This window comes from Paraburkholderia sp. MM5384-R2, assembly GCF_014201025.1.
GTDB lineage: Bacteria > Pseudomonadota > Gammaproteobacteria > Burkholderiales > Burkholderiaceae > Paraburkholderia > Paraburkholderia tuberum.
This window is the reverse complement of sequence record NZ_JACHDI010000005.1, coordinates 1-230,686: the sequence shown is the minus strand read 5'-3', so window position 1 is coordinate 230,686 and position 230,686 is coordinate 1. Positions and strand designations below refer to the sequence as shown.

The 230,686-nt window shown below is 64.0% G+C and carries 196 protein-coding genes, 1 rRNA gene and 4 pseudogenes; 84 read left to right on the top strand and 117 right to left on the bottom strand.

Features of this window, described 5'->3' with window-relative positions; translation table 11 throughout:
* Positions 1–11: 11 nt before the first annotated feature.
* The 6 genes and pseudogenes from katE (at position 12) to HDG37_RS11480 (ending at position 9,575) form a co-directional block, all read left to right on the top strand.
* Entirely contained in the window at positions 12–2,132 is a 2,121-nt protein-coding gene (gene katE, locus HDG37_RS11505) for a catalase HPII (protein WP_184047145.1), read from the top strand.
* 261 nt (positions 2,133–2,393) lie between these two features.
* The gene (locus tag HDG37_RS11500) at positions 2,394–5,978 is read left to right on the top strand and encodes a response regulator (RefSeq protein WP_184047417.1); all 3,585 of its coding nucleotides are present in this window, start codon (positions 2,394–2,396) and stop codon (positions 5,976–5,978) included.
* 34 nt (positions 5,979–6,012) lie between these two features.
* Entirely contained in the window at positions 6,013–6,858 is an 846-nt protein-coding gene (locus tag HDG37_RS11495; RefSeq protein WP_184047142.1) for a protein-glutamate O-methyltransferase CheR, read from the top strand.
* 10 nt (positions 6,859–6,868) lie between these two features.
* Positions 6,869–7,513, top strand: a complete 645-nt coding sequence (locus tag HDG37_RS11490) for a chemotaxis protein CheB (protein WP_184047139.1) — start codon at positions 6,869–6,871, stop codon at positions 7,511–7,513.
* 9 nt (positions 7,514–7,522) lie between these two features.
* Positions 7,523–8,650, top strand: a pseudogene (locus HDG37_RS11485) (response regulator).
* Positions 8,651–8,750: 100 nt separating this feature from the next.
* A complete protein-coding gene (locus HDG37_RS11480) occupies positions 8,751–9,575 on the top strand; it encodes a helix-turn-helix transcriptional regulator (protein ID WP_184047136.1) in 825 nt (274 codons plus the stop codon).
* A 46-nt stretch (positions 9,576–9,621) separates the two neighbouring features.
* Here the strand turns inward: HDG37_RS11480 and HDG37_RS11475 are convergent, their stop codons facing one another.
* Positions 9,622–10,563, bottom strand: coding sequence for a LysR family transcriptional regulator (locus HDG37_RS11475; protein ID WP_184047133.1), 942 nt, complete (start codon positions 10,561–10,563; stop codon positions 9,622–9,624).
* 192 nt (positions 10,564–10,755) lie between these two features.
* Here HDG37_RS11475 and HDG37_RS11470 point away from each other — a divergent pair, with 192 nt between their 5' ends.
* The 3 genes from HDG37_RS11470 (at position 10,756) to HDG37_RS11460 (ending at position 13,904) form a co-directional block, all read left to right on the top strand.
* Positions 10,756–11,955, top strand: coding sequence for an amino acid aminotransferase (locus tag HDG37_RS11470; RefSeq protein WP_184047130.1), 1,200 nt, complete (start codon positions 10,756–10,758; stop codon positions 11,953–11,955).
* 99 nt (positions 11,956–12,054) lie between these two features.
* Positions 12,055–12,849: a class II aldolase/adducin family protein gene (locus HDG37_RS11465; RefSeq protein WP_184047128.1), complete on the top strand. Its 795-nt coding sequence runs from the start codon at positions 12,055–12,057 to the stop codon at positions 12,847–12,849.
* Positions 12,850–12,920: 71 nt separating this feature from the next.
* Positions 12,921–13,904 carry a 2-dehydropantoate 2-reductase gene (locus HDG37_RS11460; RefSeq protein WP_184047124.1) on the top strand — a complete coding sequence of 328 codons (984 nt, stop codon included), beginning with the start codon at positions 12,921–12,923 and terminating at the stop codon, positions 13,902–13,904.
* Positions 13,905–14,012: 108 nt separating this feature from the next.
* On the opposite strand, the gene HDG37_RS11455 is transcribed toward HDG37_RS11460, so the two are convergent.
* From HDG37_RS11455 to HDG37_RS11445, 3 genes are all read right to left on the bottom strand, one after another.
* Entirely contained in the window at positions 14,013–14,207 is a 195-nt protein-coding gene (locus tag HDG37_RS11455) for a hypothetical protein (protein WP_090809820.1), read from the bottom strand.
* A 21-nt stretch (positions 14,208–14,228) separates the two neighbouring features.
* A complete protein-coding gene (locus HDG37_RS11450; RefSeq protein WP_184047121.1) occupies positions 14,229–15,965 on the bottom strand; it encodes an FAD-dependent oxidoreductase in 1,737 nt (578 codons plus the stop codon).
* Between the two features lie 128 nt (positions 15,966–16,093).
* Entirely contained in the window at positions 16,094–17,620 is a 1,527-nt protein-coding gene (locus HDG37_RS11445; RefSeq protein WP_184047414.1) for a PLP-dependent aminotransferase family protein, read from the bottom strand.
* A gap of 190 nt (positions 17,621–17,810) precedes the next feature.
* On the opposite strand from HDG37_RS11445, the gene HDG37_RS11440 reads away from it, so the two are divergent.
* The 3 genes and pseudogenes from HDG37_RS11440 to HDG37_RS39195 form a co-directional block, all read left to right on the top strand.
* Positions 17,811–18,563, top strand: a complete 753-nt coding sequence (locus tag HDG37_RS11440; protein WP_184047118.1) for an SDR family oxidoreductase — start codon at positions 17,811–17,813, stop codon at positions 18,561–18,563.
* 111 nt (positions 18,564–18,674) lie between these two features.
* Positions 18,675–18,803: pseudogene (locus HDG37_RS11435) on the top strand (SDR family NAD(P)-dependent oxidoreductase); the annotation flags it as partial.
* Positions 18,803–18,970 (top strand): annotated as a pseudogene (locus HDG37_RS39195) (LysR family transcriptional regulator); the annotation flags it as partial. The pseudogenes HDG37_RS11435 and HDG37_RS39195, both read left to right, overlap by 1 nt.
* 64 nt (positions 18,971–19,034) lie before the next feature.
* Here the strand turns inward: HDG37_RS39195 and HDG37_RS11430 are convergent.
* The 4 genes from HDG37_RS11430 to HDG37_RS11415 all read right to left on the bottom strand — a co-directional run bounded on the left by HDG37_RS11430 (position 19,035) and on the right by HDG37_RS11415 (position 26,568).
* Entirely contained in the window at positions 19,035–21,008 is a 1,974-nt protein-coding gene (locus tag HDG37_RS11430; protein WP_184047115.1) for an AI-2E family transporter, read from the bottom strand.
* A 389-nt stretch (positions 21,009–21,397) separates the two neighbouring features.
* A complete protein-coding gene (locus HDG37_RS11425) occupies positions 21,398–22,813 on the bottom strand; it encodes a UbiA family prenyltransferase (RefSeq protein ID WP_184047112.1) in 1,416 nt (471 codons plus the stop codon).
* A gap of 476 nt (positions 22,814–23,289) precedes the next feature.
* Entirely contained in the window at positions 23,290–24,963 is a 1,674-nt protein-coding gene (locus HDG37_RS11420) for a hypothetical protein (protein ID WP_184047109.1), read from the bottom strand.
* Positions 24,964–25,287: 324 nt separating this feature from the next.
* Positions 25,288–26,568 (bottom strand): DUF445 domain-containing protein, encoded by a 1,281-nt coding sequence (locus tag HDG37_RS11415; RefSeq protein WP_184047106.1) that lies wholly within the window; start codon positions 26,566–26,568, stop codon positions 25,288–25,290.
* A 207-nt stretch (positions 26,569–26,775) separates the two neighbouring features.
* Between HDG37_RS11415 and HDG37_RS11410 the strand changes: the two genes are divergently transcribed.
* Both HDG37_RS11410 and HDG37_RS11405 read left to right on the top strand, forming a co-directional pair.
* On the top strand, positions 26,776–27,981 hold the full coding sequence (locus HDG37_RS11410; protein WP_184047103.1) for a DNA repair exonuclease: 1,206 nt from the start codon (positions 26,776–26,778) through the stop codon (positions 27,979–27,981).
* Positions 27,978–30,599, top strand: a complete 2,622-nt coding sequence (locus tag HDG37_RS11405) for an AAA family ATPase (RefSeq protein ID WP_184047100.1) — start codon at positions 27,978–27,980, stop codon at positions 30,597–30,599. Before HDG37_RS11410 ends, HDG37_RS11405 begins: the two co-directional genes overlap by 4 nt.
* Positions 30,600–30,633: 34 nt before the next feature.
* On the opposite strand, the gene cobJ is transcribed toward HDG37_RS11405, so the two are convergent.
* Genes cobJ through cobG form a run of 4 tightly spaced genes read right to left on the bottom strand, consistent with a single transcriptional unit; the run spans position 30,634 to position 35,187 of the window.
* Positions 30,634–32,388, bottom strand: a complete 1,755-nt coding sequence (gene cobJ, locus HDG37_RS11400; protein WP_184047411.1) for a precorrin-3B C(17)-methyltransferase — start codon at positions 32,386–32,388, stop codon at positions 30,634–30,636.
* The gene (locus HDG37_RS11395) at positions 32,385–33,128 is read right to left on the bottom strand and encodes a precorrin-2 C(20)-methyltransferase (protein ID WP_184047097.1); all 744 of its coding nucleotides are present in this window, start codon (positions 33,126–33,128) and stop codon (positions 32,385–32,387) included. Before HDG37_RS11395 ends, cobJ begins: the two co-directional genes overlap by 4 nt.
* Entirely contained in the window at positions 33,129–33,755 is a 627-nt protein-coding gene (locus HDG37_RS11390) for a precorrin-8X methylmutase (protein WP_090809844.1), read from the bottom strand.
* Positions 33,748–35,187 carry a precorrin-3B synthase gene (cobG, locus tag HDG37_RS11385; protein WP_184047094.1) on the bottom strand — a complete coding sequence of 480 codons (1,440 nt, stop codon included), beginning with the start codon at positions 35,185–35,187 and terminating at the stop codon, positions 33,748–33,750. Before cobG ends, HDG37_RS11390 begins: the two co-directional genes overlap by 8 nt.
* Before the next feature lie 307 nt (positions 35,188–35,494).
* Here cobG and cbiE point away from each other — a divergent pair, with 307 nt between their 5' ends.
* From cbiE to HDG37_RS11355, 6 genes are all read left to right on the top strand, one after another.
* On the top strand, positions 35,495–36,718 hold the full coding sequence (gene cbiE / locus HDG37_RS11380) for a precorrin-6y C5,15-methyltransferase (decarboxylating) subunit CbiE (RefSeq protein WP_184047091.1): 1,224 nt from the start codon (positions 35,495–35,497) through the stop codon (positions 36,716–36,718).
* The gene (locus tag HDG37_RS11375; RefSeq protein WP_184047088.1) at positions 36,718–37,818 is read left to right on the top strand and encodes a cobalt-precorrin-5B (C(1))-methyltransferase; all 1,101 of its coding nucleotides are present in this window, start codon (positions 36,718–36,720) and stop codon (positions 37,816–37,818) included. Before cbiE ends, HDG37_RS11375 begins: the two co-directional genes overlap by 1 nt.
* Positions 37,815–38,555: a cobalt-precorrin-6A reductase gene (locus HDG37_RS11370; RefSeq protein WP_184047085.1), complete on the top strand. Its 741-nt coding sequence runs from the start codon at positions 37,815–37,817 to the stop codon at positions 38,553–38,555. Before HDG37_RS11375 ends, HDG37_RS11370 begins: the two co-directional genes overlap by 4 nt.
* 20 nt (positions 38,556–38,575) lie before the next feature.
* Complete coding sequence (cobM, locus tag HDG37_RS11365) at positions 38,576–39,304, top strand: precorrin-4 C(11)-methyltransferase (RefSeq protein ID WP_184047082.1); 729 nt, start codon at positions 38,576–38,578, stop codon at positions 39,302–39,304.
* A 171-nt stretch (positions 39,305–39,475) separates the two neighbouring features.
* Positions 39,476–40,501, top strand: coding sequence for a GyrI-like domain-containing protein (locus HDG37_RS11360; protein WP_184047079.1), 1,026 nt, complete (start codon positions 39,476–39,478; stop codon positions 40,499–40,501).
* Positions 40,502–40,503: 2 nt separating this feature from the next.
* On the top strand, positions 40,504–41,667 hold the full coding sequence (locus HDG37_RS11355; RefSeq protein ID WP_184047076.1) for a serine aminopeptidase domain-containing protein: 1,164 nt from the start codon (positions 40,504–40,506) through the stop codon (positions 41,665–41,667).
* Positions 41,668–41,704: 37 nt separating this feature from the next.
* On the opposite strand, the gene HDG37_RS11350 is transcribed toward HDG37_RS11355, so the two are convergent.
* Positions 41,705–43,405 carry an MDR family MFS transporter gene (locus tag HDG37_RS11350; protein ID WP_260334585.1) on the bottom strand — a complete coding sequence of 567 codons (1,701 nt, stop codon included), beginning with the start codon at positions 43,403–43,405 and terminating at the stop codon, positions 41,705–41,707.
* On the opposite strand from HDG37_RS11350, the gene HDG37_RS11345 reads away from it, so the two are divergent.
* The 4 genes from HDG37_RS11345 to HDG37_RS11330 all read left to right on the top strand — a co-directional run bounded on the left by HDG37_RS11345 (position 43,404) and on the right by HDG37_RS11330 (position 46,780).
* Entirely contained in the window at positions 43,404–43,679 is a 276-nt protein-coding gene (locus tag HDG37_RS11345) for a DUF1488 domain-containing protein (RefSeq protein WP_008923225.1), read from the top strand. The two genes, HDG37_RS11350 and HDG37_RS11345, sit on opposite strands and share 2 nt — an antisense overlap.
* A gap of 319 nt (positions 43,680–43,998) precedes the next feature.
* Positions 43,999–44,634: a carbonic anhydrase gene (locus tag HDG37_RS11340; protein ID WP_184047070.1), complete on the top strand. Its 636-nt coding sequence runs from the start codon at positions 43,999–44,001 to the stop codon at positions 44,632–44,634.
* Between the two features lie 202 nt (positions 44,635–44,836).
* Positions 44,837–45,736, top strand: coding sequence for a DMT family transporter (locus HDG37_RS11335; protein WP_184047067.1), 900 nt, complete (start codon positions 44,837–44,839; stop codon positions 45,734–45,736).
* Positions 45,737–45,982: 246 nt separating this feature from the next.
* The gene (locus tag HDG37_RS11330; RefSeq protein ID WP_184047064.1) at positions 45,983–46,780 is read left to right on the top strand and encodes a DUF4148 domain-containing protein; all 798 of its coding nucleotides are present in this window, start codon (positions 45,983–45,985) and stop codon (positions 46,778–46,780) included.
* 31 nt (positions 46,781–46,811) lie between these two features.
* Here HDG37_RS11330 and surE read toward each other — a convergent pair whose 3' ends face one another.
* The gene (surE, locus tag HDG37_RS11325) at positions 46,812–47,591 is read right to left on the bottom strand and encodes a 5'/3'-nucleotidase SurE (RefSeq protein ID WP_184047061.1); all 780 of its coding nucleotides are present in this window, start codon (positions 47,589–47,591) and stop codon (positions 46,812–46,814) included.
* Between the two features lie 118 nt (positions 47,592–47,709).
* On the opposite strand from surE, the gene HDG37_RS11320 reads away from it, so the two are divergent.
* From HDG37_RS11320 to HDG37_RS11305, 4 genes are all read left to right on the top strand, one after another.
* Positions 47,710–48,885 (top strand): epoxide hydrolase family protein, encoded by a 1,176-nt coding sequence (locus HDG37_RS11320; protein WP_184047058.1) that lies wholly within the window; start codon positions 47,710–47,712, stop codon positions 48,883–48,885.
* Between the two features lie 163 nt (positions 48,886–49,048).
* On the top strand, positions 49,049–50,008 hold the full coding sequence (locus tag HDG37_RS11315) for an aldo/keto reductase (protein ID WP_184047055.1): 960 nt from the start codon (positions 49,049–49,051) through the stop codon (positions 50,006–50,008).
* A gap of 172 nt (positions 50,009–50,180) precedes the next feature.
* The gene (locus HDG37_RS11310; RefSeq protein WP_184047052.1) at positions 50,181–51,125 is read left to right on the top strand and encodes a metallophosphoesterase; all 945 of its coding nucleotides are present in this window, start codon (positions 50,181–50,183) and stop codon (positions 51,123–51,125) included.
* A gap of 36 nt (positions 51,126–51,161) precedes the next feature.
* A complete protein-coding gene (locus HDG37_RS11305) occupies positions 51,162–51,542 on the top strand; it encodes a cupredoxin family copper-binding protein (protein WP_184047408.1) in 381 nt (126 codons plus the stop codon).
* A gap of 78 nt (positions 51,543–51,620) precedes the next feature.
* Here the strand turns inward: HDG37_RS11305 and HDG37_RS11300 are convergent, their stop codons facing one another.
* The 3 genes from HDG37_RS11300 to HDG37_RS11290 all read right to left on the bottom strand — a co-directional run bounded on the left by HDG37_RS11300 (position 51,621) and on the right by HDG37_RS11290 (position 53,996).
* Entirely contained in the window at positions 51,621–51,926 is a 306-nt protein-coding gene (locus HDG37_RS11300; protein WP_090809877.1) for a hypothetical protein, read from the bottom strand.
* A gap of 1 nt (position 51,927) precedes the next feature.
* Positions 51,928–52,674, bottom strand: a complete 747-nt coding sequence (locus HDG37_RS11295) for a hypothetical protein (protein WP_184047049.1) — start codon at positions 52,672–52,674, stop codon at positions 51,928–51,930.
* A gap of 254 nt (positions 52,675–52,928) precedes the next feature.
* A complete protein-coding gene (locus HDG37_RS11290) occupies positions 52,929–53,996 on the bottom strand; it encodes an FUSC family protein (protein ID WP_184047046.1) in 1,068 nt (355 codons plus the stop codon).
* A gap of 581 nt (positions 53,997–54,577) precedes the next feature.
* Here HDG37_RS11290 and HDG37_RS11285 point away from each other — a divergent pair.
* Positions 54,578–55,345, top strand: coding sequence for a hypothetical protein (locus HDG37_RS11285; RefSeq protein WP_184047043.1), 768 nt, complete (start codon positions 54,578–54,580; stop codon positions 55,343–55,345).
* Positions 55,302–56,498 (top strand): GGDEF domain-containing protein, encoded by a 1,197-nt coding sequence (locus HDG37_RS11280; protein WP_221311976.1) that lies wholly within the window; start codon positions 55,302–55,304, stop codon positions 56,496–56,498. The genes HDG37_RS11285 and HDG37_RS11280 overlap by 44 nt, the downstream gene beginning before the upstream one ends.
* A gap of 12 nt (positions 56,499–56,510) precedes the next feature.
* Here HDG37_RS11280 and HDG37_RS11275 read toward each other — a convergent pair whose 3' ends face one another.
* From HDG37_RS11275 to HDG37_RS11265, 3 genes are all read right to left on the bottom strand, one after another.
* Complete coding sequence (locus tag HDG37_RS11275; protein WP_184047039.1) at positions 56,511–57,161, bottom strand: glutathione S-transferase family protein; 651 nt, start codon at positions 57,159–57,161, stop codon at positions 56,511–56,513.
* 161 nt (positions 57,162–57,322) lie between these two features.
* The gene (locus HDG37_RS11270) at positions 57,323–58,798 is read right to left on the bottom strand and encodes a sodium:solute symporter (protein ID WP_184047036.1); all 1,476 of its coding nucleotides are present in this window, start codon (positions 58,796–58,798) and stop codon (positions 57,323–57,325) included.
* The gene (locus HDG37_RS11265) at positions 58,795–59,010 is read right to left on the bottom strand and encodes a DUF3311 domain-containing protein (RefSeq protein WP_184047032.1); all 216 of its coding nucleotides are present in this window, start codon (positions 59,008–59,010) and stop codon (positions 58,795–58,797) included. Before HDG37_RS11265 ends, HDG37_RS11270 begins: the two co-directional genes overlap by 4 nt.
* Positions 59,011–59,360: 350 nt before the next feature.
* Here HDG37_RS11265 and HDG37_RS11260 point away from each other — a divergent pair, with 350 nt between their 5' ends.
* Both HDG37_RS11260 and HDG37_RS11255 read left to right on the top strand, forming a co-directional pair.
* Entirely contained in the window at positions 59,361–60,038 is a 678-nt protein-coding gene (locus HDG37_RS11260; protein WP_018425193.1) for a MarC family protein, read from the top strand.
* A 456-nt stretch (positions 60,039–60,494) separates the two neighbouring features.
* The gene (locus HDG37_RS11255; protein WP_090809892.1) at positions 60,495–60,740 is read left to right on the top strand and encodes a DUF6723 family protein; all 246 of its coding nucleotides are present in this window, start codon (positions 60,495–60,497) and stop codon (positions 60,738–60,740) included.
* Between the two features lie 47 nt (positions 60,741–60,787).
* Here the strand turns inward: HDG37_RS11255 and HDG37_RS11250 are convergent, their stop codons facing one another.
* On the bottom strand, positions 60,788–61,024 hold the full coding sequence (locus HDG37_RS11250) for a hypothetical protein (protein WP_184047029.1): 237 nt from the start codon (positions 61,022–61,024) through the stop codon (positions 60,788–60,790).
* Between the two features lie 195 nt (positions 61,025–61,219).
* On the opposite strand from HDG37_RS11250, the gene HDG37_RS11245 reads away from it, so the two are divergent.
* From HDG37_RS11245 to HDG37_RS11225, 5 genes are all read left to right on the top strand, one after another.
* Entirely contained in the window at positions 61,220–61,546 is a 327-nt protein-coding gene (locus tag HDG37_RS11245) for a hypothetical protein (protein WP_184047027.1), read from the top strand.
* 61 nt (positions 61,547–61,607) lie between these two features.
* Complete coding sequence (locus HDG37_RS11240) at positions 61,608–61,784, top strand: hypothetical protein (RefSeq protein WP_184047024.1); 177 nt, start codon at positions 61,608–61,610, stop codon at positions 61,782–61,784.
* 53 nt (positions 61,785–61,837) lie between these two features.
* Positions 61,838–62,383, top strand: coding sequence for a cupin (locus HDG37_RS11235; RefSeq protein WP_184047021.1), 546 nt, complete (start codon positions 61,838–61,840; stop codon positions 62,381–62,383).
* A gap of 265 nt (positions 62,384–62,648) precedes the next feature.
* Complete coding sequence (gene tkt, locus HDG37_RS11230; protein ID WP_184047018.1) at positions 62,649–64,730, top strand: transketolase; 2,082 nt, start codon at positions 62,649–62,651, stop codon at positions 64,728–64,730.
* Positions 64,731–64,892: 162 nt separating this feature from the next.
* Entirely contained in the window at positions 64,893–65,351 is a 459-nt protein-coding gene (locus HDG37_RS11225) for a bacterioferritin (protein WP_018425186.1), read from the top strand.
* Positions 65,352–65,444: 93 nt separating this feature from the next.
* On the opposite strand, the gene HDG37_RS11220 is transcribed toward HDG37_RS11225, so the two are convergent.
* The gene (locus tag HDG37_RS11220; protein WP_184047015.1) at positions 65,445–66,104 is read right to left on the bottom strand and encodes an NrsF family protein; all 660 of its coding nucleotides are present in this window, start codon (positions 66,102–66,104) and stop codon (positions 65,445–65,447) included.
* Between the two features lie 8 nt (positions 66,105–66,112).
* Positions 66,113–66,736 (bottom strand): sigma-70 family RNA polymerase sigma factor, encoded by a 624-nt coding sequence (locus HDG37_RS11215; RefSeq protein ID WP_260334583.1) that lies wholly within the window; start codon positions 66,734–66,736, stop codon positions 66,113–66,115.
* 162 nt (positions 66,737–66,898) lie between these two features.
* Between HDG37_RS11215 and HDG37_RS11210 the strand changes: the two genes are divergently transcribed.
* The 5 genes from HDG37_RS11210 to HDG37_RS39190 are packed head-to-tail and all read left to right on the top strand — an operon-like array spanning position 66,899 to position 69,637.
* Positions 66,899–67,210, top strand: a complete 312-nt coding sequence (locus HDG37_RS11210) for a DUF2282 domain-containing protein (RefSeq protein ID WP_184047011.1) — start codon at positions 66,899–66,901, stop codon at positions 67,208–67,210.
* A gap of 14 nt (positions 67,211–67,224) precedes the next feature.
* Complete coding sequence (locus HDG37_RS11205; protein ID WP_184047008.1) at positions 67,225–68,115, top strand: DUF692 domain-containing protein; 891 nt, start codon at positions 67,225–67,227, stop codon at positions 68,113–68,115.
* Positions 68,087–68,899: a putative DNA-binding domain-containing protein gene (locus tag HDG37_RS11200; protein ID WP_184047006.1), complete on the top strand. Its 813-nt coding sequence runs from the start codon at positions 68,087–68,089 to the stop codon at positions 68,897–68,899. Before HDG37_RS11205 ends, HDG37_RS11200 begins: the two co-directional genes overlap by 29 nt.
* Positions 68,896–69,390, top strand: a complete 495-nt coding sequence (locus tag HDG37_RS11195) for a DoxX family protein (RefSeq protein WP_184047004.1) — start codon at positions 68,896–68,898, stop codon at positions 69,388–69,390. Before HDG37_RS11200 ends, HDG37_RS11195 begins: the two co-directional genes overlap by 4 nt.
* 22 nt (positions 69,391–69,412) lie before the next feature.
* On the top strand, positions 69,413–69,637 hold the full coding sequence (locus HDG37_RS39190; protein WP_311541211.1) for a GDCCVxC domain-containing (seleno)protein: 225 nt from the start codon (positions 69,413–69,415) through the stop codon (positions 69,635–69,637).
* Between the two features lie 248 nt (positions 69,638–69,885).
* Here the strand turns inward: HDG37_RS39190 and HDG37_RS11190 are convergent, their stop codons facing one another.
* Positions 69,886–70,719: an oxidoreductase gene (locus HDG37_RS11190; protein ID WP_184047001.1), complete on the bottom strand. Its 834-nt coding sequence runs from the start codon at positions 70,717–70,719 to the stop codon at positions 69,886–69,888.
* Between the two features lie 154 nt (positions 70,720–70,873).
* Here HDG37_RS11190 and HDG37_RS11185 point away from each other — a divergent pair, with 154 nt between their 5' ends.
* Complete coding sequence (locus HDG37_RS11185) at positions 70,874–71,785, top strand: AraC family transcriptional regulator (RefSeq protein WP_260334606.1); 912 nt, start codon at positions 70,874–70,876, stop codon at positions 71,783–71,785.
* Between the two features lie 265 nt (positions 71,786–72,050).
* On the opposite strand, the gene HDG37_RS11180 is transcribed toward HDG37_RS11185, so the two are convergent.
* The 5 genes from HDG37_RS11180 to HDG37_RS11160 all read right to left on the bottom strand — a co-directional run bounded on the left by HDG37_RS11180 (position 72,051) and on the right by HDG37_RS11160 (position 77,419).
* Entirely contained in the window at positions 72,051–72,338 is a 288-nt protein-coding gene (locus HDG37_RS11180) for a hypothetical protein (protein WP_184046995.1), read from the bottom strand.
* Between the two features lie 228 nt (positions 72,339–72,566).
* Positions 72,567–72,995, bottom strand: coding sequence for a VOC family protein (locus HDG37_RS11175; RefSeq protein ID WP_184046992.1), 429 nt, complete (start codon positions 72,993–72,995; stop codon positions 72,567–72,569).
* A gap of 250 nt (positions 72,996–73,245) precedes the next feature.
* Complete coding sequence (gene zapE, locus HDG37_RS11170; RefSeq protein ID WP_184046988.1) at positions 73,246–74,346, bottom strand: cell division protein ZapE; 1,101 nt, start codon at positions 74,344–74,346, stop codon at positions 73,246–73,248.
* 238 nt (positions 74,347–74,584) lie between these two features.
* Positions 74,585–76,420: a thiamine pyrophosphate-requiring protein gene (locus HDG37_RS11165; protein ID WP_090809915.1), complete on the bottom strand. Its 1,836-nt coding sequence runs from the start codon at positions 76,418–76,420 to the stop codon at positions 74,585–74,587.
* A gap of 96 nt (positions 76,421–76,516) precedes the next feature.
* Positions 76,517–77,419 (bottom strand): YihY/virulence factor BrkB family protein, encoded by a 903-nt coding sequence (locus HDG37_RS11160; RefSeq protein ID WP_184046984.1) that lies wholly within the window; start codon positions 77,417–77,419, stop codon positions 76,517–76,519.
* A 159-nt stretch (positions 77,420–77,578) separates the two neighbouring features.
* On the opposite strand from HDG37_RS11160, the gene HDG37_RS11155 reads away from it, so the two are divergent.
* The 8 genes from HDG37_RS11155 to HDG37_RS11120 all read left to right on the top strand — a co-directional run bounded on the left by HDG37_RS11155 (position 77,579) and on the right by HDG37_RS11120 (position 86,782).
* Positions 77,579–78,661 (top strand): ligase-associated DNA damage response exonuclease, encoded by a 1,083-nt coding sequence (locus HDG37_RS11155; protein WP_184046981.1) that lies wholly within the window; start codon positions 77,579–77,581, stop codon positions 78,659–78,661.
* A gap of 10 nt (positions 78,662–78,671) precedes the next feature.
* Positions 78,672–80,345, top strand: a complete 1,674-nt coding sequence (locus tag HDG37_RS11150; RefSeq protein ID WP_184046979.1) for an ATP-dependent DNA ligase — start codon at positions 78,672–78,674, stop codon at positions 80,343–80,345.
* Positions 80,346–80,788: 443 nt separating this feature from the next.
* Entirely contained in the window at positions 80,789–81,265 is a 477-nt protein-coding gene (locus HDG37_RS11145; RefSeq protein ID WP_018425151.1) for a response regulator, read from the top strand.
* A gap of 270 nt (positions 81,266–81,535) precedes the next feature.
* Positions 81,536–82,402 carry a glucose 1-dehydrogenase gene (locus HDG37_RS11140; protein ID WP_184046976.1) on the top strand — a complete coding sequence of 289 codons (867 nt, stop codon included), beginning with the start codon at positions 81,536–81,538 and terminating at the stop codon, positions 82,400–82,402.
* A gap of 87 nt (positions 82,403–82,489) precedes the next feature.
* A complete protein-coding gene (locus HDG37_RS11135) occupies positions 82,490–82,804 on the top strand; it encodes a hypothetical protein (protein ID WP_184046973.1) in 315 nt (104 codons plus the stop codon).
* A gap of 155 nt (positions 82,805–82,959) precedes the next feature.
* Positions 82,960–83,520 (top strand): (2Fe-2S)-binding protein, encoded by a 561-nt coding sequence (locus HDG37_RS11130; protein WP_184046970.1) that lies wholly within the window; start codon positions 82,960–82,962, stop codon positions 83,518–83,520.
* Positions 83,517–84,524, top strand: coding sequence for a xanthine dehydrogenase family protein subunit M (locus HDG37_RS11125; RefSeq protein WP_184046968.1), 1,008 nt, complete (start codon positions 83,517–83,519; stop codon positions 84,522–84,524). The genes HDG37_RS11130 and HDG37_RS11125 overlap by 4 nt, the downstream gene beginning before the upstream one ends.
* Positions 84,521–86,782, top strand: a complete 2,262-nt coding sequence (locus HDG37_RS11120; protein WP_184046966.1) for a xanthine dehydrogenase family protein molybdopterin-binding subunit — start codon at positions 84,521–84,523, stop codon at positions 86,780–86,782. The genes HDG37_RS11125 and HDG37_RS11120 overlap by 4 nt, the downstream gene beginning before the upstream one ends.
* A 71-nt stretch (positions 86,783–86,853) precedes the next feature.
* Here HDG37_RS11120 and HDG37_RS11115 read toward each other — a convergent pair whose 3' ends face one another.
* Positions 86,854–87,276, bottom strand: a complete 423-nt coding sequence (locus HDG37_RS11115) for a PRC-barrel domain-containing protein (RefSeq protein WP_184046964.1) — start codon at positions 87,274–87,276, stop codon at positions 86,854–86,856.
* A 292-nt stretch (positions 87,277–87,568) separates the two neighbouring features.
* Here HDG37_RS11115 and glgX point away from each other — a divergent pair, with 292 nt between their 5' ends.
* The 3 genes from glgX (at position 87,569) to HDG37_RS11100 (ending at position 92,272) form a co-directional block, all read left to right on the top strand.
* Positions 87,569–89,782, top strand: coding sequence for a glycogen debranching protein GlgX (gene glgX / locus HDG37_RS11110; protein ID WP_184046962.1), 2,214 nt, complete (start codon positions 87,569–87,571; stop codon positions 89,780–89,782).
* A 151-nt stretch (positions 89,783–89,933) separates the two neighbouring features.
* Positions 89,934–90,110 carry a DUF2934 domain-containing protein gene (locus HDG37_RS11105; RefSeq protein ID WP_184046959.1) on the top strand — a complete coding sequence of 59 codons (177 nt, stop codon included), beginning with the start codon at positions 89,934–89,936 and terminating at the stop codon, positions 90,108–90,110.
* A gap of 95 nt (positions 90,111–90,205) precedes the next feature.
* On the top strand, positions 90,206–92,272 hold the full coding sequence (locus HDG37_RS11100) for an AI-2E family transporter (protein ID WP_184046956.1): 2,067 nt from the start codon (positions 90,206–90,208) through the stop codon (positions 92,270–92,272).
* Positions 92,273–92,294: 22 nt separating this feature from the next.
* On the opposite strand, the gene HDG37_RS11095 is transcribed toward HDG37_RS11100, so the two are convergent.
* The 5 genes from HDG37_RS11095 to HDG37_RS11075 all read right to left on the bottom strand — a co-directional run bounded on the left by HDG37_RS11095 (position 92,295) and on the right by HDG37_RS11075 (position 98,744).
* Positions 92,295–93,887, bottom strand: a complete 1,593-nt coding sequence (locus HDG37_RS11095) for an efflux transporter outer membrane subunit (protein ID WP_260334604.1) — start codon at positions 93,885–93,887, stop codon at positions 92,295–92,297.
* Positions 93,888–93,957: 70 nt separating this feature from the next.
* A complete protein-coding gene (locus HDG37_RS11090; protein WP_184046953.1) occupies positions 93,958–95,556 on the bottom strand; it encodes a DHA2 family efflux MFS transporter permease subunit in 1,599 nt (532 codons plus the stop codon).
* On the bottom strand, positions 95,553–96,782 hold the full coding sequence (locus HDG37_RS11085; RefSeq protein ID WP_184046950.1) for an HlyD family secretion protein: 1,230 nt from the start codon (positions 96,780–96,782) through the stop codon (positions 95,553–95,555). The genes HDG37_RS11090 and HDG37_RS11085 overlap by 4 nt, the downstream gene beginning before the upstream one ends.
* A 138-nt stretch (positions 96,783–96,920) precedes the next feature.
* Positions 96,921–97,094, bottom strand: a complete 174-nt coding sequence (locus HDG37_RS11080; RefSeq protein ID WP_184046947.1) for a hypothetical protein — start codon at positions 97,092–97,094, stop codon at positions 96,921–96,923.
* Positions 97,095–97,133: 39 nt separating this feature from the next.
* Positions 97,134–98,744, bottom strand: coding sequence for an FAD-dependent oxidoreductase (locus tag HDG37_RS11075; protein ID WP_184046944.1), 1,611 nt, complete (start codon positions 98,742–98,744; stop codon positions 97,134–97,136).
* 266 nt (positions 98,745–99,010) lie between these two features.
* Here HDG37_RS11075 and HDG37_RS11070 point away from each other — a divergent pair, with 266 nt between their 5' ends.
* On the top strand, positions 99,011–101,155 hold the full coding sequence (locus tag HDG37_RS11070) for a response regulator (protein ID WP_311541210.1): 2,145 nt from the start codon (positions 99,011–99,013) through the stop codon (positions 101,153–101,155).
* A 151-nt stretch (positions 101,156–101,306) separates the two neighbouring features.
* Positions 101,307–101,594, top strand: coding sequence for a hypothetical protein (locus HDG37_RS11065; protein ID WP_184046938.1), 288 nt, complete (start codon positions 101,307–101,309; stop codon positions 101,592–101,594).
* A gap of 122 nt (positions 101,595–101,716) precedes the next feature.
* Here HDG37_RS11065 and HDG37_RS11060 read toward each other — a convergent pair whose 3' ends face one another.
* The 3 genes from HDG37_RS11060 to HDG37_RS11050 form a co-directional block, all read right to left on the bottom strand.
* Complete coding sequence (locus tag HDG37_RS11060; RefSeq protein WP_184046935.1) at positions 101,717–102,736, bottom strand: class I fructose-bisphosphate aldolase; 1,020 nt, start codon at positions 102,734–102,736, stop codon at positions 101,717–101,719.
* 97 nt (positions 102,737–102,833) lie between these two features.
* A complete protein-coding gene (locus tag HDG37_RS11055) occupies positions 102,834–103,253 on the bottom strand; it encodes a secondary thiamine-phosphate synthase enzyme YjbQ (protein WP_184046932.1) in 420 nt (139 codons plus the stop codon).
* A gap of 15 nt (positions 103,254–103,268) precedes the next feature.
* Positions 103,269–103,589, bottom strand: coding sequence for a thioredoxin family protein (locus HDG37_RS11050; protein WP_184046929.1), 321 nt, complete (start codon positions 103,587–103,589; stop codon positions 103,269–103,271).
* Between the two features lie 172 nt (positions 103,590–103,761).
* On the opposite strand from HDG37_RS11050, the gene HDG37_RS11045 reads away from it, so the two are divergent.
* The 7 genes from HDG37_RS11045 (at position 103,762) to HDG37_RS11015 (ending at position 110,060) form a co-directional block, all read left to right on the top strand.
* Positions 103,762–104,058 (top strand): DUF2628 domain-containing protein, encoded by a 297-nt coding sequence (locus HDG37_RS11045; protein ID WP_184046926.1) that lies wholly within the window; start codon positions 103,762–103,764, stop codon positions 104,056–104,058.
* A gap of 509 nt (positions 104,059–104,567) precedes the next feature.
* Positions 104,568–105,341, top strand: a complete 774-nt coding sequence (locus tag HDG37_RS11040) for a peptidoglycan recognition family protein (protein WP_184046923.1) — start codon at positions 104,568–104,570, stop codon at positions 105,339–105,341.
* Positions 105,338–105,658, top strand: coding sequence for a hypothetical protein (locus HDG37_RS11035; RefSeq protein WP_184046920.1), 321 nt, complete (start codon positions 105,338–105,340; stop codon positions 105,656–105,658). The genes HDG37_RS11040 and HDG37_RS11035 overlap by 4 nt, the downstream gene beginning before the upstream one ends.
* A gap of 92 nt (positions 105,659–105,750) precedes the next feature.
* Complete coding sequence (locus HDG37_RS11030) at positions 105,751–106,185, top strand: hypothetical protein (RefSeq protein ID WP_184046917.1); 435 nt, start codon at positions 105,751–105,753, stop codon at positions 106,183–106,185.
* Positions 106,186–106,702: 517 nt separating this feature from the next.
* Positions 106,703–108,046, top strand: coding sequence for a sugar efflux transporter (locus tag HDG37_RS11025; protein ID WP_184046914.1), 1,344 nt, complete (start codon positions 106,703–106,705; stop codon positions 108,044–108,046).
* A gap of 216 nt (positions 108,047–108,262) precedes the next feature.
* On the top strand, positions 108,263–109,300 hold the full coding sequence (gene gnd, locus HDG37_RS11020; RefSeq protein WP_184046912.1) for a phosphogluconate dehydrogenase (NAD(+)-dependent, decarboxylating): 1,038 nt from the start codon (positions 108,263–108,265) through the stop codon (positions 109,298–109,300).
* 61 nt (positions 109,301–109,361) lie between these two features.
* Positions 109,362–110,060 (top strand): HAD family hydrolase, encoded by a 699-nt coding sequence (locus HDG37_RS11015; RefSeq protein ID WP_184046910.1) that lies wholly within the window; start codon positions 109,362–109,364, stop codon positions 110,058–110,060.
* A 51-nt stretch (positions 110,061–110,111) separates the two neighbouring features.
* Here HDG37_RS11015 and HDG37_RS11010 read toward each other — a convergent pair whose 3' ends face one another.
* Both HDG37_RS11010 and HDG37_RS39185 read right to left on the bottom strand, forming a co-directional pair.
* Positions 110,112–110,642 (bottom strand): ankyrin repeat domain-containing protein, encoded by a 531-nt coding sequence (locus tag HDG37_RS11010; RefSeq protein WP_184046908.1) that lies wholly within the window; start codon positions 110,640–110,642, stop codon positions 110,112–110,114.
* Positions 110,643–110,756: 114 nt separating this feature from the next.
* The gene (locus HDG37_RS39185) at positions 110,757–110,885 is read right to left on the bottom strand and encodes a hypothetical protein (RefSeq protein WP_260321128.1); all 129 of its coding nucleotides are present in this window, start codon (positions 110,883–110,885) and stop codon (positions 110,757–110,759) included.
* A gap of 221 nt (positions 110,886–111,106) precedes the next feature.
* Here HDG37_RS39185 and HDG37_RS11005 point away from each other — a divergent pair, with 221 nt between their 5' ends.
* A complete protein-coding gene (locus tag HDG37_RS11005; protein ID WP_184046906.1) occupies positions 111,107–113,500 on the top strand; it encodes a phosphoketolase in 2,394 nt (797 codons plus the stop codon).
* Between the two features lie 167 nt (positions 113,501–113,667).
* Here the strand turns inward: HDG37_RS11005 and HDG37_RS11000 are convergent, their stop codons facing one another.
* Positions 113,668–113,922 (bottom strand): BON domain-containing protein, encoded by a 255-nt coding sequence (locus tag HDG37_RS11000; RefSeq protein WP_184046904.1) that lies wholly within the window; start codon positions 113,920–113,922, stop codon positions 113,668–113,670.
* Positions 113,923–114,117: 195 nt separating this feature from the next.
* Between HDG37_RS11000 and HDG37_RS10995 the strand changes: the two genes are divergently transcribed.
* Entirely contained in the window at positions 114,118–114,813 is a 696-nt protein-coding gene (locus HDG37_RS10995; protein WP_184046902.1) for a YceH family protein, read from the top strand.
* A gap of 49 nt (positions 114,814–114,862) precedes the next feature.
* Here the strand turns inward: HDG37_RS10995 and HDG37_RS10990 are convergent, their stop codons facing one another.
* The 6 genes from HDG37_RS10990 to HDG37_RS10965 all read right to left on the bottom strand — a co-directional run bounded on the left by HDG37_RS10990 (position 114,863) and on the right by HDG37_RS10965 (position 120,208).
* Positions 114,863–115,381: an SLATT domain-containing protein gene (locus tag HDG37_RS10990; RefSeq protein WP_018425120.1), complete on the bottom strand. Its 519-nt coding sequence runs from the start codon at positions 115,379–115,381 to the stop codon at positions 114,863–114,865.
* Between the two features lie 22 nt (positions 115,382–115,403).
* On the bottom strand, positions 115,404–116,447 hold the full coding sequence (locus tag HDG37_RS10985) for a rod shape-determining protein (protein ID WP_013091688.1): 1,044 nt from the start codon (positions 116,445–116,447) through the stop codon (positions 115,404–115,406).
* Between the two features lie 146 nt (positions 116,448–116,593).
* A complete protein-coding gene (locus tag HDG37_RS10980; RefSeq protein ID WP_184046900.1) occupies positions 116,594–117,451 on the bottom strand; it encodes an IclR family transcriptional regulator in 858 nt (285 codons plus the stop codon).
* 85 nt (positions 117,452–117,536) lie between these two features.
* Entirely contained in the window at positions 117,537–118,265 is a 729-nt protein-coding gene (locus tag HDG37_RS10975; protein WP_184046898.1) for an SDR family NAD(P)-dependent oxidoreductase, read from the bottom strand.
* 13 nt (positions 118,266–118,278) lie between these two features.
* Positions 118,279–119,580 carry an MFS transporter gene (locus tag HDG37_RS10970; RefSeq protein ID WP_090809979.1) on the bottom strand — a complete coding sequence of 434 codons (1,302 nt, stop codon included), beginning with the start codon at positions 119,578–119,580 and terminating at the stop codon, positions 118,279–118,281.
* Between the two features lie 106 nt (positions 119,581–119,686).
* Entirely contained in the window at positions 119,687–120,208 is a 522-nt protein-coding gene (locus HDG37_RS10965) for a 2,4'-dihydroxyacetophenone dioxygenase family protein (RefSeq protein WP_184046896.1), read from the bottom strand.
* Between the two features lie 327 nt (positions 120,209–120,535).
* On the opposite strand from HDG37_RS10965, the gene HDG37_RS10960 reads away from it, so the two are divergent.
* Positions 120,536–121,954 (top strand): trypsin-like peptidase domain-containing protein, encoded by a 1,419-nt coding sequence (locus HDG37_RS10960; RefSeq protein WP_184046894.1) that lies wholly within the window; start codon positions 120,536–120,538, stop codon positions 121,952–121,954.
* Positions 121,955–122,017: 63 nt separating this feature from the next.
* Here HDG37_RS10960 and HDG37_RS10955 read toward each other — a convergent pair whose 3' ends face one another.
* The 6 genes from HDG37_RS10955 to HDG37_RS10930 all read right to left on the bottom strand — a co-directional run bounded on the left by HDG37_RS10955 (position 122,018) and on the right by HDG37_RS10930 (position 132,001).
* Positions 122,018–123,499: an efflux transporter outer membrane subunit gene (locus HDG37_RS10955; protein ID WP_184046892.1), complete on the bottom strand. Its 1,482-nt coding sequence runs from the start codon at positions 123,497–123,499 to the stop codon at positions 122,018–122,020.
* The gene (locus HDG37_RS10950) at positions 123,492–126,689 is read right to left on the bottom strand and encodes a multidrug efflux RND transporter permease subunit (protein ID WP_184046890.1); all 3,198 of its coding nucleotides are present in this window, start codon (positions 126,687–126,689) and stop codon (positions 123,492–123,494) included. The genes HDG37_RS10955 and HDG37_RS10950 overlap by 8 nt, the downstream gene beginning before the upstream one ends.
* A gap of 11 nt (positions 126,690–126,700) precedes the next feature.
* Positions 126,701–127,909, bottom strand: a complete 1,209-nt coding sequence (locus HDG37_RS10945) for an efflux RND transporter periplasmic adaptor subunit (RefSeq protein WP_184046888.1) — start codon at positions 127,907–127,909, stop codon at positions 126,701–126,703.
* Between the two features lie 368 nt (positions 127,910–128,277).
* Complete coding sequence (locus HDG37_RS10940) at positions 128,278–129,744, bottom strand: amino acid permease (protein ID WP_184046886.1); 1,467 nt, start codon at positions 129,742–129,744, stop codon at positions 128,278–128,280.
* Between the two features lie 362 nt (positions 129,745–130,106).
* Entirely contained in the window at positions 130,107–130,835 is a 729-nt protein-coding gene (locus HDG37_RS10935; protein ID WP_184046884.1) for a hypothetical protein, read from the bottom strand.
* Positions 130,836–131,578: 743 nt separating this feature from the next.
* Entirely contained in the window at positions 131,579–132,001 is a 423-nt protein-coding gene (locus HDG37_RS10930) for a hypothetical protein (RefSeq protein WP_184038385.1), read from the bottom strand.
* Between the two features lie 688 nt (positions 132,002–132,689).
* On the opposite strand from HDG37_RS10930, the gene HDG37_RS10925 reads away from it, so the two are divergent.
* Positions 132,690–133,094 carry a helix-turn-helix domain-containing protein gene (locus tag HDG37_RS10925; RefSeq protein WP_090809994.1) on the top strand — a complete coding sequence of 135 codons (405 nt, stop codon included), beginning with the start codon at positions 132,690–132,692 and terminating at the stop codon, positions 133,092–133,094.
* Between the two features lie 43 nt (positions 133,095–133,137).
* On the opposite strand, the gene HDG37_RS10920 is transcribed toward HDG37_RS10925, so the two are convergent.
* Positions 133,138–134,121 (bottom strand): pyridoxamine 5'-phosphate oxidase family protein, encoded by a 984-nt coding sequence (locus HDG37_RS10920; RefSeq protein WP_184046882.1) that lies wholly within the window; start codon positions 134,119–134,121, stop codon positions 133,138–133,140.
* A gap of 43 nt (positions 134,122–134,164) precedes the next feature.
* Positions 134,165–134,806, bottom strand: a complete 642-nt coding sequence (locus tag HDG37_RS10915) for a glutathione S-transferase family protein (RefSeq protein WP_184046880.1) — start codon at positions 134,804–134,806, stop codon at positions 134,165–134,167.
* 109 nt (positions 134,807–134,915) lie between these two features.
* On the opposite strand from HDG37_RS10915, the gene HDG37_RS10910 reads away from it, so the two are divergent.
* Both HDG37_RS10910 and purU read left to right on the top strand, forming a co-directional pair.
* On the top strand, positions 134,916–135,830 hold the full coding sequence (locus HDG37_RS10910) for a LysR family transcriptional regulator (protein WP_184046878.1): 915 nt from the start codon (positions 134,916–134,918) through the stop codon (positions 135,828–135,830).
* Positions 135,831–135,966: 136 nt separating this feature from the next.
* Positions 135,967–136,842: a formyltetrahydrofolate deformylase gene (gene purU / locus HDG37_RS10905; RefSeq protein ID WP_184046876.1), complete on the top strand. Its 876-nt coding sequence runs from the start codon at positions 135,967–135,969 to the stop codon at positions 136,840–136,842.
* Positions 136,843–136,900: 58 nt separating this feature from the next.
* On the opposite strand, the gene HDG37_RS10900 is transcribed toward purU, so the two are convergent.
* The 10 genes from HDG37_RS10900 to HDG37_RS10855 all read right to left on the bottom strand — a co-directional run bounded on the left by HDG37_RS10900 (position 136,901) and on the right by HDG37_RS10855 (position 149,364).
* Complete coding sequence (locus tag HDG37_RS10900; RefSeq protein ID WP_184038367.1) at positions 136,901–137,758, bottom strand: glycine betaine ABC transporter substrate-binding protein; 858 nt, start codon at positions 137,756–137,758, stop codon at positions 136,901–136,903.
* 183 nt (positions 137,759–137,941) lie between these two features.
* A complete protein-coding gene (locus HDG37_RS10895; protein WP_184046874.1) occupies positions 137,942–139,132 on the bottom strand; it encodes a hybrid-cluster NAD(P)-dependent oxidoreductase in 1,191 nt (396 codons plus the stop codon).
* 34 nt (positions 139,133–139,166) lie between these two features.
* Entirely contained in the window at positions 139,167–140,453 is a 1,287-nt protein-coding gene (locus HDG37_RS10890) for an SRPBCC family protein (RefSeq protein ID WP_184046872.1), read from the bottom strand.
* Between the two features lie 73 nt (positions 140,454–140,526).
* Positions 140,527–141,306 (bottom strand): electron transfer flavoprotein subunit beta/FixA family protein, encoded by a 780-nt coding sequence (locus tag HDG37_RS10885; RefSeq protein ID WP_184046870.1) that lies wholly within the window; start codon positions 141,304–141,306, stop codon positions 140,527–140,529.
* Positions 141,303–142,490, bottom strand: coding sequence for an electron transfer flavoprotein subunit alpha/FixB family protein (locus HDG37_RS10880; protein ID WP_184047398.1), 1,188 nt, complete (start codon positions 142,488–142,490; stop codon positions 141,303–141,305). The genes HDG37_RS10885 and HDG37_RS10880 overlap by 4 nt, the downstream gene beginning before the upstream one ends.
* Before the next feature lie 7 nt (positions 142,491–142,497).
* A complete protein-coding gene (locus HDG37_RS10875) occupies positions 142,498–144,423 on the bottom strand; it encodes a (Fe-S)-binding protein (RefSeq protein WP_184046868.1) in 1,926 nt (641 codons plus the stop codon).
* A gap of 2 nt (positions 144,424–144,425) precedes the next feature.
* Complete coding sequence (locus HDG37_RS10870; RefSeq protein ID WP_184046866.1) at positions 144,426–146,489, bottom strand: NADH:flavin oxidoreductase; 2,064 nt, start codon at positions 146,487–146,489, stop codon at positions 144,426–144,428.
* Between the two features lie 25 nt (positions 146,490–146,514).
* Positions 146,515–147,054, bottom strand: a complete 540-nt coding sequence (locus HDG37_RS10865; RefSeq protein ID WP_018425095.1) for a DUF5943 domain-containing protein — start codon at positions 147,052–147,054, stop codon at positions 146,515–146,517.
* A 45-nt stretch (positions 147,055–147,099) separates the two neighbouring features.
* Positions 147,100–148,071, bottom strand: coding sequence for a dipeptidase (locus HDG37_RS10860; RefSeq protein ID WP_184046864.1), 972 nt, complete (start codon positions 148,069–148,071; stop codon positions 147,100–147,102).
* A gap of 18 nt (positions 148,072–148,089) precedes the next feature.
* Positions 148,090–149,364 carry a serine hydroxymethyltransferase gene (locus tag HDG37_RS10855; protein WP_184046862.1) on the bottom strand — a complete coding sequence of 425 codons (1,275 nt, stop codon included), beginning with the start codon at positions 149,362–149,364 and terminating at the stop codon, positions 148,090–148,092.
* Between the two features lie 418 nt (positions 149,365–149,782).
* On the opposite strand from HDG37_RS10855, the gene HDG37_RS10850 reads away from it, so the two are divergent.
* Positions 149,783–150,778 (top strand): GlxA family transcriptional regulator, encoded by a 996-nt coding sequence (locus tag HDG37_RS10850; protein WP_184046860.1) that lies wholly within the window; start codon positions 149,783–149,785, stop codon positions 150,776–150,778.
* Positions 150,779–150,839: 61 nt separating this feature from the next.
* Here the strand turns inward: HDG37_RS10850 and fdhA are convergent, their stop codons facing one another.
* Positions 150,840–152,039, bottom strand: a complete 1,200-nt coding sequence (gene fdhA, locus HDG37_RS10845; RefSeq protein ID WP_184046858.1) for a formaldehyde dehydrogenase, glutathione-independent — start codon at positions 152,037–152,039, stop codon at positions 150,840–150,842.
* Positions 152,040–152,319: 280 nt separating this feature from the next.
* Here fdhA and ampC point away from each other — a divergent pair, with 280 nt between their 5' ends.
* Positions 152,320–153,501, top strand: a complete 1,182-nt coding sequence (gene ampC / locus HDG37_RS10840; protein WP_184046856.1) for a class C beta-lactamase — start codon at positions 152,320–152,322, stop codon at positions 153,499–153,501.
* A gap of 12 nt (positions 153,502–153,513) precedes the next feature.
* Here ampC and HDG37_RS10835 read toward each other — a convergent pair whose 3' ends face one another.
* Genes HDG37_RS10835 through HDG37_RS10810 form a run of 6 tightly spaced genes read right to left on the bottom strand, consistent with a single transcriptional unit; the run spans position 153,514 to position 160,485 of the window.
* Complete coding sequence (locus HDG37_RS10835; RefSeq protein ID WP_018425089.1) at positions 153,514–153,777, bottom strand: hypothetical protein; 264 nt, start codon at positions 153,775–153,777, stop codon at positions 153,514–153,516.
* Positions 153,778–153,808: 31 nt separating this feature from the next.
* Entirely contained in the window at positions 153,809–154,465 is a 657-nt protein-coding gene (locus HDG37_RS10830) for a sarcosine oxidase subunit gamma (protein WP_184046854.1), read from the bottom strand.
* On the bottom strand, positions 154,455–157,457 hold the full coding sequence (locus HDG37_RS10825) for a sarcosine oxidase subunit alpha family protein (protein ID WP_184046852.1): 3,003 nt from the start codon (positions 157,455–157,457) through the stop codon (positions 154,455–154,457). Before HDG37_RS10825 ends, HDG37_RS10830 begins: the two co-directional genes overlap by 11 nt.
* On the bottom strand, positions 157,454–157,789 hold the full coding sequence (locus HDG37_RS10820) for a sarcosine oxidase subunit delta (protein ID WP_018425086.1): 336 nt from the start codon (positions 157,787–157,789) through the stop codon (positions 157,454–157,456). Before HDG37_RS10820 ends, HDG37_RS10825 begins: the two co-directional genes overlap by 4 nt.
* Positions 157,790–157,806: 17 nt before the next feature.
* Entirely contained in the window at positions 157,807–159,051 is a 1,245-nt protein-coding gene (locus HDG37_RS10815; RefSeq protein WP_184046850.1) for a sarcosine oxidase subunit beta family protein, read from the bottom strand.
* Positions 159,052–159,090: 39 nt separating this feature from the next.
* Positions 159,091–160,485, bottom strand: coding sequence for an L-serine ammonia-lyase (locus HDG37_RS10810; protein WP_184046848.1), 1,395 nt, complete (start codon positions 160,483–160,485; stop codon positions 159,091–159,093).
* A 325-nt stretch (positions 160,486–160,810) separates the two neighbouring features.
* On the opposite strand from HDG37_RS10810, the gene HDG37_RS10805 reads away from it, so the two are divergent.
* Positions 160,811–161,893 (top strand): GlxA family transcriptional regulator, encoded by a 1,083-nt coding sequence (locus tag HDG37_RS10805; protein ID WP_184046846.1) that lies wholly within the window; start codon positions 160,811–160,813, stop codon positions 161,891–161,893.
* Positions 161,894–161,924: 31 nt separating this feature from the next.
* Here the strand turns inward: HDG37_RS10805 and HDG37_RS10800 are convergent, their stop codons facing one another.
* The 5 genes from HDG37_RS10800 to HDG37_RS10780 all read right to left on the bottom strand — a co-directional run bounded on the left by HDG37_RS10800 (position 161,925) and on the right by HDG37_RS10780 (position 166,773).
* Positions 161,925–162,917 carry a GlxA family transcriptional regulator gene (locus tag HDG37_RS10800; RefSeq protein WP_184046845.1) on the bottom strand — a complete coding sequence of 331 codons (993 nt, stop codon included), beginning with the start codon at positions 162,915–162,917 and terminating at the stop codon, positions 161,925–161,927.
* A gap of 20 nt (positions 162,918–162,937) precedes the next feature.
* Entirely contained in the window at positions 162,938–163,840 is a 903-nt protein-coding gene (gene choW, locus HDG37_RS10795) for a choline ABC transporter permease subunit (protein WP_184046843.1), read from the bottom strand.
* Positions 163,833–165,008 (bottom strand): glycine betaine/L-proline ABC transporter ATP-binding protein, encoded by a 1,176-nt coding sequence (locus HDG37_RS10790; protein ID WP_184046841.1) that lies wholly within the window; start codon positions 165,006–165,008, stop codon positions 163,833–163,835. The genes choW and HDG37_RS10790 overlap by 8 nt, the downstream gene beginning before the upstream one ends.
* A 259-nt stretch (positions 165,009–165,267) precedes the next feature.
* Positions 165,268–166,395 (bottom strand): VIT1/CCC1 transporter family protein, encoded by a 1,128-nt coding sequence (locus HDG37_RS10785; RefSeq protein ID WP_184046839.1) that lies wholly within the window; start codon positions 166,393–166,395, stop codon positions 165,268–165,270.
* Between the two features lie 66 nt (positions 166,396–166,461).
* Positions 166,462–166,773, bottom strand: coding sequence for a hypothetical protein (locus tag HDG37_RS10780; RefSeq protein WP_184046837.1), 312 nt, complete (start codon positions 166,771–166,773; stop codon positions 166,462–166,464).
* A gap of 422 nt (positions 166,774–167,195) precedes the next feature.
* On the opposite strand from HDG37_RS10780, the gene HDG37_RS10775 reads away from it, so the two are divergent.
* On the top strand, positions 167,196–167,573 hold the full coding sequence (locus HDG37_RS10775) for a BON domain-containing protein (protein ID WP_184046835.1): 378 nt from the start codon (positions 167,196–167,198) through the stop codon (positions 167,571–167,573).
* Between the two features lie 18 nt (positions 167,574–167,591).
* On the opposite strand, the gene HDG37_RS10770 is transcribed toward HDG37_RS10775, so the two are convergent.
* From HDG37_RS10770 to HDG37_RS10760, 3 genes and pseudogenes are all read right to left on the bottom strand, one after another.
* The gene (locus HDG37_RS10770) at positions 167,592–168,161 is read right to left on the bottom strand and encodes an XRE family transcriptional regulator (RefSeq protein WP_184046833.1); all 570 of its coding nucleotides are present in this window, start codon (positions 168,159–168,161) and stop codon (positions 167,592–167,594) included.
* A 14-nt stretch (positions 168,162–168,175) separates the two neighbouring features.
* A pseudogene (locus HDG37_RS39175) lies at positions 168,176–168,292 on the bottom strand (recombinase family protein); the annotation flags it as partial.
* A gap of 242 nt (positions 168,293–168,534) precedes the next feature.
* Complete coding sequence (locus HDG37_RS10760; protein WP_184046831.1) at positions 168,535–168,825, bottom strand: nucleotidyltransferase family protein; 291 nt, start codon at positions 168,823–168,825, stop codon at positions 168,535–168,537.
* Between the two features lie 294 nt (positions 168,826–169,119).
* Between HDG37_RS10760 and HDG37_RS10755 the strand changes: the two genes are divergently transcribed.
* A complete protein-coding gene (locus HDG37_RS10755; RefSeq protein ID WP_184046829.1) occupies positions 169,120–170,514 on the top strand; it encodes an LLM class flavin-dependent oxidoreductase in 1,395 nt (464 codons plus the stop codon).
* 47 nt (positions 170,515–170,561) lie between these two features.
* Positions 170,562–171,125 (top strand): flavin reductase, encoded by a 564-nt coding sequence (locus HDG37_RS10750; RefSeq protein WP_184047395.1) that lies wholly within the window; start codon positions 170,562–170,564, stop codon positions 171,123–171,125.
* A gap of 208 nt (positions 171,126–171,333) precedes the next feature.
* Here HDG37_RS10750 and HDG37_RS10745 read toward each other — a convergent pair whose 3' ends face one another.
* The 6 genes from HDG37_RS10745 to HDG37_RS10720 all read right to left on the bottom strand — a co-directional run bounded on the left by HDG37_RS10745 (position 171,334) and on the right by HDG37_RS10720 (position 176,153).
* Positions 171,334–172,482, bottom strand: a complete 1,149-nt coding sequence (locus HDG37_RS10745) for a DUF1501 domain-containing protein (protein WP_184046827.1) — start codon at positions 172,480–172,482, stop codon at positions 171,334–171,336.
* A gap of 5 nt (positions 172,483–172,487) precedes the next feature.
* Positions 172,488–173,996 carry a DUF1800 family protein gene (locus HDG37_RS10740; RefSeq protein ID WP_184046825.1) on the bottom strand — a complete coding sequence of 503 codons (1,509 nt, stop codon included), beginning with the start codon at positions 173,994–173,996 and terminating at the stop codon, positions 172,488–172,490.
* Positions 173,997–174,078: 82 nt separating this feature from the next.
* The gene (locus tag HDG37_RS10735; protein ID WP_184046823.1) at positions 174,079–174,591 is read right to left on the bottom strand and encodes a periplasmic heavy metal sensor; all 513 of its coding nucleotides are present in this window, start codon (positions 174,589–174,591) and stop codon (positions 174,079–174,081) included.
* The gene (locus tag HDG37_RS10730; protein WP_184046821.1) at positions 174,588–175,004 is read right to left on the bottom strand and encodes a hypothetical protein; all 417 of its coding nucleotides are present in this window, start codon (positions 175,002–175,004) and stop codon (positions 174,588–174,590) included. The genes HDG37_RS10735 and HDG37_RS10730 overlap by 4 nt, the downstream gene beginning before the upstream one ends.
* Positions 175,001–175,627 (bottom strand): RNA polymerase sigma factor, encoded by a 627-nt coding sequence (locus tag HDG37_RS10725; protein WP_184047392.1) that lies wholly within the window; start codon positions 175,625–175,627, stop codon positions 175,001–175,003. The genes HDG37_RS10730 and HDG37_RS10725 overlap by 4 nt, the downstream gene beginning before the upstream one ends.
* Positions 175,628–175,835: 208 nt before the next feature.
* Positions 175,836–176,153: a YXWGXW repeat-containing protein gene (locus HDG37_RS10720; RefSeq protein ID WP_184046819.1), complete on the bottom strand. Its 318-nt coding sequence runs from the start codon at positions 176,151–176,153 to the stop codon at positions 175,836–175,838.
* 293 nt (positions 176,154–176,446) lie between these two features.
* On the opposite strand from HDG37_RS10720, the gene HDG37_RS10715 reads away from it, so the two are divergent.
* From HDG37_RS10715 to HDG37_RS10700, 4 genes are all read left to right on the top strand, one after another.
* Positions 176,447–178,174: a phospholipase C gene (locus tag HDG37_RS10715; protein ID WP_184046817.1), complete on the top strand. Its 1,728-nt coding sequence runs from the start codon at positions 176,447–176,449 to the stop codon at positions 178,172–178,174.
* Between the two features lie 163 nt (positions 178,175–178,337).
* A complete protein-coding gene (locus HDG37_RS10710; RefSeq protein ID WP_221311972.1) occupies positions 178,338–179,783 on the top strand; it encodes a cytochrome-c peroxidase in 1,446 nt (481 codons plus the stop codon).
* A gap of 98 nt (positions 179,784–179,881) precedes the next feature.
* Positions 179,882–180,568, top strand: a complete 687-nt coding sequence (locus HDG37_RS10705; RefSeq protein WP_184046807.1) for an HAD family phosphatase — start codon at positions 179,882–179,884, stop codon at positions 180,566–180,568.
* A 208-nt stretch (positions 180,569–180,776) separates the two neighbouring features.
* Positions 180,777–181,031, top strand: coding sequence for a hypothetical protein (locus HDG37_RS10700; protein WP_090805865.1), 255 nt, complete (start codon positions 180,777–180,779; stop codon positions 181,029–181,031).
* Positions 181,032–181,126: 95 nt separating this feature from the next.
* On the opposite strand, the gene HDG37_RS10695 is transcribed toward HDG37_RS10700, so the two are convergent.
* The 9 genes from HDG37_RS10695 to HDG37_RS10655 all read right to left on the bottom strand — a co-directional run bounded on the left by HDG37_RS10695 (position 181,127) and on the right by HDG37_RS10655 (position 190,166).
* Positions 181,127–181,519, bottom strand: a complete 393-nt coding sequence (locus HDG37_RS10695) for a carboxymuconolactone decarboxylase family protein (protein WP_184046805.1) — start codon at positions 181,517–181,519, stop codon at positions 181,127–181,129.
* 145 nt (positions 181,520–181,664) lie between these two features.
* On the bottom strand, positions 181,665–182,375 hold the full coding sequence (locus tag HDG37_RS10690; protein ID WP_184046803.1) for an N-acetyltransferase: 711 nt from the start codon (positions 182,373–182,375) through the stop codon (positions 181,665–181,667).
* A gap of 99 nt (positions 182,376–182,474) precedes the next feature.
* Positions 182,475–183,950, bottom strand: a complete 1,476-nt coding sequence (locus tag HDG37_RS10685) for a glycosyltransferase (protein ID WP_184046801.1) — start codon at positions 183,948–183,950, stop codon at positions 182,475–182,477.
* Positions 183,951–183,961: 11 nt separating this feature from the next.
* Positions 183,962–185,047 carry a glycosyltransferase gene (locus HDG37_RS10680; protein ID WP_184046799.1) on the bottom strand — a complete coding sequence of 362 codons (1,086 nt, stop codon included), beginning with the start codon at positions 185,045–185,047 and terminating at the stop codon, positions 183,962–183,964.
* 5 nt (positions 185,048–185,052) lie between these two features.
* Positions 185,053–186,366 (bottom strand): glycosyltransferase family 4 protein, encoded by a 1,314-nt coding sequence (locus HDG37_RS10675; protein WP_184046797.1) that lies wholly within the window; start codon positions 186,364–186,366, stop codon positions 185,053–185,055.
* Positions 186,363–187,334 carry a polysaccharide deacetylase gene (locus tag HDG37_RS10670; RefSeq protein ID WP_260334548.1) on the bottom strand — a complete coding sequence of 324 codons (972 nt, stop codon included), beginning with the start codon at positions 187,332–187,334 and terminating at the stop codon, positions 186,363–186,365. Before HDG37_RS10670 ends, HDG37_RS10675 begins: the two co-directional genes overlap by 4 nt.
* A gap of 5 nt (positions 187,335–187,339) precedes the next feature.
* Entirely contained in the window at positions 187,340–187,891 is a 552-nt protein-coding gene (locus tag HDG37_RS10665; RefSeq protein ID WP_184046795.1) for a hypothetical protein, read from the bottom strand.
* Entirely contained in the window at positions 187,888–189,000 is a 1,113-nt protein-coding gene (locus HDG37_RS10660; protein ID WP_184046793.1) for a glycosyltransferase, read from the bottom strand. The genes HDG37_RS10665 and HDG37_RS10660 overlap by 4 nt, the downstream gene beginning before the upstream one ends.
* A complete protein-coding gene (locus tag HDG37_RS10655) occupies positions 188,997–190,166 on the bottom strand; it encodes a nucleotide sugar dehydrogenase (RefSeq protein ID WP_184046791.1) in 1,170 nt (389 codons plus the stop codon). The genes HDG37_RS10660 and HDG37_RS10655 overlap by 4 nt, the downstream gene beginning before the upstream one ends.
* An 823-nt stretch (positions 190,167–190,989) precedes the next feature.
* On the opposite strand from HDG37_RS10655, the gene HDG37_RS10650 reads away from it, so the two are divergent.
* Positions 190,990–191,667, top strand: a complete 678-nt coding sequence (locus tag HDG37_RS10650; protein WP_184046789.1) for an acyltransferase — start codon at positions 190,990–190,992, stop codon at positions 191,665–191,667.
* A 113-nt stretch (positions 191,668–191,780) separates the two neighbouring features.
* Here the strand turns inward: HDG37_RS10650 and HDG37_RS10645 are convergent, their stop codons facing one another.
* From HDG37_RS10645 to HDG37_RS10605, 9 genes are all read right to left on the bottom strand, one after another.
* Positions 191,781–192,863 carry an alginate lyase family protein gene (locus HDG37_RS10645; RefSeq protein ID WP_184046786.1) on the bottom strand — a complete coding sequence of 361 codons (1,083 nt, stop codon included), beginning with the start codon at positions 192,861–192,863 and terminating at the stop codon, positions 191,781–191,783.
* A 248-nt stretch (positions 192,864–193,111) separates the two neighbouring features.
* The gene (gene glf, locus HDG37_RS10640) at positions 193,112–194,209 is read right to left on the bottom strand and encodes a UDP-galactopyranose mutase (RefSeq protein ID WP_184046784.1); all 1,098 of its coding nucleotides are present in this window, start codon (positions 194,207–194,209) and stop codon (positions 193,112–193,114) included.
* Positions 194,202–196,259 (bottom strand): glycosyltransferase family 2 protein, encoded by a 2,058-nt coding sequence (locus tag HDG37_RS10635; RefSeq protein ID WP_184046782.1) that lies wholly within the window; start codon positions 196,257–196,259, stop codon positions 194,202–194,204. Before HDG37_RS10635 ends, glf begins: the two co-directional genes overlap by 8 nt.
* Positions 196,260–196,359: 100 nt before the next feature.
* Positions 196,360–198,696 (bottom strand): FkbM family methyltransferase, encoded by a 2,337-nt coding sequence (locus tag HDG37_RS10630; RefSeq protein WP_184046780.1) that lies wholly within the window; start codon positions 198,694–198,696, stop codon positions 196,360–196,362.
* The gene (gene wecC, locus HDG37_RS10625; RefSeq protein WP_184047383.1) at positions 198,689–199,960 is read right to left on the bottom strand and encodes a UDP-N-acetyl-D-mannosamine dehydrogenase; all 1,272 of its coding nucleotides are present in this window, start codon (positions 199,958–199,960) and stop codon (positions 198,689–198,691) included. The genes HDG37_RS10630 and wecC overlap by 8 nt, the downstream gene beginning before the upstream one ends.
* Positions 199,961–200,121: 161 nt before the next feature.
* On the bottom strand, positions 200,122–201,294 hold the full coding sequence (locus HDG37_RS10620; protein ID WP_260334547.1) for a chain-length determining protein: 1,173 nt from the start codon (positions 201,292–201,294) through the stop codon (positions 200,122–200,124).
* Positions 201,291–201,953, bottom strand: coding sequence for an ABC transporter ATP-binding protein (locus HDG37_RS10615; protein ID WP_184046778.1), 663 nt, complete (start codon positions 201,951–201,953; stop codon positions 201,291–201,293). Before HDG37_RS10615 ends, HDG37_RS10620 begins: the two co-directional genes overlap by 4 nt.
* The gene (locus HDG37_RS10610; protein ID WP_184046776.1) at positions 201,950–202,768 is read right to left on the bottom strand and encodes an ABC transporter permease; all 819 of its coding nucleotides are present in this window, start codon (positions 202,766–202,768) and stop codon (positions 201,950–201,952) included. Before HDG37_RS10610 ends, HDG37_RS10615 begins: the two co-directional genes overlap by 4 nt.
* A gap of 6 nt (positions 202,769–202,774) precedes the next feature.
* Positions 202,775–203,944, bottom strand: coding sequence for a polysaccharide biosynthesis/export family protein (locus tag HDG37_RS10605; protein ID WP_184046774.1), 1,170 nt, complete (start codon positions 203,942–203,944; stop codon positions 202,775–202,777).
* Between HDG37_RS10605 and HDG37_RS10600 the strand changes: the two genes are divergently transcribed.
* Entirely contained in the window at positions 203,943–204,119 is a 177-nt protein-coding gene (locus HDG37_RS10600) for a hypothetical protein (RefSeq protein WP_184046773.1), read from the top strand. The genes HDG37_RS10605 and HDG37_RS10600 overlap by 2 nt on opposite strands.
* A 162-nt stretch (positions 204,120–204,281) precedes the next feature.
* Here the strand turns inward: HDG37_RS10600 and HDG37_RS10595 are convergent, their stop codons facing one another.
* The 12 genes from HDG37_RS10595 to HDG37_RS10540 form a co-directional block, all read right to left on the bottom strand.
* On the bottom strand, positions 204,282–205,613 hold the full coding sequence (locus tag HDG37_RS10595) for an aminotransferase class I/II-fold pyridoxal phosphate-dependent enzyme (RefSeq protein ID WP_184046771.1): 1,332 nt from the start codon (positions 205,611–205,613) through the stop codon (positions 204,282–204,284).
* A gap of 37 nt (positions 205,614–205,650) precedes the next feature.
* The gene (locus HDG37_RS10590; RefSeq protein ID WP_184047377.1) at positions 205,651–206,577 is read right to left on the bottom strand and encodes a UDP-3-O-acyl N-acetylglycosamine deacetylase; all 927 of its coding nucleotides are present in this window, start codon (positions 206,575–206,577) and stop codon (positions 205,651–205,653) included.
* Positions 206,574–214,253, bottom strand: a complete 7,680-nt coding sequence (locus HDG37_RS10585; RefSeq protein ID WP_184047373.1) for a type I polyketide synthase — start codon at positions 214,251–214,253, stop codon at positions 206,574–206,576. Before HDG37_RS10585 ends, HDG37_RS10590 begins: the two co-directional genes overlap by 4 nt.
* A 2-nt stretch (positions 214,254–214,255) precedes the next feature.
* Positions 214,256–215,788, bottom strand: coding sequence for an LTA synthase family protein (locus tag HDG37_RS10580; protein WP_184046769.1), 1,533 nt, complete (start codon positions 215,786–215,788; stop codon positions 214,256–214,258).
* 1 nt (position 215,789) lies between these two features.
* Entirely contained in the window at positions 215,790–216,575 is a 786-nt protein-coding gene (locus HDG37_RS10575) for an SDR family oxidoreductase (protein WP_184047370.1), read from the bottom strand.
* Positions 216,576–216,809: 234 nt separating this feature from the next.
* On the bottom strand, positions 216,810–217,106 hold the full coding sequence (locus HDG37_RS10570; protein ID WP_184046767.1) for a hypothetical protein: 297 nt from the start codon (positions 217,104–217,106) through the stop codon (positions 216,810–216,812).
* A gap of 875 nt (positions 217,107–217,981) precedes the next feature.
* Positions 217,982–218,386, bottom strand: a complete 405-nt coding sequence (locus tag HDG37_RS10565) for a hypothetical protein (RefSeq protein ID WP_184046765.1) — start codon at positions 218,384–218,386, stop codon at positions 217,982–217,984.
* Between the two features lie 721 nt (positions 218,387–219,107).
* The gene (gene cyoD / locus HDG37_RS10560; protein WP_184046763.1) at positions 219,108–219,449 is read right to left on the bottom strand and encodes a cytochrome o ubiquinol oxidase subunit IV; all 342 of its coding nucleotides are present in this window, start codon (positions 219,447–219,449) and stop codon (positions 219,108–219,110) included.
* Entirely contained in the window at positions 219,450–220,055 is a 606-nt protein-coding gene (gene cyoC, locus HDG37_RS10555) for a cytochrome o ubiquinol oxidase subunit III (RefSeq protein ID WP_018425052.1), read from the bottom strand.
* Complete coding sequence (cyoB, locus tag HDG37_RS10550; RefSeq protein ID WP_184046761.1) at positions 220,055–222,076, bottom strand: cytochrome o ubiquinol oxidase subunit I; 2,022 nt, start codon at positions 222,074–222,076, stop codon at positions 220,055–220,057. Before cyoB ends, cyoC begins: the two co-directional genes overlap by 1 nt.
* 3 nt (positions 222,077–222,079) lie before the next feature.
* A complete protein-coding gene (cyoA, locus tag HDG37_RS10545) occupies positions 222,080–222,973 on the bottom strand; it encodes a ubiquinol oxidase subunit II (RefSeq protein WP_184046759.1) in 894 nt (297 codons plus the stop codon).
* Positions 222,974–223,364: 391 nt separating this feature from the next.
* Positions 223,365–224,948 carry an NADH-quinone oxidoreductase subunit M gene (locus HDG37_RS10540; RefSeq protein WP_184046757.1) on the bottom strand — a complete coding sequence of 528 codons (1,584 nt, stop codon included), beginning with the start codon at positions 224,946–224,948 and terminating at the stop codon, positions 223,365–223,367.
* Positions 224,949–225,634: 686 nt separating this feature from the next.
* Here HDG37_RS10540 and HDG37_RS10535 point away from each other — a divergent pair.
* The 3 genes from HDG37_RS10535 to HDG37_RS10525 all read left to right on the top strand — a co-directional run bounded on the left by HDG37_RS10535 (position 225,635) and on the right by HDG37_RS10525 (position 230,194).
* A complete protein-coding gene (locus HDG37_RS10535) occupies positions 225,635–226,366 on the top strand; it encodes an ABC transporter ATP-binding protein (RefSeq protein ID WP_184046755.1) in 732 nt (243 codons plus the stop codon).
* The gene (locus tag HDG37_RS10530; RefSeq protein WP_184046753.1) at positions 226,356–228,935 is read left to right on the top strand and encodes an FtsX-like permease family protein; all 2,580 of its coding nucleotides are present in this window, start codon (positions 226,356–226,358) and stop codon (positions 228,933–228,935) included. The genes HDG37_RS10535 and HDG37_RS10530 overlap by 11 nt, the downstream gene beginning before the upstream one ends.
* 176 nt (positions 228,936–229,111) lie before the next feature.
* A complete protein-coding gene (locus tag HDG37_RS10525; protein ID WP_184046751.1) occupies positions 229,112–230,194 on the top strand; it encodes a lipocalin-like domain-containing protein in 1,083 nt (360 codons plus the stop codon).
* Positions 230,195–230,266: 72 nt separating this feature from the next.
* Here the strand turns inward: HDG37_RS10525 and rrf are convergent.
* A 5S ribosomal RNA gene (gene rrf / locus HDG37_RS10520) occupies positions 230,267–230,380 on the bottom strand.
* Between the last annotated feature and the right edge of the window lie 306 nt (positions 230,381–230,686).

Sequence of the window (230,686 nt, the reverse complement as noted above, 5' to 3'; positions counted from 1 at the left end):
AGTCGATCCCCATGGCAGGTAAAGCGAATACCCAGAAGGCCGCGGGCCAGGCAAACGGGGCCGCGCAGTCGAACGACGCGAAATCGAACGATCTCGAACGCAATCGCGTGAAGCCGCAAGGCGAGGCCCTGAGGACCAATCAGGGCGTCAAGATCGCCGACAACCAGAACACGTTGCGTGCGGGACCGCGCGGTCCATCGCTGCTGGAAGATTTCATCATGCGTGAAAAGATCACGCACTTCGACCACGAGCGCGTTCCCGAACGGATCGTGCACGCGCGTGGCTCGGCCGCGCATGGTGTCTTCAAGGTCTACGAATCGATGCGCGAGTACACCAAGGCCGCGTTTTTGCAGGACCCGGCCGCCGAAACGCCGGTCTATGTGCGTTTCTCCACCGTGCAAGGTCCGCGCGGCTCTGCCGACACCGTGCGCGACGTGCGCGGCTTCGCGACGAAGTTCTACACGCAGGAAGGCAATTTCGATCTGGTCGGCAACAACATGCCGGTGTTCTTCATCCAGGACGCGATCAAGTTTCCTGACTTCGTGCACGCGGTGAAACCGGAAGCACCGAACGAAATGCCGACCGGCGGGTCCGCGCACGACACGTTCTGGGACTTCGTCTCGCTCGTGCCCGAATCGGCGCACATGGTGCTGTGGACGATGTCGGACCGCGCGATTCCGCGCAGCTTTCGGACGATGGAAGGCTTCGGCGTTCACACGTTCCGCTTCGTCAATGCGCAGGGCAAAGCTCGTTTCGTCAAGTTCCACTGGCGTCCCGTGCTCGGCTCGTATTCGCTGCTGTGGGACGAAGCGCAGAAGCTCGCGGGCAAGGACCCGGACTTTCACCGCCGCGACCTATGGGAAGCGATCGAGCGCGGCGATTATCCGGAGTACGAACTGGGGGTGCAGATCGTCGAGGAAGCCGACGAGCACAAGTTCGATTTCGACCTGCTCGATCCGACCAAGCTGATTCCGGAAGAGCTGGTGCCGGTGAAAATCATCGGCAAGATGACGCTCAATCGCAATCCGGACAACTTCTTCGCCGAGACCGAACAGGCCGCGTTCCATCCGGGGCATATCGTGCCGGGCATCGATTTCACCAACGATCCGTTGCTGCAGGGGCGTTTGTTCTCGTACACGGACACTCAGATCAGCCGCCTCGGCGGCCCGAATTTTCACGAGATTCCGATCAACCGGCCGGTCTGTCCATCCGTCAACAATCAGCGCGATGCGATGCATCGGCAGGCGATCCATGTCGGCCAGGCGTCGTACGAGCCGAACTCGCTGAACGACGGCTGGCCGAAGGAAACCGATCCGGCCGCTGAAGATGGCGGCTTCGACAGCTATCAGGAACGCGTCGAGGGCACGAAGATTCGCGTGCGCAGCGACTCGTTCGCCGATCATTTCTCGCAGGCCGCGTTGTTCTACAACAGCATGTCGCAGCCGGAAAAAGACCATATCGCGGCGGCCTATCAGTTCGAGCTCGGCAAGGTGACGAAGCCCGAGATTCGCGCGCGCCAGGTCAACGAGATTCTCGCGAACTTCGACGCCGATCTCGCAGCGAAGGTCGCCGAAGGACTCGGCTTGCCGGCGCCGAAAAAGGGCACGGCGAAACTCGTCGGGCCGAAGACGTCGCCGGCGTTGAGTCTGCTCAATCGCGTGAAGCCCGGCATCAAGACCCGCAAGATCGCGCTGCTCGCCGCACCCGGCTCCGATGGCGCGGCGATCAAACAGTTGCAGCAGGCGCTCACGGGCGAAGGCGCGACGCCAATGCTGATCGCGCCGACGCTCGCCGAGATCGATGGCCTCGCGCCCGACGCGACGATCGCCGGGCTGCCATCGGTGATGTTCGACGCGGTGATCGTCGTCGGCGGCGAGAAGGGGGCGAAGGCACTGTCGCAATCGGGCGATGCGCGGCACTTCGTGCTCGAAGCGTTCAGGCATCTGAAGGCGATCGCGGCGCTCGGCGCGGGGCGCGACCTGCTCGCGGCCGCGCAGTTGCCCGCGCAGCCGGACGGCGTGGCGACCGGCGAGGACTCGCAGTCCGCCGACGTGTTGAAGGCGTTCATCAAGGCCGCCGGACAGCATCGCGTGTGGTCGCGCGCGGCGCAGGCGGAATCGGTGCCGGCCTGAGCGGGCCGAGCCGGTTGCGCTGACGCGCTGCCGCGTTAGCCGCTGAACGGTGCCGAGCGTAGCTGAAACGCGGCGCGTCGATGCGCGTCGATGCAGGAATCTGGCCGGTGTTAGCCGGCCAGGTTGTTTTTGCATTCCGCGTCGCGCGCGTGCGGGTCGTCCTTGTATGATGACAGCGGTCGCATCGCGGCACTCGACACCGTGCGCAGACCCGAAAGATATTCCGCATCGAGCCGATTCGCCATGCTACTTACAGAAAAAATGACCGCATCGCAGGCCGTCGATCAACTCCGTTTCCGCCGCATCCTTCGCCGCAATATCGCGCTGCCTTTGGGCGTCGGCCTCGTCACGATGGTGCTGTTCGTCGGCTTGATCGCGTATCTCGTATCGACGATGAACTGGGCCGAGCACTCCGGGCGCGTGATCGGCGACGCCAACGAATTGCTGCGGCTCGCGGTGGATCGCGAATCGTCGATGCGCGGCTTTCTGATCACCGGTAACGAGAGTTTCCTCGCGCGGTATGAAAACGGCGGCCCGAAATTCAAGGCACAGCTCGAAACGTTGAAAAAGCAGGTCGCCGACAACCCGCCGCAAATCGAGCGGCTCAAGCAGATCGAGGTCTTGCAGGAGCGTTGGAGCCGCTTCGCCGAACAGATCATCGACGCGCGCCGCCGCAACCAGGACTATGAGAGCGCGATCGCAGCGGGGCGCGGCAAGCTCGAATTCGACGAAACGCGCCGCGAATTCGGCGATTTTCTCGACGTCGAATTGCGCTTGCGCCAGCAGCGCGTCGAAGCGACGCGCAACGTGACGGCGACGCTGGTCGGCGTGTTCCTGCTGTTCAGCCTCGTCGTCAGCGGCCTGCTCGCATGGCGGGGTCGTCGCGAACTGCTGGACCTGTCCGAGACCTACGACGACGTGCTGCGCCGCCAGGGCGAACAGACCGCGCTGCTCGAGCAGCAGGTCTGGTTGCGCTCGGGCCAGCGGCTGCTCGCGGACAAGGTCGTCGGCCAGACGAGCGCGCCGCTCGTCGGCCGCGCGATGCTCGAGTTTCTCGCCCAATATCTCGATGTGCTCGTCGCCGCGCTGTACGTGCGCGACAGGCAGAGCGGCACGCTGCGCCGCATCGCCGCGTACGGCTATAGCCGTGACAGCGAGCAGACGGCCGCTCCGAGTTTCGAGGAGGGTGAAACGCTGGTCGGCCAGGCCGCGCGCTCGCGCCGCACGCTGGTGCTGCGCGACGTGCCGGCCGATTACGTGCGGGTCGTGTCGGCGACGGGCAGCGGTGCGCCGCGCAATCTGCTGATTCTGCCGATCGACAACGACGGCCAGGTCAACGGCGTCGTCGAAATGGGCTTCCTGCGCGAGGTGACGCCGCGCGACGAAGAGTTCATGGAGCTGATCCGCCACAGCATGGGCAATTTTCTCGAGGCGGCGCTGTATCGCGAACGCCTGCAGGATGCGCTCGCCGAGACGCAGCAACTGAACGAGGAGTTGCAGGTCCAGCAGGAGGAGTTGCGGGTCGCCAACGAAGGGCTCGAGGAACGCGGCCGCGCGCTGTTGGAATCGCAACGGCGCCTCGAAGCGCAGCAGGCCGAGCTCGAACAGACCAACGTGCGGCTCGAGGAATACGCGCTGCGGCTGGAGCGGCAAAAATCGGATCTGCTGCGCGTGCAGAACGATCTGGCGGCCAATGCGGAGCGCCTCGAACAGTCGAGCCGCTACAAGTCCGAGTTCCTCGCGAACATGTCGCACGAATTGCGCACGCCGCTGAACAGCTCGCTGATTCTCGCGAAGCTGCTGCAGCAGAATCGCAGCGGCAATCTGACCGACGAGCAGGTGCGCTACGCGGAGACGATCCACGCGTCGAACAGCGATCTGCTCGTGCTGATCAACGACATTCTCGACCTGTCGAAGGTCGAGGCGGGTCAATTGACGGTCGAGCCCGAAACGGTGTCGATCGAGGCGACGCTGCAATCGCTCGAAGAAATGGTTCGTCCGATCGCGGCGACCAGGCACTTGCGTCTCGCCTTCGACAAGTTGCCGGGCACGCCCGATACGTTCGTCACCGATGGCCAGCGGCTCACACAGATCCTGCGCAACCTGCTGTCGAACGCGGTGAAGTTCACCGAGCGCGGCGAGATCACGCTCGAGGTCGCCAGGGTCGAGGACAACGTGCTGCGCTTCGACGTGCGCGATTCGGGCATCGGTATTCCGGCCGACAAGCTCGACCTGATCTTCGAGGCGTTCCAGCAGGCCGATGGCTCGACGAGCCGTCAATATGGGGGCAGCGGCCTCGGGCTGTCGATTTCGCGCGAGTTCTCGCGGTTGCTGGGCGGGCGCATCACGGTGGCGAGCGAAGTCGGCAAGGGCAGCGTGTTTTCGCTGTGGCTGCCGCTCGATGCGCGCGAGGCGCGCGTGAGCGCGGACAGCGCGATGACGAGCGCCGCCACGCTGAACGCGCTGAACGCGGGCATGGGCGCGCAAGCGACGGCGCAAGCGCCGTTGCTGCGCCCGCCGCTCGACGCCGCGCCCGCCGCGGTGATCCCGCCGGCGAATGGTCTGGCAGGCCGGGCGCCGCCCACCGCGTCGCGCGAAGCCTTGCTGCCCGGCACCGCCGAGCCCGCCGCCGCGTCGATAGCCGACGATCGCGACAATCGCACCCGCGCGGGCCGTCTGATCGTCGCGGTCGAAGACGATCCGCCGTTCGCCGGGATTCTGCGCGATCTCGTGCACGAACTCGACTTCGACTTCGTTCACGCGAGCGATGCAGCGAGCGGCCTCGCGCTGGTGCGCGACATGCGGCCGGCCGCGGTGCTGCTCGACGTCGGTCTGCCGGACCGCTCGGGCCTCACGGTGCTCGAATGGCTGAAGAACGATCCGCTGACTCGCCACATTCCGATCCATATCGTGTCGGCCACCGATCACGCCGACAAGGCGCTGCATCTCGGCGCGATCGGCTACACGCTGAAGCCGACCGCGCGCTCGACGATGGAGGCCGCGATCCGCCGCCTCGAAGCGCGGCTGCAACAGCGCCTGAAGCGCGTGCTGGTGATCGAGGACGACGCGCCGATGCGCGAAAGTATCCGCGCGCTGCTGCAAAGCGAGAACACCGAAATCGTCGCGGTCGCGACGCTCGCCGAGGCATTCGAACAACTGTCGGCGCTGACGTTCGACTGCGTCGTCACCGATCTCGCGCTGCCGGACGGCACCGGCTACGATCTGCTTGAACGCCTCGCCGCGAACGGCGCGCATGCATCGCTGCCGGTGATCGTATACACGGGCCGCATGCTGTCCGACGAAGAGGAGCACCGGCTGCGCCGCTACTCGAAGTCGATCATCATCAAGGGTGCGAAATCGCCGGAGCGTCTGCTCGATGAAGTCACGCTGTTTCTGCATAGCGTCGAGTCGTCGCTCGCGCCGGAGCAGCAGCGCATGCTGCGCACCGTGCGGCAACGCGACAATGCGTTCGAGGGCCGCACGATCCTGCTCGCCGAAGACGACGTGCGCAACATCTTCGCGCTGTCGCACGTGCTGGAGCCGCTCGGCGCGAAACTGCTGATCGCGCGCAACGGCCGCGAGGCGCTCGACGAACTGGAGAACGGGCCGGAAGTGCATCTGGTGCTGATGGACATCATGATGCCCGAGATGGACGGCCTGACCGCGATGGGCGAGATTCGCCGCAATCCGCGCTTCGCGCATCTGCCGATCATCGCGCTGACCGCGAAGGCGATGGCGAACGATCGCACGCGCTGCCTCGAAGCGGGTGCCGACGACTACGTGTCGAAACCGATCGACGTGGACAAGCTCGTCGCGCTGTGCCACGTGTGGCTGCGGCAGCGCTGACGGCGCGAGGGTTGGCACGGAAGCGAGCAAGGCGATGAAACCGTCCGCATCTGAGGTACCGCACCGCATCAGCGATTTCGACATCGAGCTGCGGCTGCTGCTCGAGGCGATCTATCTGAAGTATCAGCACGACTTTCGCCACTACGCGATGTCGTCGCTGCGCCGCCGCCTCGCGCAGGCGCTCGATGAATTCAACGTCGAGACGCTGTCGCAATTGCAGGACCGCATCATGCGCGACGGCTACGAGTTTTCGCGGCTGTTCCGCTACCTGACCGTGCAGGTCAGCGACATGTTTCGCGATCCGTCGTATTTCCTCGCGCTGCGCGAGCACGTGCTGCCGCGTTTGCGCACCTACCCGTCGATCAAGGTGTGGGTCGCCGGATGCAGCACCGGCGAGGAGCTGTGGTCGCTGAAGATCCTGTTCGACGAGGAGGGTCTCACCGAGCGCACGCTGTTCTACGCGACCGACATCAACCCCGACGCGCTCGCGCGCGCGCAGGCGGGCATCTATGCGCTCGAACGCATCCAGGGCTTCACGCAGAACTATCTGGCGGCGGGCGGCACGCGTTCGCTGTCGGACTACTATCATGCAGCATATGGCGGCGCGCGCTTTGCCGGCTCGCTCAAAGAGCGCGTGGTGTTCGCCGATCACAGCCTGTCCACCGACGAAGTGTTCCTGGAAGCGCATCTGGTGTCATGCCGCAACGTGCTGATCTATTTCGATCGCGGCTTGCAGGATCGCGCGTTGGGGCTGTTCGAGAACGCACTGGTGCGGCGCGGCTTTCTCGGCCTGGGCAGCAAGGAAACCCTGCGGTTTTCACATCACTATTCGGCGTTCGACGAGTTTCGCGCGGCCGAACGCATTTATCAGAAGCGTTAGCGAGGTCGCGATGCCACGCTCGACCAGTGAACCCCCGCCCACCCAGGCCGCCGACGCCGGCACCGCCGCGCGGGCGCACGCGCGGCGCGGCTATCAACTGGTCGTGATCGGCGGGTCGGCGGGCGGCGTCGAGGTGCTCAAGGTGCTGCTCGCCGCGCTGCCCGCGCGCTTCGCGGCGGCCGTGATGATCGTCGCGCATCTGCCGCCCGATTCGCCGAGCTATCTGGTGCCGGCGATCGCGCATCGCTGCGCGCTGCCGGTGCTCGAACCCGATGCGGGGGAGCTGATCCTGCCGGGCCGCGTGTACGTCGCGCCGCCCGGTTATCACATGCTCGTCGAAGTGGACCGCACGGTCGCGCTGTCGACCGCCGCGGCGGTGCGCTTCTCGCGGCCGTCGATCGACGTGCTGTTCGAATCGGCCGCCGCGGTGTACGGTGAGCGGCTGCTCGCGATCCTGCTGTCCGGCCCCAACGACGACGGCGCGCACGGGCTCGAACGCGTGCGCGCGCTCGGCGGCACCGCGTGGGTGCAGGACCCCGGCAGCGCCGGTGCACCGGAGATGCCGCGCGCGGCGATCGAGCGCGGCGCGGCCGACGCGATCTACAATCCCGCAACCCTGGCGAAGCGCCTTGCCGCGCTGCCGACCTCCCTCTGATCCGGTGCCATGACGAACTCACCTGTGAACATCCTGATCGTCGACGACATCGTCCACAACATCACCGCGCTCGAAGCGTTGCTCGCGCGGCCCGACGTCGCGGTGCTGGTCGCCGACTGCGGCACCGCCGCGCTCGATCTGCTGCTCAAGCACGAAGTCGCGCTGGCGATTCTCGACGTCAATATGCCCGGCATGAACGGCTTCGAGCTGGCCGCGCTGATGCGCGGCAGCCCGCGCACGTCGCAGGTGCCGATCATCTTCCTGAGCGCGACCGCGCAGGACGCGTCGCGCACGTTCCGTGGCTATGAGGCGGGAGCGGTCGACTTCCTGTACAAGCCGTTCGATCCGCGCATCCTGCAGTCGAAGGTCGACGTGTTCGTGCAGTTGGAGCAGCAGAAGCGCGAGCTCGCCGCGCAACTGGTGACGACGCGCCAGATGCTCGAAGCGAACGAGATGCTGATGGCGGTGCTCAGCCATGATCTGCGCACGCCGCTCGGCGCGGTGCTGGCGTCGGCGGAATACCTGATGCGCACGGCCGCCGACGAGCAGGCCGCAACCGTGGCCGCGCGCGTGAAGAACAGCTCCCTGCGCATGGCGCGGATGGTCGATCAGCTGCTGAACCTCGCGCGCCTGCAAGGCGGACGTCTGCCGTTGCAGCCGCGCTCGATCGAGCTCGCGACGCTGTGCCGCTCGGTCATCGACGAATTCGCCTCGCAGGAGAGCGGCAAGCAGATCGTGTTCACCTGCACCGGCAATACGGCCGGCGCGTGAGATACCGATCTCGTGTGGCAGGCGGTGTCGAATCTCGTCAGCAACGCGCTGCATCATGGGGCGCCGGAGGGCGATATCGGCGTGGAGGTCGATGGCGACGCCGAGGATTGCGTGCGCCTGAAGGTGTCCAATCGCGGCACGATTGCGGCGGAGGTGTTTCCGCATCTGTTCAAGGCGTTCGTGTCGAACGGCAACGGCGCGCGCTCTCGCGAAGGGCTCGGGCTCGGTCTGCATATCGTGCAGGAGATCGCGCGCATGCATGGCGGCGACGTCAGCGTCGTATCCACGGACGAGTCCGGCACGACCTTTACGATCGAATTGCCGAGGACGGTGCCGTTGCAGCGGGGGTCGTTTACCCGGCGATAAAGCATCGCCAGGCCGGCGATCACGCCGGTGGGCCACCGCGTGCCCGCTGTGCTACGCTTGCCGCAACCCAATTCACGCAGCGCAAGCACGAATCCCCATCATGCGTTCCTGGCGCCTCGCATCACCGCAGCGCAGCGGTCAGATCAGCACCGCGCGCGCCACCGACCTCGTCATGGCGATCTCCCACCCGGATGCCGACGCGCTCGCCGCGAGCATTCTGCTGACAGTTGGCGAATCGTTGTCGCTGCCCGTCTCGCAGTGCACGATCTTCGCGTATGAGTTCGACGCGCGGCCCCGTACGGTGTCGGCGGCCGACCATCGCGGCGGGCATTTTCTGCGCGACGTCGCCGAACGCTACGCCGTGCATTTCTATGCGCTCGACGGCAATCGCGCGATCATCGGGCAATCGAACCACAGCCGGCGCACCGTTTCGCGCGATGCGCTGGTGCTGCATCAGCAGCGCGGCGACGAAATCGAAAACGAAGCGTATCGCGCGGCCTGCTACGCGCAGCCGAACGTATCGGACCGGCTGTCGTTGCTCGTGCAGCCGGCGGATAGCGTGTGGCTGTCGATCAACCTGTATCGCGACCGCGCGTACGGCGTGTTCGCGCCGGGCGAACTGGAGCGGATCGAAAGCGTCGCGCCGCTGTTCGCGCATGCGGCGAAGGGCCAATACGCGCTGAACGGGCAACATCAGCAGGGCACCGGTGCGGCGATGCTCGCGCGCGTGCGGCGCGCATGTCCGACGCTGACGCCGCGCGAGCTCGACGTGTTGCGTGGCACGCTCGATGGCGCGAGCGCGGCCGAGATCGCCGGGCAGATGGGCGTCAAGTCAGCGAGCGTCGTCACGTACCAGAAGCGCGCGTACGCGCGGCTCGGGATTTCAAATCAGCGGCAACTGTTCGCGCTGTGTATGCAGCCCTAGCTGCACATCTGTCGAAACTCGCGCCGCATCGCGCTTCGAGTCCGCTTCAACTCCGCTTACCCCGCGCCTCGTCCTGCGTCTCCCGATCCCAGCGTTTCAACCACGGCATCACGAAATCCGCGAAGCCGTCGGCCGATGGCGACAGCGCACGCTCGGTCGACCGATACACGCACACCTCGCGAATCGTTTCAGGATCGACGATGCGCCTCATCACGAGCCCGAAGGTCCGCGCGAGCGGTGCGACATAGGCTGGCGCAAGCGTGACCGCCAGCCCTCGCGCGGCGAGGCCGAACGCGGTGGTCACGTTGTCGACGACATTGACGGGAATGATGCGCGCCTCGACCGGCAGATTGGCGAGCATCTGGTCGACCGCGCGCTCGTGGTCGCGGCCGGTCGCGACGATCGGCACGTCGCGCAGATGCTGCCACTGCACGCGGCGGCGCGCGGCGAGCGGATGCGCGGCCGAGCACCACATGACCCACGGACTCGCGAACGCGGGCTCGGAGCGCACGCGCGGCCCGCTTTGCCGGTCCGGGCCGATCGCGAGATCGATGTCGCCGCTCTCGACGCGCTCCACCAGTTGCTCGACCACGGTATCGCAGACGCGCACGACCACCTTCGGCTTGTCGCGCGTGTATTCGGCGATCGCCGCGGGCAGCGCCGTCGACGCGATGACGAGCGGCGCGCCGACCCGCACGATGCCGGCCGCGCGGTTGCGGATATCGTCGGCGGATTGGGCGGCTGCGCGCACGTGGCGCAGCACCGATTCGGCCGACGCCAGAAAGTCCTGCCCCGCGCTGGACAGCGCGACGCGCCGCGTGGTGCGATCGAACAGCCGGAAGCCGAGCTCCGTTTCGAGTTCGGCAAGCAGCTGGCTGACCGCCGACGAGGTCAGCCCGAGCCGCTGCGCCGCCGCGCCGATGCTGTGCAGATCGACGATGGCGAGGAACGCTTCGAATTGACGGATCGTGACGCGGGTAAGAGGCATACGATCGATTCTAAAGAAAAACTTAAGAATCATGAAAAATCGATTGATTGTGCGCGGCACGCCGACGACCGACACTCGTGCGGGTCGACTTGGCCCGGCAAACCCGCTTAGACTCAAGGTTTGCCCTGTCGTCCCGCGGCGCGCGGACGACCGCTACAACAGGCCTGCAGAGGCCGTCTTCAAGGATCCGTCATGTTCGACCATATTCCCGCCTATCCAGGCGACCCGATTCTGAGCCTGAACGAAGACTTTCAGCTGGACCCCCGGCCGAACAAGGTCAACCTCAGCATCGGCATCTATTTCGACGACGCCGGCAAGCTGCCGGTGATCGACGCGGTGCGCCGCGCCGAAACCGCGCTGCTCGACGCGATCGGCCCGCGCTCGTATCTGCCGATGGCGGGTCTGCCGCTCTATCGCGACACCGCGCAGGCGCTCGTGTTCGGGGCCAACAGCGCGGCGCGCGCCGAAGGCCGGATCGCGACGCTGCAAACGCTCGGCGGCTCGGGCGCGCTGAAGGTCGGCGCCGATTTCCTGAAGCGCTATTTCCCCGGCTCGCAAATGTGGATCAGCGATCCGAGCTGGGAAAACCATCGCGTGGTGTTCGAAGGCGCGGGCCTCACGGTCAACACCTATCCGTACTACGACGCGCAAACGGGCGGCCTGCGCTTTGCCGAAATGCTCGCCGCGATCGACGCGCTGCCGGAAAAGAGCATCGTGCTGCTGCACGCGTGCTGCCATAACCCGACGGGTGTCGATCTGAGCCCGTCGCAATGGGCGGAACTGGTGCCGGTTTTGCAGCGCCGCAAGCTGATCGCGTTCGTCGACATGGCCTACCAGGGTTTCGGCGCGGGCCTCGAAGAAGACGCCGCGCCGGTGCGCCTGCTCGCCGACGCGAACGTGCCGCTGATCGTCGCGAACTCGTTCTCGAAGAATTTCTCGCTTTACGGCGAGCGCGTCGGCGCGTTGAGCGTGGTCTGCAAGAGCGCCGACGAAGCGGCGCGCGTGGCGGGCCAGCTGATGTCGGCGGTGCGCGCGAACTACAGCAATCCGCCGACGCACGGCGCGCGCCTCGTCGCCAACGTGCTCGCCGATGCGACGCTGCGCGCGTCGTGGGAAGCCGAGCTCGGCGCGATGCGCGAGCGCATTCTGGCGATGCGCAAGGTGATCCACGCGGGGCTCGACGGACGCGTCGATGAAGTGATGCGCGCGCGCTATGTCGCGCAGCGCGGCATGTTCACGTATACGGGCCTGTCCGAAAGCCAGGTCGAGCGTCTGCGCAACGAATACGCGGTGTACGTGCTGCGCTCGGGCCGCATGTGCGTCGCCGGGCTGAACGCGCGCAACGCGGACTATGTCGCGTCGTCGATCGCGGCGGTGGTGTCGGGCGCCTGAAGCGGTCCGGCGCTCGGGGCCGCTGTTGCGGCACGCGTGAATATGATGGGCGGCGCGCACGGGCGCGCCGTCACAACCACAATCATGGAGACACCGACGATGGCCACGACCCTCGAAGCGCAACCGGCGAGCCCGCCCGGATCGGCCGCGATGCATCCGGACGAATGGCAGGCGCGCGTGCAACTCGCCGCCTGCTACCGGATTTTCGATCTGCTCGGTTGGACCGAGATGATCTACAACCACATCACGCTGCGCGTGCCCGAAAGCGTCAGCGGCCCGGAGCGCCAGTTCCTGATCAATCCGTTCGGGCTGCACTACAGCGAAGTGACCGCGAGCAATCTGGTGAAGATCGACGCGCAGGGGCGCGTGCTCGACGGCTCGCCGTATCCGGTGAATCCGGCTGGCTTCGTGGTACATGCGGCGCTTCACGAGGGCTTGCCCGACGCGCACTGTGTGATGCATACGCATACGACGGCGGGCGTCGCGGTCGCCTGCCTCGAAGAGGGCCTGCAGCAGACCAACTTCTATAGCGCGCAGTTGCACGACCGGATCGCGTATCACGACTTTGAAGGCATCACGATTCATGCGGAAGAGGGGCCGCGGCTGCTCGCGCATATCGGCGACAGGCAGGCGGTGATCCTGCGCAACCACGGTCTGCTATCGTGGGGCCGGACGTTGCCGCAGACCTTCGCGATTCTGTGGACGCTGAATCGCGCGTGCGAAGTCCAGGTGGCGACGTTCTCGATGGGCCGCGCTCGGCCGGTGCCGGAGGAGGTCGCGATTCGCTGCTCGCGCGACGCGCTGCAGTTCGATCCGCGCCACGGCGCCGGACAGGACGTGTTCGATGCGCTGGTGCGGCGGGTCGACCGGATCGATGCGAGTTTCCGGCAATGATTGAAGCCACGCGTAAAAGAGCGCGGCAATCAACGCTGCAATAATCACAGCAACAGGCAAGGATTCAGGCGATGAAAGTAGCGATCTACGGCGCCGGCTCGATCGGCGGCTGGATGGGAGTGAAGCTCGCGCAGGCGGGCCATCGGGTCAGCGTGGTCGCGCGCGGCGCGACGCTCGACGCGGTGCGCCAGCATGGTCTGCGGCTGATCGAAGGCGGCGTGATCTACGCCGAGCAGGTGAAGGCGAGCGACAAGCCGGCCGATCTCGGCGTGCAGGAACTCGTCGTTATCGCGGTGAAGGGCCCGGCGATGGCGACCGTGGCCGCGCATATCAAACCGCTGCTCGACCCCGAGACGATCGTGCTGACGGCGATGAACGGCGTGCCGTGGTGGTTCTGCGACGGCCTGGGCGGCGAACTCGCCGGCCAGCGCCTGAAGACGGTCGATCCCGACGGCGCGATCAGCGCCGCGATCCCGGCCGCGCAGACGGTCGGCTGCGTCGTGCATGCCAGTTGCCTGATCGACGCGCCCGGCGTGATCCGGCATCACCAGGGCAACGGACTGATCGTCGGCGAGGCGTCGGGCAAGCCGAGCGAGCGTGTCGAGCTGCTCGCCGCGCTGTTGCAGGCGGCGGGCTTCCATGCAACGGCTTCGGCGCAGATCCAGCGCGACGTGTGGTTCAAGCTGTGGGGCAACATGACGATGAACCCGGTCAGCGCGATCACCGGCGCAACGACCGACCGGATCCTCGGCGACGAACTCGTGCGCGCTTTCGTCACGCACATCATGCTGGAGGCGAAGGAAATCGGCGCGCGCTTCGGCATCCCGATCGACCAGGCGCCCGATGACCGTCACGCGGTCACGCTGAAACTCGGCGCGATGAAGACGTCGATGTTGCAGGACGTGCAGGCCGGCAAGGCGGTCGAACTCGATGCGCTGGTCGGCGCGGTGCGCGAACTCGGGCAACTGACGCGCGTGCCGACGCCCTATACGGATGCGTTGCTCGGACTCGCGCGGCTGCATGCGAGTACGTTGGGCTTGTATCCGAGGCAGTGAGGTCGGTCTGCCAGCGCCCGTTTTGTTGTGATGGCTGTAATTCCTTCGCACTGCTGCGGCATTGCCATTACCGCTTCTAGCGAACCGCCTCCAGGGAGGCGGTTTCTTTTACCCGCGCCAGGCCGTGGCGGCAGCCGGCAGCTTCGCCGCTTCGATCAACGACAACGCGCGCCGCGAGTCATCGAGTTCGGTCAGGCACAAGAGCGCGAGGCGCGCGAGATACAGCGACGCCTGCGCCTCGCCTTCGTGGGTCAGCGTGTTGCACAGCGTCGTATAGACGAGGTCGAGATCGGAATCGGTCATGATGTCGAAGGTCCTTGCGCGTTAGTTCTGCTGTGTCAGCGTGGCATCGAGCGCGCGCAGAACGGCCGCCGCGCTGCCGTTGCGCCAGCGCGCGAGTACGTGGCCGTCGGGGCGGATCAGATAGACGGTGCCGGGCCGTGCGTCGAGCATGTCGTGCAGGCGGCCGGTTGGGTCGATCGCTCGCGGGCTGTTTGCCGATTGCGCTTCGGCCGTGACGATATCGATCACGTTGAACGGAATGCCCCGGCTGGCTAGCGTGCTTTGCAGTTGCTGCCACCCGTCACCATCGTTCGCGAGGTCTGCGTCGAAGCGCAGCGCCGTGAAGCACGGTCCGAGCAGATCGGTTAGATGAATGCCGAGCCGTGCACCATCTTGCGATTGTTTGAGCAGCCTGCCCTCGGGCAGCACGGTACCCGGCGCGGGGCCGCGATCGAACGCATCGGCTCCGTCGCCTGCGAAGTTCAGCGGCGATTGCCGATACGCGATTGCATGCGTCTGGCGCGGATTGATCAGCGGCCGCACCGCCGCATGCCGCTCGGCAAGCCCGAGCATGGCCGTGCGCAGCAAGTCGAACGCGAAGGTCGGCGGCGCCATGAACTCGGTACTTTTCATGCCGTAGCTCAGGTTCTCGCGCGCCGCGTACACACGTTCGTCGCTATAGCTATCGAGCAGCGCTGGCGACGCGCTGCCATTGATCACGCAGCCGAGCTTCCAGCCGAGATTGTCGGCGTCGTCGATGCCGGAGTTTGCGCCGCGCACGCCGAAGATCGGCACCAGATGCGCGGCGTCGCCCGCGAATAGCACGCTGCCATGCCGATAGCGTTCGAGCGTCAGCGCATTGGCCTTATAGATCGTGATCCAGATCGGCGACCAAGCGCCGGTTTCGCCCATCGAGTCGAGCAAGTTTTGCACGCGCGGTATCACGTTCCCGGGCCGCACGGCGGCGTCGGGGTCTTCGTCGTCGCGTAACTGATAGTCGATGCGCCACACGTTGTCAGGCTGCTTGTGCACGAGCACCGTCGAGCCCGGATTCGACGGCGGATCGAAGTACGCGAGCCGTTCGGTCGCGCGCGTGCTGTCGAGTTCGATATCGACGATCACGTAGCGGCCTTCGTAGGTCGTGCCTGTGAGCTTCAGCCCGAGCAGCTCGCGGATCGTGCTGCGTCCGCCGTCGCAAGCAACGACCCACGCAGCGTCCATCTGCCAGCTTTTGCCTTGCGGATCGGCAGGATCGGCGCTGCGCAAGGTCAAGGTCGTGCCGCCCTGCGGCCGTTGCTCGACGCCCGTCACACGCGTTTGCCAGCGCACGTCGATCAGATCGGCGTGCCGTTCGATCTCGTCGAGCAGCAACTGCTCGATCTGATACTGCGCGATATTGATCATCGGCGGCAGCGACTGCTCGTCGTCCTGATGCATCGCGAAGCGGAACACCTCGGTGTCGCGATAGAAACTGCGCCCGCCGGTCCACGCCAGCCCCTTTTGCAGAAAACCGTCGACGACGCCGAGCCGCTTGAAGATTTCGAGGCTGCGGCGCGAGATGCAGATCGCGCGGCTGCCGGTGCACACGCTGTCGTCGGCCTCGATCAGCACCGAGCGCACGCCCTGGCGCGCGAGCGCGAGCGCGAGCGTCATGCCGACCGGACCGCCGCCGACGATCGCGACGGCGCGCGCTTGTGGATCGCGTCCGTCGATGAGCGGCGGCACCACGGCCGGATAGCGGCGCGGGGCGAACGGATAGGGCTTGAACGGGCGGGTCATGCGTGTCTCCAGTTTGCTTGCGTTATCGGTGCAGTATGCGTCAGCGTTCGCGCGCGGCTGTCCTCATTTTGGGTACGGCGCCGCGCGCGAGCGTGAGGAGTGGTAGAGACCTGGACCTTCGCCGCTCGTTAGCCGTCCAGACAGGCGCGCAAGCTCCGCGCGAGGTGGCCCGCTTCACCGGCATTGGCGATGTTTGCGAAGCCCATCACAACGCCACGCGGCGTGCTACGCGCGCGACCATTCGCGTACCAGACCGAGAGCGGCAGAACGGCAAGCCCCGCTTCGCGGGCGCGCGCCGCAACCGCGACGTCGTCGACCGGGCCATCAGGGCCCTCGACGAACCGTGCCGCGAACTGGATTCCCCCTGGCGGCAGTTCGACGCTCAGCCGTTCGCCGAACGCCTGCTCCAACGCGCGCACGATCAGCACGCGCCGCTCGGCGTATAACGCACGCATGCGCTTCAGATGTCGCGCAAAATGCCCGCGCTCGATGAAGTCGGCCAAAGCGGCCTGCAACAGGGTTGGCGATCCGGCGTTCATGCTGCGCGCCACCCGCCCGACGCGCTCGACGGCCCGCTCCGGCACCACCGCATACGCGAGCCGTAAGCCGGGAAACATCACCTTGCTGAATGTGCCGCAGTAGATCACGTGATCGTGACGATCGAGGCTCTTCAATGCCGGCAATGGCCGGCCCAGATAGCGGAACTCGCTGTCGTAATCGTCTTCGACGATCCAGCTGGACGCTTGCTCTGCCCAGCCCAGCAACGCCATGCGTCGGGGGAGCGATAACGTGTGCCCGAGCGGGCTCTGGTGCGACGGCGTGACCAGCGCGAAGCGCGCCTGCGCATCCAGCCGTATGCCGAGTTCGACGTCGATCCCATCTTCGTCCACCGGCACTGCGACGAGCTGCACGCCGGTTTCGGCGAGAAAACCGCGCGCGAGCAGATAGCCCGGATCTTCGTACCACACGCTGTCGTTCGGGCGGGCGAGACTGCGCAACACGAGCTCGAGCGTCGCACGGTAGCCGCCCGTCACGAACACCTGGTCCGGCAGGCAGGCCACCCCGCGCGACAGCCCAAGATACGTGGCGATGTGTTCGCGAAGCGGCCGGTAGCCGGCAGGATCCGGGTACGCGAGCATCGCGCGCTCGCCGCTGCGCGCGCGATGCGAAACGAGACGATTCCAAACCTGGAGCGGAAACGCGTCAAGCGCGGGCAGCCCGGGTTGCAACGGCCGGGGCTCGCCGCTCATGGCGGCGGCAACGGCAAGCTGGCGCGGCGCCGGTCGAGCGCCGTGCGATTCGCCTGGCGTCTGAGCTGCGGTAGCCGCTTTAACGCTCTGCGTGCCGTTCGAACTCTTTGTGCTTTGCGTACGCGAGCGCGTCACCGAAGCGGGCAGCGAGGGCGACACGAACGTGCCAGCCGCACCGCGCATCTGGAGGTAGCCTTCGTCGACGAGGACCGTATATGCCAGTTCAACCGTGCCGCGCGCCGTGTTCAGTTGCGTAGCGAGGCTGCGCAGCGCGGGCACGCGATCGCCTGGACGCAGATGCCCTGCGGCGATCGCGGTTCTGAAGCGCGCGCAGATCTGCAGGTAGATCGGCAACTGGAGCTGCCGATCGATATCGACGGTGAATGCGGTAGGCGATACGGTCATCACGGTCTTGCCGGCAAGCAGACCGGAATCAGGATGTCCTAGTCCGATCGACAATTCTTGGCACTTTTCGATAGTTCATGATGTTCTCACAATAGCCTCACACGATGCGACGGCGGCGAGTTCTTTCCCGCGATGCAACCGCCGCCAGCCGCCTGCCCGTGTCAACTAACTCTCATCTGGAGAATGTGCCATGAAGATCGTCGTAATCGGTGGTTCCGGCCTGATCGGCTCGCGCCTCGTCACGCTGCTCGGCGAGGCGGGTCATGAGGCACTTGCTGCGTCGCCGCGTACCGGTGTGAACGCGGTGACGGGGGAAGGTCTGAGCAACGCGCTAGCGGGCGCGGACGTCGTAGTGGATGTGGCGAACGCCCCTTCCTGGGAGCCTCAGGCGGTGCTCGACTTTTTCCGCACCTCGACGCGCAACCTCGGCAAAGCCGAAGTGGCTGCAGGGGTACGCCATCACGTCGCGCTTTCCATCGTCGGCTGCGACCGCACGCCGGAAAATGCGTATTTCGTTGCCAAGGTCGCGCAGGAAGAGGCGATTGAAGCGGCGGGCGTGCCCTATACGATCGTGCGCGCGACCCAGTTCATGGAATTCATCGGCGCGATTGCTGATTCCGGCGCAGAAGGCGGGACGGTGCGCGTTGGGGACGGACTGTTCCAGCCGATAGCCGCGGACGACGTCGCAGCGATCCTCGCGCAGGTCGCTCTCGCCACGCCACTGAACGGCACAGTCGATATCGCGGGCCCGGACCGTGAACCGTTTGCCGCCATCATCAGACGTTATCTGAAGTCCGTCAGCGACCCGCGCCCTGTTGTGACGGATCAGGGTGCGCGCTATTACGGCGGCCGCGTCGAGGAACAGTCGCTGGTACCGCTCGGCGAGGCGCGGATCGGCCGCGTGAGTCTGGACCAGTGGCTGGCGCAAACTGAAAAGGGGTGATTTCAGGTCGATGCGAAAGCAGAATCAACATGTCTGCGTTTTGCTTGATATTGGCTATCGACTCGGTTGGCGTTGAAGCCGAGCGAAAAATTTCCTGGGCAAAGCATGAGCCGGATCGACACGCTGGTCAACGACGCCGGCATTTGCATTGGAAAGCCTTTCACTCAATACACCGCCGAAAACTACGCGGCGGTGATGAACGTGAACATGGCGGGTTTCTATCACGTCACGCAACTCGCCTGGCTGAGGCGCATGTCCGGGCCGGGCGCTTGAATTGGGTGCTGGAAGACTGGTGTCCCACGTTCGTCGGACATGACGTCTATTACCCTGGTCGCCGCAAATCGTCCCGGGCAGTCGAGCTTGTAGTGGACGCATTGAAGAGCGGTTATCAGACTCGAGCGCAGTGACCGGCAAATGGCGATCACGACGCAGATTTTTACCACTGCGGTCACGGCGTCAGCCTACCCAGCCTCAGCCGGCGCTGGCCGTCTGCGACGGCTGCCGCATGGGCTGCCCAGCCGTCGCCGCGTGACATGCCTCGATCATCGAGCGGAACGTCGGCGACGCATGCAGCTCGCCGCCCGCATCGAGTTCGACGCTGCCGTCCGGCGCGTCGCCGACGCCAACCACCAGCGTCGCGCGTGGCCGCCATTCGCGCGTGCGCAGCAGCATGTTGCGCAGGTACAGCGGCGACTCGGGCGCGTCGAGCGACACGATGCAGATGATCGACGTGTCCTTGAAGCTCGGCTCGTCGGCGCGTGCGCTGCGATAGCCCGAGTGCGTCGCCATCAGCGGCGCGAAGCCCTGGCGGTTCAGCAGTTGCACGGCGATCGCGGTCGTCACTTCGTCGAACGCGCCGCGGCCGGGCACGCACAACACCGCGGCCTTGCCCGCTCCGTCCGGCTGTTGCGAGCGCGTGAGCAGATCGCTGCGGTATCGCTGCGTGGCACCCGCGCCCGGCGACCCCAGATCCGGCGTCCCGGCAAGCAGCGCGTTACCCGCGTCCGCCGGTTCGGCAGGCGACAGCGAATCGCGCAGCCCTTCGGCGATATCGAGGTTCTCGACGATATCGACGAGCGCGTCGTTGATCCGCTGCAACTGGTCGGGCATCAGCACGCCGCGCTGCGCGTCGTTGCGCGCGAGCCGCAGGCCTTCGAGCGCGACCTTGTCGTAGTAGTCGATCAGCGACATCTCGCGCAGCAGCCGTTCGGCCTGCACGATCGCCTCGTGCGGATCGTCGGCGAGCAGGCGCTGATAGAAGTTCTGCGCGGGCGTCAGCGCGGGCTGATCGCCGAGCAGCACGGTCAGGAAGTTCAGCCGGTCCGCGTAGCGCCCGAGCGTGACGACGCACAGCGTGAGCGGCGTCGAGAGAACGAGGCCGATCGGCCCCCACAGCCAGCTCCAGAAAATCGCCGCGACCACCACCGCGAGGGGCGACAGGCCCGAGCGATGACCGTACAGCAGCGGCTCGGCGATCTGCCCGGCGACCACGTCGACGACGATGAACAGGATCAGCGTGAGGACCGCCATCGTCCATTGCGGCTGGATCGCGGCCGCGAGAAAGAATGCGAGGATCGCCGCGATCCAGATGCCGATGTACGGCACGAAGCGCAGCAGCGCGGCGATCACGCCGAACAGCAGCGCCCCCGGTACGCCGATGATCGCGAGCCCGATCGCGATGATGCCGCCCGCGCTCAGATTCACGCCGAGCTGCGCGACGAAATAGCGTGACAGGCGCCCGGCGGCGTCGTTGATCGCGGTAGTCGTGCGGTGCAGGTCGCGCGAACCGAACAGGCTGATCAGACGGTCGCGCAAATCCTCGCGCTGCAACAGGATGAAGATGGTCACGACGAGCACGATGAAGGTCGTCTCGATCGGCGCGATGGCCGGCGTCAGCGCGCGCTGCGCGAGTTGCACCGGCGTCGGCGCGGGCTGATGAACCTCGACCTGTTGAGGCACCTGCGGCGCGTTGCGCGCGGCCCGGCCGGTCGGGCGCGGCGGCGCGGGGCGCGATGGCGCCACGCGCTGCAGCGCGCCGGCAGCGCTGCTCATCAGGGCGTCGGCGCGGCCCACGGTCTTTTCCTGCACGGTTTCGATCTTCTGCTCGATCGCTTCCTGGTACTGCGGCAGCGCGTCCGCGAGCTGCACGAGCTGCGCGCCGATCAGCGCGCCGACCGCGAGCAGCGAGGCGAGAGCGAACAGCACCGCGATGAAGATCGACGGCAACTGGCCCATGTGCAGACGCCGCAGCATCTGCACGAGCGGCGCGAGCAGGAAGCTCAGCAGCACCGATAACGTGATCGGAATCAGTACCTCCCGCCCGAAGTACAGCCCGCACACGACCACCACGCCGGTGATCAGCGACACGAGGCCATGCAGCCCCGGCGTGCCCGGCGGGTAAACGCGGTTGGGCCGCCCTTGCGGCGGCGGTAGCGATATTTTCATGTAAGCAGAATTCCGGTTGAGACGCGTTGAGGACCGAGCGGAGCACTGGTCGTCAGCAAGACAGATGCCCGAATTGTAGGTGGTTTGGTGGGGTGGGGGTGCTTTGCCACGTCGCGGCGACCGGTAAGAGGCCGATTCAGATCGCCGGCCGCGCATCGTCTGGTTCCAGGAGGGCTGGTACTACGTACGCCGCCTGCACAGTAGGATTGGCTACCGTTTGCCGCTCGAACTCGAGAACGCCAACACCCAACGGCGAGACCGTGAGCGAAGGGCGACGCATGCCAGGGTCACCAAAGGCAACATGGCGTCAGCGGCTGTCGAACTTATCGACACATTCCGACATGCGACACGATGAACGCGTGCGCCGGTCACGCATCATGCGTCGCGGGCTAGATCGCAATGAGCACTGCAACTACGCACAGCACAATGGTCAGAAGGCTGGAGCGGTTTTTTATTGCGTAGGCGATCGGGTCGTCGTGCATCTCACCGCGAAATGCAACCATCCAGACGCGGCTGATCCAGTACAGGAGCAGGCAAAACAGTATCCACAGCCGATGGGGATGGCTGTACAGCACCGTCACGTCGGTGGATTTCATGTAAAGCGCAAGGACTAGCACTGCAACATAGCCCGAGGCCGATCCGAATGAGCGAAGAATGTTCATGTCAGCAGTCAGATAGCCCCGGCCCGCTGTGGAGCCCTTGCCCTCTCGCTGCATCTTGTCGAGCTCTGTATAACGCTTCACCATGGCGAGACTGAGGAAAATCATGACCGAAAACATGATCAACCAGTCGGAGAGTACGACATCAACGGCAGCTCCTCCAGCCACGATACGGGTGGTGTACAGTGCAGCCAGCACGAACACGTCTACCAGCATGATCCGCTTGAGGCGGAATGAATACGCGAGCGTCATCGCCACATAGCCGACCAGCACGAGTTGAAACGCTACCGGCAGCAGGACGGCAAGGGCTGCCCATGCCAGCATCAGAACGAACATCAGAAAGATGCCCGCGGCAAGCGGCAGTTCACCGGATGCGAAGGGGCGCTCGCGCTTTCGGCTATGACGCCGGTCTGCATCGAGGTCGAGCATGTCATTTAGCAGGTACACGGACGACGCACAGAAAGAGAAAGAAACAAAGGCTATTGCGTCGGCGCTCAGTGCCTCGACATTGGCAAACCGGTGCGAGGCGAGAAGCGGCACGAAGATAAGGAGATTCTTCACCCATTGATAGACGCGCATCTCTTTGATGACGAGCCAAAGGAGCGGTCTTTTGCTATCAAACACGACCGTTGCGTGATTGCCTTTGGAGGCCGCAGCCTGGATGCTTTTTCCTCCAACGACGATTGCCTTGCGGGCCTGCTTCCACACGGGCACGTCAGCGCGGGAATCGCCGCAATAGTCGAAACCCTGTACGCCGAACTCGGCCGTCAAGGCGCCGGCTTTGCTAGCGCCTGATAGATTTCGCAGCTCGTTGCTCGCCATCACGCCTTTGAAGAAGCCGAAATGCGAAGCGATCTGTTCTGCAAAGCGTTGATCGCCTGCCGTGCACAGGTAAAGGCCGCGACCGCTCGATCGCTCACGCTTCAGGAAATCAATCAGGCGCGTGTTATAGGGAAGTAAAGATACATCGATAGCCACGCGTGCAGCGATTTGTGCTTTCAGGTAACCCTTTCCGCGCAGAAGCCATCCAATGCAATGAAACAGATAGAGGGGGTTCTTTTTTACAAGCGCCAGGAACGACTCGATGAGAAGGTCGCTGTACGTCAGTGTGCCGTCCAGGTCAACACACAGAGGTATAGCAGCCATGTGGAACCTCGATCGATCATCCTTCATAACGCACTGCGCCGGTTGGTCCGAATACAGGCATGATTTAATAAAACGCCGGCGTGTTGGAAGTCTTTCGAGCCGCAGATTCGGTCAGGGTTGCACTAAGGATAGTGAGAGACGATCGAATCTCGAGGGATAGCGGCCCAAAATAGAGTGATATTGGCCTATATGGTAGAGAATCGCATGAGATCGCTATCAAGAGACAGATAGGTCCGGTGCGCTCACTTTATTGATAACCGAGCCTCTAGTTGTGTAGAGCGCGCATTGGCGGGAAGTTGCTGAACAGCATCCGAGCGGTCAGGAAACGGGTTCAGCAGACCTTCTGTACTATTCTGTCTCGGTTTGTTGCGATATGAGGCGAAGCTCAGAGAATGCATACCCGACGAACTGTGGTCCCTCGTCGAACCGTTGCTACCCGCGGCGGCGCTCGCAACAGCTTCCAAGCCGACAGAAGTTCACCGACTGAGTACCGTCACAGCGGGAAACCGCATCAGATACCAGGCGTCTCGACTGTCTCCCACATAGCGAATATCAAGCAACCTCCCCGGGCGAACAGGATCGGCCGCCACGCCGCGAGCAACCAGACGCTCCAGGACGTCATGACGCAGCCAGAAAAGCGTCCCATTGTAAATCGCGGGCAGATAGTCCGTCTGGAATTCGGCGACGGAGTATATCCCGCTGTTGCTGCTCCAAAGGCCATGTGTTTCGATGACTTCCGGACGTTCCTTGCTCAGATAGTCCGCAAACCCTGCATACCCGCGACGCGCCAGCGATGGGTTGGTCAACAGCGCCGAATCCAGAATGTCCAGATGTTCGCAGCACAGTGCGGCGCCACCAACGTCTGGCGTCATGAACTTGAGCGTCGGTTGCCCCAGATACTCGCGCAGATGATCAACCGAAGCGCCCGTCATCGCGTAGTTCGCTGGCGTAATTCCGCGCCAGTCACCGGGGAAATCGTGCCACGCTCTTTTTCGGGCCGCCTCTCCCGCCGCATTCAGCGCAGCGGGCAGCACGCCACGCATCGCCGCACCAAGGATTACCGTGTCGACGTTGTCGCGCAGCAACGCAATGTTGAACAGGAAAGTTCCAGAAAGGCACAGCAAAAGTCCACGAAATACATATGGGTGACGCATATTCGCAAAGCGTTCTGCGAGAGAAAGGACGAAAAGGGGAACCACGGCCATGAACATCCGCCCGGTATAGCCCCAATTTTTTCCCGATACGAGCGCGAATACGGCAAAAGAAAATATTAGAAGTACAGGCATCGGATCCAGACGGCGCTTTTTCTCTCCCTTCCGGCTCAGGTACATGCCAGCCAGAAACGCGGCATTCACGAAAAGGAAATCCTTGAGACCGCGCAGCTTTACCAATACGCCGTCCCAGCCTTTTTTACTGTAGGGCATTTGCAGCTTGGCCAGGATGGTATTCGGCAATAGCGTGCCGAAGACACGATACCTCCAGATTGTCATCAGCAGAAAGCAAAGCATGAGCCAGACGCACATTCGAATGGCATGCGGCCTATCCTGCGGGCAAAACACGACCATCCAGCCAAGCGCGAATCCCAGATAGAACACCGCCTCGAAGCGAGTCAGCATCAGAAGCGGCAACAGTGCATAGGCGAGTGTCGATCGCGCGCGCCAGGAGAGCACGAACGCAAACAACAGCAACGCAAAGACCGGCATTTCCATGCCATTGATGATCTCGACCTGGCAGGCTGGCAACAGCCCCAGCAAGCACACCACAATGAGGCGATGCGTTGGGCTCGGCAGGCACGGTTCAAGTGCGCGCCACACGAGCACCAGAGTAGCGCTCAGTGCGATGAAGGAGAGCAACTGCGCCGTCATGATCGCATCCAGAAAGCCTGGATGCATCATCCACTGCCCTATCGCCAACATTGCCGTCATGAGCAAAGTTGACGTACCTTCGGCCGGCGCCGAAGCTGATGTCAACGCGAATACCCCGTGTCGCCCGAGTGTATGCGCATAGGCAATAGTGATGGCGCCGTCGTCCCAGCCATAAGGGCCGACCAGCGCTATCGCTGTCAACGAAAGTGCCGCATACGCGACGACGAAGAGGAATCCGGTGGCTCCAACTCTCCCCTCGACACTGCGTGTCAGGTTCTCGGACATAGCCAGTCGACGTAAGTAGGATGGCTGATAATACATCGGGCAAGCGGCGAGGGAACGTGGCCCCGAATACATGGACGCAGGTTGCTTCGACTTGATACGGCACGTCGGAAGATGAATGAGTTCCGTTTCGTACAGACCATTGTCCGATTTGCGCGTGACGAAATGCGAAGTGATTTGCGAACGCGGCATGCACGAGTCAGAGAATTGCTCGATGCGCACTCCTTGATCAAAACTGCGATCGAAACCGCATCAGTCAAACAGTGCGACGTCCTTCGGCCGATCGACGGCATGGAAGACTACCGGTAGGGGCCGCCAATCCGCATGCTAGCCGACATGCACCCGCAGCATCTCCAGCAACAGCGAACTCACATACAGCAACAAGCCGATAAATCCGCCGACGATCGTCCCATTGATGCGGATGTACTGCAGATCCTTGCCGATATTCATCTCGACCTGGTGCGACATCTCGTGCGCGGGCCAGTTCTTCACCGTATCGCTGATATGGCGCGTGAGGAACCGCGCGAAGTCCGGCGCCATTGCGCGCGCCGCTTCCTCGAGGTGATCGTTCAGCGATTGCCGCAGCGCTGGATCGCGCGCGAGTTCGCGGCCGACCCACGCGCCCATCGCGGCGACACGCGCATGCAGTGCCGAATCGGCGCTTTGCAGATCGCGCTTGAGCCACGCGCGCAGCTCCCCCCACATGTCCTTCACGTAGCTGCCGAAAGCCTCGCCTTCGACCAGATAGCGCTTCAGTGCTTCTCCTTGCTGCAGGAACACGGGATCGGTCTTCAGCCGCACGATCAGCTTCTGCACCGCGTGGTCGAACTTGTCGCGCAGCTCGTGCGTGGGGTTCTGCGCGATCTGTTCGAGCATACGGTTCGCGGCGCTCGCGATCGCCTCCGCCCCCTTGTCGCCGAGCCATACCGACGGCAGAAACTTCTCCATCGTCGGATACTCGCTTTTCACCCAATCGACGATGCGCGCGGCAATGAATTCGCGCGCCGGCGCCTCGCGCAGCACCTCGATCACCTGATCGATCGCGGTGTCGAGCAGTTCCTGATGGCGGCCGTCGCGCGTCAGCGTGTCGAGGATCGCGCCGAGCGATTGCGACAGATCGACCTTCGCGAGCACGTCGCGCAACCCGTCCCTGATGAAGTTCTGAATGCGCGCGTCGTCGGCCACGTCGAGGATGCCGCCGGTGAGCCGCACCACGTAGTCGCCGAGGCGCGCGGAGTTGGCCGATTCGCTGAGCCACGCGGTGATGGTCTGCGCCGGATCATGCCGGCGGATCAGACCGACCAGCGACGGCACGTCGAGAAACTTGTCCTGCACGAAGTGCGCGAGGTTGTCGGCGATCTTGTGCTTGTTGCGCGGGATGATCGCGGTGTGCGCGGACACGAGCGGAATCGGCACGCGGCGAAACAGCGCCGCGACCGCGAACCAGTCGGCGAGCGCGCCGACCATCGCGGCCTCGGCGACGGCCTTGATGCCGTCGACCCACAGGCCGCGCGGCAGGAATGCGGCGACGACGAAAACGCAGGCGGCCGCGAGCAGCAGCAGTAAAGGCGTGCGCTTGGCCTTCTTCAGTTCGGTGGTCTTGTCCATCGGGCGCGGTTGATCGTCTCGGGCGGGGGCTGGAAAGTCGGCGGGCTCGGCCGGTTCGGTTGCAATGATGCGGTACGGCCCGCGCGCGCGTCCAGCCTGGATACGCGCGCGCAATACGCGCCGGCGCTTCGGCAAGGTAACATTCGCGATTGGGCTCCTCGGCGAAATCAACGCAAGAGGACGCAACGCAATCGCAATGGAGGCACAGTGATCAGGTTTCTGCACACCGCGGACTGGCAGATCGGCACGCAATTCGGTCAGTTCGAACCGGACGAGGCCGCGCATCTCGCTCAGGCGCGCTTCGACACGGTGCGCCGTATCGCCGAAGAAGCGGCTGCGCGCAACGTCGACGCGGTGCTCGTCGCGGGCGACGTGTTCGATCTGCAGACGGTGTCGGATACCGTGATCCGGCGTTTGTTCGCCGCGCTGCAAGCGTTTTCCGGAGCGTGGATCATGCTGCCGGGCAATCACGACGCGGCGCTCGTCGAAAGCGTGTGGACCCGCGCGCAGCGGCTCGATTGCGTGCCGCCGAACGTGCGCCTCGTGCTCGAAGCCGGCGTCGTGCTGCTCGACGCGTGCCGGTGCGCGCTGCTGTGCGCGCCGCTCACGCAGCGCATCACCTACGACGACACCACCGCGTTCTTCGATTCCACCGATACTCCGCCCGGCTATCACCGCGTGGGGCTCGCGCATGGCAGCGTCGGCGGCATTCTGCAAGACGGCATCGATTCTTCGAATCCGATCGCGCCGACGCGCGCCGCCAGTGCGCGGCTCGACTATCTGGCGCTCGGCGACTGGCACGGCCATCTGCGCGTCGACGAACGCACGTGGTACGCGGGCACGCACGAGCAGGACCGTTTCCGCGCGAACGAGCCGGGCTTCGTGCTCGACGTTACCGTCAGCGATCCCGGCGCGGTGCCGCAGGTCGACGCGGTGCGGGTCGGGCAATACCGGTGGCATCGCTGGGACGAGACGATTTCGGTGCCGACCGATGTCGATGCATTGAAAACCCGCCTCGCCGAACTCGGCGCGAATGACGTGCTGCGCATCGAAGTCGGCGGCACCGCGGCGCTCGCCGATGCCGAGGCGCTGCATGTCGCGGTCGAACAGGCGCGCGCGCGCGTGCGCGCGTTGCGTGCCGATCTCGGTAGCCTGCACGTGCTGCCGACCGCCGACGATCTCGCCGAACTCGGCGCGCAAAGCGGCTATCTCGCGAAGGTGGTGGCGCGGCTGCGCGGCCTGCAGGAAGACGCGCAGGCCGATCCGCAAGAGGCGCGGCGCGCGGCCGAGGCGTTGCTGCTGCTGGCGCGTTTTCAGCGCGACCAGCGGCAACGCGATTCGCAGGCCGCACCACCCGCGCAGACGCGCGAGCGGCAGCAACCTGAAGCGCCGCGTGAAGGAGCCCCCGCATGAAGCTGCAACGTATCGCGATTCAGGAATTCAGGCAGTTCGGCGGGCAGATCGTGATCGACGATCTGCAGCCCGGTCTCAATCTGTTCATCGGCCCCAACGAGGCCGGCAAAAGCACGATTGCCGAGGCGGTGCGCACGGTGTTCCTCGAACGCTACAAGGCGTCGCATCTGAAAGACCTGTTGCCGTGGGGGCTCGCGAGCGGGCAGCCGTCGGTCGAGGTCAGCTTCGAGCTCGATGGTGTGGCGTGCCGTCTGTCGAAGCAGTTCGTGTCGCGTCAGCGTTGCGAGCTGAGGATCGCCCAGGCCGTGTATAGCGAGGACGAAGCCGAAGACAAGCTCGCCGCGCTGCTCGGCTTCTCGCGCGCGGCGCGCGGTCCGATGAAAGCCGAGAACGCCGGCGTGCCGGGTCTGTTGTGGGTGCAGCAAGGCAGCACGCAGGAGATGCGCGATTCGACCGGGCACGCGGCACAGTATCTGCGCGACGCGCTCACGCAACTGTCGGGCGGCCGCGAAGCGGGCGGCGAGGACGCGCTGATCGCGGCCGTGCAGCGCGAACTGCGGCAACTGCTGACCGCGCGCACGCAGAAGTCGACCGGGCCGCTCGCCGAGGCGGAGCAGAAGCTCGCCTCGCTGATCGCGAGCCGCGACGAGCTGCAACAGCAGCGCCAGCAGTTCGACGACAACATCGCGCGCCTCGCCGCCCAACAGCAGGCATTCGACGACGCCGAGCGCAGGCGTCCGTGGGAGCTTCACGAGCAGAAGGCCGCGCTCGCGCAGCAACGTGCCGCGGCTGTCGAACAACTCGAACGCGGTCTTGAAGGGCTCGCGCAGTCGCTGAAGATCGGCGAGGCCGAACTCGCGTTGTCGGTGCAGCAGGAGCAGGGCGCGCTCGAACTGGAGGCGGCCATCGCGCGCGAACGCGAGCAGCTCGACGCGGTGCGCGTCGAGGTCGCGGCCGCGCAAACCGCGCATGCGCAGGCGCAAAGCCGTGCGGCGCAATTCGAGCAGGCATCGGTCGAGGCGAACCGCGCGCTCGAACTCGCGAACGCAGCCGTGACCGCCGCCGATCTGCGCAGCCAGGTCGATTTCTATCGGGCGGAGGGCCAGCGGCTCGAAGCGTCGATCGGCGAGGCGGACAAGGCGAACGCGGCGGTGTTGCAGGCCGCGCGAGACGCGGCGGCGCTCGAACTCGACGACGCGCAGTTCAAGCGCCTCGTCGCGCTCGACGGCGAATTGACCGTGTTGCGCGCGCGGACCGAAGCGGCGATGACGCGCATCGAGTACAGCTTGAATGGCGAGTTGAGCGTCGGCGATCAGACGATCAGCGGCACGGGCGTGCTGCATGTCGACGATGAAAAGCGCATCGGCCTCGGCAAGCTCGGCGAATTGCGCGTGATTCCGGGCGTGTCCGATCTGTCGGCGCGGTTGTCGGAGCTGGCGTCGCTCGAGGCGAAGCACGCGCAGTTGCTGCGCTCGCTCGGCGTCGCGTCGGTGGGCGATGCGCAGGCGCGTCACGAGCAATGGAAAACGCTGGTCGCGCAACAGAAGAGCCAGGCGAGGATTCTCGAGGTCCATGCGCCGCAAGGCATCGATGCGTTGCGTGCGGCGCTGGCATCGACGGCGGCGCGCTTGCAGGCGTCGAGCGAGCGCCTTGCCAGTCTGCCCGACGTGTCCGCGGCGCCACCGCTCGACGACGCGCGCCGCAACGCCGACATCGCGCGCGACGCGTTGGAGACCGCGCGCAAGGTGCTCGAGCAGGCGGCGGGCGCGCAATCCAGCGGCGTTGCGAAGGCCGATTCGCTCACGGCGCAGTTGCAGCGCAAAGAAGCGCAGCTGAACGACGAAGCGTTTCGGCGCAACCGCGCGCAGTGGCAGGCGCATATCGTCGAGCAACGCGTCAAGGTCGATGCGCTGAAGAACCAGCGCGGCGAGCGCGAGCGCGAACTCGATGCGGCGCGTCTGGACGACCCCGTGGCGGAGGCGAAGCGTTATCGCGCATCGGCGGACCTCGCGCGCAACGAGCAGCACGAGCGTCAACTGCGGATCGCGGAGCTGCGTAGCCAGCTCGAAACGATGGGCGCATCGGGCCTCGGCGAACGGCTTGCCGCGCTCGAAGCCCAGGTCGAGCAGGCCACGCGTCGCAACGACGAACTGCGCCTGCGCGCGAGCGCGCTGAGTCTGCTCGACGAAGTGCTGGTCGACGAACGCGACGCCGCGCTCGCCCAACTGCGTGCGCCGTTGACCGAGCGGGTCGGTCACTACCTGAAGCGGCTTTTTCCGCAGTCGAGCCTCGCGCTCGGCGACGATCTGATTCCGGCGATGCTCGATCGCGACGGCCGCGCGGAACTGCTCGATGCGCTCAGCTTCGGCACGCGCGAACAGCTCGGCATCCTGACGCGGCTCGCGTATGCGGATCTCTTGCAGGCCTCAGGCCGGCCGACTCTGCTGATGCTCGACGATGCCGCGGTACACACCGATGCCGCGCGCCGCGACGCGCTCAAACGCGCGTTGATCGACGCGGCGACGCGGCATCAGATTCTGGTGTTCACGTGCCATCCGGAGTTGTGGGACGACCTGGGCGTCAGGCAGCGGGCGGTGCAGGATCTGAAGGTGGCGTGAGCGGGGCGGGCCGGTACCACCCGGTACGGTCCGCTTACTCGTACCACCGCGGCGTGTACACCCACTGCGCGCCGTGATGACCGCAAGCGAATCTTCTCGTCAGCGACGACCCGACGATCACCATCGTGCGCATATCCACATCGGCCGAGCGAAGCTCGCCGAGCGTCAGCGTGCGCAGCGTGCCGCCGGGCCGGCCGATATCGCGACCGAGCACCACCTGGGTCGATGGCACGCGATACTCCCGCACGATGTCGAGTGCCTTGTCGAGTTGCCACGGACGCGCGCGCGATATCGGGTTGTAGAACGCCATCACGAGATCGGCTAGCGCCGCATGGCGTAGGCGGGTTTCGATGATCGTCCACGGCTTCAGGTTGTCCGACAGCGACAGCATGCAGAAGTCGTGGCCGAGCGGCGCGCCGGCCTGCGCGGCGGTCGCGAGCGCGGCCGACACGCCCGGCACGATCGATAGTTCGACGGCCGCCCATGCGTCGTTCCGGGAAGCTTCGAGCGCTTCGAGCACGGCGGCCGCCATCGCGAACACGCCGGGGTCGCCCGAGGACACCATCACGACCGAGCGGCCTTCGCTCGCGAGCTCGAACGCGTGCCGCGCGCGCTGCATTTCCTCGCGATTGTCGGAGCCGTGCACGCGCTGACCGGCACGCAGCGGGCCGGCCATTTTCACGTAGGTGTCGTAGCCGAGGATGTCGGTCGCTTCGTTCAACGCGCTGCGCGCGGCCGGGACCATCAGCTCGGCCCGGCCGGGACCGAGACCGATCACGGTCAGACGGCCGCGGGCACGGCCGAGCGTCGCGGGGTCGATGGCGAGGGGGAAGAGGGCGAGCGCGACGCCGCGGTGTGCGTCGTCGTGCAGCGTTTCGTGGGGGACGCGTAGCGCGGTATGCAGCAACCTTGCGGCACTCGATTCGCCCGGTTCGGCGCCGGCATCGGCGAAGCGCAGCGGCACCTCGAGAAGCCTTGCCGCTTGCGCGAGCGCCGGGTCGGCCATGCTCGTCGATGGCGCGAGCAAGGCCGCAAGCGAAAGCATCGCGAGACCCTGCGCGTTCAATGCCGCGCGCACGCGCGCGACGATCGCGTCGGCGACATCGGCATCGTCGCTGGCGACAGCCGCCACCACACTGCGCGGATGAATCACGAGTTCGTCTTCACGCCCATCCCACGCGCGCGGCGTCACGCGAATCGCGAGACGCGCCGACGCCGAGCGCGGCAGTTGCGCGTCGTCGAGCCACGGCGCGTCGCCTTCGATGCGCGTGGTTTCGCCCGCGAGCAGATCCGACACGAAGCGCTTGCCCTGACCCAGGTCGGCGAGCGCATAGCCATCGGGCGGATTGAGCACGCAGGTGCCGAAGCGCAGCTCGCCGCTCGTCGTGATCGCGGGCTGCACGGCCAACGCCGCGGCGATGTCGCGCGCCATCACGTTGACGCCCGCGAGGCCGCCGAGCAGCGGCACGACCGCGCTGCCGTCCTCGGCGACCGCGAGGACCGGCGGCTCGGCGCCTTTGTTCGACAGCAGCGGCGCGAGGCAGCGAATCACGATGCCGGCCGCGCACAGCGCGACGATCGGCGTGCCGCGCGCGTACAGCTCGCGCATATGCGCGCCGAGTTCGCTGTACGAGACGTCGGCGTCGACGCGCCCCTGCAGCGCATGGACCTGGCAGTCCGTGGCAACGCCGGCCGCGGCATGCGCGCCACGCTCGACATACGACGCCTGAATCCGCCGCGCGGTCGCAAGCGCGCCCGTGCCGAGAATCACGATGGCGGGCGCGTTCATCCTTGCCATTTTTGCCCCGGCACGACCAGCAGTGAGAAATACGGCGACGCCATCGGATCGACTTCCGCGAGCGGCACGATGCGCTGATTTCGCATCGTCGCGCGTTCGACGTACAGCGCGCGCTGCGCGAGTCCGAGTTCGTCGAGCACGCGCCGTACCTTGTCGAAATTGCGGCCGAGTTTCATGATGACCGCCGCGTCGGCGTCGGCCAGACGGCGGCGCAATTCATCTTCGGGCAGCACGCCCGACAGCACCGACAAGCTCTGGTTGCGATACACGAGCGGCGAGCCGAGCACCGCCGCGCCGCCGAGCATCGAGCACACGCCGGGCACCACCTCACTGTCGTAGCGCGCCGCGAGCCGGTCGTGCAGATACATGTACGAGCCATAGAAGAACGGATCGCCTTCGCAGATCACCGCGACGTCGCGGCCCGCGTCGAGATGGCCCGCGACGATTTCGGCGGCGGTGTCATAGAAGTCCGCGATGATCGCTTCGTACGACAGCGGCGGTTCGAGTGCTTCGGTGGTGACCGGATAGACGAGCGGCAGATGCTGCTGCGCGTCGTGCAGATGCGCCTCGATGATGCCGAACGCGTTGCCCTTCTTGCCCTTCGCGACGAAATACGCGACCACCGGCGCCGCTTTGAGCAGCCGCAGTGCCTTCAACGTCAGCAATTCCGGGTCACCGGGACCGACGCCGATGCCGTACAGCCGTCCGCGACTCGTTAGCTGGCTCGCCATTTATTCGACCTCCGTCGCAAGCGCGTTGACCGCGGCGGCGGCCATCGCGCTGCCGCCGCGCCGTCCGTGCACGACCACATAGGGGACGCCGCGGCTGTTTTGCGCGAGTGCCGCTTTCGATTCCGCCGCGCCGACGAAGCCGACCGGAAAGCCGAGAATCAGCGCCGGCTTCTGCGCGCCGGCATCGAGCATGTCGAGCAGATGAAACAGCGCGGTCGGCGCATTGCCGATCACGACGACGCTGCCCGCCAGATGCGGGCGCCACAATTCGAGCGCGGCGGCCGAGCGCGTGTTGCCGATTTCGCGCGCGAGCGCGGGCACGTCCGGGTGCGTGAGCGTGCAGATCACTTCGTTGTTCGCGGCCAGCCGCGCGCGCGTGATGCCTTGCGCGACCATGCCCGCATCGCACAGGATCGGCGCGCCTTGCGCGAGCGCGCGGCGGCCCGCGCTGCCGGCGCCGTCGGAGAACGCGAGGTCGTCGATCACGTCGACCATGCCGCACGCGTGGATCACGCGCACCGCGAGCTTTTCGAGGTCAGCGGGGATGCGCGCGAGGTCGGCCTCCGCGCGGATCGTCGCGAACGATTGGCGATAGATCTCCTGACCGTCGCGAATGTAATCAAGCATGTGGAGTACTCCGGGCGAGGCGCGCGAGCAGCGCGGCGGCCTCGTCGATCGTCAGTTGGGGCGCGACGCATTGGCCGAAGCCGGGGCGGCCGTCGCGTCGATAAAGGTCGTAGAGGCCGGGCGCGGCGGCGAGCAGCGTGTAGGGCGCGCGATGGGCGGCCGCGCAGGAGCGCGGACAGCCCGTCAGATGCACGTCGACGCCGGCGGGTAAGCGCTCGGCGAGCTGCAGCGCGTCGGTCTTGGTGTCGGCGAGGCCCTTCGCGCAGCCGGCCGAACCGGCGCAGGCGATCACGTGCGTGATGGCCTGCGCGGGATCGCACGCGAGACCGAGTGCGATCAGCTTCGCGAGCACGGCGGGCACCGCCGTCGTCGCGATGTCGGGCAGCAGCACGCTTTGCCATGGCGTCGCGTGCAACCTGCCGTTGCCGTGTTGTTGCGCGAGCGCAGCCAGGGCGCGCAGCGTGGCCGCATCGATCCGGCCGAGCGGTGGTTGGCCGCCGACATGCGACGTGCCGTCGCCGCGCTGCGCGTGCGCGCCGAGCCGCAGCGATGGGTCGGCGGCGATGTGCCGTTGCCAGTGGCTCAGCGATGCGTCGCGCGCGAGCGGGAAATCGACGTAGCGCTGTGCGTGCCGCAGCAGCGCGTCGGCGCAATGCGTGGCGAGCAGGTCGCGCATGCGGGTCGCGTCGGCTGCGGCGAGGTCGAGGAACGTGTGCAGCAACGCGCGCAGGAGCGCGGGCACGCGCGACGCCGGCACTGCCGCGAGCGCGCCCGTGCCGTTGGAATCGCGATGGCCGCGCGGGTTCGAGTTCTCGCCTGCCGGAGCCGGGCACCCCGCGAGGCCGAACACGAAGCGCACGCCTTCTCCGTCAGCCGACGCCGCGAGCCACACGTCATGCGGATGATCGACCCGCGCAAGCTGTTCGCCGCCGTCGAGCAGCAGCGCGAATTTCGGCGACAACGCTACGAAACGCGCATCGCCTTGCAGCAGCGTCAGCAGTTCTCCGCACAGCGGCGTCGTGTCGATCAGCGCGTGCGGATCGCGGCCGGCGGCGGGGCTGATCATCACGTTGCGGACGTCGTCGGCGGAACTGAGCGCGCCGGCCGGTCCAAGCCCCGCGCTGATCAGCGCCGTGCTCAACGCCGCTTCGTGTCCGTTACGCACGCCGCGCAGTTGCAGATTCGCGCGATTGGTCAGCTCGGCGACGCCGTTCGCGTGCCGCGTGCTCGCATCGGCGATCGCGCGTGCCTGCGCCGCGCTCAGCACGCCGCCGGGCAGTTTGATGCGGCAGATGCCGCCGTCGCGCGCGGGGACGATGCGCAGCAACCCCGGACATGCCGAGGGCCGCGGTGTCGTGACCGCGTGGGACGAAACGGTGGGAGGCGAAGCTCGATTCAAAGGGGCACCGGGTTTAGCGTCGCGCGACGGCATGGCTGCGGCCTCGCTGCATGCTGCCCGACGAGGGCCGGCGTGAACTGTGCGGCCGAAAAGCGCTTCGGGCTGACCGTGGGCAATGAAAGCGGCCATTATATCTTTACGCTGTGGCCGCAGCGCCTGTTTGCCGGCCATCGCGCGATGCCGGTGATCCCGGTAGCATGGCGCTCCGTCGCGAAGCCGCGGGCCGGATGGCGGCGGTATCATGCGGACTTTCGCAACCCGCGCTCCGAGCCTGCGCAAAGCCGCATGCGTGAGCCGGTGCAATCGCTAAAGAATCGACGCAACTGATGAGGATGGATGCATGCCGGCATGGCTGACCGTAGTGGGCATTGGCGACGACGGCTTCGCCGGTTTGGGGCGGACCGCGCGGCGTGCGTTGCTGGGCGCGTCGGTCGTGTACGGCGGCGAGCGCCATCTGGCGATGCTGCCCGCGCGGCTCGCCGCGCGCCGTGCCGCGTGGCCGCGTCCGTTCGATCTCGCGCCGCTGCTCGCCGAGCGTCCGCACGCGGTGTGCGTGCTCGCGAGTGGCGACCCGATGCTGTTCGGCGTCGGCGCGACGCTCGCGCGGCAGTTGCCGGCCGGCGAGTTGCGCGTGCTGCCGGCGCCGTCGTCGTTGTCGCTCGCGGCCGCACGGCTCGGCTGGCCGTTGCAGGATGTCGCGACCGTCTCGCTGGTCGGCCGACCGCTTGCCGCCCTGAATGCGCATCTGCGTGACGGCGCGCGCCTGTTCGTGCTGAGCGCGGACGGGCGCACGCCCGCGGCACTGGCGGCCTCGCTCGATGCGCGCGGTTTCGGCGCGACTGCCATGACCGTGCTCGAACATCTGGGCGGTGCACGCGAACGGCGTGTCGATGGCCGCGCGGATCAATGGCCGGCCGGCGAGATGGCCGCGCTCAATCTGATCGCGCTCGAGTGCCGCGCGTCGGCGCATGCGCCGCGTCTGCCGCTGACCTGCGGTTTGCCCGACGACGCCTTTATCCACGACGGCCAGTTGACCAAGCGCGACGTGCGCGTCATCACGCTCGCGCGCCTCGCGCCCGCGCCCGGCGAGTTGCTGTGGGACGTCGGCGCGGGCAGCGGTTCGATCGGAATCGAATGGATGCGCGCGCATCCCACGTGTCGCGCGATCGCGATCGAAGCGAACGAAGCGCGGCAGCGCTTCATCGAACAGAATCGCGATGCTTTGGGCGTGCCCGGGCTGCAACTCGTGGCCGGCCGCGCGCCTGACGCGTTGCGGGGACTGCCGGCGCCGCACGCGGTGTTCATCGGCGGTGGGGTGACAGAGCCTGACGTGCTCGACACCTGTTGGACACAACTGCGCGAGGGCGGCCGGCTCGTCGCGAACGCGGTGACGCTGCAAGGCGAGGCGGTGCTCGCCGCATGGCGCGAGCGGTATGGCGGTACGCTGACGCGCATCGGGCTCGCTCACGCGCAACCGCTCGGCGGCTTCGATACGTGGCGCCAGGCGTTGCCGATCACACTGCTCGACGCGACCAAACCCGCCAAACCATCGGCCGATTCGTGATGCGCGACGAGACTCCCGAACAGCCGGCGCCGCTGCGCAGCGGCTATACGACCGGCAGTTGCGCGACCGCGACGTCGCTCGCGGCCGCTCGTCTACTGCTGGCGGGCGAGGTTAGCGAGGTCGCGGAGATCGTGTTGCCGAAGGGCCAGCATGTGCCGATGCGGCTCACGTTTTGCCGCCTTGCCGCGACGGACGGCGAGCAGATCGCCGAAGCCGGCACGATCAAGGATGCCGGCGACGATCCCGACGTGACCCACGGCGCGCTCGTGTTCGCGCGCGTACGCCTCGTGCCCGGGCCCGGTGTGATCTTTCGCGCGGGGCCGGGCGTCGGCACGGTCACGCGCGCGGGGCTCACGCTGCCGGTCGGCGAACCGGCGATCAATCTGGTCCCGCGCCAGATGATCACGCAGCACCTCGACGAACTCGCCGCGCGCCATGCGTATAGCGGCGGCTTCGAAGTGACGGTCGGCGTCGAAGGCGGCGAAGCGCTCGCGCTCAAAACGATGAACCCGCGACTCGGGATTGTCGGTGGGCTATCGATACTCGGCACCACCGGCATCGTGCGGCCGTTTTCGTGCTCGGCGTATATCGCGTCGATCCATCAGGGCATCGACGTCGCGCGCGCGAACGGCTATACGCATGTGGCCGCCTGCACCGGCAACGCGAGCGAGGACGCGATGCGCGCGCACTACGGCCTGCCCGATATCGCGCTGATCGAAATGGGCGATTTTGTCGGCGCGGTGCTCAAGCATGTGAAGCGCGCGCCGGTCGAACGACTGAGCATTTGCGGCGGCTTCGGCAAGCTCAGCAAGCTCGCGGCCGGCCATCTCGATCTGCATAGCCGCAACTCCAGCATCGATCTCGAACAACTCGCCGGCTGGGCTGCCGCGCATGGCGCCGACGCCGCGCTGCAAGCGGCGATGCGCGCGGCCAACACGAGCCAGCAGGCGCTCGCGCTCGCTCACGCGCGGCAGGTGCCGCTCGGCGATATCGTCTGTCAGCACGCGTTGGCCGTTGCTCGCGATATCGTGCCGCCGCAGGTCAGCGTTGAAATCTTCGCGATCGACCGGCAGGGCAACATCGTCGGAGTCGCGCGATGACGCGCATCCTGCTGCTCGGCGGCACCGGCGACGCGCTGAAGATCGCGCGCCAACTCGGTCCCGCGCATGTGTACAGTCTCGCGGGACTCGGCAAGGTCCCCGACGACTTGAAGTGCGCGGTGCGCGTCGGCGGTTTCGGCGGCAGCGCGGGTCTGGCGCGTTACCTCGCGAGCGAAGCGATCGGCCTCGTGATCGACGCGACGCATCCGTACGCGGTGCGCATCAGCGCGAATGCCGTAGACGCGTGCCGCGTGGCGAAGGTGCCGTGCTGGGCGCTGCGGCGTCCAGCGTGGCAGCCGCAAGCCGGCGACGACTGGCGCATGGTCGATGACTGGAACGAACTGATCGACACGCTCGCGCCGTTCAGGCGGCCGCTTTTCACGCTCGGTCGCGAACCGCTCGCGCATCTCGACGAGATTGCGCCGCATCAATTCTGGACCGTGCGCGTGCTCGATTCGCATCCGGACACGGCGCGCTCGCGCGTCCTCGCGGCGCGCGGACCGTTCACGCTCGACGGCGAACGCGCGCTGTTCGCACTGCAGGCGTTCGACGTCGTCGTCAGCAAGAACAGCGGCGGCGGCGCGACCGAGGCGAAGCTCGAGGTCGCGCGCGAGCGCGGCTTGCCGGTGATCATGCTGCGACGGCCGGTGTTGCCCGAGGTCGATCGCGAGTTCGCCGGCGTTGCCGATCTTCTCGATGCGTTGCCCGCGCAGGCGAATGCGGATTCGGGTAAGTGAGCAAATAATTGGAGTACTGAATGACAGTGTTTTTTATCGGCGCGGGTCCGGGCGACCCGGAACTGATCACGGTCAAAGGGCAGCGTCTCGTGCGCAGTTGTCCGGTGATCCTGTATGCGGGGTCGCTGGTGCCGGCCGCGGTGCTCGAAGGTCATGGCGCGCAACAGGTGATCAACACCGCGGAGCTCGATCTCGACCAGATCGTCGCGCTGCTCGCGGCGGCGCACGCGAAGGGCCAGCATGTCGCGCGCGTGCATTCGGGCGATCCGTCGCTGTACGGTGCGATCGGCGAGCAGATCCGCCGTTTGCGCGAGCTGGCCATTCCTTACGAGATCGTGCCCGGCGTGACCGCGACGGCCGCATGCGCGGCGGCGCTCGGCTGCGAGTTGACGCTGCCCGACGTGTCGCAGACGCTGATCCTCACGCGCTACGCGAGCAAAACGTCGATGCCCGAAGGCGAGCGGTTGGGCGATCTCGCGCGGCATCGCGCAACGCTGGCGATTCACCTCGGCGTGCGGCATCTCGCGCGCATCGTCGATGAGTTGCGGCCGCATTACGGCGGCGCGTGTCCGATCGCGGTGATCTATCGCGCGAGCTGGCCCGACGAGGAAAAGATCACCGGCACGCTCGACGATATCGTCGCGAAGGTGCAGGGCAGCGCGATCGAGCGCACCGCGCTGGTTCTGGTCGGCCAGGTGCTGGCCGCCGAAGGGTTCGCCGATTCGACGCTGTATGCGAAGGGCAGTTGACGGCGTCGTGAAAGCCTTTCTGGCGTCAGGAAGCCGCTTGGATTGTCGATCATAATGTGACGCAGCGCGCGAGCCTGGCCGCCCGTCTGCCGGCAAAACGCGAAGCGCGAAAACGCGAAAATCCGCAAGTTCTGCACCGCCTCGCGGCGCGCAGACCGCTATCGTGGCGCCATGATGAAGCCCAGCACCGAACGTGATTACCGTCGACGGATCGCTCGCGTGGTCGAGGCCATTCTGGTCGAGCCCGGCGCGCGACACACGCTCGACAGCCTCGCGGCCGTCGCGCATATGTCGCCGTATCACTTCCACCGGATTTATCGGGCGTTGATGGGCGAGAGCGTCGGCGACACCGTCAAGCGTCTGCGGCTCGCCGAGGCGGCCCAGCGATTGACCGACGCCGCGCAGGTCACCGCGGTCGCGCACGACGCCGGCTACGACAGTCCCCAAGCATTCGCGCGCGCGTTTCGCGATTTCACCGGTGTGTCGCCGAGCGAATTCAGGACCCGGCAGCGGCATCTGGTGGCGCATCCGGCGGTTTCGACAGCTTCGGCGCGGAGCCTGCGAACGGCGCAAGCGCGCATCGCGCAGCGAGGCGACGGCGATGGCGACGGCGCCCGCATTCACGATGGCGTCGACGATAACCGTGACGAAAGCACCGAAAGCCGAAGCACGCCTGCGCTGCCGTCCGTCGAAGTCACCGAGCTCGCGCCGCTCGACGTGCTGTGCCTTCGCCATGACGGCCCGATCGCGACGATCGGCCAGACCTTCCACACGCTGATGACGACGCTGCGCTGTGACGAGAACCCGCTGTTGCAACAGCGCGTCGGCATTTGCGCGCGCGATCCGTCGATGGCTGGCGGGTTTTGCTATCACGCGGCAATTGTCGCGGGCTCGCAGGCGGCGTTGAGCGATGCGATGGAGCGGCTAGACGAAGCCGCGCAACGCCCGCGTGTTGCCGGGCCGCCGCCGGGCATCGAGCCGCTGCGGCTCGAAGGCGGGCTGTATGCGGTGCACCGCCTCGTCGGCCCTTATGCGCTGATCTCGCCCACTTTCAGGGCGCTGTACAGCGGCTGGCTGCCGCGCAGCGGCTACCGGCGCGATCAGCGGCCGGGGCTCGAACTGTATCGAAGCACGCACGATCGCGGCGCGCAACATCCCTGCGTCACCGATCTGCTGATTCCCATTTGCGAGGACTAACCATGATGCGTCGAGGTTGTGCCGCGCTGTCGAGCGCGGTGGTGGTGTCATTGACCGCGGCGCTGTCCGGCGCGATGTGGGCTTCGTTGCCGGCGAACGCCATCGCGCAAACCGCCTCCGCCGGCTGGCATGTCGGCGAAACGAGCCGCGTATTTCACCCCGCCGTGGCCCGCAACTGGCGCGGCGCGCAAACGCAGGCGCTGATCACGCGCATCTGGTACCCGGCCGATGCGGCGCAACCCGAGACGCCTCACGATATCGGCGCGCCGGGCCATCCGATGTTCGTCGGCCACGCGGCCGCCGACGATGCCCCGCTGTCCGCCGCGCAGCCCAAATACCCGTTGCTGCTGCTATCGCACGGCACCGGCGGCAGCGCGGACAGTCTCGACTGGCTCGCGGCCTCGCTGGCCGCGCAGGGCTATATCGTCGCGGGCGTCAATCATCCGGGTAACAACGCGCTGGAGCCGCGCACGCGCGACGGCTTCATCCTCTGGTGGGAGCGCGCGACCGATTTGAGCGAAGTGCTCGACGGGGTGCTCGCGGACCCGCGTTTCGGTCCGCGCGTCGACACGACGCGGATCGGCGCGCTGGGCTTTTCGCTCGGGGGCTATACGGTGCTCGAAGTCGCGGGCGCACGGACCGATCGGGCGGCGCTGGAGCGCTTTTGCACGTCGCCCGAAGCCGATGCGATCTGCTTGCCGCCCGAAGCCGCCAATCTCGCGCACGCGCCGGGCACGCCGGCACTGACGGTCGAGGGGCTATCGGCGGAAACGAACGCATCGCGCGCGCGCTCGGGCGACTCGTATCGCGATCCGCGCGTCAAAGCCGCGTTCGCGATTGCACCCGCGCTCGGCGAGGCATTCAACAGTTCGTCGTTCAAGGAAGTGACGATTCCGGTCGCGCTGCTGGCGGGCGAGGCGGACACGACCGCGCCAGTCAACACCAACATTCACCGCATCGCGGGCTTCATGCCGCAAGCGACGGTGACGATGGTGCCGGGCGCCTCGCACTATACGTTCATGGATGTGTGCGAGCCCCAGGCGATGGAGCGTCTGGCGCCGATCTGCAAGGACGGGCCGGGTGTGGATCGCGCCGCGATTCATGCGCGAACCGCGGCCCAGGTGCGTGATTTCTTCGCGGCGACGCTGCCGGCGGGCGGCTCATAGCGCTCGCGAACGCACGTGGTTCGCGACGCCGCGCGACTCAGTCCTCGAGCGGCGACAAGGCCTTGAGTGGTGCCGGCTTGTCGTCGCCGAATCGGATCGTTGGCACCAGCGCGAGCAGCGCGACCACGAATAGCGCGATCACGAACATCGACACGAAGGTCAGATGCAACGACTGGTGCAGCACGAGCCGGACCGGATCGCTGTCGCCGAGATCGGCGGCGCGGTTCTGCAGCAGCGCCTTCAACTGATCCGACGTGACCGTCGCGACGCCCTGCGAATGACTGAGCCCGAAGTTCAGCACCGCGCCGAACAGCGTCGCGCCGAGCGTGCTGCCGAGATTGCGCGAAAACAGGTTCGACGCGGTCGCGCTGCCGCGTTCGTCCATCCTGACGATCTCCTGGATCAGCACGAGCGAACTGACGCTCGACGTCCCCATGCCAAAGCCCATGATCAGCGACGCGAATCCGGCGACGAGCGGCGACGCGCCCGGCGACAGCAACAGCAGCAGCACCGCGCCGAGCGGCACGAACGCGCTGCCGCAGATCAGGATGCGCCGCAAACCGAGCCGGTGAAACGACTTCGCCGCGAACGTCGCGCCGGTGGGCCAGCCGACCATCATCATCGTCAGCGCGAGGCCGGCCACCACGGGCGAACGATGCAGCACGCCCTGCACGTACATCGGCAGGAACGTGGTCGCGCCCATCAGGATCATGCCGGCCAGCACCGTCGCGCCGTTGCATGCGGCGATCGGGCGGCGGCTCCATAGCGCGAACGAGATCATCGGTTCGGCCGCGCGACGCTCCTGCAGCACGAACAGCAGCACGCACAGCACGAAGACGCCGCCTGCGAACGAGGCTGGCGCCAACGCGTCGTCGCCGGCGTAGGTCAGCGCCATCATCAGCGCTGCGATCGCGGCCATGAACAGCGCGGCGCCGGCGAAGTCGATGGACGGCCGCGCGTGCCGTTCCGATTCGCGCAGGAACGCGATGAAGCCCGCCGCCGACGCGAGCCCGATCGGCACGTTCATCCAGAAGATCCACGCCCACGACAGGTTGTGAATGATGAAGCCGCCGACCATCGGACCCACGACCGCCGAAATCGCCCACACGCTCGCGAGATAACCCTGCACCTTGCCGCGTTCGCGCGCCGGGTACAGATCGGCGACGACGGTCAGCGTGACCGGCTGGATCGCGCCCGCGCCGATTCCCTGGATCAGGCGGAACACGATCATCGCCGGCATCGACCACGCGAAGCCGGCGAGCACCGAGCCGACGAGAAAGATCGCGATGCCCGCGAGGATCACGGGCTTGCGGCCATAGAGGTCGGCGAGCTTGCCGAACACCACGGTCATCGCGGTCTGCGTGAGCAGGAACGACGAGAACACCCAACTGTATAAATGCAGGTCGCCGAGTTGCGAGACGATCTGCGGCATCGCGGTCGACACGATGGTCGCTTCGATCGCGACCATCGCCATCGAGGCCATCACGGCGGCGATCACGAGCGGGCGTGAAGATTGAGTATTGCGGGACATGAAGGGCGTAGTATCGATATGTTGAATGCGTCGACGGCCCGGAGGAGGCCTTGCTGCGACGCATCGGCGCCGCCGCGCGTGGCGGCCGGTCAGGAGTATGCACCTTGCGGAGAATGCGCGCTCGCGCCCGGGCAGCCGGCGAGCCGGCCGGATTGGGCACGACCGTTGCGTATTCGGATTTCCCTTTGACACACGGAGGACAATCATGAGGATCGAATTCACCGGACGCCGGGAAGTGGTGGCTGCTGCGCGCGTCGCCTACGAGGCCAATGTGGACGGGAAGGACGTATGGTGCAGCGTGTCGCTCGACGCGCTCAACGACCATTTCGGCAATGGCAGCCTCGGCAACGGCGCCCCGTCTGCTCACGATCTGGTGGGAGCGTTCGAGGCGAACCGCGCCCGCATTGAAAATGCTACGCGGCGGGTGCTCGAACGCAACGGGGGACGGTCCGTGGAGCTCGAGACGCGCGACTTCGATTGAGCGACCCGCTTGCTTGTATCGGGTCAAGCGATTCGTGCCGCGGTGGAAAGGACTCTTCCATCGCGGCGACTATATCCGCGACGTCGACGCGGCTACAGTATCGACGCACACACCGCTTAACGCGTGTGAGCGAGAGAGTTGGACCCGGCTGCCGGCAGCCGGGTCTTTTTTTATGGCGCGTGCGAGCACGCCATTATTTCGCTGCCAATTCGCGGCAGGAGCGTGCGACGATTAGCACGGTGATTCGCGCGACGATTGAAAGGCTGCGGTATAGTCGCGGCAACTTTAAATCCGTCTCTTCGATTCTCTGGAGAATATCGTGCAGGAAATCATCGAAGGTCTGATCCGCTTTCAACGCGAGGTCTTTCCACAGCAAAGCGCGCTCTTCAAGCGTTTGTCGACCGCGCAGAATCCCAGCACGCTCTTCGTGACGTGTTCGGACAGCCGCGTGGTGCCGGAACTGCTGACGCAGACCGAACCGGGGTCGCTGTTCGTGATCCGCAACGCGGGCAACATCGTGCCGTCGTACGGCCCGGAGCCGGGCGGCGTGTCGGCGACCGTCGAATATGCGATTGCCGTGCTCGGCGTGACCGACATCGTGATCTGCGGCCATTCGAACTGCGGCGCGATGACGGCGATCTCGTGCTGCACGAATCTGGAGCACATGCCGGCGGTCGCGAGCTGGCTGCGTCACGCGGATGCGGCGAAGGCGATCAACGCGTCGCGCCACTACGGCTCGGATGCGGAGCGTCTCGAGGCGCTGGTCAAGGACAACGTGATCGCGCAGCTCAGCAACATCCGCACGCATCCGTCGGTGGCGGTCGGACTCGTGAACAAGACGCTGCGCCTGCACGGCTGGATCTTCAATATCGAAAGCGGTGAAATGCTTGCGCTCGATGGCAAGACCGGTAACTTCTTGCCGCTTGCGGATAATCGGGAAATTTGTGCGAGTTGAAGCGGCATTAAAACGGGTTTTTAGTTTGAAGGATTAACACTCGGCTTGCTAAAAGCCGGCGCGGCGGCGCGGTTTCAACCCCACCGCGCCGCCCGCCGCAACCATCCCTATCAGCTCGACGTCACCAGAGAATCCGACGGCACGATCTTCAACACACCAGGGCTCTTCGCAGCCGCCATCACCCACGCCCACCGAACCGTCCATGCCGCCCGTCGCCGCCGTCCGCCCGAGCGCCGTACCGTTGCGCAGCGTCGCGCTGATCCTCGTGTCGATGTTCTGCTTCGCGCTCGTCGACGCCCTCGCGAAATCGCTTGCGCTCGCCTATCCGGCCAACGAGGTCACGTTCTTCCGCATGCTGTTCGGTCTGTTCCCGGCCGTCGCGATGTGCCTGCGCGGCAAGCCGCTCGCCACGCGCTTGCGGCAACTGGACGTGCGCGGGCAGACCCTGCGCGCGCTGACGCTGCTCGGCGCATCGGGTCTGTTCTTTGCGGGGCTGCCGTATATGCCGCTCAGCGAGGCGGTCGCGATCGTCTATTCGGAGACCTTGCTCGTGATCGTGCTGGCGCCGCTGCTGTTGCACGAAACGCTCAAGCCGCGCGACGCGCTGGCCGCGGCGGTCGGTTTCGCCGGCATGCTGCTCGTGGTGCGCCCTGACGGCTCGCATGCGAGCTGGCTCGGGCCTGCACTGCTGATCGCGAGTGCGTTGTGCGGCGCGCTGTCGATCATCCAGATCAAGCGCATCAAAGCCAGCGACGATTCGGGCACGACCGTGCTGTACTTCACGCTGGTCGGCACGGCCGTCATGGGCGCGTCGCTGGTCTTCGCGTGGCGCACACCGTCGTTCGATGCGCTCGCGATCATGGCGCTGCTCGGCGCGCTTGCGACGGCGGGCCAGTTGCTGATGACGATGGCGTTCCGCGATGCCGATGCCGGCGCGCTCGCGCCGTACAACTACACGAGCATCGTGTGGGCCGCGCTGTTCGGCTACCTGGTGTGGGGCGAGACGATCGGCGCAATATCGATGCTCGGTATCGCGTTGATCGTCGGCAGTTCGATCGCCGTCGCGATGCGCCGCAAGCCCGAGGAAGGGCCGCTCGTCTGAGCTGCGCTTGCGTCGCTGAAAACAGGGTCGAAGGCGGCGCAGCAAGAACCGCTTGGCACTCCGATCAAGGCGCGCGTTTGAACGGAGGAATACCCGTCGGTTTCGGACACATCCCCGACCAGATCCGCCGATTCGTCAGTTGTTGGGCCTAAAAGGAAAACACTGTCATTCGGATCGCCCACACTTTGACTAATGGGTCGGTCGATCGGTTGGAATGGGGAGCGTGCCTTGTATAGCGAACCGAGAATGATCGTGTTGATGGGCCTCGTCTTCGGCGCGGTGACGATTGGGGCCTATGTGTCGCAGATGGACAACGACTGGTCGTCCGGTCGGGACGTGAGTCTCGTCGCCGACGGCGAACGGGGTGTCAGCGCGACGGCGGCGGCGGGGCAGAGCGAAGGCCGGCCCGGCGCGGCGACGGTCGCGCCGGCAACGCGCCGCCATGCGCTGCGCGACGACGTGACCGCCTTGCGGGCTCAGCCGGCCGCGTCGATTGGAGCGCAGGCGGGCGACGCTCTGGCCATCGCGGCGCTGCAGTTCGCGCGGGAGTCGAACAAGGCGCAGCAACAGCAACAGCAGCTCCCGCGCCCGCAGCCGCAGCAGACGAGTTTGCCGCCGCAGCCTGCGGTGACTTCGAACCGGACCCAGGCGCCACCCACGGCAAAGACCGGGCACGCACACCATAGCCGCGTTGCGTCGGGTACCACGACGAAACCTCGCTCAGCGCAAAGTGTTGCGACGACATCGGGTAGTCATGCGCGGGGCGGCAGCCACCGGAAAAGTTCTACTGCTGAGCGGTCTGGGAAGAAAGCGGCCAGCGTCGTGCCAGAGGCGCGGCCGTTGCCGCAATATGCAACGCAAGGCGTCGAGTCGCCATGGTCGATGCCGCGCGCGGGGCTGACCAGCCCGTCCGCAACTCAGGCGGTCGCCAGCAACGGCCCCAAAACCCGCGCCGAGGTAGAGGCCGAACTCGTGCGCGCGCGTGAGAACGGCACGATGCCCGCGTTCGGCAGACCCGAGCCATCGGGACCTGGGGCGCACTGAAGCGGACCTTGCGCCGCGTCCCCGGCAACCGTTAGGTCAACGACGCGGCGAGCCGCGCGAAGGTGGTTTCGTCGGTGCGATCGAACGCAAGCGGCGTGACCGATACGCACCCTGCCGCGACGGTTGCCGTTTCGCTGTCGGCATCGTTCTCGCGCGGGCCACGATCGAAGCGCAGCCAGTGATACGCAATGCCGCGCGGATCGACTTCCGGCAGCACCTCGATGTCCCTGACGAGCCCGACGCCCTGGCGCGTCGGCGTCAGCGGACCTGCGTCGGCGGCATCGACGTCGGGGAAGTTGATGTTCAGGCAGGTCGGCGCCGCATGCTCGATCGCGAGCAATTGGCGGATCACGCCGGGTGCGAGCGTGCGCGCGGTGTCCCAGCGCACGCGCTCGCGATCGCTGAACGCCTGGCTCAGCGCGAACGACGGCAGCCCGAGAAGCAGACCCGTCATCGCCGCGCCGACCGTGCCCGAGAACATCGTTTCGATGCCGAGGTTGCCGCCGCGATTGACGCCGGACAGCACCAGCGACGGCGGCGCCTCGCGCATCAGATGACGCACGCCCATCACGACGCAATCGCCGGGCGTGCCGGTCACGCCGAAACGGCGTTCGCCCTGGCGGCTCACGCGCAGCGGCGAATGCAGGCTGATGGAATGCGACGTACCGCTCTGGTCGTGCTCGGGCGCGACCACCCAGACTTCGTGCGCGAGCTCGGCGGCCACGGCTTCGAGCACGGCGAGGCCGGGCGCGTCGATACCGTCGTCGTTCGTCAGCAGCACCCGCGGCAGCTTGGATTCGTAAGCGGACATCGCGTCAATCTCCTGTGGCTCGGTGAATGAATCGTAGGGAAGGGACGCCCATTATCGGGCTTCCGTCCGACGCGCGTACGATGACGGTGAGCCGCCAACCGACCCAGGACGACCCGTCATGCAGATCGACCCGTTTGAGATTGCGATCGCCGATCCGGACATCGACGATTTGCGCCGCCGCATCCACGCCACCCGCTGGGCGCCCACGACGCCCGCGCCCGCCTGGCAGCAGGGCGCCGACCCGGCCTGGCTGCGCGAACTCGCGAGCTATTGGGCCGGGCAATTCGACTGGCGCGCGGCCGAACGCAGGTTGAACCAGCTGCCGCAATTTCTCGCCGACGTGAACGACCAGACCGTGCACTTCGCGCATCGGCGCGCCGCCAGTGTCGCGCCCGGCTTTCAGGCTTATCCGCTGGTGATCACGCACGGCTGGCCCGGTTCCTTCTTCGAGTTTCACGCGCTGCTCGATCAGTTGTGCGATCCGGTCGCGTTCGGCGCCGATCCCGCCGACGCCTTCGACGTCGTCGCGCCGTCGCTGCCCGGCTTCGCGTTTTCGCCTGCGCCCGCGCAGGCCGGCATGTCCGCGTTCCAGGTCGCGGACCTGTGGGTGTTACTGATGCGCGGGCTCGGCTACGAGCGCTTCGGCGCGCAGGGCGGCGATCTTGGCGCGGGCGTGTCGATCGCGTTGGCCGCGCATCATCCGCGGGTGGTCGACGGCATCCATCTGAACTTCCTGCCGAGTTCCTATGAGCCCGCGATCGGCGCGGCGCAGCGGGAGCTGACGCCGGCCGAGCAGGACTATCTGCGCGAGAAGAACGACTGGGCCGCACTCGAAGGCGGCTACGCGCATCAGCACGGCACCAAACCGCTGACGCTCGCCGCGTCGCTGAACGATTCGCCGGTGGGACTCGCCGCATGGATCGGCGAGAAGTTTCGGGCGTGGAGCGATTGCGGCGGCGAGGTGGAAAGCGTGTTCTCGAAAGACGATCTGCTGACCAATATCTCGCTGTACTGGTTCACGCAGTGCATCGGCCCGGCGATGCAGATGTATTGGGAAAACCGCCTGCAGCCGATGCGTTTCTCCGACGGCGAGCGCATCGACACACCAGTCGGCTTCGCGCTGTTTCCGAAGGAGATCAATCATCCGCCGCGAAGCTGGCTCGAACGAACCTTCAACGTCGCGCAGTGGAGCGAAATGCCAGCCGGCGGGCACTTCGCGGCGATGGAACAGCCCGCGTTGCTCGCGGCCGAGATTCGAAAGTTCTTCAGGCCGTTGCGGCAGAGCGCGCGCTAGGCGCGCAGCGCGACGCGTCATGCTGCTTCTGTTTCACCTGGCACGACCGCGCCGCTCGCGTCGAGCGTCTCGCGGCGATCGCAGGCTGCACGCATTCATCGACGACAGCCAGGCCAGCGTGGACGGTGGTCGAACTTTCATGCACGAGGGCACCATACACGCTATGGCACATGCGTCGAACCACGATCACCGCCGCCGCTTTCTGCGCACGGCGCTCGGGCTGCCGGCAGCGCTTGCGCTGTCGCGCGTCACGTCCGCGCAAACCGAGGCGCACGCGCAATCCGGCACCGTCTTACCCCGCATGAGCCGCCGCGCGATCCCGTCCACCGGCGAAGCGCTGCCGGTGATCGGCTGCGGCACGTGGCGCACCTTCGACGTCGGCGACGATGCCGCCGCCCGCGCCCGACTCGCCGAGGTGCTGCGCATCCTGTTCGAAGCGGGCGGCTCGGTGATCGATTCTTCGCCGATGTACGGTTCGTCGGAAGCGGTCGCGGGCGCGCTGCTCACGCAGCTCGACGCGCATCGCAAGGCGTTCGTCGCCACCAAGGTCTGGACCGAGGGACGCGAGGCCGGCATCGCGCAGATGGAGGAATCGCTGCGGCGTTTTCAGCAGCCGCATGTCGATCTGATGCAGATCCACAATCTGCTCGACTGGCGCACGCAGCTCGCGACCTTGCGCGACTGGAAAGCGCGCGGCCGGATTCGCTATCTCGGCATCACGCATTACACGTCGAGCGCGTTCGACGAAGTCGCGGCGGTGATGCGCAGCGAGAAGCCCGACTTCGTGCAGATCAACTACGCCGCCGACGATCGCGCGGCCGAGCAGCGCATCCTGCCGCTCGCGGCCGATCTCGGCATCGGCGTCGTGATCAATCAACCGTTCGGCGGCGGCGGTTTGCTCGCGCGCGTGATGAAAATGCCGTTGCCCGCATGGGCCGGCGAAATCGGCTGCACGAGCTGGGCGCAGATTCTGTTGAAATTCGTGCTCGCGCAGCCGGCGGTGACGGTCGTGATTCCGGGCACCGGGCGGCCGCAATACATGGCGGACAACGTGCGCGCGGGATCGGGACCGCTACCCGACGACGCGATGCGCGCGCGGATCATCGCGGCGGTCGGCGGCTGACTTGATGCGCAATCCAGTGCGCAATCCATCACGGCGACTACTTGCCGCTTGCTATTCGCATACAGGTGCCGCCTCCCACCAACGCCGCACGACACGGGAATAAAACCCGCCACACGCCAGTCATGCCTCACGAACCGGGTTCGGTTCGGCGAATCCTTATCGTGAGGTCATCATGTCGTCACATCATTCATTCGATCCGGCGCGTCGCGGCGCGCTGAAGTGTCTTGCGTTCGGCGGCCTCGGCACCGTGTTCATGCTGTCGGGCGGCGTGCTGACGCCGGTCGAACTCGCGCTCGCGGCCGACGCGAACACCGCGACGCCAGCGGCTGGCACGCCGCTTTTCCTGCAGATCAGCGACACCCATATCGGCTTCAACAAGGAGGCGAATCCCGATGTCGCGGGCACGCTGAAACAGACGATCGATTACGTCAACGCGATGCCGGCGCGTCCGCCGCTCGCGATTCACACCGGCGACATCACGCATCTGTCGAAGCCCGCGGAATTCGATCTGGCCGCGCAGCTGATGTCGGGACTGAAGATCACCGAGCTGCACACGGTCCCCGGCGAGCATGACGTCACCGACGGCCCCGGCACGGAGTACTTCAGCCGCTTCGGCAAGGCTTCGGATAACCGCGGCTATTACAGCTTCGATCACCAGGGCGTGCATTTCGTCGGGCTCGTCAACGTGATGCATTTCAAGCCGAACGGCCTCGGCGGGCTCGGCGACGAGCAGCTCGAATGGCTCGAAAACGATCTGAAAGGCCGCTCGTCGAGCACCCCGGTCGTGGTGTTCGCGCACATGCCGATGTGGACCATCTACGAGCCGTGGGGCTGGGGCACGGGCGACGCGGGACAGGCGATGAGCTATCTGAAGCGCTTCGGTTCCGTGACGGTGTTGAACGGCCACATTCATCAGATCGTGACGAAGGTCGAGGGCAACGTGACGTTCCATACCGCGCGCTCGACCGCCTATCCGCAGCCGACCGCCGGCCAGGGCGATGGCCCTGGGCCGCTGAAGGTCGCGAGCGACCAGTTGCCGAAGATGCTCGGCGTGACGAGCGTCAGCATCGCGCGTCATCCGCTGAAGACGACGCTCGACGACACGACGCTCGCCTGACGACACGCGCTACTTTTACGCTCGAGGAGATCAATGATGCTAACCAGGATGATGGGCCGCGCGCTCGCGATTCTGCTCGGCAGTGTCGCGATTCTGGCGGTGTCGGCGGGGCTCGGTTTTGCGCAAACGACGATGCCGATGCAAGTGCAGAAACAGACCGTCGCGTCGACGCCTAACGCGATCGTCATCAAGAACTTCATGTTCTCGCCGATGGAACTGACCATCAAGGCGGGCACGACGGTCACATGGAAGAATCTCGACGGCGAGCCGCACAGCGTGGTCAACGACGCGGGCCTGTTCCGCTCGGCCGCGCTCGATCAGGACGACACCTATCAGTTCAAATTCGATAAACCGGGCGTGTACAAGATCTTTTGCGGCATCCATCCGTACATGAAGGCGACCATTACCGTGCAATGATCCAATTGCCGCCAAGCCCTTGCTCAGCAAGGGCAGTTCGGATTTTGCTCCGAACTCAACCCTGGATCGCGAGCACTGTTATTCCGTAGGCGGCTTGGCCTGCCCCCAGTCGACGGGGTGGTGCAGCGAAATCTGCAGACGATCGCGCAATTCGGGATGGACAGACGCCTGGTTGAGAACAGCCATGCCTCCGATTTGACGCAAGGTTTCGTCCGTGATCGGCGCGCGGCAATCGTCCGAACCCAGAGGCACAGTCATTGCCATTCCGCGCGCTATCTGCCGATCTATTGCCCCCTCGACTTCCTCGCGCGACACGGTACATACCTGGATTTCACAGGCATCCTCGTTATAAAAAATCACGGTGGCACGCTGGCGCTTTGTCATCTCAGAAACCTCTGCAGCTCTGGTAATTTTGAAATGCCGTCTGTTTGCACATGGCATAAGCACGGGGGTCTTGGGTCATCGCTCGTACGAAGTTGCATTGCTCCAAATCAAATTCGTACTCGGCAAAACAATTTGCCTCATGCACTTCACTGACGCCACGCGCGGCCAGTTCCTGCGCATCGCCGAACTGCGGATCTTCAGTGTACTCAAACGGCCGCTCATTGCCGAGTGGCGTTGATACTGGCGTAGCGATGGTTCCGTCCGGCAGCACGTCGCCGGGGCGGGCATACCAGATCGCCAGGCCATCTTCGGCTGGCAGCCGCGGCAATTTGGGGCGCTCGACCGAGCGCGCGGCACGCACTACGGGCAGTGCGCCTCGCACGAGCTGTGACGGCGTGATGGTTGGGTAGTACGACCGGATCTGCTGCTGGATGGGTGCGCTCCCTCCGCGCGAGGTGCGGAGCGAGGGCGCGACCGCAATCACATCGCCGCGCTCGACGGCGGTCTGTAGCGTGCGGGCGATCTGCTCCGGAGCAGCGCCGCTCGCATATGCGCGGCCCGGCGAATTGCGCATGAACTCGGCGAGCTGCGCTAGCTGGCGCGTGTTGTGTGTAAGCTCCCATGAACTTGCCGAGATAATGAGACGGCGCCCGGTACCCACCTCGTCGCTAAAGACGTTGCCGCGATATTCCTGCCGAGTATGGAGCGTGCAGCTCCGGTGGTTTCCGACTTTGAAATCGATCGCCATCTGTCTTCCATGTACATGTCAGATCCGCCAGCGAACCTATCATGGCGTCGAATTGCGTACCGCAAAAAGAATGAGTCCCTGAGGCCGCCGCGAATGCGATAGCAAGCCTTGGCCGGTACGGGAAGGCACCGCTCGACGAATTCCTGCACCCTGGAACATCGTGGAAAACTGTCAACACAGGTAGTGCGCGACTGGAAGTTGTCCATCGTGCATCGTGTTGCGGTCCTGGTAGTGCTGACCGTACGGAACGCCGCTCACGCGGTATGCAGCTCGCTCAACCGGCACAGCAGAATCCCATAGCCGGTCAGATGCCCGAGGTACACGCTCGTAAACACGTCCGACGCGGGCAGGTCCTCGGTCAGCTGACGCAGCTCCTCCATATGCAGCGGCGGCGCGTCGAGCGGCGGGCGCTCGACGCGCAGGTCCGCCGCCCCGGCCAGTTGCCGGTGCGCGTTGACGAGCCGCGCGAGCCGCGCGAGAAACATTTCGCGCCACGCGGCGTCGAGCGCGGCGAACTGATCGTGAAACGTGTCCATCGTTTCAAGAAAATTGACCAGCGAATCGAAGGTCTCCTGATAGCTCGCGAACACCGGCAGCCGTGCCGCGTTGCGCTTCAGATGTGGCGAGACCCACGCCTGCTCGAGGTCGGTCTTCAGCAGCAGGTGCGCCTGCTTCAGGTTCGTGCTCAGCGTGCGCAGCCTGGAGGCCGCCGGCTTGATCTGCGCTTTGTCGAGCTGTCCCGCGGCCAGTTGCGCGACGACATCGGTGGCCTGTTCGTTGCCGTCGTTGACGAGCGTGTTCGCCCAGTAGCCGTGATCGGGCGGAAACGCGATCTGCTGGATGACGAAGCCGAGCAACATGCCGAGTACCACGCCAATCAGGCGCTGTTCGAGCAGCGGAAGATGTTCGCCGGTATAGAGCACGAGCGTGATCGGCACCGTGATGCTGGTCATCTGGAACAGCGACGGCCGCAGCGCGACGATGCTGAAGATCACGACCGGCAGCAGCGCCGCACCCATCCACAGGTGCGGCGCGGTCAGCCAGATCAGCAGCGTGCCGATCGGCATCGCCACCACGTTCGAAAACACCCGCTTGTAGAAGTAGCTTCGGGCCGCCGAAATCGAGCTACCGAGCGCCAGCGTCAGCATCGTCGAACCGGCTAGCGGCACGGCCGCGTCGGGAAAGCCGAGCAGGTATGGGGTGCCGAAACCGATCCACAGGCCGAGCGTCAGCTTCGTGTACTTGGCGGTTTCCGACAGAGAAAAGCGCGCGAGCGCGCGGCGCAACGGCGTGAGTGGCTGGTGCTGATACCTGTTCGACATGATTTTTATGCTGACCGATGACGTTGGGCCGGGCACCGCTGGGCCCGGCACGGCACGGCGCGGCGTTCGCGACGTGCGCGCACGTGACCTTACCATCCGGCGCGGACGGCTTCGGGAATTCGCACGGCAGCAGGTTCGCGGAATGCTGCTCGAGGCGCGCGGCGCGCGCAGTCCAACGCGGGTTTCAAGCGGCGGTTTCGGCGTCGCGCGCGCGTTTCGTCGCCAGGCCCGGTTGTTGCATGCGAAACGGCGACCGCGTTGGCGCGTTTCGCAGAATCCGCGTCGCATCGAGCGTAGCGGCCCACGGCAGGCGCACGGCTGTCTGTCGGGCTCTGTGCCGGGTTGGAGTTTTTACCGGCTTTGCACGCTTTTTTGCCAACTCACACGGCATCTGGCGACGTCGTTTGATAGCACCGCCGAAGCGAGGCGGAAACGCAACGCTGCTATGTTGTCGGCCGTTCGCGACAGGATTACATTCATTGAGCATTGCATGCAGCGGCAGTCCGCGAGCTCGGTTTACGCACCGGCTCGTCAGCGCGCCAGCTTGTCTGCAAGAAGTGGCATACCCGGAGCGTATTGCGATGGCTACCGATCCCGACGATATCGACTTGCGTCATTCCACAACGGACGGCCGGTCCTCCTTCGAACCCGACGGCCCTGACGAATCGGGCGTGCCGCCCCCGCGCTTCGGCCGCCTCGCCCTGTGCCTCGCGGCGGCCGGCGCGCTGACCTTCGGGGTGATGGGCACCGTCGCCTACGGCGTCTGGTTCAACCAGGATCAGCAGACGTACGCGGATGCCATTGCGGGCGCGCGCCAGGCGCTCGGCTCGTCGGCATCGGCCCGGGTGCCGACGGTGGCCGTCGCGCACGCGCCGCAGGAGGCCGCCGCGCCCTTCGCCATGCCGTCAGCCAGGCAGCCCGCCGCGCCAGAGGTCGCGCTCGAAGCGGCCGGCGCGAACGGCGGCTTCGAGGACACCAACCCGGCCGTGTGGTCCGGGCAGATCCACCCGAGTACGCCTGACCCGAATCTCTCCGCCACGCTGGCCGATACGCCGGTCGACACCTCGGCGGATATTTCGGCGGATATGTCGGCCAACCCACCCACAGCCCCCATTGTTCCCACGCCACCGCCGGGCTACACGCGGCACGTCGCCAATGCCGCCAATTCCACCGCGAAGCCCGCCGCCGGTCACGACGCGAAAGAAACGCGGCTCGCACAGCAGGAGCGGCGCGCGTCGTCGCAGCACAAGGGCGGTCTGTTTGCGCGGATCGGACAGTTCTTTCGACGCGTGAGCTATCGTCAACATGACAATGGCCGACGGCAACAAGATATCTACTCCCATCCCTGAGCACGCGGTCGTCGGGCCAGCGGGGCGAGCAGGGCTGCGCGGCGCCGCACGCACGCGCGTGCCGGTGTGGTGCTTCCGGCCGGGGCCCGCGAGCGTCGGCGTGGCCGCGCTGTTGTGTCTGCTGTTCGGCCTGCTGTATGTGGCGATGCAGATCCGCACGGTGTTTTCCGATCAGTTGAAGCAGGAGTACGCGGGCCTCGTGCTCGAAGCCGCCGGGCGCGTCGACAGCGCGCGCGAGCAGTTGGCCGCGTGGCAGCATATGGCCGACACCCCGGCGAGTCACGACGCGTCGTTCGTGCCGGCCTATGACGCGGCGCGCGCCGAACTCGCGCGGCGTTTCGCGGCGCTCGCGGCGCTCGTCAACGCGAGTCCGTCGCCGGCGCCGCCCATTCCGTCGATGTCACCGACACAGCCAACGCCCGAAGCCGTCGCGGCGGCGCTCGGCAGCGTGTCGGCCTACTGGCGCGCGCAACGCGACGCGTCGAGCGCCGACGTGCGGCTGCGCGTCGCGCACGTCGCGCGCACGCTGATCGCGCTCGCCGCGCTGCTGTTCTGCATGCTGATCACGGCGCTCGGCATGTACGCGAAGCGCACCCGCCAGCTCGCGGGGCAGTCGCACGAGTTCGAGCTGGCGTCGCTGCACGATTCGCTGACGGGCCTGTCGAACCGCCGCAAGCTGCTGGCCGCGCTCGACTCTGCCGCCAGGCACGCGCGGACCGCGGCCGTCGAGCAGCGCTTCGCCGTGCTGTATATCGACCTCGATGGTTTCAAGCAGGTCAACGATTCGTTCGGGCATCGCACCGGCGACGAATTCCTCGCCGCGGTATCCGCCCGGTTTCGCGCGTCGGTGCGCAAAGGCGATCTGGTCGCGCGCATCGGCGGCGACGAGTTCGCGGTGCTGGTGCGCACCTTTGCGGGCGATGACGAGCTCGCCGAGATCGCGCGCCGGCTGATGGCCTGCGTGGTCGACACCGACCAACAGATGGGAATCGGCGTCGTGCGCGCGAGCGTGGGCATTGCGAGTTATCCCGACGACGTCGACGATCACCGCCGTCTGGTCGCCGCCGCCGATGCCGCGATGTATCAGGTCAAGCGCGACGGCAAGAACGGCTTCGCGTTCGCGGCGCAGACGGGCAGGGAAGCGACGTTGTGAACCGCCTGAACGTCACTGGCCTTCGTTGCGCCACTCCGTCAGCTTTTCGCGCTCGTTGAGTTCGATGAACGCCGGCCGTGCGCGCAGCCTGCGGATATAGCTCGCGAGATGCGGCCAGCCCACCGTCGCGGGGTGGGGCATGTTGCGGGTCCAGCGCATCAGCACGAGCGCGAGCAGATCGGCGGTGCTGAGCTTGCCGCCCGCGAGGTAGGCGTGGCCGTCGGCGAAATGCCCGTCGAGCCGCGCACACGCTTGTTCGATGCGGCGTTGCGCGAGCGCACGCACCGCCTCGGCGCCCGCGGGGTCGCCGTCGCTGCCGGCGTAGAACCAGTCGCGCATCGCGGGCAGCAGCGTATTGGCGAGGTAGATCATCCATTCGAGCCATTGCGCGCGTGCGGCCGAGCCGGGCGCGGGCGCGAGGTCGGCCTCGGCGTGGCGCTCGGCGAGCAGCATCAGCAGCGCGGCCGATTCATGCCGCGGCACGCCATCGACGACGAGCGTGGGCACGCGCCCGGCAGGATTCAGACGCAGATACTCGGGATCGCGCTGCCGGCCCGCGTCGATATCGACGAGGCGCGCTTCGAACGGCACGCCCATTTCGAGCAGCATCCAGTGCACGGGCATGCTGGCCGCGCCGGGCGAGTAGTAGAGAACGTAGGACATTCGGGGCTCCGTGGATCGTCGAGAGCGCGGTCGAGCCGTGAACAGAAAGAATCAGGGGCTGTCGCCGAAACGAACAGCCCCTTCAGATGCGTCAGGCGCCAGCGTACGCAAATGCGGGCGCTCGAAACAGCAAGCCCCGAATCACGCCCGCGGCCAGTCTTTCAATGCACCGACGCGTGCTTCTCCTGCTCGGCTGCGCTCGGCTGCGTCACCGCGCTGACGATCACGAACACGATCACGTTGACCGCGAGCGCAAGGAAGCCGATGTTGACGTCCTTCAGCGCATCGGGCAGGAACGGCATCAGGTGACCGACGCTCCAGTGCAGCGTCGTGGTCAGTGTGACCACCGCGACACCCGCGACGATGCCGCAGAACGCGCCTTGCCTCGTCGCGCGGTTGTGCGGGAACAGGCTGCAGAGCACGGCCGGGAACAATTGCGTGACGAAGCTGTAGCCCATCAGCAGCAGCGCGACGATGGTTTCGCCGCCGTTCAGCGTGAAGGCGACCGCGACCAGCGCCACGACCGGTACGAGGAAGCGCGCGATCACCGCGACCGACGCATCCGACGCGTTGCGGTTCACCATGCCGCGATACACGTCGTTGGCGAGCAGCGTCGACGCCGAGGTCAGGATCATCGAGCCCGGCACCAGCGCGGTCAGGATACCGGCCGCGCCGATCACGCCGACGAACCACGGATCGAACGTCTGCAGCGACAGGCGGAACAACGACAGGTCGATGTCGGCGCCCTTCAGGCCCGGCACGCGCAGCGTCGCCGCGAAGCCGACGAAGAACACGAACAGCAGGATCAGCTGATAGAGCGGCAGAATCGCGGCATTGCGGCGGAAGATTCGCTCGTCCTTCGCCGTGAAGATCGAACCGAACGTGTGCGGCCACATGAAGAAGCCGAGCGCGGTCAGCAGCACCGTCGACTGGAACCACACGACGCTCGAACCGCGCGCCGGGAAGGTCAGGAAGCCGGGACGGGCGGCGTCGATCGTGCGGAACATCGCGCCGATGCCGCCGTAGTAATGCAGCGGCAGATAGATGCCGAGGAACAGCACGATCGCGAGAATCAGCAGATCCTTGGCCACCGAGTTCCAGGCGGAGCCGCGCACGCCCGACACGATCACGTAAGAGGTCACGACGATCGCGCCGATCCAGATCGCCGCCGTCGACGAGATCGCACCGTACGACGCGGTCGAGACGATGATGCCGAGGCCCTTCAATTGCAGCACCAGGTACGGGATCAGCGCGGCCACGCCGACCAGCGCGACCAGCGTGCCGAGCGCCGGGCTCTCGTATTTGCGCGCCAGGAAGTGCGGCTGCGAGACCAGGCGGTGCGTCTTCGCGTAGCGCCAGATCGGCGGCAGCATCCAGTACGACAGGATGTACGCGAGCGTGCCGTACGCGAGGATGTAGTAGACCGGCGCCCCCTTGCCGTACGCGAAGCCGCTGCCGCCGAGGAACGTGAAGGTCGTATAGATTTCGCCGGCCATCAGCAGGAACACGAACGCGGTGCCGAAGCTGCGGCCGCCCACGCTCCACTGCTCGAGGCTCATGTCGTGGCCGCGCCTTGCGCGCACGCCGAGGAACAGCGCGAATAGCGTAACGGCGGCGATGATGACGAGTGCGCTCATGGGCGAACCTCCTCGCCATCGGCGGCGACGTGTCGGTTGGACGGATCCAGGTTGTAGATGATCGCCATGATGATCGCGCTCAACACCACCCACATGACGATCCAGGCCAGCACGAACGGCATGCCGAGCACGAGCGGCTCGACGCGATTGACAAACGAAATGCCGACCAGGATGCCGACGAACGGCAACGCGGCAAGTACACGAAGCAGCATGTGGACAACTCCTCGAACCAGTAGGTATGTGTCGTTGAAATTCCGGCTTCGCTGAGGACTGTATGCCGGATACTTCGGTCCCGTAAAGCAGATCAAAATAAATGTCGGAGTTTCGACCGCTGCAATCGCATCTTTCCAGCCCGGATTGCTGCAGTGCAAAGCGGGACGCGCCGTGGCGCGCAAGGTGTCGCGCGGCTTTTCTGCAGGCCGACTGGCGCGCCGCGATATGATCTGCGAGCATTGCAGCATTTTCCGGACCGCGCGATTCCGGCCGGGCTCATGACCGGCGGCGCGCCCAGGCGCGAAACTCGCGCGAGCACACGCAGACAAGCAGGCACACGGATACGCACATGGTCGAAAGTCTGATCTCGGACATCATGTTTGGCTTTATCGGCTTAATCAGCATCATCAATCCCTTTAGCGGCGCGTTCGTGTTTCTGGATCGGACCGCGTCGTTGACCCTCGACGAGCGCACCCTACTCGCCCGCAAGATCGCAATCAACGCCGCCGTTGTGCTGCTGGTGGCATTCTTCATCGGCACGCCGATCCTGCACTTCTTTGGTATCTCGATGGAGGCGCTGCGCATCGGCGGCGGGCTCGCGCTTGCCGTGGGCGGCTGGCAAATGCTCAATGCGCCGGACACGCCGGCGGTCGAGCAGACGGAAGTCAAGCGCGTCGACGCCGAAACCGCGAAATCGCGCGCGTTCTTTCCTCTGACCGTGCCGCTGACCACTGGGCCCGGCTCGATCGCGACCGCGATCGCGCTGTCGGCGAATCGCACGCACAAGCTGTCGGCGTTCGTGATGTCGGGCATCGCGTCGGTCGCCATCACGTTCGCGGTGGCCGTCTGCGTGTATCTGATCTACAGTCGCGCGACGATCCTCGCGCGCTATCTCGGCGTCGAGGGCACCAAGGTCGCGTTGCGGGTGTCGGCGTTCCTGCTGCTATGCATCGGCGTGCAGATCATTCTGACCGGCGTGTCCGAATTCCTGATTCCGATCGCGACGATGCGCCCGCCGGCGGGCTAGCGCCGCATGCCGGCGCCATGCACGCTGTGGCGGCGGCGCCGCAGGTGGATCGCCTTCGGGTGGTTCGTGCGGAACGTCGACCGGATCGTCCGGGATCGGATCGGGGTCGATCTTCGGCGGCGGCATGTTCGGCGCGATGTCGGGGTCGACTTCGGGCGGCATCGGCGCATGCGGATGCAGCGGCAGCGGCTGCATCGAAATTTGCGCGTGGGTTGGCGCGATCAGGTCGAATGTGCCAATTGCACTGGGCGCTTGCCGGCTCGTATCAGGTAAATCCATCAGTCCTCTCCCCATAGTCTTCGTTCAGACGCGCAATGCTCGTGCCGCATGCCGACGGATGTCGTTCGCGTGGAACGCCAATTGCTGGAAGCCGGCACGCGCGCCGCATCGCGATGACCGCGCGCGCCCGGCTCACATTGGACATCGCCCACGCAAAGCACAGGACGAGGAGCGCATATGGCGCGACACAAGGCCGACGTTGCCGACGACGACTTCGAGATTTTCGCCAGCTATCACGGAACGGGCGACGGCCGATACATAGGTGGACTGAAGGTTGTGAGGAAAGCGGACCGGCGGATTCTGTTCCCGTTCGAGGGCGCACCGCAGATCGGCCCCTATGCGACCGCCGACGAAGCACGCCGCGCCGCGATTGCGTACGGCCGCAAGCTCGTCGCGGCCGATCGTGCCGCGCCCGAAGGCTGAGCGGGCGCAGCCGGTTTGGCAGTGCTTCCGTGCGAGGCGCAGAGCCATCAGGGCATACCGCCGAGCGACGGCGAAATCGTGCTGCCGCGCGCGGGATCGTCCGGATGTTCGTCGGGCACGGTGGGGCGCGCCGACAGCGGCGGATGATCGCGATAGCAGGTGTCGACCGAACCGTCGACGAGGCAGTTCTGGAACGCATCGGCGTCGCTCTTTTGCGCGAACGTGTACAGCGTGCGCTCGACCTGCACCTCGGTATCGGATACGCGAATTGTCGTAATGCTCATGAGGTTCTCCTTCGGGGCCGCTTTTTTACAAAGCGAACGTGCCGCGCTACTGCCTTCGAGATCGCAATGGCCGTGCCTGTTGCGCTGCGCGCGGATTTCTCCGGCAAGGCTCGAATGTTGCTGCATGAACCAGGTGCCCGTTCGAGATGGCGCGTGATGACGCGAATCGACGGCAGAACAAACGAGGAGGGCGCGATGCAAGATCCCCAATCGACCGACACCCCGCGGCAGAGCGCGACGCCGGGCGGCGAGCAGTCCGCGAGGCCAGATAACCGCGCCGCACCCACGCTGTCCGACGAAGTCAAAGCCCGCAACAAGCCGAGCGGCACGCACTACGTCGAGCCGAGTCCGCTCGGCATCGAACCGGTCGTGCAGACCGGCGTGGACAAAGCGACCAATCCGCCACGGTCGAGCGAGCGGCCGCGCCAGGGCGCCGAAGTGCCGCTCGGCAGCGGCGAGCACGCCGAGCCGCCGGGCGGCGGCGGGCGCGAATCGCATCACAAGCAGCCGGGCGAGCAATGACGCGGCGCGTTGCGTGCCAGCCCGTGCGTCCAACCCGTCAACACCCAACCGGAGAAAGCGCATGCAACCGGACAATCCAACCCAATCGATGAACCCCGGCGACGAAGCGCCGCCCAACACGCCGGGCGCCGGCGAAGACCTGTGCGCCGCCTGCCACGGTACGGGCAAGGTCGAGGGCGCTCGCTGCGCGGTGTGCGGCGGCACGGGCAAGGTGCTGCAGGGCATCGGCGGAGGCTAGCCGGCTGCTCGTCCGCAGGTTCGCGGCAACCGCATCACAAGCCAGGAGCAACCATGTTCAACGAGTCCAGGCACGGCTTCGACGCCGCGCAGACCGAATACGAAGCGTTCATGCTGGAGCCGCACGACTGGGTGCCGAACAACAGCAAGCTGCCGGTCGTGCTGTACCGGCGCGCGCTGTCGCCCGGCAGCGGCAATCTGCCCGCCGCGTTCGAAATCCTGTTCGAGCGCAATGCATGGCCCGCGCAGTGGCGCGACAGCATCTTCGACTTCCATCACTTTCACGCGACCGCGCACGAGGTGCTCGGTGTGACCGACGCGAGCGCCGAGGTGATCGTCGGCGGGCCGGGCGGACGCGTGGTGACGGTGCACGCGGGCGACGTGCTGCTGCTGCCGGCCGGCACCGGCCATTGTCTGCAATCGTTCGAGCGGCATTTTCAGGTGGTGGCGGGCTATCCGTTGGGGCAGCAATGGGACATTCGCCGCGAAGCGCTGACGCCGCAGGAACTCACCGAGATGCTGGCGTTGCCGTTTCCGCCGCTCGATCCGATCGACGGCAAGCATGGTCCCGTCGTCGAGCTTTGGCTGCAGTCGGCCTGAACCTCGTCGTTCGCGAAGCAACCGACCTGCGGCGGCGTGGCGTGCAGGGTTGCGCGGTTAGGCGCATCATCTGTGGGCTTTGCCGCGATTTTCCCGCGCGCTTTCGGCGCTGACGCTGGCACGTGGGCGGTTCCACGTGCGGCTTGGCGTCCTTATCGACATGCCCGGACGCGCGCGATTCCATGTCGACACGATGCGCCGATCCGTCCGCGCGCTCCGCGGCGCGCGTCGGCCGTCTTCCGAATTGCCGAACAAGGAGCGTCCCATGCAAAACGATTCCGCCCTCGATCAGTTGTGCATCAACACGATCCGCACGCTGTCGATGGACGCCGTGCAGAAAGCCAATTCCGGCCACCCCGGCACGCCGATGGCGCTCGCGCCGGTCGCCTATCACCTGTGGCAACACCACCTGCGTTACGACCCTGACGAGCCGCTGTGGCCGAATCGCGACCGCTTCGTGCTGTCGGCCGGGCATGCGTCGATGCTGCTGTATTCGCTGCTGCATCTGGCCAACGTGAAAGCCGTCGACGAACACGGCAAGCCGACCGGCGCGCCGGCCGTGTCGCTCGACGACATCGAGCATTTCCGCCAGATCGACAGCAATACGCCGGGCCACCCCGAGTACCGGATGACGACCGGCGTCGAGACCACCACGGGACCGCTTGGGCAAGGGCTCGGCAATAGCGTCGGCATGGCGATGGCCGCGCGCTGGTACGAGAGCCACTTCAATCGCGCGGACGCGCCGCTGTTCGACTACCGCGTGTACGCGATTTGCGGCGACGGCGACATGATGGAAGGCATCTCGCACGAAGCGGCCTCGCTCGCGGGGCATCTGAAGCTGTCGAACCTGATCTGGATTTACGACAGCAACCGCGTGACGATCGAAGGCCATACGGACCTCGCGTATAGCGACGATGTGGCAAGCCGCTTTCACGGCTACAACTGGCACACGCTGCACGTCGGCGATGCGAACGACACCGCCGCGCTGGAAAAGGCGCTGGTCGAAGCGAAGAGCGTGACCGACCGGCCGACGCTGATCGTGGTCCACAGCATCATCGGTTGGGGGGCGCCGAACAAGCAGGACACCGCGTCCGCGCATGGCGAGGCGCTCGGCGTCGAGGAAGTCGCGCTCGCCAAGAAGTTCTACGGCTGGCCCGAGGACAAGTTCTTCTACGTGCCCGAGGGCGTGCACGAGCGCTTCGCGCAGGGCATCGGCGCGCGCGGCAAGGCGGCGCGCGAACAATGGCAGGCGAAGTTCGACAGCTACAAAAAGCAGTATGCGGAGCTCGCGCGCGAATTCGCGCAGATCGAGGCGCACGAATTGCCGCAGGGCTGGGACAGCGACATCCCGAGCTTCAACGCGGACCCGAAGGGCATCGCGACACGCGAATCGTCGGGCAAGGTGCTCAATGCGATTGCCGCGCGCGTGCCGTGGATGATTGGTGGCGCGGCGGACCTGTCGCCGTCGACTAAAACCAACCTGAAGTTCGAAGGCGCGGGCAGCTTCCAGGCGAATAACTATGCCGGCCGCAATCTGCACTTCGGCATTCGCGAGCATGCGATGGGCGCGGTGGTCAACGGTCTTGCGCTATCGAATCTGCGCGCGTACGGCTCGACGTTCCTGATCTTCAGCGACTACATGAAGCCGCCGATCCGCCTGTCCGCGATCATGGAAGTGCCGGCCATCTTTGTGTTCACGCACGATTCGATCGGGCTCGGCGAAGACGGTCCGACGCATCAGCCGATCGAGCAGCTCGCGTCGTTGCGCGGCGTGCCCGGCCTCACGGTGCTGCGTCCCGGCGACGCGAACGAAGCGGCCGAGGCCTGGCGTGTCGCGCTGACGCAGCCGCATCGGCCGGCGTGCATCGTCTTGTCGCGCCAGCCGCTGCCGACGCTCGACCGGAGCCGCTATGCGCCCGCGAGCGGCGTCAGGCACGGTGCGTATGTGCTCGCCGACGCCCCCGCTGGCAAGAAGCCAGAGGTGATCCTGATGGCGACCGGCAGCGAGCTATCGATCTGCGCCGACGTGTACGAGAAGCTGAAGAGCGAGGGCATCGCGGCGCGCGTCGTGTCGATGCCGTCGTGGGACATCTTCGAGCGCGAGGACAGCGCGTATCAGGAGTCGGTGCTGCCCGCGGACGTCGAGGCGCGCGTCGCAGTCGAGCAGGCTGCGTCGCTCGGCTGGGATCGGTATACAGGACGGCTCGGTGCGCAGGTCGTCATGCATACGTTCGGCGCGTCGGCGCCGATCGCGGATCTGAAGAAGAAATTCGGTTTCACGCCGGAAGTCGTGTATCAGGCGGCGAAGCAGCAGATCGAGCGGGTGAAGAAGGGGAAGGGCACTTGAGCGTGCGGCGCTCGACGACGTCGTGAACGCTTGATGCGAAAAGCGGTGGGCCGGCGGAATCTATCCGTTTCGATCAGGCGTGCGGCCACGGTTGGCGGCCGCTTGCCGGCCTACTCAGTCGCGAGGCCGGACGCCTCGCCACGCCATGAAAGGAGACTTCAAATGGCCGAGATCAATAAGGAAGACGTTGTTGCGGTGCTGAACCGGATTCTCGAATCCGAGTTGGCCGGCGTCGTCCGATATACGCACTATTCGTTCCTTGTTTTCGGATTCGGACGCATTCCGATCAGGTCGTGGTTGCGCGCGCAGGCCGATGAATCGTTGTTGCACGCACAGCAGGCCGGCGAATGGATCACGACTCTGGGTGCCTATCCGTCGCTTGCGATCGGTCCTCTGCTCGACTCGCACACCTTCGATATCTCTTCGATCCTCCGCGAGTCGTTGCAAGCCGAGAATCTTGCGTTGCAGTTGTATCGCGACCTGCTGGCGCTCGTCGAGGACCGCTCGGTTGCACTCGAGGAGTTCGCCCGTCAGATGATCCACGTCGAGGAGATGCACGCGGGCGAAGTCGACAAGATGCTGCGCCGCCCAGGGGAAATGACGACGTCGGAGGACAGCTAGTGCTGATGCCGATGATGGATATCGGGGATACCTGTCTTTCGAACGGTTCACCACATCCCCGTGCGCTTGATGCAACAAGATCCGACGATGCTGTCATCGGACAGGCGATGTGACCCACGCGAACAATCGCTGTGAGTACCGCGCGCTGACCAGCAACAGCATCGCCGCGACGCCGAAATTCCAGACCAGGATCATGACCGTCGCGTCGAGCGGATGAAACATCGACAGTGCCACAGCCGTGAGCGCGGCAACGGCCAGGCTGCCCGTCATCACCACGGGAGCGGGTGCGAGCCGCGCCACGTGACGCAGCATGATCAGCAGGGCGAGCGAGAGCGGAATGCCCGTGAGGCCGAGCGTCGCAAAACAGCGCGCGGTTTCCCCCAGCGACATGCCGTCCGGGCCGATCTCCACCCAGTTGATCAAGCATCCGTAGCCGATCGTCGAAACCCATGCCACCAGCGCGGGCAGCGGTAACAGTAGCCAGCGCAGCGACCTTCCCGGCACGCTGGCAACGAACGACGCGACGGCGGCGAGAATGCCCGTCACAGCGGCGGCCGCCACGCCCGTCACGAACACCGGCTGATGGAGCTTCGCGGCGAGGTCAGGCCGCATGCCGTGCGCCACGCCGACCAGAGTGAGCACGAGTGCTGCGAACAGGAGCCAGCCGACCGCCCGCACGGCGGGCGTGCGCAGCGGGCGCACCGGGTTTGCATCGGCAACCAGCGACTCGATCAGATCGGAGGTCGGACTCATTTGCGGACTCATTTGCGGTCTCCCTGCGTGAGGAGCTTGTGCAGGCTTTTCAGCCCGCGATGCACAGCGACCTTCAACGCGGCAACAGTCATTCCACTCGCCACAGCCGCCTCTTTCAAAGACATCTCCTCGAGTTTGAGCATACGTATCGCGTCGCGCTGCCCGGGCGGCAAACGCTCGATCGTCTCGCGCAGCATGCGCGCATCGGTGGCCTCTTCCATCAGATTCGCTGTGGGGTCGGCCAAGGTTTCATGTTCATCGTCGAGCGGCACCTCGCGGGCGTCAAGACTCCCAGCGTGGCGCAGCGTATCGACGATGCGGCGCATGGCGACGGTCAGCAGCCAGGGGCCGAACGGTCGCGCGGGGTCATAGGTATGGCGCACGCGATGCACGGTGGCGAGGACGTCCTGCACGACGTCCTCGACTGCGTTGGGATGCACCCCATGACGGTCCGCGAGGTTGCGCAGATACGGCGTCATGCTCTGCAGCAGCCGGCGGTAGGCGTCGCGATCGCCTTGCTGCGCGCGCGCCATCAAAACGGACCAGTCGGGCGTGCCGTCGGGCCGCGTTGCGTCATCCAGCGTGGCGCCGCGCGGTTCGCCGCCAAGCGGTGTGGACCGCTCGGGCAGCATGCGCGCGACGCTGCGGTGTCGATAGTTGGACATCGTTGCAGTCAGTGGAAGAGGCGATCTGCGCAAAAAAATAATTGGTGCGCGGCGTAACCTTTGGCCGCGCCGGACCGAATCTGCTTAGGAGATCGCAGCTTCGCGATCCCAACCCTCGGAGAAGATACTATGAGCAAGTCCGCTTTGACCATTTCGTCGCTGTCCGCCGCGGTCGGCATGGCGCTTGCAATGCAGGCGTTGCCCGCGCAGGCGCAGGGTATGGGCAAAACGCCGCAGGTCGTGAAGGACAACATGGCCAGAATGGCACAGAACCACCTCGAAAAGTGCTACGGCATCAACGCGGTTGCGAAGAACGACTGTGCAGCAGGGGCGCACTCGTGCGCCGGCCAGGCCGCTCAGGCGCGCGACCCGAAGTCATTCGTGCTGTTGCCCGCGGGCGATTGCAGCAAGATCGCGGGCGGCCAGACGAAGGCAGGCTGAGGGGCGCTGCGGCCATGAGCGCAACCGTCGCCCGCACGCGCGCGCCGGCCAGCCCGATTCCTTCGAGGGCCGGCGTGGGACTGCGTTTTCGCCATCATCGGGCCGTGCTCGACGAACGACAGGCCGCGGCGTGGTTCGAGGTGCACACTGAAAACTACATGGGCGGCGGGCCCGCTACGCGCTATCTGGATGCGATTCGCCGCGACTATCCGGTCTCCCTGCACGGTGTGGGCCTCTCGCTCGGCAGCGCCGATGGGCTCGACGCCGCACATCTTGCACGCGTGAGCGAGGTCGTCGCGCGCGTACAGCCCGGCCTCGTCTCCGAGCATCTTGCGTGGAGCGTGACGGGCGGTACGTATCTCGCCGATCTGCTGCCGTTGCCGATGACCGAAGAATCGCTCGACGTCGTGTGCCGGAACGTCCATCGGGTGCAGACGGCACTCGGGAGGCGGATTCTCGTGGAGAACCCGTCCACTTATCTTCGCTTCGCGCATTCGACAATACCGGAGTGGGAGTTCCTCGCGCATCTCGCACAACGCACGGGATGCGGGCTCCTGTGCGATGTGAACAACATCTACGTCAGCGCGTGCAATCACGGATGGGATCCGCACACGTATCTCGACGCCCTGCCGCCGGCGGCCATCGACGAGATCCATCTTGCCGGCCACAGCGTGAGGCAATTAGAGGGCGGCCAGGTCTTGCGAATCGACGATCACGGCTCACGCGTCGCGGCGCAGGTGTGGGCGCTCTATGCGGCTGCGCTGCAACGCTTCGGGCCGGTGCCGACACTGATCGAATGGGACACCGACGTGCCGCCGCTCGACGTTCTCATCGAGGAAGCCGCAACGGCGGAATCAGCACTGGAGGCGGTTCGCCATGAACATGCACACGCCATCGCTGGCTGATCTTCAACAGGCCATGCGCCGCAGCCTGCTCGAAGGCGCCAGTGAAAGCGCCGCCGCCACCGTGCTGGCCGATGGTCTCGATCCCCAAGCACGCCTGAACATTTATCGGAACACAGCGGAAGGTGTGCTGGTCGATGCGCTGCGGCTTGCCTTTCCCGCCGTGCAGCGCCTCGTCGGCGGGGACTTCTTTGAGGGCGCAGTGCGCCTGTTCATGCATGCTTCGCCGCCACACAGCGCATGGCTCGACGACTACGGCGCACAGTTTCCGAGCTTCCTCGCGCGGATGCCACAACTCTCATCGGTACGATATGTGGTCGACGTCGCGCGGTTCGAATGGCAGGTGAATGGCGTGCTGCACGCACCCGACATCGCGCCGCTCGATCCAGTACGTCTCGCACGGCTTGATGAGGGCGCGCTCGGCTTGCTGCGGTTATCGCCTCATCCGGCGACGCGGTTGCTGCGCTGCGACGCTCCCGCTGACGCGATCTGGCGCGCCGTGCTCCAGCAGGACGACGCGGCGCTGCGCGCAATCGACCTCGCGGATAAGCCTGTGCATCTGCTCGTGCAACGTGTCGATGAAGGCGTCGATACCCTGCGCTTGAGCGCTGGAGAGTGGCGCATCAGCAAGGCGCTTTTTGCGGGCGAGGGGCTCGGCGCGGCGCTGACACGCGCGCCGGAAGCGGATGGTCTTGCACTCATTGGCGCCTACCTTGCACGGGGATGCTTCGCCCGGACGTCGCAGATTGCCAGCCGTATTCGGATCGACCAGGGATCATCGACATGACTCGCCACTGCAACCCTGCAAACGGCCGTAGCGTATTTCAGTGCGCAGTTCAGTTGCTGGAAAACGTGCCTTACTGGCTGCTGGCCATTCCGCTGCGCCTCGCGGTTGCAACGATTTTCTGGAACTCGGCAATGACCAAGCTCGCGAACTGGGATGCGGCGCTCGAACTGTTTCGCGACGAATACAGGCTGCCGTTGTTGCCGCCGGATGTGGCAGCACACATTACCGTATCGATAGAACTGAGCATGCCGGTGTTGCTGGTGCTCGGCCTGGGCGTCAGGCCCGCCGCATTGGTCCTGCTCGGGATGACCTCCGTAATAGAGCTGTTTGTGTACCCGCAGGCGTGGCCGACGCATATTCAGTGGGCAGCCATGCTGCTCGTCCTGTTGTGCCGGGGCGCCGGAGCCTTGTCGCTCGACCATCTGGTACGTCAACGACTGTGGAGCGTTGCTTCGTCGGACGGCGTCCGGCGTCAGCGCGGTGATGGTTGATTTCGACAGGAGGACCGTCACCGTGAGCAATGTCGTTCTTGCATCTGTGCTGACCTGCCCGCAATGCGGGACCGCTACGCCGGAAACCATGCCCACGGATGCATGCCAGTTCTACTACGAGTGTCCGGCCTGTCATGCGCTGCTGCGTCCGAAGCCGGGCGACTGCTGCGTGTTCTGTTCATTCGGCACGGTACCGTGTCCGCCTGTTCAGTACAGGCGCGCGTGCTGCGAACCTCAGACAAGGTAACGCTATGACGAAAGCATCAATCTGAAGGCACTGAGGACGCGGGGCTCGCCCCTTCCTGGAAGCCTCGCGCTTCCCCCTCGAAACGCTTGACGGACTGACTCAGTTCGGCCCCGAACCGTCGTTCGGTGTGTCACGAATAAAGGGCTGCTACGCATTGCCAACGGACTTTCAGATCGGGCAAGCATCGCTTCGTTCGCACCCGACGCCGCGGGATACGGTTCTCGACAGCTTCTCAGCCTCGGCTCTCATCAGCCGTCCGTCGAAACGGTGGTAGCCTCCCATGCATCGATTTCCACCTTCAATGCCGACAACTTGTCTCGAACGAGCCCGAGTGCGTCGCTACCGAGCAAAAGACGCGTGGGCGGACGATCCCTTGCCATGGCGGCCAGCATTGCGCGCGCCGCTTTGCTGGGATCTCCCAATTGCTTGCCGCTTTTTTCCTCGCGGGCCTGGCGGATGGGATTGAAAATATCGTCGTAATCCGAAATCGAGCGGGGGGTCCGCGTCATCGAGCGACCTGCCCAGTCAGTGCGAAATGAGCCCGGCGCCACGGCCGTCACGGCAATACCGAAGGGCTTGACCTCTTTGCCAAGCGCCTCGGAGATGCCCTCCAACGCAAACTTGCTCCCGCAGTAATAAGCGATTCCCGGCATCGTGATGTAGCCGCCCATCGATGTGATATTCAGAATGTGGCCGCGGCGGCGCTCACGCATGAACGGCAGGACGGCCTTCATCATGGCGACCGCACCAAATACATTCACATCGAACTGTCGGCGCATATCCGAGAGCGGCGATTCCTCCATGATGCCCTCGTGGCCGTAGCCGGCATTGTTGACCAGCACATCGATTGGTCCGACGTCAGCCTCGATTTCCGCCACGACGCCGTCGATCGCGTCGAAGTCGGTCACGTCGAGCACGCGTCCCCAAGCGGCATTCGCGGATACGGACTCGAATTCACGCTTTGCCTGGACACTTCTCACCGTACCGACGACCTTGTGACCCACCGCCAGCGCTTCCTGTGCGAGCGCGCGGCCAAAGCCGCTGCTGACGCCGGTGATGAGCAGTGTTTTGCTGGTTGCCATTGAAGCTTCTCCCGAATGTCGATTGGAGAGTGCATACTAATCTGACCAGCGAGGCAAATTAAGCCGAATTCCGCTGATTTTCTTGCATAAAACTATGAACACGATACGCGCTTTGGCCCAGCATCCAGCTCTATCCTCTCGAAGCCGGAAACGCATGATTGTCCTGCTACGCGCGTTGGCGCCCGACGAGGGCTACAACCTGACGGCACTGCCGAGCGTCCGCATCTTGCGGTCGAACCGGGCGCTATCGCGCACGCCGGTTCTGTACGATCCCGGTATCGTGATCGTCTGCCAGGGCCGCAAGCGAGGTTATTTCGGCGACCGGCTCTACCTGTACGACGAGCGTCACTACCTGGCCGTGTCCGTGCCCGTGCCGTTCAGCATGGAGACCGACGCAACCGAGGAGCGCCCACTGCTCGCGCTGTATCTGCACCTCGATTTCGCATTGGCCGCCGAACTTGCGGAGCGGATCGACCGCGAAGGCGTAGGGGAGTGCGTACCAGCACCTCAAAGCATGATGTCGACGCCGATGGATGACGCAATGCAAGCGTCCGTGCTGCGCTTCCTCGAGGCGATGCATCGGCCACTCGAATCTGCCGTGTTGGGCGCCGGGCTGCTGCGTGAACTGTATTTCCGGGTGCTCACCGGAGCCCAGGGAGTCTCGTTGCGCGAGGCTTTGGCGATGCGAGGACAGTTCGGCCAGATAGGCCGCTCACTCCGCCTGATTCATGCAAGCTATGCGCAGCCCCTCGACGTGAGGCAACTGGCCGACGAAGCGGGTATGAGCATTCCGAGTTTCCACAGCCACTTCAAGGCAATTACGCAGGTGTCGCCGATGCAATATGTGAAGTCGACGCGCCTTCATCAGGCTCGCCTGTTAATGGTGCGCAAGGAGCTAACCGCGGAGGCGGCGGGACACGCTGTGGGTTATGCGAGCCCGTCCCAGTTCAGCAGGGAATTCAGGCGTCTGTTTGGCTTGACGCCTGCCGCAGAGGCTAAGCGTATGCGCGAGAGCTTCGCGATCCCGGCAGTATTCGCTGATACGGCTTATGTCTCGTCGCACTGAATTTGCCGTGGGTCGATTTTATACACGACCTACTGGAAGGCGAAATTTCGGGGGAAGCTCAATCGAGACGTCTTGGCACACAGGCCGACCCGTTGGGGCGAACTCGGCCTTCTGGCGCGTTATGACCGGCCAGTCACACCAACTTTTTTCTACCGTCGCGATCTGTGTTGCCAGTCGCGGCTATTCGGTCACGCTACGCCCGACGAAATTGAACCGCCTGGTCGCATTGCGCTCATTTGCGCCCGGTTGCCAGCCTTGATTGCTGTCATTGGCCGGCTGGCGACTTTGTGGTTGGGGTCGCCAGCGAGTTGTTAACCCCGTAAGCGGGGGGGCGGGACGTCGAGCTACTGTTCGCGCTATTCGGCTGGCCCGAGGTCGGCGACCCGGCGCCGCTGTCCGTGTTGGTGGCACCAGGCGTGCCGTAGCCACTCGTTGCAGCGGCCGGCGACTGTGTGCTCGGAGTCGCCAGCGTGTTGTTGCTTTGTGCAGATACGCCGCCCGACAGCGTGAGTGCGGCGACGGCCGCGATCAATGTGCTGGTTGCCTTGTTCATGACACGCTTCTCCTTGGTTGGACTGCGATTTCGACGCAAACGATGCTTTCGTACCGTTTCCGTCGCGGTCCCGTAATGCCAAGTTTAGGAAAGCGGTGGCTGATAGTTACGCGCATTATTCACAATGGTGAATATCGATTTTCGGCGCTAACCGGGTAACCTGACGCGCGCTGGTCCCCAATCCGAGGCTATCAGTCACCGCGCGCAAGACGGCCACTGCGGCCGCCATTATTTCTCTTCCCGCATCGACGGCGTAAACGTGATTCCGACCAGCAATCCTTCCGGCCCGATGAAGCGACTGACCGTCTGGCCCCACGGCTCATTCCGGTTCCTGACCAGCATCCGGTACCCTTGCGATTCAAGTTCCGCCGTTGCCGCCGGGACGTCGTCGACATCAAACTCGATCCAGGCTTGCGGGATGGGTACGTCGCGAGGCCACGAATCCGTGCCGAAGCACGACTGGGAGGCGTGGGAGAGCGGCCACAAGGCGAAAGAGTTTGCGCCGTTCAGACCCTCCGTATGGAGATAGCCGCCGTTCTCTTCCTTGAAGGGGATACCGAAGGCCCGGCCGTAGAGATCGCGGCTTGCCTGGGCTTCAATCACAATCGGGCCAAAACCTGCGATGAACAAGGCCGTGGCTTTGGGGATCTTTTCCATGGCTTCTCCTTTGCCGCGAAAGAGCGGCGCGATGAAGAACGAACATGTTCGCCCACGCCCATCGAACGGATCTGGCGGCGAGTTTTCCGGTACCGCGGGGCATGGCATGGTTGAGTGTAGGCTTGTTTCGGGTGGCCGGCGATGCATCGCCCGGCGCCGTGGCGCGTGCGTCGACGCGAAACGGCGTTGGCACGCTTTACCGTCGCTTTGCAAGAATTGCAGAAATTCGCGCGGGTGCGATGCCCGGCCATCAAGCCTCGGCGTTGATGCGGTCTTGCGCGTTGTCCTCGCCGCCTCGTTCAAGCGTGCTGCGATATGCGCGCGACTGCATCTCGGCAAGCCGGCTCAGCGTACGCGACAGATCATGCGCGCCTTCGAGACCGATCAACGCGGTCTCGATCGGCTGATCGGAGGCGATGAAGAGCGCGCGCTTGCGGTCGTAGAAGATGTCGATCAGCCAGACAAGTCGCTGCAGCGTATGCGGCTGCCTCAGCGCTTCCGTATGCAGACGATCGACCATCAAGCCTTGCCATTGCTCGGCGAGATCGAGGTAGTCGAGGTGCGAGCGGCTTGCGACGCACAACTGCTCGAAGTCCGCCCACAGCAGCGCGCGGCCGGCTGCCCGCGCTTCGAGCGGCCGGCCCGCCGCGCTCAGCCTGACCGGCTCGATCGCAGCGTCGCGTTCATGGCTCGTGAAGATATCGCGCAACGCGGCCTCGCTCGACGCATTGAGCGGCGCGAAAAAGCGCCGCACCTCGGCCGCTTCGCCGCCGAAGCGGTAATCGCGCACGCCGTCGAAATGGATCACCGTGAAGCCGCGTTTGATCTGCGCGATGGTCGGCAGAAAGCGCTCGTGAAACTCGGGGTCGGGCAACAGATCGTCCGGTGCGTAGTTCGACGTCAGCACGATACGCGTGCCCAGCTTGATCGCGGTGTCGAGAAAGCGGCCCATCAGGAACGCGTCGGCGATATCGTGCACATGGAATTCGTCGAAGCACAGCAGCTCGATACCGTCGAGCCATTGCCGCGACACGTCGCCGAGCCGGTCGTCGCCACGCGGCGCGTGCACGAGCCGGCGGTTCATTTCGCGCAGGAACTCGTGGAAATGCAGGCGCCGTTTGCGGCATGGCGCAAGCTCGAACAGCGTATCGACGACGAGGCTCTTGCCGCGGCCCGGCAGTCCGTGACAGTAGACGCCTTGCGGCCCGAACGCGGCGGTGGACCATGCCTGCCGCGCGCGCTGCTGCGCGCCGACCAACCCGACGAGCGCGCCGGTGGCCTCGCGCTGCCGTGCATCGGCAGAGATGCCGCGCGCGGTCAGTGCGCGCGCGATGCGGGTTTCGTCAAGCATGGCCAAGAGCGTCCATGCCTGATGACGCGAATGACGCGAATGATGCAACTCGCGCGAATGACGCAGTCTGGGCCGCCGCGAAAACGGCGAGGACGTGTGTGAGCATGAGATAACGGCCGACGTGATGGCCTGCGGCGAAGCAGACCCAATGAGCGCGTGCACGGAGCGCGCGCCATTTTACCAGCCACGTTCTGCGTCGAACGTTGGCGCGCACAGGCGTCGTCGAGCCGCTACCGCGTCATTTGTCGTGATGCCCCGGCAGCACGGCACCGAGCACCTGCTTCGCCGTTTCGACCACCACGTTGCCCTGATCGGGGTCGCCCTTCATCAACGTCTCGGCGAACGCTTTGGCCTGCGCGAGCGTGACATGCGGCGGCAGCGGCGGCACGTTCGGATCGGCCTTCACCTCGATCACGACCGGACGATTCGACGCGAGCGCGTCGTCCCAGGCGGTGGCCATCTGATCGGGATTGTCGACATAGATGCCCTTCAGACCGATCAGCTCCGCGAAGCGGTGATACGGCACGGACGGAATGCTCTGCGAGGCCTCGAACTTCGGATCGCCTTCCATCACGCGCTGCTCCCATGTGACCTGATTCAGGTCGCCATTGTTGAGCACCATGCAGATCCAGCGCGGATCGCTCCAGCCTTGCCAGTACTTCGCGACTGTGATCAGTTCGGCCATGTTGTTCATCTGCATCGCGCCGTCACCGACGAGCGCGATCACGGGCCGCTCGGGGTACGCGAACTTCGCGGCGATCGCATAGGGCACGGCCGCGCCCATCGACGCGAGCCCGCCCGACAGCGAGCACATCATGCCGCGCTGCACTTGCAGATCGCGTGCGTACCAGTTCGCGACCGAGCCCGAATCGCTGGTGACGATCGCGTTCGAGGGAATGCGCTTCGACAGCTCCCATACCGAGAGCTGCGGATTCAGGCCATCTTTCGCGGGTTCGTGCGCGCGTTTCTCCAGCGTCTTCCACCAGTCGGACACCCAGCCTTCGATGCGCTCGCGCCACAGCCGATCCTTCTTTTCCTCGAGTAGCGGCAGCAGCGCGCGCAGCGTCTCGGCGCTATCGCCGACGAGGTTCACTTCCATCGGATAACGCAGGCTCAGCATGTCGGCCTTGATGTCGATCTGCACGCCGCGCGCGTCGCCTTCCTTCGGCAGAAATTCCGAGTAGGGGAAGCCCGAGCCGATCATCAGCAACGTATCGCAATGGGTCATCATGTCGTAGCTCGGCTTCGTGCCGAGCAGGCCGATCGAACCGGTCACCCACGGCAGATCGTCGGGCAGCGCGGCCTTGCCCAGCAGCGCCTTGGCGACGCCGGCGCCGAGCTTCTCGGCGATCGCGATCACTTCGTCGGTCGCGTGCAGCGCGCCCGCGCCGACCAGGATCGCGACCTTGCGGCCGGCGTTCAGCACGTCGGCGGCCTGGCGCAACTGCTCGTCGCTCGGCACGACGCGCGGGCGCGCGTAACCGATGCCGGAATGCAGCGTGCCGTGCTTGCGCCCCGGCGGCTCGTAGGGGATGTCCTGCAGATCGTTCGGCAGTATCAGCGCCGTGACCGCGCGCTCGGCGAGCGCGATGCGCACCGCGCGATCGACCAGATGACGGACCTGCGCGGGCATCGTCGCAAAGCCGACGAACGAGCCGGCCACGTCCTTGAACATCGCGGGCAGATCGAGCTCCTGCTGATAGTGTCCGCCGATCGCCGCGCGTGCCTGCTGACCGGTAATCGCCAGCACCGGCATGTGATCCATGCGCGCGTCGTACAGCCCCGTCAGCAGATGCGATGCGCCCGGCCCTGAGGTCGCGATGCACACGCCCAACTCGCCGGTGAATTTCGCATGCGCGGAGGCCATGAACGCGGCCATTTCTTCGTGTCGAACCTGAATGAATTCGATCGGGCCCGGCTGATCCGTGCTTTTGTGGCGTTTCTTCGCTTCGCTCTGCGCGCGGTTCAACGCGCCGAACACGCCGTTGATGCCATCGCCTGGATAGCCGTAGATACGCCGCACGCCCCATGCATGCAGCCGCCCGATGATGAAATCGCCGACGGTTTCAGCCATGATCCTCGCTCCTCGATAGCCAGTCGATGCCGCCCTGCGAAATGGGCGGCCGTCGTCGGTATCGGCGAGCAAGGGTTGTTCCTTGCGAATGGCTTGCTACCCGGTCTTGATCCTCGGCTGCGGCGCGTCGAGCGGTTCGTGCCCGAAGCGCTCGTATTGCGATATCACCTGCGCGCCGAACAGCAGCAGTGTCGCGAGCCATTCGAAGCTGAGCAGGATCACGATCGCCATCGTCAGCGAACCGTAGACGACGCTGACCTGCGACAGCGTGGCGAAATACCAGACCAGCACGTGCCGCGTGATCTCCCACAACGCGCCGGCCACCACGCCGCCGATCAGCGCGTGTTTGAGCGACGGCCGTCCCACCGGCATCACCAGATACACCGAGGTCAGCACGAAGATTTCGCCGGCGAGCCCGAACAGATACAGCATCACCCGCGAGAAGCCATGCAACGACACGTGCAGGCCGAACAGTCTGAGTCCTTCTGCGCCGATCGTGTCGAGCGCGCTCGACACGAACGTGACGATCAGCAGTCCCACGCCGAGAAACAGGATGTAGCAGTACGGCAGCAGCGCCGAGATCAGGAAGTGGCGCCGCTTCACGACGACCCGATGCACGAAGATCAGCGACATCGCGTTTTCGAGCACGGTGAACGCGAGCGAGCTGAAGAAGATCATCGTCAGCAGCAGCACCCAGCCGATTACCGCGCGATGCAGCAGGAAGTTCGACAGCTCACGCACGAGCGCGGCCGATTGTCCGGGCACGAGCCAGCGCAGCAGATGCGCAAGCGCGTCGAGCACCAACTGCTGCGGCACCACGCGCGACAACACGATGACGATCAGGATCAGCAGCGGCACGATGGACAGCAACGCGTAGTACGCGACCGCGCCCGCGAGCAGCAGCCCCTGGTTCGCGCGAAACGCTTTCAGCGTTTGCAGCAGGAAGCGCCAGGGATGTCTGGCGATAGACAGCGCTTGCTGGTCGAGCAGGATCGGCATGAGGCCTCGCGGTGCGCGCCGGGCACTGCCGGATGGCAGCCGCTCTCGACACGCCTGTGTGCTTTATATACCGTAAGCAGATACGGGGCCATCAATGGCGCGGCATATAGTTTGCTTGGCCGCGTTCGCAAGATCGCGTTCCCTTGCCGAGGACAGCCGATGGATCAGTCGCCGCGTCGGACCGACACCGCGCCGCAAGCCAACGATCTGGTGATCGCGCGGCCGGAAGGACTGTATTGCCCGCCCGGCGATTTTTACATCGATCCGTGGCGGCCGGTCGAACGCGCGGTGATCACACATGCGCATTCCGACCATGCGCGTTTCGGTCATCAGCGCTACCTGGCCACACGCGCGGGCGCGAGCGTGCTGCTGTCGCGGCTGCCCGGCATCGCGCTGCACACGCTCGACTACGGCGAGCCGCTGACGATTGGCGCGGCGCGCGTGTCGCTGCATCCGGCCGGGCACGTGCTCGGCTCGGCGCAGGTGCGGATCGAATGCGCGGGCCGCGTGTGGGTGGCGTCGGGCGACTACAAGCTCGAAGCCGATCCGACCTGCGCCGCGTTCGAACCGGTGCGCTGCGATACGTTCATCACCGAATCGACGTTCGGTCTGCCGATCTATCGCTGGGATACGCCGCAAAGCGTGTTCGATTCGATCGATTCATGGTGGCGTCACAACGCCTCCGAAGGGCGCGCGTCGGTGCTGTTCTGCTATTCATTCGGCAAGGCGCAACGCGTGCTCGCGAGTGTCGATGCGGCGATCGGGCCGATCTTCTGCCACGGCGCGCTCGAGCCGCTCAATCGCGCGTATCGCGACGCGGGCGTGCGTCTGCCGGCGCTCGGTCTGGTCGGCGAGATTGCCGCGAAAGACAAGGGGGTATTCAAACAGGCGCTGATCGTCGCGCCGCCGACCGCGCAGAACAGCGCGTGGCTCAAGCGCTTCGGCGACTACAGCGATGCGTTCGCGTCGGGCTGGATGCGCCTGCGCGGCGCGCGTCGCCGGCGCGGCGTCGATCGTGGCTTCGTGCTGTCGGATCACGCGGACTGGCCGGGTTTGCAAACGGCGATACGCGAGAGCGGCGCCTCCCGCGTGATCGTCACGCATGGTTCGATCGAACCGATGGTGCGCTGGCTCAACGAACAGGGCCTGCACGCCAGCGCGTTCGAAACGCAATACGGCGACGATACCGTCGAAGCCGATGCGGCCGGCGCCGACCAGGCGCCGGCGTCGAGCGAATCATGACGGGCACCGTATGAAACGCTTCGCGGCTCTCTACACCGCGCTCGATGCGACCACGTCGACGCACGACAAGCTCGCGGCGCTGAGCAGTTATTTCTCGGTGGCCGACCCCGAAGACGCGGCATGGGCGTCGTATTTCCTCGCGGGCGGCAAGCCGCGTCAACTCGTGCCGACCCGTTTGCTGACCGAAATCGCGCGCGAGCGCGCCGGCTTGCCCGAGTGGCTGTTCGAGGAGTCGTATCACGCGGTGGGCGATCTGGCCGAGACCATCGCGCATATCCTGCCGCCCGCGTCGCGCAACTCCGAACTGGGTCTCACGCAATGGATCGAGCAACGCATGCTGCCGTTGCGCGGCCTGCCGCCCGACGAGTTGCGCAGGCGTTTGCTCGGCTACTGGGACGAACTCGACTGGGGCGGTCGTTTCCTGCTGACCAAGCTGATCGGCGGCGGCTTTCGTGTCGGCGTCGCGCGGCAACTGGTGGTGCGTGCGCTCGCCGAAGTGGCCGGCGTCGATCACAAGCGGATCGCGCAACGAATGGTCGGCTGGACCGATTCGCAACAGAAGCCCGATGCGGCGCGCTATCTGCGTCTGATCGCGCCGCAGACCGACGACGATCCGCAAGCGCACGCGTCTGAACACGATAGCGACCTCGGCCTGCCGTATCCGTTCTTTCTCGCGCATCCCTTGCAGACCGATCCGGCGACGCTCGGCGATCCCGCGCACTGGCTGATCGAGTGGAAGTGGGACGGCATACGCGCGCAACTCGTCAAACGCGGCGGCCGCGTGTGGTTGTGGTCGCGCGGCGAGGATCTGATTACCGATCGTTTTCCCGAAGTCGCGGCATTGGGCGAGTCATTACCCGATGGCTACGTGATCGATGGCGAGATTCTCGCGTGGGAGCCCGGCGCGGCAGCGCCATTGCCGTTCGCGCGGCTGCAACCGCGCATCGCGCGCAAGACGCTGACGCGCAAGATACTCGCGGATTCGCCCGCCGCGCTACTCGCATACGACCTGCTCGAAGCAAACGGACGGGACCAGCGCATGAACCCGCTCGCTGAACGGCGCGCACGCCTCGATGCGCTGGCCAGCTCCGTCGATGGCACGCTCGCGCGTGGTCTGCTGCGCGTATCGCCGCTCGTCCTTGCCGCGGACTGGACCGCGCTCGCGGCGTTGCGCGACGAGAGCCGCGCGCGCGGCGTCGAAGGTTTGATGCTCAAGGAGCGCGAGTCGATGTACGGCGTAGGTCGTACCAAGGCCTCGGGCACGTGGTGGAAATGGAAGATCGAGCCTTATGCGGTGGACGCTGTACTTATTTACGCGCAGCGCGGTCATGGCCGTCGCGCGAGTCTTTACACGGACTACACGTTCGCCGTGTGGGACGAGGCCGACGGCGTGCGCACGTTGGTGCCGTTCGCGAAGGCCTATTCAGGGCTCACGGATGAAGAGATGCGTCGGGTCGATGCGATCGTGCGCAAGACCACCGTCGATAAATTCGGCCCGGTGCGCAGCGTGACGCCAACGCTCGTGTTCGAGATCGGCTTCGAAGGGATACAAGCAAGTTCGCGTCACAAGTCCGGCGTGGCCGTGCGTTTTCCACGCATGCTGCGCTGGCGCACGGACAAACACATCGACGACGCAGATACGCTCGCGATGCTGAAAGGGTTCATCGATAATCGTGCGGGATAACCCGCAGAGCACAAACCCCTAACATGTCGAGCATTTTTTTATCGGCATCGTCGCTTATTCTTTGTTAAGACCGCGTCATCGATTCGCGCCATCAGTGCGCAAGCGGCATGCATTGCGTGGCCCCCCAATCCGTTGAAATTACCGATAACCCGCGACGCCCCGGAACGAGGCGGATAGCACAAAGACAGAGCGTCAATCGATGTTGCGCAGCGCGCACATCGCAGGCGCCGTCATTCAAACGCCGTGATGAATGGGCACGCTGAATCCCGCATTCCAGCTGATTGAAACGCTGGAAAGCGCGACGAGGCGTGCTGGCCGCGGCATTGTCCGATGCGAAGCGGGAATAACAAAAAGCTGCTCGTAGTCCGGCAAAAGCAATGGGATCGAATCTTGCGCGTGTGGCGCGGATGCCCTTCAGGGCCAATGTAAAAGGGCGAGAAAAAATGACAGTGTTCAACGACAACGTGGACAGCAGCGACGACGTGCTCGTATGGCGACCGATCCGCTATGCGATGGCCGCGCATCGTCGCGTGCTGGTAGTCGACGATTACCGGGAAGCGGCCGATGCGCTGCAAATGCTACTGATGGCCGACGGCTTCGAATGCCGCGCGCTCGACGATCCGTTTGCCGTGTGCGAGACCGCGCGCGAATGGCAGCCGTTCGCGGTGGTGCTCGACATCAAGATGCCTGGACTCGACGGGCTCGAACTCGCGCGGCGGCTGCGCGCGCATCCGCAGACTTCACACATGCTGCTGGTCGCGTGTACCGCGTTTGCGTCGCGCGACGATCGCGCGCTCGCGAAGGCCGCCGGCTTCGACGCGCATTGCGCCAAACCGTTGACACCCGAACGTCTGCTGCGCGTGCTCGAATCGGCGGCGGCGCTGCATGCGGCGGAGCCATCATCTGAATCACGTTGTTAGCGAAAACTTACTGACAGTTCTGTTATTTCTGCACGGTCGTCGCCAGAAAATCGCACTCGTCGCTGTGCGAATCCGTTTGTCATCAATCTGCCATCTGTCCGCCACCGTTCTGTCCAACGCAGTTTCTTAAGCCATGCGTGCCGCTGCGCTGCCCGGCGCACAGCAGTTTCCTCTCGCTATTGCATGCAGGCCCACTCGTTGCTGAAAGACCGATGATGCGGCGCGCTCGTGCGCGCCGCCCATGGTCATTCGCACCGAGGGAGATCCGACATGAGCGACACGCAACGTCCGGCACCGCCGTTTCCTGAACAGCAGCAGGACCAGAGGCCCGGCCGCACGGCCGACATGAACCCGCAACCGGATCACGGCGAGAAAACCTATGAAGGATCGGGGCGTCTCGCAGGCAAGGCGGCGATCGTGACCGGCGGCGACAGCGGCATCGGCCGCGCGGTCGCGATCGCGTTCGCGCGCGAAGGTGCGGATGTGCTGATCGCCTATCTCGACGAAGACGACGATGCGCGCGAGACCGCGCGCTGGGTCGAGGACGCGGGTCGCAAGGCGGTGCTGGTCGGCGGCGATATCCGCGATCGCACGCATTGCGATGCGATCGTCGACAAGGCGATCGAGGCATTCGGCCGGCTCGACGTGGTGGTCAACAACGCCGCGTATCAGATGAGCTATCCGTCGCTCGATGCGATCAGCGACGAAGAATGGGACAAGACCTTCGATACCAACATCGGCGCGATGTTCAGGATCACGCGCGCGGCGGTGCGCCATATGAAGCCGGGCGGCGCGATCGTCAATACGTCGTCGATCAATGCCGATCATCCGAATCCTGGTCTTATCGCGTATGCGACCACCAAGGGCGCGATCCAGAACTTCACCGGCGGTCTCGCGCAATTGCTCGCGGAAAAGGGCATTCGCGCGAACTGCGTCGCGCCGGGACCGATCTGGACGCCGTTGATTCCATCGACGATGCCGGCCGACAAGGTCGAGCAGTTCGGCAAGCAGGTGCCGATGAAGCGCCCCGGCCAACCGGCCGAACTGGCCGCCGCGTACGTGATGCTCGCGTCGGATGAAGCGAGCTACATCTCGGGCGCGACCATTGCGGTAACGGGCGGCGCGCCGATTATTTAGGTTGTCGAATTGATGGCGGCATGGCCGCCTGCGCTTGCGTACGAGGTTCGCGCAGTGGGTTTTCATAACGTCATAAGGGAGAGTGCCATGAAGATCGATGTATCCGTCAAACTGGCTGCCGCGCTCGTTTCAGGCTGCTTCGCGCTAGGCTTTGCGCAGGCGGGCTTCGCGCAGACCGGTACCAATCCGTCCATGCAACACAGCAAGTCTGCCGCGCAACCCGGCGCAAGCCAGGAAGAGTCGCGCACGCCGGACACGACCAGCGCGAACAACGCGAACGGCAATGTCGGCGAATCGGGGGGCGCCACCAATGGGGTCGCCGGCGGCGGCAATGGGAAAACCACCAACCGGCGCTTCAAAGGCGCGACGCCGCCGCGGGCGGGTAGTGGGGCGGGGCAATAAGCGATCCGTCGAGCGCGTCGGCCTGCCTCGCGACGCGCCGGACGCCGCGGCGGCATCGCGCTCGCGCGCTGTCGCCGCTTTGCATTGGTTTGAGTTGCGTTGAGTTCCGTCGCGCGCCGCACCGCTTGCGCGATGCCTTGTGAGGAGGAAATCCGATGGCTACCCCCGATGCTGAAACCGCCCGGGCCGACGCGCCGGCGTCGCATGCATTGACGTTCGAGATCAACGGCGAGACGCGGCGCTTCGACGTCCAAGCGTGGACCTCCCTGCTCGATCTGCTGCGCGAGCATGCGCACCTGAGCGGCACCAAGAAGGGCTGCGATCACGGTCAATGCGGCGCTTGTACGGCGATCGTCAATGGCCAGCGGATCAATACCTGCCTCGCGCTCGCGGTCGTGTACGACGGCGCATCGATCACGACGATCGAAGGTCTCGCGAACGGCGACACGTTGCATCCGCTGCAGCAGGCGTTCATCGATCACGACGCGTTCCAGTGCGGCTACTGTACGCCCGGACAAATCTGCTCGGCGCACGCGATGCTCGAAGAAGGACATGCGCGCTGCGCGGACGATGTGCGCGAGCAGATGAGCGGCAATCTGTGCCGCTGCGGCGCGTATCCGAACATCGTCGCGGCGATTCTCGACGCTGCGCATTTCGGTGACGATGACGCAAGGCAAGACAGTGCGGTCGCGAATAAATCTGGAGCGCGGCCATGAACCGCTTCTCATACACGCGCGCCGATGCGGTGCAGGATGCGCTCGAACGGCATCGTTCGGACAGGGGCGCCGCGTTCATCGCGGGCGGCACGAATCTCGTCGACCTGCTGCGCGAAGACGTGGCGCGCCCGGCTTTGCTCGTCGACATCAACCGTTTGCCGCTCAGGCAGATCGAAGCGTCGGCGCAGGGCGGCCTGAAGATCGGCGCGCTCGTAACCAATAGCGCGCTCGCGTATGACGATACCGTCGCGACCCGCTACCCGCTGCTCGCGAAAGCGATCCTGGCAGGCGCGTCGCCGCAGATTCGCAACGTCGCGACGGTCGGCGGCAATCTGCTGCAACGCACGCGCTGCTACTACTTCTACGACGTGGGCACGCCGTGCAACAAGCGCGAACCCGGCAGCGGCTGTCCGGCGCTGAATGGCGTGAACCGCATTCACGCGATCCTCGGTGCGAGCGAGCACTGCATCGCCGTGCATCCGTCCGATATGTGCGTCGCGTTGGCGGCGCTCGGTGCCACCGTGCATCTGATCGGCAACGACGGCGCACGCACGCTGCCGTTCGCGGATTTTCACCGGCTGCCCGGCGCTACGCCGCAGATCGACACCAACCTGCGCGACGACGAACTCGTGACCGCGATCGAACTGCCGCCGCAAGGTTTTGCCGCGCATCACGCGTACGTGAAGGTGCGCGACCGCGCATCGTATGCGTTCGCGCTGGTGTCGGCCGCGGTCGGCGTCGAACTCGATGACGAGTCGCGCATCGTCGACGCGCGTTGCGCGCTCGGCGGCGTCGCGCACAAGCCGTGGCGCGATCCCGCCGCCGAAGCCGCACTGCGCGGCGCGATGCTGAACGCGCGAACGTTGCGCGACTTTGCGGCGACGCTGCTGCGCGGTGCGCGCCCTCAGCGCGACAACGCGTTCAAGATCGAACTCGCGGCGCGCGTGATCGTGCGCGCCTTCGGCGAGGCCACACAACGTTCGTTCGAGGAGGCCGCGCGATGAACCGTGCCGATACCTTGCCGTCGACAGGCAGCCCGAAGCCTGCCACCGGCGTGCCGCATTCGCGTGTGGACGGGCCCGTCAAAGTGACCGGCGCCGCGCAATATGCCGCCGAGTTCTGCGTCGAAGGGCTCGTGTATGGCGTCGTCGTGTCGGGCACGATCGCGGCCGGCAAGATCGTGTCGATCGATACCTCGGCCGCCGAGGCGCTGTCCGGCGTGCTGCTCGTGCTCACGCATCGCAAGCGCCCGGCGCTGCCGTCGGACGTCGACGCGTTCAAGGACATGGTCGCGCCCGGCGGCACGCCATTGAGGCCGCTGTGGGACGAGCGCGTGTGGTACAGCGGGCAGCCAGTTGCGCTGGTGGTCGCGCAATCGCTGGAACTGGCGCGCTACGCGGCGTCGCTGGTGCTGGTGCGTTACGAGGCCGGCTCGCACCAGACCGATATCGAAGCAGCGTTGACGAGCGCCGTGCCGCCGTCGGCCGAGAAGGGCGGCTTCGATCCGCCTCCGCCCGAGCGTGGCGACCCACGCAAGGCCTTGGCCGCTGCAAAGGCGCGCGTGGACGCGTTCTACACGACACCACCGGAGTATCACAATCCGATGGAAATGCACGGATGCACCGTGGTGCCCGATGCGCAAGGACGCTTGACCGTCTACGAAAAAACTCAGGGCGTCGTCAATACGAAGGGCTATCTGACGCGTGTGTTCGGTTTGAAAGACGACGAAGTGCAGGTGGTGTCGCCGTTCGTCGGCGGCGCGTTCGGCTCCGGCTTGAGGCCGCAATATCATCTGGCGCTCGCGGTAATGGCCGCGCGCGAACTGAAGAAACCCGTGCGCGTCACACTGACCCGGCAGCAGATGTTCACCTTCGCGCATCGTCCGCAAACGGTGCAGCGCGTCGCGCTCGGCGCGTCGGCGGATGGCCGCCTGCAGGCGGTGATCCATGAGGCGGTGTCGGAAACCTCGCGCTACGAGGACTACTGCGACGTGGTGGTCAACTGGGCGGGGCAGCTGTATCGATGCGACAACGTGTCGATGGGCTACAGGGTCGCGAGGCTCGACGTGCCGACACCGGCCGACATGCGCGCGCCCGGCGCGACACAGGGGCTCTTTGCGCTCGAAGTCGCGATGGACGAACTGGCCGAGGCATTGCGGATGGACCCGCTCGAATTGAGGCTCGTCAACTATGCGGAGCGCGACGCGAACAGGAATCTGCCGTTTTCGAGCAAGGCGCTGCGCGACTGCTATCGCGAAGGCGCGGCCCGCTTCGGCTGGGCGGGGCGGCCGCTCGAGGCGCGCGCACGCCGCGACGGCAACGAGTTGATCGGCTGGGGCATGGCGACCGGTGCGTGGGACGCGATGCAGAACGAAGCGGCCGCACGCGCGGTGTTGACGCCCGATGGCCGCGTCAGCGTGTCGAGCTCGACCGCCGATATCGGCACCGGAACCTACACCGCGATGACGCAGATCGCCGCCGACGCGCTCGGCGTGCCGCTCGGCGACGTCAGTTTCGAACTCGGCGACACCCGGCTGCCGAAGGCGCCGATCGAGGGCGGATCGTGGACGGTGTCGTCGGTGGGCAGCGCCGTCGATGCCGCGTGTACGCGCCTGCACAACCGTCTGGTTGAACTGGCGCGCGAACATGGTGGGGCACGGTTCGCGTCGGCGACTCGCGAACACGTGCGGCGCGAGCGCAACCGGCTCGTGTGCGGCCCACACGCGGACGACTCGATCGCGATTGCGACGCTGTTGCAGCGCGCCGGGCTGGACGAACTCGAAGAGCAGGCCAGCGTGAAGCCGCACGAAAAGCAGCAGGCGTATTCGATGGGCACGCATTCGGCGGTATTCGCCGAAGTGCGCGTCGACGAAGCGCTCGGCACCGTGCGGGTCACGCGCGTGGTCAGCGCGGTCGCGGCGGGACGCATCGTCAATCCGAAGACGGCGGGCAATCAGGTCGCGGGCGGCGTCGTGTGGGGCATCAGCATGGCGCTGCACGAGCACGGCCAGTTCGATCACGCGCTAGGACGACAGATGAATCACAACCTCGCCGAATATCACATGCCGGTGAATGCCGACATTCACGAGATCGACGTGCTGTTCGTCGACGAGCGCGATGACATCGTCAATCCGCTCGGCGTCAAAGGTGTCGGCGAAATCGGCGTGGTGGGCGTGGCCGCGGCAGTGTGCAACGCGATCTGGCATGCGACCGGCAAACGCATCCGCGATTTGCCCATTACGCCCGACAAGCTGCTCGGCTGACTACGCCCCTGAACGCATGTGCATGGATGGCCCGTTGCCGCGTCGATCGATTCGACGCGGCAACGCCGCGCTCAATTCGCGTACTTGAACTCCGGCAACGCCTCGAGCGATTTCTTCGTCGCCTCGGGCAGCACGACGCGCCGGTTGTCGATCTGCAGATCGTTGAACGGCACGGCGACCAGATGCTTGCCCATGCCGAGAAAGCCGCCGACCGACAGGATCGCATACGTGGTGCGCTCGGTGCCCGGCGACACGATCAGATCGTCGAGCGTGCCGATGTTGTCCTTGTTGCGGTTGTACACGTCCGCGCCCGACAGCTTAGACGCGCGATAGCCGCTCGCGAGCTGCACGACGTCCGTGCGTTTTTCGGTGATCGCCTGCGGCGCGCCTTGCGCGAACGCGCTGCCGCACGTGCCCAACGCGGAAATCAGCGTCATGGCGGCGAGAAGCGATGCGCAAGCGGCCAGCGGTGTGATCTGCGTGTTGCGCATCATCTGTTCTCCCGGTTTGGTGTGGTGGCGTTTCGACGGCGCGCAATGCGTGCGCCTTGCCGGTATGCTGCAAATCTCATGCCGCGACTTTGAGCTGAGGGAAAGCGAGGCGGATCAGGCCCATAAGTTGCTACACGCACCGGCGCGCTGCTTGCGCGCGGTGCAATCTCCGGCGCGCGGGCCTCGAATGCCTACACTGGAACAATGAGCAGCAAAGAACACGTGGAAAGGCAGTTGAAAAAAACACATGCATGACCCTGAGATACCAACCTCCTTGCAGCCACTGAGAACACCTATGTCATCCCCAGCCAGCTACTCGACGCGCATTGCCGAAGGCACGCCTTTTCCGCTCGGCGCGACATGGAACGGCAGTGGCGTCAACTTCGCGTTGTTCTCCGCGCACTCAACCAAAGTCGAACTGTGTCTGTTCGATGAAACTGGCCAACACGAACTCGAACGGATCGAGCTGCCCGAATACACCGACGAGGTATGGCATGTGTTCGTACCGAATCTGAAACCGGGTGCCGTCTATGGATTTCGCGTGCATGGTCCCTACGAGCCCGAAAACGGGCATCGCTTCAATCCGAACAAGCTGCTGCTCGATCCATATGCGAAGGCGCACATCGGCGAGCTTATATGGGCGCCGGAAATCTTCGGCTATACGCTCGGCTCGGAAGAGCTCGACCTGTCATTCGATGAACGCGATAGCGCGCCTTTCGTGCCGAAGTGCAAGGTGGTCGACGCGAATTTTTCGTGGAGCCATCCGGAGCGCAACGCGCTGCCGTGGGAGCGCGTGATTCTCTACGAGACGCACGTGCGCGGCTACACGAAACGTCATCCGCGGGTGCCCGAGCGTCTGCGCGGCACGTTCGCGGGTCTGGCGCAGCAGCCGGTGCTCGACCATATCCGCAGCCTTGGCGTGACCTCGGTCGAGCTGATGCCGATCCAGACTTTCGTCAACGACAGCCATCTGCTCGACAAGGGTCTCACGAACTACTGGGGTTACAACACGATCGGTTTTTTCGCGGCCGATCCGCGCTTTTTCGCGTCATCGACCGAGTCGGTCGGCGAATTCAAGGAGATGGTCGACCGTTTTCACCAGGCCGATCTCGAAGTGATACTCGACGTCGTGTACAACCACACGGCCGAAGGCAACGAACGCGGCCCGACGGTCTCGTTCAAGGGCATCGACAACGCGTCGTACTACCGGCTGATGCCCGACGAGCCGCGCTACTACATCAACGACACCGGCACCGGCAATACGCTGAACCTGTCGCATCCGCGTGTGCTGCAGATGGTGACCGACAGCCTGCGCTACTGGGTCACCGAAATGAAAGTGGACGGTTTCCGCTTCGATCTCGCGACGATCCTCGGCCGCGAAGATCACGGTTTCGACGAGGGCGGCGGCTTTCTCGACAGCTGCCGCCAGGACCCGGTCCTCTCCAGCATCCGGCTGATCGCCGAGCCGTGGGATTGCGGCCCCGGCGGCTATCAGGTGGGCGGTTTTCCGCCGGGCTGGGCCGAATGGAACGATCGCTTCCGCGACACCGCGCGGGCTTACTGGAAGGGTGACGAGGGCACCGCCGCCGATCTCGCGACGCGCGTCACCGCGTCGGGCGACAAGTTCAATCATCGCGGCCGGCGGCCGTGGGCAAGCGTGAACTTCATTGCCGCGCACGACGGCTTCACGCTGAACGATCTGGTCTCGTACAACGACAAGCACAACGAGGCAAACGGCGAGGACAACCGCGACGGCCATTCGGACAACAAGTCGTGGAACATGGGCGCCGAAGGACCGACCGACGACGCCGACATCCGCCAGCAACGCGAGCGCCAGAAGCGCAATCTGCTCGCGACGCTGCTGCTGTCGCAGGGCACGCCGATGATCCTCGCCGGCGACGAATTCGGCCGCACGCAGCAGGGCAACAACAACGCGTATTGCCAGGACAACGAGATCAGCTGGGTCGATTGGGATGCGATCGACGACGACGGCCGCGCGCTGACCGAGTTCGTGCGCAATCTGACCACGTTGCGCCATCGTTTGCCGGTGCTGAGGCGCGGCCGTTTTCTGACTGGCGAATACAACGAGACGCTCGACGTGACCGACACGCGCTGGCTATCGCCGGACGGCACCGACATCTCGGGCGAGCAGTGGGCCGATCCGGCGATGCGCTGCTTCGGCCTCGTGATCGACGGACGTGCGCAGGCGAGCGGCATTCGCCGTCTCGCGTCCGACGCGACCTTGCTGCTGGTGCTGAACGCGTACCACGACGTCGTCAACTTCACGCTGCCCGACATTCCCGAGGGCGATTTTTGGACCTGCCTCGTCGACACCAACATGCCGGTGCGCGCCGAGCTGCCGCAATTCAGCGCGGGCGATGCCTACCAGGTGACCGGCCGCTCGCTGCTGCTGTTCGCGCTCGAAGCGCCGAGCCGCGCGACGCAGCGCGTGTTCGACCGCCTCGAAGTGCAGTTGACTTCCGACGAAGGCGACGTCGCGCCAGGCTAGTCCCCGCTGGCGAGCGACGCCAGTCCCGTTGCAAAAGCGGGCCGCAGCACAGGTACAAGGTTTGCTCGTTCTGTTGTTGACGATACGCACGCGTCTGCGATCTTCGCCACGGCAGGCGCGCGCACGCAAACGGCCAAGCTGGAGTGAACAAATGGAACAGGAACCGAGCGTCGACGAGCAGATCCGCATTCGCGCCTACTATCTGTGGGAGCAGGCGGCCGAGCCGAAGGGCACGCCCGAGCAATACTGGGAGCAGGCCCGCCGTGAGATCGAGAAGGAGGCACCACCGGTCGAGAGCGGGCCGGTGTCGGGCGATTCGATGAAATAGACATTCCTCAACGGGATTGAGTAATAAGACTCCGAGCCGGCGAACCGCGTGCGGCTCAGGGACCGTTTTTCCATGCCCGATCTTCGCTCCGCAACATGAACGACACACCCGAGCCGCACGGCATGAGCACCGCCGCGCGCATTCAGGCGGCCTCCACCGCATTTGGTATCGAGGGCCTCGTCACGTTCGGCGTCGGCGTGATCGCGGTCGCATGCCTGTACGTCGCGAGCGCGGTGATGATTCCGATCACGCTCGCGATCCTGTTGAGCTTTCTCGTCGCACCGCTCGCCGATGCGCTGTCCCGGCTCAAACTCGGCCATGTCGCGTCGGTGTGCGCGGCGGTCCTGATCTCGGTGTCGGTCATCGCGCTGCTGTGCGCGGTAATCGCCACGCAGCTGACCGATCTCGCGGCCGGCATGCCGCGCTATCAGGCGACCATCCAGCACAAGATCGACACCGTGCACAGTCTGACGATCGGCAAGCTGAACCGTTTCGCGAGCGAGGCAGGGCAGGCATTGCAGCGCGCGACGATCGAGCCGCCGCAGCCGCGAGCGCCGAACGGCGCGGCGGCCGCGGCGAGTCCGCAGGCGTCGGCGGCGGTGCCGGTGGAAGTGCGCGAGCCCGTGCCGACGCCGTTCGAGCTCGCGCGACGCGTGCTGTCGCCGGCCATCAGTCCGTTGGAAACCGCGTTCATCGTTTTCGTCGTCACGATCGTGATCCTGCTGCAACGCGACGACCTGCGCGATCGCGCGATCCGGCTGTTCGGCTCGCGCGACCTGCACCGCGCGACCACGGTGATGGACGAGACCGCGCGACGCCTGAGCCGCTACTTCGTGTCGCAACTCGGCGTCAACACCGGCGTCGGCGTCGTGATCGGGACGGGGCTGTTTCTGATCGGCGTGCCGAGCCCGATCCTGTGGGGCATTCTAGCGGCGCTGCTGCGGCTCGTGCCCTACGTCGGCATCTGGATCGCTGCGATACTGCCCACCGCGCTCGCCGCCGCGGTCAGTCCCGGCTGGGCGATGGCGATCTGGTCGCTGGTGCTGTTCGTGGTCGCGGAACTGGCGGTGGGGCAAGTGGTCGAGCCGCTGCTGTATGGGCGCAGCACCGGCCTGTCGCCGTTTTCGGTGGTGGTCGCGGCGATCTTCTGGAGCTGGATCTGGGGGCCGATCGGGCTGATCCTGTCGACACCGTTGACGCTGTGTCTGCTGGTGCTCGGCCGGCACGTGCGGCGTCTCGAGTTTCTCGACGTGCTGCTCGGCGATCAGCCCGCGCTGACGCCAGTCGAAAACTTCTATCAACGCGCGCTCGCCGGCGATCCGGATGAAGCGATCGAGCAGGCCGAAGTGCTATTGCGCGACCGCTCGCTGTCGGCCTACTACGACGAAGTCGCGATCAAGGGCTTGCGGCTCGCGGCCAATGACCTCACGCGCGGCAGCGTGACCAGCGCGCAACTCGCGCGCATCGAGTCGACGACCAACGACCTGGTCGACGGCCTCGACGGCTACGAGGATCGCGAGCCCGCGCCGCTCGCGACGCAGGCGAACCCTGGCGCGGTGGGGCCGCTGGCGTCCTCCGACGAAACGCAGGCCGCGCGGGCGATGCCACGATCGGCCGACGCCGCGAACAGCGGCATCAGCACCACTGCGGTCACGCCCGAACAGATCCACGGCCCGGAGCAGGGGGCGTTCAGCCAACCGTCCGCCGCCGCGCCCGTGTTCGCCTGGCATGCGCCGACGAGCCGCGTGTTGTGCCTGCCGGGCCGCGGCCCGCTCGACGCACTCGCGACGATCATTCTGCTGCAGTTGCTCGGCAAGCACGGCTTCGCGGCGCGCTCGCTGCCGCACGAGGCGGTGTCGCGCGCATCGATCGACAGCCTCGTGGCGGACGACGTGGGCATCGTCTGCCTTCTGTATCTGCAGATCGACGGCATTCCGTCGCATCTGCGCAATCTGATCCGGCGCATCCGCACGCGCTTGCCGAATGTGTCGATCGTGGTCGGCCTTTGGACACCCGAGGAACTGCAGCAATGGAGCGCGGAACAGCAGGAATCGGTGGAAGCGGAGCGCGCCGTGACGTCGTTGCAGCAGATGCTGGCCGCGTGCCGTCTCATCGATGCGACGCGAACGGTGATCGCGGAGCCCCAGTTCGAGCATGGCTGAAGCCTTGCGGCAGCGTGGCTGGCTATCCGCCGCTGCCTGACGGCGTCGCCGCGCCCGTTGCTCCCGCCGCATCGGCATCGCTCTGCCAGCCGCCGCCTAGCGCCTTGTACAACGCCACCAGGTCGGTGCTGACCTGGGTCGTGCCCTGAGCGTATTGCTCTCGTGCCTGCGCGAGCTGCCGCTGCGCATCGAGCACGTTGATGAAGCTCGTCAGGCCCGTGCGATAGCTATCGCGCGACAGATCGAACGAGGTCTGCTGCGCGGTGACGCTGTCCGCGAGCGCATCGCGCCGCGCCTGATCGGTGCGATAGACGACCAGCGCGTTGTCGACGTCCCTCAGCGCGCTGAGCACGGTCTTGCGGTAATCGAGCGCGGCTTCGGCCTGTTGGGCCTTCGACATGCGCAGATTGGCTACCAGCGCGCCGCCCTGGAAAATCGGCAGCGACACGGTGGGCCCGAACGAATAGAACAGGTGCGACCAGCGCGCGAGATCGCGGGCATTCGTCGCGCGCATGCCGGCCTGGCCGGTCAGCGACACGTCGGGGTAGAACTGCGCGACCGCGACGCCGACACTGGCCGTTGCCGCGTGCAGATTCGCCTCGGCGCGGCGGATGTCGGGCCGGCGCCGCGCGAGCGTCGACGGCAAGCCTATCGGCACGACGGGCGGCACCGGCGGCACGGTTTGCGGCGTGCTCAGTTGCGCTTCGAGCGCGCCGGGCGGCTCGCCGATCAGATACGCGAGCGCGTTGAGCGACTGGGCGATCTGCTGATCGTATTGCGGCAACTGCGTTTTCGTTTGCGCGAGCTGCGCCCGCGCGCTTTGCACGTCGAGCTCGCTCGCGAGCCCGACCTTCGCCTTGTTCTGCGTCAACTCGACGGTCTCGGCTTGCTGCTCGACGAGGCTCGTCGCGATGTTGTGCAAGGTTTGCGCGCCGCGCAGCTGCATATAGGTCTGCGCGACCTCGGCTTCGAGCGACAGCAACGCGTCGTTGCGGCTCTCGTACGCGGCCTCGGTTTGCGCGTTCGCGGCCTCGACCGAGCGACGCACGCGGCCGAACAGATCGAGCTCCCAGGTTGCGTCGAAGCCGACCTGCCACAGATTGATCGGCGCGCTCAGCTGGTCGAGCAGGTTGTTCGCGCCTTTTTGCAACGCGGCGCCCGCGCCCGGTGCGATCGCATTGACGGGCGAATTGGGCGCGCCGAGTTGATCGACCTTGTCGTAGGCGCCGTTCTCCTGCAGAAAACCTTTGAGGCCAAGCTGCTCGCGCTGATAGCTGCCGGTCGCGCGCAGATTCGGCAGACCCTGCGCGGCCGCCGATTGGACCTGGGTGCGCGCTTCGACGATGCGTAGCACCGCTTGCTGCAAGTCAAGATTGCCGAGCGCGGCGCGCGCGATCAGCGCGTCGAGCGTCCGATCGTTGAAACTGCGCCACCAGCGCGGGTCGGGATCGGTGTCGAGGGTGGGCACCGAAGCGACGTTCGGCCTCGTTACGGACGCGTCGCTCGCGGCGGCATTCGCCGCGGTGCGCTGCGTATCGTGCCACTGCGCCGGCACGTCGGCGTGCGGCGCATGAAAGTCGGGGCCGACGGTGCAGGACGCGAGCAGAGCGGACATGCCGACGACGACACAGGCAATCAAACACGTGGCGGGTTCGGGAAGGCCGCGCTTCAAACCAGGCTTCACTTCAATGTCCTCCGCCGCCGGACGCCTTGGCCGGTGAAAAGAAAATCGTGATCGGAATGCACAGCGTGCAGAAAATCGCGAGGAACGCGAATACGTCGACATAGGCGAGGAACGTCGCCTGCGAGATGTACGTGGTGTACAGATGACCGTTCGCCGTTTGCAACGCCTGAGAAAGCGGCATGCCATTGATGTCCGCGATCGTCCGGGCGTTGCGTTGCAACGTATCGTTGTAATTTTGTGAAAGCGGCGACATGAACTCCGACAGATGCGCCATGCGCGCCTGCGTGCGCTCGCGAACCATCGCGGTCGACAGCGAGATACCGATCGAACCCGCGACGTTGCGGAACATCGTGAACAGCGCGGACGCGTCGTCGTTCAGTCGCGGCGGTACGGTCAGATACGCAAGCGTCGTGATCGGCACGAACAGGAAGCCGATCGCCAGCGACTGCGCGCTGCGCATCTTCACCAGCGTGAAGTAGTCGATGTCCGGCACCAGTGTGTGCGAATACGCGAGCGCGCACGCGAGCAGCCCGAAGCCGGTGGCCACCAGAAAACGCGTCTGCACGTGCGGCATCATTTTGCTGATCAGCGGAATTTCCATCGTGATCAGCACCGCGCCCGGCGACAGCACGAGGCCCGCGAGCATCGCCGTATAGCCGAGCTGCTGTTGCGCGAGCTGTGGCACGAGCACCGCGCTGCCATACAGAATCGTCGCGAACGCGGCGATCGTCACGCAGCCGAGCGCGAAGTTGCGGTCCTTCAGACAGCGCAGATCGACGACCGGCTTCTTCGTGTACAGCAGCCAGTACGTCGCACCGACGATGCCCGACACCGCGAGCACCGCGAACGTGCGAATGAAGTTCGACGAAAACCAGTCGTCGTCCTCGCCGCGATCGAGCATCACCTGCAGGCAGCCGAGGCCGATCGCGATCAAAAAGATACCCACGTAATCCACCGACACGCGCAGATCGCCCTTGCGTTTCCACGGCGGATCCTCGACCAGTTGCATCACCGCGAGCGAGGTCAGCACGCCGAACGGCACGTTCACGAGGAACACCCAGCGCCACGAAAAGTTGTCGGTGATCCAGCCGCCGAGCGTGGGTCCCAGCACCGGCGCGACGACGATCGCGACCGCCGAGATTGAAAACGCGCGGCCGCGCTGCTGCGGCGGAAACGTGTCGAGAATGATCGATTGCTGGTTCGGTTGCAGTCCGCCGCCGAAAAAGCCCTGCAAACAGCGGAAGATGATCAGCTGCCACAGATTGGTCGCAATGCCGCATAGAAACGAGCACACGGTGAACGCAATGATGCAGACGAGGAAATAGCGCTTGCGCCCGAGCAGCCGACCGAAGAAACCCGAGATCGGCAGCACGATGCCGTTGGCGACCAGATATGAGGTCAGCGTCCACGTCGCTTCGTCGTAACTGGCAGACATCGTGCCCGCGATGTGCGGCAGCGCGACGTTGACGATGGTCGTGTCGAGCACTTCCATGAACGCGGCGAGCGTGACGACGATCGCGATCAGCCACGGATTCGCGGATGGCTTCCAGTTCGACGCATCGCCGGGCGACGCCTCGCCGGGCGCGTCGGACGCCGTCATTTCAGGTACACCTTCGGCGTGACCGACAAGCCCAGCCCGAGCGGATGATCGCGCGGCAGACCTTCGTCGATGATGATCTTGACCGGTACCCGCTGCACGATCTTCACGAAGTTGCCGGTTGCGTTTTCGGTCGGGAACGCCGAGAAGCGCGAGCCGCTGCCGAGTTGCACGCTATCCACGTGGCCGCGCAGATCGAGCTTCGGATACGCGTCGACGTCGACTTCGACCTTGTCGCCGGGGCGGATGCGTTCGAGCTGCGACTCCTTGAAGTTCGCGGTGACCCACACCTGCGGCGTGACGATCGAGAACAGCGACACGCCCGCGCTCAGGAAGCTGCCGAGCTGCACGTTGCGCCGCGTGATCCAGCCATCCGATGGCGCGCGCACCTCGCAGTACGACAGATTGAGCTGCGCCTGTTCGAGCTGTGCCTCAGCCTGATGCACCTGCTGGCGGCGTTCGTCGACGGCGGCCTCGGCCTCGCGCAACCGCTGCGGCACGAGGCTCGCGGTCCGCTGCTGCGCGCGCGCCTGCTCGAGGCTCGCGTTGGCCGACTGGCGCTGTGCGTCGGCGGTATCGACGTTCTGCTGCGTGGTCGCGCGCGGATCGACCGTGTGCTGACGCTGCCAGGAGGCTTGCGCCTCGCGCAGATTCGCTTCCGCCGACGAGGTTTGCGCCTTCGCCTGGCGATACTGCGCCGGATACTGCACGCGCGCGATGTCGAGCTGCACCTGCGCGGCGTTCAATTGCGCCTTTGCAAGACCAAGCTGCGCCTTCGCCTGATCGACCTGCGCCTGGTAGTCTCGCTTGTCGATCACGAGCAGTAGGTCGCCCTTGTGCACGAACTGGTTGTCGTCGACCGCGAGCGTCACCACGTAGCCGGAGACTTTCGGCGCCATCGTGATCGCGTTGCCATCGGTGTAGGCGTCGTCGGTCGTCACCTCGTTGCGCGTCGCGAACCACCAGACGAAGCCGACGATGCCAATCAGGATCACGACCGCGCCGAGGATGATCAGCGGCTTCTTGCCGGGCGTCTTTTTCTGCTGACCGTGGTCGCCGTTGTCCTTGTCGCTGTTGCCGTTGCCATGTTTGCCGTCAGCGCGGCCTTGGTCGCCGCGTTTGCCGACGCCATCGCGTTCGTCGTTGCCGTCGCGGCGATCATCGCCGTGCGGCGCATCGCGCCCGAATGCCTCCTGCCCGGTGCTGGCCGAGCCGGTCTCGTCTGACATGGTGAGTCGTTTCCGTCGTTCCAGTGGGTTGAGAATAGGGGAGTGCAATAGACGCCATCCGCGGCCGCCGCGAACACAGTGATGGGCGAGGCCGCGGGCGCTCGGCAAGCGCGGGCGGCGCGAACCGCTGCCACGCGGCTATTGACCGGCGGGCTTGTCGTGCCCGGCCTTTGCCTCGTCCTGCTCCGGCTCGATCCTCGTGGTGCCGCCCGTCGACGGCGGGTCGCTAGCCGGGAAGCTGTCTTCGACCTGCTTGTCGATCTGCTTTTCGCTCTTTTCCGAGTGAGGATGTTTTTCCTTGTGTGTCGTCATGGTGACTCCTTAGTCAAGGTTGAACAGCAACACGATGGGTCACGACGCCGCCGCTTCCGGCGCGCCGATGATCGCGAGCGCGTCGGCCCGCGACAGCCCGCCGCGCAACGCGTCGGAAAGCCGTGCGGTCAGCGCTTCGCGCTCGCAGGCGAACACCGCGTCGACGTGGCCGTCGCGCACGTACAGCGCGATGAACTGGTGACGATCGAAGTCGCCATCGACGACGATCTCATCCCACTCGCTCGCGTGGCCGAGGTATTCGAAGTTCTTGCCGTAGTGATAGGTCCAGAAGAACGGCACGTCGGCATAGCGATTGCGCACACCGCACATGTTCTGCGCGGCGATGCGCGCATGCTGCTGCGCGACGCGCCAATGCTCGATACGCACCGGCTCCTGGTTCTCATGCAGCGTGAACACGGCGATATCGCCGGCCGCATACAGACCGCACGCGGCGTTCATGCCGGCATTGACGACCACGCCGCCGTCCTTCTGCAACGGCAGTCCTTCGACAAAGCCCGTAGCCGGCGCAACCCCCGTACCCAGCAGCACGACGTCGGCCGCGATGGCCTCGCCGCCGGCGAGCATCACCGTATGCACATTGCCTTCCTCGCCCTCGAGCGAGGCGACCTTGGCGTCGAGATAAAACTTCACGCCATTGCTTTCGTGCAGCGCGCGAAACATCTGGCCCGCGCGCTCGCCGAACTGCTTCGCGAACGGCACCTTGTCGCGCGAAATCACGGTGACGGGCACGCCGTGCTTGCGCAACGCGGACGCGACTTCGAGGCCGATGAAGCTGCTGCCGAGAATCGCGACGCGGGTTTGCGATGCATCGTCGCCGAGCGCGTCGATCAACGCGGCGGCATCGTCGAGGTGTCGAAGCACATGCACGCCGCCGAGTTCGCAGCCGGGCATGTCGGGCACTTTCGGCACGCTGCCGGTCGCGAGCAGCGCGGTGTCGTATTTCAGCGGCTCGATGCTCTGCTCGCTACCACCCGCGCCGGCTTCGAAATGGATCGTGCGCGCAGGCACGTCGAGCCGCGCGACCTTCGCGACGATGCGCTCGATGCCGTGCGTGTGCAGCCAGTCGGGCGGCAGCAGCGGCGGCACGTCGGCGGGCGTCATTTCAAACGAGGGGACGAATTTGCTCAGCGAGGTGCGGTCATAGGGTGCGTGCGCTTCATCGCCGATCAGCGTGATGCGGCCCTCGAAGCCGAACTCGCGTAACGCGGCACAGGCAGCGGCGCCGGCCGCGCCCGCGCCGATTACCACGTAGTGCTTGCGTTGCGCGGTGGCATCGGGCGGGGATGTGTGCGCCGCCGGTTCCGGCGCTGCGATTTTTTCCGCCGACACGAGCACGTCGTCGCCATCGAGCGTGACCGGGTAGCGATCGAGCGGCAGCAGCGCGGGCGGCTCGAGCACGTTACCGGTCGCGACGTCGAACGTACCCTTGTGCCACGGGCAGATAATGCGGCCGTGGCACAGCGCGCCCTCTTCGAGCGGGCCCCCGGCATGCGGGCAATCAGGCGAGTACGCGCGTACGGCGTCGCCATCGCGCACCAGCAGAATCGGCGTGCCGTCCACGATCACGCGCACCGCGCGGTCCGTTGGTAATTCCGAGAGCCGCGCGACGCGGCGGGCAGTCGTGGACATGGTGAGGCCTCGCGCAAGAAAGAACTCGCGCAGCGCACGCAAACGCGTCGCGAGCGGTGACGGAAGTAGGCTTGCCATCAAACAGCAATAAGGCAGCAATCGCCGTGCCCGGACGCGTCGGCGGAGGGATGCCGTGAAGCCGCTTGGGAAGATGGGCCGAGTTGCGGTAAATTTCGAGACAGGGGAATTAGCGCGCGAACAGCGGCGTGCGAATTCACAGGCAATGCCTTCCCTGACCGTATGCAACTTTGATGGAGCAGGTGACCGTGCAGCGTGCAGAACGTGTCGCAGTCGATGTGCCGATGCCGTCACGCAACTTCGCGGCGACGCAGCGCATGCTGCTGATCTTGCTGGCCGTGTCGATCGTGTTTCCGTTGGCCTGCCTCGTGGGCTACGGCTACTTCGACTACCAGCGCCGCATCTCCGATGCGAACGATATGCTCGACCGCCTCGCGCGCGTGGCGCAGGAGCAGGCCGTCAAGGTGCTGGATTTGAACCGGCAGATGGCCTCGCGCGTGATCGAGCTGCTCGGCAATTCCGACGACGCGCAGATCCGCGCGCGCGAGCGCGAATTGCACGAACGTCTGCAGAGCATCGGCGGCGACTATCCGCAGGTGGCGTCGATCTCACTGCTCGGCGTGAACGGCCAGTTACTTGCGTCGAGCCTCGCGTATCCGGCGCCGGCAGTGACGATCGGCTTGCGCGACGACTTTCTCGCCGCAAAGGCGATGCGTCCGCAGCCGTATTTCTCGCTGCCGATGTTCGGCGCGCTGTCGAAGGTCGACGTGTTCACGACCGCGATCGGCCGAACGGGTACGGACGGTCAGTTTCTCGGCGTGGTCACGGTGGCGCTGCGCAACGAATATTTTTCGCGCTTCTATCGCGAGCTGACCAACGGCGATCCGTCGCTCGCGCTCGCGCTGTACCGGCAGGACGGCAATCTGCTGGTGCGCTATCCGCCATGGCCGGTCGGCGCGCGGCCGTCGATGCACAGCGCGTTCATGTCCGCGTTGCGCGACAAAGAGCTGTTCGGGCACGTGCGTCTGAATTCGACCGTCGACGGTGTCGAGCGGCTGCTCGCGTTTCGCCGCGTCGGCGACTATCCGTTGTATGTGATGAGCGCGTACGCGACGTCGTCGATCATGGCGGCGTGGCGCACGCACTTTATGTTGATCGCGGCGCTGACGGCGGTGCCGTGCATCGCGATCTGGGGGCTCGTGCTGTATTCGCTGCGTCAGCTCGAGGCGGAGCGGCGCGCGTGGGAGCGGTGGCAGGGCGAGGTCGCGATGCGTCTGTCGGCCGAGGCGTCGAGCCGGCAACTGCAGCGCATGGGCGCGCTCGGCAATCTGGTCGCGAATGTCGCGCACGATTTCAACAACCTGCTGATGGTGGTGTCGGCGAACACCGAGCTCGCGCGCCTCAAGCATTACAACGATCTCGAGAAGGAAGTGCATGCGGTCGAGCGTGCCACCGCCACGGCCGAAGCGCTGACGCGGCGTCTGTTGAGCGTCGCGCGCAAGCAGCCGCTGAAGCAGGAGCCCATCGAGCTTGCGCGCTGGCTGCCGGCCGCCGAGCCGCTGATCGACGCGGCGCTCGGCGACACGATCGAACTGGCGTTGCGCATGCCGGAGAACCTGTGGCAGGTGCTCGTCGATCCGACCGATCTCGAGTTCGCGATCGTGAACATCGCGATGAACGCGCGCGATGCGATGCCGCGCGGCGGACGCTTCGTGATCCGCTGCCAGAACAATCGGCTGGTCGGCAGCGATACGCTGCTGCCGGACGGCGAGTACGTGCTGATCGCCTGTTCCGACGACGGCGAAGGGATGCCCGAATCGGTCGCGCGACGCGCGTTCGAGCCGCTGTTCACGACCAAGCTGCGCGGCTCGGGCACCGGCCTCGGGCTCGCCCAGGTGCTGTCGATGTCCGAGCAGGCCGGTGGCACCGCGAAGATCGACAGCGTGCTGGGCAGCGGCACGACGGTGCGGATGTTTTTGCCGCGCTATCTTGAGGGCGCCGCGCTGGCCGGCGCCGATGCGCGCCAGCCGCTGCCGACCGCGGCCGGGGCTGTGCTGCTCGTCGAGGACAACGAGGACGTCGCGGCCGGCGTGACCGCGGTGCTCGAAACCTTCGGCTGCGAGGTGCATCACGAGCCGACCGCCGACCAGGCGTTCGACGTGCTGAGCGCCGGTGAGCGCTTCGAGCTCGTGCTGTCGGACATCCAGATGCCGGGCAAGCTGAACGGTATCGACCTGGCGGAGAAGATCCGTAGCGCGTGGCCGTCGCAGAAGATCGCGCTGATGACCGGTTACGCCGACGAGCTCGACCGCGCGCGTCGGCTCGGCATCGCGATACTCGCGAAGCCGTTCAATATCGACGAACTGCATGCGCTGGTGGCTTGCGGCACCTGAAGCCGCGGGACCGTTCGTCTATCGCGTCCATGGGCTTTTCCTGGCGTGCTGTGCTGCGGCACAGCCCTTGCTGAAAAGAGCGCGAGGTTTGCGCGTGCGGTCACCGCGCGCCCACTTCCTTTCGACACTCTCGACACCCAGGAGAATCGCCATGAAAATCAGACACGCAGTGCTCGTTTCCACCTTGCTCGCGGCTTCGTCGCTCGCAATGGCCCAAGGCGCCGGCGGTGGCGCAGGCGGCGGCGGGGGGCCGGCCGGCAACGACCCGAACACCAACGCCGCGACCTCGACACGCGAGGGCGGCGATGCGGGCGCGACCGGGACGACCACGCCTTCGACTCACCATCACATGAAGAAGCATTCGAAGTCGAAAAAGCCCATGACCGACTCGACGAATATGCCGGGCGCTGACGCGAGCAGCGATACGAAGGGGCAGTAAGCGCAGGGTGTCAAGGCAGAAGGGCGGCTGGAGTCGCGCGTCGGGGTGTGACCCGGCGTGTCGGCTCCTGCCGTTTTGTACATAAACGTGATGACTGGCGATTCGCAATCGCTCGCCAGCGGTCAATCCTTTTCCATCGCCGCGTCGTACTTGCCGAGCGCGGCCGCGCCGTTCAGACGAGCGCGCTTGAGCAACGCCTGCTGCGCTTCCTTCACGTTGGCCGGCTGTCCGCGCCACACATTCAACGGCGGCTCCTGCAACGCGCGCCCGTACGAAAAGCTCAGATTCCACGGCAGCGCGCCGAGCCGGTTCATCGCACCGAGGTTGGCGGTAGCCTCCTCGGGCGACTGTCCGCCCGACAGGAACACGAGACCGGGAACCGAAGAGGGCACCGTACGCATCAGCACGCGCACGGTCGCCGCCGCGATATGCGCCGTGCTCGACTGCTGCTGATGCTCGGAGCCGGCCAGCACCATGCTCGGCTTCAGCACGATATGTTCGAGCACCACGCGATGCCGATGCAGCGCATGAAACACCTCGTGCAACACGGCCTCGGTGACTTCCGCGCAACGCTCGATCGTGTGCTCGCCGTCCATCAGCACCTCGGGTTCGACGATCGGCACGATGCCGGCTTCCTGGCTGATCGCCGCGTAGCGCGCGAGCGAATCGGCGTTCGCCTCGATCGCGAGCCGGCTCGGCAGGCTCGCGGTGATGTTGTAGACCGCGCGCCACTTCGCGAAGCGCGCGCCTTGCCGTTTGTAATCGACGAAGCGTTTGGCGAGACCGTCGAGGCCCTCGGTGATCTCGTCGCCGGGAGCGAGCGCAAGCGGCACCTTGCCGAGGTCGACCTTGATGCCGGGCACGATGCCGTTTGCCGCGGCCACCTGCGGGAACGGCGTGCCGTCGTCGGCTTTCTGGCCGAGCGTTTCTTCGTAGAGGATCACGCCGCTCACGAACTCGCCGAGGCCGGGCGTCGTCAGGAGCAGGTTGCGATACGCGCGACGGTTTTCCTCGCTCGATTCGAGGCCGATCGTCTTGAAGCGTTTGGCGATGGTCGGGCCGCTTTCGTCGGCGGCGAGAAGACCCTTGCCCGGTTGAACCATCGCCTTGACGGTGGCTTGCAGCTCGCTACGGGTGTCCATGAGGTGTGCTCCCTTGGGTAGGCTCCGTTCGATGCGGTGTGCGGAGAAGTGCCGGTGACAGTTTCCTTTGCGTGACGAGTGGGTGCGAAAGCGGACTTCATTCGCCGAGCAGATGCAACACGATATCGCGCGGCTGCGGGTGACGCCGATGTTCGAACAGATACAGCCCCTGCCATGTGCCGAGCACCATCCTTCCATGCTCGACAGGCACGCACAACTGCACCTGGGTGAGCGCCGTGCGCAGATGCGCGGGCATGTCGTCGGGGCCTTCGGTGTCGTGCTCGTAGCGCGTCTCGTCCTCGGGCGCGAGGGTCTCGAAGTAGCGCTGCAGATCTCGCCGCACGGACGGATCGGCATTCTCCTGAATCAGCAGCGACGCCGACGTGTGCCGGCAGAACAGCGTCAGCAGACCGGTACGGATGTCCGTCTCGTCGACGAAGCGGCGCGCGTCGTCGGTAAACTCGACGAGGCCGCGGCCGCGGGCCTGGATACTCAGATGATGGATGACCTGGCGCATGACGGAGCTCGAATCTCAGAGCGACGCGAACGCGTCGTCGATATCCTCGGCGTTGCGTGGCCGCACCACGCGCGCGACCTCGGCGCCGTCGCGCATCAGCACGAGCGTCGGCCACAGCTTGACCTTGAACGAGCGGCCGAGCGGGCGGCCCGGGCCGTCCTCGATCTTCAGATGCCGCAGGCCCGCGTGCGGCGCGAGCGCCTGCCGGATCGATGCCTGCGCGCCCTGGCAATAGCCGCACCAGTCGGTGCCGAATTCGACGACGGTGACGCCGGGCAGCGAGTCCAGCTCGGCACGGGTCGGTCCTTTCGGGGAATAAGCTGTCGGCGAGGTCATGCGTGCTCCGCTGCTGATCGTGATCTGCCAAGGGTAGCAGCTATGCCGCGGATCGTCAGCGCAGCGGCCGTATGCTGCCGATGCGCGCGGTGTCGCCGCGGCATGTTAAAAAGCGGTGCGCGCGTGCTCGACCGATCGACGCGCCGCGTCATCGCACGGAACCTCGCAAAACATGAACGCACGAATCTATCTGCAACATCCGCAACACAAAGACGCTATCGCGGTCACGACCGGCTTCAGCTGGGGCGCGTGCCTGCTCGGCTTCATCTGGGCGCTGTCCAAGCGAATGTGGTTCGCCGCGTTCGTGATGCTAGGCATCAACGTGATCCTGCTCGGCATCGGTCTGTGGGGCGAGACGGCCGATCTGATCGGCTTCGTGCTGTCGATCGTGTTCGCGTTCGCATGCGGCGCGTATGGCAACCGGTGGCACCGCTGGACGCTCGAACAGCGCGGCTACGTCGTGGTGTGATGCGTTCGCGCTGGAGCGGGGATTGCTGCGCGCAGGAATGTGATCGAAGCTGAGTTCAATCCGTCATGGAGGCGTTTCATGCTCATTGCATCGGCAGTCGCTGGTCTTTCCGCTGATCGGCTTTCGACGCGCCGGCCTTGCCCTCACGCTGCGGCAACTGGCCGAGCATTGCGAATGTGCTGCCCACGAACACATTCAGGCTCGTCGCTCGATTGACCCGTGCCGCCGAACGTATGACGGCTGCGGCTTGAACGATGACGACGAAAGCGACTGCTGGCACTTGCTTATCCTACCGTCGCGAACGACTCGCGCTGCTGTCTGGTTGTCTGCCCTAAGAACGGATTACGCCGAGCGGGCAGCAACGCTAGACATCGCTATGCACCCGGATAATTGACCATTGTTAACAAAAACCAGAATCCGTTTGATTGCGTCAGAATTTCCTTCCGTGCTAGCGTGATCCCCAGCGTATCCCCTCACGCACGCAAACTTAATGCCTCAGAAACCTAATAATGGCTGACTATAACAGCAGCAACTACTGGACCTCCTCAACTACAGAAAAGCATGACAGCAAGCATAACGCCATTGCAATATCGGTCGATGACCGCGCCGCCACCCGGCAGGCGATTATCAATATGCTTGCGCGAAAAGGCTACAGGCTGATTGAGCGTTCAGCGTGGCACGCAAAGCCCCCGAGTGGCGCGATGCGGGAAAGTCATTGGGACTATCAGGATATTGTGATACACCACGCGGGCCGCAGCTATTCTTGTGGCGCACCTTCTATTGAAGAAATGCAGCGCTTACAGGCGGAGGACATGCGCAGAAGGCCGCCTTTTGGCGATGCAGGATACCACTACGCAGTTTCATGTCAGGGCGAGATATATGAGGCCCGCGATATTCGGTTTGTTGGTGAGCATGTGGCTGCAAGCAATTCGGGAAAAATCGGTATTGTGTTTCTATCCGATTTGGTTGAGGCAGGCGAGGCCTATGAACAGGAATACGGCAACCTATCGATATTTGATAAGCTCAAAAATATTCGCGGGATTCTAACCGACCAGACTATTTCAGGGCATGATAAGCCAACCCCGACTCAGATTCAAGCTGCCACAGCTTTGTGTGGCGTCTTAAAAGATTTATTTAATATTTCCAGACTGGGTGGACACAGGGAATATCAAAGATTGGCAACGAATACGGGGCGGGCCTGTCCTGGCAAGCTTGGAATGGATGTTGTGAAATTGCTGCGTTCGAGATTATCTCTATCTGTGCCGGGAAGTGATCTGCCATGAAAAAGAAAGTTTTTGTGGGTGTTTTCGTTATGATTTTTGCATCGGGGATGCTCATCTTCAATGTATTTGTAGGGTATTACAATTCATATGTCGATCATAATGAGCATGAGATCTATTTTTTAAAGAAATTTCCAACTTTAAGACGGAAATTTGTCAACCCATTTGCAAATGAAGGCGATGCCCCTTCCGTGGATGAACTATCAACCAATGCTCGCAGAGAGCTTTCCGATTTTTGCAAATATGCATACGGTCTGACTTTCAATGACTCAAAGTCCCTTGAGGCTTGTAGGGCGCAGATTCTTCGAGAAAATCAGTAACCGAATTCAAAGCTTTCCTATAGGTGATCGAGCGCAAGCTTTTTTTCGGTTGCACTCGACTCATCTGAGGGCGAAATAGCGCAGGAGATTACATGGGAATTTTTTATGCGGCTGTGGACGAAGATCCGCTGACGAGTCACGAGGACAGTCACGTTATCGCGCGCGAAGGCCATCGCGCCGCCACGGTAAAAGGGGATGACGGCAAAACCCGAAGTGTGGTCTACATTGGCGATAGCGCCTGGTGTGGTGCATGCCAAAGCACAGGGGTCATCGTCGGCGGCGCGGGGATCAGTGAGAATCGCCGCATGATTGATCTGGCCGAGGGGCTCGCCGCCAGGCTGTCGGTGGAGATGCGATTCACTGCAACTGCTCGACCCCGCCGCGCATCATTGCGATTCACGGAACGCGATGGTCGATCACTGACGACGCACAGCTTAAAGCAACGAGCACTCAGAAGCACGCCACCACGCCAGCACCGCTTGTCGAGCCAACGCATACGCGCTGGTTCGCCATCGTCGACAGCGTAACCGATGAGCCTTTATCTGGCCGTGAATTCATCGCGAACGTTGATGGTGTCAGACAGGCCGGCAGGACCGATAGCAACGGTTACGCACGGATTACGACCAATGACGAGAAGCCCGTCGATATTCATGTGGTTTTCCATTCTCCCGCACGCAAACTCAATGCATCGGGAACCTGACAATTAACTGGTGCTTTTGAACAACTATCACACCGAGTTCTATCCGACCTACGACTACAAGGCGCAGGCGCAGCAAATGCGCGCAACTGAGGGCAAGTAGCGTTGAGCGGGCGAGCAGCGTGCCGCTAACGGCACGCATCGGCACGCATCGGCACGGCGCGGCGCGAGTCGCCGGATGCATCCACACGCTTCTCACGGATTTGGGACAGCTATTAGCGGGTTTACGCGAGCCGCGCTCCGGGTCGATAATGCCCCGGTCGTTCCGGCCCCCTGCCTGCGACGCCTAACGTGCCTTCGAGCGCTTCGCTGCGTATCGAGGTCCGCTCCACCTGACCCACCGCCCCGTGTTGAAAACTGCGCGTTTTTTCGACCTGCTTCGCATTCCTGGCTTCAAGCCGCTCGCCGCCGCCACCCTGATGCTCGGTGTGGCGATGTCCTTCACCGCACCGTATCTGTCTCTGTTCGGCATCGAACGCGCCGGCATGACGCCGTTCCGGCTCGGCGTATTCATGACGCTGATCGCCGCGAGCGGCGTGCTCGCGAGCACGGCGGCGGGGCGCTGGAGCGACCGGAGCGGGCGGCATCGACCGTTATTGCTGGCGGCGCTCATCGCAGCCGCGCTCGGCTACCTGTGTCTGTGCGTGGTGCGCGATTACCGGCTGCTGCTCGTGGTCGGCATCGTGTTCATCGGCGCGGGCGGTTCGGCGATTTCGATGGTGTTCTCGTTCAGCCGCGCGGCGCTGCCGGTGCCCGACCCTGCCGAGCGCGTGTTCGCGAGCGCGACGCTGCGTACGATCCTCTCGGCCGCATGGGTGTTCGGGCCGGCGGTCGGCGCGCTGGTGCTCGCCGCGACGAGCTTCACCGGACTCTTCCTGTTCGCGGCCGCCAGCTTCGCGACCTGCGGCTTCATCGTCTGGCGCATGCAGGAGCCGCAGAGCCATCTCGGCGATCACACGGTCGAGGACACCGCGTCGGAGCCGTCCGCGTCGATCACGGTGCCGCCGCTGAGGCAGCCCGGCGAGGACGCGCACGAAACACTGCCGGTCGCGTCGGCGAACGACATCCTGCGCTCGGTGAGCGCGCTGACCTTGCTCGGCCTCGCCGCCAACGCGACGATGATCGTACTGCCGCTGTACATCGTGCATGGGCTCAACGGCACGCATCTCGACGTGTCGGTGATGCTCGGTCTCGGCGCGCTGACCGAGATCCCGATGATGCTCGCGCTCGGCGCGAAGTCGTCGTCGCTGCACAAGCCGAACTGGCTTGCCGCGTGCGCGGCCGTGCATGCGGTGTACTTCGTCGCGATGTCGCTGGCCGGCAACGTCAGCGTGCTGATCCCGATGCAGATGCTGAACGCGTTCGTGGTCGCCGTGACCTCGTGCCTCGGCATGACCTACGTGCAGGATCTGATGCCGCATTCGCCCGGGCGTGCGACCGCGCTGTTCTTCAATGCGGCGCGGGTCGGCTCGATCCTGTCGGGCGTGCTGTCGGGGCTGCTCGTGCAGGCGTTCAGCTATCGCGGCACGTTCCTGTTCTGCGGACTGCTGGCGCTGTGCGCGCTGGTGCTGTTCGCGGTGCCCGGCTATCGCTATCCGCTGATGTGGCGCGCGGTCAAGCGCTTCGCGGCCGAGCAATACGCGAAGCTGGCCGCCCGCCGCGGCAGCCGCGTGCCCGAGCGCAGCGAATGACACGTGGGCCCGCCGCGTTCGCTTTCGTGCGGATGCGGCGCGCCTCCCGTTGCGTGGAACTTTGAGCCGCGCTGCGCCTCTGCAAAAAAGTGCGGCTTGCTTCGGTGCATGCGGCGTAGCTCGCGACACAGCGCCTATGCTTAAGGGCAGCCACGCCGCCGCAACACGATGACCGGAAAATCGGGCAGCGCAACGCAGCATCTTTAGGAGCGAGCCATGCAGCTAGGCATGATTGGATTGGGACGAATGGGCGCCGACATGGTGCGGCGCCTGACCAGGGGAGCTCAGCAGCAGTGCATCGTCTACGACGTGCAGCCGGCGGCGGTCGACAGGCTGAAGCAGGAAGGCGTGGCTGGCGCGAGCTCGCTCGAAGAGCTCGTCGCGAAGCTCGACAAGCCGCGCGCCGTGTGGCTGATGGTGCCCGCCGCCGTGGTCGACGCGACGCTCGACAAGCTCGTGCCACTGCTCGAACCGGGCGACGTCGTGATCGACGGCGGCAACTCCTACTACCACGACGACATCCGCCGCGGCCAGCAACTCGGCGCGCGCCAGCTTCACTACGTGGACGTCGGCACGAGCGGCGGCGTCGCGGGGCGCGAGCGCGGCTACTGCCTGATGATCGGCGGCGAGGCTGAGGTCGTCAAACGGCTCGAACCGATCTTCTCGACGTTGGCGCCCGGCGCGGGCACGCAGAGCGCGACGCCGGGCCGCGCGGCGGGCGCGAGCACCGCTGAGCAGGGCTTTCTGCATTGCGGCCCGCAAGGCGCGGGGCATTTCGTCAAGATGGTTCATAACGGCATCGAGTATGGGCTGATGGCCGCCTACGCCGAGGGTCTGAACGTGCTGCGCCACGCCGACGCCGGCCGGCACGCGCGCGAGGCCGACGCGGAGACCTCGCCGCTGCGCCGTCCCGAGCTGTATCAGTACGATCTGAATCTCGCGGATATCGCCGAGGTCTGGCGGCGCGGCAGCGTGATCGGCTCGTGGCTGCTCGACCTGATCGCCGGCTCGCTCGCCAGCGACACCGAACTGAAAGGCTACGCGGGCCGCGTGTCGGATTCGGGCGAGGGGCGCTGGACCGTCACGGCGGCCATCGACGAAGGTGTGCCGACACCGGTGCTCAGCGCGGCGCTGTTCGCGCGCTTCAGTTCACGCGGAGAAGCCGATTTCGCGAATCGCGTGCTGTCGGCGATGCGGCACGATTTCGGCGGCCACGCGGAAAAACCCGTTGCGCGGGACGGCGGGCTGAAGTAGCCGAGGCCATCCACGCGTGCGCTATCACGCCGACCCGCCGAACTTGCCACAAGGAACCCCGATGCCAGTCACCTCCGCCACGCCGCACGACGTCGTGTTTCTGTTCGATTGCGACAACACGCTGCTCGACAACGATCACGTGCTGCAGGATCTGCGCGCGCACATGATGGGCCAGTTCGGCGAAGAGAACAGTGCGCGCTATTGGGAACTCTTCGAGAACCTGCGCACCGAACTCGGTTACGCCGACTACCTCGGCGCGCTGCAGCGCTACCGGACCGAGCATCCACGCGACACGCGCCTGCTGTTGATGTCGTCGTTCCTGATCGAGTATCCGTTTGCGAACCGGCTCTATCCGGGTGCGCTCGACGCGCTGCGGCATCTCGGCAAGCACGGGCCGACGGTGATCCTGTCGGATGGCGACGTCGTGTTCCAGCCGCGCAAGATTTCGCGCTCGGGCCTGTGGGACGAAGTCGACGGGCGCGTGCTGATCTACATCCACAAGGAGTTGATGCTCGACCAGGTGATGGAATGCTATCCGGCGCGCCATTACGTGATGGTCGACGACAAGCTGCGAATTCTGAGCGCGATGAAGAAGGCATGGGGCGCGGAGCTGACCACCGTGTTTCCGCGCCAGGGACACTATGCGTTCGATGCGAAGCAGATCGCGAGCAATCCGCCCGCGGACGTGACGGTCGGGCGGATCGGCGAGTTGGCGGAGCTCGACGTGGAAACGCTGTTGCGTAGCGCGAAGCGCAACTAGGCGGCGCCGCGCGCGTGGTGCAGGCGCCGTTTCATGGGTGAAATCGCGGGCTCACGCGCCCAGCGCTTGCAGGCGCGCCTGGGTATCGGCCGCGCCCATCCGTGCGGCGGCATCGGCCGCGCTGACGCCGTTCGCGTCGCGCGCATGCGGGTCCGCGCCGTGCGCGAGCAGCAGATCGACGATCGCGGTGCGGTTGAACATCGCCGCGATCATCAGCGCGGTGCGGCCATCGGGCGATGCGCCTTCGACGTCGGCGCCATGCGCGAGCAAGGTTTCGATCACCTTGTCGAAGCCCTTGAACGCGGCGCCCGCGATCGGCGTCTGGCCCGCGTCGTTGCGCAGGTTCGCATCGGCGCCCCGCTCGAGCAGCGTGCGCACCGCGTCGACGTGGCCGTGGTAGCTCGCGAGCATCAGCAGGCTGTCGCCGCGCTCGTTGCGCAAATTCGGCGGCACGCCTTTCTCGATGACGGCCGCGAGCATCGTCGCATCGCCGCGCCGCGCGAGGTCGAAGACTTCGCGCGCGAGCGCCTGCAATTCGGGATCGGGTTGCGATGCGGGCGGCTTGTCGGTGTGGTCGGTCAAGGCACTCTCCTTGCGATGAATGAGCGGCGCGTTGCCAATGCCGCGCCCGGTCTTTCAGCGAGCATACACATTGCGTGGCGCTCGCGTTCGCACGCTGGCAGCCGCGCCGCTGTGCTAGACGTGGCTGAACAGCTTGACCAGCAGCCCGAATATGCCGATCGGTATGGCGACAGCCAGGCATGTGAACACGAGCGTAAGGACCAGGACCACGAGCACTTTGAGCGCACTGGGAGATGTCGACATGGCGGCGATTGACCTGAGACAGAAAATCACGAAAAAGAAAGCAGACAGCGCAAGGAGTGGCAGCACGAATGCCACATTCAGCGCGACATACTGCGAGTGGTAGAAAGCATTCGCCCCCGTTTGAGCAGCTTAGTACATTCGACTCGCACCGCCCGGCTTCGTTTCGAGTGCGCCGCATCATCCGCCAACCAGCCTGACAGTTCTTTTCGAGGAGTGACGCCATGGCCGAAGCAACCTCGCATCCCACCCCACCGCAAGTTCTGGACCCCGATACGCTGCGCAACCTCGATCGCTACTGGCGCGCATGCAATTACCTGTCGGTCGGCATGATCTATCTGCGCGACAACCCGTTGCTGCGCAAACCGCTGAAGGCCGAGCACATCAAGAATCGGCTGCTCGGCCACTGGGGCTCCGACGCCGGCCAGAGCTTCGTGCTCGTGCATCTGAACCGGCTGATCCGCAAATACGATCTCGACGTGATCTTTCTGTCCGGCCCCGGTCACGGCGCCCCCGCGAGCCTCGCGAACTGCTACCTGGAAGGCCACTACTCGGAAATTTATCCGGACCGCAGCGAGGACGAAGCCGGTATGCGGCGCTTTTTCCGGCAATTCTCGTTCCCGGGCGGCATCGGTTCGCACTGCACGCCCGAAACGCCGGGCTCGATTCACGAAGGGGGCGAACTCGGCTACAGCCTGTCGCACGGCTACGGCGCCGCGTTCGACAACCCCGAGCTGATCGTCACCGTGATGATCGGCGACGGCGAAGCGGAAACCGGCCCGCTCGCCACGTCGTGGCATTCGAACAAATTCCTGAACCCGATCCGCGACGGCGCGGTGCTGCCGGTGCTGCATCTGAACGGCTACAAGATCGCCAACCCGACGCTGCTCGCGCGCATTCCGCGTGAGGAACTCGAAGCATTGATGGTCGGCTACGGGCACAAGCCGTATTTCGTCGAAGGCGACGATCCCGACACGATGCATCAGCAGATGGCCGCGACGCTCGAACAGTGCATCGGCGAAATTCGCGCGATCCAGCAGCATGCGCGGCAGAACAACGACACGACGCGGCCGCGCTGGCCGATGATCGTGCTGCGCTCGCCGAAGGGCTGGACCGGGCCGAAGGAAGTCGACGGTCACAAGGTGGAAGGCTCGTGGCGCTCGCATCAGGTGCCGGTGGCCGATGCGGTGAGCAATCGCAAGAGTCTGCAGATCGTCGAGGATTGGCTGCGCAGCTACGGCCCCGAAACGCTGTTCGATGCGAACGGCCGGCTCGTCGAAGAACTGCGCGCGCTCGCGCCCGAGGGCGCGCGCCGCATCAGCGCGAATCCGCACGCGAACGGCGGGCTGTTGTGCAAGATGCTCGACATGCCGCCGTTCCGCGACTACGCGGTGGCCGTGAAGAAACCGGCGGCGGCGTATACGTCGCCGACCGCGGTGCTCGGCACGTTCCTGCGCGACGTGATGCGCAACAACATGTCGAACTTCCGGCTGTTCGGCCCCGACGAAACTTCGAGCAACAAGCTGCACGCGGTCTATGAAGCGTCGGGCAAGACCTGGCTCGCCGCGCTCGAACCGGGCGACGCCGACGGCGGCGAACTGTCGCCCGATGGGCGCGTGATGGAAATGCTCAGCGAGCACACGCTCGAAGGCTGGTTGGAAGGCTATGCGCTGACCGGCCGTCACGGACTCTTCGCGACCTACGAAGCGTTCGTGCACGTGATCGACTCGATGTTCAACCAGCACGCGAAGTGGCTCGAAAAAGCCAAGCGCGAGCTCGGCTGGCGGCAGCCGGTGCCGTCGCTCAATCTGCTGATCACGTCGATCGTGTGGCGCCAGGATCACAACGGTTTCACGCACCAGGACCCCGGTTTTCTCGACGTGGTCACCAACAAGAGCCCGGACGTCGTGCGCATCTATCTGCCGCCCGACGCGAACTGTCTGCTGAGCGTCGCCGATCACTGCCTGCGCTCGCGCGACTACGTGAACGTGATCGTGTCCGACAAGCAGCCGCACCTGGACTATCTCGACATGGACGCGGCCGTCACGCATTGCACCAAGGGCATCGGCATCTGGGACTGGGCGTCGACCGATCAGGGCGTCGAGCCGGACGTCGTGATCGCGTGCGCGGGCGACATCGCGACGATGGAAGCGCTCGCCGCCGTGCAGATCCTGAAGGAGCGCTGCCCGACGCTGAAGATCCGCTTCGTCAACGTGGTCGATCTGTTCCGCCTGATGCCCGAGCATGCGCATCCGCATGGACTGTCCGAGCGCGATTTCGATTCGCTGTTTACGACCAGCAAGCCGGTGATCTTCAACTTCCACTCGTATGCGGCGCTCGTGCACAAGCTCACGTACAACCGTCAGAATCACGGCAACATGCACGTGCATGGCTATAACGAGAAGGGCAACATCAATACCCCGCTCGAACTCGCGATCATCAACGGCGTTGACCGCTTCACGCTGGCAATCGATGCGATCGATCGCGTGCCGTCGCTGCGCGGCGTCGGCGATCATACGAAGGAGTGGCTGCGCGGGCAGATCATCGAGCATCTCGCGTATGCGCACGAGGAAGGGATCGACAAGGAGGAAATCCGCAACTGGACGTGGAAAGGCTGAGCGAGGCGGCGCCATGCACGACCACGATCAGGAACGGACGATCCTCGTGCTGAACAGCGGGTCGTCATCGCTGAAGTTCGGGCTGTTCGCCCACTCGGCCAACGACGAAACACTGTTGCTCGAAGGCGCGGCTGCAAGCGGGCGGGAGCTGACCCGCCTGACTGAGGTCAGCCCTGGCGGACGACGGTCCGGTCAGCGACTGAGGTGACGCCGAACAGACGCGTCACGTCTTCGAGCATCGCGGCGCGCTGTGCTTCGCGTTGAAGCTCGCCCGACAGCGTGAGGCGCCCCCGCGCGACCTTCACGCGCACGGCGCGCGGCGGCACGGCCGAATCCCACGCGAGACGGCGCGCCGCTTCGGCGGCGATCTGCGCGTCGGTCAGGCGGGCAGATTCGCTCGATCTCGAGCTTGTGGACCGCATGGCGTCTCCGCGAAACAGAATGTCGATCAACTCACACTAGCAGATGTGGCGGGTTTTGCCGGCGTGCGCGCTTCGCCGGCAGCGCAGATTCGCTCGCCGCGCCGGGCTCGCCACGTTTATCATAGTGCCCACCTGACAGAACGCGCCGTCCAGCCGCGAACGGCGCGCGCATCTTCCACGAGACCTCGCAATCCCATGAATTCGACTCCCGACGCTCCTTCCCGACCCTCGCTGCGCACGCTGACTGCGCTCGAAGGACGTGTTCTCGGCGTGCTCGTCGAAAAACAGCACACGGTACCCGACAGTTATCCGTTGTCGCTGAATGCGCTGACGCTCGGCTGCAATCAGAAGACCGGCCGCGCGCCGGTGATGAGCGCGACCGAGGCCGAGGTGCTGACCGCCGTCGACGGCCTGAAACGCCTGAGCCTCGTGTTCGAGGGCAGCAGCAGCCGCGTGCCGCGCTTCGAGCACAACATGAACCGCGTGCTCGGGCTGCCGGGACAGTCGATCGCGCTGCTGACCACGCTGCTGCTGCGCGGCGCGCAAACGGCCGCCGAATTGCGCCTGAACAGCGCGCGCCTGCATGGCTTCGCCGATATTTCGTCGGTCGAGGCGTTTCTCGACGAGCTGGCCGCGAACGATCCGCCTCGCGTCGTCCGGCTGCCGCGCATGGCGGGCGAGCGTGAGATTCGCTGGATGCATCTGTTGTGCGGCGAGCTCAGCATCACCGAAGCCGCGCAGTCCGCGCTCGCCGAGGACGACAGCGTGCCGCTGTCGGCATTCGAGGCGCTGAAGGCCGAGCAGAAGCGTCTCGCCGATGAAGTCAGCCGTCTGCAGGCCGTCGTGCGGCGCATGGCGACCGAGCTGGGTATCAGCGCGGACGATCTGTGATCTGAAACGGAAATGAAAGCGAAGGCGAAAACGCGCCCGGCCGCCTGTTTCACGCATCACGCCGACGCGGCCTGTCCGCCAGCAACGTGCGCTGCGTGCGATAGAAGATCCGCGGCGGCACGTTCGGCGAGTCTTCGGCGAGACGGTCGAGTTCGGTACGGATCCCGGTGAGGTAGTGCGCTTCGCGCGCATCGGCGTCGCCGGCAAACACCGCTTCGAGCCGCCGACGCACCGCGCCATAGCGCGCACCGGCCGCGCGATGCTTCTCGGCACGCTCCGCATAGCGCAGGAACGTCTGCAACGCGGCCGACATCGCCGCCGCCACGCTGACGAGCCCAACGACTATCCGCATCTCGATCGACACCGGCGGCGCGCTCAACGACGCGAACACCGCCGTGCCGACGAACGCGGTCAGCGCGGTCACGAGCCAGCCCATGCGGCGCTCGCGCGCCGACAGCAGATCTGCCATGTCGTAATGGCTCATCTGCGATTCGCGCGCGCGGCGAATCCATTTCAACAGCAGCTCGGTTTCGTCGACGGGCGGCTCGTAGGCGGGCAGGGTCGTCATCGTTCAGCGTTCGGGACGCGCATCAATCGTAGGAAAACGAGCTGCCGAACTTCTCGATCCGCTCCAGCGCCATGCCCGAGCCGCGTACGACGCAGGTCAGCGGCGCCTCTGCAACGAACACCGGCAGGCCGGTTTCCTCGGCGAGCAGACGGTCGAGATCGCGCAGCAGCGCGCCGCCACCCGCGAGCGTGATGCCGCGCTCGGCGATGTCCGCGCCGAGTTCCGGCGGCGTCTGTTCCAGCGCGATCTTCACCGACGACACGATCTGATTCAGCGGATCGGTCAGCGCTTCGAGGATCTCGTTGCTCGACACCGTGAAGCTGCGCGGAATGCCCTCGGACATGTTGCGGCCTTTGACTTCCATCTCCATGACCTCGGAGCCCGGAAACGCGGAGCCGATTTCCTTCTTGATCGCCTCGGCGGTCTGCTCGCCGATCAGCATGCCGTAGTTGCGGCGGATGTAGTTGACGATGGCGTCGTCGAACTTGTCGCCGCCGACGCGCACCGAGCCTTTGTACACAATGCCGCCGAGCGAGATCACGCCGACCTCGGTGGTGCCGCCGCCGATATCGACGACCATCGAACCGGTTGCATCCGACACCGGCAGGCCGGCGCCCGTCGCCGCGGCCATCGGTTCCTCGATCAGATAGACCTGCGAGGCGCCCGCGCTATGCGCGGCCTCCTTGATCGCGCGGCGCTCGACCTGGGTCGAACCGCACGGCACGCAGATGATGATGCGCGGCGATGGCGCAAACAGCCGCGACTCGTGCGCCATCTGGATGAAGCGCTTGATCATCTGCTGGGTGATGTTGAAATCGGCGATCACGCCGTCTTTCATCGGGCGGATCGCCTCGATGTTGCCCGGTACCTTGCCGAGCATCTGCTTCGCTTCGCGGCCCACGGCGAGGATGATCTTCTTGCCGTTCGGCCCGCCTTCCTGGCGGATCGACACGACCGACGGCTCGTCGAGAACGATGCCCTTGCCGCGCATGTAGATCAGCGTGTTCGACGTACCGAGGTCGATTGCCAGGTCGTTGGAAAAGTAGCCGCGCAGAAAACCGAACATGCGTATTCCTGTCTTTGCGAAGGCGGGCGCATGAGCGCCGCCGGGAGCTTGTCGGGGTCTGCCGCTTGCACGCGGCGGGCGGCCAGAGCGGCCGCGCGACAGCAAGAATAGCAGTTTATCGGCGGGCGCGGCCGCACTATCGTCCGCTATCTGCCGCTCGCCGGCCCCAGCCGCGCCGCGATCGTGCGGCATGCCGCAAGCAGCGGCTCGATGTAAGTGGCTTGCACATCGTCGCGGCGGCGGAAGGTCGGCATGCTGATGCTCACGCAGCCGGCCGCGCGGCCGTCCGGGCCGCGAATCGCGGCGCCGTAGCAGCAGATCGATACTTCGTTCTCCTCGTGGTCTTCCGCGTAGCCGCGTTGCGCGGTCGCGTCGAGCTCGCGGCGCACGGCGTCGAGGTCGGTCAGCGTGTGCTCGGTGAAACGCTCGAGCGGCGCGTTCTTCAGCAGCGCCTCGCGCTCGGCCACGCTGAGTGTCGCCAGATACGCCTTGCCGACCGAACTCGACGTCAGCGACACACGCGTGCCGATGCGCGATGCCATGCGCACCGCGTGCGGGCTTTCGAGCTTTTCGATGTAGACCATCTCGCCCTGGCTGGGCACCGCGAGGTGGATCGTCTCCGATGTGAAGTCGCGCAACGCCATCAACGCATCGACGGCCGCGAGCCGCAGGTCCGAGCGCTCCCAGCTATGGCTCGCAAGGTTGATCAGGCGCGGTCCGAGGCCGAAGGTGTTGGCGCTGCCGCTCGCGACGATCAGCCCTTCAGCCTGCAAAGCCGCGACGATGCGATGGACGGTCGGGCGTGGATAGCCGCTCGCCGCGCTCAGCTTCGCGACGTTGGGCGGCGTTGGCGCATCGGCGATCAGTTGCAGCACGGCGATGAACTTCGAGAACGCGGCGGCGCCGGCGACGGCCTTGGAGTCGGCTTTGTGGTCGGCGTGCCCGACAGCGTCATGGCCGGCGGCGCCAGCATGGGAATGGGGTTTGGAAGCGGAACTCGACATCACAAAGAGGCAGGGCAGGGGTACGCAATTATGCCTTTATCGATGGCGTCGAACGACGGCGGAACCGCTTCACGCGACGACCCGATCACGCGACGAGATATCCGCCGTCGACCGGCACGATTGCGCCCGTCATGAACGACGCCGCCGGCGAGCACAGGAACACCGCGACCTGCGCGACTTCCTGCGGCGTGCCCCAGCGACGCAGCGGCGTACGTTCCAGAATCGCCAGCGAGCGGCCATCGTCGTCCTGCAACGCCTGGGTGAGCGGCGTTGCGATCCAGCCCGGCGCGACCGCATTGACGCGAATGCCGTCGGCGGCATAGGCGATCGCGAGCGACTTCGTTAGCTGCGCCACCGCGCCCTTGCTCGCGCTATAAGCGGGCACGAGAGCGCCGCCGAAAAAACTCAGCATCGACGCCGTATTGACGATGCAGCCCGCCGACGCCTTCAACGAGTCGCGCGCGGCGGCGCACACGCGCATCGTGCCGTTCAGATTGATATCCATCACGCGTTCGAACACGTCGAGCCGATGTTCTTCGACGCGGCTGATCACGCCGGCGCAGTTGACCACGATGTCGAGACGCTCGAACGCGTTCACCGCGGCCGTGACGGCGTTGCCCGAGCGGACATCCAGCGTGACGCGCGCAATCTCGCGATTGAGCGTATCGGGCGTGCCTTCGGGCAGCGGCAAACCAGCCGCCACCGTGTGCGCGCCAAGCTGCGCGAGCGTGTTGGCGATCGCCGCGCCGATACCGGACAAGCCGCCGGTCACGAGCGCAGTCTTGCCTTCGAGGAGCTGGTTCTGGAACGTCATGGGAGAAGCCGCCTCAGGTGGGTTGGGTCTCGATCGAGCTCGCGAGCGGCGCGGGCGCCACTTCCTGGACGACGAACAGATAGACGAGCGCCGCCGCGAACGCGACGGCCGCGCTGATCAGTAGCGCGTTGACGAACGAATGCGTCCGATCGACGACGATGCCGGTGATTACCGGCGCGAACGAGCCGCCCAGATAGCCACCGAAGTTCTGCATGCTGCCGAGCGACGCCACCAGATGTCGCGGCGCGGCGACGCTGACGAGCGCCCATGCGCTGCCGCTCGACAGGTTCACGAACAGCATCGCGAGCGACACGTAGACGATCGCGAGCGTCGTGCTCGGTGTGTAGGCGGCCGGCACCGTGAATGCGGCCGCGCCGACGAGACCGACGCACAGCGGCCACTTGCGGCTGCGGATCGGCGCCATGCCGCGCTTCAACAGATAGTCGGCGATCACGCCGCTGCTCGCCATGCCGATCGTGCCGAACACATACGGAATCGCGACGAGCCAGCCGGTGTGCGCGATGCTCAGATGACGCTCACGCTCCAGATAGCCGGGCAGCCACGTCAGATAGAGCCACACCATGTAGATCACGCCCATGAAGCCGAAGATCATGCCCCACGTGTTGCGCAGCTTGAACAGCGCGCCCCATTCGGACCAGCTGAGGCCCTGCGGATTCTCCTGGCCGGTCGCGCCTTCGTTCAGATGCGCGGTTTCTTCTTCGGTCAGCGCGATTTCGCTGCGATTGCGATAGACGAGGTACCACGCGAGCGCGACGACAACGCCGACCACGCCCATGATGACGAACATCGTTCGCCATCCGAAGGAAAGCATCAGCACCGTGAGCAGCGGCGGTGCGATCATCGGCGCAATGGTGGATGACGAGATGAAGGTGCCGATCGGCGTGCCGCGCTCGCGTACCGCGAACCATTCGCTGACGACTTTCGCGCCGGCCGGAAACAGCGGCGCCTCGGCGATGCCGAGCACGACGCGCGCCGTGAGGAAGTGATTGAGCGTCTGGATGAAGCCGCCCGCGACCTGGGCGATCGACCACACGAGCATGCCGAGGCCGAGCATCACGCGCGATCCGAAACGGTCCAGCAGCGCGCCGACCGGCAACTGCGCGAACGCATACGACAACGAGAACGCGGACAGCAGCAGCCCCATCTGCGACGCGGACAGATGCAATTCCTCGCTGACCAGATGATTCGCGATCGACAGCGTGCTGCGGTCGAGATAATTGACGATCCCCGCCACCGTCAGGAAGACGACGGCGACCACCTGGATACGTTTCAGACGCTGCGACTTCTGAAGCATGTTTGTCTCCTGCGCAATGGGTCCTGCTGTGTGGGAATGGTGTTGCCGTGCCTGTCGGTATTGCGGTGTCCTGGCTGTTGGTTCTGTTGGGGGCTTGCGCGGCCTTTTAACGGACGAACTGCTCGACGTAGTCTTCGCCGAGGCCCACCGCCGCGTAGTGCTTGCGGCACATGTCGATCTTCGTGAATACGTCTTCGTAACCGGTGTAGTTCCCGTACGGATCGCAATAGAACATCACGCCGTTGACCTGGAAGTACGTGATCATTTCCTCGACGTCCTCGGGCACATATAACGTATGCGTTTCGCCCGGCGGCTCGTACACGTAGCTGCCTTCGGTCGCGACCCAGTCATGCTCGAGATAACGCCAGCGGCCCTTGAGCACCATGCCGTGCACGGCCTGCGGATGACGATGCCGGCTCAACACACCCGAGCGGCGTACGCGCAGCAGATTCATCCAGTATCCCTGCGACGCATTCAGGCACAGTGGGCGGAACGACACGTTTTCTGCCTGCGGGACCCACACGCGTTCGTCGGTCGGAATCGCGAAGGGCACGACGATTTCCTTTTGCGCTTCCTTCGGGAACGATAGCTGGTACGGCGTCAGGTCGGATGGATTGGCCTCTGGCATGGGAAATTCCTCGCGAAGTGCGCAGAAAAAAGCAATGTCCACATTGTGGATAAAAAGTCCACGATATGGTTATTATCCGAACCGCTTTGGGCGGGGTCAATCCTGGGGAAATTACTGGTGAGGCACGATAAAGCGACGCCGCACTCGTTCTCGAACCGCGCGAAAGATGCACGTGTTGCTATCTCATAAAAGCCGCACGACACGAAAAAAGCGCCTAAAACAAGGCCTGCGCGCGCATTCTGATCGAACACCATCTTTAAGTCTGCTTTAAGTGGAGGCCACTACATTACGCATCCTCCACGTAACCCTCCGCAAGACTCCCTGACTATGACCACCAAAAACTATTGGCGCGGTAGCGCCGCGATCTGCGCTGTCCTCGCAATCGGCGGCGCGTATGCGCTGAGCCATCGCAATGCCGATGCGTCGGTGAACGACGCGCAGGGATCGACGTCGTCGCTGCACGCGGCGGCGGATGTCGTCGGCTCGCGCTCGTCGGCACCGGACTTCTCCAGCATCGTGACGCGCTATGGCCCGGCGGTCGTGCATATCGGCGTGAAACAAGCCGCGTCGGTCGACGAGAACGGTCAACGCAAGAGCGGCGGCGAAGCGCTCGGCTCGGGCTTCATCATCAGCCAGGACGGGTACATCCTGACCAACAATCACGTCGTCGACGGCGCGACCAGCGTGACCGTGAAGCTCACCGACGGCCGCGAATTCCACGCGCGCGTGATCGGCAAGGACAAGGCCACCGACGTCGCCGTCGTCAAGATCGACGCGACCAATCTGCCGACCGTGAAAATCGGCAACCCGGACAGCAGCAAGGTCGGCGAATGGGTCGTGGCGATCGGCTCGCCGTACGGCTTCGACAGCACGGTGACCTCGGGCATCATCAGCGCGAAATCGCGCTCGTTCTCCGACGATAGCCCGATCCCGTTCATCCAGACCGATGTGCCGGTCAACCCGGGCAACTCGGGCGGTCCGCTGTTCAACCTGAACGGCGAAGTGATCGGCATCAACTCGATGATCTACTCGCGCACCGGCGGCTTCCAGGGACTGTCGTTCGCCATCCCGATCGACGCGGCGATGCACGTGAAGGACCAGCTCGTGAGTACCGGTCACGTGAGCCGCGGCCGCATCGGCGTGGGCGTGCAGCCGCTCAGCGCCGACAAGGCCAAGGCGCTCGGCCTCGACTCGACGGGCGGCGCACTGGTCGGCTCGGTCGATCCGAATGGTCCCGCGCACGCAGCCGGTCTGCGCCAGGGCGACGTGATCGTCGGCGTGAACGGCAAGCATATTGGTAACACGACCGAATTGATCGGTCAGGTCGCGCAACTGTCGCCGGGCAGCAAAGCGACGATCAGCGTGTGGCGCAACGGCGGCGAAAGCAAGCTGGCGGTGACGGTGGGCGCGCAGCAAGCGTCGGACATGGCGTCGGCCGCGCCACGCGAAGAGCAGCAGGAACAACCGCAGCAGCAAAACCGTCCGCGTCTCGGCGTCGCCGTGCGTGCGCTGACTCAGGACGAACAGCAGCAAGCGCAGCTGCCGGGCGGCGTGGTGGTGCAGCAGTCCACCGGTCCGGCCGCCGAAGCCGGCATTCAGGCGGGCGACATCATTGTTGCCGTCGACGGCAAGGTGATTCACGGCGTCGAGCAACTGCGCCGCATGATCGCTCAGGCGGACGACAGCGTGTCTGTCACCGTGGTGCGCGATGGTGAACAAGCATCGGTCGACGTAACGCTTGGCTGATGAGTAGAATCCGCCGGTGCAATGCCGGCGGCGGGCACGACGCGCTGCTGTGGCGCGCGTGCCTCAGTTGGACGGGTGGCCCCCCTCAGCGTGAGACGTGCTTTGCGAGACGTTCCGCGGCTCGTCGGGCCCGCCCCCCAATGCGACGTAAAGCGACACCCCGTTCTGCAAAGCCGTCGCCCGAAGCTGGATCAGCTGCTGCTCGGCGGCAAACTGATTGCGTCGCGCATCGACCACCTCGAGATAGATCGAGATCCCATTTTCGTAGCGCAGCTCCGCCGTTTCGGCCAGTTGCCGCTGCGCCTGCACCGCCTGTTCCTGCGCCGCGATCTGTTCCTTGTAGCGTTGTCGCGCGACCAATGCGTCGGACACTTCACGAAACGCGTTCTGCACCGTGCGCTGATAATCGGCGACCAGTTCGTCGCGTCGCGCGCGCGCCTGCGATAGTTGCGCCTGGCGCTGTCCCGCATCGAAGATCGGCATGCCGACCAGCGCGCCGAACGACCACGCCTGCTTGGCCGGCACGAACAGATCGCCGAGTTCGGGCGACACATATCCGAAGCTACCCGTCAGCGCGATGCGTGGAAAGAAGTCCGCGCGAGCGGCGCCGATGTCGGCATTGGCTGCGCGCAGTTGCTGCTCGGCCTGCTGGATGTCCGGCCGGTCGATCAGCAGTGCGGAGGGCAGGCCCGCATCGAGCTCGCGGAACTGCGCGGCGTCGGCGATCGGCGGCGCCGGCGGTAGCGGCCCGCTGAGGGGCCCGCCGATCAGCACCTCGAGCAGATGGCGCTGCTGCGCGGTGGTCCGTTGCAGCTCGGCCAACTGCGTCTGCGCCTGCGTGACCAGAATGACCGCCTGGTCGTAATCGACCATCGACGTGACGCCCGCGTCGAGCCGCATCTTCGCGACTTCCAGCGCGTAGCGCCGACTGTCGAGCGTCCGTTGTGCAAGCTCGATGCCTTCCTCGCCCGAGCGGATCGCGTAGTAGTTCGACGCGACATTGCCGATCAGCGACAAACGAAACGCGTGCTGCGCGTCGACGGTGGCCAGATATCGACGCCGCGCGGCTTCGCTGGTGTTGCGCACGCGCCCCCAGAAGTCGAGTTCGAACGACGTCACCGCGGCCTGCACGTTGTACTGGTTGAACTGGACCGAGATGTCCGTGTTGTCGAACTCGGGATCGATCGAACCGAGCGGCGCCCTGGTGCGGGTCGCACCCGCGTTCGCATTGACCTGCGGCAAACGCGCGGCGTTCTGGATGCGATAAAACGCGCGCGCCTGCTCGATGTGCGCGATCGACGCGGCGAGATCGCGGTTGTGCTCGAGCGCCGCCTCGATCAGCAGCTTCAGTTGCGGATCGGCGAAGAAGGTCTGCCAGTCGACTTCGTTTGCCAGATGCGCGGTCGCCGGATTGGCGGTCTCCGTCGTGTCGAAACGATCCGCGATCGGCAATTGGGGCTGCTGATAGTTCGGCGCAAAGTTACAGGCGGCGAGCGAGCAGCAGAAGAGGGGCAGCACCAGGCGCACATGAAGGCATTTACGCATCGCGCTGCCCTCCACCCGAATCGCGCGGCATGGCCGTCGGCAGATCGTCATCGTCGAGATCGATGCTGCGTTTCTTGCGGCTCAGCCAGCGTCGCGCGGCGACATAGAACAGCGGCGTAAAGAAGACGCCGAACATGGTCGCGGTCAGCATGCTGCCCATCACGCCGGTGCCGACCGCGCGGCGGCTCGCCGCGCCCGCGCCGGTCGCGAGCACGAGCGGCAGCATGCCCAACACGAACGTGACGCTCGTCATCAGAATCGGGCGCAGACGCTGCTGTGCGCCGCTTTTGGCGGCGGCTAGCGCGTCCCTTCCTTCGGATTCCTCCTTGATCGCAAATTCGACGATGAGGATGGCGTTCTTCGCGGCAAGGCCGATGATCGTCACGAGGCCGATGTTGAAATACACGTCCGCGGACAGTCCACGCAGCATCGTCAACAGTACCGCGCCGATCACGCCGAACGGGATGATCAGCAACACCGCGACCGGAATCGCCCAGCTCTCGTACAGCGCCGCGAGCAACAGGAACACGACCACGAGCGACAGCCCGAGCAGCATGCCGATCTGGCCGCTCGCCTGTTTTTCCTCGAGCGCGGTGCCGGTCCATTCGTAAGTCAGGTTGCCGGTCAACACGTGCGACGCGATGCGCTCCATTTCGGCGATCGCCGCGCCGCTCGAGCGGCCGGGCGCGGCCTGACCCGACAGCGTCGCGGATGGAAAGCCGTTATAACGTTCGAGCTGCTGCGGTCCGGAAATCCAGCGCACGCGCGTGAACGCCGAGAACGGCACCATCTCGCCGCGGTTATTGCGCAAGCGCAGCGAAGTCACGTCCTCGGCACGCATGCGTTGCTCGGCGTCCGCCTGCAACAGCACGCGCAGCACGTTGCCCTCGAACACGAAGTCGTTCACGTAGTTCGAGCCGAACGTCAGCGCAAGCGCCTGGTTGACCTGACCGATTTGCAGGCCTAACGCGCGCGCCTTCACGCGGTCGATCTCGACATACAGTTGCGGCGCTTCCGGCATGCCCTCGGTGCGCACACCCGCGAGAAGGGGGCTTTGCGACGCCTCGATCATCATCCGCCGCGCGGCCTGTTGCAGCGCTTCGCCGCCGATGCCGCTGCGATCCTGGATCTTCATCGTGAAGCCGGTCGCGTTGCCGAGCGACGGAATCGGCGGCGGGTCGAGCGCAAAAATGATCGCCTCGGGAATCTGCCGAAACGCCGCATTCGCGCGACGCACCAGCGCGCTCGCCGAATTGGCCTCGCCCGAGCGCTCGTCCCACGGCTTCAGATCGACGAACGACAGAGCCGCCGATTGCCCCTGGCCAAAGAAGCTGAAGCCCGTCACGGACGCGACGTTGCGCACTTGCGGCTGAGTTCGCAGAAACGCCTCGACCTGGTCGATCGCGTGCTGCGTGCGCTGGTCGGTCGAGCCCGGCGGGCCGGTATACGTGATGAAGATATGTCCCTGGTCCTCGGTCGGCAGAAAGCCGGTCGGCAGCCGCGTGAAGAAAAACACGGTGATCGCGCAGGCCGCGACGAACACCAGCAGCCAGCGCAGCGGCGAGCGCAGCATCGCATCGACGCCCACGATATAGCGTGTGGTGCCCGCGTCGAGCCCACGATTGAAGCCGTCGAACACGCGATGCAGCAGACGCGAAGCCGCGTTCTTCGGCCGCTCTTTGGCGGCCGCCTCGCTGCGCAACAGCGCCGCGCACAACGCCGCGCCGAGTGTCAGCGCCAACATCGTCGACAGCAGGATCGACACCGCGAGCGTGACCGAAAACTGCCGGTAGATGCCGCCCGTCGAGCCCGGAAAAAACGCCATCGGAATGAACACCGCGACGAGCACCAGCGTACTCGCGATCGCCGCGCCCGATATCTGCCCGATCGCCTTCACCGTTGCGCGCGGCGCGCCGAGCCCTTCCTCGCGCATGATGCGCGCGACGTTTTCGACGACGACGATCGCGTCGTCGTTGAGGATACCGATCGCGACCACCATGCCGAACAGCGACAGAATGTTGATCGACAGCCCGAACAGGTAGAGTCCCGCGCACGTGCCGATCAACGCGATCGGCACCACGATCGTCGGGATCACGGTCGCGCGCCAGTCCTGCAGGAACAGGAACACCACGACCGTCACGAGCAACAGCGCCTCGACCATCGTGCGGATCACGCCATGCACCGAGGTCGTGATGAACGGCGTGGTGTCGAACGGCACGGTCCACACGACGCCGCGCGGGAAGATCGGCTGCAATTCGGCCATGCGCTGGCGCACCGCGTTGGCGACTGCAAGTGCGTTCGCGCCGCTCGCGAGCTGGATCGCGATCCCGGCCGACGCCTTGCCGTTGACGGTCAGGCGGTTGCCGTAGCTGTCGTTGCCGAGCTCGACGCGCGCGACGTCGCCCACCCGCACGGTCGAGCCATCCGGATTCGCGTGCACGATGATTTCGCGGAACTGCTCGGGCGTCGTGAAGCGGCTTTGCGTGACGATCTGCGCGGTGAACTCGGAGCCCGGCGCGATCGGCTGATCGCCGAGGCTGCCGCCGGCGGTCTGGCTGTTCTGCTCCTGGATCGCCTGCAACACCTCGCTGGCCGACAGCCCAAAGCCCGCGAGCTTGCGCGGATCGAGCCAGATCCGCATCGCGTACGACGAGCCGAACAGCTGCACGTCGCCGACGCCGTCGATACGGCGCAGCTCGTTGACGATGTTGTTCGACGCGAAGTTGCCCATCGCGACGGCGTCGGTGGTGCCGTCGGTCGCCTGCAGTGCAAGCAGCATCAGAAAGCCCGACGACGCCTTCGTCACGCTCAAGCCGATCTGACGGACTTCGAGCGGCAGGCGCGGTTCGACGCGGCTCAGACGGTCCTGCACCTGAGTGCGCGCGATGTCGAGATTGGTGCCGGGCTTTAGCACCACGGTGATCTGCATCGTGCCGTTCGAGCGGCTCACCGACGACATGTACAGGAAATTCTCGATGCCGTTCATCTCGTCTTCGACGATCGACGTGACGGTACGCTCGAGCGTGCTCGCGTCCGCGCCGCTGTAGACCGCGCTGATGGTGAGCGACGGCGGAGCGACGTCGGGGTACTGCTCGACCGGCAGCAGCGCGAGCGCGATCGAGCCGAACAGCACGATGAAAAGGGCGATGACCCACGCGAAGACCGGCCGGGCGACGAAGAATCGATTCATCGGCGAGCCCGTCAGTGCGCGCTCGAAGCGGGAGCGGAGGACGCGGCCGAATGCGCCGCTGGCGACGCATCAGGGGCGGGCCGCGCGTCGACCCGTTGACCGGGCTGCACCTTCTGCCAGCCATCGACGATCAGGCGCTCGCCGGGCTTCAGACCGTCGCGCACGGTCCAGAGTCCTTCGCCCTGTTCGCCGAGATCGATATTGCGGCGGACCACGGTGCCGTCGTCGGCGACCAACGCAACGCTTGCAATGCCGTTGTCGAGCTGCACCGCGCGCTCGGGAATACGGATGCCCTGCGCATTGCCCGCCGCGATGATGCGCCCGCGCACGAACTGCCCCGGCAACAGCGTGCGGTCCGGATTCGCGAACTGCGCGCGCACCGTCTGCGTACCGGTCGACGGATCGACGACGAGATCGGCGAAGTCCAGAAAACCGCGCTCGTTGTAGACCTGGCCGTTGGCAAGGATCAGTTGCACCTCGACGTGCTTCATGCTGGTCGGCTTGCGCGCGCCCGACTGGATCTGCTGCTCGACGTCGAGCATCGCGGTATTCGACTGCGTGAACACCGCGTTGATCGGCGTCAGTTGATTGACCTGCGTGAGCAGCGTGGCGGCGCCCGCGCTGACGAGCGCGCCTTCGGTGACGAGCGCGCGGCCCGCGCGTCCGGCGATCGGCGTGCGCACGATGCAGCGATCGAGCCGCAATTGCGCAAGCGAGACCGCAGCTTGCGCATCGGAGACATTGGCCTGCGCCTGCTGCATGGTCGCGAGCGCGGCGTCGTATTCCTGCGCGCTGACTGCATGACGGCCGACGAGCGGCTTGAACCGGTCCACCACCGACGCCGCGTTGTCGCGCACGGCGGTCGCGCGCGTGAGCGCGGCCTGCGCCTGCTGCAACTGCGCGCGATAGTCGCTCGCGTCGATCTGGAAGAGTGGGGCGTTGGCCGGCAGGTCCGTGCCTTCCTGATAGAGCGTGCGCTGGACGATGCCGTCGACGCGCGCGCGAATCTCGGCGGTGCGCACGGCCTCGATGCGGCCAGGCAACTCGACGATATCGGCAACAGGGGTGGTGGAAACCGTTTCGACCAGCACGGGAACCGGTGGCATCGACGCGGCGGTGGGAGTCTGCGACCGGTCGTTGCAGGCGGCAAGCAGGAGCGGCAAACCGGTGATCAGAAGCGATACGGCACGACTACGCAGGCGGAGTGCGGAGCAAAGCAAGAGAAACTCCTTTGATCAAGGCAGTCTTTTTTGCGCGTGAGATCGGTGACGGTTTTAACGGTTTGCGGTCGAATTAACTATTCAGAACGTGTGTGGGTACGTTAATGCGGGGAAAAGATTTCTGTTGATCCTACCGTGTCTGGGTGGCTTGTCAATTTATTCTTGGTGGTCGCGAGTGAAATGGACTCGCAAGGACCGGGCGGCGGACGCAGCGGTCACGAGCGGGGGATTCCCGCTCGCAGACGAGATCTTGAATGGCAATTGTCAATTACATGTCAATTGCCATCCAGCAATTGCCGCAATTCAAAGGCATGCGATTGTCATCGAAATCGATGCGACTGAAAATAATATTCCGAGTCGCCACACACTCACGTACGTTTGCGCTCCGGATGCCGCAACACCGAATGGTTGCGGCCGTATGACAGATAAATCGTCATGCCGATCACGAGCCACACGACGAGCCGCAGCCACGTGACGAGCGGCAAGCCCACCATCAGCAGCAGGCAGAACAGGATGCCGAGCACTGGCACGACCGGGACGCCGGGCGCCCGGAATGGACGCGTCGCCTCGGCGTCGCTGCGCCGCAGATAGATCACCGCGCCGCACACGAGGACGAACGCGAACAGGGTGCCGATGCTGACCATCTCGCCGAGCACGCCGATCGGTGTCAGCGCCGCGACGATCGCGACGACGGTGCCGATCAGGATCTGACTCAGATAGGGTGTATGCAGACGCAGATGGACCCTCGAGAAAAAGTGCGGCAACAAACCGTCTTGCGACATCGTGAAGAAGATGCGGCTTTGTCCATAGAGCAGCACGAGTATCACGGTGGTCAGCCCCGTCAACGCGCCGATTTTGATCAGGATCGAGAACCACGTGAGCCCGATCGCGTCGACGCCCTTGGCGATCGGATCAGGAACGTTCAGCTCGGGGTACGCAACGAGGCCGGTCAGCACGCCGGCGACGAGGATGTACAGCACCGTACAGATGATCAGCGAGCCGAGAATGCCGATCGGCATGTCGCGCTGCGGCTGTCGCGCTTCCTGCGCGGCGGTCGACACCGCATCGAAGCCGATGAACGCGAAGAACACCACGGCCGAGCCGCGCAGAATACCGCTCATGCCGAAACTGCCGAACTGGCCGGTATTGGCAGGAATGAACGGATGCCAGTGTTCCGGCTTGATGAAAAACACGCCGACGGCGATAAACGCGACCACCACGGTCAGCTTGATCGCGACCATCACGTTGTTGAGCCGTGCCGACTCCTTGGTCCCCAACACGAGCAACGTGGTCAGGATCGCGATGATCAACACCGCCGGCAGGTTGATCACGCCGGTGACCGTCGAGCCATCGGCCAGTTTGACGACGGTGCCGGGGGCGGCGGCGAGGGTAGGTGGAATGTCGATGCCGACGTTGCGCAACAGGCTCACGATATAGCCGGACCAACCGACCGCGACGGTCGCGGCGCCCATCGCGTACTCGAGGATCAGGTCCCAGCCGATGATCCACGCGAAGATCTCGCCGAGCGTCGCATACGTGTACGTGTAGCTGCTCCCGCACACGGGCAGCATCGCCGCAAGCTCCGAATAGCACAGGCCGACGAACGCGCACGCGATGCCGCCCAGCACGAACGACAGCGTGATGGCCGGCCCCGCGAACTGCGCGGCGGCGGTCCCCGTCAGCACGAAGATGCCTGCGCCGATGATCGCGCCGATGCCCATCGCGGTGATACTCGTCGCGCCCAGCGTTTTCGCCAGGTGACGGCCTTCTTCGGCGTCGGCGCTGGCGACGATATCAGCAACGGTTTTGCGTGCCATGTAACCGGTATCGGCCATGATAAGTCGTCCCTTTTCAGTGTTGATCAGGCACGAACCGGTTAGGCTGCCATCGGCTCGCGGAGCACGACAAAAACATCCGTCGCCGCGCACGGCAATGGCCACGGCAAGTGCGGAGAAAGCGTCTAACGGAAAATTCAGTCTATGCCGGATTAAGGGCAAAGTGAAATCCGCTTGCTTTGTCGGCGCGATAGGGCAGTGCGATGGCTGGCGCGCGCAGCGCCGGGCGCGCCGCGGGCCGCGGTGCATTTGTGCATAGCGATCGAAAGCAAGGCCTCTGGTTCGATTCAGGAAAACTTACGATGTGCGATTGCGGAATCGGCAAGCAAACGTGGACGAATTTCAGGCTTGCGGGGCGGACCTCAGCCGATCCGTCCGCGCCGCAGCACGCTGCTCAGACCGAGCGAGTGGCCTGGGTCGTAGTAATGAATGAGGAGTGTGCGCCGCTGTCCGTTCTGTACGTCGAAGTTCGCATGCTGAAGTGCGAAGCCGTTGAATTCATAGACGCTGCCCGGCTTGACCGGAATCCGCTTGCAGTTGCCGACACGCAGATCATGCAAGGTATGCCAGCTGCGCCAACTGAGCGGCAGGCCGTGCAGGAAGCCATGGCGTATCTTGCAGATCACGTTGGTCAGCGTCGTTACGGACAGGCGCGGCTTGCGGTACATCACGAGGTCGCCGTTGTGAACTCCGTCGGGTGCGATCTGAAGCGGAATCAGCAGCGTCAGCAAGTGCGAGTCGTAGTGGCGGCAGTGGCTCTCGGTCAACGAAGTCTTGCTCGCACAGCGCAGTACGTGGAACGGCTCAGTCGGCAAGTTTGTCTGACCGAACTTCGCAGCCATTGCGCGCGCATTCGCGCAGATCGACTGTTCGAGTTCGCGAAAGGCCTGACCGCGACGCAGCATCTCCGCAATCTCTGCGCCCGACTGCGAGCGCGGTGCCGTCGTGCCAAACAGGTGGTCGATGAACTCGTTGATTTCGACGATCGACACCTGCGGAATCACATCATCAAAAGACCTCAAAGCGACGCTTTTGTCGATTCGAATCTGCTTAGTCTCTGTATGCCCACGCACGTCTGTCAGGGTGTCCATAGCCCAAATTTCCATTCGCTTTTTGTTCTACGACCGTATTGAAAAATATCCCCTCTGAGGCGGGCATAATGTGCGCCAGCGTACATAAGGCCCTCAGGCGATTGAGCTCGATCATTAAATCTAAAGGGGATTTCTCTGACAGCTTTTGTAAATCTCGTTGGGCCGATTTGGAAAATGCTGCGACTGCGACGCTTCAGCTTTGGCCAGGCACGACATCTGAACTTTGGACTAACATGTCAAATGTTGATAATTTATCTTATGTCAAATTGTCGATTCTTCGGAAGAGGCTTCCAGTCTGCATCGCACCGGCCACCGTCGATGCGCGTGCCGCGTGTCAGCCCTCCGCCACAAGCGATGCACACCGATGCCCGGTGGACCATCGCGAATCGTCCGAACCGCGGCTCTTTCGCCTGCCACAACTGACGCCGGGTGCAGCCCGATTCAGTGACCAACAAAACTGGCGCGGCAATTCAATTCCAATTTTTATGGGCGGGCCCAATCAGAGCCATAACGAATTAAGACGCGGCCGTGCGTACAGATTAATTTATGCACGCGACATGCCGAAATTAGACAACTGTTGAATACTGCTTTGCGCACCACGAGAATAAGCTTTGTAGCGAAACCCAATGCCGCTATCGCAGCTCGCGCGGATTTTTTATCGTCGGCTATTGCCTTGTGGCTTAGAGACGTTTCGCATTTCTCTCAACCGGCGAGCGTGTCGTCGTTGAGCGACTGTGAATGGGCTACGTGCATTTCGACGTGGCGTACGGGCGCAAGGTGTTCGCCACCCTCCCACTTGCCGCGATCTGAGATGCATGTTCGAACACGCGCAGACGCTCGGCATCCGCAATCAGTCGCTTCTTCGTCATCGAGCGTCCCGCCGATCCGAAGCCCATCACCTTTTCGTACTCACGCGGCCTGCCGTGCCTGAAGCGATTAAAGAAGTCATCGCCCGGCAGGCCGTTGTCGAGGCTCATCAGGCAGCCATAGTCGAGCGACGCGCAATCGCTCAGTGAGCGCGCCGCGTCCTCCAATGCGCGATAGCGGCTTTGCAACGGTTCGTCGCGACCGAAAAGCGCGTGCAGTTCCTGATAAGTCACGAGTCTTTTGCGTTTCGCGGCGCGCAGTAGCATCGCGGCAATATCGCGGGTCCTATCCATGTTCATGTTGTTCTCCTTACCGCCTGCTTGCAAGCGCCCAATGGCAACCGATGAAAGCGCCGTCAGCTTTTATCGCGGTTATGCGTATCGAGTCGGAAACTGCCCGGCATAAAATATTTCCGGTATTGAACGACGCAGCTAAAATTAAGCGGGTGGTTACTGGATTCGGGCTTCACAACGCCACTCTGCGCGAATGTCCCGTTTACATATAATCCGCTGGAAAACGCCGTGAAGTATTTTCAATCTTCAGCACCTTTTTCGCAGCTTTCCGGCGAATCGCCACCCCGCATCGAAAAAATTCCAATTACATTCGCAAAACAGGAATCCGCGCACTCAAACGGTTCAGTCTTCCGACCTGCTGCCCGCACTTAAAAGCGCCCGACGTCAAGCCGTATGCGGCCTGGCGCTATCCGGGCCGCCAGAGCGAGCCGACTGTTTAAAATCACGTCAGTCAGGTTAGCAAACGTTAAATTCAATCGCAAGAGAGATATTTAAGATTTTAGAAAGAAAACATCGAGTAACCGCCTTACGGGCGGCTTGCGTGATTTTCTATCAGAGGAAAGACGCGATTGATTTTTTATTCTTTTGGACACAGCGAGCGGCTTTTCGATTATCTGTAGGTGGCGCGCCCTCCTCACTGTCTACCCCATAACCGATTGCAGTCCGGTCAGCGGCCCAACGGCGGAGTTCTCCGATGCATCGACCAAATGACGATTTGCCGACCGTTGCACGGCGTCTCACGGCGGGCAAGAAACTGCTCGACGGCGTTGCTGCGGCCGAAGTCGCGAGACAGATGGGCATGGCCAAGACCACCGTCGAGCGATATCGCAAGCTGTTGGAGCAAGGCGGGCTCGAGGCGCTGAGAAACATGAGCGTCGGTGGCCGCCATTCCGCACTCGCGGTGGCGGATCTGGACTGGTTGGCCCAGGCGCTGAGGGCCTCGCCGCGGGACTACGGCTTCGACGCCGATGGCTGGAGCAATGCGCGCATGCGCGAGCTGATAAGCCGTCAGTTCGGCATTTCGTACTCGCGAGTCTATGTATGGCAACTGGCCACCAGACTCGGCGTGTCTTATCGGCTCGGCCGGAATGCGCAGTAAAACGGCGGCCGTACCCAGCTAAAGCACGCGCGTGCGCATCGGCTCAGGCGCTTTCTCGTACCTTTGGCAGAAACTGCGGCGCCAGTTCGACCTCCGACCATTGGAACGGCAACGCGCCGCGACTGCGCCGCACTTCGCTCACATGAAACCGCACGAGCCGCTGCGCGCCCGCAAATGCCGCGAGTTCGTCGCCGTCCCAGATGATCTCTGCTCGCACCGCCAGACAAAGCAGATCGCCGGTTGCGAAGTCGATAAACAGCAGACCCGCGCGCGGATCGTGCACCAGGTTGCCGATCGTGTTGAAAAAGCGGTTGCCGCTGTAGTCGGGCGTAGTCAGCGTAGTTGCGTCGTCCACGCGCACGAAGCCCGGCGCACCGCCGCGATGGGAAACGTCGATCCCCTTTCCCGGGCCCGCTTCCTCGCTCAGATTCGCGCTGGCGATAAAGAAGGTGTCCGCGCTCGCGAGCAACTCGCGGTCGGCACTGCTCAGAAGCGTGGCGATCTCGGGCTGCGCGCGCGTCGCGGCCGCCTCCCGCTCGATGAAAGACGGCGCGCGGCTCTGGATATACTTCGGGCAATTGCCGAAGCTCTGCATGACTTCAACCTGCAACGTGTCGCCTGCCACGGACCGGACGACGCCATTTGCCCGATTGCGCCGCCGCGTACGCGGCTCGATGCCCAGCGCACCGAGCTGCGCGCCTTCGCGCCAACCCGCGGCGAGCGGATCGCCAGCCAACGTGCCACCTTCGATGCGCAGTGTCCGCGCATCCGGTGACGAGACGAAACCCGGCGCACCCGCACGCAGCGTGGCCCACGGCTGAGCGCTCGCATCGACGCCGCCGATCACGACGAACGGCTGCGCGGCAAAAAACTCGCGATGCTGCTCAGGCATGAATCGGCGAATGCCCCGACGTCCCATCGACTCGGCCACCTCCCGCACACCCGCGCGCTGCTGCGCATCCTGCTCGCCGGCATGAAACGGCGACGCGTCGCCTCCCCAGTTATTCAACGGGACGAACTCGGACATGATCGGACTCCTTTGCAAGATCTGACGCAGCCGTCAACGCGTATCACGCCGCCAGCAAGCCCGCCTTCGTCGAAGGCATCGCGATGAAACGCGGCAGTGCCTCCACGCGCTGCAGCCACGCGCGAATGTTCGGATACGGCTGCAACGACACGCCGCCCTCGGGCGCGTGAGCGATATACGTGTGCGCGGCAATGTCGGCGATCGTGACGTGCGCGCCAGCCACGAACGGCTTACCGGCAAGCTCCTCGTCGATCACGTCGAACAGCTTGACGGCGATCTGCTTCGCACGTTCGTGGTCGAGCGGCGCGCCGAACACGGTCACGAGCCGCGCCGCGCACGGCCCGTAGGCGATCTGGCCAGCCGCGAGCGACAGCCAGCGCTGCACCGCCGCGGCGCCGCGCGGATCGCCCGGCAGCCACGATGCGTCGCCATAGCGCTTCGCCAGATAGACCAGAATCGCGTTCGAATCGAACAGCGTGAGCTCGCCGTCCTGAATCGTCGGCACCTGACCGAATGGGTTCAGCGCGAGGTACTCGGGCTTGCGGTTGTCGCCCGCCTTCATGTTCAACTCGATGACCTCGAACCGCAGATCGAGCAGCGTCAGAAACAGCTTCACGCGATGACCGTGGCCTGAAAGCAGCGTCGTATACAGCTTGATAGGCTCGGCGGGTCTGACAGCGGGCATGGATGGCTCCGGATACGTTGAATGACACGCCCAGCATACGGCGTAGGCACTGTCGCGCGGAAGCCCGATAATCCGGGAAACACAGTCAAGCGAGAATGGACAATCGATCATGGCCGATGTGCGCAACGTGAACCTGAACCGCCTCGCGATCTTCGTCGCGGTCATCGACGCGGGCTCGCTGAGCGCCGCCGCGACGCGGCTCGGGCTCGCGAAGACGATGGTCAGCACGCACATGCAGAGGCTCGAGGCGGAGGTCGGCGCGAGCCTGCTGGTGCGCACCACCCGGCGGCTCGGCGTCACCGAGGCGGGCCGCACGTTCTATGAGGCGAGCGTGAAGATTCTGCGCGCCGCCGAGGACGCGCTGAACGCGCTCGGCGGGGAAACCTCACCGGTGCGCGGCACGCTGCGCGTCAGTGCGCCGAACGACTACGGCACGCTCGTCGTCGCGCCCGCGCTGGTCGAACTGCGCCGCACGCATGCGCAGCTCGACGTCGAGCTGCTGAGCAGCGACCGCTACGTCGATCTGATCGCCGATGGCATCGATGTAGCAATCCGGCTTGGTCGCCTCGCGGATTCCAACTATCGCGCGGTGAAGCTCGGCAGCTTCGTCAAATGGCTCGTCGCGAGTCCGGAGTTCCTGCGGACCTGGGGCATGCCGGGCACGCCGGCCGCGCTGGAGACGCTGCCCTATTGCGCGTTGTCGGTGCTGCCGCATCCGTTGACGCTCGATTTGCGGCACGTCGACGGCAAGATCGCGAGTGTGCGCTGCGCGTCCGCGTTGCGCGTCAACACGGCCGATGCCTGCCGCGCGGCGACGCTCGCGGGCGGCGGCATCGGTCTGTTGACGGATTTTTCGATCGCGGACGACGTCGCGGCGGGACGGCTGATCCGGCTGCTGCCCGAATGGGCGAGCGCACCGGCGAGCATTCAGGCCGTGTTCCCGCCGACGAGTCACCCGCCGGCGAAGGTGCGCGCGTTGATCGATACGCTGAAGCGAAGGCTCGCGGCGGAGCCCGCGGATTAGCACGGCAGATCCTCCTGGCGCTCCCATTCCAGCGCAACGGCGGTTAGCTTCTATCCGCGTTATCGCCCGATTTGCTCTACTGCGACGATGCGCGCCGCACCCCGCGGCCTCGCCTGATCGTCAATGTGGAGAGCTTATGTCCGCCATTTCCCGTCCTGCTCAAGGGGTTCTCACCGTCGCGTGTCCGAGCGCGGCGGGCCAGGTTGCCGCCGTCGCTGGCTTTCTCGAACGGCATCGTTGCTATGTCGACGAACTCACCGTATTCGACGACGAACTGAGCGAGCGCTTTTTCGTGCGCTGCGTGTTTCACCACGTCGATCGCGACGATGCGCTGCAGATCGCCACGTTGAAGCAGGAATTCGCGCCGATCGCCGAACGCTTCCGGATGACGTGGGCGATCCACGATCTGTCGAGCCGGCCGAAAGTTTTGATCATGGTTTCCAGGCTCGAACACTGTCTCGCCGACCTGCTGTTTCGCTGGCGCATGGGCGAACTGAAGATGGACATCGTCGGCATCGGCTCCAATCATCGCGATCTCGAACCGCTCGCGCGAGCGCACGGCCTGCCGTTCCATCATCTGCCGATTACAGCCGACACGAAGCCACAGCAGGAAGCCGGCCTGCTCGAGCTGTTCGATACGTCCGGCGCGGAACTGCTGATTCTCGCGCGCTACATGCAGATCCTGTCCGCCGAAACGAGCCGGGCGCTCGCCGGGCGCGCGATCAATATCCACCATTCGTTCCTACCCGGTTTCAAGGGAGCGAGACCGTATCATCAGGCCCATGCGCGCGGCGTCAAGGTAATCGGCGCCACCGCGCATTTCGTCACCGACGATCTCGACGAAGGTCCGATCATCGAGCAGGGAGTCGAACCGGTCGATCACTCGTACAGCCCCGAACGGCTGCTGACGACCGGACGCGACGTCGAATGCATTACGCTCGCGCGCGCGGTCAAGGCGTTCGTCGAGCGGCGTGTGTTCATCAACGGCGAGCGCACCGTCGTGCTGCGGTAAACAGAAAAACGCCGCTGAAAAGCGGCGTTTTCGTGTGCTGCGCCGACGCCTGGCCGAGTTACTTCACCCAGCTATCCACCCGGTCCGCATGCGCGCTGACCCACGCGTCGGCCGCTGCAGCCGGCTTTTCGCCATTCTGCGTGGCCAGCATCACAGTGTCGATCTCGCCCGGCTTCCATTGGAACTTCTTCAGGAACGCGACCACTGTCGGCGCTTTTTTCTCGAGCTCGGGATTCACCACGCTATCCACGTGCTCGGCTTCACCGAATACCTTCTTCGGATCGTCGAGGAATTTCAGCTTGTACTTGGCGAACATCCAGTGCGGCTTCCATCCGGTCACGATGATCGGCTTGCTGGCCGCCTCCGAGCGCGCCAGTTCGGCGGTCATCGCGCTTCCGGAACTCGGCATCAGCTGATAGTCGAGCCCATAGGCCTTGATCGCCTCGCTGGTTTTCTGCATCACACCCGCGCCGGCGTCGATGCCGACGATGCGCGCGCCGAACTCCGCCTTCTTCGCCTGCAGATCGCCGACGCTCTTCACGTCCGCGTTGTCCGGCACGATCAGACCGATCTTCGCGTCGTTGAAGTTCGGCCCGAGGTCGACCACCTTGTCCTTGAAGTTGTTCCAGTAGGCGCCGTGCGTGACCGGCAGCCACGCGGACAGCGTCGCGTCGAGATCGCCGCGCGCCACGCCCTGCCACATCACGCCGGCCGCCACCGGCACCAGTTGCACCTGATAACCGAGGCGTTTTTCGATCACCTCGGCGGCCACGTTCGAGGTCGCCACGCTATCGTCCCAGCCCTCCACGTAACCGATCTTGATGGTCGGCTTCGAATCGGCCGACACGCCCGCACTGACCGCCGCCAGCATCACCCCCAACGCGCTTGCCACCACTATCTTTCCGATCAGTCTCATCGACGTTCTCCCGTTGATCCATTTGCCCATTGACGCGTTTGCCATCGAACCGCACATCGCGTATTTAGAATCGCCAACCAGAATTGCCGGGTAGCGTTGTTTTGCGACATCCAGTTGTCCGCATGCGACTTCCACGCAATTCCGCCCTGTGTTTGCCGTGTTCTTGCGGTGTTATCAGTCGTATTACTTGTCGACGACGAGATCGGTCAGCGGCTTGCTACAGCACAGCAGCACCATGCCCTGATCGATCTCGCGCTGACGGATACCGCCCGCGTGCTTCATCGCCACTTCGCCGGACACGAGCTTCACCTTGCAGGTGCCGCACATGCCTTGCGTGCACGACGCCGGCAGCCGCACGCCCGCCTGCTTCGCCGCATCGAGCACATGCTGGCCGCCGCCGCACTCGATCTCGCGATGACTGCGCGTAAAGCTCACCTTGAAACGCGTGGCGGTTTCGGCCGGCGCGCACGCATCGCTCAGCGTGTGCGCGAAATGCGCTTCGGCCAATTGTGCGGCCACTTCGCTGACGGTCTCGAACGAGAAGCTTTCCTCGTGGTAGTGCTGGCGATCGAAGCCGCCTTCATCGAGCAGATCGCGCACCGCCTGCATATACGGCGCGGGGCCGCACGTGAAAATCTCGCGCTCCAGAAAATCCGGCGCGATCAGTTTCAGCAGCGGCAGCGTCAGAAAGCCGGTGATGCCGGGCCAATTGGTGCGCGTGCCCACGCGTTCGCAGACGAACGCGGTGCGGAAATGCGCCTGATTGGCGGCGATCAGATCGAGCTCGCGCGCGAAGATGATGTCGTCCGGCGTACGCGCGCTGTGCACGAAGACGATATCGCTGTCCTCGCCGAGTTCATGATGCGCGCGGCTCATCGACATCAGCGGCGTGATGCCCGAGCCCGCCGACAAAAACAGCAACTTGCGCGCCGGATGCCGCGCGCAGGTGAATTCGCCGGCTGGGCCCAGCACGCGTACCTGCATACCGGCATGCAGGTGGTCGTGCAGCCAGTTGGACACCGGGCCGCCCGGCACGCGCTTGACGGTGATCGAAATCGTATGCGGCCGGGTGGGCGCAGACGAGATCGTATAGCAGCGATTGACGCGCTCGCCGTCAATCTCCAACTCCAGCGTGATGAATTGCCCCGGCTCGAACACGAACGCCCGACCGGATGGCGCGCGGAAGAAGAAACTCTTCACGTCGTGCGTTTCGCTGCGGACCTGGCAGCACTCCAGCGTATCGTCGGCGTCGCTGTTCCAGCGCGCCGGCAGCGCGTCCCAGAAGCGCGGCTGCGTGACGCGGCTCGGCGCGTCAGCTGGATTCTGCGAAGTCTGCTCGATGTCCGCTTGAAACATGGCCTGATCGCGCATCATGGTTGTCCCCCCGCTCCTCATTGCGGTCTGGCGCTCAGCGCACGAACGACACGACTTTCTCGTCGTGCACCGCCCGTGGGTTCGCGTCGTAATCCGCGAGACGGCCGATATACCACTCGCAGAACTTTTCGACGAGTCCTTCGGTGAACGGCGAATAAGGACCCGGCTCATACGCGCTGCTCGTCGCGCCGCGCTGCGAATATTCGACGAGCGCGCGATCCTGGTCGTTGGTCGCGCGCCACACGGCGGTCAGATTGTCGACGTCGTAATCGATGCCTTCGCGCGCGTCCTTGTGCACGAGCCATTTGGTGCGCACCAGCGTCTTGCCGGCCGACAGCGGAATCACCGAGAAACTGACGATGTGGTCGCTCATGAAGTGATGCCACGAGTTCGGCTGGGTCCAGAACGACAGGCCGCCGAGATCCGCGTGCCTGAAACCGCCGAGCAGCTTCTTCGAGGCGACCTTCGCGTCGAGCGTCTGCGATTCGCCGTCGCGATCGAGCGGCAGACGTTGCGTACGAAACCCGGTGACCAGGTCGGCGAGCCGCTCGATTTCCGCCGACGGCAACTGCATCGCCTCCCACTGCGCGGTGCGGCGCGCGACCGTCGTCTCGAACGCGGCCATGCCCTCCTCGTTCGCCGGCGTGCGCTGATAACCGAAACCGTATTCGTACAGCGAGATGGTCAGCTCCGGATGGTTCGCCACGCAGTGATAGCACTCGCGATTGTTTTCCATCGTCAGCTTCCAGTTGCCCTCCTCGATGATGTCGATCGACGCGGCGATCTTGCAGCCGGCCAGATCGTGCGGCAACAGATACGGTTCCATCGCGGCGCGCATCACGGCGAAATCGGCGGGCGGCTGCTCGGCGAGGCAGATGAAAATCAGTCCGGCGAGATTTTCGACATGCACCGCTTTCAGACTATGTTTGCAGCGCTCGAACTGCTCGCCCATGTGCTCGGCGAACATCAGGTCGCCATTGAGGCTATACGTCCAGCTGTGATACGGACAGACGATATTGCCGAGCGAGCCCTTGCCGGTATTGCACAGACGCGCGCCGCGGTGGCGGCATACGTTATGAAACGCACGCACCCGCATGTCGTCGTCGCGCACGATCAGGATCGAATCGTCGCCGATCTCGGCCGTCACATAGTCGCCCGGCTCGGGCACGTCTGGCTCGACCGCGACCTGAATCCAGTGCTGACGGAAAATCGCATCGATGTCGAGCGCGAAGATGGGCTCGCTGGTATAGAACGGCGCTTCCAGTGTGTAATTCTGCTTGCGGCGTTCGATCATTGCGCGAACGTCTGCGGAAACTTTCATTGTGTGCTCCGTTGCGTGTCACGTCTGGCGCCGCGCCAGGCCCTCCTGGTCGCATGCTGGCCCGAGCCGGAATTCAGTAATCCACCAGTTGATGCTCGCGCAAATACGCGAGTATCACTTGTGCTTTTTCGACGGAACTCCCTTCAATTACGACGCTGCCGCCGCGGCTCTCGGTCGTCGTCGCCGACAGCATGCGCGCGTGGCCCGAGCGCTTTTCGGCGGCGGCGAGGCGCACCGGTTTCGCTGTGGCGGGGCCGATCGTCCATGCGGACTGTTCGGGAGTGGCGCCGTGCCGCGCGTCGGCGACCGGCGCGACGGCGCGCTCGATCGTGCCTTCGCGCATCCGTGCATAGGCGTACGACGTCGCGACGTTCGCGAGCGGATGCACGGCAACCAATGCCGGCAGCCGCACTTCGACGCGCCGTCGCAGGCCCTTCGGCATGAACTGCCGGACCTGCGCTCGACCGTCGCGCAGCGCCAGATCGACGGCGCCGCCGACGAGCGGCACCGCCAGCGCATGCGCGACGCGATACGGCAGCATGCCGCTATCGAAACCGCCTTCGGCGCGCGTGCCGGTCAGCACCAGTTCGTAGCCACGCAAACGCCCGGCGAGTTGCGGAGCAGGATCGGCGTCGGGCGGCATCTCGAGCACTTCGATCGAACGCGCGCCGAGCGCCAGATACTCGTTCAACGCGGCGTTCGACGGATCGCCCGCATGCAGCACGTCGAGCGTCGCGCCATGCGTTCTGACGAGCGACAGCGCCAGCGTCAACGCCGCCGCATCGTTGCGGCTGTAGCGCGCGACGCCGCTGACCGGGTGACGTCCGACTGAAACCAGCACGGCGATCTTCATGCGAGCACTCCTTCGGCAAGCTTGCCCGGCCGCAGCAGCGCGGCCGAGGTGGCGCGGGCACCGCGCGCCGCGGCCGCCGCCTCGTCGAGCGCCGCGATGGTTTCCTGCGCGTCGGCGATCACGGTCAGATTCGCGCGCTTCGCGATCGGCGCGCTCGCGTCGAGATTCACCGCGATCACATGGCGGCAATCCTTGATGCCTTGCAGATGCTGCACCGCCCCCGAGATGCCGAACGCGATATACACGCTCGCCTCGACGGTCTTGCCGGTCGCGCCGATCTGCTTGTCGCGCGTGAACTTGCCGTCGTCGACGGCAACCCGGCTGGCACCGATCGCCGCGCCGAGGGTCGTCGCGAGTCGCTCGAACGCGGGCACGTCGCTGACGCCGTTGCCCGCCGACACGATGAAATCCGCCTCCTCCAGCGCGACCTGCGCCGCGTCGATTTCGTCGATGCCGAGATCGCATATCGCGCGTTGCGAGACCGTGCTGTCCGCTTCGCGCTCGAAGCGCCACGCGACCCGCTCGCCCGCGCCGACGAACGGCAGCTTCGGATCGACCGCATTCGGCTCGAGCAGCACGACCTCGGGCAGCGCGCGGCTGGCGAGCGCCGAATTCGCGCGAATATAGGTGCACGCGTGCCCGGCATCGATCTCGACGACGTGCGTCGCGACGCTTGCATCGGCCGCCGCCGCATAGCGGCGGCCGAGGTCGCCGTCGCCGGTCGCGTTGTCGGGCAGCAAGACATGGGCTGGCGCATAGGCCGCGACGCAGGCCGCCAGCGCATTCAGTTCATCGTCCGGCGCGTACGTGCGGCGATCGAACATCGGCAATTCGATCAGCTTGTCGGCGCCGAGCGCGGCGGCATCGCCGGCGAATTCGCCGAACACCAGCAGCACGACTTCGGTGTGCGTGTCCGCGATCAGCGCGGCGGCGGCGAGCGTCTGGCGCGCGTGTTCATCGAGCGCGCCGCGATCCGTGTGCGCCGCGACCAGCAGCACATGGCGCGGCGCGGCCGTCGTGCGGCGCGGCTTCGGCTGTTCGCGATGCCCGGCATGACGCGCATCAGCCAGCGACGCACTGCCGCCGGCGTCCGCGATGCCAACGACGCCGAGCGTGATGCGCCTGAGTCCTTGTGCCGTCACCGTGAACGGCCGGCGCGGATCGATTCGTTTGAGCGTATTCATCATCGCGTTACTCCAGCGCCGCGGCGACCAGTTCGGCGACGTCCAGCACTTCCGGTCGCGGCCCCACCACGCCTTCGAGCATCGCGGTGCAATTCGGACAGCCGACCGCGACGATCTCCGCGCCGCTCGCGCGCGCGTCGTCGATACGGATGTCGGGAATCCGCCGTTTGCCCGGGATATCGGTCAACGGTGCGCCGCCACCGCCACCGCAGCAGCGTCCACGCAGGCCGTGACGCTCCATCTCGACCACCTTGATGCCGATGCTCTTCAGCACCCGGCGCGGCGCTTCCGTCTCGCCGTTGTAGCGGCCCAGATAGCACGGGTCGTGATACGTGACGTTGCGCTCCGCGACGGCGGCGGCCGCGCGCGGCGACAGCTTGCCGCTCGCGATCAGTTCGTCGATCAGCGCCGTGTGATGCTGGACCTGATAGAACCCGCCGAGCGCGCGATACTCGTTGCGCAGGCTATGCAGCACATGCGGATCGGCGGTAACGATGCGCGCGAACGAGTACTGCGCGAGCGTCCCGATCAGCGTACCGGCCAGTTGCTGGAACGTCGCTTCGTCGCCGAGCCGCCGCGCGGTGTCGCCGGTATCGGTCTCGACACCGCCGAGCACCGCGTAATCGACGCCCGCGCGGTTCAGCACCTTGACGAGCGCGCGCAGCGTGCGCTGATAGCGCATGTCGAACGCGCCTTCGCCGGCGATCAGCAGCACGTCCACGTGACGGCCCGGCTGCGCGACCTGCACCTGCAGATCGACGGCCCAGTCATAGCGCGCGCCGATGTCGTAGCCGTTGAGGCTGCCGGTTTCGCGCAGATTCGCGAGCGTCACCGGCCCCTTGCCCGGCACGCTACCTTCGACGAGCGTCTGATTGCGGCGCATGTCCACGATCGCGTCTACGTGCTCGATCAGCATCGGGCACTCCTGCACGCAGGCGCGGCAGGTCGTGCAGGACCACAGCGTGTCCGCTTCGATCAGCGTCGAGACCAGCGGCTTGCCGGGTGCGCCCGCGTGCTTGCCGACCGGAATGCCGGGCGTCGGGCTGCCTGCGTACTGCGCGTCGGTGCCGCCGACCATGCCGGTTACCAGATCCTGAATCAGCTTCTTCGGATTGAGCGGCTGACCGGCCGCGAACGCGGGGCACGCCGCTTCGCATTTGCCGCATTGCACGCAGGCGTCGAAGCTGAGCAACTGGTTCCAGCGGAATTCGACCGGCTTGCCGACGCCGTATTCCTTCTCGTCGAGCAGCGGGATTTTAAGCGCGGTGGGCGGCACGGCATCGCCAGCGTGACGCGCTGCGGTGGAATCGGCAAAGCGCTCCTGACGCGGATGAAACGCGAGATGCAGCAGTCCGGCCAACGCATGTTTCATCGGGCCGCCACGCGCCGCGCCGAACGTCATCGTGAACGCGCCCGCCGCGATCAACAGCGCGACGATCACCGCGAGCGCGCCGGACATCGCCGTCGCCGGAAGCGCGATGAACAGCGCGAGACCGAGCGCGAACGCGCCCAGTAGCAACGGCAACTGATCCCACGGCCCGCGCGAGAGTCGCGCCGGCATCGTCTTCGCGCCATGCCGGCGGCGCCACACGAACACCGTGCCGATCAGCATCGCCAGCGCGGCGAGAAAGATCAGCTTGTCCAGCCACGGCGAGTAGATCGCGAGACCGTAGTTGACGAACACGAGCGCCATCGCGAGGATCGCTCCGCCCGCCGTGGCAACGTGCGTGCGGGCGATATACGGATCGCGCGCGACCACATGATGCAGGTCGACGAAGTAACGCTTCGGGATCGCGAGCAGATTGGCCCAGCCATAGGCGCCCGCGACGGTCGCGCGGCCCTCGCGCCAGTAGGCGGCGCGGCGCGCCAGCGCGAACGCGAGACCGGCCACCGACACCCACAGCAGGACGGTGATGACAAACACGGGGCTCATCGTCAGAAATCCTTGCAAAGGCGCAGCGCATCGTAGATCGCGCCGTGAATGTTGTGCATCGAGATGCAGTCGCCGACCCGGAACAGCAGGAAGCGGCCGTCGCCGAGCAGCTCGTCGAGACACGGTTGCGGTTCGGACGCGAACAGTTTGTGCACGTCGACCTGGCCGCGATTGACCGATTCAGGCTTCAGCTTCCAGTAAAGCCGGTCGTTCGGCGTACTGCCGTTTTCGATCACCACCTGATCGACCGCGCGCTCCTCCTGCTCCTCGGTGTACTCGTTGCGGATCACGGCGATCTTCTTGCCGTCCTCCTCGTACACCCTGTCGAGCCAGTAATTGGGCGTATGGATCACGCCTTGCGCGTACAGACGGCGATAAAAGATCGGGAACGTGGTGCCGCCGACGTCGTCGGCGACCTTCACGTCGGGCGTGACGATCTCCACGTTGGCGCCGCGGCTCGCGATGAAATCGGCCACACCCGCGCCGGCATGCGTGCTGACGCCGTCGTACACGAGCACGTTTCTGCCCGGCTCGACCTTGCCGGCCAGCACGTCCCACGAACTGACCGCGAGCCCCGCGTCGACGCCCCACGCCGCGACCTGCGACGTGAACGCCGAACCGCCGGTGGCGAGCACGACGATGTCGGGCTTCTCGGCCATGATGGTCCGCTCGTCGGCGGCGACACCGAGGCGGCGGTCCACGCCGAGGCGCTTCGTCTCCATGTCGAACCAGCGCACGATGCCCGCCATCTGCTCGCGCTGCGGCGCTTTCGCCGCCAGCATGATCTGGCCGCCCACGTGATCGTTCTTTTCGAACAGCACCACGTCGTGACCGCGCGACTTCGCGACGCGCGCCGCTTCGAGCCCCGCCGGCCCCGCGCCGACCACCACGACCTTGCGCTTCGGCCCGCGCGTCTTCGCAATTACGTGCGGCATCGTCGCTTCGCGCGAGGTCGCCGCGTTCTGCACGCACAGCACGTCGAGCCCGTTGTACTGACGGTCGATGCAGTAGTTCGCGCCGACGCACTGCCTGATTTCGTCCTCGCGGCCATCGCGGATCTTGATGACCATATGCGGATCGGCGATCTGTGCGCGCGTCATGCCGACCAGATCGACCATGCCGCTCGCGAGCAGCCGCTCGGCCTGGCCCGCGTCGCGAATGCTTTGCGCGTGCATCACCGGCACCTTGACGACCTGCTTGATGCCGGCCGCGAGATGCACGAACGGCTCGGGCGGCAGCGCCATCGGCGGCATGCAGTTGGCGAGCGTATTGTGGGTGTCCGCGCCGGAACCGATCACGCCGAGATAGTCGATCAGGCCGGTCTCGCTCATCGCCTGGGCAATCTCTTTCAGCTGGTCGTGATCAAGCCCGTCTTCATGGAATTCGTCACCGCACATGCGCAGGCCGACGCAGAAGTCGGCACCCACCGCCGCGCGCACCGCCTGCAACACTTCGACGCCGAAACGCAGGCGGTTTTCGAGCGAGCCGCCCCATTCGTCGGTACGGAAGTTGGTGCGTGGGCTCCAGAACTGATCGATCAGATGCTGGTGCGCCGCGGAGATCTCGATGCCGTCCATGCCCGCATCCTTCACGCGCTTCGCGGCCGCCGCGAAGTCGCCGATGATGCGGCGGATTTCTTCGACCTCGATGATCTTCGCGTTGCCGCGATGCACCGGCTCGCGCACACCCGACGGCGACATCAGATGCGGCCAGTGCTCGCCGTGAAACGCCGAGCGGCGTCCCATGTGGGTGGCCTGAATCATGATTTTCGCGCCATGCGCGTGCATCGCTTCGGCGAGCCGCGCGAGCGGATCGACGATCCGGTCGGTGGCGAGATTCACCGACTTCCACCAGCCTTGCGGGCTGTCGATCGACACCGGGCTCGAACCGCCGCATACGGCGAGTCCGACTCCGCCCTTCGCCTTTTCCTCGTAGTAGCGGATATAACGGTCGCCGGGCAGGCCACCCGGCTCCGCATAGACCTCCGCGTGCGCGGTACTGACGATGCGATTGCGCAGCGTCAGCTGGTTCAACGTGAGCGGCTTGAAAAGGTTCGGGTAACGCATCGCGATCGACCTCGAAATGCCCGGATTAGATTGACGCGAGCGGCGAGACTTCGAACACGCAGTGCTCGTGTCCCTCCGCCGCGCAGCGCGCTTCTTTCGACTGCGACGGCGGGCCCTTGCGCGCGCCGTCGGGCGCGGTATCGTTGACCCAGTCCATCGCGCCCGCGAACCAGCCGGCGAACATGTAGCAGAGCTTGCCGGTCTTGCCCGGTTGCGCGAGCACGAACGACGAGTGCCGCAATTCGATCCGCGCATGCGAGCTGGCCGGATCGGCTTCGATGATCCTGAAGATGCCCCAGCCGCGCTGCGACAGACGGTTCAGGTAATGCTCGAATACCGCCATGCCGGCAAGACCATGTTGCTTCGCTTCCTTCTCGCACCAGAAATAGGCGGACTTGTGACCGGCCTTGTAGAGAATCCCGGCGTACGTGTCGCGGCCGAGCGCTTCCTCGACGGCGACGTGGTTGTTGGTGAAGAAGTGGCGCGGCACGTACAGCATCGGCAGCGCGTCGGTGGTCCAGACGCCGGTGTCCGGATCGACGTCGATAGGCAGTTGGGGTTGCATGTGGAGACTCCGTTTCGTATCCGCTATGAAAACAAGGGTTAAAGCTCACACCTTCCAGACTTCGCCGAACACCCGTACCCAGTTTTCGCCCATGATCTTGCGGATGCGCGTCTCGCTCCAGCCGGCGCGTTCCATCGCGGCGGTCAGGTTAGGAAACTCGCCGATCGTGCGAATGCCTTCGGGATTCACGACCTTGCCGAAGTTCGTCAACTGGCGATAACGGCCCTTGTCGTGCGTGATCCAGTCGAAAAACTCGGTGCTGTATCCCTGCGTGAAATCCGTGCCGATCCCCACCTGGTCCTCGCCGATCAGGTTCACCACGTACTCGATCGCCTCGATATAGTCCTCGACGGTCGCATCCGGTCCGCGCTTGAGGAACGGCGCGAACATCGTCACGCCGACGAAGCCGCCCGCGTCCGCGATCTCCTTCAGCTGCTCATCGGTCTTGTTGCGCGGATGCTCCTTGAGCCCGGACGGGCAGCAATGCGAATAGCAGACCGGCTTCTTCGACGCCGCGATCGCCTCCGACGACGTCTTGCCGCCCACATGCGACAGATCGACCATGATGCCGACGCGGTTCATCTCCTGAATCACTTCGCGCCCGTAGCCGGACAGACCGCCGTCGCGTTCGTAGCAGCCGGTGCCGACCAGGTTCTGCGTGTTGTAGCAAAGCTGCACCACGTTGACGCCGAGATCCTTGAACGCTTCGATATAGCCGAGGTTGTCCTCGAATGCATGCGCGTTCTGGAAGCCGAAGATGATGCCGGTCCTGTTCTCTTTCTTGGCGCGGAAGATGTCGTCGGGGGTGCGCACCAGCGTGAGGATCTCGCTGTATTGGCGGATTTGCTGCTTCATTTCGGCGATGTTGTCGACGGTCTTCTGAAAACTCTCCCAGACCGACACCGTGCAGTTCACCGCGGTCACGCCGCCCTTGCGCATGTCCTCGAACACCGAGCGCTCGAACTTCGAAATGTTCAGCCCGTCGATGATGATGCTGTTCTCGTGCAGTTGACTCATCGTTTGCTCCACGCGTACTCAGTAAATGGGAAAGCGCTCGCACAGCGCGAAAATCTCGCGGCGCACGCGTCGTTCGGTTGCGGCATCGCCTTCGGGCGACACGCGCAGCGCATCGAGCACCTCGACGATCAGACGCCCGACCTCGCGAAACTCGCTGACGCCGAAGCCGCGTGTCGTGGCCGCCGGTGTGCCGAGGCGGATGCCGGAGGTGATGGTCGGCTTCTCCGTATCGAACGGAATGCCGTTCTTGTTGCAGGTGATGCCCGCGCGCTCCAGCGCCTGTTCGACCTGATTGCCCTTGAGCCCCTTCGGCCGCAGATCGACCAGCAGCAGATGGTTGTCGGTGCCGCCCGTCACCAGATCGACGCCGCCCGATGTGAGCACCTCGCCCAATGCCCGCGCGTTCGCGAGCACGCTGTCGATATAGGTTTTGAAGCCCGGCTGCAGCGCCTCGCCGAATGCGACCGCCTTGCCGGCGATCACGTGCATCAGCGGGCCGCCCTGCAAGCCGGGGAACACGGCAGAGTTGATCTTCTTTGCGATCTCCTCGTCGTTGGTGAGCACGAATCCGCCGCGCGGACCGCGCAAGGTCTTGTGGGTGGTCGACGTGACCACGTGCGCATGCGGGACCGGATTGTCATGGCGGCCGGCCGCGATCACCCCGGCGATATGCGCCATGTCCACCATCAGCTTCGCGCCGGCGCCATCGGCGATCGCGCGCAGCCGCGCGAAGTCGAGCGCGCGCGGATAGGCGGAGAAGCCGGCGATCAGCAGCGTCGGCTTGTGCTGTTGCGCCAGTTCCTCGATCTGCTCGTAGTCGATCAGCATCGTGTCGCGCCGCACGCCGTACTGCACCGCGGTGAACCACTTGCCCGACATCGCGGGTTTCGCGCCGTGCGTCAGATGCCCGCCCGCGTCGAGCGACATGCCGAGCACCGTGTCGCCGGGCTTCGCGAGCGCGAGCATCACCGCGCCGTTGGCCTGCGCGCCGGAATGGGGCTGCACGTTGGCAAACTTCGCGTCGAAGAGCTGCTTGATGCGATCGAGCGCCAGCGTCTCGATCGTGTCGACGTATTCGCAACCGCCGTAGTAACGCTTGCCCGGATACCCTTCCGCGTACTTGTTGGTCAGCACCGAGCCCTGCGCGTCGAGCACCGCGCGCGACACGATGTTTTCCGACGCGATCAGCTCGACTTGCGACTGCTGACGCTCGAGCTCTTTCAGAATGGCGCCGCGCACGGCCGGGTCGCGCGCCGCTAGCGAGTCTTCGAAGAAGGGATTCGGGTTCGACATGGAAGGTCCGTGAGAACGTTGACGGGGAGGCTGCTGCGGGTTGCCGGCGGGATCGCGCTGCCGCTTTGCCTTGGGTCTATTCTTGACAATCACCCGGCGCGTCTATTTACGAATTCAGACGCGTTCTTTGCCTTTTCCGCCATGCGCGACCTTTTTCGACAAGTCGGCGCGATCCGGGCGCTCAGCGCTGCACTACGACGCAGTATTCGTGCGCCGATCGGGTGCGCTGCAAGGGCGTCGCCGCGCTGTTCCGGTGCCGCGCGGATGCTTTCATCAGTCGATTGCTTAGCTATTCCAGGCTTTGTGCGCAGTATCCAAGGGTTTAGCCTGATGGCACGGTAGTTGCCCTGATGCTCAGAATTCAGATAGTCGCCCTCCCCACGGCGACGCGACATTTACATCAGGAATCACCGTTCCCATGTCCACCGATCGCACGGCATCGTTGTCGCATTTCGCATTCATGCCGGTCCCCAACTTCACGATGATCGCCTTCTCGAACGCGATCGAAGTGCTACGCATGGCGAACTATCTGACGGGCGAGACGCTTTACCGCTGGTCGATCGTGAGTCCCGCCGGCGGGCCGGTCATGGCGAGCAACGGGCTATCCGTCGATACGGGTCCGGTCGAATGCGTCGGGCAACCCGATATCGTGTTCGTGGTCGGCGGCATCGACGTGCAGCGCTCCACCGCCGCCGAGCATCTGTCCGCGCTGCGCCGTTTCGCGCGCATGGGCTGCGTGCTGGGCAGTCTTTGCACGGGCACCTATGCGCTCGCGCGCGCCGGCCTGCTGGCCGGTTATGCGTGTGCGATTCATTGGGAAAACATGTCGGCGTTGAAGGAAGAGTTTCCCGATACGCGCTTTCTGAAAGAGCTATTCGTGATCGATCGCGATCGCGTGACCTGTACCGGCGGCGTCGCGCCGCTCGACATGATGCTGAACCTGATCGCGCCGCGCGTGGGTACTGCGCGCGTCACGCAGATCGCCGAGCAGTTCATCGTCGAACACGTGCGCGACACCAGCGCGCAGCAGAAGATGCCGCTCGTCGCGCGGCTCGGCTCGGCCAACAAGTCGCTGTTCGAAGTGATCTCGCTGATGGAGAACAACATCGAGGAGCCGCTGTCGCGCGAAGAACTGGCGCGGCTCGCCGGCATGTCGCAAAGGCAGTTGCAACGGCTGTTCCGCGAACATCTTGGCATGACGCCGACGCACTACTATCTGACACTGCGCCTGCGGCGCGCGCGCGAGCTGCTGTTGCAGACCGACATGTCGATCATGCACATCACGATGGCCTGCGGCTTCCAGTCGGCCTGCCACTTCTCGAAGAGCTATCGCGATGCGTTCGGCACCGCGCCGACGCGCGAGCGTCGCAAGCAGGCGCCTTCGCTATCCGGTGCGCCAGTGATGGCGGCTTGATCAATGAACAGAAGCGCCGCGTGCCCGGCAGGCCACGCAGCGCTTTAGCGGCCAACCAAACTCAAGCCGCCTTCAACAACCCGTGCGGGTCGATCACAAACTTCTTCGGCGCGCCGCCGTCGAATTGCCGGTAGCCCTCGGGCGCATCGTCGAGCGACACCACCGTCACGTTGACGATATCGGCGATCGGCAAACGATCCCAAAGTATCGCCTGCATCAGATCGCGGTTGTACTTCATCACCGGCGTCTGCCCGGTATGAAACGAATGCGACTTCGCCCAGCCCAGGCCGAAACGCAAGCTGAGGCTGCCCCGACGCGCGGCGGCATCGGCCGAGCCCGGATCGTCGGTCACGTAGAGTCCGGGAATGCCGATCGCGCCGGCCGCGCGGGTGATTTCCATCAGCGAATTGAGCACCGTGGCCGGAGCTTCCTCGTGTGAGCCGCTGCTGCCATGACCGTGCGCTTCGAAGCCGACACAGTCCACCGCGCAATCCACTTCGGGCTTGCCGAGAATCTGCTCGACCTGTTCGCCGAGCGTCGCATCCTTCGACAGATTGATGGTCTGGAAGCCCATCTTGCGCGCATGGGCGAGGCGTGCCTCGTTCATGTCGCCGACGATCGTGCAGGCCGCCCCCAGCAGGCGCGCGGACGCGGCCGCCGCCATGCCGACCGGTCCGGCGCCCGCGACATAGACTGTCGCGCCAGGCTTCACGCCGGCCATCACCGCGCCGTGATAGCCGGTCGGCAGAATGTCGGACAGGCAGGTCAGGTCGCGGATCTTCGACATCGCCTGCGCCCGGTCCGGGAATTTCAGCAGATTGAAGTCAGCGTACGGCACCAGTACGTACTCGGCCTGGCCGCCTATCCATCCGCCCATGTCGACATAACCATACGCGCCGCCCGCGCGCGACGGATTAACGTTCAGACACACTCCCGTATGCTGCGCCTTGCAAGTCGGGCAGCGTCCGCAGGCGACGTTGAACGGCACCGACACCAGATCTCCGACCTGCAGCGTCTCGACGTCGCGCCCTACCTCGATCACTTCGCCGGTAATCTCGTGCCCGAGTACCAGGCCGACCTCGGCAGTCGTGCGGCCACGCACCATATGCTGATCGGAGCCGCAGATATTCGTGCTGACCACTTTCAGGATCACGCCGTGGCCGATCGATCGGCCGCGTGGATCGACCATCTTCGGATAGTCGATCGACTGCACTTCGACCTTGCCCTGCCCCAGATACACGACGCCGCGATTGCTGCTCATTGTCTCGTCTCCATGTTCGTGAGCGGCACGCCGCACACGCTGCGCGGCGCGCCGTTTCACCAGCGTAGCGGCCGCCCGGAGCGAGACCTGTGTCGAACCCGACACGCGTTTGGCTACAACCGACAACGCCGGCGTCGCTCGCGTAGCGGCCTACAACTTTTTCTTTACCCCCGCGCAACATATCCTCGTTTGCCAGCGGTTCGCAAAAGCCGGATAGTGCTGCCTCAGCCGAATCGCCGATCCACCGATTCACACTCCCCCGACCGAGGACCCGTTTGCGATGAAGACCCGAGCTCTCAAACTGATAACAACCGCCACGTTCGCGCTGCTCACGCTCTGCGCGATCTCACCCGCCAGCCACGCGGCCGAGCCCACCGCCGCGCAGCTCCAACCCACCATCGATGCCGCGATCAGGCCGCTGATGGCGAAGTACCATATCGCCGGCATGGCGATCGGCGTGATCGACGACGGCAAGTCCTACGTCTACAACTACGGCGTCGCATCGACGCAAACCGGCAAGCCGGTCACACGCGACACGCTGTTCGAACTCGGCTCGGTCAGCAAGACCTTCACGGCGACGCTCGCGTCGTACGCACAGCTCGACGGCAAGCTGTCGTTGTCGGATATCACGGAGCGCTATCTGCCGACGCTGCGCGGCCGCCCGTTCGGCCAGGTCAGCCTGCTGAACCTCGGCACGCACACGCCTGGCGGCCTGCCGCTGCAGGTGCCGGACGACATCCACAACAACGCCCAATTGCTGCAGTACTTCCACGACTGGCGGCCCGCTCACGCGCCCGGCACATTCCGCACCTACTCCAATCCCGGCATCGGTACGCTCGGCCTGATCACCGCGAAGACCATGGGACAGGATTTCACCGTGCTGATGCAGCAACGCGTGTTTCCGGCGCTCGGCATGAAGAACAGCTACATCGACGTCCCCGCGGCGAAAATGCCGGACTATGCGCAGGGCTATGCGAAAGACGGCGCGCCGGTCCGTCTGACGGGCGGCGTGATTTCCGCCGAAGCCTACGGGGTGAAGTCGACCGCCGCGGATATGCTGCGTTACGTGCAGGCCAACATGAACCTGATTGCGCTCGACAGTCAGTGGCAGCGCGCGATCACGGACACGCATACCGGCTACTTCCAGTCCGGCGTGCTGACCCAGGATCTGATCTGGGAGCAGTACCCGTATCCGGTCGCGTTGCCGACCTTGCTGGCCGGCAATTCGCCGGAGATGGTCCTCAACGGGACGCCGTCGACCGCAATCAAACCGCCGCTGCCGCCGCAGCAGAACGTCTGGATCAACAAGACCGGATCGACCAACGGCTTCGGCGCGTATGTCGCGTTCGTGCCGCAAAAGCGCATCGGTATCGTGATGCTCGCCAATCGCAATTTCCCGAACGAAGCGCGCGTGAGCGCCGCGCATCAGATCCTCACGGCGCTGGCTGGCGGCAAGCCCTGATACGGCGTGGACTTACGGGCGCAGCCGCGCACGCGCTGCGCCGGCGATCCGCGCGAGCGCATCCGCGCTCAGACGGGCCGCGATTTTCTCGACGTACGCATGATGCCGCGCTTCGAGCGGCGCACCGAGCTCCCGCGCGAGCAGATAGCGGATCAGCGCAATGCGCCGATGACGCAGCGCGATACTTTGATCGAGCAGCGCGAGCGCGGCGCCGGCATCGCGCTCATCGCACGCGCGTGCCGTGAGAAGCGAGGTGGCCGCGCGTGCCGACGTCATGGCGAAATCAGCAAAGCGAAGCGCGCGTCGCTCAGCACATCAACGGCTCGGCGGCGTCGAGCATGATTCTGACGAAGTAATCCGCGAAGCTGCGACGCACGACGATGTCGAAACTGTCGGCGCCCGTGGGCAGCAACGTGATCGACGCCTTGAAATAGTGACTCTGCGCGCACTGCCCCAGGCCGAAAAGTTTGGGATGCAGATCGAGCGGACAGCCGCGCGCGAGCACGTCGCGCGTGCGCGTGCCGGTGATTTCGAGCACCGTATAGCCGCTGCCCACATCGACCGCCGATGCGAACACGCCCGCGAACGCCGCGCCGAGCTTCGCCTGCAACGGCGCCGTGCGCGTCGCATCGTGCGCGGTCGCCGAACGCACGAGCCATTCGTCCGGGCCGAGCCAGACCATGTCGTAGCCGTTGCCGCGCGCGACGGTGTTCGGCTGCTCCGGCGGCTTGCAGCCGATCACCTGTTCCACCGCGCGGATGAACGCCGCGTCGCGCGTATCGCCGCGCACGTTCACGAGTTCGAGAAATGGCCGCTCGCCGAGCCGGAACGCGGCAGTCGCGTTGGCCTGATGCTGTTTCAGCAGCCCATCCACACCGACCAGCGGCGACTCCTGCCACGCGCCGTTTTGCCGCCCGAGCGTGCGGTCCACGATGGACACCGTTCCGCCTGTTTCATTCCACATGTTGACGTGCTCCTTCGCTGTCGTAGAACACCGGACTCGCGATCTTCGCCGCGATCTGTTTGCCGCTCGCGAGCGGAATCGTGACGGTCGTGCCGATCTTGTCGAGACCGCCCTTGACGACCGCCATCGCGATCGAGCGTTGCAGAATCGGGCTGTAATAGCTCGACGTGACGTGCCCGAGCATCGGCGCGGTGTCGCCCTGGAAAGGACCGGCGACGATCTGCGAGCCCTCGGGTATCACGAACGACGCATCCTCCGCGAGCAGCCCGACCAGTTGCTTGCGTCCCGCCTTCGCGGTGTCCGGGCGGGCGAGCGAGCGCTTGCCGAGAAAGTCCTTCGACTTCGCGACGAGCCCGCCCATGCCGAGGTCGTGCGGCGTCATCGAGCCGTCCGTATCCTGGCCGACGATGATGTAGCCCTTCTCCGCTCGCAGCACGTGCATCGTCTCGGTGCCATACGGCGTGATGTCGAACTCCGCGCCCGCGGCCATCAACGCTTCCCACACCGCGCGTCCGACGTTGGCCGGCACGTTCACCTCATACGCGAGTTCGCCCGAGAAGCTGATGCGCATCACGCGCGCCGCCGCGCCCGCGACGGTGCCTTCACGATACGTCATGAACGGAAACGCCGCGTTCGCGAAGTCGATGTCGTCGCAGACCTTTTGCAGGACCTTGCGGCTCATCGGGCCGACTACCGCAAAAGTAGCCCAGTGATCGGTGACCGACGCGAGCCGCACGCGCAGGTCGGGCCATTCGGTTTGCAGCCAGCGTTCGAGCCACGTGAGCACACGCGCCGCGCCGCCGGTGGTGGTCGTCATCATGTAGTGCTGCTCGGCGAGGCGCACGGTCACGCCGTCGTCGAAGATCATGCCGTTTTCGTCGAGCATCAGGCCGTAGCGGCACTTGCCGACTTCGAGCCTGGTCCACGGATTCGTGTACACCCAGTTCAACAGTTTCGCGGAATCGGGGCCCTGAATATCGATCTTGCCTAGCGTCGACGCATCGAGGATGCCGACGCTTGTGCGCACCGCGAGCGCTTCGCGCGCAACCGCCGCGTGCAGATCCTCGCCCGCTTTCGGGTAATACCACGGACGCTTCCAGTTGCCGACGTCCTCGAACGCCGCGCCGTGTTCCACGTGCCATTCGTGCACCGCCGTCTTGCGCACCGGATCGAGCAATTCGCCCAATTCCCGGCCGGCGAAAGTGCCGAACGTGACCGGCGTGTAGTTCGGCCGGAACGTCGTCGTGCCGGTCTCGGGAATGGTCTTACCGAGCGCCTGGGCGAGAATCGCCATGCCGTTGATGTTGCCGAGCTTGCCCTGGTCGGTGCCGAAGCCCATCGCGGTGTAGCGCTTCACGTGTTCGACGGATTCGAAGCCTTCGCGCGCCGCGAGGAAGATATCGGCCGCCGCGACGTCGTTCTGGAAATCGACGAACTGCTTGGGCCCGCGCGTGGCCAACTCGCGTCCGCCGACGAGCCACAGCGGTTCCAGCTTCGTTTCGCTCAGTTCGGCGACCTGCACCGGCTTTGGCCGCGCGACGATGTGCCCGGCCGCGCGCGCCGCTTCGACGCCGGCGTCGAGCGCGAAGCGGATGCCCCGGCCGAGCGTGAAGTCGCCCGCGCAGGCGCCGACGCTGGTCTCAGGCTGGACCGCCTTGCCCGGCACGAAGCAGGCCTTGTCGCCATGCCAATGGGCCCTGCCGCCCGACTGCGCGAACAGATGCAGCACTGGGCTCCAGCCACCCGACATCGCGAGCAGGTCGCACGGCAGTTGGCCCTGCTGAGCGGTGATCTGCCCTTTCGCATACGAGGCGAGCGACACCGACGCGACGCGCAGCTTGCCATGCGCCGCCGTGACGACCGTGCCGTTCAGCACCTTGATGCCATGGCGGCGCGCGAGCGCCGGCAGCGTGCCCTTCGATTCGCCCGCGCGCGGATCGATGACGCTCACCTGCGCGCCGGCCGCTTTCAGATCGAGCGCGCATTGATAGCCGTCGTCGTTGTTCGTGAACACGATCGCATTGCGACCCGGCAGTACCGCATACCGATGCAGATAGCTCGACACCGCCGACGCGAGCATCACGCCAGGCAGATCGTTGTTGCCGAACACGATCGGCCGTTCATGCGCGCCGGTCGCGAGAATCACGCGTTTCGCGCGGATCTTCCACAGCAGTTCGCGCGTGCCCTTGCGCTGCGACACGGGCAGATGATCGGTCAGGCGCTGGGTGACCGTGACGAGATTGTGGTCCTGATAGCCGAACGCGGTGCTGCGGCTCAGGATCTTCACATCGGGCAACTGCCGCAATTCGTCCTCGATTTTCTGCACCCACCGCAGCGCGGGCTTGCCGTCGATCTCCGCGCCGCAGGACAGCAGCGAGCCGCCCAGCTCGGGCTGATCGTCGACGAGCGTCACGCGCGCGCCGGACAAGGCCGCCGCGTGCGCGGCCGCGAGCCCGGTCGGGCCGCCGCCGACCACCAGCACGTCGCAATGCGCGAAGCACTTGTCGTAGCGGTCCGCGTCGCGCTGTCGCGGCGCGGTGCCGAGGCCGGCCGCGTCGCGAATCGCTTCCTCGTACTTCGGCCAGAGTTTGCGCGGCCACATGAAGGTCTTGTAGTAGAAGCCCGCCGGAATGAAGCGCGCGATCTTCTGGTTGATCGCCATGCGGTCCTTCTCGATGCTCGGTTTCGCGTTCACGCTGCTCGCGACGAGCCCCTGGTACAACTCGACCTCGGTGGCGCGCGCGTTCGGCACCGTGTAGGCGCCGGTCTCCAGTTGCACGACAGCGTTCGGCTCCTCGACGCCCGCGGTCACGATGCCGCGCGGCCGATGATATTTCCAGCTGCGCGCGACGAAATGCATGCCGTTCGCGAGCAATGCGGACGCGAGGGTATCGCCTTGATAACCCTGATACTCGACGCCGTTGAACGTGAAGCTCAGCGCGATCGCGCGATTGATGCGCCCGCCGGTCGGGAGTCGGTCTTTCTGGCTCATGATGCTTTGCCCTCTTGTGCCTTTACCTGTGCGTTTGCTGCCTGTGTATCGGTACTGTCCAGCGCCAGCAACGGACGCTCGAACGTCTGATAGCCCTGGAACGCATAGCTGACGGTGTCGCGCTGCGCCTTGAACCAGCGGCGGCAGCCCTGCGTGTGGAACCATTGCTCGCGATGCACGCCGCGCGGGTTCTTGCGCATGAAAAGGTAGTCGCCCCATTCCTTGTCGGTGAGCTTGTCCGTGTCGAGCGGGCGGGCGATGTCCGCCTCGCCGCCGCACGAGAATTCGGTTTCGGCGCGGGGACCGCACCACGGGCATTCGATCAGCAGCATCTGTGTCTCCTTGTCGACTAGTGGGCCACGGCGGCAGCGCCATGCTCATCGATCAGATGACCGGTATAGAACCGGTCCAGCGAAAACGGCGCGTTCAACGGATGGGGTTCGTCCTTCGCGATCGTGTGCGCATAGACCCATCCCGAGCCGGGCGTCGCCTTGAAGCCGCCCGTCCCCCAGCCGCAGTTGAAATACAGTCCCCTCACATCGGTCTTGCTGATGATCGGGCACGCGTCCGGCGACACGTCGACGATGCCGCCCCACTGCCGGTTCATCCGCACGCGGGAAAACACCGGGAACATTTCGACGATCGCCTCGAGCGTACCCTCGATGACCTGGAAGCTGCCGCGCTGCCCAAACCCGGTGTACTGATCGACGCCCGCGCCGATCACGAGATCGCCCTTGTCGGACTGGCTGATATACGCGTGGACCGCATTCGACATCACGACCGTGTTGACGACCGGCTTGATCGGCTCCGACACCAGCGCCTGCAACGGATGGCTTTCGAGCGGCAGCCGCACGCCGGCCATGTCGGCGAGCGTCGACGTGTTGCCGGCCGCGACCACCGCGACCTTCTTCGCCTTGATGAAACCCTTGGTCGTGTCGACGCCCGTCACCTGGCTGCCGTCGCGGCGAATGCCGACAACCTGGCAGTTCTGCACGATGTCGACGCCGGCCTGATCGGCGCCGCGCGCGAAGCCCCACGCCACCGCATCGTGCCGGGCCACGCCGCCGCGCCGCTGGATCGATGCGCCGAGCACCGGGTAGCGGCTGTTCAGATTGATGGTCGGCTCGAGTTCCTTGATCTGCGCGGGCGTGAGAAATTCGGCGTCGACGCCGTTCAGGCGGTTCGCGTTGACGCGGCGTTCGGTGTCGCGCACGTCCTGCAGCGTATGCGCGAGATTCATCACGCCGCGCTGGCTGAACATCACGTTGTAGTTCAGATCCTGCGCGAGCCCTTCCCACAGCTTCATCGCCTTCTCGTAGAGCGCGGCGGATTCGTCCCACAGGTAGTTCGACCGCACGATCGTCGTATTGCGCGCGGTGTTGCCGCCGCCGATCCAGCCCTTCTCGAGCACCGCGACATTGCGCACGCCATGCTCCTTCGCGAGGTAGTACGCGGTCGCGAGACCGTGCCCGCCGCCGCCGACGATCACGACGTCGTATTCACGTTTAGGCTCGGGGCTGCGCCATTGCCGCTCCCAGTTCTCGTGATACGACATCCCGTTGCGTAGCAGGCTGAATATCGAATAGCGGCTCATCGTCGTTCCTTTGCGGTTTTGCAGATGCGGTGTAGCGGTTCAACACTCGATGACGTTCACGGCCAGTCCGCCGCGCGACGTCTCCTTGTATTTCGTCTTCATGTCGGCGCCGGTTTCGCGCATGGTGCGGATCACACTGTCGAGCGACACCACGTGCTTGCCGTCGCCCTTCATCGCGAGGCGGGCCGCGTTGATCGCCTTGATCGCGCCCATCGCGTTGCGCTCGATGCACGGAATCTGCACCAGCCCGCCGACCGGATCGCAGGTCATGCCGAGGTTGTGCTCCATGCCGATCTCGGCGGCGTTTTCCACCTGGGCCGGCGTGCCGCCCATCACGGCAGCGAGCGCCGCGGCGGCCATCGAGCACGCGACGCCCACTTCGCCCTGGCAGCCCACCTCGGCGCCGGAGATCGATGCGGTTTCCTTGTAGATGATGCCGATCGCCGCGGCGGTCAGCAGGAAGTCGACGATGCCCGCGTCGCTCGACGCATGCATGAACTTCACGTAGTAGTGCAGCACCGCGGGAATCACGCCGGCCGCGCCATTGGTCGGCGCGGTGACGACCCGCCCGCCGGCCGCGTTTTCTTCGTTGACGGCCATCGCGTACAGGTTGACCCAGTCGAGCATCGACAGCGGATCGCGCAGCGACTCTTCCGAGCGCCCGCGCAATTGCGCGCACAGCTCGGCCGCGCGGCGCTTCACGTGCATCGGGCCGGGCAACTCGCCGCGCGCCTTGCAACCGCGCTCGACACATGCGGCCATCGTGCGCCAGATCGCCAGCAGGCCCTCGCGCACTTCGTGCTCGGGCCGGGTCGCGCATTCGTTGCGCAACGTCACTTCGGCGATGGACAGGCCGCTTTCGCGGCACACGCGCATCAGATCGTCGCCGGTGCGAAACGGATACGGCACCTCCGCGTTGGCGCGCCGGCCGTTCACGCGATCGCCGTCGCGATTGACGACGAAGCCGCCGCCGATCGAGAAGTACTCTTTTTCGACGAGCAGTTGACCGTTCTCGTCGAAGGCCTGGAAGCGCATGCCGTTCGGATGCACGACGCCCGAGCCCGGCGCGCCCGGCATCAGCTTGCGCAAGAAGCCGAGATGTTCGCGCTCGTCGAACGCGACCGGATGCTTGCCGAGCAGCACGAGCTGTCGGGTCTCGCGGATCGCGCGCAGCCGCGGCTCGATCAGCTCAGGATCGAGCCGGTCGGGCAGATTGCCTTCGAGGCCGAGCAGCACCGCCTTGTCGGTGCCGTGGCCCTTGCCGGTAGCGCCGAGCGAGCCGAACAGCTCGGCTCTGACGCGCCGCACGAAGCCGAGCAGATTCGCGTCCTCGATGTGCGATGCGAAGCGGCAGGCGGCGATCATCGGCCCGACCGTGTGCGAGCTGGATGGACCAATGCCGATCTTGAACAGATCGAAGACGCTGACGTTCATGGCGTGCCTTGTGCGTTGTGTCTTGCGTGTTGCGATGACCGGAAGCGCTTCGACTCGACTCATGCGCCCGGATGGAATGTGCGTCTATTGCACCGCACGCCGGGCCGGATCGATAGAATAAAAACGGCATCGCAATGGGATGGCGTCGTCAAGTGAGCCGCCACGCGGGTCTCCCGGCGCATTTGCGATGACTTGGGACGCATTTGCGACAGGCGGCCCGATTGCGGCGGGCAATGCTGAAGGTCCGTGGTGCTATCCTCGGCTTCACCGTTTCGGTCAACGTCCGTTCCTCTTTCGCCGTTCTTTTCACCGACCCGCCGCGCGCATGAATTCCGCTGAAACGCTTGCCCCTCCCTCACTCGACACAGCCACGAAGCAGCGCATCCGCTTCGGCATCATCCTGCTGCCGAACTTCACGCTGACCGCATTCGCGGGTTTCGTCGACCTGCTGCGCCTGTCCGCCGACGAAGGCGACTTCAGCAAGCCGGTGCGCTGTTCGTGGAGCGTGATCGGGGAAACCCTGGCTCCGGTGCGGGCGAGTTGCGGCATCCAGATCACGCCGTGGGAAACCTTCGAGACCGCCGGGAAGTTCGACTACGTGGTGGTGGTCGGCGGACTGCTGCACTCGGGGCCGGCCGCGAGCGAGGCGACGCTCGCGTTCATCCGCCGCGCCGCCGCCCGCGACGCGACGCTGGTCGGCATGTGCACCGGCGTGTTCTCGCTGATGCGCGCGGGCGTGCTCGACGGCCATCGGATCTGCGTGAGCTGGTTTCACTACTGGGATTTCATCGAGCGCTTTCCGTCGGTCGACGAACAGATGCTGGTCGCCGACCGGCTGTTCGTGATCGACCGGCGGCGCATCACCTGTTCCGGCGGCCGCGCGTCGATCGACGTCGCCGCCGCGATCCTGCTGCGTCATTTCGAAACCGCCACGGTGCAGAAGGCGCTGCGCATTCTGCTCGTCGACGACCTGCAGAAAGGCAACGCGCCGCAGCCGCATCCGCCCGGTCTCGCGCCGGCCTCGCATCCGAAGGTCAAGCGCGCGATCCTGCTGATGGAGCAGCACGTGGGCCGCGCGCTGCCGCTCGACGAACTGGCGGGCAAGCTCGATCTGTCGCCGCGTCAGCTCGAACGGCTGTTCAAGGCGCAGACCGGCAAGGCGCCGCAGGCCTACGCGAAGCTGGTGCGCCTGCGCACCGCCGCGTGGTTGTTGACGAGCTCAGACAAAACCGTCGCCGATATCGCGTCGAGCTGCGGCTTTTCGGACGCCTCGCACCTGGGACGGGAATTTCGCAAACAGTTCGGCGTGCCGCCGATGATGTATCGCGAGCAGCGCGGCACGGCGCAGCAAGCCGACGACGGCTCATGCTACGACGAAACGTTTCCGGGCCGCGCGCAGGCGATCTGACTCCGCGCGGCATGCGAGGCCGCGGCACCCGCTACTCCGGCATGCGCCGCTCGACGCTCGGCGCATGTCCGAACTGCGCGCGATAGGCCTTGCTGAAATGACACGGAGAATGAAAACCGCACACCATGGTCACGCGCGCGATCGACGCGTCGGTATTGCGCAGCAGATCGCGCGCTCGACGCAGCCGCAAGCTCAGGTAGTAATGCGTCGGCGACACGTTCAGGAATAGCTTGAACATCCGTTGCAAATGACGCTGCGACAGGTTGACGAGCCGGGCGAGTTCGTCGAGCGATAGCGGCTCCTCGATGTTCGCTTCCATCAGCCGCACCACTTCGATCAGTTCGGTGCGCGACAGGCCGACCCGCGCGTCGACCGGAATGTGCTGGTAATCGGTCGAGCCGCGAATCCGCTCGACGATGAATTGCTCGGACACCTGCGCGGCCACCGCGGCCCCCAGCCGCATGCCCACCAGATGCAGCATCAGATCGAGCGGCGCGGTTCCGCCGGTGCAGGTCAGCCGGTCGCGGTCGATCACGAACAGTTCGTCGTCGAAATGCACGTGCGGATAGCGCTGGTGCAACGGCGACATGTCCTCCCAATGCACGGTCGCGCGATAGCCGTCGAGCAGCCCGGCCGCGAGCAGCGCATACGGACCCGTGCAGATGCCGCCGAGCGGCACGCGGTGCGCGGCCGCCTCGCGCAGCAGCGCGATCACCGCGTCGTTGACATACTCGCGCACGTGCCAGCCCGCGCACACGAACAGCAGGTCCGGCATGCCGGCCTCGGCGAGCGTGGTGGTCGGTTTCACCGTGATGCCGTTGCTCGCGCACGCCGGCTCGCCGTCCGGCGTGATCACGGACCACCGGTAGTGCTGCGCGCGGCCCACGTAGTTCGCCATGCGCAGCACCTCGACCGCGCTCGTGAACGCGATCATCGAGAAGTTCGGCAGCGTCAGGAAGCCGACGTGCGCGACGGCGCACAGCCGCGCATCGGTTTCGGCTGAGGCGATTGCGTCGCGCTTCATGGACGTATCGAATCAGGCCGTCAACCGTGTTGCGCCGCCGGCTCGCGGCGCACTTTCATCGCATTGCGCAAACCGGCGAACAGGGGCGCGCGTACCTTGCCCGGCGCCCGGCCGAAGCTCTCGGTGATGCGGTCCAGAATGATCGCCAGCATCACGACCGACATGCCGCTTTCGAAGCCGAGTCCGATATCGAGCCGCTGGATGCTCGCGAGCACGTCGTTACCGAGGCCGCCCGCACCGACCATCGACGCGATGATCACCATCGACAGCGCCATCATGATGGTCTGGTTCACGCCGGTCATGATCGACGGCAGCGCGTTCGGAAACTGCACCTTGTACAGCAGTTGCCACGGCGTGCAGCCGAACGCCTGTCCCGCTTCGACGATTTCGCGATTCACGTGCTTGATGCCGAGCGCGGTCAGACGCACCGCGGGCGGCATCGCGAAGATCACCGTCGACAGGATGCCCGGCACGCGGCCGAGACCGAACAGCATCGCGGCCGGAATCAGGTAGACGAACGCGGGCATCGTCTGCATCAGATCGAGCACCGGGCGCACGATCATTTCGACCGCGCGGCTCTTCGCCATCCAGATGCCGAGCGGCACGCCGAGCACGAGACTGATCACCGTCGATGACAGCGTGAGGCCGAGCGTGATCACCATCTGATCCCAGAAGCCGGTGCCGTAGATCAGCAGCAGTGCCGCCAGCGTGAACAGCGCGAAGCGCCAGCCGACGCGCCACAAGCCGATGCCGACGAAAAACGCCATCAGCGCCCACATCGGCACGGCCTGCAAACCGTGCTCGACCGCCGCGGCGAAACTCTCGATGACCTTGCCGATCGTGTCGAAGGTCTGCGCATCGTGATCGAGCAGGTAGTGAACGCCGTGATCGACCCACGCGCCAACTGGAATGACTTCAGACATGAGAACCTCGATGGCGCGTGAGAACGTTCAGCACGTTCGTCTTGTTGACCGAACCGCAGTAGGAGCCGTCCGCTTCGACGACCGGCAGCGGCGCGCGGCTCGCCACCACGCGCGCGACCACGTCGTCGAGCGGCGTGCTGCGGCGGATGCATTCGATCTGGTTGAGCTGCGGCGATACGTTGCCCGTCGCGTCGCGGCACACGAAGCCGCGAATCCTGCGCTCGCTGTCGAGCACGAACGCGTAGTCGGCGCTGCCGTCGAGCGTCGCGGCGACGCTCGACGCGTCGATCTGCGGCGCGTGCATCAGCGGCACGTCGTCGGTCTGCATCAGATCGCCGGCCGTCAGATAGCGGCTCGTGTCGATGCCTTCGAAGAACGCGCGCACGTAGTCGTCGGCCGGGTTCTTGATGATTTCCCGCGGCGTGCCGATCTGCACCACGCGCCCGCCTTCCATGATCGCGATGCGCGTGCCGATGCGCATCGCCTCCTCGAGATCGTGCGACACGAACAGGATCGTGCGCTGCTGCTCGCGTTGCAGATCGAGCAGCACGTTCTGCATCTCCTTGCGCTTGAGCGGATCGAGCGCGGAGAACGCCTCGTCCATGATCATCAGCGACGGGTTGACCGCGAGCGCGCGCGCGAGCCCGACGCGCTGCTGCATGCCGCCCGACAACTCGGCCGGCAGTTTCTGCGCGAACGGTGCGAGGCCGACCTGTTCGAGCACCGTCAGCGCCCGCGCCTCGCGCTCCTTGCGGCCGACGCCCGCGACTTCGAGGCCGAACGCCGCGTTGGCCAGCACGCTGCGCTGCGGCATCAGCGCGAAGGACTGGAACACCATGCTCATGTCTTTGCGGCGCAGCGCGGTCAGCTCGGCGCGCGGCACGCTCGCGACATCGCGGCCGTCGATCAGCACCTTGCCGGCGCTGGGCTCGACGAGCCGATTGATCAGGCGAATCAGCGTCGACTTGCCCGAGCCGGACAGGCCCATCAGCACGAAGATCTCGCCCTCGCGAACCTCGAACGACGCGTTGTGGACGCCGACGATCTGACCGGTGCGGGCAAACACCTCTTCTTTCGTGGCGCCGCTGGCCAGCATCGCGAGCGCCTGTTTCGGATTGCTGCCGAACACCTTGCACAGCCCTTCGACCACGACCTTGGGGGAATTCATCGAGTGCTCTCCTCGCTTGCGGACGTCCGTCCGCGCTGTGCCTACATAGTTGCCAGAAAAAAGTGCGGCTAACCGACTAATTCCGACAACCACATGAGGAAATGCGACACCCGGCCATGCCGTGGACGCTTGGCGCGGCGAGCAAACCCTTGTGGGAGAACGGATTGACGTGGGTTGGCCCGCGCGCGGGGCGTGTCGCAACAGAGCAAGCGGCGCTCCCGGACGGCGGCAAGCGCGAGGCGCCAGAGAGGCGCCGGGTTCAGGAAATCGACACGCCCAGCAAGCGCCCGACGCCGAACGTGAACCCTGCCGCGATGAGCCCGATGACGATCTGGCGCAGCGCCGAAAACCCCGCGCTGCGTCCGTTGAACAACGACGTGAACACGCCGATCGACGCGAGCGCCAGCATGCTCAGCACGACACACTGCACGATTGCGCTGACGCCGCGCGTCCACAGGAACGGCATCACCGGGAAAATCGCGCCGAGCGAGAACAAGCAGAACGACACACCCGCCGCCGACCACGGATTGCCGCCCAGTTCCGACGGATCGAGACCGAGCTCCTCGCGCGTGAGGGTGTCGAGCGCCTTGTCCTTGTCGCGCATCATCTGCGAGGCCACGCGTTTCGCCTCGTTCGCGTCGAGCCCTTTCGCGCGGTAGATCAGCGCGAGTTCGTGCTCCTCCGCTTCGGGCTGTTCTTCGATCTCCTCGGCTTCCTTGGCGATCTGCGTGCTCGCGAGTTCGCGCGCATTGGTGACCGACAGCCATTCGCCGAGCGCCATCGAACAGGCACCGGCGATCAGCCCGGCGAGGCCGGTCAACAGGATCGCCTGGTTGCCGGTGCCCGCGCCAGCGACGCCCATGATCAGGCAGAAGTTGGACACGAGGCCATCGTTCGCGCCGAGAACCGCCGCGCGCAGATCGTTGCCCGACGCGGCGCCCTTGTGCCACGACTCGGCCGCGGCAATGCGCGCGCCGGACGACAGGTTGGCATTGCCGGTGCTCGCGAGCGTCTGCACGACGGCCGCGTGATGATGTTCGTCGGCCGACATGTGGCCCGCGTCGCGTTGGCTTTGATATTTGTTGCGGTCCGCGTATTCGGCTGCGGCGAGCGTCGGCAGCACGAAGTCCGCGCCGCACACGCGCACGAGCCCCTTCATCAGACGCGTCTTGACCGCATGGCCACGGCCCTTCGGTTCGATGCCATTGGCTCTGAGCTTGTCGGCCCACACTTGCGCGTGGCTGTGTTCGGATTGCGCGAGATCCTGATAGACCTGCTTGCGGGTCTCGTCTTTCTCGACCTGCGCGAGCGTCTCATAGAGGGCGGCGCTGTGCAGTTCGTCGGAGAGATTCGCCTTGTAGCGTTTCACTTCATGTTTCGTTGCCATGATCGCGCCTCGCAACTGCCCGGCGCCTCATCAACGATGAATGCCACGCCGGGCGTCCGGTGTCCGTTACTGACTGGCAGGCGCACCAACGCCGGCCTTCTTCTGGGCTGCCTGCAGCTTGTCCGGATAGTTCGGATCGTTCTGCGCCGGCTGGTAGCCCGCGTCTTCGAGTTTCTTCAACTCGGCGTTCTTTTTCGCGCGAGCCTGTTTGCGCTCTGCCTTGCGCTCGGCCTTGGTCGGCTTTGGGGTGGTCGTCGTCGCGCCTTGCTGGGCTGCGGCATCCGTCGAGCCCTGCGCGAGCGCGAGCGGAATCGTACCGGCCATCAGTGCGACGGCCGAAACGCCCAGCATGATCCGTTTAATGGCGAAGTTGTTCATCACTGATATCCCCTGAAAAAAAGGCAATAACGTACGAGTTGCGTCTGCGAACCGTGAACCACACACGCCGGGTCGTACAGCCTCCACGCGAACCCGTCAACGGGAGCTTACTGCCAAATAGCGGGATGCGGGTCGGGAGCGTGGACGCCCCCCGGCGCCGCGCGCCCGCGCTTATAGTCGGCTGCGTCGTATGCCGGTGCCTGTGTCTCACCGTGCTGGAATCAAGCCGCACGCACTTCCTTCCGCGATTCAGTTTTTTGGCATGTCCGCGCCGTCAGGAGTATCTTTTAACCGCGCCGGAAGCGCCAACACCACCACTCCTCTATAAGACAGACGCTTCCCAGAGTCCAGGCCAGCTCGACAAAGCGCGACGTTTCTAATATGCAACGAAGCGACATCAACTTATCGAGGATGGTGAAACAGTGAAAACAGTCAATCTTTTGAAGGTGCTAGGTATTGCGTTGTGCGTGGCAACCGCATCCAGCGCCTACGCCCAGGCGAGCGACGCGCAGACGCCTGCCGCCACGGCAGCCGCGCCGGCCACGACCGCCCAATCGACGCGTGCAGCAGATCGCAAGCTCGGCCGCGACGTGCGGCGCGCGCTCGGCAAAGCGCCGGGCTTCAATGTATCGAATGTGTTCGTGCGGGCGCGCGGCGGCGCGGTGACGTTGACCGGCTCGGTGCCTGAGGGCGACATGATCCAGCAGGCCGGCGATGTTGCGAAAGGCGTGCCGGGCGTGACCTCGGTGACCAACAGACTCACCCTGAACCTGCCATCCCGCGGGAGTGGCGGGAGCTGAGCACAAGCTGGACGCAACTCAGCGCCGCACTAACCCCACCACATATCTGCACACCTCGGTGCCCGCATTGAAGAACTCGCATTCGACCGGCGCACCGAGTTGCAAACAATCCCCCGCTTCGAGCCGGTGCGTCAGCGCGCCCTCGCGAAACGTCAGCACCCCTTGCGTGACCCAGATCTGCTGATGCTGAAACACGAACGCATCCGACGGATAAGGCACCCTCACCCCAGTCGGCAATTCGATTTCGAGCAGTTCCAGCACGCCGCCGGTCGGCGGTGAAATACGCCGCCGCGTATAGCCGGTTTCGGGGTCCTCCCACAGCGACTGGTCCGCATGACGCACGAGCCGCTCGCCGGTCTGCTCGGCGAGTGCGAGCAACGTGGACAGCGTCAGCCCGAACGCGCCCGACAGCCGCCCGAGCACCGTCGCGGTCGGACTCGCCTCGCCACGCTCGATCTTGCTGATCATCGCCTTCGATACACCCGAGCGCTCGGCCAGCTCGGCGAGCGACCAGTTGCGCGCCTCGCGCTCGGTCTTCACGCGCGCGGAGATCGCCTGGGTCAGATCGATGGCGGAAGTTTCGGACATGGCGGGGTCGTCGTTGCGCAAGTGGGGGGCACCTTGTCCTCAAAGACCTTCCGACAACCCGCCTTGGTCAAGGCCTCTTGTTGCAACTCGAGGTTCTGAACCTGCGTCGAGACACGGGCATAGCCGATGATCGTGGCGTGACAGTGCCCATTGACGAGTTCGTTGCCGCCGGCGGCCGAGACAGTTGCCTTCAGTTCCGTTAACTCCATCCGCTCGGTCATTGCTTTATTCCGTCGTCCTTGCGGTCTTCATCTTCGGCATCCTGGCACGCGGCAGGCAGTTGTTTCAGTAGCTCTGGCAGCGCCGTTTGCATTGCAAGCATCGGTTGCGGCTTGCTGCATGTGGTCGAGGTAGTCCGGCAAGCGGTTCTCGTTCATACCGGCTGCGCCTCCGCAAGCACCTTGGCCCGGAACTTCTGCGGCAGGTCGGCCGGGGTCAGCAGATCGACGTGGACGCCGAGTAGCGCTTCCAGTTCATCCTGCAACCCCCCAAGGTCGAACAGCGTCGCCCCTGGCAACGCATCGACCAGCAGATCGAGGTCGCTGCCGTCCCGGTCGGTGCCGTGCAGCACCGAGCCGAACACGCGCGGGTTCTCTGCGCGGAAGCGACTCGTCGCTTCGCGCACTACGCTGCGCTTCATGTCGAGAACGACGGACGGTCGCATGGGCATCCTTTCTTATCGAAACTCATCGAGACGATAAGCGATTGAGTCGAGACTCGCAATGCCTTCACCTCCCGTGCCATGCCGGTTGCGTTGGCGGGCTTGCTGCCCCGGCACGGCCTACGCCAGGCTGGTTACCTTTGACGCAGCAGCGCCAGGATCAGCGCAGACCAGTTCAGGCCGCTACGACCACCGCAACCGGCACAGCCAGCCGACAACGTCTTGCATAGTGATTTTTCGTCCACTATATTAAACGAAACGCCATCGCCCGAACCCGCTCGTCAGCAGGAACACACCATGCCGAAGGAAATCGTTCTCAACGCGTTCGACATGAACTGCGTGGGCCACATCCAGCAAGGGCTGTGGACCCATCCGCGCGATCAGTCCACGCGCTACACGGATCTGCAGTACTGGACCGACTACGCGCGCAAGCTCGAAGCGGGCCTGTTCGACGGCATCTTTTTCGCGGACGTGGTCGGCGTGTACGACGTCTACGGCGGCAGCCCGGACGCGGCAATCGGCGGCGCCGTGCAGGTGCCGGTCAACGATCCGACGCTGCTGATTCCGGCGATGGCCGCGCTTACGCGGCATCTGTCGTTCGGCGTCACGGCGAATCTGTCGGTCGAGCAGCCGTTTCTGTTCGCGCGCCGCATGTCGACGCTCGATCATCTGACGCGCGGCCGGGTCGGCTGGAACATCGTGACCGGCTATCTGGACAGCGCATCGCGCGCGATCGGCCTGAGCGGCCAGATGGCGCACGACGACCGCTACGATCTCGCCGACGAGTACATGGAGCTCGTGTACAAGCTGTGGGAATGCAGCTGGGAAGACGGCGCGGTGCTGCGCGACAAGGCGCGCGGCGTCTATGCGGACGCGTCGAAAGTCCACGTGATCCATCACCACGGCAAGCAGTACCGCGTCGATGCGATGCATCTCGCGGAGCCGTCGCCGCAGCGCACGCCGGTGCTGTATCAGGCCGGTTCGTCCGCGCGCGGCAAACAGTTCGCGGCGGCACACGCGGAGTGCGTGTTCGTCAACGGCCAGGCGAAGCCGGCGGTCAAGACGATCGTCGACGACATCCGCGCGCACGCGGTCGCCGGCGGCCGCCGCGCCGACGACATCAAGGTACTGCTCGGCCAGACCGTGATCACGGGCCGCACCGATCAGGAAGCGCGGGAGAAATTCGAGGAGTACCGCCGCTATGTGAGCTCGGAGGCGGCGCTGGTGCACGCGGCCGCATCGCTTGGCATCGACTTCGCGCGCTACGACCTCGACGAGCCGATCGAAACGGGCAAGAGCCAGGCGATCGTGTCGAACGTCGAAGCGATGACGCGCGCGGCCGGTCCGCAATGGACGAAGCGCAAGCTGCTCGAACAGATGGTGCTCGGCAGCCGCCAGCAGCCGCTCGTCGGTTCGGCCGACACAATCGCCGACGATCTGATCGCGTGGACCGAGCAAACCGGCGTCGATGGCTTCAATCTGTCGCGCACCGTCGTGCCCGAGTGCTTCGACGATTTCATCGAACTGGTCGTGCCGCTGCTGCAGGAGCGTGGCGCGTATAAGCGCGCGTATCGTGACGGCACGCTGCGCGAAAAGCTGTTCGGCCACGCGCGGCTGCCTGAGAGCCACACGGCGGCGCGCTTCCGTTCGCCGGCTTGCGCGACGGCGCCGGACGACGAGGCTCGCGTCTAACTCGACCACCGTTGTTTTGGCGAACCCGACTTCCAGCAGAGGCCCAAATTCTTGACAAGAGCACGTTCCGCGACGCGATGGCCGGTCTTGGCGCGGCCGTCAACATCATCACCAGCGACGGCGAAGCCGGCCTTGCGGGCTGCACCGCGTCGGCGGTCTGCGGCGTCACCGACGAGCCGCCCACCCTGCTCGTTTGCATCAACCGCAGCAGCCGCAACAACGCGGCGTTTCGCAGCAACGGCAAGCTCTGCGTGAACGTGCTGCGCGCCGAGCAGCAGGCTCTTGCCGCGCACTTTGCCAGGAGCGCGCTCGCGATCGAAGAGCGCTTCGCCGCCGCGCAATGGGACGACCTCGCAACCGGCGCGCCGGTGTTGCAGGACGCGCTCGCGTCGCTCGACTGCGAGATCGAGTCGGTGACCGAAGTCGGCACGCACACGGTGTTCTTCTGCGCGGTGAAAGCCGCGCGCACGCAGGGCGCGGGCGATGCGCTCATCTACTACGGCCGTCGCTATCATCGCGTCGGCGAGCGCTCGGTTCACGCGACGCCCGCCGCTTCACCTGCCCCGCCCCACCCTCGCCAACGCCCCGGCCGCGATCGTCCGGCCGAATAGCGCGGCCGCGGTGCGCTCCGGATCGAGCGCAATACTTTCGCTCGCTGCACCGACGATCAACGCGTCGAGCAAAGCAGTCAGCGTCGGCTCACGCGACTCGCCATGCCGATGCGACGTGAACCCCCGTCCGCCGCTCGCCCACGGAACCCTCGATCGCCCATCACGCCTGCGTGCCATCGTCATTGCACGCCGTTGTTCGATCAGCGCGTCACGCCCGCACGACGCCCGTCATCGGTCTGCCCGCCATGGTCCGGCCAAACAGCGCTGCCGCCGTCCGTTCGGGATCGAGCCCGAGACTTTCACTCGCGGTGCCGGCGATCAACGCATCGAGCGAGGCGGTCGGCTTCAGGTCGCGCGACTGATACAGCTGATGTGGCGCGAGGCCCGGCCAATCGGCAATCACGCGTCCGCCCTGCACCGACCCGCCGAGCACCATCGCGACCGAGCCGGTGCCGTGATCGGTGCCGCCCGTGCCGTTCGCGGCGGCGGTCCTGCCGAACTCCGTCGCGACCAGCACCGTGGTCTTGCTCCACGATGAACCCATGCCGTCGCGCAACGCCGCGAGCATCGTGTCGAGTGCCTTCAGTTGATTCGCGAGCCGCGCGTTCTGCGCGCTGTGCGTGTCCCACCCGCCGGTCTCGATCATCCCGATGCGCGGACCGTCGTCGCGCGCCAAAAAACTGGCCGCGAGCTTGCCGACGCTCGCCGGGTCCTGGCGCGCGCCAGCGTCGCCCGCGAGGCCGCGCGCCGCCATCGCCGATTCCCACAGCGCACGCAGCTGCGCGTCCTGCTCGTACAGTTGCGACACGCGCGCGAGCAGATCATCGGGCGCCTGCGGCAAGGCCGACGGTGCATACGACGTCACCGCCGCGGGCCCGCGCAGCGCCATCGGCACGGTCGGCGCGAACGCGATCGCGTTTTCGCGGGTGGCGGGCAGTTGCGCGGCGAGCCGGTTGAGCCAGCCGTCCTTCGTCTGATACGGCGACGTGCCGCCGGTTTCCAGCACGTTCTGTCCGTCGAAATGCGAGCGGTCGCGATACGGCGAGGCGACCGCGTGCACGAACAACGCCTCGCGCTGCGCGTACAGCGTCGCCATCTGCGCGAGCGCCGGATGCAGCGCGAACGTGCCGTCCAGATGCGGCGCGTTCGACGCATCGATCGCGAGCGGCCCGCGCAGCGTCGCATACGCGGGGTCCGCGTACGGCAGGACGATGTTCAGCCCGTCGGCCGCGCCACGCTGGATCACGAACACGAAGCGGCGGTCGGTCGCGACATGCGCGAACGCAATCCGCGGCGACACGAGCATTACGCCGGCACCGGCGGCGGCGACGCTCAGAAACTGGCGACGTGACAGCATGGCGTTCATCTCCGTTGAAAATCGGGCGATACGAGCAGCAGCGCGATCGCCGTCGATGCGCTTTCCGCGCGCGACACCGCCGTGGCCGTCGGCTCGCCGAGCGAGCCAGCCAGCAAGGTCTGGCCGAGCGAGCGCGCATCGAGCCGGTCACCCACGCGCGCGGCGAAACGTTGCGCGACTTCGACGCGGCGCAAGAGCGCATCGGGCGCGGCCCAGCTCGCGGCGATATCGTCGTAGCCGGCGGGTGAACCGGGCCGCCACACCGGCTGGCCAAGCTGCGTGAGGATCGGCGCGCTCTGCAGATTGCCGGGCTCGTGCCAGCCGAGTCCGCGCATCGACGAGATGGTCCACTCCCACGGCGTCTTGAACTTCACCGCGGCCGGCGACCACGCTTGCGGCGTATCGATCAACGCGCGATAGACGGCCGGCAGATCGCCGTCGCTGCGCGTGAACGCATCGGCCAGACGTTCGCTGACGCCAGGTGGAGGATCGTCGGCGACGAAATGGCGCGCGAGCTTCGTGCCGATATGCTGCGCGGTGGCCGGCGCGTGCGCGAGGTCGTGCAGGATCGCGAGCGCCTGCTGTTCGCCGGCTTCGTCGTAGCGGCGTCCCATGATCGTGCGCGAGCCGGGCTCGTGCAGCGCGGGACGAAACACGAAGCTGCCGGGTTCGCCGTTCTGATCCAGCGCGCGCCGGTTTGCATTGGCGCCGCCGCTCCCCGGATTGCCGACGAGACTCCAGCCGGTCAGCGCACGCGCGAACTCGGTCACGTCGTCCTGGCTATAGCCGCTGCGCACGCCGAGCGTATGCAGCTCCATGATCTCGCGCGCGAGGTTCTCGTTGAGTCCGCGTTTGTTGTCCGGATTGCGCTGCGCGGCGCGCAGCGCGGCCATGCTGTCGGGACCGACCGAGCGGGTCTGGTCGAGGAACAGTTGCATGGCCGGATGACGCTCGACGGCCACCAGCATGTCCTCGAAACGGCCGAGCACGTGCGGACGAATCGCCTCCGCTTCGAACGACCCGGCGAGCGCCGCGACGCCGGGCTTTTCGGTCGACACCGCGAAGTGATTCGCCCAGAAATGCACGAGGCGTTCGATGAACGGCGTCTGCGTGGTCAGCGCGCTTGCGACGCGCGCATTGACCGACGAGCGATACATGTCGAGGATTTCGACGCGCAGTGCTTTTCTTTCGGCTTGCCTGGCGGCTTGCGCGTCGGCCTGGCTTGGTGCTGCGGTGTTGTTTGCGCCGTGGTTCGCATTCTGGCTCGGGTTGGGCTCCTCGCCCGCCTTCTGTTTCGACTGCTGCTCTATCTGCATGCGCTGCTGCACGAGCTGCGTCGACAATGCGATCGAATCGGGTTGGTTCGCCCATGCGTCAGGCCGCGGCTGATACTGCTCGAACTGCGCGAGCAGCCAGCCCTTCGGATCGGCGGGCGGCGTGTCGTCGGCGCGCGCGCCGAGGCCGAAGCGGTTCAGTGCGATCGCCGCGGCATTCAGGTTCGGTGAGTTGGCCATACGATCCTCGTCGGCAGGTAGGACACCTGCATGTCCGTTAAACGGCCGACACGCTGAAATCCGTCGCCATCGCGCGCATTTTTTATTCGCTCGATGCGGCATTCGCCGCCGGTTTTTTCGCGTTCGGCGCCGGCTGCGCTTCGCGCCATTGCCCGCGCAACTTCAAACTCTCGGCGAATTCGACGCGCTCCTCGGGCGTCAGCGTCGCCGCGAAATCGGCGACGCTCGCTTCGACCATCGCGCGCAGGCTGACGTCGGCCGCGCGCGTGCGCGCAAGCGCCGCATCGAGTGCGGCGCGATCGAACTGCGGCGCGGCCAGCAGACGCAGCACCTCACGACGCCCTTCGCGAGCGTCGCGCGCATACTGGCGCCCGTCGCGCCGCGCGCTCTTCAGACCGTCGATAAACGCCTGCCGCTGCTGCGCCGACAGAGGCTCGGCGGCGAACCGCAGCGCGCGCTGGTCCTGCGCCGCCGCCGGCGGATTCGCACCGTGCGCGGAGAACCATTGATACGCGCCGCCGGCGATCGCGCCGAGCAGAAACACGTTGAGCACCACCGAGCCCAGCAGCGCAATTTTCCACGAGCGCCCGTTCATTCGCCGCTCCAATCGGCGGCGCTGCCGCCGAAGCTCGAAGTCAGATACGAGGATTCATGCACGACCGGCGCGTTCTCGGTCAGCACGAAGAACGACACCGCGAACGCCCCCGCCACGCCGCCGAGCAGCCCGACACCTGCCACCGCCGCGCCCGACCACCACAAGCGCCAGCGTGCGGCTGGGCGTCGCGACGGCGCGCGGTCGATGATGCGACGCTGCAGTTCGAGGCTCGGCGGCTCGAGCTCGTCGGCGGCGAGCCACGCGTCGAGGCTGGCCGCGTCGCTCAACGCCGCATCGGCTTCGTCGCGATGCGCGCGCGCCCACGCCTGCGCGGCTTCGCGTTCGCGCTCCGGCCAGCGGCGCGCGTCGGCGCCGTAAGCTGCAACGATCTGATGGAATCTTTCGGGCGTCATGACTTGTCCTTGCTAAGGCCGCTGCCGGCCAGTTGAGCGCGCAAACCGCGGCGCGCGCGGCCCAGCAGACTCTCCAGCGCATCGACGCTGACGCCCATCAAGGCGGCGGCGTCGAGGTTCGACATCTCCTGGTAGTAGGTCAGCACGAGTGCCTCGCGCTGTCGCGCCGGCAGCGCGGCGAGCGCCGCGCGCACGCGCGCGTGGTCGGCACGTGCTTCGAGCCGCGCGTCGGGCGGCGCGGCGGGATCGGCCGAATCGGGCAGTTCGTCGCTCGGGTCTTCGCGCCGGCCGCGCAGACGGTCATAGCAAAGATTGAGCGCGACCCGATGCATCCACGTGTCGAACTTCGCTTCGCCCTCACGCCAGCGGGCCGCCTGTTTCCAGATTCGCACGAAGACCTCCTGCGCGATGTCCTCCGCTTCCATGCGATCGCCGAGCATGCGCGTGGCGAGCGCAAGTAGCCGCGGCAGCTTGCGCGCGACCAGCGAGCGGACCGCGCCGGGCTCCGCGCGGCCCACCCGCGCGATCAGCTCGGCGTCCGGATCGGGTGGTGCGTCGCTCAAGGCGTGCGGCTCGGTCGCGACATCACGCGCGCGCTTTCGCGTGAGGACCGCATCACGGATTCAACGTCGTTCACTTGCCGCCGCTCCTTCAGCTGTCGTGTCGTTATGTTGTCGTGCCGCTACGCCGCTATCCGGCCAGGTATCACGTACGCGGTCAATATACGACGAGCGCCGGCCGGTAATAGGCCGGGCGTGCCGGATAGACCACACAGCCGGCGAGCGAGGCCGCCAGCAGAATCATCACGAGTGTTTTCATCGCAAGCCTCGTTCAAGCCCAATGTCCTTCGATCCAGCGCCAGTGCGGCCCACGTTGCGACCAATGCCCGGGCACCCAGTGATAGCCGACGCGCACCGGCTGCCAGTGGCCCGGCACCCACGCATAGCGGCCGTGCTCCCAGCGCCAGCGGCCCTGATCCCACACATAGCCGTCCCGTGGCGCGGGCACGACTTCGACGCGCGGCGGCGGCGGTGCCATCGGCGCGATCATCACTTGTGCGGAGGCGGGCGCGGCCGTCAGCGTGGCCGCGCAGCACAGCGCGGCGCTCAGCGTGGAACCGAGCAGACGAGTGATGCGGTTGGAGTTCATGTCGATTTCTCCCTTCAAAGCTGGAACAAGTCGGCGCCCAGGACGGCCCCGTTTCTACTTGAACGCGGCAGCGGGAGAAATCCGTCGCGCCATTTGCGAAAAAAATGCACGAATACAGTCGGGTTCACGTAAGGCAATAGTCGGCGTTTCGCCCGAAAATTTTCACTTTTTGATGGTCCAATGCGCGAGCTGCAATCAATTGCGTCGGCCGTTACGCTTCTAACAACAATTTCCAGCACCGTTCACACCTATTGATGGAAGGGGCTGGACCGCGAATGTGGAGCCACCAAAGAATGTTTCGTAAAGCCCTTTTGCCCATTCCGTTTGCCGCCGCACTGTTCGTGCTGAGCGCATGCGGAAACAGCAGCGTCAGCTCTCCTACGACTGCATCCGCGCCGGCCAGCTCTTCGCCGGCTGCTACCGTATCCGCCCAGGACGCGTTGGCCACGGCAACGCCGATCAAGCACCTCGTCGTGATCTTCGGTGAGAATCGTTCTTTCGATCACTACTTCGGCACCTATCCGAACGCGCAGAACCCGGTCGGTGAACCGGCGTTCACGGCGGCGAACACGCCGGCCCAGATCAACAATCTGAATCAGAATTCGCTTCTGACGAGCAACCCGAACTTCCTGAACACGGCGAACAACGCGGCCTCCGCAGGCAGCGGTATCAATCCGTTCCGCCTCGACCGCAGCCAGGCCAACACCAACGGCCAGTCGCACGACTACATGAAGGAACAGCTCGCCTACGACAATGGCGCGGCGGACCTGTTCCCCAAGTACACGGGTAACAACAGCGCCGGCAGCGGTTCGACGTTCGGCACGCCGGGTCTCGTGATGGGCTATTTCGACGGCAACACGGTCACCGCGCTGTGGAATTACGCGCAGAACTTCGCGATGAGCGACAACATGTACACCGACACGTACGGTCCGTCGACACCGGGCGCGCTCGAGGTGGTTTCCGGCCAGACCAACGGTGCTATTCCTGCGAACGGTGCCGCTCAAGGCGACAACGTGATCGCCGACGGCGCGGGCAGCTTCACGATGAACGGCGATTCCGACCCGACCGGCGACGTGTGCGACACCTCGACGTCGAGCGGCCAGGCCACGCTGAGCTCGAATAACAAAAACATCGGTGACCTCCTCAACGCGAAAGGCATTACGTGGGGCGGCTTCATGGGCGGCTTCGACCTGAGCGCCACCAACTCGAACGGCACCACGGCGTGCAAGCGCAGTACCTACTCGTCGGTCCTCGGCGCAACGAAGACGGACTACATACCTCACCACAACTGGTTCCAGTACTACGCTACGACGGCCAACCTGGCGCACACGCGCCCGACGTCGACCGCGCTGATTGGACAGACCGACCCGCTCGATTCGACGGCTACGCCGGTGCACCATCAATACGACGTCAACGACTTCTTCACGGCCGTCTCGGCAGGCAACTTCCCGTCGGTCAGCTACCTGAAGGCACCGGCCGTCGGTGATGCGCACCCGGGCAACTCGGATCCGATCGACGAGCAGGCGTTCGTCACGAAGGTCGTCAACTTCCTGCAACAACAGCCGGACTGGAAGAACACCGCCATCATCATCACGTACGACGATTCGGATGGCTGGTACGACCACGCTTATGCGACGCCGACGACTTCGTCGTTTGACGCCACCGCCGACCAGCTGAACGGCGCGGGCACCTGCAACGCAACGGGCGCGAAGCAAGGCGTCGGCGTGACAGGCGCGGCTGTCAACGGCCGTTGCGGCCCGGGAACGCGTGTTCCGCTTCTGGTGATCTCGCCGTACGCACGTAGCAACTACGTTGACCACACGGCGATCACTCAGGCTTCGGTTGTCAGGTTCATCGAAGACAACTGGCTCGGTGGCACCCGCATCGGCAACGGATCGCACGATGCGACGACGGGGAGCATCACGTCGCTGTTCGACTTCACCAACGGTGGCAAAACGCCGGCGTTGTACCTCGACACGAACCTTGGCACCAAGCTGTCGGCTCCTCCTGCAACGAACTAAGGAGCCACCCGTTTATCCGTCCGTTCTGCCGCACAGGGAGGTACGCGGTGTGACGTTCAGGGAACGGAGCTGTTGATGCCCGTCAATCAGTGATGACGTCGAGCCAGCCGGTACGGTGGCTCGACGTGCTCGTTTGCAGTTCAGCTTGACTACCGCTATCGCCATGAATCGTCGTTCGAACGCCACCTTGTCTTCGCAACTACCCACCGCAAGCGCCCCGTCCCCTCGCGCTGCGAGCAGCACGCGGCGTCGCCTGATCCTTCGGATAGTGCTGGGGATCGTGCTGCTGGGCGTCGCTCTGGTTGGCTACGCACTGATCTATCCCGAGCGTATGCCCGCGGCGATCGGCGATACGGTCGAGAATCTGACGGGTCTCAACGCCCATCCGGTCAAGCTCCTGCGTCCCCCCGTCGCGCCCCTTAGCGCGGTCGCGGTACTCGGCAGGGACCTGTTCAATGATCCGTCGCTTTCGGCGTCGGGCAAACAGTCGTGCGCGTCGTGCCACAGCGCCGCGCACGCTTTCTCGCCTCCCAACGACCTGACGGTACAACCAGGCGGACTTCACATGACGGAAGCGGGCTATCGGCCGGTGCCATCGCTCGCGTACCTGTATCGCCAGGCGCCGTTCAGCATCGGTCCCGATCAGGGCGATACCGACGCCGCACCGGTCAGCCTCGATACGCAGGCCTCGGCCGCGCTAGGCGTGCAGCGCGCCCAGAAAACCGCGGGCGTTGCGCCTGCCGCGCCGGCTATGGTGCCGCAAGGGGGACTCTTCTGGGACGGCCGGGCAAGCACGCTGCAGGACCAGGCGCTTGGGCCGCTGACCAACCCGGTCGAGATGGCGAACCCCGATCTGGCTTCGGTTGCCGACAAGCTAAGGCACTCGAAGCACATCGATACGCTCAGACAACTTTTCGGTCCGCATGTCGTCAACGATCCCGATCTGCTCGTGTCGGAAGCCATGTTCGCGATCGGTCGGTATGAATTCGAAGACCCGGCGTTCCATCCATTCTCGAGCAAATACGACGCCTGGCTAGAAGGACGTGCACGCCTCACGCAAGCCGAACTACGTGGCTTGCGTCTGTTCAACGACAAGGACAAGGCCAATTGCGCGGGTTGCCACCTGAGCCAGCCGACGTCGGACGGCCTTCCACCTCTTTTTACCGACACGCAGTATGAAGCGCTCGGCGTGCCGCGCAATCGCGAACTTGCGCCGAACAGGAATCCAAAGTTCTACGACATGGGCATTTGTGGGCCCTTCCGGACCGACATGGCCAGGCAGACGCAGTATTGCGGCATGTTCCTGACGCCGACACTGCGCAATGCCGCCGAACGCAAGACGTTCTTCCACAATGGCGTGTATCACGACCTCAAGCAGGTGCTGGACTTCTACAACCTGCGCAATACGTCGCCGGACAGAATCTATCCGCGGGATGCGTCGGGCAAGGTGCAGAAGTACGACGATCTGCCGCCGCAATACCATGCGAACGTGGATGTCGCCGATGCGCCGTTCGACCGCAAGTTCGGCGACCAGCCCGCGATGACCGATCAAGACATCCAGGACATCATCGCGTTCATGAAGACGCTGAGCGACGGGTACAAGGACTGAGTAGCCGCGCTGGACGCCGCCGCTGCAGCTTCCGGGCCGCGGCACGCGGCCCGGTGCGGTATCCTTGCCGGTCCGCGACCTTATCCCTACCCTCCCCGATGGCCGATTTTCCTTTCGACGCCGTGCTCTTCGACTGCGACGGCGTGCTCGTCGATTCCGAACCGATCACGAACCGAGTGCTCACCGAGATGCTCGGCGAGCTCGGCTGGCATTTGAGCGTCGAAGAGACGATGCGCATTTTCGTCGGCAAGATGGTCAGGGACGAAGCCGCGTTGATCGAGGCGCGCACCGGCTTCGCGATCACGGCCGAGTGGCTGGCGCAGTTCCGCGCGCGTCGCAACGTGGCGCTCGACAATGAGTTGCGCGCGATCGACGGCGCGCCTTTCGCGGTCCGCGCGCTGCAGCAGAGGTTGAATGGACGCATCGCGGTGGCGTCGGGCGCGGATCGCATCAAGATCGAATTGCAGCTCGTGAAGGCCGGCATCCTCGACTGCTTCGACGGACGCATCTTCAGCGGCCACGAAACGCCGCGCAGCAAGCCGTTTCCCGACGTCTACCTCGCCGCGGCCGCGGCACTCTGCGTCGAGCCGACACGCTGTGCGGTCATCGAGGATACGGTGACGGGCGCGACCGCGGGCGTCGCGGCCGGCGCGACGGTATTCGGCTATTGCCCGACGCACCTCGGTCATAGCAGCGCGACCGCGTTGCATGGCGCGGGCGCGGTGCACGTGTTCAGGGAGATGGCCGAGCTACCGGCGTTGCTCGCGGGATGGGGCACGCGCTGATCGACCGACGTGTTGGCGGTTGAACGACACCGGCTTGCCGCAAGTTGGCCAACGCCGATCAGTTTTCGACTGCGCAGATACGGTCGATCAGCGCTCGACCCAGCACAGACGTTGAATCCCCCCGCATGGCATGGTGCGTGCAACTGGAACGCCCGGGCGCAAAGCATTTGCGCGCTCGCTACCCATCCAACGTTGCCGGAGATTCATCATGTCCAACTTGACCCTTGCCGACCTGTCGCGCTGCGACGACCTCGACCACGCAGCCGCACAGTCCGTGCGCGGCGGCCACTCGTGTTTCCCGCACGAATACCCGCCTTCGTGTTACGGCGAAAAACCGCCGGTTCGCGGCCCGTCGTACTACAACCCGCCCTCCTACAACCCCTGCCAGCCCGTGCATTACGGCTGCGGGCCGGTCTACACCCCGGTCTGCCATCCGGAGCCGGTCAAGATCGTGCCGCTGTAAGGACGAGGCCCAGCGCCGTTGCGTACGACGGCGCAATCATGCATGGGTTGCGGCCCGGGTTGGTACGATCGGGCCGCATCGCGCGCTTCATGGTGTTATTCGAAGGCCGGATCGATTGGCACGCGATAGCCGACCGCTAGCCGGTTCGTTTCGTTAGCCATCCCGACGATGGCCTGCAGCTCGCCGAACATCTCGTCGGTCATGCCGGCGCGGCGTGCCGCCGCCGTGTGGCTCGCGACGCAATAGCCGCAGTTGTTCGTCACGCTGACCGCGACGAATAACAGCTCCTTGACGAGCGGGTCGAGCGCGCCGGGCGCCATCACTTCCTTCAGGCTGTCCCACGTGCGCGCGAGGGTCGGCGGATGCTGCGCGATGTACTTCCAGAAGTTGTTCACGTCGTCGACCTGGCGGGTCGCTTTGATGTCGTCGTAGACGGCTTTGACTTCGGGTGATGCGTCCGTGTATTCGATGGCTTTGGGCTGGGTCATGCGGGCTCCTTGGCGTGTCGGTTGGGGGTGTGCGTCGGGGTATTGTGCACTTGCAGTGGCGGATGCGTGAGGCGAATGAAAGAGGCCGCCGACCGTGTGAGCAGAGGCCTGTGTGGACAGCGTTAGGTGTACCCCGCCGCGCCTCTCAATCCTTCCTGACCCACTCCATCCGCACCGACTCGAGTTCTCGCGGCAAACGCGGTGAGACAGGCGCCCGGCGCGGCAATTCGACGAAGCCGAGACGCCGGTAGAGCGCGTATGCGCGCTTGTTGCTGATCAGCACATCGAGCACGAGTTGCTGCCGATCGCGTTCGCCACGCCCCGCGCGAGCCTGCAAATTCATCAGTTCACCCGCGCGCATCGCATCCGCAAACAGCGTGCTGAAAACACCTGTGCCGCGCAGGCGCTCATGCGTCGCGCAGTGGGCGATCAACCTCTGCGACGACTTTGGCGCCGGCAATTCGCTTTCGAGCACGAGACCGCGCAGCAGCATGCGAACCGTGCGGCGCAAGCCAAAGAACTGCAGTAGCATCAGCGCGACGTGCGGATCGTCGAACCATGTGTGGCGTCCGTCATGCAGCGCGAGCACCGCGACCGGCTGATCGTCCCCGGTCACGGCCACACGGTGGCGTCGATACGAAAAGCGCCCGAGCTTCGAGGCAAACGCAAACGCCAGAAATTCGATGCAAGCTTCGGTCGGCTCACCGAGAAAGAAACCGAATTCACGCACGCCAGATGCGAAGATCAGCGGCGCGCATGCTTCGGCATCGTCGGCGCGCGCGGCGCGAAAGCGCAGGAGGAGCGCTTCGTCGTCGCGAGCGGGCGCGTGCGCACGTGCGGGTTCTACGGCATACATAGCAGACTGCCCTTTCGTGGATTTGTTGATTCTTTGTGTTTAGCGCGGCAGGCGCGCGAGCGCGCACTGGTCTTCATAATTGGCCAAGCTGACAGGAAGTCAGTATCTTTTAAAAGTTCGCTTTTCCTTGCACGTCCAATAAAGCACCATGCCAAAACCGACGCACACAGTCACATTCAGTGGAATCAAAAAATAATTCCCTTTTTTGAATCCTAGCAGTACCGAAATCGCCGAATAGAGGAAGCTGAAGACCTCGCCCGCCAGCAACACGGTATTGATCCGCGGCATGATGGCGCGATAGCCATTCGTGCCTTTCGGCGTTCTGTGAAAGTCGCCATACACGCCGAACAGAGCACGCACGCCGCCGACGAAGTAGTACCAGGCCATCGGCAAAAACATCGCGATATAGCGGTAGGTGTCCCACAAGTCTTTCACGGCGCTCCGCTTGTCATCGAAACGTGCCCCGCGGCGCGCACCGAGCGCATTTTCGAGCCCCCAGAGCACAGCCAGGCCGAAGAACGTAAACGCCCCCCAGCGCATGAATGCGGCATCGAAATGCACGAAATAGGTAAGCGGCAGGCTCAGCAAGATCAGTACATAGATCGACGCGAGCAGCACCGACGAAAACATCACGGAGATAGCGTGCATTCGCTTCATCAGAGGCATGCGCTGCACCACCATCTGCTTCACATGCTTGAAGCCGCTATGAATTAGTCCGCGCCCCCAACGCTCGCGTTGAATGCGAAATGCGCTAATGGTCTCGGGCAGCACCGACATCGACACCACGTCGCGCAAATAAGCGTATTTCCAGTCGCCGAATTGCGCGCGATAACCGAGATCGACGTCTTCCGTGACGGTCGACGCATTCCACCCGCCCAACGCATCGACGCACGCCTTGCGCCATACACACGAACTGCCGCTGAGCGATGCCATGTCGCCATCCTCGCTCAGGCCGACCGTCACGTATTGCTGATGGCCCATTTCCATCGCCTGGAAACGCGTCAGAAATGACACGTCGCGATTCTCGTAACCGATGCCCGTTTGCAGGAATCCCAGTTTTGGGTCGCGGAAACACGGAATCGTCTTCAGCAGAAAGTCGACGGGCGGCACGAAATCCGCGTCGAAAATAGCGAAGAATTCCCCGCGCGACTGCTGGATGCCGTTGACGAGATTACCCGCTTTGTAGCCCTTGCGGTCGGGCCGCCTGAGCAGGCGAATATCGACGCCTTGCGCCGCGTATTGCGCGACTTTCCCGCGCGCGAGTTGTGTGGTGCCGTCCGACGAATCGTCGAGCACCAGAATTTCGAGCAATTCCGCGGGATAGCTCAGACGGCAGGCGGCATCGATCAGACGCTCCACTACCTCTGATTCATTGCAGATGGGCAGCAGCACGCTCACCGACGGCCGGCAATCGATGTTGGCTTCGGCAGCCGAATGCTCGAGTTCGGTCAATTTGCGCCGCTCCACCTTTCGCGAAATCAGAAAGACCCGCAATTCAAGGAGCACGTACAGCGCAAAATAGACGACCACGACGAGAAAAACTGCCTGGCAAAACCAGGAAAGCAATGCGAGCATCGTGAGGTCCCTCAAAGATTCACGACGGCGCAGATTTCTTCCAATCGATGTGCCCAGGTATGGTTCTCTCGCACGTATTTCGCACCGGCTTCGGCGCGATCGAGGTCCGCACGCGAAGGTCCGTGACGCAGTTGCGCGAACAGATCGCGCGTTTCTTCATAGGTATTCACAACGTGACAGAAATCGCGGAAATGGCGATCGACGGCTCGGCTCGGGTTCGTCACAGCAATACCCCCGCAGGCTAGAATCTCGAGCAAGCGGCGCGAAAACATCGTTTCGGAACTCGTGACCGAATTCACGTTGATCGAAACCGCGTGCGACTTGTAGACGTTCGCCGTTTCCCGATGTGGCACCTTGCCATGCAGGCGCATCTGGCTTGTCTTCGGAAAGCGGAACTCGAAATGGCGCGACAGCCGGTCGTGATTCCGGTCGAACACATTGAGCGGCATCTCGTTGTGCTCGCAGATTTCGAACACCATGTCGAGAAAGCGGCGCCTCTCATTCAGAATGCGCCGGTAATAGCTGCCTGTAAAACAGACTTCGTTGCGCGTGAAATTGAAGCCCGTGAAGCTATGAAAAGCCGGCTGAAAGGGCATGATTAGCGTATTCACGGGCACGTGCGCCGGCACCTGCTGGCGATAGCGTGCGAGGCATTCTTCATCTGTGGTGAAGACGTAATCGAACGCCTTCGCCACGTCGATGAACGCTTCGAAGAACGGACCGTCGTCCTTGTTCCAGAATACCGTGGGAATGCCAGCTTTCCTCGCGAAATCGACCAGACGGAAAATCGCGATCGGCTTTGTGAGGCGCAACGTTTTCGGCTGCTTCGCCAGTTCGTAGCGCCAGCTTCCGTCCACGCCGTGGAATGCGGATTCGGCGAGCACCAGATCCGGCTTCCAGTTAGTGATGACGTCGCGGTAATTCGTGGGCGTCATCACACGAACACGGCATTCGGCAGACAGACAGTCTGCCGTGAAATAGTCCGTGACGAGCGCAATCTTCAGACGGCCAAATGGCCCGTCTCGTTCGATATCTTCCGATACTTTTGGATAGTCGTAGACCAGTGAACCCAGTCTTCTAATGACCCTGCCAACCATTCCCCTCACCCCGTACTTTTTGGTAGCGCCTTGATGACAAAATCGCGCCAGCAACGCTGTGTGGTCGCGTATTCTTTTGCTTGTTCGCCGAGCGCGGCGAGCGCCGCGCGATCACTTATTGCTGCCTCAATCACGCGCGCAAGATCGGTCGCGTCGCCGGCATTGAAAAACCAGCCCGCGGGACGATCACCCATTTCGTCGCGAAACACCGGCAGATCCGGCACGATCACCGGCTTTCCCAGTGCCATCGCTTCGACGAGCTTGATCGGCGGCACGATTTCGCAGACTTTGAAAGGCTTGCGCGGAATACAGACCAGCGCGCAGCGGCTCAAGGCTTCCTGCGCCTTTTGCGGCGCCATGCGGCCCAGAAAGCGGATCTGTTCCGATAAGCCGAGCCGCTGCACCTGCGATTCGAGCGACAACCGCGCTTCACCGTCACCGATGAGGCTCACGGAAATCCGCACGCGGCGTGCGCGCAGTTGCGCCACGGCGTCGATTAGGGTGTCGAGTCCCTCATAGGCCATCAACGAGCCCGCATAGCCGATCGTGTCATGCACTATTTCACGCGACGCGGGCGATACGAATCGCTCGGGTTCGACACAGTTGGGCAGCAGGAACATGCGTTCCTTGTCGATGCCCCAGCGCGCGCGCGCGAAGCGTCCCAGTTGCTCTGAAATCACGAACACACGATCCGCGTGGCGCGCGACGAGCCCTTCGAGTTCGAGGCCTTGCTGGAAGCTCTGGCGACCTTCGTAGTGCGGCGTGCGCGAAATACGCGTGAGTTCCCACAGGCCGCGCATTTCATACTGAAACGGAATGCCCAATTGGCGCGCCGCCAGCAATGCCGGCAATGCGTTCACATGATTCGACGCAGCGTGAATGACCGACACGCGATGTTGCTTCGCCCACTGCGCCACCACGCGCGCCGCCTGCATCGCATACAGCAGCACCGGCCGATTATTGGCTGGCCCCGCGGCATGTAGATACCGTACTTCATCGACCTGGGTCTCTTCGCTCAACGCGTCGCGCAAACGGTCGATCCGATCAAATGGATATCCAGGCCGCGTCATCGCATGCACGCGCCCGCCCGCCGACGCCATTGCCCGAATGATCTCGTGCGTGCGCGTCGTATAGCCGCTCGTGTGATACGGCAACGCGCTCGCGGCCACATACAGAAGCGCCCCGGCACCAGCGTCGAATGACGCGGCGGGCGCACGCCGCTTCGCCTTGCGATCCAGCGTGCGGACCGTTAGCCAACGGCTCAATCCCAAATACGGCTCGCTAACGAACGTTTGCAGAGAATCGAATGTGCTGCTCATGCCCGCACGGTCCCCTGCTGCTTGAGTTCCGCGCGTGCGAGATCGACCGTTTGCGACACCCTGATCTTGCCGCGCGCGTGCAGGTCGAGAAATTCGGCGGTCGTGATCACGTCGTAGTCTTTTGTCAGACGGCGCAAGAGCTTGCGATAGCCCTCGACACGTTGATCGTCGCGATAAGTCGCGTAGCCCTTTTCATCCCAGTACAGCAGCGACCACGAATGCAGCAGGAAAATGGAAAACGTCGGGCTGCCGCTGAACGCATCGAGCAGCAATTTGCCCCACCAGGGACGGAAGCGGAAATACGGCGACTCCGGATACGTGAGGCGCGCCCACCATTCGTCTTTGCCGACCTTCGGCAAGATCTTTTTTTCCGTCATCGGTACTTCGATCACACCGTTCGACCATGCGTACGGCAGATTCGTCGGCTCGCTGAAAATGGCCTGTTTCGCGTGAACGGCGCACATCGAATTGTTGAACGACGCCTGCACGCCCGCGGCTTTCAAGGCGCGTATCGTGGACGCATTCCAGCGGAACGAACCTGCCCGATGCGCGAGAACCGGCTTGCCGGTTTGCTCCGAGATAAGCCCGCCAAAATGTTTGATGACGAACTCGGCGCGTGCGTCGTCGGTATATTGATTCATATACTGCGGACGGCGCGCGAGTCCATGCTCGGCCCAGAACGAATCGGGCAAATATTCCGGGTGCGTGTGCAGTTGCACGTCCTGACCCACGGAATCGAGCCAGCGCACCACTTCGCGCGTTTCTTCCAGATACGACCACGCGCCGCATTGATCGACGAAATAGACGTGCCTGGCGCCGAACTCGTCGCCAATCTCGGCCATTTCACGAATTCCCGCGGTTCCACGCTCGTGTACGCCCCACATGAGCCGCTTGACATGATCGTGCGGCGCGCGTTTGGGCAGCGCTTCGGCGTCGACCGTCAACATGGCATAACGATTCTTTTGCATCTTTCTCAGCTCAATTTCAGCAATGCATGCCATTGCGCGTCGCTGGCCAAACCAGCGCTCAAAGGCAGGACGATTGCATCTCGATAGCGCCACGCGAGATACGCCTGCTTTCTCTGCTGTAGCGATGGGCCCTCGCCGCTTAATGACGGCACATATTCCACCAGCCAACCCAGCCGGGAATAAAAGGCGAAATCGGCGATATCCGTCACCAGAACCGGCGCCAGATCATCGCCGCCTTGAAGCTTTTCCGACAAGCCCTCGCATGCGGCGCGCAACTGATGACGATCGGCGCCGAGCGCCCAGATCATCACTGTCTTTACATCGGCAGAAAGCGGCCTGTGCTTGAGGGTCGGCAGCCACGGATATGGCGTTACGTGCGGTGAAATCAGATTTGCTGACGCCAACAAATGCCGAATGCGCCGCCAAACACGCTCCTGCCATGACGAAGGCGGTTTTTTCCCGAGCAGGTCGTAACGGACGAGCAGATCCCATTCGGGTCTGGCCGCGAGCGCTTTCACCTCACGCCGCAATGCTTTGGCTTCTGCAATCACGCTCACTGCAGGCGCTCCCGTCTTGCTGCCAAAGCGAGGATTTTTTCCGCTGCGAGCACGGCGCCGTTCATCCGAATCGTTGCGCGGTCAGCGGGCGTATCGTTCAGCATATCGAGCAGTCTACCGACCGCAGCCTCGCGTTCGTCATCGGTCTCGCAGGCAGACACCACAGCCGGCATAACGTCGGCAACCATATGGGCGCGACGCACCTGATCGTCGGCGAGCTGCGCATTTGGTACGAGCAGCGCGGGCACGCCCGCCTGCACGAGTTCGCAGCAGGTGTTGTAACCGGCGGCGCCGACAAAGGCGTCGAACGCACGCAAATAGCGCGCGAGCGGATAGACCGTCAGCGGCATCACGCCGGCCGGCAATTCGATGTCGCGCACGGAAATGGGCGCACGCACCCAGACTACCTTGAAACCGGCCGCCTCGAACACACGAATCAGCCCGTGGCCGATTCCTGCCACATCCTTCAGATTGCCAGGGCCCAACGCGAACAGGACAAAACGGCAATCCTTCGGAAGGCCCAACGCCTCGCGCGCTGTAGCGCGGTCAAGCAACTCATCGTCTTCGAGCACGCACACGGGTGGTACGAGCGCACGCGTGCCGCCGCCTTCGAGCGGCCGCTCGCTTTCCTGTGCGCCCAATTCGCCGGGCTGGATCACGAGATCGAAACGCGACTCGTCCACGGAGACCGTCTTGCCGCCCTCCTTGAGCAAACCACGGTTCGACCAGACGAGCGCTGGCGAACCGAACGTCTCGCACGTCGCCAGAAACCCTTGAAACGGCCAGGTGCCGTCGAAGACGATTACGTCGGGACGAACGCGTTCGAGCATCATGCCGAAACGCACAGCCAGCTCGCTATTCCACGCAAACGTGGAGCTCGTCGACCAGTATGGCGAAACGAAATAATCCGCCTCGAATCCCATCTCTTCGATGAGCTCGATGGCCGACGCGAGGGAAAAGAAAACCGGTCGGGCACGGCCGCGCAACCGCCGAGCATACGAAAGACAACGATTCAGATGGCCCATGCCTGAGCCATTCACGTTGAAGAACAGAATGCGGGGAAGCTGCGAGCCGGTCGAGTCGTTGCGAGCCGGTTGCGGATCGTTCATGCGTCGCCGCCGAACAGATCGCGCGTGTATACCTTGTCCGCCACGTCCGCCAGATCGGCCGTCATGCGATTTGCGACGATCACATCGGCCGAGCGCTTGAATTCAACCAGATCGTTGACCACTGACGAATTGAAAAAACTCGATTCGTGCATCGCCGGTTCGTAGATGATCACTTCCACGCCCTTCGCCTTGATGCGTTTCATCACACCCTGAATGCTCGACGCGCGGAAGTTGTCGGAACCCGCTTTCATCACCAGCCGGTAGATGCCGACCACCTTCGGGCTACGTCGGAGCACGCTCTCGGCGATGAAGTCTTTCCGCGTGCCATTCGATTCGACGATAGCGTGAATCAGGTTTTGCGGCACCTCGCGGTAATTCGCGAGCAGTTGCTTCGTGTCCTTCGGCAGACAGTAGCCACCATAGCCGAAGCTCGGATTGTTGTAGTGAGCGCCGATCCGCGGGTCGAGACACACACCTTGAATGATCTGATTCGGATCGAGGCCGTGCTGCGCCGCGTAGGTGTCGAGTTCGTTGAAATACGCAACCCGCATCGCGAGATACGTATTGGCGAACAGCTTGATCGCCTCAGCTTCGGTGCTGCCGGTGAAGAGCGTCGGAATGTCCTGCTTGACGGCGCCTTGCTTCAGCAGCTCGGCGAAAACTTCAGCGCGCTCCGAACGCTCGCCGACGACGATGCGCGACGGGTACAGATTGTCGTATAGCGCCTTGCCTTCACGCAGGAATTCCGGCGAGAAGATCAGGTTTTGCGTGCCCAGTGTTTCGCGCGTGCGCTCGGTGTAACCGACCGGAATGGTCGACTTGATGACCATGACCGCTTGCGGATTGATCTCCTTCACATCGCGAACGACGCTTTCAATCGAGCGAGTGTTGAAATAGTTAGTTTCCGGATCGTAGTCGGTCGGCGTGGCGATGATCACATAGTCGGCGTTCGCATAGGCTTCAACCTTGTCGAGCGTGGCTCGGAAGTTGAGCGACTTGTGAGCGAGGAATTCCTCGATCTCCCCATCCTCGATCGGCGATTCCTTGCGGTTGAGCATCGCCACTTTCTCAGGAACGATGTCCAGCGCGATGACCTTGTTATTCTGAGCGAGCAATACAGCAAGAGAAAGACCGACGTAGCCTGTGCCGGCGATTGCGATTTTCATTGGCTTACCTTATAAAACCTTTCGACGCGGGCTGGATTTGCATCGTTTCGCCAGATGCGACGCTCTCTTCACAACCAGCATATTTTATGTTTACGCATACCTCTTGCGCCACGCGCAGAGCGCATTCCCTGTGCGAGGCTTGTACCTTGTTACCAGCCTCAATTCAGCGATCAAGGCTTTTCAGCACACTCCCGTCCATCATCCTTCGCTGCGCGATATCCGGGACAAGCGGCATTGCAGCGAACGACGTCTCGATATACCCCAAAAATCCCCTCTGCGCCAACTGGAAATTAATCGATCATTTGGAGCGTTGAGAACCGGGATAAGAAGTAAAATATTAAAAGTCAATGCATCCAAACCCGTCAATCCCGAAGCGGCCCCCACGACGGCCCGCTCAAAACCGAGCCGCCATCTTATCATTTTGAGCGTCGGCAAAACGAGCCGCCGAGTCGAATTCCGTGGGTGGCGCACTACACAGACTCCACTGCATCAGGCTAAATGGAACACCGGCGTACCGACGACAACGCATCGCCGATATGGGCCGATCTAACTTCGTCAAAAAGTTGTCGATAAACAACACGCAGCAATCGAGATTTCGCCGATTGACGAAGACGCACGCGCAACAGTTTCCGAAAGTCGGCTGAACCAAAACACTACCTTTGGGAGCAGTGATCGTATAATTGCCTCGCGAAGAATCTGCCGGGATGCCCTCCCATCGGCTCCGGCAAGTCGTGGCTCGCATCGCTCTCGAAACGCGTCGTCGGCTTCTGATTGAAATTGCATGTCTGATCACCCGGAAATAAGCATACGCTTGGAGCTAGTAATGGATGTAGAAGTGGGGAAATGCGTCTATCGTCTTCGTTGTAACGACGGCAGCATCATCGAAAACCCCCGTATAGACGGACTTGAGGTCGAATTTCTGGGACGTCTCGGAGGCGTCGTCGAGATCGAAGAAGGGTCTATTTTCCGCAACACCCGGATTTCGGCGGGCGGCGCTGCACTGATCACCATTAAAAGAACTCACTCCAAAGGTATCAAAAATACCAGGATCGAAACCGCCTGCCCGTGCAAATTCAAGCAACTGTTCATCGATGAGGGTTGTTCCATCGAAGGGGCACGCTTTGCGTTGGTGGATGATGCAAATCTTTTCGTTTCCATTGGAAAAGATTGCATGATGAGTTCCAACATTCTTTTCCGTGGCGCGGACGGACACACGATCTTCAACGTTGCAACGGGCGAAGTATTGAATAGATCTACCCCTATTGTCGTAGGTGATCACGTCTGGATCGGCGCCGGAGCGACTTTTCTTAAGGGCGCTCAGATATCCAGCAACGTAATCGTGGGTTCGAACACGTTGCTTTCGCGAAAGTTCGAGGAGAAATTCGTCGCAATCGCCGGTACGCCAGCACGCGTGGTCAAAACGGGCGTCAACTGGGACCGCGCAAGAATCCCAGAGTATGAGTTGGCGATGAGTCGCAATCTGCATCACGACAACAGATAAAAGCCCGAGCCGGCGACATGATAATTTGTTATCCGGCCAGCTCGATCTGTCAGATTGATGTGTGACTGTCGTTAGCGGACGCCTCGAGATCGTCGAGTCTTCGTCCACCACGACTATTTGACTGCTCTCACGTAGTTCACTACGCTTTCCCAATTGACGAACTTTTTATGAGGTGAGCCGCACCAGACTTTAGCAGCAAAGTTCTCCGCTTCGGGATCAACACAACTCGCCTCTGCAAACACCGGTCCAGCGTTGCAAGTGCTCCAAATGTGCGGCGCATATTCATGCTGCCCTGCGGCCGCGCGCACCTGGTCGAACTTGGCTTTTGAATGTTTAAATTCTGTGTGGGTTTCCTGCCCTAACGCAAAGGGCTTGATGAAGTCTACGGCAAGCTTAAGTGACGCGCCCGACTTTGCCTGATAGCCGTACCAATCGTGATTGCGTTGATGTGCGACACACGCCAGCGTCAGCAACGGCTGAACGCTAAACAGATGGTAATGCATTGCGTCTCGCAGATCGAAGTCGATACTCTTCCCATCGGACAGGAAACTGGCATTCATCTGCTGCCTAAACCCGTCTTCGACGGCACTCCAGAGATCATTATTTTGAAGCACAGTGGCAACGAGTCCAACCGTTTTAAGGCGATGGCTCTGCCAATTCCCTGTGCGATGTCTGGAGTCGTTCCAGGTGGTTACCGCCATGTTCCTCATCCAGTTGTCTACCGTGACGCGATCGCGTGGAGAAAACTGACTCCGTAAAATGTCGTAACCTACGATTAGCGGCTCAAGGGTCGTCTCGTTAATAGGATCACCATCGGGCCGATTTTCACGAGCCCACGCGAGAATGAAATCCCCCCCCTTTTGAGCATACTTCCCGTCTTGACTAACCAGCCACGCCCATGCTAAAGCCGAAATCTTGGGCATGTCCTTAAGCGCGATTTTTGTTTCCATCTTCGCCGGGTCCGAGTCAAGACGACCTTCGCCAACAATGACTGAGACAGGATGCGGAACGTCGTTGAGCGCGTCATTTGCAACCTTGACTATGCCCTTGTACAGCGTCTCGGCCTCCCGATCCTGCGCAATTAATTGCTTCAGCGTTTCAGCTTCAGCGCCGTTCAGACTGACCGGCCCTGCCCAGGCTGAGCTGGATGACAACGCATAAGCGCATAGCGCCAACATCAAGTTTCGTACAAGCATCAAGCGTCCTTATTCGAGGAATTCATCGGGAATCGGCTCGTCAAGCAGGGAGCGGCGCCGATAATCAAGCGAGAAATACATTCGAAATCGAGAACGACTTCGGGTTTCGTTAATTACAAAAATTGACCACGTCAGATCGATCAAGTTTCCTCGAATGCTGACCATGATCACCTGCAGTCAATTTTGACTTCGGGCGCAGCAAAACTGACATGCAGTGGAAAAGATGAATTCGCTGCACCGGTCTCTGCTCACACCATCGACTTGTACTTCGCAAACGCCGACCCGATCACCTGGTGCATGTCGTAGTACTTGTATTCAGAAAGCCGTCCGCCAAACACAACCTTGTCTTCTTTTTCCGCGAGCTCGCAATACTTCTCATAACGGTCTGAGTTGACCTCGTCGCCGACCGGGTAATATGGAACCTTTCCGTTTGCCCAAGTCGCGGGAATCTCCTTCGTCACTACCGTCTTCTCGCTCCTGTTACCCGGCGCGAAATGCTTGTGCTCGATTATGCGAGTCCAAGGCACCTCGGAATCGCCGTAATTGACGACTGCATTACCCTGATAGTTGTCGGTGTCTTCTACCCAGGTCTCGAAATCAAGGGTCCGATATTCGAGTTCGCCGAACTGACAATCGAAATAGTCATCGATCTTGCCAGTGAAGACGACGGTCTTCGCTTTCGCATTCCATGCTTCGCGATCAGCAAGATAGTCGACGCCGAGCTTCACCTCGATCCCTTCGAGCATTCTTTCAAACATGGCCGTGTAGCCGTCTTCAGGCACGCCCTGGTACTTGTCATTGAAGTAGTTGTTATCCCACGTCAGGCGCACAGGCAATCGCTTGATGATCGACGCCGGCAAATCTTTCGGGTCGCGCTTCCACTGTTTTGCCGTATAGCCCCGAATCAGCTTTTCGTAGATATCCGTGCCGACTTGCGACAACGCCTGCTCCTCGAGATTGCGTGGCTCGCGGCCTTGAAGATCGAGTTTTTGCGACGCGATCTTTTCTTTCGCTTCTTGCGGCGTCTTCACACCCCACATGTGGTTAAAGGTGTACATATTGAAAGGAAGCGAATAGACCTTCCCATCAGATACGGAGATCGGCTGATTCCGGAAGTTATTGAAGCGTGAAAAGCGATTCACGAACGACCAGATCCGTTCGTCGTTACAGTGAAAAATATGCGGCCCATAAACGTGGACCTGAATTCCTTCCTTCTCTTCCGTGTGACAATTGCCCGCAATGTGCTCGCGCTTGTCGATTATCAGACAGGTCTTGCCGTCATCGGCGGCCAGACGTGCAAAGGTAGAGCCGAACATGCCGGCGCCAACGATCAGATAGTCATACATTGTGGGTTTCCTCTTCTTGCCGGCTTGCCAGCAGATCTAATAGTTTCGCTTTCCTGGCCTCGTATTGAGACTGTAAATCCTCGGGAACTCGGTCCTTCACCCATTTCACGAGGTTGCTGGCGAACTCGTTCCACACGTCGATCAGATAAGTGCCGTTCACGTGATTGACGATGCGATGATGGGTAAATTCCAACGCATCGAACGCAGCCAAACGCCGATGGTCCGAAACATTGGTGATTTGCGATCGTTGTTCGAACTTGCGGTGCGCGCAGACCTCACCTTCGCCGTAACCAATGTTGTTGGCCGCCAGCAGGCTTTCCCAATGGAAGGCAATGTCGTTATGAACCACCGTCGCGCCAAAAAAGATATTCGCGTCGTGAAGCAACTCCGTCTTGATAATCCGATTCCACGGATAGTTAATCAGCGACGATGCGATGCGGCGCAGTTCATTGTTGTCCTTTGCGTGACGGAAGCTCTCCCACAACGCTTTGTCCGCATTAAACATCTCGCGAACCTGGTTCTTCTCGTAGTATTCGATTCTGTATTTCATGAAATACAGGTCATTGCCGTGCCGTTTAGCTTCGATGACGGCCTTACCCAGCTCCCTGCCATCGACAACGTCGTCCGCGTCAAGAAAGAACGTATACAGCCCTGTGCACAAAGGGATCACAGCGTTACGTGCGCGCCCCGCTCCGCGATTCTTCTGCTGGAAGAAATGCAGATTGTCGTGCTGCTCCTCGAGTTTGCGGCAAATCTCTGCGGTGCGGTCCTGCGAGCCGTCGTCGATCACGAGGACATTGGTCGAGATGCCCGGCACATTTAGTACGCAGTTGAGCGTTTCTTCAACGAAGGTCTCGCAGTTGTACGTGGGAATCACGATGGTCAGATCATGCTGCGCGTAACCTTCGTAAAACTCCTCGATACGGCTATTGAAGTTCGAACGAAGGTTCTTTGCCGGGAGCCGTTTCTGATTTTTCGATACGATCTGGGCAATGCGTTTGCCCATAATTGCCTTGACCTTTTCGCGCTCCTGACGCTGCGAAATCCAGCTGCTGCGATAACAGAAATCATAGAACTCGTCGACGATGAGCTGATCTGCCGGCAATTCGACGTGATCGGCCAGAAAGCAACCAATCGTGTTGATATGGCTGCACATGGCGGCGAGCTTGAAATCGGCTGCGCCCATCGTTTGACCTTCGCGCGCCATCCGATGGTAGCTGATAATGTCGTCGACCTTGACGAGCGTGCCATGCGACGCGAGCACAAACCAGTGAAGCGGATTGTCTTCGTAGAAGTAATCGCCTTCCGGATACGCAATCTGATTGTTTTCCAGAAATGCCCGACGATAAAGCTTTCGCCACGGCACAGGGGAGGTGCGGAATACCTCCGGAAAAGACTTTGCCGTAAAAGCTTTATCGGTCGAAATCTTTTCAAACATCTGCAGATCGTACGCTTCCGAATAGTGCCGACTATGTTCGACGAAGGTCCGAAAACCACCAATGACGACGTCTGCCTGATGCCGCTCGGCAGCAGCGACCATGTTCTCGAACGCCGTCTCTGTAATCCAGTCGTCACTGTCGACAAAGCCGATATACGTCCCTGTCGCAGCACTGATACCGATATTGCTCGGAATGCCCGCACCGCCCAATGTGTTGTGATCGAGATGAATCACGCGGATGCGGCTATCCAGTTCCGCGTGCATCCTGATGATTTCCATGCCATTATCGGTGGAAGCGTCATCGACAATAATCAGCTCGAAGTTGCTATAAGTCTGATAACGGACCGACAGAATACATGCATCAAGATACGGCCCCACATTAAAGACCGGCATGACAATCGAAATTTTTGGGCCGACGTGGCCCATTTCGCGACGCAGGTCTCGCACTGCCGGAATTGCGGGCGGATCAAGGCGAAGTTTTTTCTCAGCCCACGCAATATTAAATTCGGCGAATTTATACAGCGGATCGTTAGTCGCGATTTTTTTGTACTCCCGGATTGCAGCGGCGAGATCGCCAGCGCGAACCAGGTCGTTTCCCTGCTTGATACTCATCACTACCCCATTAGGACAGACGCTGTTGGATTAACCGAATTAAAGTTTCGTCGTGAAAGATCGACCGTTGGATTCGATATTGCGAAAAATTCAACGTGAACTATCCTTCCGATTTTAATACGCCACCCGTTAGCTCATTGAGCCGGTTCTTCAGTTCCTGAAGCTCTTTCATCAATTTGAGCGGATGAGCATTTGCGAACCGTTCACTCATATATGCAATGTTCGCGCGACGCAACAACGGGGAATCGCGCATCCATTCTTCCTTCTGCTCATAAATGCGCAATACTCGATAACCAAATGCCTGCAGGAATTGATCAACTTCCGCAAAATAGGTCTGCTGCGTTCCAGAACGATTGAAGCCGACCTCGATATAAATAATGTCGACGCTTTGACTCTCGAACAATTTGCGTGCACTCGCGAGCACGTCCATTTCCTTGCCTTCGACGTCGATCTTGAGCAGATTGATCTTGCCATCGGTAAAAATCGGAGCCTGACTATCAAGGCTCACGCAGCGCGCGGTAAACACGTCACCTGGACCAATTTCTGGCACGAGATCAGCCGATAAAGCTTTGGTCATGCTCTTTGCTGGGATGAAGCGATGCGCATCGCTCGATTCAGCAATTGCGAGGTTGTACGCGTGCACGACCGGACTATCGGAGCCGGCGATCTTGCTCGTGAGTTGCGCGTAGCTGTTCGGATTAGGCTCGAACAAATGTGCTTCGTGAATTCGGAATTTCTTGCTCGAACGCTTGATCTTCAGGAACACGTCACCCACATAGGCGCCGACGTCGACGTAGATAATCGCCTTGCCGTTAAAGAACAACTCCAGATCGGCCAGCAAGTCGTCGATATCGGCATCGCCCTTATTTGCTTTGGGAACAATCGTCTGCTTCAACTTCTCTAGAGCGGCTTTTTCCTGTTCCAGCTTGACCGTCGCCTGCTTCAATGACGTCAACTCGCGCTCACGCTCTTCTGCTAAACGCGCTTGCGTGTTGCGTCCTTCGGTCAGCGATTGTTTTTCCTGCTCCAACAGCGCCTTTGTCTGTCTCAGCGCGTCGAGTTCTCGAAGGCGTTCTTCGGCGATGCGACGCTCGACTTCATGTTTGACTTCCAACGCTCGCAGTTCCTGTTCGACGGTCGCCTTTGTGGCCCGAAGAGATTCCAGTTCCCGCGCGCGTTCTTGCGCTTCGCGTGCCTGCGCTTCAAGCTGCTCATTGACGCGCTGCAGACTCTCGCGCTCGGCAAGACCCTGCTCCAGTTCTTCCTGAACCAGATGAAGACTTGCCTGCAGCGACTCGTTATCGCCGCTCTTCCGAATCGTCGCGTCAAGCGCGTCGCGCAATTCCATTTCGCTTTGATCGCGCTCTGCGACTAGAATCACGTTCTCTTTCTGCAATTGTGAGTTTGCCTGCTTGAACGCTTCGAGTTCGCAATTGCGTTGGTCCAGCAGACGCGCCTGCGATTCGTAGCGCGCCGATAGCATGGCTTTTTCCTGCTCCAACTTCGCCTTCGACTGCTTCAGTTCTACAGCTTCACGCGCCCGATCAGTTGCGAGCCTAGACTGTTGATCACGTTCGCGTGCGAGATCGCTCAACTGCTTGTCGGCAGCCGCACGGCGCTCCGCAAACGCGGTTTTCTGCTTCGCTTCACTGTCGCGCGCACGCTTTGCCTCATTGCGCAGTTGTTTGGCCTGACGAGCTTCAGACTCGCTGAACTGAGTGTCGACAGGCAGCAATTCGAGCATGGCCTCCGCTTCGACGACGTCGCCGGCCTCATGCAGCCGGAACGCCAACCACTTCAGACGAAACGCCTTCGGATCGAGGTCATAGGCACGGCGGGCCGCTTGCGCCGCATTTGCGCGATCGCCTTTTCCCAAGTGTCGGGCGAGTGCCGTGTAGCCTTGGGCCTGCATCGCAGGAGCGATGGACTGTGCGCCCATCACCTTTTCGACAGCGTTGAAACCGCCGCTTTGCCACGCCGCGATGATCTTACTGAAATCTTTGCCGCCCAGCGCAGCTGGCGGAGTCCGACGAGTCGATTGACGCCATATCTTGACGAGCTTGCCGGGCACCGAAAGAAGCGAACCGGGTGCATCCACGCCTTCGATCAGAATGTTGCCTAGCCGAGCATTCAATGCGTGATTCGATTCGCGCTCGTGAATCTTCTTCTGCGCGTCGACGAGCGCCCGCAGGCGTCGGTTTTCCGCGTACATTTCCGGCAGCTCATCGGCGACCCATCCGCTCGCGATTGTGGACGCATTCGCCACACCGGGATTCGAACTAATCGTCAGTTTGGACGCGGCAGGTTGGGCCCTGGAATAATTGCGCTCCAGCTCCTCTTGCGCATGATGAAGTTGAACGAGCAACAGCTCGTTCTCCTGCTGAAGTTCCGAGACGCGGGATTCGAACGCTTCTTTGATACCAGTATTGTTAGTCATGTTTCTTCTTCCAGACGCCGCGGGTATCGACGAGTTTTTGAAAACGGGTCAATTGCGGAGAAATGTTCTTGAACTGCGAGTGATCGACCAGCAGCACAAGAACGCTCGCGCGCTCCATCGCGGCGTTCAAATCCATTTGCGCAACGCGACGATCGGTCAGGCTCTGCGGCAGACTCTCCAGGTTCGGTTCGACGACAAAAACCTTGCCTGCGTGACGATCTGCCAACGCCTCTGCAATATGAAGGGCGGGGCTTTCCCGCAAATCGTCGATGTCCGGCTTGAACGTGAGACCGAAGCACGCGATGCTGATGTCCATCGCCGTCATCCCGTCCGTTTTCAGTTCCGCGATTGCTTCATCGACTTTCTGAAGCACCCATTTAGGTTTCGTATCATTGACGGAGCGCGCGGTCGCGATCAGCCTGGCGGTTTCCGGCGCGCTGTTCACAATGAACCAAGGGTCGACGGCAATGCAATGACCGCCCACGCCACAACCCGGTTGCAGAATATTCACGCGCGGATGCCGGTTTGCAAGACGGATCAGTTCCCATACATCGATGCCCTGGTCGTCGCAAATCATCGAGAGTTCGTTGGCGAAAGCAATATTCACATCGCGGAAACTGTTCTCGGCCAGTTTGCACATTTCAGCCGCGCGAACCTGCGTCACCACGCATTCGCCCTGCACGAACGACTTGTAAAGCACGACTGCCGCCTCCGAGCATTTGTGCGTCATGCCGCCAATCACGCGGTCGTTGGCAACGAGTTCGTGCACGATGCGCCCAGGCAGCACCCGCTCCGGACAGTAAGCAATGCGAATGTCGGAATCGTTACCGGCTTGCTGTGGAAACGTCAGGTCGGGACGCATCTCGGCCAGCCATTGCGCGAGCTTTTCCGTGGTTCCCACTGGCGACGTAGATTCCAGAATGACGAGATTGCCTTTTGCAAGCACTGGCGCGAGCGATTTCGCTGCGGCCGCGATGCAACTCACGTCGGGCTTCTGCTCGGACGTCAACGGCGTCGGCACCGCAATCACGAACGCATCGGCGGGCTCTGCTTGCATGGTCGCGCGCAAATAACCCGCGCCAACCGCCGCCTGAACCAGAATATCCAATTCGGGTTCGACGATATGAATATTTCCCCGATTGATGGTATCGACGACATATTCCGAAACGTCGACACCGATCACTCGCATTTTTCGCGACGCGAACAACGTTGCAGTCGGCAAACCGATATAGCCTAGACCTATTATTGATATTGTGTTCAAGATACGTTCACCAGAATTTTCGCAAATGCGCTGCGGTGCTGCGCCGTTACGCCGACTTTCTTGTCGATGTCCTGATTGTTGTTCAATAAATTGACCCGAGGCGCCCTTTTTGGTCGTCCCGGTCGTTTTCCGACGACAATCAGGGTTCTCACGCTTTGCCGATCTCAATCCACGTGATCGAGGATGATGCTTTCGAGCAGCTTGATTACGCCGATCAATGCCAGCGTGATAAGCACTGTGATAAGCACGTTATAGAAGCGTTGCGGCTCCATCGGATAGGATGGCGTGGTCGGAGACTGGAGAATCGAAACCATTTTAAGTTTGCGCGCCGCGTCCATCCGCCCTTGCTCCAGTGAAGAAAGTGCAGTTTTATAGAGGTCTTGCGTGAAATTGACCTGCATTTGCAAACGCTGGAATTCTTCAACCGTGTAATTCAGTGTTCGGCTCTTAGGCGACGCCAGTTCGGCACGCTTCAGCGCAATCTGCTGCTCCAGAGCGGCAAGATTCTTCTTAAGCATCACGACGGTCGGCTGATTCGGGCTGAGGTTTGCAGGCAGCGAGGCAATCTGCGTCTGAAGGTCCGTCTTCTGTCCTTCCAATCTGTCGATAATGGTATCCATATTGCCCGCCGTGGACGCAGGCGCCGCCAGCCCCTTCTCGTTCTGGAAGTTCAAAACGTCTCGCGACGCGTCGAGGAAACGATCGTGTGCGAAAGTGACCTGCTTCTGCAGAAAATCAACCTGCGACTGTGCGAGTTGATGTCCAAGCTCGTTCATATGCTGCTCGCCCAACTTGACCATCAGCGCAACGATCGCCTTTGCGGTTTTCGAGTCGTAGGCCTCAGCTTGAATGCGCAATACACCGCTGTAGTCGTCGTATTCAACGTCGACGCGGTTTAGCCAGTATCGGAAAAACCATTCTTCCGGCCCATTCTTAAACCACATACGTGAGATTGGGTCGCGGTGCCAATTGCTGTAGTGCGACCGCAGATCGAGAGCAGCGTCCAGTTGGTCAAGCATGTCCTGGGACAGCAAATACTCACGCAAAAGGAGCTGATCGGCGCTATTGGCAGTTCCCCCGGCGGCGCTGAGTGCAGGAATTGCGACGCTTGGCCCATTGACCTGGTCCGTTCGCTGGATAATCACTGTCGCTTGTGAAACATAGCGATCGGAAGCCACGAGTACCCAATATGGCACCGACACGATTGCGAAGATGATCATCAAGCGAATGATCAGCTTAAAGAGCCGGAGGGAAAACAATGTGTTTTTTACTTTATCGTAGGCTGCAGTCCATCTACCGGACGAACGCCAATTTTCGATTGCTACTGTTTCTTTCATGGGAGAAGTTTCGTTTTGTAGGCGTTCAATCCTTGCTCCAGATCGTCGAACCAATATGCCTGGCCCTCGTCGATCCAGATCGCCGACTGACAAAATTGTTTGAGCGTCGCTTCGTCGTGAGAAACCATGATCACGCTTGCGCGACTCGTTCTGTTTTTGAAGGCTTCAGCAGTCTTTTTCCTGAATCGGGCGTCGCCGGCAGCCGTAACTTCGTCGGAAATAAATACGTCGAAGTCAAACGCGAGCGACAACGCAAACTGCAGACGCGACCGCATCCCGGAGGAATATGTCGTGACGGGCTGATCGAACGCGTCACCCAACTCTGCAAAGCTCTGAATGAACTCTAGTCTGTCCGAAAGTTCGTCCTGATGTCCGTGCACGCGACAAACAAATTTTGCGTTCTGGCGTCCACTCAGCGTTCCTTCCAGCCCGCCCGCACCCATGGGCCACGAAACCTTGCATAGGCGTTGAACGCGACCCTTATTCGGAAAATCGATACCGCCGATGATTCGTAAAAGTGTCGATTTTCCTGCGCCATTGCGTCCAATCAGAGCGACACTCCTCGTTGTAGGAATCGTCATAGTGATGCCGCGCAGCACCCACTTTCCTGCCCCATGCTCAGACACGTAACGCTTATGAACATTTTCGATGAGAATCACCGCATCACCAGCTTTTTCGAAAAACGCCTGTACAGAGCCAAGCCAAGCAAATTGAGCCCCAGCGCCCATGCGTACAAATAGCCCAACCTAATCCCCTCCATGGTTCGGTACGATGGCATAAAGCCCTGCCTCATTAATTCGAGACCATTCACGATGGGATTTGCGGCAAAGATGTACTGATAGGGTTCCGGCACGAGGATCGACAATGGAAGCAGTGCGCCCGATATGTAATAGAGCGGCAAATAGATGATCTTGAAGATGTGGTCAAGTTCGCGCACGAAGCGCATGGCCACTGAGGTGGCCAAACCGAAGCCCAGACCAAGCAACCAAAGCCCAATGACGCTCGCCATCACCATCAGCGGATCCTGGGGTAGCCAGACCGGGTTGAGAAGGTCTGGCGTGATCGCATGGTCTGTGGCAATCACGATGCACATCAGGACAATAGCAACCGGCACCATCAGGAACAGTTCGAGAACTGCCCGGACGATGGCGACATCGAAAGGCTTCACTTGCCGATAAGCGAAGAAGGCCTTGTTCGAGTCAACTCCATGCAGCACCTGAGTCCACGTGCGACGCCAGAGCAGAAACCCGATGAAGCCGGCGATGATCCACATGTTGATTCCAATACCACCCACCTGTCGAATACGAAGCGTCTCGAATCCGAATGCGTGAAGCGATATGTAGATAATCGGTTCGAGTAGCAGCCAGAACCACGCCGCGCGCGCCTCAAAAAGGCGATCTAGCGCCTCCCTCAAAAACAGGGCGCGCCAGACAGCGAATGTGACCTCAAACGGCGTACGAATTTTTTCCGTCATAACCCGTTACTGCAAATCATGAGTAAACGTCACCGTCGGATCGGCAACCATGACGACATACGTCAGGAATTTGCGGAATTCGGCACCAGGCGAGTTCGAAACATAAACGACGTCGTGATTCTGAATCGGGAAATTCTGCGTGACGAAGAACGCCGCTGGATCGCGAAGGTTGATTTCGTACACGACCGGCACCTTGCCATTGCTTGCCTTCACCGAAGGATCGGTCTTGTCCAGCAGCTTCGCGTCTTCGAAGCGGAATACAAAAATCGCGCGTGCGTCCGCGCGACTGTCGTTCAGCCCGCCTGAACGCGCGAGCGCCTGCGCGAGAGAAATGCCCTGTGCCTCGAACGGAACTTCGTCGTTTTTGCCCGTTGCGCCCAGCACCGAGAAGGTCTGCGGCTGGAACAACGCCGTCACCACGTCGCCCGGCTTGAGTATCACGTTCTGCTTCGGATCCCGAATCACGGCATCGAGCGCCATCGTCGCTGTCGTGTCACCGCGCGAAAGCTGCACTGCCATATGGCTGACGGGCTGCTTCAGACCGCCTGCAAACGCGATCGCATCCAGCAGACGCTCGCCCTTCGGCGTGATCGGCATCATCGTGCTCGTATTGACTTCGCCGACGATCGTGACATTCGACGCATTGTTCTTGGTCACGCCCACGAGCACTTGCGGCTGATTCGCCTTGCCTTTGAGATGGCTGACGATGCTCGACTCGATTTGTTCGGTCGTGCGGCCGGCCACGCCGATGCGGCCCGCGAACGGAATAGAGATGGTGCCGTCGGCCGCCACCATTTGCGTCGGCAGCGTGATGCTATTTGACGTGCCGGCTCCAGCCGACGGCAGCGAAACCGGGGACATCGAGCCAAACAACATCGCAGGCGGCGCTTCCCAGATTGTGACTTCGATCACGTCGCCCAGGCCAATCACATAGTTATTGGCCGTCTTGCTCACAAAGACATCGGAGAACTGGCCGAGTTGCTTTCCAGCCGCGAGCTTGCGCGCGATCGCGTCGTCGACGTCGATGATCTGGATGCCTTCGACGTTGCCCGCTGCGCTCTGCTCCTGTATCTGCTGACGGCTTGGTCCCGACGCCGGCAGCCATCCTGGAAATGTCCCGCACCCCGAAAGCGTTAGCACAGCGGGAAGGCAAAGTACCAAAAGATTTTTTTTCATGAACCGTGAATTCTGGATCTGGCGTTGTCTTTCCGCCGGGCTTGCCGCAAGGCTCACCACGCATGACCCTATCAGCCAGCGCCTCGCGTTACGCAAGCCCGCCCGGTTGAGCGCGCCTTTTAAAAACCATTCCGTCTCGAATACATTCGCCATTTTCGCCAACGGGTACGGATGAATCAAATTTCCAACGTGAAAACGGACGCTGCAAGGCAATGGGGCATGCCGCCACTCACAAACGGAAATCCAATCACCTTCTATTTACGGCCAGTCCATCCGCGACCTTGACTGCTTTCACGCAGCGCCGACGAAAAAAGCGTCAGCGAAGTAACGACAACCGTTACCGCCCCGCCAACCGCGCCACCGCCCTCACCGTCCGACTAATCTGCTCCGCCTCATGCGTCGAACAGATAAAAAAGCGCAACCGTGCCGCTTTTTCCTCGACGGCCGGATAAAAAATCGGCTGCACGTTAATGCCTTCCTCGAACAAAGCATTCGCCCACTGCGCGGCCTTCAACGAGCTGCCCGTGATCACCGGCACGACCGCGTAGCCCGCGCTCGTGCCGACATTGAGTGCAGCCGCACGCGCTTCGGCAAGAAACTGATGCCCCCGCTCCCGCAATTGCGCGACCCGTTCGGGTTGCGCGATCAAACTTTCGAGCGCCGCAAGCGACGCTTCGGCAAGCGCCGGCGCAAGGCCCACGCTATATAAAAATCCCGGCGCCAGATGACGCAGCATGTCGGCGAGCGGCTGGCAACCGGCGATAAAACCGCCGCAGCCCGCCAGCGTCTTGCTCATCGTGCCCATCCACAGATCGACGCGATCGGGGGCCACGCCGCACTGCTCGCGAATGCCCCGTCCCGTCGCGCCAAGCACCCCGAGCGAATGCGCTTCATCGACCAGCAGAAACGCACCGTGCCGCTCCTTCACCTCACAAAAGCGCTGCAGATCGGGAAAGTCGCCGTCCATGCTGTACAGCCCTTCGATCGCGATCAGCACATGACGATACTCGCGGCGCACGCGCGTGAGCTGCTCGTCGAGCGCCTGCCAATCGTTGTGCGCGAAGCTCAGACGCTTCGCACCGCTCAGTTGCGCGCCCTGCACGATACTGTTGTGCGCGAGAGCATCGTGCACGATCAGATCGCCGGGTCCGAACAGCGCGCCGATCACGGTCACGTTCGTCGCATGTCCGCTAACGAACGCGACGCAATCGTCGGTTTCATAAAACGCTGCAATCGCGCGCTCGAGTTCGCGATGCACGGGCCGTTCGCCCGCGACAATGCGGCTCGCTGACGCCGACGTGCCATACCGGTCGATGGCGGCCTTCGCACGCGACGCCACGACGGGGTCGCCCGCGAACCCGAGATAGCTGTAGTTCGCGAAGTTCACGTACTCGCGACCGCCGATTTGTGTCGTCGCGCCCGCAATACCGTCATGTACGCGAAAAAACGGCGAGTCGACGCCCAGCGTCTCGCCCATCTCGCGCATCAGCTTGACCTGCTGGAATTGCGGCATCGCTTCGAAGCGGCTGCGCGCTGACAGCGTCTGCGCGGCCTGCGCCGCCAGACCATCAGGCACCCTAGGCGCCGCAACCGCATCGGTCGCGCGCTCCAGTTGCCGCTTCAGCGCTTTGGCCGCCAATTGCTGGCGTAGTGTTTCCCCGAGTCCCATGTAATCCGATCTAACCTTTTTATGTGGCGTGCCTGCGTTATGCGTGCGCCTCGACCCACTCGTATGCGCCCGGTGTGCCCAACAGCGCCGCGAGCAGCCGATAGTTCATTTCATGCGTTGGCCGCCGCGCGCTCACGTGGCCCAGCAACGGTGCACCGGCGAGCGCGAGATCGCCGACCAGATCAAGCACGCGATGCCGAACAAACTCGTCGGGCTGACGCAGTCCGCCGACGACACGCTTGCCGACAATCGCCGCCGTGCATGACATCCGTGCGCCGCGCAGAATGGGCCAGCCGCGCAGATAGCCCACGACGATCGCGGGCACCGCCCACTTGATCTGCCCATACGAGCGCGACGAAGCGATCTCATCAGCAAAGGCGCGCGGCGTAAGCCGGCCGTGCCATTCCATGTCGCCGAACCCCTTGAGGTCGTTGTTGTGCACGCTGAGCGCATAGTCGTCGGCGGGCTCGACGCGCATTTCACGGCGCGCGGCGCCCTCACCGTCGGCGACGCTGACAGTCTCGAGCACGCGCAAGAAGCGCTTCGGCTGCGGCAGCGCGGCGCGCCCGCACGCAAGGATCGCATCGATCCATGGCTGCGCGCTGCCGTCGAGAATCGGCACTTCTTCAGCGTCGAGTTCGACGATCGCGTGATCGATCTCGCACGCGAGCAACGACGCGAGCAGGTGCTCGACCGTGCGCACGCCGAGGCCATCCTTCGCGCGCAACATCGTGCAGAGCGGCTGCCCCCGGCGCAACGACGGATCGGCGGCCACCGTGCCGAGCGCTTGCCCCTTGTGCAGGCGCCGAAACACGATGCCGTGTCGTCCGCCCGCCGTCGCCGAGGTTTCGACGGGCAAAATGCGCACGTTCACGCGCCGCCCGGTGTGCAAGCCGTGCCCCGACAGTTCGAGCGGCCGCGCCAGCGTGCCTTCGCTCGGCCGCCAGCCCGCAGGCAGCTTCACTCCGCAAATGCCGGCGTTGACTGACATGACTCGTCTCCCTGTTGATCCTGATCGTTGTTGCCCGCGTTTCGATTACGTTCGAGCAGCGCGCGCGCCTCGTTCTCGTCGAGCGCGTGGCGCGCGGCCAGCGCCGCGAATTCCTCGTTCGCGCCATTCGCGGCCCCCTGCGTGCCGGGCTCGTTTTCGCCGCTCTCGTCGTCGAGCATGTCGACGACGCGCACGGCGAGCGTCTGCACCGTCGCGCCTTCGGCGATCGCCATGATCGACAGCTTCACGCCGAACGACTCCTCGACCGCCATGCCGAGTTCCATCCCCATCAGGGAGTCCATGCCGAGATCGAGCACCGAGCGGTCGAGCGCGACGCGCTCCGGCGACATGTGCAGGATGCGCGCGATGTGGCCGCGCAACGCGGTCTCGACCGCCGCGACCGCTTCGGCCTTCGGGAGAGCGCGCAGCTGTTCGAGCAGTGCGCCGTCTTCGCTCGTTGTCTCGCTAGCGCCGCCGCCTTGCAATGCCATGTAGCGACGCGCCTGCGCGGCGGGCATCCCGCGCGCGATCGCCGCCCAGTCCAGACGCACCACAGCCTCGCCGACCGCCCCGGTTGCGAGCGCGCGCTCGAGCGCCGTCATCGCCTCGTCAGAGGTGATCGACGCACCGCCGATGCGCGCCTGCAGCGCTTCACGCGTCGTGCTGTTGCGCGCGAGGAAGCCGACATCCTCGATCGGCCCCCACGCCATGAAGGTGGCGGCCAGCCCGGCCGCGCGGCGATGGGCGACAAGCGCTTCAAGGAAGCTATTGGCCGCCACATACGCGCCCTGGCCCGGATTGCCGAGATAAGTCGTGGCCGAGGAATACAGCACGAAGAAGTCGAGCGCGCAGCGCTGCGTCGCGCGGTGCAGATTCCATGCACCCGCAACTTTGGGTTCGAGCACGGCGAGCATGCGCGCGTCGTCGATGTTGCGCAGCAGGCCGTCGTCGATGCGCATCGCGGAGTGCAGCACGCCCTTGAGCGGCGTTCCGCGCGCCTCGATGCGCTCGATCAGACCATCGAGCGCCGCCGCATCGGTCACGTCGCACGACACCACTGTCACGGTCGCGCCATGCTCGGCACGCCAGCGTTCGAGTTCCTGCTGCTTCGCCGGGTCGAGTGCGCCGCCGCGGCTCGCGAGCGTCACGTGACGCGCGCCGCGCGCGATCATCCAGCGCGCGCTTGCGTAACCGAGACCCCCCGTTCCGCCGACGATCAGATACGCCGCCCGCGGGTCGAGGCGCAGCACGGGCTGCGCGACGCCCCGCGTGGGCGCCGGCGTACCCGACGGATAGGTGACGAGCACCTTGCCGATCTGGCGCGCCTGCTGCATGTAGCGGAACGCCTCCTCCGCGCGCGCGGCCGGGAAGGCACGATACGGCAACGGATGCAGCACGCCGTTCATGAAGAGCGCCATCACTTCCTCGAAGAGGCGCGTGGTGAGTGCGGGCAGCACGCCCATGAGCTGATCGGCGTCGATGCCAAAATAGCTGATGTTGTTGCGGAACGGCCGCAGGCCGATCTGGCTGTTCTCGTAGAAGTCGCGCTTGCCCAGTTCAAGGAAGCGGCCAAACGGACGCAGCGTGTCGATGCCGCGCACCATCGCCTCGCCCGCGAGCGAGTTGAGCACGATGTCGACGCCCTCGCCGTTCGTGCACGCGCGCACCTCGTCGGCGAACGCGAGGCTGCGCGAGTCGAACACACGATCGGCGCCGAGCAGGCGCACGAACTCGCGTTTCTCGTCGGCGCCAGCGGTGGCGAACACTTCCGCGCCGAGATGGCGGGCGATCTGGATCGCGGCAATGCCGACACCACCCGCACCACCGTGAACGAGCACGCGCTCACCGCGGCGAAGCCTTGCGAGCTCGCACAGTGCGTAGTACGCGGTGAAGAAGGTCGTGGGAATCGTAGCGGCTGCTTCGAAGGAAATCGTTTCGGGCTTGCGCGCGATCGCGCTCGCGCGTGTGAACACGCGCGTGGCGAACGAAGCCGGCGCGAAGCCGAGCACCGCGTCGCCGGGCACCCAGCCTTGGACGCCCGCGCCGACGCGCACGATGCGCCCCGAGAGTTCCATGCCGATCGTCGCGCCCGCGAAACCGGTTTCGACCGCCTCGTCGGAGAGCAGGCCCATCGAATACATGACGTCGCGGAAGTTCAGACCGGTCGCCATCGGCGCGATCTCGACTTCGCCTGGACTCAGTTCGCGCTCGGGCAACGCGAACCATTCGAGGTTGCGTAGCGAGCCGGGCATGTCGAACGCCAGCACTGCGGGCACGGGGTCGGCCACCTGCTCAGCCGTGGATTCGTCGCGGGGAGTCTGCCGTTCCGCTGTTTGCGCCGGCAGCATGCGTGGCACGTAGCGGCCCTGCGCCGTGAGCAGCATCTCTTCCTCGCCGTCATCGTGCGCGAGCGCGTGCGCCAACTGCGATACGGCCTTGCCATCCGCGCCCGCCACGTCGATAAGGCGCAGCGCAAGCGTCGGGTATTCGTTCGCCATCACGCGGCCGAGGCCCCATAGGCTCGCCTGCTCAGGCTGCGCCGCTGTGCCCGAGCCTTGACTGAACGGCGCGCCTCCGCGTGTCACCACGGACAGGCGCGCCAGCGCAGCCATGCCGGCTGCGTCGAGTTCGCGTGCGAGCATGGCGAGCGCGAGCACGCCGTCCTGCTGCGCGCGCATGATGTCGGCGCCGCTGGCGTCGTCGAGCTGTACGAGCGGTGCCACGAACACGATCTGCGCTTGCGTGTTCTTGCGTTCGAGCCATGCGGCCGCTTCGCGCACGCTCGTCGCTTCAACCTGGCAGCCAAAGCGCTCGAGTTCTTCCGCGAGCGCAGACCCGAACGCGTCGTTGCCGCTCTGCACGATCAGCCACGGCTGCGCGTCGGTCGAACTGGGTTGCATCTGCTGAGCGGACGCAGGCTTGCGCGCGACCATCAGCGTCGGCGCACCTTCGAGATCGAGGCCCTGCTCTGAGTGACGCACGACATCCTGCAGACCGGCGCGTTCGCAAAGCGTGCGAACCGCGGCCTGTGCGAGCGCGCCGTAGGCCTGTGCGGCGACCTCGTGGCCCGCCACGCCGAAGACGATGTCGGCGAAACGGCTGCGGCGCGCGTCGGCGAGCACGACTACCCCGCCCGGCGCGAGCCGTTCGGCAATTGCTTGCAGCGTGGAGAGTGGATCGGCCTGTTCGCCGATCATGCGATTGACGACGATCAGGTCGAACGGCGCGGCGTCACGGTAATGCGTGAAAAGCGGTTCGTTCTCTCCGAGCTGCAGCGTCTGAACGTGCGCGTGCGCTTCCGCGTCGAGCGCGGCGAGCTGCTGGTGCGTGCCTGCAATCACGTGTTCGCACCGCGAAGCCGGCACGCCGATGTCGAGCGGCTGGAGCACTTCGACGCTCGTCGCGCCGATTTCCAGCATGCGCAGGCGACGAGTGCCCGGCCACGCTGCCAGCGCTTCTTTCGCGCAGGCGGCGAGCATCGCGCGGGCATGCGACCACGTGGGCGAAGCGTCGAAAAACTGCTCGACGAGGCTGCGCCCCGTCGGCGAGAGCAACGCGGGCGCATCGGCATCGGATGCTCCATCGCGCAGCACGCGTGGCAGCGCCGCGCCCACGTGCGCGAGCAGTGTCAGTTCGGCGACGTGCGCGGGCGAAGCCGCCAGCACATCGCGCCACAGCGCATCGTGCGAAGGCATCCCCGCGCAGGCCGCGCAGGCCGCGTCGTCGCGCACGAGACGCTCGCCCTCGAAGCGGGCGAGTCCGTCTTCCACGACGATCTGCGCAAGGCGCGCGAGCAGTGGCGTATTGGCGAGCGTGGGCAGCACGAGCTGCGCGAATGCGCCGATCGCTTCTAGCGCGTTCAACGCGTACAGGCCCGCGAGCACGTCGAGCAACGGCAGCGTTTCGGTCAAGTGACGCGTACGTTGCGCGCTGTCCTCATGCGAAGCGAGACGTGCGCTCGCACGTTCGACGAGCGCAGCCGGCGTGGGCAGCGCGGCGGCCGTGAAGCCCTCAGGCAGCGGACGCGCTTCAAGCGCGTAGGCAAAGCGCGCCGGTGCGGCGTGGCGTCGGCCCGTAAGGTCGACGCGGCGGAAACGGCACGCAGAAAGACGCGCGACGATTGCATTGTCGGCGTCGAGGAATTCGAACGACGCAACGATCGAATGCGGACTGCGCCGCTGCACACGCGCCAGCACACGCCGTACCGAGTCGCCACGCAGAAAGTCGACGCGGCCGATCTGTACCGGCACGAAGGCCGCTCGCGCTTCGCCTGGCGCGGCGCCGGCCTGGCCCAGCACGGCGAAGAGCGGATGAAAACCGCTGTCCATCAGCGCGGGATGCAGCAGCCAGCCGGCCACCGCGTGCGCGCCGGCAAGCACCTGCGGCACTTCAAAGTCAGCGAGCGCGTCGTCGCCTTGCACCTGCACCTTGTGCACCCAGCGGAACGCCGGACCATAGCTCAGACCGATAGCGGTCGTGCTTGCGTACAGGGCGCCGCCAGGCATCGCGGGGATAGCTTCGAGGCGCGCCAGCACCGATTCATCGGCCGTGCTCTGCGCGCCAAGCGTGCTGCCGCTTTCGAGCAGGCGACCCGTCACGTTGAGATTCCACGGCCCGTCGCTCATGCGCTCGCGCGTCTCGATCGTAAACGACGCGGTGCGCGCGTCGATCACGAAGCGCAACAGCTTCGCGTGCTGCGGCTGGAACACGACCGGCATGCGGATCTCGAGGTTCTCGAGCGCGACGTCCGACGTGCGGAAGAACACGCGCGCAGCGGCCAGCGCCATTTCCACGTAGCCCGCGCCCGGAAATGCAACGCCACCATCGACGACGTGATCGGCGAGCATCGGCACGCGCTGCGGATCGAGCTGGTTTTCCCATGCAAACGCATGCTCGTGCAGACGGTAGCCGAGCAGCGGATGATCGACGCGGCGATTCACGAGGTTGTAGCCTTCGATGGTGGCCGTCTGCCAGTGGCGTTCGCGCTGCCACGGGTAAGTCGGCAGCGCCACATGTGAGCCCTGAGACGCCACTGGCACGAAGCGGTCGACATCGACGCGCGCGCCGTGCGCGACCGCCGATAGCGTCGAATGCGCGAGCATCTGCGCGCTGTCGTGATGGCGCTTGAGTGTGGGCACGACCTCACCGGCGAGATTCAGGCTCGCGAGCGTCTGCTTGACGTAGTGGCGCAGAATCGAGTGCGGGGCGATTTCGATGAACACGCTTACGCCTGTATCGGCGAGACGCGTGAGCGCTTCGCCAAAACGCACCGGCTCGCGGATGTTGCGCCACCAGTAGCCTGCGTCGAGCGACGTGCCGGCAAGCGTGTCGCCGGTGACAGTCGAGACGTAGCGCTTCGTGCCTTCGCGCGGAGCCAGATCGGCGAGACCGGCGCGCACGACCGGCTCGATGGCGTCCATGCGGCTGCTGTGGAACGCGTAATCGAGATCGAGCAGCTGGAAGAAGCTGCCGTTCGCGGCGAGCGAAGCGCCGATCGCTTCGAGTTCTTCGGGCGATCCGGCTAGCGTGACGGCTTCGGGGCTGTTGGTGCCGGCCAGTTCGACCATCTCCGCGAGACCGAGGTGCGCGATCAACTGCCGTGCCTCGGCTTCGCCAATGCCCGCCGCAGCCATCTTGCCGGTGCCGCGCGTCAGGCCCTGCGCGCTGCTGCGAACGCGGATCACGCGCACGGCCTGGGCAAGCGTCAGCGCACCCGATGCCCACGCGGCCGCGATTTCACCAACGCTATGACCGACCGCCGCATCGAAACAGATGCCGCGCGCTTCGAGTGCGCGCGTGATGCCAACCTGGATCGCGAAGAGTAGCGGCTGCGCGTTCTCCGTCGCGGCGAGCCATTCGGCGCTCGCGCCGGCGCGCAGCACGTCGACGAGCGAGTCGCTGCCGTCGGCACGCCAAAGCACGTCGACTTCGTCGAGCGCCATGCGGAACACTGCGTCTTCCGCATAGAGCTGCTTGCCCATGCCGGCCCACTGGCAGCCGTTGCCCGCGTAGACGAACGCCACCTTGGCGGCCGTCGCTACGGCCTGGCCGCGAGCGACGTAAGCAGGGAGCGCCTGATCGGACGAATCCGCGAGCATCAAGAGCGCGGCGCAACCCGCTTTCAGGTCGGGCGGCGCAATGACCACGCGCTGTTCGAGCCATTCACGGCGGCGCGCGGCGCCGGCCGCGAGCGCGGCCCAATCGGCGCCGTTCTGCAAACACGCGAGATAGCGCGCGGCAAGTGCGGCGAGCGCATCCTGCGAGCGCGCCGTGAGAACGAGCGGCGGCAACGCTCCACGCGCGGCCGGCGTGCTGCCCATGACAGGCGCGGCGGGCACGACGGGCGCGGCTACCCTCACCGCCTCCGCTAGCACGACGTGCGCGTTGGTGCCGCCGAAGCCGAACGAGTTGACGCCAATCGTCAGCGGCGCACCGTCACGCCGCGAGAGTGGGGTGAAGCGGTCGACGACGCGTAGGCGTCCGCCCTCGAAATCGATGGCGGGATTGGGCGTTTCGAAATGGAGCGAGCGCGGCACCGCGCCGTGCTTCAGGCATAGGATCGCCTTGAAGAGGCCGGCCATGCCCGAGGCGGTTTCGAGGTGCCCGACGTTGGTCTTGACCGAGCCGATCAGGAGCGGATCGTCGGCCGGACGGCCGCCCGCGACTGCCTCTATTAGCGCGCGCGCCTCGATCGGGTCGCCGACTGCGGTACCAGTGCCGTGAGCTTCCAGATAGGCGAGCGAGCGCGGATCAACGCCCGCGCGGCGGTAGACCGAGCGCAGCAGTTCGGCCTGCATGGCCGTCGTCGGCACACTGATACCGCCGTGCGAATGGCCGTTGGAATTCACGCCCGAACCGGCGATGACCGCGTGAATTGTGTCGCCGTCCGCAAGCGCGCGCTCGAGCGGCTTGAGCAGCACGAAGGCGCCGCCCTCGGCGCGCACATAGCCGTCGCCGGTCGCATCGAATGCGCGGCAGCGGCCTCGCGGCGACAGCATCGACGCCTTCGAGAAGCTCACGAAGCCAAACGGATGAAGCAGCAGATTGACGCCGCCCGCGAGCGCCATTTCGGTTTCGCCCGACTGCAATGCCTGCACGGCCTGATGCAGCGCGACGATCGACGACGAGCAGGCAGTGTCAACCGACATGCTCGGACCGCGCAGATCGAACAGATAGGAAACGCGATTGGACGCAATGCTGAGCGTGTTGCCCGTGGCCGAGTATGGATCGATCCAGTTCAGGTCGTCCATGCTGCGGTTGCCGTAGTCCATGCTTGCGGCGCCGACGAACACGCCGCAGTCCCGGCCGCGCATCTCCGCTGGACGCACGCCGGCGTCCTCAAACGCTTCCCACGCGAGTTCGAGCAGCAGACGCTGCTGCGGATCCATCTGGGTCGCCTCGCGCGGCGAAACGCCGAAGAAAGCCGCATCGAAACCGGCCACGTTGTCGAGGACACCCGCCGAGAACGTGTAGCTCTTCCCCGGCTCTTTCTTGGACGGATGCTGGTAGAACTCCGTGCCGAATCGATCGGGTGGCACGACGGTCACTGCGTCGCGCTCATCGCACAGCAGTTGCCAGAAGTCTTCGGGTCCGGTCACTCCGCCGGGAAAGCGACATGCCATCCCGATAATTGCTATTTTTCTTTCCATCATCATGCCGGCATCTGCTGCAATTCGTTTCGCGAGTCGGTGTCGCCACCATCGGCAGGCATCATCGCGCGCTGTATCGTGGAACCGAGAGTCTCGACACCAACATCTCGGCGCTTGCCGATGTCGCTTCCGAAATTGCGCCAAATAAAGTAATCACTGGGCGTCGGTTCCGTTTCGAGCGCATCGAATACGGAAGACATAGCAGGAACGTGATCCCCATAAAAACACAGGACCGTCGGCCGATTACGCCCGCGCAGATAGTCGGTCAACCTGCCGATCATCGCGTCCGCGTTTTCCACATGCCGAAGGTACGCGGTCAGGTCGCGCCAGCGTGCGTCGTCTCCTAGCGTGTGCCGCGATGAGGACTCCCCAGGGGAAACCGTCTCCAGATGCAAAGGGCCGTGATTTTCCATCGTGATCGCAAACGCAAACAGCGGTTTGTCACCACTGGCCTGCAGGAGGGCGATAAGCTTGTCCGCTACCGCAAGATCCCCAACGTATGGCCCCACACGAGACGCACATTCGAAATGCTCAATGTCCAGAAAGCGGTCGAAGTGCATGTGCGCGAATGCCCGTCGACGGCCAAAGAAGTTCGCGTGGTACGGATGCAGGGCCACCGTGCGATATCCTCCGCGCCGGAAATAACCCGCCAGCGACGCGCACGCCCGGCGCACGAACATATACGGATAAAAGCGCGCGTATCCAAGTTCGACCGACGTCAGGCCGGTGAGCATGGCGAATTCGCTGCGCATCGTATTCGCGCCCCAGGCCGGCACGGACAATTCGCCTTGCTCGAACGACTCGCGTTTTGCGCGATCGAAGTGCGCATAGGGCTCGCCAGACACGCATTCGCCGAGTCGGCGGGCGTCGAAATACGACTCGCTTTGAATGACGATGACGTCCGGATGAACGTCTGGGCGCCCGACCGAAAACGGGCTGTTACCTTCGGCGCGAGTGAACGCGCGCCGTTGCGCACTGCTCAATCCGTTGATCAAATAGGCAACGGACGCCGAGAAAAAACCGAATCGGCGCTGGTCCGAAAAGGGTTGCAGCGTGAGCGGCAAGCGACGAGAAAGCGCGATGCACACTGGTAGACAAATCAATGCGACGACGGCCTCAGCCCATCTTTGCCTCAGCGCCACGGGACGTTCGGCAATGAACGCCCCCGCCGCTGCCCCTATTCCGACGAGCACGATGATGAGCTTGCCGAACCCAAGAAACGGCAAATACAGGCGAGGATGCGAGAAGACCTGGCTAAAAAGGCTCAGGTCGCTGAAGACCAGCGGTTCGCGCAGCGACGCGTATTTGGCGTTGCCGACGACCGCGAGCAAGCCAATCAACACGAACGCGACGCCCATCGAAAATAACGGCCGTCCCGTCAGTGCGACGCAACCTGCCGTCACGGCAGCGAGCGCCGCCAGATGCAGCATCAGCGCGACAGGCGGCCTACGGAGCGACGATCTTGTGACAGAGATCGCTTCAACGGCGAAGGAGCATGCGACCATGGCGGCCGCGATCGTAATACCGTGCGGCACTTCACATATTCCGACGAGGGATCTGAAACAGGAGACCCAGGATTGCGTCACCGACAGCCGCTGGCAACAGGCGTAGTAACTTGAGGCCGAGAGTCAAACCGAAAGGGAAAGCGATTTCCACGCGGCGGCGAGTCAGGCGCTTCTTGATAAACAAGGCGGCCTTTTCGGCGCTCCATATGAAGGGCTTGTTGCCAGGAAAAACGTCGCTCATGCCAGTTCGCACGAAGCCGGGCATCACGACTGAAATTCCAATATGGTCGCGTGCGAGAACCGGACGCACGGAATCGCAGTACGCGACGAGCGCGGCCTTGCTCACGCAATAGGCCGGCGAGATTGCCATCCCCCTCAATCCGGCGAGCGAACTGACAATCGCGATCTGGCCGCGCCGCCGATTCCGCATGCGCTCGATGGAAGGCAGCACTGCGTGCAAAGCACCGTAGAGATTGGTATCGACGACTTCGGCAGTCCGACTAACGCCTTCCCAGTCGTCAGACGAGCGGAGTGTGCTGGCGACGCCGGCATTGGCAATCAGCAAGTCGATTGGATGTCGCGAGTCGAAATCGAAGATCCACGCCTGAAGCGCCCCTGCATCACGGACGTCCACGCTGCCAACCACGACCTCGGCGCCGCGCGCGCGACACGCCTCGGCAACATCCTCGAGACGTTCAGCGTTTCTTCCGATTAACCCTAGCGTGATACCGGGCGCGCAATAGCTTAAGGCCAGCGCACGCCCGAGTCCGGCACTACCGCCAGTGATAACGACTACACGCGGCACACTGGTTCTCACTCTCCCCCCGATCTCATGCAATATTGTTTTGCCACGGTCTGTGAATGGATTTATTTGCTTCTTTGCCGTGGTCGCACGGACTAAAACGCGCAGACCTTCATTGAAAAACATGCAAGGCCGGACAACCACTGTCTCCGCTAACGTCGATTTGAGCCAATCAAAACTTTGAAGTCGGAACGTTCGCTCTTGCAGCGCCGATCCTTTCACCGTCCTCTAGCGACGACACGGGAACATTCAATCCAGCGCAACACGGATAGTGCCGAGCGAAGAGACGTACTGAAAGAGACGAAATGGCAAGCTTGTAAGCGCCGGCAGAATATTAGCGCAGGAAGATTCTTTCGTACCATTACAGTTGACGAATATTTCTGTAAGAGTCGCGTCTTCACAACAGACGGAAAATTTCCACTTGTTACGATCCCAATCCATCGCCGCCCTCGCGTGAGCGGTAAAAAATTTCTTCTTGCCTGCGTCGCAAATATCTGCATCTTCAACTGTCCAGCTTTGCCGGTAGCCATTGGCAGGCTTTTCCACTGAAGATCAATGCAGTAGTTCGCAAAATGCAAATATTATTTTTCAAAATGGCACCTGACTTTCCGCAAAAAAGCCAGTACCGCAAACGTTTGGTCGTGCTCAAATGAAGCGAAAATAGTTCAATTGGGACAATTGTTAAAATAGGTTGGCGGCCTCAAATCTGAAGCGCAACACCTGTTTCGATCCGATTCATTCGCGATGCAACGCATTTCATGATTGGCCCAGCGGCACCCTTGTCGCAGCTCACATCGCTCACCGTAACGCTGGCATTCGCAACTGCGCGACCTACCGCGACCGGCTATCGTGTTGAACGACAACACCAGCGCGTCCGCCACGCTCGCCGCCCTCTCGGTGGTTGATCGCCTCTCTCGCACTATTTGCAGAGGACGTCGATCGTTTGCGCCAGCGCGATCGATTCGGCTTACCTCGAGGCCGGTTTCCACTCGTGGAGCGACGATCTGCGTATCCGATCCCACGAGCGTTATCTTGATGATCATCCAGTGCTTATTGGCGCCGGAGTAACTGGGAGGTGCCCGTGCCGATGTTCGCGCTTGACCTCGACTGAGTTTCCCGCGTGGACTCCATCGGCGAGTTGGCCCCTGGAGGCGCAGGCGCGAATACAATTAAACTACAGCGTTAGCCCCAGTTGTCGTTGGTTTCGTTCTGCGCGTGCGCGTCAAGACATGGCAAGACGAGGTCGCGATCAAATGCACTTCACGCAGAGAAGAGCTACAGGAATGCGATCGAGACACGCCGGCGTGGCGGCTTTCGTTGGGTGCCCACAGTTGCATGTGCGCACGAATCGACATGCAAACTCAAAGCCGTCCCGCTTTCGGCACGAATTTCTTTCTCAACAATACATATAGAACCCGCACCTAAAATAGCGAAACAGGTCCTCTGTAACCATGCGTGGCCATGGCGATCAGCATCGCGGACAGCGCCGGCAGCAACAGATCTAGTACTTTGTAGGCGTCCCAGTGCCATGGGAGCCAGCCAATCGCCCAGGTATAAGCGTGCGACTCGAAAGCAAGCAATTCTTCCTTGTCCAAGGTTTCGAGTTCACACTCGAGTTTTTTGCGCGACCAATACCAGACGATTACGGCAAGGGCTCCAATTCGGAAGTCGAACAGTAGCCCAACCGGTATCTGCACCAGCAACCCTTCCAGACAGTGAGACAGGGACATGCGCCACCTTGCCGCCGCGAACCAGTCAAGTAGAGACGTCATTGGAATATCCTCCTTGTTCCAACATGCCAATGTTTCAAATTGAATTGGCTTCATCTTAACTGCACGTTGAGTTTCCGGGTTATGCGGTATTCCGATGCTATCGCGTGCCAACTGCCGTCATGCCCCCCCCCCGCGCCGATAGCCCGTGGACGTTATGCCGCGCCAAGGTCGCGGATCAGATCGATCATGTCTTTTCCGACCGTCGAGTCGGCATGCGGTCGCAACGGGTACCCCGGCCTCCGGAGATACCACCAGTTGGAAGCGAAAGGTCCGCCTTCGGCCAGCCAGGTATTACCCTCCGCTGTAGGGTGTGGCACTCCCTCATCCGGGCGCGAGACGGACTTGAAGCGTCCTGAACAACGCGCTACTCAGGGCACACTACGGTATTTGCCGAGTTCTCGCCCCGGCTCGAAGCCCCTTCCCTTTCAGGCATGAGGTGAGATCTCCCAGGTAAAAGCGCACTCCTTCATCGCACAATCAACGCATCTACGCCATTTCGCCTTGCTCACTAAAGCTCCGCGATTTCGTACTTGCTCGCTCCGCTGGACAACGCCTTCCATACGGTTTTTACTCATCGTCTCGCGATTCACGCTCCACGTCGGGTCTCGTCACTCGGTCACCCTCCTGCGGTTGCGCTTCGCTTCGTCCGCCGTGACCAGCGTATGGCGAGACTTGCACCAGCAGGAATGCGCCGATTCCAGGCGTACATGACAAAAGCCCCGCAAGAACTTTCATTCTTACGGGGCTTCTCTTTTGACGCTAAAGCGTTATCCGCTTACCGCGACATCATATTCATGCTGACGTTATGCAACACCCACAACGTCCCGCCAACCACGATAACAGCGGTCAGCACGGTGAACGCAAACGCCATCACATTCCAGCGCTGCGACGACGACGTGTTCATGTGAAGGAAGAACACCAGATGTACGAGGATCTGCACGAACGCGAGACCCGCGATCGCGAGCAACGCGCTCTGGCCCGTCAACGTGCCGGTCATCACGATCGCGAAGGCCGCGACGGTCAGAATGACGGAGAGCACGAAGCCCGCCGTATAGCTGCCGAAGCTGCCGTGACCGCCTTCCGAGTGTGCGCCATGGGCGCTATGACTATGGTCCATTTAGATCACGCTCGCAAGATAGACAAAGGTGAAAACGCCGATCCACACGACGTCGAGGAAGTGCCAGAAAAGGCTCAGGCACGTCAGACGGATCATGTCGCGTTCGGTCAGGTCGCGATGACGCATCACCTGCAGCGCCAGCACGACCATCCAGATCAGGCCGAACGTCACGTGCAGGCCGTGCGTGCCGACCAGCGTGAAGAACGACGACAGGAACGCGCTGCGGCTCGGACCCGCGCCTTCGGCGATCAGGTGCGAGAACTCGCGCATTTCCAGCACGAGGAACGCGAGGCCCAGCAGGAACGTCACGCCGAGCCAGCCGAGCAGCACGCCCTTGCGGTTCTTGTGCGCGCCGAGCATCGCGAAGCCGTACGTGATACTCGAGAGCAGCAGCATCGTCGTTTCAAGTGCGACGCCCGGAATCTCGAACAGGTCCTTGCCGCTCGGACCGCCCGCGAACTGGTGGCTCATCACCGCGAACACCGCGAACAGCGCCGCGAAGATGATGCAGTCGGTCATCAGGTACAGCCAGAAACCGAACACCGAGTGCGACGGCACATGGTCCGGCGCGAGTTGCGGCTCAACCGCAATTGTCTTCTGTAACATCAGTCCACCTCCAGCGCGACCTGCTTGCCGGCGCTTGCGCCGACACCGGCCACGGCACCAGCACCGCCGTTGCGATTCTCTTCAATCAGCGCAACAGTGTCGGCAGGAATGTAATAGCCGTCGTTGTCCATGAAGCTGTAGATGATCACGGTGGCGATCGCGCCGACCGCGCCAACGATCGCAAGCCACCAGATGTGCCACACACCGGCAAAACCGAGCACCAGCGAGAACAGACCCACCAACAGACCCGCGGACGTATTCGACGGCATGTGAATGTCGCGATACGCCGGCACTTTCACACCGCCCTTGCGCGACTTCATTTCGGTGAACGCGTCGAGCGAGCGGACGTCCGGGATATGCGCGAAGTTATAAGCCGGCGGCGGCGAACTCGTCGCCCATTCCAGCGTACGAGCATCCCACGGATCGCCCGTGAGGTCGCGGTTTTCCTTCAGATTGCGATCGCGGATGCTGACGACCAGTTGCAGCAGTTGGCAAGCGATGCCGATCGCGATCAGCACCGCGCCGAACGCGGCGGCGATCAGCCACGGATGCCAGGTCGGGTTGTCGTAGTGGTTCAGACGACGCGTCATGCCCATGAAGCCGAGCACGTACAGCGGCGTGAACGCAACCCAGAAGCCGATCTGCCAGAACCAGAACGCGGCCTTGCCGAGCTTCTCGTTCAGCTTGAAGCCGAACGCCTTCGGGAACCAGTAGTTGAAGCCGGCCAGATAGCCGAACAGCACGCCACCGATAATTACGTTATGGAAGTGAGCGATCAGGAACAGGCTGTTGTGCAGCATGAAGTCCGCGCCCGGAATCGCCAGCATCACACCGGTCATACCGCCGATCGTGAAAGTGATGATGAAGCCGATCGTCCACAGAACCGGCGTCGTGAATTTCAGACGGCCCTTGTAGATCGTAAACAGCCAGTTGAACACTTTGACGCCGGTCGGAATCGAAATCACCATCGTCGCGATGCCGAAGAACGCGTTCACGTCCGCGCCCGAACCCATCGTGAAGAAGTGGTGCAGCCACACGAGGAACGACAGCACCATGATCGCGCAGGTCGCCCATACCATCGTCTTGTAGCCGAACAGCGGCTTTTTAGCGAAGGTCGCGACGACTTCCGAGAAGATACCGAACGCCGGCAGGATCAGGATGTACACCTCGGGGTGACCCCATGCCCAGATCAGGTTCAGGTACAGCATCGCGTTGCCGCCGGCATCGTTCGTGAAGAAGTGCATGCCGAGGTAGCGGTCGAGACCGAGCAGCGCGAGCGTGACGGTCAGGATAGGGAACGACGCCATGATCAGCACGTTCGCGCACAACGAGGTCCACGTGAACACCGGCACCTTCATCCACGACATGCCCGGAGCGCGCATCTTCACGATCGTCACGAAGAAGTTCACACCGGTCAGCAACGTGCCGATACCAGAGATCTGCAGGCTCCACAGGTAATAGTCGACGCCTACGCCAGGGCTGAACTGCAATTCCGACAACGGCGGATAAGCGAGCCAGCCCGTCTGTGCGAATTCACCGATCACCAGCGAGATGTTGATCAGGATCGCGCTGACTGCCGTCATCCAGAAGCTCAGCGAGTTGATGAACGGGAACGCGACGTCGCGCGCACCGATCTGCAGCGGCACGACGATGTTCATCAAACCGATCATGAACGCCATCGCCATGAAGAAGATCATGATGACGCCGTGCGCGGTGAAGACCTGATCGTAGTGATGCGGTGGCAAAAAGCCCGGGCTCAAGTACGACAGCGCCAACTGCATACGCATCATGATCGCGTCGGCGAAGCCGCGCAGCAGCATGATGAGCGCAACGACGATGTACATGACACCGATCTTCTTATGGTCGACGGACGTCAGCCATTCGCTCCACAGGTAGCGCCATTTGCCGAAATACGTGATTCCGCCTAGCACCGCCAGCGCCGCGAGTACCATACCGGCGCCCGCCGTAACGATGATGGGCTCGTGATACGGAATCGCATCGAGAGTTAGTTTTCCGAACATGAGTTACCCCTTAGGCGCACAGTTGGCGTCTTTCATGTTGTCGATGACGTTGCCGTTGTTGTAGCGGGCAATGATGTTGTTGAAGAGCTTCGGATCGACGGTCGAGAAGTACCGCACCGGGTCCTTTTCGCTCGGCTCGGACACCGCGTGATAGCGGTCCATGTCGAGGCGGTTCGACGAAGCGCGGACCTTCGCAACCCAGGCATTGAAGTCTTCAGGCGACGTCGCGAGCGTACGGAACTTCATGTCCGAGAAGCCCTTGCCGCTGAAGTTTGCCGAGGTGCCCGCGTAGTCGCCGGCGTGATCGGCGATCAGGTGCAGGCGCGTCTGCATGCCCGCCATCGCGTAGATCTGGCCGCCCAGCTGCGGGATGAAAAACGAGTTCATCACCGTGTCCGACGTGATCCGGAAGTTCACCGGCGTGCCGACCGGGATCGCGAGCTGGTTCACCGACGCGATGCCGAGGTCCGGATAAATGAACAGCCACTTCCAGTCGAGCGCGACGACTTCGACGTTGATCGGTTTGACCTGCGACTCGAGCGGACGATACGGATCGAGCTCATGCGTGCTCTTCCACGTCAACACGGCGAGAAACAAAACGATCAGCGCCGGAATGGTCCAGACGGCGACTTCGATCGCGGTGGAATGCGTCCAACCCGGACGGTATTCGGCGTTGCTGTTCGATGCGCGGTAACGCCACGCGAAAAACAGTGTCATCAGAATCACCGGCACCACGACGATCAGCATGGCCCACACCGAAGTCGCGATCAGATCACGCTCCGCGAGTCCCACACTCCCCTTCGGATTCAGAATATCGAGGTTGCTGCAACCCGAAAGCAGCAACATGAGGCTGGCGGAAATGAAACTTGCCGGCCTTCTCAGCGTCCGTCCTTTCATATCCACTGCCTCGTTTTTTTGACTTCAACGAACGTCATTCGACGGCTCTCCATTAATAAGCGCTCGCATAATAGGGGGGCATCGGATGCTAATAAACACTCGATTTAGCAACGAACTATTGCGTCGCGACGCAGTGCGACACGTTGCCGCATTTCCCCGCGCACCCTATTCACCAGCGTCGTTTGCGACGCTTCGAAACGAAGCGTCGAAAAGCTGACGCATCGCAAAAGTCCCCTGAAATAAGCGCTAAAAATCGCTGGACGCGCAGCGGTTTTCGACGTACTGCAACACGCATGCATTCACAAAGGGATTGATAACGACGCGCAAAAGCGCAAGAGCGTCGCCGCATCCTGACGCGCGGATGCGACAACGACTCTTGCGCTCTGTTCTTTTAACCCGGAGTCTGCGTGGCGATGGGAGCCGGTCCGGGCGCCGCTGCCTGCAGCGCCGGTCCGGGCGCCGCTGCCTGCAGATGCTCGCCGCCCTCCGTCGGCACGGAGTCCGAAGGCAGCGCCGAGCGTTCCGATTGCGCGAGCAGCGTGCCGACCGACGGATCGATCGCATCGGTGAACGGCTTCGGGTCGAGACCGATCGCGAGCACCAGCAGCGCCAACGCACCGAGCAGCGCGAACTCGCGCTTGCCGAGGTCCTTCAGCTTCGCCACGCGCGCGTTGGCGATCGCACCGAAGATCACGCGCTTGTACATCCACAGCGTGTAGGCCGTGCTCAGAATCAGGGTGGTCGCGGCGATCGCACCGATCCAGAAGTTGAAGCGGATCGCGCCCATCAGCACCATGAATTCGCCGACGAAACCCGACGTGCCCGGCAGACCGATGTTGGCCATCGAGAACAGCATCACGAAAGCGGCAAAGCGCGGCATCGTGTTGGCGACGCCGCCGTATTCGGCGATCGACGCGGATTTCGTGCGGTCGTAGAGCATGCCGGTGCACAACAGCATCGCGCCGGACACCACGCCGTACGAGATCATCTGCACGATTGCGCCGGACTGGCCGAAGCGGTTGAAAACGAACAGACCGAGCGTGACGAGGCCCATATGCGCGACCGTCGAATACGCGAGCAGGCGGCGCATGTCGGTCTGCACGAGTGCGAGCAGGCTCGAATAGATCACCGCGACGAGCGACAGCGTGATCATCATCGGCGCGAAGAAATGGCTCGCTTGCGGCGCGATCGGCAGCGCGAAACGCAGCAGACCGTAACCGCCGATCTTGAGCATGCCGATCATCACCGCGGCGCCCGTCGGGCCGTCGAGGTGCACGTCGGGCAGCCACGTGTGCAGCGGCCACATCGGCACCTTCACGCCGAACGCGGCAAGAAAGCCAAGGAAGATCAGCGCCTGCGGCACCATGTCAAGGTGCGCTTCGCGCCACACGGCGAGGTCGAAGCTGTGCGTCTGGCTATACAGGTAGAGCAGCGACATCAGCATCATCAGCGAGCCGAGCAACGACACGAAGAAGAACTTCACCGCCGCATACGTGCGGTTCTTGTGACCGTAGGTGCCGATCAGCAGATACAGCGGGATCAGCGTCGCCTCGAACGCAATGAAGAACATCATGCCGTCGAGCGACGTGAACACACCCTGCATGAAGCCCGACAGCATCAGGAACGCGCCGAAGTACTGGGCGGTGCGCTGCGTGATCGACTCCCACGATGCGATCACGATGATGATCGTCGTCAGCGCGGTCAGCGCGACGAGCCACAGCGAAATCCCGTCGATTCCCACATGCCATGCGATATCGAACGTCGGCGACCAGCGGACGTTCTCGACGAACTGCATCGAGGTCACGTCGTTACGGAAACTCGTCACGAGCGGGATCACCGGCAAGAAACCCGCCACCGCGCCGATCAGCGCGAGCCAGCGCGTGCGATTACGCGCCGCGTCCGACCCGGCGCGCAGAACCACGAACCCGGCGACGATGGGGATCCAGATGAGAAGACTTAGGAGAGGCAATGGCATGTGCTCTGTCAAAACTTGAAGTACAAAACGCCGCGTCAACGCCCCCTGAAACAAGCAGACATTGAAATGGAAATGTAAGTTGGAGTTCGCTGAAATTGACGCGTGGAGCGGTTTCCCGCTACACGTTTACCCGCAGCCGACTGACCAAGGGTGGGAGATTACCAAGATAAGAATAATTTTGCATCGCAACAGCCGCGAAATCCGCGCCACAATACATTGTTGCGACGTGGGCGCTTGCAAAATGCATCGAAATGTGCACTTGCACATTGTTACAAAGACGTCGTTAGGCCTTGGCGGTTTGGCAGCAAAAGCTGGCAATTAGCCGGAGGTTGGCCGCTGTTAGGCATTCGCTGTTTATGGGGCTGGTTTGACTGGAACGGATCATGCTGTCGAGTACTTTTTGACGGCAGCGGACGAGCGGCAACCAAACAAAAATTTGCCTCGTCGGCGATAAAAAAATTTTTGTGCGAGCGGTCTAAACCGACCGGCGAGGAGGTCGCTAGCGGTGCCGCGCGCCTCGATCAAGGTGCGCTGAAAATGTTCCACTCCAGGCGTACGAATCTTCCGTTTTCCTTACACAGACCAGCGCCGCGCCATGGTAACTGCTGCAGAAACTCGCGCGGCGAGGCACACTCAATTCGCGCAGCGGGCTCCCCTCGCCCGACTCCCTTTCCGGACCTCCTCGCATGGCGCTTCGTGACGACGTCGTACCAGCACTCGAATGCTGCGGCCTCAGCAAGCGGTACGGCACCGGCCGCATCGTGCTCGCGCAGCTCGACTTCACACTCGCTGCGGGCGAGTTCGTCGCGATCATGGGCGACTCGGGCGTCGGCAAGTCGACATTGCTCAACCTGATCGCCGGGCTCGACCGCGCCGATAGCGGCAGCGTGCTAATCGACGGACGCCCGGTCGAACAACTCGACGACAATGCCGCGACGCGACTGCGGCGCCAGAAGCTCGGCTTCGTGTTCCAGGCGTTTCACGTGCTGCCGCATCTGACGCTCGCGCAGAACGTCGCGCTGCCGCTGCTGCTCAATGATCTACCGACGGCCGCCGCGCTCGACATGCTCGCGGCGGTCGGCCTTGGCGGACGCGGCGACGACTTTCCGCGCGATCTCTCCGGCGGCGAGTTGCAGCGTGTAGCCATTGCTCGCGCACTCGTGCATCGTCCGACGCTGCTTCTCGCCGACGAACCGACCGGCAACCTCGACCCTGCCACCGCGCGCGACGTGCTCGGCCTGTTCCGCGCGCAAAGCAAGGCGACCGGCGCGGCGACGATCATGGTCACGCATTCGGAGGCCGCGGCCGCCGTGGCCGACCGCGTGTTGATCCTGAGCGAGGGCGACTTGCATGGCGCGCGCGATAAGGCCGCGAACGTCGCGCACGCCGCGGCCCGCTCGACCCACGATGGCCGTTGACCTTCGTCCACTGCCGCGCGCGCCGGGATATCGTGTTCTCGCGCGCTGGCTGATGGTCGCGGAATGGCGCAGTCATCGCGGACGCGCACTCGTCGCCATCGCGACGATCGCGCTAGGCGTCGCGCTCGGCTACGCGGTGCAATTGATCAACAGCGCCGCCTTCAACGAATTCTCGGCGGCCGCGCGCAGTCTGTCAGGCGAAGCGGATCTGCAGGTGCGCGGCGCGCAGCCTTTCGTCGACGAGTCCCTCTATCCGCGACTCGCCAACGAACCGGGCGTGGTGCTGGCGAGTCCCGTGCTCGCGCTCGACGTCGCGGTGCCGGGCCGCACCGGTGCACTGCCCGTTCTCGGCATCGACGTCTTCAAGGCGAGGTCGATCACGCCCGATCTGATCGGCGTGCCCTCGCCTGATCGCCCGTTCGACACGCTCGCCTCCGATGCGATATTTCTGTCGACGGCCGCGCAGCAATGGCTCAACGTCAAGACCGGCGACGACGTCACGCTACGCCGCGGTACGTCGGATCTGCATTTGCGCGTCGCGGGTGGGCTCGTGCGCACGCGGCCGGGTCAACGGCTCGCGGTGATGGACATCGCCGCCGCGCAATGGCGATTCGGCAAGGTGGGCAAGCTGACGCGCGTTGACGTGCAACTCGCACGCGGCGTCGATCGGCAACGCTTCAAACGCGATCTGCAACAGCAGCTCGGCAGCACATGGGTAGTCGCCGAGACGCGCGACACTGAGAGCCGCACCGATCGCCTGTCGCGTGCTTACCGGATCAACATGAACGTGCTCGCGCTGGTCGCGCTGTTCACGGGCGCGTTCCTCGTGTTTTCGACTCAGGCACTCGGTGTCGTGCGACGCCGATCGCAATTCGCGATGCTGCGCGTGCTCGGGCTCACGCGAGCTCAGCTATTGCGGCAGATCCTGCTTGAAGGCGCGCTGCTCGGGTTGCTCGGCTCGGTGTGTGGACTTGCGCTCGGCTACGCGATGGCCAGCGGTGCGCTGCGCTTCTTCGGCAGCGATCTCGGCGGCGGCTATTTTCCGGGCGTGCAACCGCGAGTCGGTTTCGAGCCGCTCGCGAGCGCGGTGTTTCTCGCGCTCGGGGTCGCGGTGTCGGTGTTGGGCAGCGTAGCGCCCGCCATCGACGCGGCGCGCGCACGGCCTGCCCCGGCGCTCAAGGCCGGTGCCGAGGAAAGCGCATTGGCGCGGCTCGCCACGCCGTGGCCGGCGTTCGGCTGTTTGCTGGCGGCCGCCGCGCTGACGCGCGTGCCGCCGTGGTTCGATGCGCCGATCGCCGGTTATCTGGCGGTCGCGTTGCTGCTCGTCGGCGGCATTGCGCTAATGCCGCGCGTGACCGCGCTGATATTCGGCGCGGCAGGCCGCGCGCGCGGCACGCGACGCCGCGCGGGCGCGACGGGCACGCTCGCGATTGCGCGTCTCGCGAATGCGCCGGGGCAGGCGTCGATCGCGATGGGCGGCGTGCTGTCGAGCTTCGCGCTGATCGTCGCGATGGCGATCATGGTGGCCAGCTTCCGCGTGTCTGTCGACGACTGGATCACGCATCTGCTGTCCGCCGATCTGTATGTGCGCGTAGCGTCGGGCGGCAACAGCGGCGACAGTGGCGGCTTGCGGCCCGACGAACAGACGCGCATCGCGAGGGTGCCCGGCATCGGCAACGCCGCGTTCGCGCGCATCACACATCTGACGCTCGATCCCGCGCGCCCGGACGTCGCGCTGCTCGCCCGCGAAATCGACGCGACCGATCCGGGCGCGACTCTGCAGATGACCGGCGCGGTGCTGCCGCCGTCAGCGCTTCACGCCGGCGACATACCTATTTGGGTTTCCGAAGCAATGATCGACCTGTATGGGTATGAGCTAGGTCAACGTGTGCGGTTGTCGCTCGGCGAGCATGGCCAGACGTTCGTCGTAGCCGGCGTCTGGCGCGACTACGCGCGGCAGAGCGGCGCGATCCAGATACGGCTTGCCGATTATCGGCGGCTGACCGGCGACTCCACCGCAACCGATGTTGCCGTGACCGTCGAGCCGGGCGTGAGTGTCGAACGCGTCGTCGCAAGTTTGAAGGCGCTGCCGTTCGGCGCTTCGCTCGAGGTGTCGCAACCGGGCGAGATCCGTGCGCGCACGCTGGTGATCTTTGATCGCAGTTTCGCGGTCACGTATCTGCTCGAGGCGGTGGCGATCGTGATCGGATTGTTCGGCGTCGCAGCGACGTTTTCCGCGCAGACGCTCGCGCGCGCCCGTGAGTTCGGGATGTTGCGCCACGTCGGGGTGACGCGCGCGCAGATTCTCGCGATCCTCGCTTCGGAGGGCGGTCTGCTCACCGCATGCGGCATTGCGCTCGGTTTCGCGCTTGGTTTCGCGATCAGCCTGATTCTCGTGTTCGTCGTCAATCCACAGTCGTTTCACTGGAGCATGTCGCTGCATGTACCGTGGTTAGCGCTTGGCACAGTCGCGTTGGTAATGCTGGTGCTATCGTGTACGACGGCGGTGGTCGCGGGACGCGGCGCGGTGTCGGTGGATGCAGTGCGCGCGGTGAAGGAGGACTGGTGATGCCAGCTTCGCGGCGTGCGTGGAAAATGCGGTTGATCTGGGATAGCGCGGCCATCCGCGAGGTTTGCTCTGCGCTTGATGGCTGCGCGACGTGCATCGCGCGCCGACACGGCGGGTCACCTCCGCGGCGCCTTCAGCTTTTTTTCCGAGGGCTACTTTGGATTGGCATAGTCGCTGTGTCGCCCTCTTTCGCCGCTAGTAGCGACTCCACTGGATCCACCCCGGTCGCCTTCGCGGCAGTCACGCCAGACCATCCGATCTCGTTTCCGCGGGACAGCGGTGCTCATCCAGCTTTCCGCACCGAATGGTGGTACGCGACAGGCTGGCTCACGACGCCCGAGAACCGACCGCTCGGATTCCAGATCACGTTCTTCCGTTCGGCGACTGGTCACGATGCCGCCGATCCAAGCGATTTCGCCCCGTCGCAACTGATCATCGCGCACGCTGCGCTGAGCGATCCGGCAATCGGACACCTCGTTCACGATCAACGCATCGCTCGGCAGGGTCTCGGGCTCGCCTACGCGAAGACCGCCAACACCGACCTCAAACTCGACGCCTGGAAAATGATTCGCGCTGCGGACGGCCACTACGACGTCACCGCCGATGCAAGCGGATTCTCGCTACACCTCCAACTCACGCCAACTCAGCCTCCGCTGATTCAGGGCGAGCGCGGCTACTCGCGTAAAGGACCGCGGCCCGAACAGGCGAGCTATTACTACAGCGAACCGCAACTCCGCGTGACGGGCACCGTGGTGCGCCCAGCCGGAGGTGGAAACGACACGACGCGCGATGCAGCAGTGACGGGGACCGCATGGCTCGATCACGAGTGGTCGAGCACGTTGCTCGACCCCAATGCGGTCGGATGGGATTGGCTCGGCGCCAATTTGACGGACGGCTCGGCGCTAATGGCATTCAAGATTCGCAGCCGCGATGGACATGCAATATGGGCCCACGCGACGCTTCGCAGACCCGATGGTCAGGTAACGAATTTCGACCCCGGTGAAGTCGACTTCACGCCGCGTCGCATGTGGCGCTCGCCGCACACGAATACTTCGTATCCGGTCTCGATGACGGTTAGAGCGGGAACGCTGACATGGCAACTCGATCCGCTGATGGACGATCAGGAACTCGACTCACGACAGTCAACCGGTGCCGTGTATTGGGAAGGCGCGGTACGGGTGAGTCAACAGAATGCGGATGTAGGGCGAGCCTATCTGGAACTGACGGGTTACGCGGATGCGTCGCGGATCGGAAAGTAGTGAAGCGCGCAAAGTCGGCCGCGTAAACGCAAAAACCCCACCGCGGCGGGTGGGGTTTCTGACTGGAGGGGAGCCTGACGATTACCTACTTTCACACGGGCAATCCGCACTATCATCGGCGTGGAGTCGTTTCACGGTCCTGTTCGGGATGGGAAGGGGTGGGGCCGACTCGCTATGGTCATCAGGCATGACGGGTTGCTGCGTCGCAGGGTTGGAGTCAACCGGTTGCGCCACAGCCAATCGGGAAGAAGCGTAAAGGATTCGTGGGTGAAGCGGTGCGGGTTGTGTTGTTTCTGGCACAACACTGAATCCCAACCGTGCGTTTCTGTGAACTCCCGCGGGGAGGTCACACAAATCCCCTTCGGGGATCGGACCCGCGTAAGTGCTGAAGCACTACCGCGGGTCGAGACACACCTGTTATAGGATCAAGCCTTACGGGCAATTAGTATCAGTTAGCTCAGTACATTACTGTACGTGCACACCTGACCTATC

Coding starts and splice junctions, on each gene's coding strand:
- HDG37_RS11460 (WP_184047124.1), top strand. CDS start 12,921: ATGAAAGTAGCGATCTACGGCGCCGGCTCGATCGGCGGCTGGATGGGA.
- HDG37_RS10865 (WP_018425095.1), bottom strand. CDS start 147,054: ATGCAACCCCAACTGCCTATCGACGTCGATCCGGACACCGGCGTCTGG.
- HDG37_RS11135 (WP_184046973.1), top strand. CDS start 82,490: ATGAAGATCGATGTATCCGTCAAACTGGCTGCCGCGCTCGTTTCAGGC.
- ampC (WP_184046856.1), top strand. CDS start 152,320: ATGAAGACCCGAGCTCTCAAACTGATAACAACCGCCACGTTCGCGCTG.
- HDG37_RS11115 (WP_184046964.1), bottom strand. CDS start 87,276: ATGATGCGCAACACGCAGATCACACCGCTGGCCGCTTGCGCATCGCTT.
- katE (WP_184047145.1), top strand. CDS start 12: ATGGCAGGTAAAGCGAATACCCAGAAGGCCGCGGGCCAGGCAAACGGG.
- HDG37_RS10610 (WP_184046776.1), bottom strand. CDS start 202,768: ATGACGGAAAAAATTCGTACGCCGTTTGAGGTCACATTCGCTGTCTGG.
- HDG37_RS10925 (WP_090809994.1), top strand. CDS start 132,690: ATGCATCGACCAAATGACGATTTGCCGACCGTTGCACGGCGTCTCACG.
- HDG37_RS10650 (WP_184046789.1), top strand. CDS start 190,990: ATGGATGTAGAAGTGGGGAAATGCGTCTATCGTCTTCGTTGTAACGAC.
- HDG37_RS11105 (WP_184046959.1), top strand. CDS start 89,934: ATGGAACAGGAACCGAGCGTCGACGAGCAGATCCGCATTCGCGCCTAC.
- HDG37_RS11200 (WP_184047006.1), top strand. CDS start 68,087: ATGAACATGCACACGCCATCGCTGGCTGATCTTCAACAGGCCATGCGC.
- HDG37_RS11405 (WP_184047100.1), top strand. CDS start 27,978: ATGAAGCTGCAACGTATCGCGATTCAGGAATTCAGGCAGTTCGGCGGG.
- HDG37_RS10960 (WP_184046894.1), top strand. CDS start 120,536: ATGACCACCAAAAACTATTGGCGCGGTAGCGCCGCGATCTGCGCTGTC.
- HDG37_RS11420 (WP_184047109.1), bottom strand. CDS start 24,963: ATGTCCGAGAACCTGACACGCAGTGTCGAGGGGAGAGTTGGAGCCACC.
- HDG37_RS11155 (WP_184046981.1), top strand. CDS start 77,579: ATGGATCAGTCGCCGCGTCGGACCGACACCGCGCCGCAAGCCAACGAT.
- HDG37_RS11080 (WP_184046947.1), bottom strand. CDS start 97,094: ATGACGACACACAAGGAAAAACATCCTCACTCGGAAAAGAGCGAAAAG.
- HDG37_RS11195 (WP_184047004.1), top strand. CDS start 68,896: ATGACTCGCCACTGCAACCCTGCAAACGGCCGTAGCGTATTTCAGTGC.
- HDG37_RS10595 (WP_184046771.1), bottom strand. CDS start 205,613: ATGGGACTCGGGGAAACACTACGCCAGCAATTGGCGGCCAAAGCGCTG.
- HDG37_RS11350 (WP_260334585.1), bottom strand. CDS start 43,405: ATGATTGTCCTCCGTGTGTCAAAGGGAAATCCGAATACGCAACGGTCG.
- HDG37_RS11290 (WP_184047046.1), bottom strand. CDS start 53,996: ATGTCGAACAGGTATCAGCACCAGCCACTCACGCCGTTGCGCCGCGCG.
- HDG37_RS10890 (WP_184046872.1), bottom strand. CDS start 140,453: ATGAAAGTTTCCGCAGACGTTCGCGCAATGATCGAACGCCGCAAGCAG.
- HDG37_RS11225 (WP_018425186.1), top strand. CDS start 64,893: ATGGCCGAGATCAATAAGGAAGACGTTGTTGCGGTGCTGAACCGGATT.
- HDG37_RS10855 (WP_184046862.1), bottom strand. CDS start 149,364: ATGTCGAACCCGAATCCCTTCTTCGAAGACTCGCTAGCGGCGCGCGAC.
- HDG37_RS11000 (WP_184046904.1), bottom strand. CDS start 113,922: ATGCGGTCCACAAGCTCGAGATCGAGCGAATCTGCCCGCCTGACCGAC.
- HDG37_RS11095 (WP_260334604.1), bottom strand. CDS start 93,887: ATGTCCGCTCTGCTCGCGTCCTGCACCGTCGGCCCCGACTTTCATGCG.
- HDG37_RS11175 (WP_184046992.1), bottom strand. CDS start 72,995: ATGGAAAAGATCCCCAAAGCCACGGCCTTGTTCATCGCAGGTTTTGGC.
- HDG37_RS10965 (WP_184046896.1), bottom strand. CDS start 120,208: ATGCCAGAGGCCAATCCATCCGACCTGACGCCGTACCAGCTATCGTTC.
- HDG37_RS11390 (WP_090809844.1), bottom strand. CDS start 33,755: ATGCTTGATTACATTCGCGACGGTCAGGAGATCTATCGCCAATCGTTC.
- HDG37_RS10780 (WP_184046837.1), bottom strand. CDS start 166,773: ATGAACAACTTCGCCATTAAACGGATCATGCTGGGCGTTTCGGCCGTC.
- HDG37_RS11075 (WP_184046944.1), bottom strand. CDS start 98,744: ATGTCCACGACTGCCCGCCGCGTCGCGCGGCTCTCGGAATTACCAACG.
- HDG37_RS10975 (WP_184046898.1), bottom strand. CDS start 118,265: ATGACGTTCCAGAACCAGCTCCTCGAAGGCAAGACTGCGCTCGTGACC.
- HDG37_RS10820 (WP_018425086.1), bottom strand. CDS start 157,789: ATGCTGCTGATCGAATGCCCGTGGTGCGGTCCCCGCGCCGAAACCGAA.
- HDG37_RS11360 (WP_184047079.1), top strand. CDS start 39,476: ATGATGAAGCCCAGCACCGAACGTGATTACCGTCGACGGATCGCTCGC.
- HDG37_RS39185 (WP_260321128.1), bottom strand. CDS start 110,885: ATGTCGACATCTCCCAGTGCGCTCAAAGTGCTCGTGGTCCTGGTCCTT.
- HDG37_RS11305 (WP_184047408.1), top strand. CDS start 51,162: ATGCTAACCAGGATGATGGGCCGCGCGCTCGCGATTCTGCTCGGCAGT.
- HDG37_RS11055 (WP_184046932.1), bottom strand. CDS start 103,253: ATGCGCCAGGTCATCCATCATCTGAGTATCCAGGCCCGCGGCCGCGGC.
- HDG37_RS11480 (WP_184047136.1), top strand. CDS start 8,751: ATGCGTTCCTGGCGCCTCGCATCACCGCAGCGCAGCGGTCAGATCAGC.
- HDG37_RS11355 (WP_184047076.1), top strand. CDS start 40,504: ATGATGCGTCGAGGTTGTGCCGCGCTGTCGAGCGCGGTGGTGGTGTCA.
- HDG37_RS10885 (WP_184046870.1), bottom strand. CDS start 141,306: ATGAAGATCGCCGTGCTGGTTTCAGTCGGACGTCACCCGGTCAGCGGC.
- HDG37_RS10900 (WP_184038367.1), bottom strand. CDS start 137,758: ATGAGACTGATCGGAAAGATAGTGGTGGCAAGCGCGTTGGGGGTGATG.
- HDG37_RS11240 (WP_184047024.1), top strand. CDS start 61,608: ATGCAACCGGACAATCCAACCCAATCGATGAACCCCGGCGACGAAGCG.
- HDG37_RS10530 (WP_184046753.1), top strand. CDS start 226,356: ATGGCCGTTGACCTTCGTCCACTGCCGCGCGCGCCGGGATATCGTGTT.
- HDG37_RS11035 (WP_184046920.1), top strand. CDS start 105,338: ATGAAAAAGAAAGTTTTTGTGGGTGTTTTCGTTATGATTTTTGCATCG.
- HDG37_RS10985 (WP_013091688.1), bottom strand. CDS start 116,447: ATGTTCGGTTTTCTGCGCGGCTACTTTTCCAACGACCTGGCAATCGAC.
- HDG37_RS10735 (WP_184046823.1), bottom strand. CDS start 174,591: ATGAACGGGCGCTCGTGGAAAATTGCGCTGCTGGGCTCGGTGGTGCTC.
- HDG37_RS11260 (WP_018425193.1), top strand. CDS start 59,361: ATGGTCGAAAGTCTGATCTCGGACATCATGTTTGGCTTTATCGGCTTA.
- HDG37_RS10810 (WP_184046848.1), bottom strand. CDS start 160,485: ATGAACGTCAGCGTCTTCGATCTGTTCAAGATCGGCATTGGTCCATCC.
- HDG37_RS11205 (WP_184047008.1), top strand. CDS start 67,225: ATGAGCGCAACCGTCGCCCGCACGCGCGCGCCGGCCAGCCCGATTCCT.
- HDG37_RS10940 (WP_184046886.1), bottom strand. CDS start 129,744: ATGGCCGATACCGGTTACATGGCACGCAAAACCGTTGCTGATATCGTC.
- HDG37_RS10675 (WP_184046797.1), bottom strand. CDS start 186,366: ATGAGCAGCACATTCGATTCTCTGCAAACGTTCGTTAGCGAGCCGTAT.
- HDG37_RS11320 (WP_184047058.1), top strand. CDS start 47,710: ATGCAGATCGACCCGTTTGAGATTGCGATCGCCGATCCGGACATCGAC.
- HDG37_RS11375 (WP_184047088.1), top strand. CDS start 36,718: ATGCGCGACGAGACTCCCGAACAGCCGGCGCCGCTGCGCAGCGGCTAT.
- HDG37_RS11060 (WP_184046935.1), bottom strand. CDS start 102,736: ATGGACACCCGTAGCGAGCTGCAAGCCACCGTCAAGGCGATGGTTCAA.
- HDG37_RS11265 (WP_184047032.1), bottom strand. CDS start 59,010: ATGCTGCTTCGTGTACTTGCCGCGTTGCCGTTCGTCGGCATCCTGGTC.
- HDG37_RS11330 (WP_184047064.1), top strand. CDS start 45,983: ATGATCGTGTTGATGGGCCTCGTCTTCGGCGCGGTGACGATTGGGGCC.
- HDG37_RS10605 (WP_184046774.1), bottom strand. CDS start 203,944: ATGAAAAAAAATCTTTTGGTACTTTGCCTTCCCGCTGTGCTAACGCTT.
- HDG37_RS11235 (WP_184047021.1), top strand. CDS start 61,838: ATGTTCAACGAGTCCAGGCACGGCTTCGACGCCGCGCAGACCGAATAC.
- HDG37_RS10895 (WP_184046874.1), bottom strand. CDS start 139,132: ATGATGCGCGATCAGGCCATGTTTCAAGCGGACATCGAGCAGACTTCG.
- HDG37_RS10710 (WP_221311972.1), top strand. CDS start 178,338: ATGAATCGTCGTTCGAACGCCACCTTGTCTTCGCAACTACCCACCGCA.
- HDG37_RS10565 (WP_184046765.1), bottom strand. CDS start 218,386: ATGAAGCCAATTCAATTTGAAACATTGGCATGTTGGAACAAGGAGGAT.
- HDG37_RS11475 (WP_184047133.1), bottom strand. CDS start 10,563: ATGCCTCTTACCCGCGTCACGATCCGTCAATTCGAAGCGTTCCTCGCC.
- HDG37_RS11185 (WP_260334606.1), top strand. CDS start 70,874: ATGATTGTCCTGCTACGCGCGTTGGCGCCCGACGAGGGCTACAACCTG.
- HDG37_RS11440 (WP_184047118.1), top strand. CDS start 17,811: ATGAAGATCGTCGTAATCGGTGGTTCCGGCCTGATCGGCTCGCGCCTC.
- HDG37_RS10815 (WP_184046850.1), bottom strand. CDS start 159,051: ATGAGCCGCTATTCGATATTCAGCCTGCTACGCAACGGGATGTCGTAT.
- HDG37_RS11120 (WP_184046966.1), top strand. CDS start 84,521: ATGAACCGTGCCGATACCTTGCCGTCGACAGGCAGCCCGAAGCCTGCC.
- HDG37_RS10705 (WP_184046807.1), top strand. CDS start 179,882: ATGGCCGATTTTCCTTTCGACGCCGTGCTCTTCGACTGCGACGGCGTG.
- HDG37_RS10860 (WP_184046864.1), bottom strand. CDS start 148,071: ATGAGTCAACTGCACGAGAACAGCATCATCATCGACGGGCTGAACATT.
- cyoA (WP_184046759.1), bottom strand. CDS start 222,973: ATGAAAGGACGGACGCTGAGAAGGCCGGCAAGTTTCATTTCCGCCAGC.
- HDG37_RS11045 (WP_184046926.1), top strand. CDS start 103,762: ATGAACGCACGAATCTATCTGCAACATCCGCAACACAAAGACGCTATC.
- HDG37_RS11495 (WP_184047142.1), top strand. CDS start 6,013: ATGAAACCGTCCGCATCTGAGGTACCGCACCGCATCAGCGATTTCGAC.
- HDG37_RS11215 (WP_260334583.1), bottom strand. CDS start 66,736: ATGCTGCCCGAGCGGTCCACACCGCTTGGCGGCGAACCGCGCGGCGCC.
- HDG37_RS10730 (WP_184046821.1), bottom strand. CDS start 175,004: ATGACGCCCGAAAGATTCCATCAGATCGTTGCAGCTTACGGCGCCGAC.
- HDG37_RS11455 (WP_090809820.1), bottom strand. CDS start 14,207: ATGACCGATTCCGATCTCGACCTCGTCTATACGACGCTGTGCAACACG.
- HDG37_RS10850 (WP_184046860.1), top strand. CDS start 149,783: ATGTCCACCGATCGCACGGCATCGTTGTCGCATTTCGCATTCATGCCG.
- HDG37_RS10690 (WP_184046803.1), bottom strand. CDS start 182,375: ATGTATGCCGTAGAACCCGCACGTGCGCACGCGCCCGCTCGCGACGAC.
- HDG37_RS11300 (WP_090809877.1), bottom strand. CDS start 51,926: ATGACAAAGCGCCAGCGTGCCACCGTGATTTTTTATAACGAGGATGCC.
- HDG37_RS10540 (WP_184046757.1), bottom strand. CDS start 224,948: ATGCCATTGCCTCTCCTAAGTCTTCTCATCTGGATCCCCATCGTCGCC.
- HDG37_RS10915 (WP_184046880.1), bottom strand. CDS start 134,806: ATGCCCGCTGTCAGACCCGCCGAGCCTATCAAGCTGTATACGACGCTG.
- HDG37_RS11145 (WP_018425151.1), top strand. CDS start 80,789: ATGACAGTGTTCAACGACAACGTGGACAGCAGCGACGACGTGCTCGTA.
- HDG37_RS10790 (WP_184046841.1), bottom strand. CDS start 165,008: ATGAATTCCCCCAAGGTCGTGGTCGAAGGGCTGTGCAAGGTGTTCGGC.
- HDG37_RS11140 (WP_184046976.1), top strand. CDS start 81,536: ATGAGCGACACGCAACGTCCGGCACCGCCGTTTCCTGAACAGCAGCAG.
- HDG37_RS11245 (WP_184047027.1), top strand. CDS start 61,220: ATGCAAGATCCCCAATCGACCGACACCCCGCGGCAGAGCGCGACGCCG.
- cobG (WP_184047094.1), bottom strand. CDS start 35,187: ATGCCGTCGCGCGACGCTAAACCCGGTGCCCCTTTGAATCGAGCTTCG.
- HDG37_RS10600 (WP_184046773.1), top strand. CDS start 203,943: ATGAACCGTGAATTCTGGATCTGGCGTTGTCTTTCCGCCGGGCTTGCC.
- HDG37_RS10990 (WP_018425120.1), bottom strand. CDS start 115,381: ATGACGACCCTGCCCGCCTACGAGCCGCCCGTCGACGAAACCGAGCTG.
- HDG37_RS10630 (WP_184046780.1), bottom strand. CDS start 198,696: ATGACTAACAATACTGGTATCAAAGAAGCGTTCGAATCCCGCGTCTCG.
- HDG37_RS10920 (WP_184046882.1), bottom strand. CDS start 134,121: ATGTCCGAGTTCGTCCCGTTGAATAACTGGGGAGGCGACGCGTCGCCG.
- HDG37_RS10950 (WP_184046890.1), bottom strand. CDS start 126,689: ATGAATCGATTCTTCGTCGCCCGGCCGGTCTTCGCGTGGGTCATCGCC.
- HDG37_RS11220 (WP_184047015.1), bottom strand. CDS start 66,104: ATGAGTCCGACCTCCGATCTGATCGAGTCGCTGGTTGCCGATGCAAAC.
- HDG37_RS11130 (WP_184046970.1), top strand. CDS start 82,960: ATGGCTACCCCCGATGCTGAAACCGCCCGGGCCGACGCGCCGGCGTCG.
- HDG37_RS10670 (WP_260334548.1), bottom strand. CDS start 187,334: ATGCAAAAGAATCGTTATGCCATGTTGACGGTCGACGCCGAAGCGCTG.
- HDG37_RS10655 (WP_184046791.1), bottom strand. CDS start 190,166: ATGAAAATCGCAATCGCCGGCACAGGCTACGTCGGTCTTTCTCTTGCT.
- HDG37_RS10585 (WP_184047373.1), bottom strand. CDS start 214,253: ATGGAAAGAAAAATAGCAATTATCGGGATGGCATGTCGCTTTCCCGGC.
- HDG37_RS11465 (WP_184047128.1), top strand. CDS start 12,055: ATGGCCACGACCCTCGAAGCGCAACCGGCGAGCCCGCCCGGATCGGCC.
- HDG37_RS11500 (WP_184047417.1), top strand. CDS start 2,394: ATGACCGCATCGCAGGCCGTCGATCAACTCCGTTTCCGCCGCATCCTT.
- HDG37_RS11285 (WP_184047043.1), top strand. CDS start 54,578: ATGGCTACCGATCCCGACGATATCGACTTGCGTCATTCCACAACGGAC.
- HDG37_RS11180 (WP_184046995.1), bottom strand. CDS start 72,338: ATGAACAAGGCAACCAGCACATTGATCGCGGCCGTCGCCGCACTCACG.
- HDG37_RS11190 (WP_184047001.1), bottom strand. CDS start 70,719: ATGGCAACCAGCAAAACACTGCTCATCACCGGCGTCAGCAGCGGCTTT.
- HDG37_RS10875 (WP_184046868.1), bottom strand. CDS start 144,423: ATGAGCCCCGTGTTTGTCATCACCGTCCTGCTGTGGGTGTCGGTGGCC.
- HDG37_RS11150 (WP_184046979.1), top strand. CDS start 78,672: ATGAAACGCTTCGCGGCTCTCTACACCGCGCTCGATGCGACCACGTCG.
- HDG37_RS11425 (WP_184047112.1), bottom strand. CDS start 22,813: ATGGCTGCTATACCTCTGTGTGTTGACCTGGACGGCACACTGACGTAC.
- HDG37_RS11295 (WP_184047049.1), bottom strand. CDS start 52,674: ATGGCGATCGATTTCAAAGTCGGAAACCACCGGAGCTGCACGCTCCAT.
- HDG37_RS10955 (WP_184046892.1), bottom strand. CDS start 123,499: ATGCGTAAATGCCTTCATGTGCGCCTGGTGCTGCCCCTCTTCTGCTGC.
- zapE (WP_184046988.1), bottom strand. CDS start 74,346: ATGCTTGACGAAACCCGCATCGCGCGCGCACTGACCGCGCGCGGCATC.
- HDG37_RS10695 (WP_184046805.1), bottom strand. CDS start 181,519: ATGACCCAGCCCAAAGCCATCGAATACACGGACGCATCACCCGAAGTC.
- HDG37_RS11430 (WP_184047115.1), bottom strand. CDS start 21,008: ATGAAAATATCGCTACCGCCGCCGCAAGGGCGGCCCAACCGCGTTTAC.
- HDG37_RS11160 (WP_184046984.1), bottom strand. CDS start 77,419: ATGCCGATCCTGCTCGACCAGCAAGCGCTGTCTATCGCCAGACATCCC.
- HDG37_RS10935 (WP_184046884.1), bottom strand. CDS start 130,835: ATGGACACCCTGACAGACGTGCGTGGGCATACAGAGACTAAGCAGATT.
- HDG37_RS10760 (WP_184046831.1), bottom strand. CDS start 168,825: ATGCGACCGTCCGTCGTTCTCGACATGAAGCGCAGCGTAGTGCGCGAA.
- HDG37_RS11490 (WP_184047139.1), top strand. CDS start 6,869: ATGCCACGCTCGACCAGTGAACCCCCGCCCACCCAGGCCGCCGACGCC.
- HDG37_RS10910 (WP_184046878.1), top strand. CDS start 134,916: ATGGCCGATGTGCGCAACGTGAACCTGAACCGCCTCGCGATCTTCGTC.
- cyoD (WP_184046763.1), bottom strand. CDS start 219,449: ATGGACCATAGTCATAGCGCCCATGGCGCACACTCGGAAGGCGGTCAC.
- HDG37_RS10720 (WP_184046819.1), bottom strand. CDS start 176,153: ATGAACTCCAACCGCATCACTCGTCTGCTCGGTTCCACGCTGAGCGCC.
- HDG37_RS10715 (WP_184046817.1), top strand. CDS start 176,447: ATGTTTCGTAAAGCCCTTTTGCCCATTCCGTTTGCCGCCGCACTGTTC.
- HDG37_RS10830 (WP_184046854.1), bottom strand. CDS start 154,465: ATGTGGAATGAAACAGGCGGAACGGTGTCCATCGTGGACCGCACGCTC.
- HDG37_RS11415 (WP_184047106.1), bottom strand. CDS start 26,568: ATGGACAAGACCACCGAACTGAAGAAGGCCAAGCGCACGCCTTTACTG.
- HDG37_RS10680 (WP_184046799.1), bottom strand. CDS start 185,047: ATGGTTGGCAGGGTCATTAGAAGACTGGGTTCACTGGTCTACGACTAT.
- choW (WP_184046843.1), bottom strand. CDS start 163,840: ATGTCTGAAGTCATTCCAGTTGGCGCGTGGGTCGATCACGGCGTTCAC.
- HDG37_RS11280 (WP_221311976.1), top strand. CDS start 55,302: ATGACAATGGCCGACGGCAACAAGATATCTACTCCCATCCCTGAGCAC.
- HDG37_RS10825 (WP_184046852.1), bottom strand. CDS start 157,457: ATGAGCCAGAAAGACCGACTCCCGACCGGCGGGCGCATCAATCGCGCG.
- HDG37_RS11250 (WP_184047029.1), bottom strand. CDS start 61,024: ATGAGCATTACGACAATTCGCGTATCCGATACCGAGGTGCAGGTCGAG.
- HDG37_RS10635 (WP_184046782.1), bottom strand. CDS start 196,259: ATGAGTATCAAGCAGGGAAACGACCTGGTTCGCGCTGGCGATCTCGCC.
- HDG37_RS10980 (WP_184046900.1), bottom strand. CDS start 117,451: ATGTCGAGTTCCGCTTCCAAACCCCATTCCCATGCTGGCGCCGCCGGC.
- cyoB (WP_184046761.1), bottom strand. CDS start 222,076: ATGTTCGGAAAACTAACTCTCGATGCGATTCCGTATCACGAGCCCATC.
- HDG37_RS10745 (WP_184046827.1), bottom strand. CDS start 172,482: ATGCTGTCACGTCGCCAGTTTCTGAGCGTCGCCGCCGCCGGTGCCGGC.
- HDG37_RS11050 (WP_184046929.1), bottom strand. CDS start 103,589: ATGACCTCGCCGACAGCTTATTCCCCGAAAGGACCGACCCGTGCCGAG.
- HDG37_RS10785 (WP_184046839.1), bottom strand. CDS start 166,395: ATGGCAACGAAACATGAAGTGAAACGCTACAAGGCGAATCTCTCCGAC.
- glgX (WP_184046962.1), top strand. CDS start 87,569: ATGTCATCCCCAGCCAGCTACTCGACGCGCATTGCCGAAGGCACGCCT.
- HDG37_RS11370 (WP_184047085.1), top strand. CDS start 37,815: ATGACGCGCATCCTGCTGCTCGGCGGCACCGGCGACGCGCTGAAGATC.
- glf (WP_184046784.1), bottom strand. CDS start 194,209: ATGTATGACTATCTGATCGTTGGCGCCGGCATGTTCGGCTCTACCTTT.
- HDG37_RS11065 (WP_184046938.1), top strand. CDS start 101,307: ATGAAAATCAGACACGCAGTGCTCGTTTCCACCTTGCTCGCGGCTTCG.
- HDG37_RS11090 (WP_184046953.1), bottom strand. CDS start 95,556: ATGACGGCGTCCGACGCGCCCGGCGAGGCGTCGCCCGGCGATGCGTCG.
- HDG37_RS11015 (WP_184046910.1), top strand. CDS start 109,362: ATGCCAGTCACCTCCGCCACGCCGCACGACGTCGTGTTTCTGTTCGAT.
- purU (WP_184046876.1), top strand. CDS start 135,967: ATGTCCGCCATTTCCCGTCCTGCTCAAGGGGTTCTCACCGTCGCGTGT.
- cobJ (WP_184047411.1), bottom strand. CDS start 32,388: ATGAACGCGCCCGCCATCGTGATTCTCGGCACGGGCGCGCTTGCGACC.
- HDG37_RS10700 (WP_090805865.1), top strand. CDS start 180,777: ATGTCCAACTTGACCCTTGCCGACCTGTCGCGCTGCGACGACCTCGAC.
- tkt (WP_184047018.1), top strand. CDS start 62,649: ATGCAAAACGATTCCGCCCTCGATCAGTTGTGCATCAACACGATCCGC.
- HDG37_RS10870 (WP_184046866.1), bottom strand. CDS start 146,489: ATGCGTTACCCGAACCTTTTCAAGCCGCTCACGTTGAACCAGCTGACG.
- HDG37_RS10660 (WP_184046793.1), bottom strand. CDS start 189,000: ATGAACGATCCGCAACCGGCTCGCAACGACTCGACCGGCTCGCAGCTT.
- HDG37_RS11345 (WP_008923225.1), top strand. CDS start 43,404: ATGAGGATCGAATTCACCGGACGCCGGGAAGTGGTGGCTGCTGCGCGC.
- cyoC (WP_018425052.1), bottom strand. CDS start 220,055: ATGTTACAGAAGACAATTGCGGTTGAGCCGCAACTCGCGCCGGACCAT.
- HDG37_RS10880 (WP_184047398.1), bottom strand. CDS start 142,490: ATGAATACGCTCAAACGAATCGATCCGCGCCGGCCGTTCACGGTGACG.
- HDG37_RS10930 (WP_184038385.1), bottom strand. CDS start 132,001: ATGAACATGGATAGGACCCGCGATATTGCCGCGATGCTACTGCGCGCC.
- surE (WP_184047061.1), bottom strand. CDS start 47,591: ATGTCCGCTTACGAATCCAAGCTGCCGCGGGTGCTGCTGACGAACGAC.
- HDG37_RS11005 (WP_184046906.1), top strand. CDS start 111,107: ATGGCCGAAGCAACCTCGCATCCCACCCCACCGCAAGTTCTGGACCCC.
- HDG37_RS11310 (WP_184047052.1), top strand. CDS start 50,181: ATGTCGTCACATCATTCATTCGATCCGGCGCGTCGCGGCGCGCTGAAG.
- HDG37_RS11445 (WP_184047414.1), bottom strand. CDS start 17,620: ATGACCGTATCGCCTACCGCATTCACCGTCGATATCGATCGGCAGCTC.
- HDG37_RS11395 (WP_184047097.1), bottom strand. CDS start 33,128: ATGGCGAGCCAGCTAACGAGTCGCGGACGGCTGTACGGCATCGGCGTC.
- HDG37_RS10835 (WP_018425089.1), bottom strand. CDS start 153,777: ATGACGTCGGCACGCGCGGCCACCTCGCTTCTCACGGCACGCGCGTGC.
- cbiE (WP_184047091.1), top strand. CDS start 35,495: ATGCCGGCATGGCTGACCGTAGTGGGCATTGGCGACGACGGCTTCGCC.
- HDG37_RS11315 (WP_184047055.1), top strand. CDS start 49,049: ATGGCACATGCGTCGAACCACGATCACCGCCGCCGCTTTCTGCGCACG.
- HDG37_RS11030 (WP_184046917.1), top strand. CDS start 105,751: ATGGGAATTTTTTATGCGGCTGTGGACGAAGATCCGCTGACGAGTCAC.
- fdhA (WP_184046858.1), bottom strand. CDS start 152,039: ATGAGCAGCAATCGCGGCGTCGTGTATCTGGGGCAGGGCAAGGTCGAA.
- HDG37_RS10685 (WP_184046801.1), bottom strand. CDS start 183,950: ATGCTCGCATTGCTTTCCTGGTTTTGCCAGGCAGTTTTTCTCGTCGTG.
- HDG37_RS10800 (WP_184046845.1), bottom strand. CDS start 162,917: ATGAAGCGCGACGCAATCGCCTCAGCCGAAACCGATGCGCGGCTGTGC.
- HDG37_RS11275 (WP_184047039.1), bottom strand. CDS start 57,161: ATGTCCTACGTTCTCTACTACTCGCCCGGCGCGGCCAGCATGCCCGTG.
- HDG37_RS10995 (WP_184046902.1), top strand. CDS start 114,118: ATGAATTCGACTCCCGACGCTCCTTCCCGACCCTCGCTGCGCACGCTG.
- HDG37_RS10770 (WP_184046833.1), bottom strand. CDS start 168,161: ATGTCCGAAACTTCCGCCATCGATCTGACCCAGGCGATCTCCGCGCGC.
- HDG37_RS10740 (WP_184046825.1), bottom strand. CDS start 173,996: ATGGCCAACTCACCGAACCTGAATGCCGCGGCGATCGCACTGAACCGC.
- HDG37_RS10755 (WP_184046829.1), top strand. CDS start 169,120: ATGCCGAAGGAAATCGTTCTCAACGCGTTCGACATGAACTGCGTGGGC.
- HDG37_RS11470 (WP_184047130.1), top strand. CDS start 10,756: ATGTTCGACCATATTCCCGCCTATCCAGGCGACCCGATTCTGAGCCTG.
- HDG37_RS11125 (WP_184046968.1), top strand. CDS start 83,517: ATGAACCGCTTCTCATACACGCGCGCCGATGCGGTGCAGGATGCGCTC.
- HDG37_RS10645 (WP_184046786.1), bottom strand. CDS start 192,863: ATGCTTGTACGAAACTTGATGTTGGCGCTATGCGCTTATGCGTTGTCA.
- gnd (WP_184046912.1), top strand. CDS start 108,263: ATGCAGCTAGGCATGATTGGATTGGGACGAATGGGCGCCGACATGGTG.
- HDG37_RS11255 (WP_090809892.1), top strand. CDS start 60,495: ATGGCGCGACACAAGGCCGACGTTGCCGACGACGACTTCGAGATTTTC.
- cobM (WP_184047082.1), top strand. CDS start 38,576: ATGACAGTGTTTTTTATCGGCGCGGGTCCGGGCGACCCGGAACTGATC.
- HDG37_RS10620 (WP_260334547.1), bottom strand. CDS start 201,294: ATGAAAGAAACAGTAGCAATCGAAAATTGGCGTTCGTCCGGTAGATGG.
- HDG37_RS11270 (WP_184047036.1), bottom strand. CDS start 58,798: ATGAGCGCACTCGTCATCATCGCCGCCGTTACGCTATTCGCGCTGTTC.
- HDG37_RS10535 (WP_184046755.1), top strand. CDS start 225,635: ATGGCGCTTCGTGACGACGTCGTACCAGCACTCGAATGCTGCGGCCTC.
- HDG37_RS11040 (WP_184046923.1), top strand. CDS start 104,568: ATGGCTGACTATAACAGCAGCAACTACTGGACCTCCTCAACTACAGAA.
- HDG37_RS11085 (WP_184046950.1), bottom strand. CDS start 96,782: ATGTCAGACGAGACCGGCTCGGCCAGCACCGGGCAGGAGGCATTCGGG.
- HDG37_RS11335 (WP_184047067.1), top strand. CDS start 44,837: ATGCCGCCCGTCGCCGCCGTCCGCCCGAGCGCCGTACCGTTGCGCAGC.
- HDG37_RS11450 (WP_184047121.1), bottom strand. CDS start 15,965: ATGACCCGCCCGTTCAAGCCCTATCCGTTCGCCCCGCGCCGCTATCCG.
- HDG37_RS11100 (WP_184046956.1), top strand. CDS start 90,206: ATGAACGACACACCCGAGCCGCACGGCATGAGCACCGCCGCGCGCATT.
- HDG37_RS11165 (WP_090809915.1), bottom strand. CDS start 76,420: ATGGCTGAAACCGTCGGCGATTTCATCATCGGGCGGCTGCATGCATGG.
- HDG37_RS10805 (WP_184046846.1), top strand. CDS start 160,811: ATGAATTCCGCTGAAACGCTTGCCCCTCCCTCACTCGACACAGCCACG.
- HDG37_RS10970 (WP_090809979.1), bottom strand. CDS start 119,580: ATGCTTCAGAAGTCGCAGCGTCTGAAACGTATCCAGGTGGTCGCCGTC.
- HDG37_RS11210 (WP_184047011.1), top strand. CDS start 66,899: ATGAGCAAGTCCGCTTTGACCATTTCGTCGCTGTCCGCCGCGGTCGGC.